This window comes from Streptacidiphilus jiangxiensis, assembly GCF_900109465.1.
GTDB classification, from domain to species: Bacteria; Actinomycetota; Actinomycetes; order Streptomycetales; family Streptomycetaceae; genus Streptacidiphilus; species Streptacidiphilus jiangxiensis.
Genome location: NZ_FOAZ01000006.1, coordinates 1 through 224,259 on the forward strand (window position 1 = coordinate 1; position 224,259 = coordinate 224,259).

214 protein-coding genes, 2 pseudogenes and 1 riboswitch (1 of these 217 only partly in view) are annotated in these 224,259 nt (G+C 73.2%); of the genes and pseudogenes, 107 read left to right on the forward strand and 109 right to left on the reverse strand.

Translation table 11 applies throughout. The features are described 5' to 3' along the window. The coding region (locus tag BMY61_RS46090) for a hypothetical protein (protein WP_177240379.1) at nt 1-292 on the forward strand (292 nt) is incomplete at its 5' end. Here BMY61_RS46090 and BMY61_RS13140 read toward each other — a convergent pair. Both BMY61_RS13140 and BMY61_RS48360 read right to left on the reverse strand, forming a co-directional pair. Then, on the reverse strand, nt 268-4,257 hold the full coding sequence (locus BMY61_RS13140; RefSeq protein WP_082015006.1) for a Pls/PosA family non-ribosomal peptide synthetase: 3,990 nt from the start codon (nt 4,255-4,257) through the stop codon (nt 268-270). The two genes, BMY61_RS46090 and BMY61_RS13140, sit on opposite strands and share 25 nt — an antisense overlap. Nucleotides 4,258-4,459: 202 nt before the next feature. Next, entirely contained in the window at nt 4,460-4,582 is a 123-nt protein-coding gene (locus tag BMY61_RS48360) for a hypothetical protein (protein ID WP_269083965.1), read from the reverse strand. 138 nt (nt 4,583-4,720) lie between these two features. Between BMY61_RS48360 and BMY61_RS13150 the strand changes: the two genes are divergently transcribed. Then, a complete protein-coding gene (locus BMY61_RS13150; RefSeq protein ID WP_052438683.1) occupies nt 4,721-6,409 on the forward strand; it encodes a serine/threonine-protein kinase in 1,689 nt (562 codons plus the stop codon). Nucleotides 6,410-6,909: 500 nt separating this feature from the next. Here the strand turns inward: BMY61_RS13150 and BMY61_RS13160 are convergent, their stop codons facing one another. Both BMY61_RS13160 and BMY61_RS13165 read right to left on the reverse strand, forming a co-directional pair. After that, nucleotides 6,910-7,326, reverse strand: a complete 417-nt coding sequence (locus tag BMY61_RS13160) for a hypothetical protein (protein WP_201777565.1) — start codon at nt 7,324-7,326, stop codon at nt 6,910-6,912. 502 nt (nt 7,327-7,828) lie between these two features. Continuing rightward, nucleotides 7,829-9,214, reverse strand: coding sequence for a DUF1254 domain-containing protein (locus tag BMY61_RS13165; RefSeq protein ID WP_143094319.1), 1,386 nt, complete (start codon nt 9,212-9,214; stop codon nt 7,829-7,831). A 167-nt stretch (nt 9,215-9,381) separates the two neighbouring features. Between BMY61_RS13165 and BMY61_RS13170 the strand changes: the two genes are divergently transcribed. After that, nucleotides 9,382-10,335, forward strand: coding sequence for a hypothetical protein (locus tag BMY61_RS13170; RefSeq protein ID WP_143094320.1), 954 nt, complete (start codon nt 9,382-9,384; stop codon nt 10,333-10,335). A 38-nt stretch (nt 10,336-10,373) separates the two neighbouring features. Continuing rightward, a complete protein-coding gene (locus BMY61_RS13175; protein WP_042447384.1) occupies nt 10,374-10,616 on the forward strand; it encodes a DUF7660 family protein in 243 nt (80 codons plus the stop codon). A gap of 151 nt (nt 10,617-10,767) precedes the next feature. Here BMY61_RS13175 and BMY61_RS47070 read toward each other — a convergent pair whose 3' ends face one another. Next, entirely contained in the window at nt 10,768-11,100 is a 333-nt protein-coding gene (locus BMY61_RS47070) for a hypothetical protein (protein ID WP_052438681.1), read from the reverse strand. Here BMY61_RS47070 and BMY61_RS48770 point away from each other — a divergent pair. Next, a complete protein-coding gene (locus BMY61_RS48770) occupies nt 11,077-11,253 on the forward strand; it encodes a helix-turn-helix domain-containing protein (protein ID WP_201777564.1) in 177 nt (58 codons plus the stop codon). The genes BMY61_RS47070 and BMY61_RS48770 overlap by 24 nt on opposite strands. Here the strand turns inward: BMY61_RS48770 and BMY61_RS13190 are convergent. The 4 genes from BMY61_RS13190 to BMY61_RS13205 all read right to left on the reverse strand — a co-directional run bounded on the left by BMY61_RS13190 (nt 11,230) and on the right by BMY61_RS13205 (nt 13,555). Continuing rightward, on the reverse strand, nt 11,230-11,736 hold the full coding sequence (locus tag BMY61_RS13190; RefSeq protein WP_075003891.1) for a GNAT family N-acetyltransferase: 507 nt from the start codon (nt 11,734-11,736) through the stop codon (nt 11,230-11,232). The genes BMY61_RS48770 and BMY61_RS13190 overlap by 24 nt on opposite strands. A gap of 23 nt (nt 11,737-11,759) precedes the next feature. After that, complete coding sequence (locus tag BMY61_RS13195) at nt 11,760-12,050, reverse strand: VOC family protein (RefSeq protein ID WP_236656006.1); 291 nt, start codon at nt 12,048-12,050, stop codon at nt 11,760-11,762. Between the two features lie 16 nt (nt 12,051-12,066). Beyond that, nucleotides 12,067-12,645 (reverse strand): HAD domain-containing protein, encoded by a 579-nt coding sequence (locus tag BMY61_RS13200; protein ID WP_042447380.1) that lies wholly within the window; start codon nt 12,643-12,645, stop codon nt 12,067-12,069. Nucleotides 12,646-12,769: 124 nt separating this feature from the next. Continuing rightward, nucleotides 12,770-13,555, reverse strand: a complete 786-nt coding sequence (locus BMY61_RS13205) for a GNAT family N-acetyltransferase (protein WP_161791251.1) — start codon at nt 13,553-13,555, stop codon at nt 12,770-12,772. Between the two features lie 42 nt (nt 13,556-13,597). Next, a riboswitch (guanidine-III (ykkC-III) riboswitch) is annotated at nt 13,598-13,665 on the forward strand. Nucleotides 13,666-13,678: 13 nt separating this feature from the next. On the opposite strand from BMY61_RS13205, the gene BMY61_RS13210 reads away from it, so the two are divergent. Then, complete coding sequence (locus BMY61_RS13210) at nt 13,679-14,566, forward strand: MBL fold metallo-hydrolase (RefSeq protein ID WP_042447378.1); 888 nt, start codon at nt 13,679-13,681, stop codon at nt 14,564-14,566. Nucleotides 14,567-14,600: 34 nt separating this feature from the next. After that, nucleotides 14,601-15,101: a GNAT family N-acetyltransferase gene (locus tag BMY61_RS13215; RefSeq protein ID WP_042447376.1), complete on the forward strand. Its 501-nt coding sequence runs from the start codon at nt 14,601-14,603 to the stop codon at nt 15,099-15,101. 9 nt (nt 15,102-15,110) lie between these two features. Here BMY61_RS13215 and BMY61_RS46095 read toward each other — a convergent pair whose 3' ends face one another. The 3 genes from BMY61_RS46095 to BMY61_RS13225 form a co-directional block, all read right to left on the reverse strand. Beyond that, a complete protein-coding gene (locus BMY61_RS46095) occupies nt 15,111-15,269 on the reverse strand; it encodes a hypothetical protein (RefSeq protein ID WP_161791250.1) in 159 nt (52 codons plus the stop codon). 147 nt (nt 15,270-15,416) lie between these two features. Beyond that, nucleotides 15,417-16,169 (reverse strand): aminoglycoside phosphotransferase family protein, encoded by a 753-nt coding sequence (locus tag BMY61_RS13220; RefSeq protein ID WP_042447576.1) that lies wholly within the window; start codon nt 16,167-16,169, stop codon nt 15,417-15,419. Between the two features lie 109 nt (nt 16,170-16,278). Next, nucleotides 16,279-16,947 carry a hypothetical protein gene (locus BMY61_RS13225; RefSeq protein WP_042447373.1) on the reverse strand — a complete coding sequence of 223 codons (669 nt, stop codon included), beginning with the start codon at nt 16,945-16,947 and terminating at the stop codon, nt 16,279-16,281. A gap of 151 nt (nt 16,948-17,098) precedes the next feature. Between BMY61_RS13225 and BMY61_RS13230 the strand changes: the two genes are divergently transcribed. After that, a complete protein-coding gene (locus BMY61_RS13230) occupies nt 17,099-17,488 on the forward strand; it encodes an SCO5389 family protein (RefSeq protein WP_042447371.1) in 390 nt (129 codons plus the stop codon). A gap of 1 nt (nt 17,489) precedes the next feature. Here the strand turns inward: BMY61_RS13230 and BMY61_RS13235 are convergent, their stop codons facing one another. Next, complete coding sequence (locus BMY61_RS13235; RefSeq protein ID WP_042447369.1) at nt 17,490-18,062, reverse strand: TetR/AcrR family transcriptional regulator; 573 nt, start codon at nt 18,060-18,062, stop codon at nt 17,490-17,492. Between the two features lie 188 nt (nt 18,063-18,250). Here BMY61_RS13235 and BMY61_RS13240 point away from each other — a divergent pair, with 188 nt between their 5' ends. From BMY61_RS13240 to BMY61_RS13265, 6 genes are all read left to right on the forward strand, one after another. Next, nucleotides 18,251-19,096 (forward strand): SDR family NAD(P)-dependent oxidoreductase, encoded by an 846-nt coding sequence (locus BMY61_RS13240; RefSeq protein ID WP_042447367.1) that lies wholly within the window; start codon nt 18,251-18,253, stop codon nt 19,094-19,096. Nucleotides 19,097-19,309: 213 nt separating this feature from the next. Next, nucleotides 19,310-19,654: an ArsR/SmtB family transcription factor gene (locus BMY61_RS13245; RefSeq protein ID WP_042447366.1), complete on the forward strand. Its 345-nt coding sequence runs from the start codon at nt 19,310-19,312 to the stop codon at nt 19,652-19,654. Nucleotides 19,655-19,895: 241 nt separating this feature from the next. Beyond that, a complete protein-coding gene (locus BMY61_RS44905) occupies nt 19,896-20,333 on the forward strand; it encodes a hypothetical protein (protein WP_143094321.1) in 438 nt (145 codons plus the stop codon). A 348-nt stretch (nt 20,334-20,681) separates the two neighbouring features. Continuing rightward, entirely contained in the window at nt 20,682-21,524 is an 843-nt protein-coding gene (locus tag BMY61_RS13255) for an SAM hydroxide adenosyltransferase (protein ID WP_042447365.1), read from the forward strand. Between the two features lie 161 nt (nt 21,525-21,685). Beyond that, nucleotides 21,686-22,327 (forward strand): ATP-dependent Clp protease proteolytic subunit, encoded by a 642-nt coding sequence (locus BMY61_RS13260; RefSeq protein WP_042447363.1) that lies wholly within the window; start codon nt 21,686-21,688, stop codon nt 22,325-22,327. A 1-nt stretch (nt 22,328) separates the two neighbouring features. After that, entirely contained in the window at nt 22,329-22,931 is a 603-nt protein-coding gene (locus BMY61_RS13265; protein WP_042447361.1) for a ClpP family protease, read from the forward strand. Nucleotides 22,932-22,958: 27 nt separating this feature from the next. On the opposite strand, the gene BMY61_RS13270 is transcribed toward BMY61_RS13265, so the two are convergent. The 3 genes from BMY61_RS13270 to BMY61_RS13280 all read right to left on the reverse strand — a co-directional run bounded on the left by BMY61_RS13270 (nt 22,959) and on the right by BMY61_RS13280 (nt 25,121). Continuing rightward, nucleotides 22,959-23,390 carry a helix-turn-helix domain-containing protein gene (locus tag BMY61_RS13270; RefSeq protein ID WP_042447359.1) on the reverse strand — a complete coding sequence of 144 codons (432 nt, stop codon included), beginning with the start codon at nt 23,388-23,390 and terminating at the stop codon, nt 22,959-22,961. 84 nt (nt 23,391-23,474) lie between these two features. Then, complete coding sequence (locus BMY61_RS13275) at nt 23,475-24,599, reverse strand: glycoside hydrolase family 26 protein (RefSeq protein WP_052438678.1); 1,125 nt, start codon at nt 24,597-24,599, stop codon at nt 23,475-23,477. 75 nt (nt 24,600-24,674) lie between these two features. Next, nucleotides 24,675-25,121 (reverse strand): MarR family winged helix-turn-helix transcriptional regulator, encoded by a 447-nt coding sequence (locus BMY61_RS13280; protein ID WP_042447358.1) that lies wholly within the window; start codon nt 25,119-25,121, stop codon nt 24,675-24,677. Between the two features lie 40 nt (nt 25,122-25,161). Here BMY61_RS13280 and BMY61_RS13285 point away from each other — a divergent pair, with 40 nt between their 5' ends. Continuing rightward, complete coding sequence (locus BMY61_RS13285) at nt 25,162-25,590, forward strand: VOC family protein (RefSeq protein WP_425314682.1); 429 nt, start codon at nt 25,162-25,164, stop codon at nt 25,588-25,590. Here BMY61_RS13285 and BMY61_RS13290 read toward each other — a convergent pair. Continuing rightward, nucleotides 25,576-27,576, reverse strand: a complete 2,001-nt coding sequence (locus BMY61_RS13290) for a S9 family peptidase (protein WP_042447354.1) — start codon at nt 27,574-27,576, stop codon at nt 25,576-25,578. The two genes, BMY61_RS13285 and BMY61_RS13290, sit on opposite strands and share 15 nt — an antisense overlap. A 207-nt stretch (nt 27,577-27,783) precedes the next feature. Here BMY61_RS13290 and BMY61_RS13295 point away from each other — a divergent pair, with 207 nt between their 5' ends. The 3 genes from BMY61_RS13295 (at nt 27,784) to BMY61_RS13305 (ending at nt 31,303) form a co-directional block, all read left to right on the forward strand. Beyond that, the gene (locus tag BMY61_RS13295; RefSeq protein ID WP_042447352.1) at nt 27,784-28,887 is read left to right on the forward strand and encodes an NUDIX hydrolase; all 1,104 of its coding nucleotides are present in this window, start codon (nt 27,784-27,786) and stop codon (nt 28,885-28,887) included. Nucleotides 28,888-29,018: 131 nt separating this feature from the next. Then, complete coding sequence (locus BMY61_RS13300) at nt 29,019-30,689, forward strand: MDR family MFS transporter (protein ID WP_075003892.1); 1,671 nt, start codon at nt 29,019-29,021, stop codon at nt 30,687-30,689. Nucleotides 30,690-30,715: 26 nt separating this feature from the next. Continuing rightward, nucleotides 30,716-31,303, forward strand: a complete 588-nt coding sequence (locus BMY61_RS13305) for a histidine phosphatase family protein (protein ID WP_042447350.1) — start codon at nt 30,716-30,718, stop codon at nt 31,301-31,303. 285 nt (nt 31,304-31,588) lie between these two features. On the opposite strand, the gene BMY61_RS13310 is transcribed toward BMY61_RS13305, so the two are convergent. Genes BMY61_RS13310 through BMY61_RS13325 form a run of 4 tightly spaced genes read right to left on the reverse strand, consistent with a single transcriptional unit; the run spans nt 31,589 to nt 34,022 of the window. Beyond that, a complete protein-coding gene (locus tag BMY61_RS13310; protein ID WP_042447348.1) occupies nt 31,589-32,026 on the reverse strand; it encodes a hypothetical protein in 438 nt (145 codons plus the stop codon). 49 nt (nt 32,027-32,075) lie between these two features. After that, nucleotides 32,076-32,903, reverse strand: a complete 828-nt coding sequence (locus BMY61_RS13315; RefSeq protein ID WP_042447346.1) for an SAM-dependent methyltransferase — start codon at nt 32,901-32,903, stop codon at nt 32,076-32,078. A 31-nt stretch (nt 32,904-32,934) separates the two neighbouring features. Continuing rightward, nucleotides 32,935-33,204 carry a DUF397 domain-containing protein gene (locus tag BMY61_RS13320; protein WP_042447344.1) on the reverse strand — a complete coding sequence of 90 codons (270 nt, stop codon included), beginning with the start codon at nt 33,202-33,204 and terminating at the stop codon, nt 32,935-32,937. Further along, nucleotides 33,201-34,022 carry a helix-turn-helix domain-containing protein gene (locus tag BMY61_RS13325; protein WP_425314686.1) on the reverse strand — a complete coding sequence of 274 codons (822 nt, stop codon included), beginning with the start codon at nt 34,020-34,022 and terminating at the stop codon, nt 33,201-33,203. The genes BMY61_RS13320 and BMY61_RS13325 overlap by 4 nt, the downstream gene beginning before the upstream one ends. Before the next feature lie 190 nt (nt 34,023-34,212). Here BMY61_RS13325 and BMY61_RS13330 point away from each other — a divergent pair, with 190 nt between their 5' ends. Beyond that, nucleotides 34,213-34,770, forward strand: coding sequence for an ATP-binding protein (locus BMY61_RS13330; RefSeq protein ID WP_236656005.1), 558 nt, complete (start codon nt 34,213-34,215; stop codon nt 34,768-34,770). On the opposite strand, the gene BMY61_RS13335 is transcribed toward BMY61_RS13330, so the two are convergent. Together BMY61_RS13335 and BMY61_RS13340 are read right to left on the reverse strand one after the other, a co-directional pair. Beyond that, nucleotides 34,709-36,484 carry an MFS transporter gene (locus BMY61_RS13335; RefSeq protein WP_082015001.1) on the reverse strand — a complete coding sequence of 592 codons (1,776 nt, stop codon included), beginning with the start codon at nt 36,482-36,484 and terminating at the stop codon, nt 34,709-34,711. The genes BMY61_RS13330 and BMY61_RS13335 overlap by 62 nt on opposite strands. A gap of 88 nt (nt 36,485-36,572) precedes the next feature. Then, on the reverse strand, nt 36,573-37,061 hold the full coding sequence (locus tag BMY61_RS13340) for a hypothetical protein (RefSeq protein WP_143094322.1): 489 nt from the start codon (nt 37,059-37,061) through the stop codon (nt 36,573-36,575). Nucleotides 37,062-37,235: 174 nt separating this feature from the next. On the opposite strand from BMY61_RS13340, the gene BMY61_RS13345 reads away from it, so the two are divergent. From BMY61_RS13345 to BMY61_RS13355, 3 genes are all read left to right on the forward strand, one after another. Further along, nucleotides 37,236-37,598, forward strand: a complete 363-nt coding sequence (locus BMY61_RS13345) for a DoxX family protein (protein ID WP_042447339.1) — start codon at nt 37,236-37,238, stop codon at nt 37,596-37,598. A 76-nt stretch (nt 37,599-37,674) separates the two neighbouring features. Further along, nucleotides 37,675-38,322: a MarC family protein gene (locus BMY61_RS13350; protein WP_042447337.1), complete on the forward strand. Its 648-nt coding sequence runs from the start codon at nt 37,675-37,677 to the stop codon at nt 38,320-38,322. A gap of 78 nt (nt 38,323-38,400) precedes the next feature. Beyond that, nucleotides 38,401-38,898: a hypothetical protein gene (locus BMY61_RS13355; RefSeq protein ID WP_042447335.1), complete on the forward strand. Its 498-nt coding sequence runs from the start codon at nt 38,401-38,403 to the stop codon at nt 38,896-38,898. Between the two features lie 16 nt (nt 38,899-38,914). On the opposite strand, the pseudogene BMY61_RS13360 reads toward BMY61_RS13355, so the two are convergent. Beyond that, a pseudogene (locus BMY61_RS13360) lies at nt 38,915-39,663 on the reverse strand (transposase family protein); the annotation flags it as partial. A 97-nt stretch (nt 39,664-39,760) separates the two neighbouring features. Continuing rightward, nucleotides 39,761-40,342, reverse strand: a complete 582-nt coding sequence (locus tag BMY61_RS13365) for a hypothetical protein (protein WP_042447333.1) — start codon at nt 40,340-40,342, stop codon at nt 39,761-39,763. Between the two features lie 298 nt (nt 40,343-40,640). Between BMY61_RS13365 and BMY61_RS13370 the strand changes: the two genes are divergently transcribed. After that, on the forward strand, nt 40,641-41,057 hold the full coding sequence (locus BMY61_RS13370) for a hypothetical protein (RefSeq protein WP_042447331.1): 417 nt from the start codon (nt 40,641-40,643) through the stop codon (nt 41,055-41,057). Nucleotides 41,058-41,140: 83 nt separating this feature from the next. Here the strand turns inward: BMY61_RS13370 and BMY61_RS13375 are convergent, their stop codons facing one another. The 5 genes from BMY61_RS13375 to BMY61_RS13395 form a co-directional block, all read right to left on the reverse strand. Continuing rightward, a complete protein-coding gene (locus tag BMY61_RS13375; RefSeq protein ID WP_042447328.1) occupies nt 41,141-41,539 on the reverse strand; it encodes a hypothetical protein in 399 nt (132 codons plus the stop codon). 120 nt (nt 41,540-41,659) lie between these two features. After that, the gene (locus BMY61_RS13380) at nt 41,660-43,273 is read right to left on the reverse strand and encodes an alpha/beta hydrolase-fold protein (RefSeq protein WP_083555165.1); all 1,614 of its coding nucleotides are present in this window, start codon (nt 43,271-43,273) and stop codon (nt 41,660-41,662) included. Between the two features lie 101 nt (nt 43,274-43,374). Further along, nucleotides 43,375-44,577, reverse strand: a complete 1,203-nt coding sequence (locus tag BMY61_RS13385; RefSeq protein WP_042447327.1) for a PPE domain-containing protein — start codon at nt 44,575-44,577, stop codon at nt 43,375-43,377. Next, the gene (locus tag BMY61_RS13390; RefSeq protein WP_042447325.1) at nt 44,574-44,891 is read right to left on the reverse strand and encodes a hypothetical protein; all 318 of its coding nucleotides are present in this window, start codon (nt 44,889-44,891) and stop codon (nt 44,574-44,576) included. Before BMY61_RS13390 ends, BMY61_RS13385 begins: the two co-directional genes overlap by 4 nt. A 183-nt stretch (nt 44,892-45,074) precedes the next feature. After that, nucleotides 45,075-45,377: a hypothetical protein gene (locus BMY61_RS13395; RefSeq protein ID WP_143094323.1), complete on the reverse strand. Its 303-nt coding sequence runs from the start codon at nt 45,375-45,377 to the stop codon at nt 45,075-45,077. A gap of 147 nt (nt 45,378-45,524) precedes the next feature. On the opposite strand from BMY61_RS13395, the gene BMY61_RS13400 reads away from it, so the two are divergent. Together BMY61_RS13400 and BMY61_RS13405 are read left to right on the forward strand one after the other, a co-directional pair. Continuing rightward, nucleotides 45,525-47,975, forward strand: a complete 2,451-nt coding sequence (locus tag BMY61_RS13400; RefSeq protein WP_042447324.1) for a helix-turn-helix domain-containing protein — start codon at nt 45,525-45,527, stop codon at nt 47,973-47,975. A 48-nt stretch (nt 47,976-48,023) separates the two neighbouring features. Beyond that, nucleotides 48,024-48,464 carry a hypothetical protein gene (locus tag BMY61_RS13405; protein ID WP_042447322.1) on the forward strand — a complete coding sequence of 147 codons (441 nt, stop codon included), beginning with the start codon at nt 48,024-48,026 and terminating at the stop codon, nt 48,462-48,464. Nucleotides 48,465-48,492: 28 nt separating this feature from the next. Here the strand turns inward: BMY61_RS13405 and BMY61_RS13410 are convergent, their stop codons facing one another. The 3 genes from BMY61_RS13410 to BMY61_RS13420 form a co-directional block, all read right to left on the reverse strand. Continuing rightward, nucleotides 48,493-49,047 (reverse strand): GNAT family N-acetyltransferase, encoded by a 555-nt coding sequence (locus BMY61_RS13410; protein WP_042447319.1) that lies wholly within the window; start codon nt 49,045-49,047, stop codon nt 48,493-48,495. Nucleotides 49,048-49,170: 123 nt separating this feature from the next. After that, nucleotides 49,171-49,755 carry a GNAT family N-acetyltransferase gene (locus BMY61_RS13415; RefSeq protein WP_042447317.1) on the reverse strand — a complete coding sequence of 195 codons (585 nt, stop codon included), beginning with the start codon at nt 49,753-49,755 and terminating at the stop codon, nt 49,171-49,173. 78 nt (nt 49,756-49,833) lie between these two features. Then, on the reverse strand, nt 49,834-50,328 hold the full coding sequence (locus tag BMY61_RS13420) for an NUDIX domain-containing protein (RefSeq protein WP_052438673.1): 495 nt from the start codon (nt 50,326-50,328) through the stop codon (nt 49,834-49,836). A gap of 186 nt (nt 50,329-50,514) precedes the next feature. Here BMY61_RS13420 and BMY61_RS13425 point away from each other — a divergent pair, with 186 nt between their 5' ends. Continuing rightward, nucleotides 50,515-51,744, forward strand: a complete 1,230-nt coding sequence (locus BMY61_RS13425; RefSeq protein ID WP_052438672.1) for a lytic transglycosylase domain-containing protein — start codon at nt 50,515-50,517, stop codon at nt 51,742-51,744. A gap of 82 nt (nt 51,745-51,826) precedes the next feature. Here the strand turns inward: BMY61_RS13425 and BMY61_RS13430 are convergent, their stop codons facing one another. Continuing rightward, nucleotides 51,827-52,555, reverse strand: coding sequence for a class I SAM-dependent methyltransferase (locus BMY61_RS13430; RefSeq protein ID WP_042447316.1), 729 nt, complete (start codon nt 52,553-52,555; stop codon nt 51,827-51,829). Nucleotides 52,556-52,632: 77 nt separating this feature from the next. Then, nucleotides 52,633-53,301, reverse strand: a complete 669-nt coding sequence (locus BMY61_RS13435; RefSeq protein WP_052438671.1) for a TetR/AcrR family transcriptional regulator — start codon at nt 53,299-53,301, stop codon at nt 52,633-52,635. Nucleotides 53,302-53,405: 104 nt separating this feature from the next. Here BMY61_RS13435 and BMY61_RS13440 point away from each other — a divergent pair, with 104 nt between their 5' ends. Then, nucleotides 53,406-53,684 carry a DUF1905 domain-containing protein gene (locus BMY61_RS13440; RefSeq protein WP_052438670.1) on the forward strand — a complete coding sequence of 93 codons (279 nt, stop codon included), beginning with the start codon at nt 53,406-53,408 and terminating at the stop codon, nt 53,682-53,684. A gap of 60 nt (nt 53,685-53,744) precedes the next feature. On the opposite strand, the gene BMY61_RS13445 is transcribed toward BMY61_RS13440, so the two are convergent. Beyond that, complete coding sequence (locus BMY61_RS13445; RefSeq protein WP_042447553.1) at nt 53,745-55,370, reverse strand: cellulose binding domain-containing protein; 1,626 nt, start codon at nt 55,368-55,370, stop codon at nt 53,745-53,747. A 255-nt stretch (nt 55,371-55,625) separates the two neighbouring features. Here BMY61_RS13445 and BMY61_RS13450 point away from each other — a divergent pair, with 255 nt between their 5' ends. Next, entirely contained in the window at nt 55,626-57,176 is a 1,551-nt protein-coding gene (locus BMY61_RS13450; protein ID WP_042447314.1) for an FAD-binding oxidoreductase, read from the forward strand. 211 nt (nt 57,177-57,387) lie between these two features. Then, nucleotides 57,388-58,134 carry a hypothetical protein gene (locus BMY61_RS13455; protein WP_143094325.1) on the forward strand — a complete coding sequence of 249 codons (747 nt, stop codon included), beginning with the start codon at nt 57,388-57,390 and terminating at the stop codon, nt 58,132-58,134. On the opposite strand, the gene BMY61_RS13460 is transcribed toward BMY61_RS13455, so the two are convergent. Next, nucleotides 58,100-59,140 carry a methyltransferase gene (locus BMY61_RS13460; protein ID WP_052438669.1) on the reverse strand — a complete coding sequence of 347 codons (1,041 nt, stop codon included), beginning with the start codon at nt 59,138-59,140 and terminating at the stop codon, nt 58,100-58,102. The genes BMY61_RS13455 and BMY61_RS13460 overlap by 35 nt on opposite strands. 100 nt (nt 59,141-59,240) lie before the next feature. Next, nucleotides 59,241-60,197, reverse strand: coding sequence for an NADP-dependent oxidoreductase (locus BMY61_RS13465; protein WP_042447309.1), 957 nt, complete (start codon nt 60,195-60,197; stop codon nt 59,241-59,243). Between the two features lie 148 nt (nt 60,198-60,345). Here BMY61_RS13465 and BMY61_RS13470 point away from each other — a divergent pair, with 148 nt between their 5' ends. Next, nucleotides 60,346-61,677, forward strand: coding sequence for a helix-turn-helix transcriptional regulator (locus tag BMY61_RS13470; RefSeq protein WP_236656004.1), 1,332 nt, complete (start codon nt 60,346-60,348; stop codon nt 61,675-61,677). An 85-nt stretch (nt 61,678-61,762) separates the two neighbouring features. Continuing rightward, nucleotides 61,763-62,236 carry a carboxymuconolactone decarboxylase family protein gene (locus tag BMY61_RS13475; protein WP_042447307.1) on the forward strand — a complete coding sequence of 158 codons (474 nt, stop codon included), beginning with the start codon at nt 61,763-61,765 and terminating at the stop codon, nt 62,234-62,236. A 7-nt stretch (nt 62,237-62,243) separates the two neighbouring features. Here the strand turns inward: BMY61_RS13475 and BMY61_RS13480 are convergent, their stop codons facing one another. The 7 genes from BMY61_RS13480 to BMY61_RS13510 form a co-directional block, all read right to left on the reverse strand. Further along, nucleotides 62,244-62,702, reverse strand: coding sequence for a COG4315 family predicted lipoprotein (locus tag BMY61_RS13480; RefSeq protein WP_052438668.1), 459 nt, complete (start codon nt 62,700-62,702; stop codon nt 62,244-62,246). A gap of 86 nt (nt 62,703-62,788) precedes the next feature. Beyond that, on the reverse strand, nt 62,789-63,355 hold the full coding sequence (locus BMY61_RS13485; protein WP_042447305.1) for a hypothetical protein: 567 nt from the start codon (nt 63,353-63,355) through the stop codon (nt 62,789-62,791). Nucleotides 63,356-63,495: 140 nt separating this feature from the next. Then, nucleotides 63,496-64,512: an ATP-grasp domain-containing protein gene (locus tag BMY61_RS13490; protein ID WP_042447303.1), complete on the reverse strand. Its 1,017-nt coding sequence runs from the start codon at nt 64,510-64,512 to the stop codon at nt 63,496-63,498. Continuing rightward, a complete protein-coding gene (locus tag BMY61_RS13495; protein ID WP_042447301.1) occupies nt 64,505-65,062 on the reverse strand; it encodes a GAF domain-containing protein in 558 nt (185 codons plus the stop codon). Before BMY61_RS13495 ends, BMY61_RS13490 begins: the two co-directional genes overlap by 8 nt. Continuing rightward, entirely contained in the window at nt 65,046-66,026 is a 981-nt protein-coding gene (locus BMY61_RS13500) for a S8 family serine peptidase (protein ID WP_082014999.1), read from the reverse strand. The genes BMY61_RS13495 and BMY61_RS13500 overlap by 17 nt, the downstream gene beginning before the upstream one ends. Then, nucleotides 66,023-69,307 (reverse strand): ATP-binding protein, encoded by a 3,285-nt coding sequence (locus BMY61_RS13505; protein WP_042447300.1) that lies wholly within the window; start codon nt 69,305-69,307, stop codon nt 66,023-66,025. The genes BMY61_RS13500 and BMY61_RS13505 overlap by 4 nt, the downstream gene beginning before the upstream one ends. After that, complete coding sequence (locus BMY61_RS13510) at nt 69,304-69,798, reverse strand: helix-turn-helix domain-containing protein (RefSeq protein ID WP_075003895.1); 495 nt, start codon at nt 69,796-69,798, stop codon at nt 69,304-69,306. Before BMY61_RS13510 ends, BMY61_RS13505 begins: the two co-directional genes overlap by 4 nt. A 222-nt stretch (nt 69,799-70,020) precedes the next feature. Between BMY61_RS13510 and BMY61_RS13515 the strand changes: the two genes are divergently transcribed. The 5 genes from BMY61_RS13515 (at nt 70,021) to BMY61_RS13535 (ending at nt 75,938) form a co-directional block, all read left to right on the forward strand. Beyond that, entirely contained in the window at nt 70,021-70,218 is a 198-nt protein-coding gene (locus BMY61_RS13515) for an aroma-sacti cluster domain-containing protein (protein ID WP_042447298.1), read from the forward strand. Nucleotides 70,219-70,324: 106 nt separating this feature from the next. After that, nucleotides 70,325-71,695 carry a radical SAM protein gene (locus BMY61_RS13520; protein WP_042447296.1) on the forward strand — a complete coding sequence of 457 codons (1,371 nt, stop codon included), beginning with the start codon at nt 70,325-70,327 and terminating at the stop codon, nt 71,693-71,695. After that, the gene (locus BMY61_RS13525) at nt 71,692-72,321 is read left to right on the forward strand and encodes a flavoprotein (RefSeq protein WP_063773242.1); all 630 of its coding nucleotides are present in this window, start codon (nt 71,692-71,694) and stop codon (nt 72,319-72,321) included. Before BMY61_RS13520 ends, BMY61_RS13525 begins: the two co-directional genes overlap by 4 nt. Nucleotides 72,322-72,363: 42 nt before the next feature. After that, nucleotides 72,364-73,779, forward strand: a complete 1,416-nt coding sequence (locus BMY61_RS13530; protein ID WP_236656003.1) for an MFS transporter — start codon at nt 72,364-72,366, stop codon at nt 73,777-73,779. Next, complete coding sequence (locus BMY61_RS13535; RefSeq protein ID WP_042447294.1) at nt 73,776-75,938, forward strand: B12-binding domain-containing radical SAM protein; 2,163 nt, start codon at nt 73,776-73,778, stop codon at nt 75,936-75,938. Before BMY61_RS13530 ends, BMY61_RS13535 begins: the two co-directional genes overlap by 4 nt. A gap of 21 nt (nt 75,939-75,959) precedes the next feature. Here BMY61_RS13535 and BMY61_RS13540 read toward each other — a convergent pair whose 3' ends face one another. Continuing rightward, nucleotides 75,960-76,394, reverse strand: coding sequence for a GNAT family N-acetyltransferase (locus BMY61_RS13540; RefSeq protein WP_042447292.1), 435 nt, complete (start codon nt 76,392-76,394; stop codon nt 75,960-75,962). 94 nt (nt 76,395-76,488) lie between these two features. On the opposite strand from BMY61_RS13540, the gene BMY61_RS13545 reads away from it, so the two are divergent. The 4 genes from BMY61_RS13545 (at nt 76,489) to BMY61_RS13560 (ending at nt 82,012) form a co-directional block, all read left to right on the forward strand. Continuing rightward, on the forward strand, nt 76,489-76,998 hold the full coding sequence (locus tag BMY61_RS13545; protein ID WP_042447290.1) for a MarR family winged helix-turn-helix transcriptional regulator: 510 nt from the start codon (nt 76,489-76,491) through the stop codon (nt 76,996-76,998). A 172-nt stretch (nt 76,999-77,170) separates the two neighbouring features. Continuing rightward, nucleotides 77,171-80,401, forward strand: coding sequence for a fused isobutyryl-CoA mutase/GTPase IcmF (icmF, locus tag BMY61_RS13550; protein ID WP_042447288.1), 3,231 nt, complete (start codon nt 77,171-77,173; stop codon nt 80,399-80,401). 88 nt (nt 80,402-80,489) lie between these two features. Then, nucleotides 80,490-81,578 carry an enoyl-CoA hydratase/isomerase family protein gene (locus BMY61_RS13555; RefSeq protein WP_174514494.1) on the forward strand — a complete coding sequence of 363 codons (1,089 nt, stop codon included), beginning with the start codon at nt 80,490-80,492 and terminating at the stop codon, nt 81,576-81,578. After that, a complete protein-coding gene (locus BMY61_RS13560; RefSeq protein ID WP_042447287.1) occupies nt 81,578-82,012 on the forward strand; it encodes a VOC family protein in 435 nt (144 codons plus the stop codon). The genes BMY61_RS13555 and BMY61_RS13560 overlap by 1 nt, the downstream gene beginning before the upstream one ends. Nucleotides 82,013-82,127: 115 nt before the next feature. Here BMY61_RS13560 and BMY61_RS48365 read toward each other — a convergent pair whose 3' ends face one another. The 3 genes from BMY61_RS48365 to BMY61_RS13575 all read right to left on the reverse strand — a co-directional run bounded on the left by BMY61_RS48365 (nt 82,128) and on the right by BMY61_RS13575 (nt 85,468). Then, nucleotides 82,128-83,195, reverse strand: coding sequence for a DUF2637 domain-containing protein (locus BMY61_RS48365; RefSeq protein ID WP_201777562.1), 1,068 nt, complete (start codon nt 83,193-83,195; stop codon nt 82,128-82,130). A gap of 101 nt (nt 83,196-83,296) precedes the next feature. Continuing rightward, the gene (locus tag BMY61_RS13570; RefSeq protein ID WP_042447286.1) at nt 83,297-83,845 is read right to left on the reverse strand and encodes a GNAT family N-acetyltransferase; all 549 of its coding nucleotides are present in this window, start codon (nt 83,843-83,845) and stop codon (nt 83,297-83,299) included. Nucleotides 83,846-84,196: 351 nt separating this feature from the next. Beyond that, nucleotides 84,197-85,468, reverse strand: a complete 1,272-nt coding sequence (locus tag BMY61_RS13575; protein ID WP_042447285.1) for an outer membrane protein assembly factor BamB family protein — start codon at nt 85,466-85,468, stop codon at nt 84,197-84,199. A 247-nt stretch (nt 85,469-85,715) separates the two neighbouring features. On the opposite strand from BMY61_RS13575, the gene BMY61_RS13580 reads away from it, so the two are divergent. The 4 genes from BMY61_RS13580 to BMY61_RS13595 all read left to right on the forward strand — a co-directional run bounded on the left by BMY61_RS13580 (nt 85,716) and on the right by BMY61_RS13595 (nt 90,253). Further along, entirely contained in the window at nt 85,716-86,045 is a 330-nt protein-coding gene (locus BMY61_RS13580) for a YciI family protein (protein WP_042447284.1), read from the forward strand. After that, nucleotides 86,042-88,240, forward strand: a complete 2,199-nt coding sequence (locus BMY61_RS13585) for a sigma-70 family RNA polymerase sigma factor (protein WP_082014997.1) — start codon at nt 86,042-86,044, stop codon at nt 88,238-88,240. Before BMY61_RS13580 ends, BMY61_RS13585 begins: the two co-directional genes overlap by 4 nt. A gap of 165 nt (nt 88,241-88,405) precedes the next feature. Then, a complete protein-coding gene (locus BMY61_RS13590; protein ID WP_042447278.1) occupies nt 88,406-89,650 on the forward strand; it encodes an alpha/beta hydrolase family protein in 1,245 nt (414 codons plus the stop codon). A 60-nt stretch (nt 89,651-89,710) separates the two neighbouring features. Next, on the forward strand, nt 89,711-90,253 hold the full coding sequence (locus BMY61_RS13595; RefSeq protein ID WP_042447276.1) for a hypothetical protein: 543 nt from the start codon (nt 89,711-89,713) through the stop codon (nt 90,251-90,253). 60 nt (nt 90,254-90,313) lie between these two features. Here the strand turns inward: BMY61_RS13595 and BMY61_RS13600 are convergent, their stop codons facing one another. Continuing rightward, complete coding sequence (locus tag BMY61_RS13600) at nt 90,314-90,583, reverse strand: DUF3761 domain-containing protein (RefSeq protein WP_236656001.1); 270 nt, start codon at nt 90,581-90,583, stop codon at nt 90,314-90,316. 373 nt (nt 90,584-90,956) lie between these two features. Further along, on the reverse strand, nt 90,957-91,700 hold the full coding sequence (locus tag BMY61_RS13605) for an SOS response-associated peptidase (protein ID WP_042447270.1): 744 nt from the start codon (nt 91,698-91,700) through the stop codon (nt 90,957-90,959). 72 nt (nt 91,701-91,772) lie between these two features. On the opposite strand from BMY61_RS13605, the gene BMY61_RS13610 reads away from it, so the two are divergent. After that, a complete protein-coding gene (locus BMY61_RS13610) occupies nt 91,773-92,366 on the forward strand; it encodes a GNAT family N-acetyltransferase (RefSeq protein WP_042447266.1) in 594 nt (197 codons plus the stop codon). 90 nt (nt 92,367-92,456) lie between these two features. After that, nucleotides 92,457-92,678: a hypothetical protein gene (locus tag BMY61_RS13615; protein ID WP_143094328.1), complete on the forward strand. Its 222-nt coding sequence runs from the start codon at nt 92,457-92,459 to the stop codon at nt 92,676-92,678. On the opposite strand, the gene BMY61_RS13620 is transcribed toward BMY61_RS13615, so the two are convergent. Together BMY61_RS13620 and BMY61_RS13625 are read right to left on the reverse strand one after the other, a co-directional pair. Continuing rightward, nucleotides 92,653-93,243: a histidine phosphatase family protein gene (locus BMY61_RS13620; RefSeq protein ID WP_042447262.1), complete on the reverse strand. Its 591-nt coding sequence runs from the start codon at nt 93,241-93,243 to the stop codon at nt 92,653-92,655. The genes BMY61_RS13615 and BMY61_RS13620 overlap by 26 nt on opposite strands. Before the next feature lie 211 nt (nt 93,244-93,454). Further along, complete coding sequence (locus BMY61_RS13625; RefSeq protein WP_052438665.1) at nt 93,455-93,868, reverse strand: hypothetical protein; 414 nt, start codon at nt 93,866-93,868, stop codon at nt 93,455-93,457. A gap of 222 nt (nt 93,869-94,090) precedes the next feature. On the opposite strand from BMY61_RS13625, the gene BMY61_RS13635 reads away from it, so the two are divergent. The 3 genes from BMY61_RS13635 (at nt 94,091) to BMY61_RS13645 (ending at nt 95,790) form a co-directional block, all read left to right on the forward strand. Then, nucleotides 94,091-94,873, forward strand: a complete 783-nt coding sequence (locus BMY61_RS13635) for a hypothetical protein (RefSeq protein ID WP_143094329.1) — start codon at nt 94,091-94,093, stop codon at nt 94,871-94,873. A gap of 167 nt (nt 94,874-95,040) precedes the next feature. Then, the gene (locus BMY61_RS13640) at nt 95,041-95,346 is read left to right on the forward strand and encodes a WhiB family transcriptional regulator (RefSeq protein WP_042447259.1); all 306 of its coding nucleotides are present in this window, start codon (nt 95,041-95,043) and stop codon (nt 95,344-95,346) included. 93 nt (nt 95,347-95,439) lie between these two features. Continuing rightward, nucleotides 95,440-95,790 (forward strand): hypothetical protein, encoded by a 351-nt coding sequence (locus tag BMY61_RS13645; protein ID WP_042447258.1) that lies wholly within the window; start codon nt 95,440-95,442, stop codon nt 95,788-95,790. Between the two features lie 32 nt (nt 95,791-95,822). On the opposite strand, the gene BMY61_RS44910 is transcribed toward BMY61_RS13645, so the two are convergent. After that, on the reverse strand, nt 95,823-97,592 hold the full coding sequence (locus tag BMY61_RS44910) for a serine/threonine-protein kinase (RefSeq protein ID WP_082014996.1): 1,770 nt from the start codon (nt 97,590-97,592) through the stop codon (nt 95,823-95,825). Between the two features lie 263 nt (nt 97,593-97,855). Here BMY61_RS44910 and BMY61_RS13655 point away from each other — a divergent pair, with 263 nt between their 5' ends. The 3 genes from BMY61_RS13655 to BMY61_RS13665 all read left to right on the forward strand — a co-directional run bounded on the left by BMY61_RS13655 (nt 97,856) and on the right by BMY61_RS13665 (nt 101,291). Continuing rightward, a complete protein-coding gene (locus BMY61_RS13655; protein WP_236656000.1) occupies nt 97,856-99,502 on the forward strand; it encodes a serine/threonine-protein kinase in 1,647 nt (548 codons plus the stop codon). Nucleotides 99,503-99,712: 210 nt separating this feature from the next. Then, nucleotides 99,713-100,447 (forward strand): dienelactone hydrolase family protein, encoded by a 735-nt coding sequence (locus BMY61_RS13660; protein WP_042447256.1) that lies wholly within the window; start codon nt 99,713-99,715, stop codon nt 100,445-100,447. A gap of 157 nt (nt 100,448-100,604) precedes the next feature. Then, nucleotides 100,605-101,291, forward strand: coding sequence for a 2-phosphosulfolactate phosphatase (locus BMY61_RS13665; protein ID WP_042447255.1), 687 nt, complete (start codon nt 100,605-100,607; stop codon nt 101,289-101,291). Nucleotides 101,292-101,323: 32 nt separating this feature from the next. Here the strand turns inward: BMY61_RS13665 and BMY61_RS13670 are convergent, their stop codons facing one another. The 3 genes from BMY61_RS13670 to BMY61_RS13680 all read right to left on the reverse strand — a co-directional run bounded on the left by BMY61_RS13670 (nt 101,324) and on the right by BMY61_RS13680 (nt 104,571). Then, entirely contained in the window at nt 101,324-101,842 is a 519-nt protein-coding gene (locus BMY61_RS13670; RefSeq protein WP_042447254.1) for a hypothetical protein, read from the reverse strand. A 51-nt stretch (nt 101,843-101,893) separates the two neighbouring features. Next, nucleotides 101,894-102,652 (reverse strand): class I SAM-dependent methyltransferase, encoded by a 759-nt coding sequence (locus tag BMY61_RS13675; RefSeq protein WP_042447252.1) that lies wholly within the window; start codon nt 102,650-102,652, stop codon nt 101,894-101,896. 224 nt (nt 102,653-102,876) lie between these two features. After that, nucleotides 102,877-104,571: a beta-1,3-glucanase family protein gene (locus BMY61_RS13680; RefSeq protein WP_075003897.1), complete on the reverse strand. Its 1,695-nt coding sequence runs from the start codon at nt 104,569-104,571 to the stop codon at nt 102,877-102,879. Between the two features lie 326 nt (nt 104,572-104,897). Between BMY61_RS13680 and BMY61_RS13685 the strand changes: the two genes are divergently transcribed. From BMY61_RS13685 to BMY61_RS13695, 3 genes are all read left to right on the forward strand, one after another. Further along, entirely contained in the window at nt 104,898-105,101 is a 204-nt protein-coding gene (locus BMY61_RS13685; protein WP_042447250.1) for a cold-shock protein, read from the forward strand. Between the two features lie 156 nt (nt 105,102-105,257). After that, nucleotides 105,258-105,644 (forward strand): nuclear transport factor 2 family protein, encoded by a 387-nt coding sequence (locus BMY61_RS13690; protein WP_042447248.1) that lies wholly within the window; start codon nt 105,258-105,260, stop codon nt 105,642-105,644. 99 nt (nt 105,645-105,743) lie between these two features. Beyond that, nucleotides 105,744-108,137, forward strand: coding sequence for a lysylphosphatidylglycerol synthase transmembrane domain-containing protein (locus BMY61_RS13695; RefSeq protein WP_052438662.1), 2,394 nt, complete (start codon nt 105,744-105,746; stop codon nt 108,135-108,137). Between the two features lie 37 nt (nt 108,138-108,174). Here BMY61_RS13695 and BMY61_RS13700 read toward each other — a convergent pair whose 3' ends face one another. Then, nucleotides 108,175-108,510, reverse strand: a complete 336-nt coding sequence (locus BMY61_RS13700) for a hypothetical protein (RefSeq protein WP_143094331.1) — start codon at nt 108,508-108,510, stop codon at nt 108,175-108,177. Nucleotides 108,511-108,534: 24 nt separating this feature from the next. On the opposite strand from BMY61_RS13700, the gene BMY61_RS13705 reads away from it, so the two are divergent. Together BMY61_RS13705 and BMY61_RS13710 are read left to right on the forward strand one after the other, a co-directional pair. Then, entirely contained in the window at nt 108,535-109,518 is a 984-nt protein-coding gene (locus tag BMY61_RS13705) for an FAD:protein FMN transferase (RefSeq protein ID WP_042447243.1), read from the forward strand. Next, nucleotides 109,515-110,189 carry a ferric reductase-like transmembrane domain-containing protein gene (locus BMY61_RS13710; protein WP_063773241.1) on the forward strand — a complete coding sequence of 225 codons (675 nt, stop codon included), beginning with the start codon at nt 109,515-109,517 and terminating at the stop codon, nt 110,187-110,189. Before BMY61_RS13705 ends, BMY61_RS13710 begins: the two co-directional genes overlap by 4 nt. A 120-nt stretch (nt 110,190-110,309) precedes the next feature. Here BMY61_RS13710 and BMY61_RS13715 read toward each other — a convergent pair whose 3' ends face one another. Next, nucleotides 110,310-111,077, reverse strand: a complete 768-nt coding sequence (locus BMY61_RS13715; protein ID WP_042447240.1) for an alpha/beta hydrolase family protein — start codon at nt 111,075-111,077, stop codon at nt 110,310-110,312. Between the two features lie 112 nt (nt 111,078-111,189). Next, a complete protein-coding gene (locus tag BMY61_RS13720; RefSeq protein WP_042447239.1) occupies nt 111,190-112,707 on the reverse strand; it encodes an FMN-binding glutamate synthase family protein in 1,518 nt (505 codons plus the stop codon). Nucleotides 112,708-113,006: 299 nt separating this feature from the next. Here BMY61_RS13720 and BMY61_RS13725 point away from each other — a divergent pair, with 299 nt between their 5' ends. After that, entirely contained in the window at nt 113,007-115,076 is a 2,070-nt protein-coding gene (locus BMY61_RS13725) for a SpoIIE family protein phosphatase (RefSeq protein WP_042447238.1), read from the forward strand. Between the two features lie 16 nt (nt 115,077-115,092). Here the strand turns inward: BMY61_RS13725 and BMY61_RS13730 are convergent, their stop codons facing one another. Further along, entirely contained in the window at nt 115,093-117,165 is a 2,073-nt protein-coding gene (locus tag BMY61_RS13730) for a SpoIIE family protein phosphatase (RefSeq protein WP_042447237.1), read from the reverse strand. 193 nt (nt 117,166-117,358) lie between these two features. On the opposite strand from BMY61_RS13730, the gene phoU reads away from it, so the two are divergent. After that, nucleotides 117,359-118,150 carry a phosphate signaling complex protein PhoU gene (gene phoU, locus BMY61_RS13735; protein WP_082014995.1) on the forward strand — a complete coding sequence of 264 codons (792 nt, stop codon included), beginning with the start codon at nt 117,359-117,361 and terminating at the stop codon, nt 118,148-118,150. An 87-nt stretch (nt 118,151-118,237) separates the two neighbouring features. Here phoU and BMY61_RS13740 read toward each other — a convergent pair whose 3' ends face one another. Continuing rightward, entirely contained in the window at nt 118,238-118,891 is a 654-nt protein-coding gene (locus BMY61_RS13740) for a Bax inhibitor-1/YccA family protein (protein WP_042447235.1), read from the reverse strand. A gap of 134 nt (nt 118,892-119,025) precedes the next feature. Here BMY61_RS13740 and BMY61_RS13745 point away from each other — a divergent pair, with 134 nt between their 5' ends. Further along, a complete protein-coding gene (locus BMY61_RS13745; RefSeq protein WP_042447233.1) occupies nt 119,026-119,604 on the forward strand; it encodes a hypothetical protein in 579 nt (192 codons plus the stop codon). 41 nt (nt 119,605-119,645) lie between these two features. Here the strand turns inward: BMY61_RS13745 and BMY61_RS13750 are convergent, their stop codons facing one another. From BMY61_RS13750 to BMY61_RS13760, 3 genes are all read right to left on the reverse strand, one after another. Further along, complete coding sequence (locus BMY61_RS13750) at nt 119,646-120,044, reverse strand: PPOX class F420-dependent oxidoreductase (RefSeq protein ID WP_236655999.1); 399 nt, start codon at nt 120,042-120,044, stop codon at nt 119,646-119,648. Between the two features lie 111 nt (nt 120,045-120,155). Beyond that, a complete protein-coding gene (locus BMY61_RS13755; RefSeq protein ID WP_042447231.1) occupies nt 120,156-122,105 on the reverse strand; it encodes a glycoside hydrolase in 1,950 nt (649 codons plus the stop codon). A gap of 250 nt (nt 122,106-122,355) precedes the next feature. Next, nucleotides 122,356-123,342 carry a LacI family DNA-binding transcriptional regulator gene (locus BMY61_RS13760; RefSeq protein WP_042447230.1) on the reverse strand — a complete coding sequence of 329 codons (987 nt, stop codon included), beginning with the start codon at nt 123,340-123,342 and terminating at the stop codon, nt 122,356-122,358. A 321-nt stretch (nt 123,343-123,663) separates the two neighbouring features. Here BMY61_RS13760 and BMY61_RS13765 point away from each other — a divergent pair, with 321 nt between their 5' ends. The 6 genes from BMY61_RS13765 to BMY61_RS13790 all read left to right on the forward strand — a co-directional run bounded on the left by BMY61_RS13765 (nt 123,664) and on the right by BMY61_RS13790 (nt 130,606). Beyond that, the gene (locus BMY61_RS13765) at nt 123,664-124,572 is read left to right on the forward strand and encodes a carbohydrate ABC transporter permease (protein ID WP_042447229.1); all 909 of its coding nucleotides are present in this window, start codon (nt 123,664-123,666) and stop codon (nt 124,570-124,572) included. 3 nt (nt 124,573-124,575) lie between these two features. Next, nucleotides 124,576-125,532 (forward strand): carbohydrate ABC transporter permease, encoded by a 957-nt coding sequence (locus tag BMY61_RS13770; protein WP_042447228.1) that lies wholly within the window; start codon nt 124,576-124,578, stop codon nt 125,530-125,532. A 107-nt stretch (nt 125,533-125,639) separates the two neighbouring features. After that, on the forward strand, nt 125,640-126,983 hold the full coding sequence (locus BMY61_RS13775) for an ABC transporter substrate-binding protein (protein ID WP_042447507.1): 1,344 nt from the start codon (nt 125,640-125,642) through the stop codon (nt 126,981-126,983). A 78-nt stretch (nt 126,984-127,061) separates the two neighbouring features. Then, on the forward strand, nt 127,062-129,131 hold the full coding sequence (locus BMY61_RS13780; RefSeq protein WP_042447226.1) for a beta-galactosidase: 2,070 nt from the start codon (nt 127,062-127,064) through the stop codon (nt 129,129-129,131). A gap of 312 nt (nt 129,132-129,443) precedes the next feature. Continuing rightward, nucleotides 129,444-129,662, forward strand: a complete 219-nt coding sequence (locus BMY61_RS13785) for a hypothetical protein (RefSeq protein WP_042447224.1) — start codon at nt 129,444-129,446, stop codon at nt 129,660-129,662. A gap of 44 nt (nt 129,663-129,706) precedes the next feature. Then, complete coding sequence (locus BMY61_RS13790; RefSeq protein WP_042447223.1) at nt 129,707-130,606, forward strand: Rieske (2Fe-2S) protein; 900 nt, start codon at nt 129,707-129,709, stop codon at nt 130,604-130,606. 55 nt (nt 130,607-130,661) lie between these two features. Here BMY61_RS13790 and BMY61_RS13795 read toward each other — a convergent pair whose 3' ends face one another. Then, on the reverse strand, nt 130,662-133,250 hold the full coding sequence (locus tag BMY61_RS13795) for a SpoIIE family protein phosphatase (protein WP_082014994.1): 2,589 nt from the start codon (nt 133,248-133,250) through the stop codon (nt 130,662-130,664). Between the two features lie 383 nt (nt 133,251-133,633). Between BMY61_RS13795 and BMY61_RS13800 the strand changes: the two genes are divergently transcribed. Further along, on the forward strand, nt 133,634-134,071 hold the full coding sequence (locus tag BMY61_RS13800) for a helix-turn-helix domain-containing protein (protein WP_042447221.1): 438 nt from the start codon (nt 133,634-133,636) through the stop codon (nt 134,069-134,071). Between the two features lie 6 nt (nt 134,072-134,077). Here the strand turns inward: BMY61_RS13800 and BMY61_RS13805 are convergent, their stop codons facing one another. Beyond that, on the reverse strand, nt 134,078-136,246 hold the full coding sequence (locus BMY61_RS13805) for a tetratricopeptide repeat protein (protein ID WP_042447219.1): 2,169 nt from the start codon (nt 136,244-136,246) through the stop codon (nt 134,078-134,080). A 50-nt stretch (nt 136,247-136,296) separates the two neighbouring features. Then, nucleotides 136,297-137,532, reverse strand: a complete 1,236-nt coding sequence (locus tag BMY61_RS13810) for a hypothetical protein (RefSeq protein WP_042447218.1) — start codon at nt 137,530-137,532, stop codon at nt 136,297-136,299. A 468-nt stretch (nt 137,533-138,000) separates the two neighbouring features. Here BMY61_RS13810 and BMY61_RS13815 point away from each other — a divergent pair, with 468 nt between their 5' ends. From BMY61_RS13815 to BMY61_RS13825, 3 genes are all read left to right on the forward strand, one after another. Next, nucleotides 138,001-138,744: a class I SAM-dependent methyltransferase gene (locus tag BMY61_RS13815; protein WP_042447216.1), complete on the forward strand. Its 744-nt coding sequence runs from the start codon at nt 138,001-138,003 to the stop codon at nt 138,742-138,744. Between the two features lie 131 nt (nt 138,745-138,875). Beyond that, on the forward strand, nt 138,876-140,882 hold the full coding sequence (locus tag BMY61_RS48370; RefSeq protein ID WP_042447214.1) for a spermine/spermidine synthase domain-containing protein: 2,007 nt from the start codon (nt 138,876-138,878) through the stop codon (nt 140,880-140,882). An 87-nt stretch (nt 140,883-140,969) separates the two neighbouring features. After that, the gene (locus tag BMY61_RS13825) at nt 140,970-142,133 is read left to right on the forward strand and encodes a baeRF2 domain-containing protein (RefSeq protein WP_042447212.1); all 1,164 of its coding nucleotides are present in this window, start codon (nt 140,970-140,972) and stop codon (nt 142,131-142,133) included. A gap of 117 nt (nt 142,134-142,250) precedes the next feature. On the opposite strand, the gene BMY61_RS13830 is transcribed toward BMY61_RS13825, so the two are convergent. Beyond that, on the reverse strand, nt 142,251-142,961 hold the full coding sequence (locus tag BMY61_RS13830) for a cation diffusion facilitator family transporter (RefSeq protein WP_169791851.1): 711 nt from the start codon (nt 142,959-142,961) through the stop codon (nt 142,251-142,253). Continuing rightward, on the reverse strand, nt 142,958-143,323 hold the full coding sequence (locus tag BMY61_RS13835; RefSeq protein ID WP_236655998.1) for an ArsR/SmtB family transcription factor: 366 nt from the start codon (nt 143,321-143,323) through the stop codon (nt 142,958-142,960). The genes BMY61_RS13830 and BMY61_RS13835 overlap by 4 nt, the downstream gene beginning before the upstream one ends. A 185-nt stretch (nt 143,324-143,508) precedes the next feature. On the opposite strand from BMY61_RS13835, the gene BMY61_RS46105 reads away from it, so the two are divergent. Then, nucleotides 143,509-143,685 (forward strand): hypothetical protein, encoded by a 177-nt coding sequence (locus BMY61_RS46105; RefSeq protein ID WP_161791248.1) that lies wholly within the window; start codon nt 143,509-143,511, stop codon nt 143,683-143,685. A 184-nt stretch (nt 143,686-143,869) separates the two neighbouring features. Next, the gene (locus tag BMY61_RS13840; protein WP_052438660.1) at nt 143,870-144,697 is read left to right on the forward strand and encodes a SigB/SigF/SigG family RNA polymerase sigma factor; all 828 of its coding nucleotides are present in this window, start codon (nt 143,870-143,872) and stop codon (nt 144,695-144,697) included. A gap of 57 nt (nt 144,698-144,754) precedes the next feature. Here BMY61_RS13840 and BMY61_RS13845 read toward each other — a convergent pair whose 3' ends face one another. Then, nucleotides 144,755-145,186 (reverse strand): ATP-binding protein, encoded by a 432-nt coding sequence (locus BMY61_RS13845; protein WP_042447210.1) that lies wholly within the window; start codon nt 145,184-145,186, stop codon nt 144,755-144,757. A gap of 226 nt (nt 145,187-145,412) precedes the next feature. Here BMY61_RS13845 and tal point away from each other — a divergent pair. Both tal and BMY61_RS13855 read left to right on the forward strand, forming a co-directional pair. Continuing rightward, nucleotides 145,413-146,505: pseudogene (gene tal / locus BMY61_RS13850) on the forward strand (transaldolase). A 47-nt stretch (nt 146,506-146,552) separates the two neighbouring features. Next, nucleotides 146,553-146,855: a DUF3040 domain-containing protein gene (locus BMY61_RS13855; RefSeq protein ID WP_042447208.1), complete on the forward strand. Its 303-nt coding sequence runs from the start codon at nt 146,553-146,555 to the stop codon at nt 146,853-146,855. On the opposite strand, the gene BMY61_RS13860 is transcribed toward BMY61_RS13855, so the two are convergent. After that, entirely contained in the window at nt 146,822-147,265 is a 444-nt protein-coding gene (locus tag BMY61_RS13860; protein WP_042447207.1) for a hypothetical protein, read from the reverse strand. The two genes, BMY61_RS13855 and BMY61_RS13860, sit on opposite strands and share 34 nt — an antisense overlap. A gap of 237 nt (nt 147,266-147,502) precedes the next feature. On the opposite strand from BMY61_RS13860, the gene BMY61_RS13865 reads away from it, so the two are divergent. Next, nucleotides 147,503-148,882 carry an MptA/MptB family glycosyltransferase gene (locus tag BMY61_RS13865; protein WP_143094333.1) on the forward strand — a complete coding sequence of 460 codons (1,380 nt, stop codon included), beginning with the start codon at nt 147,503-147,505 and terminating at the stop codon, nt 148,880-148,882. A 62-nt stretch (nt 148,883-148,944) separates the two neighbouring features. Here BMY61_RS13865 and BMY61_RS13870 read toward each other — a convergent pair whose 3' ends face one another. Then, nucleotides 148,945-149,928: a DMT family transporter gene (locus BMY61_RS13870; protein ID WP_143094334.1), complete on the reverse strand. Its 984-nt coding sequence runs from the start codon at nt 149,926-149,928 to the stop codon at nt 148,945-148,947. Nucleotides 149,929-150,110: 182 nt separating this feature from the next. Here BMY61_RS13870 and BMY61_RS13875 point away from each other — a divergent pair, with 182 nt between their 5' ends. Then, nucleotides 150,111-151,208, forward strand: coding sequence for an aldose epimerase family protein (locus tag BMY61_RS13875; RefSeq protein WP_236655997.1), 1,098 nt, complete (start codon nt 150,111-150,113; stop codon nt 151,206-151,208). 198 nt (nt 151,209-151,406) lie between these two features. Further along, nucleotides 151,407-152,255, forward strand: a complete 849-nt coding sequence (locus tag BMY61_RS13880; RefSeq protein WP_042447205.1) for a hypothetical protein — start codon at nt 151,407-151,409, stop codon at nt 152,253-152,255. 1 nt (nt 152,256) lies between these two features. Here the strand turns inward: BMY61_RS13880 and BMY61_RS13885 are convergent, their stop codons facing one another. The 4 genes from BMY61_RS13885 to BMY61_RS47580 are packed head-to-tail and all read right to left on the reverse strand — an operon-like array spanning nt 152,257 to nt 155,779. Further along, nucleotides 152,257-153,087: an ABC transporter permease gene (locus tag BMY61_RS13885; RefSeq protein ID WP_042447203.1), complete on the reverse strand. Its 831-nt coding sequence runs from the start codon at nt 153,085-153,087 to the stop codon at nt 152,257-152,259. A gap of 21 nt (nt 153,088-153,108) precedes the next feature. Further along, the gene (locus BMY61_RS13890; RefSeq protein WP_042447201.1) at nt 153,109-153,879 is read right to left on the reverse strand and encodes an ABC transporter permease; all 771 of its coding nucleotides are present in this window, start codon (nt 153,877-153,879) and stop codon (nt 153,109-153,111) included. A gap of 33 nt (nt 153,880-153,912) precedes the next feature. Beyond that, nucleotides 153,913-154,842 (reverse strand): ABC transporter ATP-binding protein, encoded by a 930-nt coding sequence (locus BMY61_RS13895; RefSeq protein WP_244904211.1) that lies wholly within the window; start codon nt 154,840-154,842, stop codon nt 153,913-153,915. Then, entirely contained in the window at nt 154,751-155,779 is a 1,029-nt protein-coding gene (locus tag BMY61_RS47580) for a GNAT family N-acetyltransferase (RefSeq protein ID WP_075003899.1), read from the reverse strand. The genes BMY61_RS13895 and BMY61_RS47580 overlap by 92 nt, the downstream gene beginning before the upstream one ends. Before the next feature lie 123 nt (nt 155,780-155,902). Here BMY61_RS47580 and BMY61_RS13905 point away from each other — a divergent pair, with 123 nt between their 5' ends. The 5 genes from BMY61_RS13905 (at nt 155,903) to BMY61_RS13925 (ending at nt 160,242) form a co-directional block, all read left to right on the forward strand. Then, the gene (locus BMY61_RS13905) at nt 155,903-156,820 is read left to right on the forward strand and encodes a LysR family transcriptional regulator (protein WP_042447195.1); all 918 of its coding nucleotides are present in this window, start codon (nt 155,903-155,905) and stop codon (nt 156,818-156,820) included. Between the two features lie 208 nt (nt 156,821-157,028). Continuing rightward, on the forward strand, nt 157,029-157,376 hold the full coding sequence (locus BMY61_RS13910) for a hypothetical protein (protein ID WP_042447193.1): 348 nt from the start codon (nt 157,029-157,031) through the stop codon (nt 157,374-157,376). 140 nt (nt 157,377-157,516) lie between these two features. Continuing rightward, nucleotides 157,517-158,023 carry a SigE family RNA polymerase sigma factor gene (locus BMY61_RS13915; protein ID WP_042447192.1) on the forward strand — a complete coding sequence of 169 codons (507 nt, stop codon included), beginning with the start codon at nt 157,517-157,519 and terminating at the stop codon, nt 158,021-158,023. Continuing rightward, entirely contained in the window at nt 158,020-158,844 is an 825-nt protein-coding gene (locus tag BMY61_RS13920; RefSeq protein WP_052438658.1) for a hypothetical protein, read from the forward strand. Before BMY61_RS13915 ends, BMY61_RS13920 begins: the two co-directional genes overlap by 4 nt. A 99-nt stretch (nt 158,845-158,943) precedes the next feature. Further along, nucleotides 158,944-160,242 carry an MFS transporter gene (locus BMY61_RS13925; protein WP_042447190.1) on the forward strand — a complete coding sequence of 433 codons (1,299 nt, stop codon included), beginning with the start codon at nt 158,944-158,946 and terminating at the stop codon, nt 160,240-160,242. A gap of 80 nt (nt 160,243-160,322) precedes the next feature. Here the strand turns inward: BMY61_RS13925 and BMY61_RS13930 are convergent, their stop codons facing one another. From BMY61_RS13930 to BMY61_RS13945, 4 genes are all read right to left on the reverse strand, one after another. Then, nucleotides 160,323-160,877 (reverse strand): hypothetical protein, encoded by a 555-nt coding sequence (locus BMY61_RS13930; RefSeq protein ID WP_042447188.1) that lies wholly within the window; start codon nt 160,875-160,877, stop codon nt 160,323-160,325. A 230-nt stretch (nt 160,878-161,107) separates the two neighbouring features. Then, entirely contained in the window at nt 161,108-161,536 is a 429-nt protein-coding gene (locus BMY61_RS13935; protein ID WP_042447186.1) for a VOC family protein, read from the reverse strand. Nucleotides 161,537-161,766: 230 nt separating this feature from the next. Then, entirely contained in the window at nt 161,767-162,231 is a 465-nt protein-coding gene (locus tag BMY61_RS13940; RefSeq protein ID WP_042447184.1) for a hypothetical protein, read from the reverse strand. 118 nt (nt 162,232-162,349) lie between these two features. Then, complete coding sequence (locus tag BMY61_RS13945) at nt 162,350-163,429, reverse strand: PP2C family protein-serine/threonine phosphatase (RefSeq protein WP_082014991.1); 1,080 nt, start codon at nt 163,427-163,429, stop codon at nt 162,350-162,352. Between the two features lie 200 nt (nt 163,430-163,629). Here BMY61_RS13945 and BMY61_RS13950 point away from each other — a divergent pair, with 200 nt between their 5' ends. Both BMY61_RS13950 and BMY61_RS13955 read left to right on the forward strand, forming a co-directional pair. Then, nucleotides 163,630-164,202, forward strand: a complete 573-nt coding sequence (locus tag BMY61_RS13950; protein ID WP_042447182.1) for a SigE family RNA polymerase sigma factor — start codon at nt 163,630-163,632, stop codon at nt 164,200-164,202. A gap of 2 nt (nt 164,203-164,204) precedes the next feature. Continuing rightward, nucleotides 164,205-165,392, forward strand: a complete 1,188-nt coding sequence (locus BMY61_RS13955) for a hypothetical protein (protein WP_042447180.1) — start codon at nt 164,205-164,207, stop codon at nt 165,390-165,392. Between the two features lie 91 nt (nt 165,393-165,483). Here BMY61_RS13955 and BMY61_RS13960 read toward each other — a convergent pair whose 3' ends face one another. Then, nucleotides 165,484-167,358: an arabinofuranosidase catalytic domain-containing protein gene (locus BMY61_RS13960; RefSeq protein ID WP_042447178.1), complete on the reverse strand. Its 1,875-nt coding sequence runs from the start codon at nt 167,356-167,358 to the stop codon at nt 165,484-165,486. A 244-nt stretch (nt 167,359-167,602) separates the two neighbouring features. On the opposite strand from BMY61_RS13960, the gene BMY61_RS13965 reads away from it, so the two are divergent. Then, nucleotides 167,603-168,640, forward strand: a complete 1,038-nt coding sequence (locus BMY61_RS13965; RefSeq protein ID WP_236655996.1) for a LacI family DNA-binding transcriptional regulator — start codon at nt 167,603-167,605, stop codon at nt 168,638-168,640. A gap of 64 nt (nt 168,641-168,704) precedes the next feature. Here BMY61_RS13965 and BMY61_RS13970 read toward each other — a convergent pair whose 3' ends face one another. The 8 genes from BMY61_RS13970 to BMY61_RS14005 form a co-directional block, all read right to left on the reverse strand. Next, entirely contained in the window at nt 168,705-169,799 is a 1,095-nt protein-coding gene (locus BMY61_RS13970) for an aldose epimerase family protein (RefSeq protein WP_042447175.1), read from the reverse strand. Nucleotides 169,800-169,850: 51 nt separating this feature from the next. Then, nucleotides 169,851-170,921, reverse strand: a complete 1,071-nt coding sequence (locus tag BMY61_RS13975; protein ID WP_042447173.1) for a LacI family DNA-binding transcriptional regulator — start codon at nt 170,919-170,921, stop codon at nt 169,851-169,853. Nucleotides 170,922-170,924: 3 nt separating this feature from the next. Continuing rightward, a complete protein-coding gene (locus BMY61_RS13980) occupies nt 170,925-171,968 on the reverse strand; it encodes an ABC transporter permease (RefSeq protein ID WP_082014990.1) in 1,044 nt (347 codons plus the stop codon). Beyond that, on the reverse strand, nt 171,965-172,930 hold the full coding sequence (locus BMY61_RS13985; protein ID WP_042447171.1) for an ABC transporter permease: 966 nt from the start codon (nt 172,928-172,930) through the stop codon (nt 171,965-171,967). The genes BMY61_RS13980 and BMY61_RS13985 overlap by 4 nt, the downstream gene beginning before the upstream one ends. Continuing rightward, nucleotides 172,927-174,600 carry a sugar ABC transporter ATP-binding protein gene (locus BMY61_RS13990; RefSeq protein ID WP_042447170.1) on the reverse strand — a complete coding sequence of 558 codons (1,674 nt, stop codon included), beginning with the start codon at nt 174,598-174,600 and terminating at the stop codon, nt 172,927-172,929. The genes BMY61_RS13985 and BMY61_RS13990 overlap by 4 nt, the downstream gene beginning before the upstream one ends. Nucleotides 174,601-174,687: 87 nt before the next feature. Further along, the gene (locus tag BMY61_RS13995) at nt 174,688-175,803 is read right to left on the reverse strand and encodes an ABC transporter substrate-binding protein (protein WP_042447168.1); all 1,116 of its coding nucleotides are present in this window, start codon (nt 175,801-175,803) and stop codon (nt 174,688-174,690) included. 409 nt (nt 175,804-176,212) lie between these two features. After that, the gene (locus BMY61_RS14000; RefSeq protein WP_174514493.1) at nt 176,213-176,851 is read right to left on the reverse strand and encodes a fasciclin domain-containing protein; all 639 of its coding nucleotides are present in this window, start codon (nt 176,849-176,851) and stop codon (nt 176,213-176,215) included. 35 nt (nt 176,852-176,886) lie between these two features. Beyond that, on the reverse strand, nt 176,887-178,599 hold the full coding sequence (locus BMY61_RS14005) for a molybdopterin-dependent oxidoreductase (protein WP_236655995.1): 1,713 nt from the start codon (nt 178,597-178,599) through the stop codon (nt 176,887-176,889). A 131-nt stretch (nt 178,600-178,730) separates the two neighbouring features. On the opposite strand from BMY61_RS14005, the gene BMY61_RS14010 reads away from it, so the two are divergent. The 5 genes from BMY61_RS14010 to BMY61_RS14030 all read left to right on the forward strand — a co-directional run bounded on the left by BMY61_RS14010 (nt 178,731) and on the right by BMY61_RS14030 (nt 182,160). Continuing rightward, nucleotides 178,731-179,144, forward strand: a complete 414-nt coding sequence (locus tag BMY61_RS14010) for an SsgA family sporulation/cell division regulator (RefSeq protein WP_052438656.1) — start codon at nt 178,731-178,733, stop codon at nt 179,142-179,144. Nucleotides 179,145-179,257: 113 nt separating this feature from the next. Next, nucleotides 179,258-179,722: an SRPBCC family protein gene (locus tag BMY61_RS14015; protein ID WP_042447167.1), complete on the forward strand. Its 465-nt coding sequence runs from the start codon at nt 179,258-179,260 to the stop codon at nt 179,720-179,722. Next, nucleotides 179,719-180,078, forward strand: a complete 360-nt coding sequence (locus BMY61_RS14020) for an ArsR/SmtB family transcription factor (protein ID WP_042447165.1) — start codon at nt 179,719-179,721, stop codon at nt 180,076-180,078. The genes BMY61_RS14015 and BMY61_RS14020 overlap by 4 nt, the downstream gene beginning before the upstream one ends. 31 nt (nt 180,079-180,109) lie before the next feature. After that, on the forward strand, nt 180,110-180,550 hold the full coding sequence (locus tag BMY61_RS14025; protein ID WP_075003900.1) for an SRPBCC family protein: 441 nt from the start codon (nt 180,110-180,112) through the stop codon (nt 180,548-180,550). A gap of 227 nt (nt 180,551-180,777) precedes the next feature. Then, nucleotides 180,778-182,160, forward strand: coding sequence for a hypothetical protein (locus BMY61_RS14030; RefSeq protein ID WP_042447164.1), 1,383 nt, complete (start codon nt 180,778-180,780; stop codon nt 182,158-182,160). 82 nt (nt 182,161-182,242) lie between these two features. Here the strand turns inward: BMY61_RS14030 and BMY61_RS14035 are convergent, their stop codons facing one another. Beyond that, complete coding sequence (locus BMY61_RS14035; RefSeq protein WP_042447162.1) at nt 182,243-183,010, reverse strand: anti-sigma factor; 768 nt, start codon at nt 183,008-183,010, stop codon at nt 182,243-182,245. Further along, on the reverse strand, nt 183,007-183,558 hold the full coding sequence (locus BMY61_RS14040) for a sigma-70 family RNA polymerase sigma factor (protein ID WP_042447442.1): 552 nt from the start codon (nt 183,556-183,558) through the stop codon (nt 183,007-183,009). The genes BMY61_RS14035 and BMY61_RS14040 overlap by 4 nt, the downstream gene beginning before the upstream one ends. A gap of 258 nt (nt 183,559-183,816) precedes the next feature. On the opposite strand from BMY61_RS14040, the gene BMY61_RS14045 reads away from it, so the two are divergent. The 5 genes from BMY61_RS14045 (at nt 183,817) to BMY61_RS14065 (ending at nt 189,410) form a co-directional block, all read left to right on the forward strand. After that, entirely contained in the window at nt 183,817-185,088 is a 1,272-nt protein-coding gene (locus BMY61_RS14045; protein WP_042447160.1) for an NAD(P)/FAD-dependent oxidoreductase, read from the forward strand. A 65-nt stretch (nt 185,089-185,153) separates the two neighbouring features. Then, nucleotides 185,154-185,885 carry a DUF1365 domain-containing protein gene (locus tag BMY61_RS14050; protein ID WP_042447440.1) on the forward strand — a complete coding sequence of 244 codons (732 nt, stop codon included), beginning with the start codon at nt 185,154-185,156 and terminating at the stop codon, nt 185,883-185,885. Further along, nucleotides 185,882-187,156: an SAM-dependent methyltransferase gene (locus BMY61_RS14055; protein WP_042447158.1), complete on the forward strand. Its 1,275-nt coding sequence runs from the start codon at nt 185,882-185,884 to the stop codon at nt 187,154-187,156. Before BMY61_RS14050 ends, BMY61_RS14055 begins: the two co-directional genes overlap by 4 nt. Further along, nucleotides 187,153-188,562: a class I SAM-dependent methyltransferase gene (locus BMY61_RS14060; RefSeq protein WP_082014988.1), complete on the forward strand. Its 1,410-nt coding sequence runs from the start codon at nt 187,153-187,155 to the stop codon at nt 188,560-188,562. The genes BMY61_RS14055 and BMY61_RS14060 overlap by 4 nt, the downstream gene beginning before the upstream one ends. Next, a complete protein-coding gene (locus BMY61_RS14065) occupies nt 188,559-189,410 on the forward strand; it encodes a DUF1295 domain-containing protein (RefSeq protein WP_042447156.1) in 852 nt (283 codons plus the stop codon). The genes BMY61_RS14060 and BMY61_RS14065 overlap by 4 nt, the downstream gene beginning before the upstream one ends. Here BMY61_RS14065 and BMY61_RS14070 read toward each other — a convergent pair. Continuing rightward, nucleotides 189,389-189,724 carry a hypothetical protein gene (locus BMY61_RS14070; protein WP_042447154.1) on the reverse strand — a complete coding sequence of 112 codons (336 nt, stop codon included), beginning with the start codon at nt 189,722-189,724 and terminating at the stop codon, nt 189,389-189,391. The two genes, BMY61_RS14065 and BMY61_RS14070, sit on opposite strands and share 22 nt — an antisense overlap. Before the next feature lie 264 nt (nt 189,725-189,988). Beyond that, nucleotides 189,989-190,891 carry an oxygenase MpaB family protein gene (locus BMY61_RS14075; RefSeq protein WP_042447152.1) on the reverse strand — a complete coding sequence of 301 codons (903 nt, stop codon included), beginning with the start codon at nt 190,889-190,891 and terminating at the stop codon, nt 189,989-189,991. A gap of 194 nt (nt 190,892-191,085) precedes the next feature. On the opposite strand from BMY61_RS14075, the gene BMY61_RS14080 reads away from it, so the two are divergent. Next, nucleotides 191,086-192,885 (forward strand): hypothetical protein, encoded by a 1,800-nt coding sequence (locus tag BMY61_RS14080; RefSeq protein ID WP_042447150.1) that lies wholly within the window; start codon nt 191,086-191,088, stop codon nt 192,883-192,885. Between the two features lie 62 nt (nt 192,886-192,947). Here the strand turns inward: BMY61_RS14080 and BMY61_RS14085 are convergent, their stop codons facing one another. Then, complete coding sequence (locus tag BMY61_RS14085) at nt 192,948-193,490, reverse strand: GNAT family N-acetyltransferase (RefSeq protein WP_042447148.1); 543 nt, start codon at nt 193,488-193,490, stop codon at nt 192,948-192,950. Between the two features lie 30 nt (nt 193,491-193,520). Continuing rightward, on the reverse strand, nt 193,521-194,552 hold the full coding sequence (locus BMY61_RS14090) for a MerR family transcriptional regulator (protein ID WP_082014987.1): 1,032 nt from the start codon (nt 194,550-194,552) through the stop codon (nt 193,521-193,523). A 237-nt stretch (nt 194,553-194,789) separates the two neighbouring features. On the opposite strand from BMY61_RS14090, the gene BMY61_RS46110 reads away from it, so the two are divergent. Beyond that, the gene (locus BMY61_RS46110) at nt 194,790-194,954 is read left to right on the forward strand and encodes a hypothetical protein (protein ID WP_161791247.1); all 165 of its coding nucleotides are present in this window, start codon (nt 194,790-194,792) and stop codon (nt 194,952-194,954) included. Nucleotides 194,955-194,958: 4 nt separating this feature from the next. Here the strand turns inward: BMY61_RS46110 and BMY61_RS14095 are convergent, their stop codons facing one another. Beyond that, nucleotides 194,959-196,791 (reverse strand): hypothetical protein, encoded by a 1,833-nt coding sequence (locus tag BMY61_RS14095; protein ID WP_052438655.1) that lies wholly within the window; start codon nt 196,789-196,791, stop codon nt 194,959-194,961. Between the two features lie 245 nt (nt 196,792-197,036). Here BMY61_RS14095 and BMY61_RS14100 point away from each other — a divergent pair, with 245 nt between their 5' ends. Continuing rightward, nucleotides 197,037-198,608, forward strand: a complete 1,572-nt coding sequence (locus tag BMY61_RS14100) for an SDR family oxidoreductase (protein WP_042447143.1) — start codon at nt 197,037-197,039, stop codon at nt 198,606-198,608. Nucleotides 198,609-198,874: 266 nt separating this feature from the next. On the opposite strand, the gene BMY61_RS14105 is transcribed toward BMY61_RS14100, so the two are convergent. Further along, on the reverse strand, nt 198,875-199,324 hold the full coding sequence (locus tag BMY61_RS14105; RefSeq protein WP_042447141.1) for an ATP-binding protein: 450 nt from the start codon (nt 199,322-199,324) through the stop codon (nt 198,875-198,877). Further along, nucleotides 199,321-199,701 carry an STAS domain-containing protein gene (locus tag BMY61_RS14110; protein WP_042447138.1) on the reverse strand — a complete coding sequence of 127 codons (381 nt, stop codon included), beginning with the start codon at nt 199,699-199,701 and terminating at the stop codon, nt 199,321-199,323. Before BMY61_RS14110 ends, BMY61_RS14105 begins: the two co-directional genes overlap by 4 nt. 342 nt (nt 199,702-200,043) lie before the next feature. Here BMY61_RS14110 and BMY61_RS46115 point away from each other — a divergent pair, with 342 nt between their 5' ends. Both BMY61_RS46115 and BMY61_RS14120 read left to right on the forward strand, forming a co-directional pair. Further along, nucleotides 200,044-200,499, forward strand: coding sequence for an ATP-binding protein (locus BMY61_RS46115; protein ID WP_161791246.1), 456 nt, complete (start codon nt 200,044-200,046; stop codon nt 200,497-200,499). A gap of 189 nt (nt 200,500-200,688) precedes the next feature. Beyond that, complete coding sequence (locus BMY61_RS14120) at nt 200,689-201,603, forward strand: SigB/SigF/SigG family RNA polymerase sigma factor (RefSeq protein ID WP_042447135.1); 915 nt, start codon at nt 200,689-200,691, stop codon at nt 201,601-201,603. Nucleotides 201,604-201,619: 16 nt separating this feature from the next. Here BMY61_RS14120 and BMY61_RS14125 read toward each other — a convergent pair whose 3' ends face one another. Next, complete coding sequence (locus BMY61_RS14125; RefSeq protein WP_042447132.1) at nt 201,620-202,582, reverse strand: CehA/McbA family metallohydrolase; 963 nt, start codon at nt 202,580-202,582, stop codon at nt 201,620-201,622. Between the two features lie 192 nt (nt 202,583-202,774). Here BMY61_RS14125 and BMY61_RS14130 point away from each other — a divergent pair, with 192 nt between their 5' ends. Beyond that, entirely contained in the window at nt 202,775-203,194 is a 420-nt protein-coding gene (locus BMY61_RS14130; protein ID WP_042447129.1) for an SsgA family sporulation/cell division regulator, read from the forward strand. 15 nt (nt 203,195-203,209) lie between these two features. On the opposite strand, the gene BMY61_RS14135 is transcribed toward BMY61_RS14130, so the two are convergent. The 3 genes from BMY61_RS14135 to BMY61_RS14145 form a co-directional block, all read right to left on the reverse strand. Beyond that, nucleotides 203,210-205,690 (reverse strand): SpoIIE family protein phosphatase, encoded by a 2,481-nt coding sequence (locus tag BMY61_RS14135; protein ID WP_042447126.1) that lies wholly within the window; start codon nt 205,688-205,690, stop codon nt 203,210-203,212. Continuing rightward, a complete protein-coding gene (locus BMY61_RS14140) occupies nt 205,687-209,457 on the reverse strand; it encodes a HAMP domain-containing protein (protein WP_483316197.1) in 3,771 nt (1,256 codons plus the stop codon). The genes BMY61_RS14135 and BMY61_RS14140 overlap by 4 nt, the downstream gene beginning before the upstream one ends. Nucleotides 209,458-209,666: 209 nt before the next feature. Beyond that, nucleotides 209,667-210,506: an alpha/beta fold hydrolase gene (locus tag BMY61_RS14145; protein WP_201777561.1), complete on the reverse strand. Its 840-nt coding sequence runs from the start codon at nt 210,504-210,506 to the stop codon at nt 209,667-209,669. Between the two features lie 219 nt (nt 210,507-210,725). On the opposite strand from BMY61_RS14145, the gene BMY61_RS47085 reads away from it, so the two are divergent. Continuing rightward, nucleotides 210,726-212,468: a discoidin domain-containing protein gene (locus tag BMY61_RS47085; RefSeq protein ID WP_052438652.1), complete on the forward strand. Its 1,743-nt coding sequence runs from the start codon at nt 210,726-210,728 to the stop codon at nt 212,466-212,468. On the opposite strand, the gene BMY61_RS14155 is transcribed toward BMY61_RS47085, so the two are convergent. From BMY61_RS14155 to BMY61_RS14170, 4 genes are all read right to left on the reverse strand, one after another. Beyond that, nucleotides 212,432-213,547 (reverse strand): mechanosensitive ion channel family protein, encoded by a 1,116-nt coding sequence (locus BMY61_RS14155; protein WP_236655994.1) that lies wholly within the window; start codon nt 213,545-213,547, stop codon nt 212,432-212,434. The two genes, BMY61_RS47085 and BMY61_RS14155, sit on opposite strands and share 37 nt — an antisense overlap. A 279-nt stretch (nt 213,548-213,826) precedes the next feature. After that, complete coding sequence (locus tag BMY61_RS14160; RefSeq protein WP_236655993.1) at nt 213,827-214,438, reverse strand: hypothetical protein; 612 nt, start codon at nt 214,436-214,438, stop codon at nt 213,827-213,829. Nucleotides 214,439-214,557: 119 nt separating this feature from the next. Beyond that, nucleotides 214,558-215,031, reverse strand: coding sequence for a hypothetical protein (locus BMY61_RS14165; RefSeq protein ID WP_042447123.1), 474 nt, complete (start codon nt 215,029-215,031; stop codon nt 214,558-214,560). Between the two features lie 108 nt (nt 215,032-215,139). Continuing rightward, nucleotides 215,140-215,907 (reverse strand): FadR/GntR family transcriptional regulator, encoded by a 768-nt coding sequence (locus tag BMY61_RS14170; protein ID WP_201777560.1) that lies wholly within the window; start codon nt 215,905-215,907, stop codon nt 215,140-215,142. A 98-nt stretch (nt 215,908-216,005) separates the two neighbouring features. Here BMY61_RS14170 and BMY61_RS14175 point away from each other — a divergent pair, with 98 nt between their 5' ends. Beyond that, nucleotides 216,006-216,863 carry a sterol desaturase family protein gene (locus tag BMY61_RS14175; protein ID WP_042447120.1) on the forward strand — a complete coding sequence of 286 codons (858 nt, stop codon included), beginning with the start codon at nt 216,006-216,008 and terminating at the stop codon, nt 216,861-216,863. Here the strand turns inward: BMY61_RS14175 and BMY61_RS46125 are convergent. Then, nucleotides 216,851-217,216: a hypothetical protein gene (locus tag BMY61_RS46125; RefSeq protein WP_075003901.1), complete on the reverse strand. Its 366-nt coding sequence runs from the start codon at nt 217,214-217,216 to the stop codon at nt 216,851-216,853. The two genes, BMY61_RS14175 and BMY61_RS46125, sit on opposite strands and share 13 nt — an antisense overlap. 186 nt (nt 217,217-217,402) lie before the next feature. On the opposite strand from BMY61_RS46125, the gene BMY61_RS14185 reads away from it, so the two are divergent. The 4 genes from BMY61_RS14185 to BMY61_RS14200 all read left to right on the forward strand — a co-directional run bounded on the left by BMY61_RS14185 (nt 217,403) and on the right by BMY61_RS14200 (nt 224,077). Continuing rightward, on the forward strand, nt 217,403-218,773 hold the full coding sequence (locus BMY61_RS14185; protein ID WP_042451050.1) for a cryptochrome/photolyase family protein: 1,371 nt from the start codon (nt 217,403-217,405) through the stop codon (nt 218,771-218,773). 180 nt (nt 218,774-218,953) lie between these two features. Then, nucleotides 218,954-219,940, forward strand: a complete 987-nt coding sequence (locus BMY61_RS14190; RefSeq protein WP_042451052.1) for an ABC transporter ATP-binding protein — start codon at nt 218,954-218,956, stop codon at nt 219,938-219,940. Nucleotides 219,941-219,960: 20 nt separating this feature from the next. After that, the gene (locus tag BMY61_RS14195) at nt 219,961-221,322 is read left to right on the forward strand and encodes an ABC-2 family transporter permease (RefSeq protein WP_042451240.1); all 1,362 of its coding nucleotides are present in this window, start codon (nt 219,961-219,963) and stop codon (nt 221,320-221,322) included. Between the two features lie 4 nt (nt 221,323-221,326). Beyond that, nucleotides 221,327-224,077 carry a bifunctional YncE family protein/alkaline phosphatase family protein gene (locus BMY61_RS14200; protein WP_042451054.1) on the forward strand — a complete coding sequence of 917 codons (2,751 nt, stop codon included), beginning with the start codon at nt 221,327-221,329 and terminating at the stop codon, nt 224,075-224,077. Nucleotides 224,078-224,147: 70 nt separating this feature from the next. On the opposite strand, the gene BMY61_RS44130 is transcribed toward BMY61_RS14200, so the two are convergent. Continuing rightward, nucleotides 224,148-224,259 carry the final stretch of a DUF4232 domain-containing protein gene (locus BMY61_RS44130; protein ID WP_052438922.1) on the reverse strand. It continues 569 nt past the right edge of the window, so only the last 112 of its 681 coding nucleotides appear in the window; its start codon lies beyond the right edge, outside the window — the gene reads right to left on this strand; the stop codon is at nt 224,148-224,150.

A 224,259-nucleotide genomic window follows, 5' to 3' on the forward strand; every position in this document is an offset into this window, starting at 1 on the left:
CGCGGCGCAGACCTTCACCGCGCCGACCGGCTCGACCAAGCTGTCCTTCTACTACAACGTGACCTGCCCGGACACCGTCACCTACGACTGGGCCACGGCCACCCTGAAGAACAACACCACCGGCACCACCACCACCGTCCTGGCCAAGACCTGCGTGTCCAGCTCCGGCTGGGTGCTGAAGACGGCGAACATCATCGCCGGCGACAGCTACACGCTGACCCTGACCAACAAGGACGACAACTACCCGGGCGACCCGACCTACACCTACTACGACGACATCACGACCTCCTGATGCCGGGCCCCCTGGCCGGTCACGGCCGGCCAGGGGGCGACCGGGTTGCCGAGCCAGCGACCCTGCTCCGGGATCGACTCGCCGCGCATGACGAGCGACGAGGGGCCGACCACCGTGCCGTCGCCGAGCCGTGAGCCCGGCAGGGCGATGGTGTTCGGGCCGACCGTGGCACCGTCGCCGACGGTGACGGCGTCCATCCGCATGAGCCGGTCGTGGAACAGGTGCGTCTGGAGCACCACGCCGCGGTTGACCGAAGCGCCGTCACCGATGCTGACCAGGTCGGTCTCGGGGAGCCAGTGCGTCTCGCACCACACCCCGCGACCGATCCTGGCGCCGAGGCTCCGCAGCCACAGGGCGAGGAAGGGCGTGCCGGTCAGGGACCCGCCCAGCCAGGGCATGGCCAGGACCTCGAGGAAGGTGTCGAAGAGCTCGTTGCGCCACACGAACGAGCTCCACAACGGTTGCTGCCCTGCCCGGAACCGGCCGACCAGGAGCCACTTGACCCCGGTGGTGAGCAGACAGGCGAGGATGCCGCAGGCGAGCAGCAGGCCCGCCGCCGCCGGCACGGCGAGCGTGGGCCCGAGGGCGTCGAACGCCTTCTGGAGCGCCAGCACGGCGCCGTCCGCGATCAGTGCGCTCACCAGCCACGGCAGCAGTCGGCACAGTTCCACGCCCGCCCGGGCCCGGACGAGCCGCCGCGGAGGGTCGAAGGTCCGCGCGGCGTCCGCCCGTTCGGGGTTGCGCTGCAGGGGGAAGCCGGGCCGGCCGAGCCAGGAGCCGCGGGCCGCGGCGAGTGCGGGCGCGTCCGAGAGCACGCCCACCAGGGCGTCGTCGGCCAAGCCCCGGCCCGGCCCGACGATCGCGGAGTTCCCGACGAAGGCGCGCTTGCCGACGGTGGCTGTGCCCAGCCGCAGCCAGCCGCCGCGCACCTCGAACGGCGCCAGCAGTGCGTCGTCGGCAAGGAACGCCTGGTCCTCGACGCGCATCAGGCTCGGCAGGCCGAGCACGGTGGAGGCCTCCACCTGGCGGCCGATCCGGGCCCCGAGCAGCCGCAGCCAGGCGGGCGTCAGCAGGCTGGCGTAGAGGGGGAACAGGGCGTGCCGGGCCGTGTCCATGAGCCGGTGCACCAGCCAGGCGCTCCAGGCGACCCTGCCGTGCGCGGGGTGGAGGCCGGGGACGAGCGGGCGGGAGAGCACCCGCACCGCGCCGGCCAGGAGCAGCGCGTAGAGCAGGACGGTGACCGGGACGAGGGGCACGCTCAGTTCCAGGACCGCGGCGGCGACCCGGCCGAGGTCGGCGGTGTGGCGGACCGCCAGGTACAGCGCGCAGAGCGCGGGGGCGGCGGCGAGCAGCGGCAGCGCCTGGAGCAGCGGGAGGGTGAGCGCGTAGGCGGCGGTCCAGCGCCGGGAGCGGTGGTGGTGCGGGGCGGGCCACCAGTCGGTGAACGGCGGCCGGTCCGTCGGGCGCGGCCGGTCCGGCCGCGGCGCGTCGGCCGGAACCGCGCCGGAGACGCAGCTGCCGGGGGCGGTGTCGGCGCCCTCGTCGACGTGCGCGCCCGGCATCAGCAGGCTGCGGGTGCCGACGCGCGCTCCGGCGCCGACATGGACGGCGCCCAGGTGCAGCACGTCGCCGTCGAGCCACCAGCCCGCCAGGTCGGCCCCCGGCTCGACCGAGCAGCCGTCACCGAAGCTCGCCAGGCCGGTGACCGGCGGCATGGCGTGCAGGTCGACATGGGCGCCGACCCGGCAGCCGAGCAGCCGTGCGTAGCGTGCGGCCATCGGAGTGCCGAGGACGGACGCGACGCCGAAGCTCGCCACGACGCGCTCGGCCGTCCACAGGCGCAGGTGCACCGATCCGCCGCGCGGGTGGCTCCCCGGTCGCAGACGGGCGGTCAGGGCCCTCGCGCCGAGCACGCCGATCAGGGCGCGGCAGGGCGCGCTGGACAACAGCAGCCATCCGGCTCCGATCACCCACCAGGAGGTGTGCACGGTCCACGGCAGCGGGCCGAGCAGGTCGTCCACGGCTGCGAGCGCGAGCAGCCAGCGCAGGCCGGTGAGGAGCGCCAGCACCGTCAGGACCAGGCCCTGGTAGGCGGCGACGCGCCGCGGGGTGGGGCGGACCTCGCGCCGCTCGCCGGTCGGCGCGGCGACCTGGTCCAGGTGGGTGGCGAACTCCCGCAGCCCGGGCCGGTGGTAGAGGTCGGCGACGCCGACGCCGGGGTAGCGGTCGCGCAACGCGGAGATGAGCCGGGCGGCGCCCAGGCTGTTGCCGCCGAGGGCGAAGAAGTCGCTGTCGGCGTCGACGGGGACGCCGAGCAGGCGCTGCCACTGCTGGGCCAGCCACCGTGCCGTACCGGTGAGCTCCGGTCCCGCTGCCGACGGGGTGTTCCCCGTCGGCAGCGGCCAGGGCAGGCGGGCGCGGTCGACCTTGCCCGAGGTCCGGGTGGGCAGTTCGGGCAGCACCGCCAGGACGGGCACCAGCGCCGCGGGCAGCTGTTCCAGGAGTCTTCGTCGCAGGTCCGCCCGGTCGAGTGCGGCCTGCGGGTCCGCGGCCTGCGGGTCCGAGGGCAGCGGGTCCGCGGGCACGAGGTAACCGACCAGGACCTGCCCGCCGGCTTCGGTGTGCTGCACCGTGGCGGCCGCCGCCCGGACACCGGGCAGCGCCGACAGGGCGGCCTCGACCTCTCCGAGCTCGACGCGGCGTCCGCCCAGCTTGACCTGGTCGTCGGCGCGCCCGACGAAGACCAGACCCTCCGGGTCGGCACGCACCAGGTCGCCGCTGCGGTAGACCCGTCGGCCGGGCAGCGCCGGATGCGGCGCGAACTTCTCCCTGTCCTTCGCGACGTCGAGGTAGCGGGCGATCCCGACGCCCGCGATGAGCAGCTCGCCGGTGCCACCCCACGGGACCCGGCGTCCCTCCGGGTCGACGACCGCCACCTCCCAACCGGCCAGCGGATGTCCGATGCGCACCGGCTGCCCGGCCCGCAGCCGCGCCGCGCAGGTCACCACGGTGGCCTCGGTGGGACCGTAGGTGTTCCACACCTCCCGCCCCGGCCGGTCCAGCCGCTCGACCAGCTCGGCGGGGCACGCCTCGCCGCCGACGACGAGCAGCCTCACACCGTCGAGGGCCTCGTCGGGCCAGAGCGCGGCCAGCGTCGGCACGGTGGACACCACGCTGATCCTCCGCCGGACCAGCCACGGACCGAGCTCGGTGCCGGCCTTGACGAGCGCGCGCGGGGCAGGGACCAGGCAGGCGCCGTGGGCCCAGGCGAGCCACATCTCCTCGCAGGACGCGTCGAAGGCGACGGACAGTCCGGCCAGGACCCGGTCGCCGGGCCCGAGTGGACCCTCGGCGTGGTCGGCGAGGAAGAGCCGTGCCTCCGCCTCCACGAACGCCGCCGCCGAGCGGTGGCTGACGGCCACTCCCTTGGGCCGGCCCGTCGTCCCCGAGGTGAAGATCACCCAGGCGTCGTCGGACGGGTCGGGCGGGCCGACGCGGCGCCCGGGGGTGCCCGGCCCCTCCGCGATACGGCAACCCGCGCCGACCACCGCGCACACGTCGGCGTCCTGCCAGACCATCGCGGCCCGCTCGTCGGGGTCGTCGACGTCCACGGGGACGTAGGCGGCTCCCGCGTGGAGGACACCGAGCACGGCCAGGTACAGGTCCGACGTGCCGGAGGGCACCCGGACCCCCACCCGGTCCCCGGGGCCGATCCCGCGCCGGGTCAGCTCGGCGGCAACGGCCTCCGCGGCCGCGCGCAGGTCCGCATAGCCCGACACCGTCCCGTCGGCGTCCAGAGCCGGTGCCGTGGGCGCCGATCGCACGACGGCGTCGAACAGTTGCAGCAGCGTGGCGGGCGCGGACGGTGGCCCGGACGGCCACGGCGTCGGAGGTGCGCTCGCCGCGTGCGGCAGTGGCGCCGTGATGCGCATCGGATGGCGCGCGTGGGCAGGGGTGAGCGTCATGCAGAGCCCTTCGACGGGAACGACGACCACGGCACAAGCCATGGCCGAAAGACGCGACAGGTCGATCGACCTGACAGCGGGAAAGGTGAAGAGACGCGTCAGCTCCGTGGACGGGGGACACCGTCGGAGGCGCTCGATGCGGGCGCGGGAGACCTACGCGTGGAGAGGGTGGAGAAGGGGATTCCTGCGACGAGGTACGCGATTAGCGGGCGGCTATGGAGGCGCCGGGCTCCGAGCCTATGAGGAAGGCCGCGTACATCGGGAAGGCCGGGCGGCGCGTCGAAATCGCGGCCACCAAGGCGAACAGCAGGACGGTTGGTGCCATGGACCAAGTCTTCGCGATCGAACGCCGCAGGCAGGGCGGTTGCCGCACCATCTCAGGCAGTTCCCACCGGACTTCCAGGAAGTTCTCAGAAAGCCGCCGCCGCTCTGTGTACATGAGCGTTCGCTAACATGCCGTTCCATGACACCACTTGGGGGGACCGAGGGCAGCGGCTTCGACCTGTCCGGCAGCGGAGCAGAGCCTCTGGACGGTGACGATCCGCGGCTGATCGGACCGATCCCGCTGCTGGGACGGCTCGGCTCGGGCGGCATGGGCCGGGTCTACCTCGGCACGGTCGCCGGCCGGTACGCCGCGGTCAAGCAGGTACTGCCGCAGTTCATCGAGGACGAGGAGTTCCAGCGGCACTTCTCGCACGAGCTGGACAACCTGGCCCGCCTGCCCGAGAAGGTCAGCGCCCCGCTGCTGCTGGCCGACCGCGAGGCGCGGCCGCCGTGGTTCGCCACCGCCTACATCCCCGGCCTCACCCTGGACAAGGTCCTCGCCGTCAACGGCGGCCCGCTGGACGCGAGTCGGCTGTGGCTGCTGCTGCGCGAGGCCGCCGCCGGACTGAAAGCCGTCCACGCGCTGGGCATGGTCCACCGCGACCTGAAGCCCTCCAACGTCATGCTCACCGTCGACGGAGTGGCCCTCATCGACTTCGGCGTCGCCCGCGCCGCCGACCAGAGCCGTCTCACCCGCACCGGCGTGGTCCTCGGCACCCCCGCCTACATGTCGCCCGAACAGGCCAACGGAACCGGGGAGTTGACCGAGGCGGCCGACATCTTCGCCCTCGGCGCGCTGATCGCCTACGCCGCCGGCGGACGCCCGCCCTTCGGCGAGGGCTCCGGCGTCGACATGCTCTACCGCATCGTGCACACCGAGCCCGACCTGAACGCGCTCCAGGCCGTCTCCCCCGATCTCGCCGAGGCCGTCGCGGCCTGCCTCGACAAGAACCCCACCGCCCGCCCGACGGCCGATCGCCTCCTCCAACTGGCCCGCCAACGCTGCGTGCTGGAGACGCCCGACTGGCCCGAACCGGTCATGGCCCCGCTCCGCGCCCGCGCGGCCTTCGCCGCGCTGCCCGCACCCGACCCGGCGACGCTGGAGCTCACGACGGCGGAGCCCGTCCCGACCTCGGCCGCGCCTCGGCACCGTCGACGCTGGCTCACGCCGATCGTCATCCCGCTGGTCCTGACCACCGGTGTCGCCACGGGGCTGCTGCTGGTGCCGGAGCTGTCACCGTCGCATGCGGCGGCGGGTCCTGGCGTGACGGGCTCCTCGGGCCCCACGACGCCCTCGGCGTCACCATCCGCCGGTACACACGGGACCACCCCGGGCACGAGCCCGAACCCCAGCCCCTCCGCCGACCCGAACGGCACACCGAGCGCGTCCGGCACACCCGGCCGGCCCGGCCCCACGACGACCGCTCCCGGCGGCGGGTCATCAAACGGCAACGGCGGGAACGGAACCACCCCGCCCGCCACCAGGCCCACCGTCACCGTGACGGCCACTCCCACGCCCCGGCGCGGGCCGGAGTGCGTGCTCAACTACAACCACACCGCGTGCAGCAGCAACAACCCGACCGTCGAGCTGCAGTGGTACCACAACACCAACGGCGACGAGGGCTGCACCTTCACGGGTGACATCACCTGGGGCGACGGCACCTCCTCCAAGGGCGACACCGCCGGTGGCCCCGGGGGCACGTACTCCTTCCTGGCCGCACACCACTACGCGAGTCCCGGCACCTACACGATCAGCGTCCAGGGCATCACCGACTCCGGACTCTGTCTCGCCTTCGGCTACAACGCGACCTTCACCCGGACGAGTTGACCCGCCAGAGCCGGTCCGACGGATCGCTCGGGGGCGTTGATGCGGAGTGGCCCCCGGGGAGTATCGGACCGGACACTGGCGGCAGCGGCGCGGTCTCGTCAACCGCTACCCGGCTCGTCCCCGGTTTCCAGCTCCGCCCGCCACCGGGCCAGGTTCTGCCGAGCGCGCACGGTGTCGGGATGCTCCTCTCCGAGAACCCGAGCCCGGTGGCCGGCCTCCCGAAGCCACCACGTGAGGTTGCCACGGGTGGTGAGGGTGTCGGGGTGGTCGGGGCCCAGAACCCGCGACCGGTCGGCCAGCACAGCCTCGCTTTTCCGGCACCTGCCGTAGCCGGGCTGCCTCGGCCCGCTCCTGGAAGGCCGGCGCCCGGCCGGACGGACTGCCGACCATGTGCGGCCAGGCAGCCGGTGTGCGGGGCGGGGTGTGGAAGTGGTTGTGCTGCTCGTTGCCGTCGCCGTACTGGCCGGCGTAAGGCCCGTAGAAGGTGTCTCCCGGCATGGTCAGACGCCGAAGCGGTTGTCCTGCCGGTTGTGGTCGCCGATCTGAATCGCGGTCGGCCCCGTGAAGATGTTCCCGCTCACCGCGCCACCGCCAGGCCCGGCGGCGGCCTGCAGCTGCGCAATCAGCGTCTCCAACGCCTCTGCGAAGCCCGGATCGTGCTCGACCGCGTCCTCCAGGGAGTCCGTGAGCCGGCGCCGGGTCCGCTCGGTCGGCTCCTCGCGTCCCTCGGCGGCCTCCTGGGCGGCCCGCGCCAGCGCCGGATCCTCACCCAGCTTGCGACTCACCAGGTCATGGACGCGGTCCATCCCCGCGTCCAAGCCCCGGTCAACCTCCTGGTCGGCCCGGCCACCCACGCGCTTGGCCTTGCGGACCAGCCACGCGAACACGTACCCCACCGCGATCTCGATCCCCGTCACCCCAGCACCCCCACGGAAACGCTGCTGACCCTGCATCAGACCGTACCGCCTGCCACCGCTTCCACAGCCGCGATCCGCCAGAACCGACCCTGCCCCCGCCCTGGGCTCAGTCCAGGTAAGCCCGGGAAGCCACAGGAGATCTCGGTCCCAGGCAGGACACGCCCGCCGGATCACGGCACGTCAGCCTTGACCGCGATGCGGCCAGACGCCCCCCGGAAGGCCACGAGCCCGTCAACGTCAGTAGTTGACCAGCATGAAGGGCCCCAGGAGCGCCTGCCTCAGCAGAACTCCGAGCGCCGTGAGCAGAACGGACCCTACGAGGGCGCCGACGTATGCCAGGGCGAAGGCCATGGCCCGATGCCGCCTCAGCCACTGCCAGCACCTCTGCATCGCCGCCCCCGGTCCGACCGTTGAGACACCAGAGTGCCTGCCTCGGGCCAGGGCGGGAAGGTCGGTGCCCGTGCGCGCGTACTGAAGCTGCTGCCACCACGTCCGGCAGTACCTAGTCGAGCGCCTCGAAGTCGCCCGGCCTCCAGTCGCCGTCGAAGGCGGCCTGTTCGGGGCCGTAGATGCGGAAGTAGGCGAACCAGCCCCGGCCCGGCGCCGTCTGGATCCAACGGCCCTCGCCGTCGGTCGGGGGCTCGGGGCCGAAGTACAGGTCGACGTGGTCGGCGGCCTCCGGCTCCACCTTCTCGAACATGGACCGCAGCGCCGCCCGGCCCTGGTCGGTGACGACCTCGGAGCGGGTCTGCGCGTCGTAGGCGGTGACGGACCAGAACAGCGAGTACGGCACCGGCAGCGGGACGCGCAGGCGGTAGCTGCGACCGCCGTCCAGGTAGGCGCCCGTGCTGTCGCGGTGGCCGAGCCAGTAGAGCGAGCCCGCCCCGGCGTCGCGGCGGAACATCGCGGGCGAGGCGACGATGGCCTGGGCGAACCAGCGGTCCTTGGCCTCGACGTCCAGAGAACCCTGGCGCTCGAACGTCCCGTTCTCGGGGCGCAGGCCCACCCACTCCCACGTGCGGTCCGGCCAGGCGATCCGGTCCGGCCGGCGGGAGGCGAACGCCGAGACGAGCATCTCGTCGCGGCCCTGCCGCGCGGCCTCGGTCAGGATCTGCGCCATGCGCGCGTCCGGAGCGAAGGGCCGGCCGGCCTCGATGCCGAGCTCGGCGAGCAGGCCCAGCATCGGGCGCAGCTCGTCGACGGCGGGCTCGGTGTCGACGACGGAGTGCAGGACCTTCCAGAACTCCAGGTTGTTCTCGACGGCCAGTGGGGTCGTGTCCATCGGCTGGTCGCCGATGTCCGTGAACCCGAAGGCGGGCGGCGCGTCGCGGAGGTCCCAGGCGTAGATCTTGACGGTCCGCATCAGCGCCGTGGCCTGGTGCAGGTCGCCGCCGAGCGGCAGGGCGCGCAGCGCGAACAGGACCTGCCAGGTGTCGCTGCGCACCACCTCGTAGCCGTCGGCGTCCGGCGTGCCCTCATGGCCGGGCGGCAGCAGCAGCACCTTGCCGCCCTTCGGGCCGTTGCGGCCCGGCAGGCCGAGGTCGACGAGCCAGCGGTGGTAGTGGTCGTCCACCAGCCCGACCAGCGGCCCCGGCGGCAGCTCGATCACCATCGGCCCGCCCTTGCGCAGGTCCAGGCCCCCGCCGAGGTAGGGGGTGTCGGAGTTGAGAGTGAACCCGACGTGGATCGGACGCGCCACGATGACCGGCGCCGACTCGTTGTCGACCGCTCCCCCGGCCCTGGTCCCCCGCAGGATCGACTCCAGCGAGACCGTCGGGTAGAAGAACCGGTAGGCCTCCACGGCCCGCCGCCGGTCGCTCACCTCGAACGACGCCTGCGCGCTCACTTCCTTCGGCAACCCGCCCTCGAACTCGATCTGCTCCAGCACGACATTCGCCCCTCTCCCGACGCTCCTGACCGCCACCCTTGCCACGGCCCGGCCCACCCGCGACCGCTGCCCGCCGAACGGGTGATCGCCGCGCCGTCCAGGTGTGCTACAACTCTCGCTTCGAGCCGCGCTGGAGGCGCGGGTGACAGAGGCGGGCAGGTCAGGACATGTCGGCGGTGGTTGCGGGAGTGACGACGGGCGCCGTCGTCTCGGGCGGCTTGGGTCTGAGCGCGTGGGTGGTGCACCGCCGCCGAAGCCCCAAGACCGACTTCCGGCGCGCCGACCGGTTCGCCCGAGAGATGGACCTGTACCTGCCGGAGGCCATGGTGGCCCCGGTCGCGGCGCGCCTGCGGCGACGCTCGGTGCTGGCGCTGCTCCTCGCGGCGATGCTCGGGGGGCCTTTCCTCGGATACCTGGTCGGCACGTTCGTGGCCCAGCTGAACAGCGACGCCGTCGACCACGTCGACATCGAGGCGGTGCCGTTCCCGGGCCCGGCGGGCGCCGTCGTCGGTATGGTCTTCGGGCTGCTGATCGGCACGGTGGAGGACCTCTGGGAACTGGTTCGCACTCGCCGGGAGTCCGTCCCGGAGGCGGAGTCCTGGTCCACGCCGGCGGCGACGATCCCGTTGCGGCAGGCCGTGCCGGTCTGGCTGATCCGGACCGCCCGCGTGCTGACCGTCGGCCCGGCTCTGGTGGCCGCGGCGGCCTGCGCCACGCAGAACCGAGGCAGCCTGGCTCTCGGGTTCCTCGCCCTGGTGCCAGTCTGCGGCGCGGTCGGCTGGTCCGCGGAACGGCTGCAGCGGTGGATGCTGAACACCCGCCAACTACCGTCCAGCGGTGACCTGTTGCCGCAGGCGGCCTTCGACCGAGCCTTCCGGGTCGTGGCGCTCCTGCCGATTCTGCTGCTGGCTCCGAGCGTCTGCATACTGCTCGGAGCGTTCTACATCCACCTGGTGGGACGGGGGCTCTGGTACCAGAACCTGATGTTCGCCTGGACCGCCACCGCGTTCCCGATCCTGATACTGAACGCCCTGCTCAACGCTACCTGGGCGAAGCGCCACCATCGCCGCCTCGCCCTCGGGCCGACCGCGCCCACCGCACCCACCGCGCCGGCCGAGTGACGTTCCCTTGCTTCCGGCCTCGCGGGGATGATGCCCGCATGACGTTTCCGGTAGAGCACGAAGTGACCAACCGCGAAGAACTGGCCCGATATGTCGACAGGCTGAGCGAGGAGTTCCGGAAGTCCGGGGAGACCTGGGAGAACAAGACCGTCGACCGCTTCCTCGACGCACTCAGCGCGTGCCTCGTGGACCACGGCAGGGCCGCACACGCCCCGGCGGATGCTCCCGCCGAGTGGGGATTCATCGCCTTCGTCCTGGGTGCGGCGGCAGTTTACGAGTAGCCGTGCACGAGCTTCGCTCACCCCTCGCTGCGGTGACCCCGTCGATCACGAAGAACAGCTCCGTGGCGGCCGCCTCGAACACGTCGACCGGGCTCATGGCTTGGACGCTCCCCGAGCCGGAACGGCAGGTGGTCGACCGTTCGGCAGAGCCTCACACCCCGAAGGTGTCGAAGTCCGCGATGTGCCAGGAGCCCTGCTGGTAGACCGCGTCGACCGCGATCATCGCGGCGCCGTCGTTGGAGGCGCCCGAGGCCGCGCCGGAGGCCGTGCTGACGCTGGTCTGGTCCGCCTGGACGAGGAGGTGGGCGCGGTCACCAGTGAGGACGTCGACGCCGCAGTCGGTGACGGTCGTGGTGAGGACCAGCTTCTGTCTCGCGCCCTGAGTGCGGATGCCGGCCATGAGCGAGCTGTACTGGCAGGTGAGGACGGCTGGCTCTCCAGCCGCGAGCCGGCCACCCAGGTGGCCGCCGAACTCGGCGTCCACCCCCAGACGGTGCGCTACCGCATGCGCACCCTGGAACGCCTCTTCGGCTCCCGCCTGGAGAACGGCGAGGAGCGGCTCGGCATCGAAGTGGCCTTACGCGCAGCGCGCCTGCAGGCCCGGACGCAGAATTCAGGAATGGACCCACAGAACTGACGGTGACTCCGGTCCTGAATCCGGTCCTGAACCCGTGAACGTGACCGCGAGCAGGGGCAACATCCGTCCCGGAATGGACTCCGACGGGGTCGCGCCAATCCGCCGAGCGCCCATGGCCAGGTAGAAGGGCTCGGCATGGGGGTCGGCGTCGATGGTGAGCCGTGCGAAGCCCAGGGCCCGGGCATTCGCCATGACGTGCTCGAACAGGCGCCGACCGACGCCACGACCGATGGCGTCCGGCTCGACGAACAGCATGCCCAGCGTCCCTTCCAGCGGCTCTCCTTCGAGGGTCGCGAAGCCGAGGAGGCGACCGTCCAGCTCCGCGACAGCCGTCCGTCGGCTCTCGATCGTCGCCGCGGAGAGGGTCAGTTCCTCCCGACAGGCAGCCATGAACGCGTCGTCGTATCCCCAGTAGGCCTTGGAGCGCATCGCCAGGTCACTCAGGATCCCGGCCTCGATGCCCTGCGCCGGCCTGATCAGCATGGTCCCTCCGGGCGCGTGGCGGCTCACTCCGCGTGGATCTCCACTGTACGGCCGTCCGGGTCGCTGAGGAGGTGCCGTCCCGGCGCAAGCCGCGGACTCGCCGCGGCACCGTCGACGGCCAGGCCGAGACGAAGGGCGCCCGTCCGCTGCCCTTCGCGGGCGGGGTAGAGCTCGAACACCATGCCATCGGGAAGGATCGCGGCGTAGTGCTCCGGCCCTCGACCGTGCCGCTCCGCCGTGAAGTGCAGGCCGAGGTTCTGATAATAGCTCCGGCATTCCTCGAGCCGCGGGGAGTACAGCACGAGAAGGGTCATGCCGACAGGTTTCGGTTCAGTCATCAGTTCCTGCTCGTCCCCTGAAGATCACAGCGTCGCGAGGCTCGCTCGCCCAGCCCTTCAGATACGCGAAGTCGGCTTCCGTCAGTCCGATCTTGGGATCGACGTGGTGGAGCAGCCCCGGACCGCGGTGGTGGGCCAGGACCCAGGCGCGGTCCGCGTCCGTGATCTGATCGTCGACCCACGCGAACGGGCGGCCCTGCGCCCAGGCCACGATCTCCGGCGTCTTCCAGAACACGCCACCCTCGGGCTCGGGCCGCGGATCGGGCCACGCTATGAACGGCAGCGAGGGCAACCCCAGCAGCGGTGCCAGGAAGTCGTTGGCCTCTTCCTCCCAGGTCGTCGCCCACACCAGGTCGAAGGGCAGCGCGGTGAGAGCCGGCCCGTGTGCCGCGTTGAGCCAGACCCGCAGCGGCTTCACCGCCTTGTGGGGAAGGCCCCACTCATTGAGCCGCCGGCGCTCGGCCGCCTGCCACCGGGGGGTCATCAGTCGGTGGGTCCCGTAGCCCTCCGGCCGCCTGTGCGGCTTCGCCGCATAGGGATTCAGCGGCCCGTCCACGTCCACCAGCAGCATCGGCCGCACCAGCCCACCCCCACAGATCGTCCCCGCACGGTACCGGCCGTCTGCCGCAGGACCCAGCGCATTATGCTGGGCAACGCAGCCGGGCACGATCCCGAGGCGGGCATCGCGGTGGATCTCAACCGCGGTCCCAGGTCGCCGGCCGGCGACGCACGAGCTCGACGGTTCCCCCGACACGTTCAGCTCCGATCCCGATCATGAGTGCGTCGGAAGCCACATTGCCGGTGTCGACTTCGCAGTGGACATGAGTCCGGCCCCGCCGATGGAGCAGGTCGAACACCTCGGCCATCAAGGCCAACGCCACTCCTCGGCGCCTGTGGCCCGGAAGAGTTCCGATGAGTCCGAGCCGGGGTCCCGTCGAGGTGTTCCACACGCGGATCAGACCGATGTACTCCCCGGTCGTCCCGTCCACGGCCAGCAGATAGGTGGTCGGATCGAACTCCGGATCACCGAACGTCTCCTCGGCGAAGCGGTCCGGGTCGTTGCGCCATCCCGCCGTGCCCGGGACGTCCTGGCGCAACGCGTCGTCCAGCTTGCGCCAACGATCTGCGTCCGCTTTCTGCACCGGCAGGAAGGTCAACGACGTCGGTGACCGGTGCTGGGCCAGTCCCGTGCGACCGGGGTCGGTCGGCAGGAGGTAGTGATGTTCTCGCCGATGGACGACAAAACCCCGTGCGCACAGGTCGTCGAGGCCATCGGCGTCTGCTTCGTCGACCTCTCCGTACAGGTCCCCTTCGAACGCCCCCAGCGCCGCATCCAGCAGGAGTCCACGTGTGTCGGAGCTGCCCCGGTGGAGGAGGAAGCACCGCTGGTCCGGCCTGACACGCGCGAGGAGACTGCCGATCTCCAGTCCCTCGCGCCATGCCGTCCACCGCAGCGGACCTTCTTGGGAGATGGTGACCACGCACACGAACATATCGTGGTCCGAGCTCGTGGTAGCTTCGCGACGGAGGCGCGTACGTGCCGGCCCCGGACGAGATGTGCGCCGTACCCGGTCTGAGAAGACGACGCACCGCAGGGAGACGTCATGGCCGCAGGCGCACGCTTCGTCGACTTCGAGGGCCGGGGGCCGGAGCCTCGTGAGCTGGACGTCCGGTGGATCCACGGCTCCGTGTCGTCCAAGCACAACACCGACCCGGACATCCAGGTCCACGCCTACGACGAGCACACGGTCATCCTTCGGCAGAACAAGGCGGTGCACTACGAGGCGCCGTTCCTGTTCCTGCTGTTCGGCAACGACCGCGCGGTGCTGATCGACACCGGGGCCACCGCGTCCGCCGAGTTCTTCCCGCTGCGCCGCGTGGTGGACGAGCTCGTCGACGGCTGGCTCGCCCGCCATCCGCGGGTGGACTACCAGTTGCTGGTCCTGCACACGCACGGCCACAGCGACCACGTCGCGGGCGACGGCCAGTTCGCCGACCGGCCCGACACCACCGTGGTCGACGCGCGCCTCGCCACCGCCTGGGCGTACTTCGGCTTCGAACAGGACCCGACCGGTGTGGCGCGGGTCGACCTGGGCGGACGGGTGCTGGAGTGCCTCGCCACGCCCGGGCACCACGAGGCGGCGGTCACGTTCTACGACCCGTGGACCGGGTTCCTGCTCACCGGGGACACCGTGTACCCGGGCCGGCTCTACATCCAGGACCTGCCCGCCTTCACCCGCACCGTCGACCGGTTGATCGAGTTCTGCGACCACCGACCCGTCACGCACGTCCTGGGCTGCCACATCGAGATGAGCACCGAGCCGGGTGTGGACTACCCCGTGGGCACCACGTACCAACCGGACGAGCCCCCGCTGCAGCTGACCGTCACGCACCTGCGCGAGATCCGCTCCGCGCTCGACGAGCTGGGCGGGATCGCCGACCGGCCGCGGCGGCTCGCCCGCCCGCTCTTCGTCCTTTGGCCCGAGGACTGACCTCACCCACGAGGTGTCCCGGTAGGGTTGCGCCGTGCCCGAACTGAAGCAGCTGGATGCCGACGACGCCTCGACGGTCCTCGCCTTCGAGCTGGAGAACCGTGACTACTTCGCGGCTTCGATCTCGGACCGGGGCGACGCGTTCTTCGACGGATTCGCCGAGCGTCACGCCGCCGCGCTGGCCGAGCAGGCGACCGGCAGGTGCGCCTTCTACGTGCTGGTCGACGAGGACGGGTCGATTCTGGGCCGGTTCAACCTCTACGACCTCCGAGACGGCAGGGCCGACCTCGGCTACCGGGTCGCCGAGAGGGTCGCGGGACGCGGCGTGGCGACCGGGGCCGTCCGGGAGTTGTGCGGGCTGGCGGTGACGCGGCACGGGCTGCGCACGCTGAGGGCGGCGACCTCACATGCCAATACCGCGTCCCAGAGGGTGCTGGCCAAGGCCGGATTCGTCCCGGTCGGCCGAGCGGAACCGTCCGACCTCGGCGGCAAGCAAGGGACCTGGTACGAGCGCGACCTGACACTCCGGCCGTAGCCCGGACCGTCAGGGGCCCGGCCCCCAGTCGCCGGTGCTGCCCGCAAGGAGGGTCCTGAGCACGAGAGGCACCAGGAGCCACCAGAACGTGAAGAGCAGCGCCATCATCCCGAGAGTGGTCCCGGAGACGATGGCGATCCGTCTGACCATCGACTTGGCACGACGCATCGGGCCTCCCTCCCAGTCGGCCGGCGAGCACGCGCGGGCTCACCGCCCGCAAGTGTCGCAGGTGCCGGACCAACTGCGGCAGGTGCTCGTGGCGGTGCAGGCCCGCGGGGCCGAAGTACCCGATCCGGACGGGAGGTCCGCCACCGATCACGTGCCTCGCATCCGGGCCCGCAGCACGTCGACCTCACAGCCGGGCGCGGACGGGTCGAAGCCGTGCTCGACGAGCCAGCGGACCGCCGTCAGGCTCCGCAAGGACCACCACGCGCGGATGACGTCCATGTCGACGTCGGCATCGCTGCCGTAGCCCGCGGCGACGTCGGCGAGGCGCTCCTCGTATCCCAGCGTCAGGACGGCGAGGTCGAAGAGCGCGTCGCCCCGGCCCGCCTCGGACCAGTCGATCACCCCGCTGATTTCGTCGCCGTCGACGAACACGTGGGCGACCTGCAGGTCGCCGTGGGTGAACACCGGTGTCCACGGCCGCAGCGCGTCCTCGGCAATGCGTCGGTTGCGGGTGATCAGGTCGCGGGGAAGGACCTCGTGCGTCAGGAGCCAGGAGCACTCGGCGTCGAGAGCCGACGCGAGGTCGTCGAGGCACGGGCCGGGCCATGGCGGAAGCGGCGCGTCGTGCAGGGCCCGCGCCGCTGCGCCCGCCGCGGCCCACGCGGCCGGGGACGCGGCCGACGGTTCACCCAGGCGTCCGAGTGCCGTGCCGGGGAGGGCGGCGAGCGCCAGCACGGGGGGCTTGCGCCACAGGACCTCCGGGGTCGGGACCGGCGCCAGGGCCATCGCCGCGACCTCGACGTCGGTACGCGTCTGATCGGTGTCGACCTTCAGGAACACGTCACCCACGCGCAGGGTCGCGCGTTCCTGATGGGCGACGACGATCTCGATCTCGTCCACACCGAGCATTGTCCCGAGATCGGGTCCGGAACCAAGCGCGAGCCTGCAGGACAGGCAGCGGACCTGCGCGCCGTGCGGCCTCCGTTCAGGCCGCCGTTCAGGCCGCCCTTCAGGACTGACGGCGCCGCAGGGCCGCGGCGGCGCGGTCGGCGGCGCGGCCCTCGCGGCGGTGGTGGTGGCGCTTGAGGTACCAGGCGAGCCAGTGCAGGGTGTCCGCGAGGCCGTCCAGGTTGGCGCCGGGCGGGAAGCGGACCGGGCGGTCGAGGAGGGCCAGGACCTCGTCGAGCAGCGCGGGGACCTGTGCGGTGTGCTCCAGGCGGGATTCACGCAGCGCCAGGTTGGCGAGTACGTGGACGAGACGGAGAGTTCGTCCTTTTTTCGTCCGGTTCCTCGGCCACCGACGCCCGGAAGAGCGCGACGCCCTCGCGGGCAGGGGGCACCGCCTCCGCGCGGCGCCCGCGCACGCCGAGGCACCGGGCCTGATCGACCAGCGCCTGCGCGAGCCAGGGCCGACAGTCCGCTCGACGACGACCAGCCGTCCGAGTCGGACGCGCTCGGCGAGCACCGCCTCCAGCTCGTCGAGTCGGCCCGGCAACTCTCTGGCGCTGCTCAGGAGTTCGGTGAGCCGGTCGAGGCTCTCGGCGAGCTGCAAGCGGTGGCCGAGGCGCGTCGCGGGCGTCGCGGCACCCTCCTGCCGCAGCCGCTGCGCGGCGAGCTCGACGCCCAGCCGAGCCAGCGTCAACTGCCGTTCCGCGTCCGTTCCGTCGCGCTGGTCCATCGACCCCCGCCTCGCACTCCCCCATCGGCACCATCCAGAGTAGACGGTGCAGCCATGCGAGGGACGGGACTTGACGTATACGCAGCGCGCGGAGCACAGTCTTTATCGACAACGATTTTCATGTGCATGAGCGAACCGAACGGAGCTCCCCATGTCGCTCGACGTCTCCCCCGAACTCCTCGCCCAGGCCGAGCGCGGCCCCGTCGACGAGGCCGACTTCATCGCCACCGTCCGTGACTCACTCCCCTACGCCTACAAGACCGTCGAAGCCCTCGCCGACCGACTCCCGCACACCGATGCCCCGTTCGTCGACGACAACACCCCGCCCACCGACGCCGAGCGCGGCCAGCTCCTGCGCGCCCTGGCCAGCAACGCGATCCGCGGCAGCCTGGAGCGCCACTTCGGCGTCACGCTCGCCTTCATGAACTGCCACAACGTCGCCGCGTTCCGCCCCGGCACCGAACACGAGGCCGCCTACTTGGAGTTCACCTCACTGCGCTCCCAGGTCCTGCACCAGTCCCCCGAGTTGCGCAACTGCTGACCTACGCGACGCCGTAGCGCAGGCCGTCGAGGAGCAGGTCGAGAAGGCGGTCGGCGCGCTCGCGCTGGCCGGGGGCGCTGGTGACCAGGCCGACGCCGGCGAGGGTGAAGCCGACGTCGAGGGGGTCGAGGTCGGGACGCAGCACTCCGGCCCGGGCACCGGCGTCCAGCATGGTCGCGATCGCCGCGGCAAGCTTGGCGACGGACTCGGCGAACGGGTCCGCGCCGGAGGCGACCGCGGCGCGGAGGGCGTCCGCCATGCCCTGCTTGGCGGTGAGGTAGTCGATGAAGTTGTCCATCCAGCGACGCAGGGCCTGGTCGGGCGGATTGTCGGCGAGCAGCTGCGCCGCGCTGTCGCAGACACGGGCCAGCTCGTTGCGGTAGGCGGCCTCGACCAGCGCCTCGCGGGTCGGGAAGTGGCGGTAGAGCGTGGCCGAGCCGACGCCGGCGTCCTTGGCGATCGTGTCGATCGGCACGTCGGCGCCCTTCTCGGAGAAGGCGCGCACGGCTGCTTCCAGGATGCGCTCCCGGTTGCGGCGGGCGTCGGCGCGCAACACGCTCGGTTTGCTGGTCAAGGCCGTTCCTTTCGTCCGGGGACCAGTCTAGCTGGACAACCGGGGAGTTCCCCGCTTACGGTTGCGGATAACCGGGGAACTCCCCGGTTGTGACGCGGTCGCCCCGCGTTGTCCTCGGCCAGGCCTCGACCAGGCCCCGGCCAAGACCCGACCAAGACCCGACCGATCCCCAGCCAAGGAAGACCCTCATGACCTCCCCGAAGACGGTTCTGATCACCGGCACCTCCTCCGGCATCGGCCTGGCGGCCGCGATCGGCGCCGCCCGCGCGGGCTGGACGACCGTCGCCACCATGCGCGACACCGGCAAGGCCGACGCCCTGCGCAAGGCCGCCGCCGAGGCGGGTGTGGAGGACCTCATCCAGGTCAAGCGCCTGGACGTCACCGACCCGACCGGCATCGCCACCTGCCTCGACGAGGTCGTCGCCGAGCACGGCCACCTGGACGCGCTGGTCAACAACGCGGGCGCCGCCCAGGTCGGCACCATCGAGCAGAGCAGCGTCGAGGACGTCCGCGCGGCCATGGAGGTCAACTTCTTCGGCGTCGTCGCGGTCACCCGCGCCGCGCTGCCGCACCTGCGCGCCTCCAAGGGCCGGGTGATCACCGTCACCAGCGTCGGCGGCGCCGTCGGACAGCCCTTCAACGAGGCGTACTGCGCGGCCAAGTTCGCCGTCGAGGGCTTCATGCAGTCCCTCGCGCCGGTCGCCGCCACCGTCGGCGTGGGCGTCACCGTCGTCGAGCCGGGTGCGGTGGCGAGCGAGTTCGTCGCCAACCTCGGCCTGGACGTCCCCGCGCTGCTCGCCGCCGCCGGGCCCTACGCCCCGGCGCTGCAGGCGTACATCGCCCGCACCCAGAAGTCGTTCGGCAACGCGCAGACCCCCGCCGAGGCGGCCGCCCCGATCGTGGACGCCCTGACGGCCGACCGCGCGCCCTTCCGCGTCCAGACCTCGGCCTGGGCCCGCGACTTCGTCGCCACCACCCTCGCCGACCTCGACGGCTCCGCCGTCCAGTCGCTCACCGACTCCTGGGTGCGCTGACCGGAGCTCCGACGCCGACGCGCTGCAGGCCGGGGACCCGGGGCGAGGCCGAACCGGAGGGGCGAACGCGGGCCGCGACGGTGTCCGCGGGCGCCGGCCGCAGTAGGGTGTTCGCCGTTCAGCGAACATCGCACCTGCGAGCGCGACGACGAAGACTCCGCGACCGATCGAGCAAGCCCCGGCCCGTCGCGGGTCAGGACGGGAGCCACCGCCATGACGCCGACCCCGGAACGCGCCGCCGGCGCGAGCCACCGTGCCGCACCGCTCCACGCGGACCTGGACCAGGTCCCCCTGGAAACGGCGCTGCTCGCCCTCGCGGACCCGGTCCGCCGCACCATCGTCCGCACCCTGGCGAACGCCGCCGACTGGGAACGGGCCTGCGGCAGCTTCGACGTGCCCGTCACCAAGGCGACCCTCAGCCGCCACTTCGCGATCCTGCGCGAGGCGGGCCTGCTGGAGCAGCGCGACGCCGGCCCCAAGCGCCTCAACCGACTCCGGCGCCCGGAGTTCGAGGCGCGCTTCCCCGGCCTGCTGGAACTCGCCCTCTCCGACCGGTAGACGCGCGACCGGTAGACCGCCCTGACCGTGGTCCTCCGTGCCCGGCCGCACACGAAGGGCCACGGTCAGGGCGGCGTCAAGACCGGCCCCGCCGACGTACGGGACGCGTCAAGGAGCCTTTGTCCGGGCCGGCGACCGACATGGAATGGAGTCACGGTCTCCGGACGGACGGCGGCCGGTGGTCGGCGGCCGCCGCGTCGAGCGGTCAGGCGGCTCGAGCGGTGAGAGAGAAGTGTGGGCCATGGTCGAGGCAACGAGGTCGCAGGGGCCGCGAGTGATCGTCGGGGTACGGGACCGCGTCGGCGACGTGCCGCTGCTGCACCGGGCGGCCGCCGAGGCGCGGCGGCGGCACGCCGTGCTGGTGCCGGTGCTGGCCTGGACCCCGGTCGGCGGCGAGGCCCTGTTCCGCACCCACCCCAGCCGGCAGCTGGAGCACGCATGGGAGCACAACGCCTGCGTCGAGCTCGACGAGCTGGTGACCGACGCTTTCGGCCCGGAGGAGCCGGTGCGGGTGCACCCCGTCGTGGTCCGCGCGCAGACGCTACGCGACGCCGTCGCCGCGGTGGCGGTGTCGGAGGGCGACGTGGTCTTCCCCGATCCCCCGCGGCCGTCCTTGTGGGAGCGCCTCGGCGTGCGCCACCACGGCTCGCAGCACCACCGCGTCGCCCTGGCCGGCTGAGCGTCCCCATCCCAGCGGGCCCCATCCCAGCGGGCCCCATCCCAGCGGTCCGCATCCCAGCGGTCCGCATCCGAGCGATCCGTGCCGTCCGGGCGATCGGGCCATCCGATTGATCCGGGCATCCATATTCCGGATGGTCGGCCGGAACCCCCGCGCGGACCTGTTACTGTGCCCGGCATGCAGCGCGACACCGACCTCGCCATGATGCGAATGATGCCCCCGCCACCGGAGGCGCTTCGCTAGCGAAGCCTGCGCGCACACTGACGCGAAGGACCCTCCGGAAACGGAGGGTCCTTTTTTTGTTACCCGCAACGCCGCCACACCCACGACCACGGACGGACACCCCCCATGACCCAGCGACCGGTCGTCGCCCTCACCGACTGCGCCGACGCCAACGCCCAGGCCCGCCAGGCGGCACGGATCGCCGCCCTGTTCGGCAGCACGCCCAGCATCCTGCCGCTCACCGGCGAGGACCCGGACGCCGCCGCCGCGCTGACGCTGCTGGACCTGCTGCGGGCCACCGAGCTCACCGGCGGGCCGACCCACCCGCTGGTCCTGCTGGTCAACATCGCACCCCGGGACGGCCACTGGCCCAACGGCTCGCCCTTCTGCTGGTTCGAGTACCGCGGGCACCTGGTGGTCTCCAGCTGGAACGAGCGGGTGCTGTCCCCGCTGGCCGCGCACCTCGGCATCACGCAGGTGCACATCACCGACGTCCGCGAGGTGGTCGAGGCCGCCGCGGCGGACTGGGCCGAGTTCACCCCGGAGCAGGTCGAGGAGATCGTCCGCACCCAGTTCCGCAGCCTCTGGTACGTGCCGCTGCTGGCGCGCTGGCTGGTGGACGGCCGCCCCGTGCCCGCCCGGCCGCAGACGCTGACGGCGCCCGCCACCGTCCAGACGGAGAACCCCCGGATCGCGGTGATCGACAACTTCGGCAACTGCAAGCTCGACGTCCCGGCGGACGCGCTGCCGGGCTACGCCCAGGGCGGCGCGATCACCGTGCACAGCCGCCACGACGGCCGCCCCGTCCAGGTGCGCTGCTACGACCGCCTCCCGGACGTGCCGCGCGGCGAGCCCGGGTTCACCACCGGCAGCTCGGGCGTCGGCTTCGCCGAGCTCGTGGTCCGCGGTGGCTCCGCGGCCGAGCTGTTCGCCCTGCGCCAGGGCGACCGCCTGCTGGCCTCGGTCTGACGCCGTCCCGGCAACGGTCGGCCGCCCTCGGGGAGTCGCTCTGCCCGCAGCGAATCTGCGGCGGGCAGAGAATCGGCTTCCGAGGGCCCGTCGCGGGTCAGAGTCGAGTCAACGGCGTCCCCGTCCCCCCGCCTCCTCGGCGGCATCGACCAGGAGAACCCATGACTCGACTCACCACCACGCACCCGATCCGTGCGGAGGAGGGCGACACCACGCCCACCCGGTTCGACGACCACCTGGCGGCGCAGCTGCTCTCCCAGCGGATCGTGCTGCTCGGCACGCAGGTCGACGAGGTGTCGGCCAACCGGGTCTGCGCGCAGTTGCTGCTGCTGTCGGCGCAGGACCCCCGCACCGACATCAGCCTCTACATCAACAGCCCCGGCGGGTCGGTGACGGCGGGTCTCGCCATCTACGACACCATGCGGCTGATCCCGAACGACGTCTCGACGCTGGCGATGGGCCTCGCCGCCAGCATGGGCCAGTTCCTGCTGACCGTGGGGACGCGCGGCAAGCGCTTCGGGCTGCCGAACGCGCGGATCATGATGCACCAGCCCTCGGCCGGGATCGGCGGCACCACCTCGGACATCGAGATCCAGGCCGAGAACCTGGAGCACACCAAGAGGGCCATCGAGCGGATCACCGCCGAACACACCGGCCAGAGCGCCGAGACCATCGCCCGCGACAGCGACCGCGACCGCTGGTTCACGGCCGAACAGGCCAGGGAGTACGGGATGGTGGACCAGGTGGTGGAGTCGCTCGACGACATCCGCCCGGCCACCTCGCGCCGACGGATGGGGCTGTGACATGGGCGCGTACACCATTCCCTACGTCGTCGAGCGCACCGCGCAGGGCGAGCGGACCTACGACGTCTTCAGCCGCCTGCTGAACGAACGCATCATCTTCCTCGGCACCGAGATCGACGACGGCGTGGCCAACGCCGTCATCGCGCAGCTGCTGCACCTGGAGTCGGCCGGGCCCGAACAGGAGATCTCGATCTACCTCAACTCGCCGGGTGGTTCCTTCACTTCACTGATGGCGATCTACGACACGATGACGTTCGTGCAGGCGCCGATCTCCACGTTCTGCGTGGGCCAGGCGGCCTCGACGGCGGCGGTGCTGCTCGCCGGGGGCGACCTCGGGCGACGCTTCGTGCTCCAGCACGCGCGCGTCCTGCTCGGCCAGCCGGCCAGCGGCGGCCGGCAAGGGACGGTCTCCGACCTCAGCCTCGCCGCCAAGGAGATGGTCCGCATCCGCGCCCAGGTGGAGGAGGTCCTCTCCCGCCACACCCGTCACGACGTGGCGACACTGCGCGCGGACATGGACCGGGACAAGGTCCTCACGGCCGAGGAGGCGGTCTCCTACGGGATCGCCGACGAGGTGCTGAGCCGACGGGCCTTGTTCGTCTGAACCGTACTCCGTGACCCGCGGCCGACGTCAGGCGGCGAGGCAGAGGCCGTCGTAGCGCGTCGCAGTCGAGGTGCGGGTCCTCGCTGCGCGATCGCGGGCCGCGCGCAGCGGCGCGGTCCGGGCCAGCTCGTCCTGGGTGCGCGCGAGCAGGTCCCCGAGCCCCAGCCCGAGGGCCCGGGCGGCGGCCGCGAGCACCTCGGAGGAGGCCTCCTTACGGCCGCGCTCCAGCTCCGACAGGTACGGCATCGAGATCCGCGCCGCGTCCGCGACGTCCTTCAGCGTCCGCTCCTGCGCGAGCCGTTCGCGCCGCAACGCCTCGCCGACCAGGTCACGCCACAGGGGTTCCCTCACGGCGGGGCCCTGCGGCGCGCCGGCCGGAGCGGCCCCGGCGGACGTGGGCGGCGCGGTACGCGGCCGCAACGGGATGACGCGGGGCTCGTTCTGCGCGGGAGTGCTCACCCCTCCAGACTAGGCACCGGACGCCGTAGCGGAAGGGAGCGGCATTCTGCCCTCGGAGAAGCCTGTCGGCCGGTTGGACAAAGCTCAGCCGCCGGTGCCGTCCGGGATGCCGACGAGGTTCAACGTGCGGACGCCGGCGCGGAAGGCGGTCCGGGACCGGGGGCTGGAGGTGAAGTTCCAGTCCGTGCCGCCGCCCTGGGCGTGGGTGTACTCGAACCAGACGAAGCCGAGGACGTCCGGCCGGTGCCTGAGCCAGGCGAAGAAGTCCGTCGTCCAGGGCGCCTTCTGGGGGCCCGGCTGCGCGCCGGTCTCCGTGATGAGGAGCGGGAGCCCGGTAAAGGTGCGTATCTCGGTCAGCGTGGGGCCTATCAGGTGGTCGGCGGTCCACTCGGTCACGTCGTAGGCGGACATGCCGATCCAGTCCACGTAGGCGTCGCCGGGGTAGAGGGAGTGGAGGCTGACCGGGTCCGCGCCGCGCAGGGTGTTCGGGGCCCAGATCCAGATGACGTTGTCCGCGCCGACGTCCTGGAAGACGGCGTGGACGTGCTTCCAGGCGGCGGCGAACTGGCCCGGACGGTTGACGCCGTTGGGCTCCGCCCACGGGTACCAGTGGCCGTTCATCTCGTGGCCCAGGCGCAGTGCGAGCGGCCAGCCGTGGTCCTTGACCGCCTGGGCGAAGGTGCGGACGTAGGTGTCGTGCCGACCGTCGATGATCGTGGCCAGGGAGTAGGCGGGCTGCGTGGTGCCCAGTGCGGCGCCCGCCCAGGGCTCCCAGGTGATGACGGGAAAGGCGTGCTGCGCGTAGGCGGACTGCACCTTCTGCGCGTCGTACTCCTGCGTCCAGTTGACGAAGTACTCGACCAGGTTCGGCGCCACCCCGCCCGCGTCGACGCCGATGCCGTGCAGCACGGACGGCACGCGCGGCGCGCCCGGGGAGGCCACGCCGAAGTACTTCTCGCCCGGCGGTGGCGCGAGGAACCGCGCCTTGGGCGGGATCACCAGCGGGCGCGCCGTCGGGGTGGGACTGCCCGACCGAGCCGCCTCCGTCTTCCCCGCCGACGGCGCTCCGCCTCCCGTGTCCCTGCCGCGCGCGACGAGTTCGAAGGCTCCCAGGCCCCCGCCGAGGCCGACGACGGCCGCGGCGAGACCCAGCAGCTTCACCCGGCTGCGCTGAGCGGGCACGTTCTCGTCGGCGTCGGGACCGGGCATGGCTGCTCTTCACTCCTGTCGTGCGGGCGAGGACGTGCGGGGCCATGCTATGCATCCGGCCCAGGCCCGGTGTGATCAGATGCCCAGATGCGCGAGGACCCGGCCGAGCATCCCCGCCAACTGCTCCCGCTCGGCGGGCGTCAACGGTGCCAGGAGTTCGTCCTGCACCGCCTCGGCCTCGGCCTGGAGTTCGGCGAGCGCCACGCGGCCGGTCCCGGTCACCGCGACCAGGACCCGGCGCCGGTCGGCCGGGTCCCGGGTGCGCTCGACGTAGCCGAGGGCACCGAGCTCCTCGACGACCTTGGCCGTGTCGCTGGGGTCGATGGACAGCCGCCGCGCCAGGTCCCGTTGGGCGTGCGGACCGAAGTCGGCGAGCGCGGCCAGCACGGCCATGTGCCACAGGCGCAGGTGACGTTCCGTCAACCGCTCGGCGAGGCGCGTGCGGGCGGTCTTGCCGGTGCGGGAGAGCAGATAGGTCGTCAGCGCGCTCAGGCTCGGTGGCTGCGCGGTGGGCTGGTCCATGGTAGGACTATAGGCGTTCACCCATTGTGGGTGCCGACCCATGAATTGGAAGGACTCGGCCGTGGACGCCCTGCACCCCCGACTGCTCGTGGACCGGTTCGCTGACGCCTTCGCGTTCTACGACGCGGTCCTCCCCGAGCTCTTCGGCGCCCGGTTGATGAAGGGCACGGCCGCCGGCCCCTACGCCAACTGGGACGTCGACGACGAGGCGATCCTCGTCCTGTTCGACCGTGCCGCCCTGGCCGGGACGATCGGCAGCGACCACCTTCCGACCGCCGCCCCCGCCGCGCAGGACCGCGCCATGTTCGTCTGCCGCGTGGGTGACGTCGACGCCGGCCTGGCCCTCTGCCTCCAGCACGGCGGCACGGCCGTCACCGAGCCGACCGACCGCCCCGACTGGGGCCCCGGCCTGCGCACCGCGCACCTGCGGGACCCCGAGGGCCATCTCATCGAACTACAGTCGTACTGATGCCTGGAGCCGACGGTCGAACCAGGCGCGGACACGCCGCAGGGCGTCGAGCTGGTGGGCGCGCTCCCGGAGCCCGTGGCCCTCGCGGGGATAGACCACCAACTCGTGCTCGACCCCGAAGTGACGCAGCGCGCGATGGAAGAGGATCGCCTGACCGAGCGGGACGTTGGTGTCCTCCTCGCCGTGCAGGATCAGCACCGGGGTGCGCATCCTGGAGGCGTAGGAGATCGGGCTGTTCCGGTCGTGGCGGTGCGGTCCCGGACCGTCCCATCCGGTGCTGCCGCTGAGCCCGGACTCGAGGGCTCCCCAGTCGCCGATTCCGGCCTGCATGCCCCAGTCACTGATGCCCGCGCCCATCACGGCGGCCTTGAACCGGTCGCTGTGGCCGACCGCCCAGGCTGCCATGAAACCTCCATGGCTCCAGCCGGAGATGCCCAACCGCTCCGGGTCCGCGACTCCCCGGTCGACGAGGAGGTCGATGCCGGTGAGGATGTCGGTCCACTCGTCGCCGCCGATTTCGCCCGCGACCTCGGCCGCGAACGCGTGGCCGCGCCCGGAGCCGCCTCGAGGGTTGGCCAGGAAGACCGCGTACCCGGCGTGCGCGAGCCACTGACCGCAGTCGACCGCGTTGAGCACGAACTCGTCGGCATGGCGGAAGTACGGGCCGCCGTGGACCAGGGTGACGAGCGGGAAAGGACCGTCGGGCGGGTCCTGCGCAGTCCCGCCGACCGGGCGGATCAGCAGGCCGTCCAACTCCAGTCCGTCGGCGGCCCGGTAACTGAGGCGCTCCTGAACGCCCCAGCGGACGCCGCGCAGTTCGGGCGCGGCGTCGCTGAGCCGGACCAGCGGTCCGCAGGCGGGTCCCGCGTGGACGTTCCTGGGCTCGTACGCCGTGCTCGCCAGCAGGGCCAGGGTTGCCCCGGAGCGGCTCACGCTGAGCCCGGCGAGCGTGCCGGGGGCGGAGGAAACCTGGTGGAACCGCAGCGAGTCAGGGTCGAGCCGGTACAGCGCGGTGTCCAGTCCGTCGGCGAACAACGCCAGCGGGGGCCCGTCCGCGACCTGCGCCAGCTCGATCGGGCAGACGGGCATGCCGGCGGTGAGGTTGCGGTGTTCGGGGGCCGGGCCCGTCGCCGGAGGGACGGTGTCGAGGACGGCGAAGCCGCCGACGGCGTGCCCGGGGGTCACCGCGAGGTGGGCCAGATGCCAGACCCCGTCCCTGTTCCACCAGGCCGGCGACTCGGCGTCGGTACCGACCGGGCCCAGTTCGTGCACGGCCGCGGAGTCCGGGTCGACCAGGTGGAGTTCCACCGTCCGTGCGCCGGGGTCGAGTTCGGGGGTGGACCAGGTCAGCACCGCCAGCGGGCCGCCGTCCGGACGCGGGGCCACCTCCACCACGTGCCGGTCGCCGAGTCCGTCCACGGTGCGCACGGTGCCGGTCTCCAGGTCGAGCAGGCGCAGCCGGGTGACGGGAAGGTGCCGTCCCCAGATCCTGGCGTCGTCGCGCTCGGCCTCGCGGCGTTCGTCCTCGGCGGTGGGCTCGTCCTCGGCCAGCAGGGCGACGGTGCGGCCGTCGACGAGCGGGCGGTGGTCGACGATGCCGCCGTGCCAACGGGTCAAGGCCTCGGCCTTGGCGACGTCCTGGCCGTTGTCCACGCGGAGCCGCTGGAGTTGGGCGGTGCCGCGCTCCTCGCGGTCCGAGGTGAAGAAGACAGAGGCCGAGTCGGGAGCCCACCGCGGGCCCAGGTCGCGGGCCGTGCCGTCGGTCAGCCTGCGCGGAGCCGTGCTGCCGTCGGCGGCGGCGACCCAGATCGACCCGTGCGGACGCCCCTCGCTCCCGCCGTTCGCGATCACCCCGTATGCGACCAGTCGGCCGTCCGGCGAGATGGCCGGCGCCACGGCGGCGGCCCTGTCCACCACCAACTCGGCGGTGAGCGGCTCGGTCGGTTCGGTCGATCCGGGAGACGGCTGCGGTGCGGGGCTCGGCATGCGGGCTGCCTTTCGCTGGTCCGGTACGGCAGTCGGACATCCTGTCGCACCATCGGGCCGATGTCAGTCGGATTTGCGGCGACCGGCCGCATGCGAACCTGTGCATGCCTTGCCCACACGTTTGGGTCAATGGGCGGACCGCGCCCGAGCCACAGGAGCGGAGCGAAGATCGCCCGCGGTTCCGACTCCCCCGCTACGCTCCCGAACATGGGCGGGATAGACGTGGTCAACGGCGTCAGTGGGGCCGTGATCGGGATGGTGGTCGCAGTGCTGTTCCAGCAGCCGCTGCAGGACACGTGGTTCAGGACGCGTCGGCGCTGGTTCGGGGCGGTGCGCAGCCTGCGGTCCCGGCAGGAGCCCGCCGCGGCGTGGGCCACCTTCTCGCTCGGTCCGTTGCGCACCTCCGCGCTGATCGTCGAGGGGGACGGCGAGACGCCGATCCCCGCTGAAGGCGTGCACATCCAGGTGCTCGACGGCGAGGCCCGGCTGCCCCCGGAGATCGCGCACTGGTGGGACGAGATCGAGGCCGAGAGCGTCCGGCTCCAGGCGGAGGGGCGCACCCCGATCTGGAACGGTCCGCGCTACGCCGTCGAGTCGTTCGACATCACCCGCACGCCCCTCGACGAGCACCCGGAGGTCCGCATGCGACTGCGGCCCACGGACTACTACACCTTCCTGGCCGCCCAGCAGCTCGACCGCAGACTGCCCGACGGGGGCACCCTGCGCTCCCGCCACCTCGATCCGGACCGGCCCCTTGAGGCGCCCGCGTTCCTGCAGTGCAGCCTGGGCGTGAACATCGCGGTGGTGACCGCCGACGACATGCTGGTGGTCAGTCGCCGCAGCGACCGGGTCCGGATGGCGCCCGGGACCTGGAACTCCTCGGTCAACGAGGGCGTCTCGCGGCACATCGACTCCTCCGGCCGCAGCGCGCCGGCCCTCCACGCGGTGGCCCGGCGCGGCATGCGGGAGGAGCTGTCGCTGGAGCCGCACGAGTACTCCCTCGAACTCCTGGCCTTCGTGCTGGACGTGGAGAAGCGGCAGTGGAGCGCCCACTTCTACGCACGACTGAGCGAATTGGGTCATGAGGGCCTGCGGGCCCGGCTCAGCCGCGGGGTCGCCGACCGATGGGAGCACGAGACCGTCGACTTCGTCCCGTTCCGCGCGGCGACGGTCGCCCGGTACCTGCTGCACCCGGACCGCATCCATCGCTGGGCCCCGGTGGCCCCGCCGCTGTTCCATCTCGCACTGGTCCATGTCTTCGGCCGGGCGACGGTGGAGCGGGCGGAGGCCCAGGCCCTCCGGCGCCTCTGAAGCAGGACGCCCGTCACGATGTGTGCACGGTTGGCCACCTCGGGTGCCGACACTGCGGTGGCCCGGGCAAGTCACTAGCCTGGAGAAGCGGTACGGGCCTGGAGGAGCCGTACGGGCGCAGGAGGCGCAGCATGCCCGGGAACCCGGCTGAACAGCCAGGCGCCGCCGGAGCGGCCGGCGAGAGCGCCGGGACCGGTGCGGCCCGGACCGGCGGCGCGGCAGCACGCGGCGCGCGGGACGTGGCGGCGCAGGGCGCGGGAGCGGCGGCTGACCCTCGGGCCGAGCACCGGCGGATAATGATCATCCTGTCCGCCCTGATGATGGGCATGTTCCTGGCCGCGCTCGACCAGACCATCGTGGCCACCGCCCTGCCCACGATCGCGGGCGACCTGCACGGGCTCAACCACCTCTCCTGGGTGGTGACCGCCTACCTGCTCACCTCCACCATCTCCACCCCGCTGTGGGGCAAGCTCGGGGATCTCTTCGGCCGCAAGGAGCTGTTCCAGGCCGCCATCGTCATCTTCCTCGTAGGATCCGCCTTGTCGGGTCTCTCGCAGAACATGGCCGAGCTGATCGCCTTCCGCGCGATCCAGGGCGCAGGCGCGGGCGGACTGATCGTCGGGGCGCAGGCCATCATCGGCGAGGTGGTCAGCCCGCGCGAACGCGGCCGCTACATGGGCTACTTCGGGGCGGTCTTCGGCGCCTCCTCGGTGATCGGCCCGCTGGCCGGCGGCTTCTTCACCGAGAACCTGAGCTGGCGCTGGGTCTTCTACATCAACCTGCCGGTGGGCACGGTCGCGGTCTTCGTCATCGCCGCCGTGCTGCACCTGCCGCGCAGCCGCACCCGGCACCACGTCGACTACGGCGGCGCGGCCCTGCTGGGCGGTGCCGCCACCGCGATCATCCTGCTCACGACCTGGGGCGGCACCACCTACGCGTGGACGTCCCCGCAGTCGCTCTCGCTGGCCACCGGCGCGGTGGTGCTCGTCGCCCTGTTCGTCGCGCTCGAGCACCGGGCGGCGGAGCCGGTGCTGCCGCTCGGGCTGTTCCGCAACGCGGTGTTCACCGTGGCCAACGCCATGGGCTTCCTCGTCGGGGCGACGATGTTCGGCGTCATCATCTACATCCCGCTCTACCTGCAGACCGTGCACGCGGCCAGCCCCACCAGCTCCGGCCTGCAGCTGCTGCCGCTGATCATCGGCATGCTGATCACCTTCATCACCAGCGGCCGACTGGTCACCGCGCGGGGCCGGTACAAGGTCTTCCCGATCATCGGCACGGCCGTGATGACCCTCGGGGTCTGGCTGCTGTCGCTGCTGACGCCGAGCACCGGGCTGGCCGTCTCCTCCGCGTACATGTTCGTGGTCGGTTTCGGCATCGGGCTGGTCATGCAGGTCCTCGTCGTGGCGGTCCAGAACGCGGTGCCGCGCGAGCAGTTGGGTGCGGCGACCTCGTCGACGACGTTCTTCCGCACCATCGGCGGCTCGTTCGGCGTCTCCGCGCTCGGCGCCGTGTTCAACCGGCAGCTGACCGCGAACCTCCCGAAGTACCTGCCGCCGCAGGCCGTCGAGCAGATCCACGGCAGCACCGTGACGGCGAGCCCCGCCCAGCTGAACGAGTTGCCGGCACCGATCCGGCACGGCTTCATCCAGGCCTTCGACGCCTCGCTGCACACCGTCTTCCTGGCCGGCGTCCCGATCGGCCTCGCGGCGTTCGCGCTGTCCTGGTTCCTCAGGGAGCTGCCGCTACGCGACAAGGCCTACGTCTCCGCCGCAGAAGCCCGCGACCCCGCCGATCACTGAACCAGGATCGGGTAGCCTGCGCGATCATGGGGGAAATCATCGTGATCAGGCACGGCCAGACCGAGTGGAGCCTGTCGGGTCGGCACGCCGGACGAACCGACGTCGCACTGACCGAGGCGGGCGAGGCCGCGGCCGCCGGCCTTGCGCCGCGGCTGGCCGACCGTCGGCTGGTCGCGGTGTTCAGCAGCCCGCTCGGCCGCGCCATGCGCACGGCCGAGCTCGCCGGTCTGACGACCGCTGTGCCCGACCCCGACCTGCTGGAGTGGGACTACGGCGGCTACGAGGGCCTCACCGCGGACCAGATCCGCTCTTCGCGGCCGGGGTGGGACCTGTGGCGCGACGGCGTCGTCCCCGGCGACGCCGACCATCCGGGCGAGGACCTCGCGCAGGTGGCCGCGCGCGCGGACGCGGTGCTGGACCGGATCCGTCCGCTGCTCGGCCAGGGCGACGTGGCGGTGGTCGCGCACGGCCACCTGGCCCGCGTGCTCACCGTCCGCTGGCTGGGTCTCGCCCCCTCCGCGAGCCGGCTGCTCGGCCACCCGCATCCGGGGACGCTCGCCTTCCTGGCCGTCGAGGACGGACAGCCCGTCGTCTCGGCATGGAACCTCCCCTGAGTGGGGCGACGTCGCTCGGCCCGCTCTGCTTCGGGTGGTCACCGCACTGAGTGGATGCGCAGGCGGGATCGCGGCGTCCTGCCTCGACGGCGAGCTGCTTCCCGAGGCGGATGAGGGCCCCGCGGAGTCGGCGGCACTCAGGCAGGGATGGTGGGGTCCGGTCACCGCGCCGGTCCGATGGTGGACCCGGCGTCCCGAGCAGAGCGCCCACAGCATGGCGGACCGCTGCGCCCGTCCGCTCGCGACCACCCGGACGGCCGGCCGTGACCGCGTCCCGACGGCAGGTCAGAAGGGCCCGGAGATCCGGACGTCCGCCACCGCGCACAGCAGCCGGCCGGCGCGTGCGGCGGCCGGGAGTTCCAGCGGGTGGGTGAACGGGCCGGTGACGAGCAGGAGTCGGCCGCGGGCCCGGACGGCGCGGCGCCAGGCGCGGGCGGTGCAGACGAGGCCGGCGTACCAGCAGTCGCCCTCGCGGCCGGTGACCGACAGGCGGGTGTCGTCCAGGGTCGCGAGCCAGGCGGGCGTGGCATCGGCCTCCAGGGCGGCGCGGACCGGGAGCCAACCCACGGCGTCGACCGGGCGGTCGGGGCGGGCCGGGAAGACGAGCGCGGGCTGGTCCCGCCACATCTCGGGCCAGACCGGGTCGACGGCCGCTGCGGCGGCTGCGGCGGCCGTGGCGACCGGGTCCTCCCACGAGGCACCGGCCGGTGGTGGTGTCACCATGGCGGCGCCACCACCCGGCCGGCTGCGGCGAGAAGGAGCGGTCGGTCGTTCACGGCTTGATACCCACACCCACCCAGAGGCTCACCTCTGCGTCCGTCGGCGACTCGCCCTCGTGCTCCCCCGAGGCCTCCGCCTCCGGGCGCCACCGGTGGCCGACGCTCACGCCCGGCTCCAGCAGGTCGAGGCCGTCGAAGAACGCGGCCACCTCGTCGCGGGAACGGAACCGGACGGGGGTCCCGGCGCCGTTGTAGATCTCGGTGACCCTCTCCCAGGCGAGCGGATCGAAGTCGGTCGTGGAGTGGCTGATCGCAAGGGCGCTGCCGGACGGCAGCGCGTCCAGCAGGACCCGCACGATGCGGTGGGGGTCCTGGGCGTCGGTGACGAAGTGCAGCAGCGCGTTCAGGGACAGCGCGACGGGCCGGCGCAGGTCGAGAACCTCGGACAGGAGCGGGTCCGACAGGAGGGATCCGGGGTCGTTGACGTCGGCCTCGATGTAGGTGGTGCGCCCCTGGGGCGAGCTGCGCATGAGCCGCTCGGCGTACTTGAGCACCAGCGGGTCGTTGTCGGCGTACACCACGCGCGCGTTGGGGACGACGGCCTGCGCGACCTGGTGCAGGTTCGGCTCCGTGGGGATGCCGGTACCGATGTCGAGCCACTGGCGGATGCCGTGCTCCCGCGCCAGCACCCGGGTGGCCCGGTGCATGAAGGACCGGTTCGCGCGCGCGCTGACGAACACGCTCGGAAAGACCTTCGCGACACGCTCCGCAGCGTCCGCATCGACCGCGAAGTGGTCCTTGCCGCCCAGGTAGTAGTCGTACATTCGGGCGGAGTGCGGCCTGGAGGTGTCGATGCCCCTTCCGGCACGGGTGTCGCTCATGGGTCCCCTTCGTGTCCTGCGGCCGAGTGTGTCAGCCTGCTGTCAGGTGGTCGGCCAGACCGGCCTTGACGCCCTCGACGAAGGCGGTGATCTCCTCGCGCGTGTAGATCAGCGCGGGGCCGGTCGGATCGGTGGACTGGCGCAGGGCGACGCGCCCGTCGGCCAGGCGCTTGGTCTCCACGCACTGCCCGCCGTTGGGGCCGCTCCAGGGCCGCTCCCAGCCCTGCTCGCCGAGCTCGCTCGCGGGCATGCCGCTGCGGACCGGTCTGCAGGAGGCCGCATTGTCGCCGGTGGTGGTCATGAGTACTCCTTGCGTAGACGGTTGAGCAGGGCCCTGCTCTCGGCCGACGAGGTCAGCAGCGCCATCCGGTTGTGCGCCTCGAGATGGGCGACGACGTCCGCGCGCTGGTCGAGGTAGACCGAGGCGGAGAGGATCTCGCTGTAGACGATGTCCGGCAGTTCCGGCTCGTGGAAACGGAAGTAGGTGAACGGCGCGCAGGCGCCGACATGTGCGCCCGCAGCGAAGGGGACGATGTCGATGCTGATGTGGTCGAGTTCCATGGCGGCCAGCAGCATGTCGATCTGGTCCCGCATGACCGCGTCGCTGCCGACGACGCGGTGCAGCACGGCCTCGTCCATGACGACCCACAGGGTCGGGGCGTCGGGCTTGTCGAGCAGGCTCTGACGCCGCAGCCGCAGGTCGATCCGGCGGCGCAGCTCGTCCTCGGTGTCGTTGGGGAAACCGCCGCGCAGCACCGAGCGGGCGTAGCCGTGGGTCTGCAACAGGCCCGTCACGTAGTGCGGTTCGTAGGTGCGCAGCATGGCCGCGTCGGATTCGAGGCTGACGTAGGCCGAGAACCAGCTCGGCACGACGTCGCGGTAGGCGTGCCACCAACCGGGTTCGTTGGCGCGCTCGGCGAGGGCGACGAACTCGTCGATCTCCTGACGGTCCGCGCCGTACTTGCCCAACAGCAGTTCCACGTACAGGGGCTTGAGGGCGACCTCGGCCTTCTCCAGCCGCCGCACGGTCAGCGGGGTGACCCGGAGCGTCCGCGCCGCGTCCTCCAGGGAGACGCCGGCGTTCTGGCGGCGTTCCTGTAATCGGCGGCCGAGGATCATGCGCAGCACGGTCGGCGCGCCGATGCCGGCCGACGCCCGGCTCTCACTCACGGTCCCACCTCCCGACAGAGCGTCACTGATCGTATGGTGACAGACAGTTCACGGTGCTGGAAACAGAACGAACCCAACACGGTGAAATTATCAGCGAGACGGTTGCGCCGTGTGCATGACTACGAGCACAGTCGGAAGCGTGAGTCAGCCACGCCGCGCTCCTGAAGCCGTCCACTTACCCGCTCAGCCCTCAGTGCGCTGGGAACTCCCGGCCGAGCGCACGAGCGTGCGCGAGGCCCGTCGGGCCGTCGCGCACCACCTGGACTCCTGGTCCGTGCCCGCGTCGGTCCGCGACGACGCCGTGCTGCTGGTCTCGGAGCTCGTGACCAACGTCGTTCTGCACACCGACAGCAGTCGGCTGCTGTGCGAGGTCGCCCTGTCGGCCGACGGGCCGCTGGTGATCGAGGTCCACGACGACCATCGCGCCCGTCTCGGTGCTCCGGGCGCGCCCGCCGCGAGCGCGGAGAACGGACGCGGCCTGCTGATCGTCCGCGAGCTCGCCGAGACGTGGGGCGTCGGCCCCTCCCACCTGACGGGCGGCAACGTCGTGCGGGCGACGCTGCCGCTGCCACCGCGGCCCGGCCCGCCCCTCGGCACGGCACCGCTCTCCGCGCCACCTCTCAGCGCGCCACCCCTCAGCGCGCCACCGCCGGAACGGCGTCACCAGCCCGCGCGGGTCGGGCGGGCCGGGCGGTGAAGGCCGAGGCCACCGCCGCGACCAGGCAGGCGCCGAGGGCGAACCAGAAGGCGACCGCAAGCCCGTCCTGGAACGGTCCGGTGACCAGGTGCGGGAAGAAGTCCCGGCCGGTCAGGTAGTCCGCCCGCCCCGCCGGGAGGTGCTGCAGCACCTGCGGACCGAGCAGCTGCCGGATCGGGTTGTAGCCGAGGAACGCCGCGAAGAGCACGGCGAGCGGCGGCAAGTGGGAGACCTTGGCCGCGACCGGCCCCGGCACGCCCTGGGCGACCAGCCCGTGGTCCATCGCTCCGGGCAGGCTCCCCGCCAGGCCGAGCACGATCAGGCTGAAGAAGAGTCCGATCGAGAGCACCATGGCCGCGTTCTGGAACGTCGCGGTCATGCCGGCACCGACGCCGCGCTGGCGGGCGGGCACCGCGTTCATGATCTCGGCCCGGTTGGGCGAGGCGAACAGGCCCGCGCCCAGGCCGTTGAGGACGAGGATCGCCGCGAACGCCGGGTAGGGGAAGTCAACGGGCAGGACCATGAGCAGGCCGAAGCTGAGGGCGTTCAGCAGCGCCCCGGCGATGGTGAAGAACTGTGAGCCGAAGCGGTCGGAGAGCAGGCCGGAGAGCGGCGCGGCGACCAGCAGTCCGACGGTCAGGGGAATCATGTAGATCCCGGCCCACAGCGGGGTCTGTTCGAAGCTGTAGCCGTGCAGCGGCAGCCAGATGCCCTGCAGCCAGATCACCAGGATGAACTGCAGACCGCCGCGCCCCAGCGCCGTGAGCAGGTTGGCCAGGTTACCCGCGGCGAAAGTCCGCACCCGGAACAGGGAGAGGTCGAAGAGCGGCTCGGCGACCTTGGCCTCCACGACGCAGAAGACCACCAGCAGCACCACGCCGACGCCCATCGCGGTCAGCACCCACGGGTTGCCCCAACCGGTGGTCGCGCCGTGGTAGGGCTGGATGCCGTAGGTGATGCCGACGAGCAGCGTGATCAGTCCGGCCGCGAAGGTCAGGTTGCCCCACCAGTCGATCGCCGCGGGCTGCCGGTGCCCGGTGTCCTTCAGCTTGAGGTAGGCCCACACCGAGCCGAAGACGCCGACCGGCACCGACACCAGGAACACCCAGCGCCATCCGACGGGACCGAGGACACCGCCGAGCATCAGGCCGATGAAGGCGCCGGCTATGCCGGCGATGACGTTGATGCCGAGCGCCGTCCCGCGCTGCCGCGCCGGGAACGCGTCGGTGATGATCGCGGTCGAGTTGGCGAAGATCAGCGCCCCGCCGACCCCCTGCACCACGCGCCAACCGATCAGCCACAGCGCCGCCTCGGTCCCGCTCCCCCAGGTCAGCGACAGCAGGATGGAACAGACGGTGAAGACGGCGAACCCGAGGTTGTACATCTTGACCCGGCCGAACATGTCGCCCAGCCGCCCGAAGGTCACCACCAGCACGGCGGTGACCACCATGAAGCCCATCATCATCCACAGCAGGTAGCTGGTGTTGTGCGGGTCGAGCGGGTCGAGGTGGATGCCGTCGAAGATGTTCGGCATGGCGATCAGCACGATCGACTGATTGATCATCACCATCAGCATGCCGAGCGTGGTGTTCGACAGGGCGATCCACTTGTAGTGGGGGCCGTGGCCGTGCTCGGCCTCGGGCGGAGCCGCAGCGGCGACTTCCGGGGACGACGTCGGACCGCCCGAGGGAGAGGCGGCGGGAGAGCTGGGCATAGGGCGTCCCTTCGGTCAATGCGCTGTACAACTATTTCAGCCGCGTCGCCGCCCTGTCATCACCGTCCGCCCCGCGAGAACGCTCGACTCAGTCCTCGCCGACCTGGAGCAGGACCACGAAGTACGCCCCGTTGCCGCCGGCCACCACGCCGTCGAAGGTGAAGCCGGTCACCGGATCCCAGCCGCCGCCCCGCTGATTGGTCCACCAGCTCGCCGTGGGACCGAGGATGTGCACGATGCGCGTGACCGCGTCGCGCGCGACCTCGCGGTCCTTGAGCGCATGCCGCGGCCGTACGAGGTCGTCGGCGGCGAGCGCGGTCATCGCCTCGACGGCCGCTTCCGCGGTGAGCGGCACCAGGGCCGCCTCGATCCGCGCACCATCCGGGGCTTCGGCCCCAGGTGGGTGGATCTCCGCGACCAGTTCGTGCACCTGCTCCGCCAGACCCGCCGGCCCGTCACCCGCCGCACCCCGAACCGGCCATCGGCCGTACCGGACGCAGACAACGGGCTTACCGGCCAACGACTTCAGCAGCCTGCCGAGCTCCACGAGGCTCTCGTCGCGCATCCGCTTCCTCACCCCCGCATCCTGGCATCCCGAAAGGGCTCATGGGGAAGGGCCCGGGGCCCTAAGATCACCGGCTGCACCACCCGTTCATATCCGCACCACTCGCACCATTCGCAGCACTCGCATCACGGCAACTCCCGATCGCCCCCGCCCGCACCCTGCGCACGGACAGAACGGAACACCCCCATGAACGTGGCACTGTGGATCGTCCAAGGCCTGCTCGCCGCCGTCTTCCTGTTCTCGGGAGCCACGAAGGCGACGCGGTCGAAGGAGAAGCTGATCGCGAGCGGGCAGACGGGCGTCGCCCCTTTCCCACTCCCGGTCATCCGGGTCGTCGCCGTGCTGGAGGTGCTGGCGGCCGTCGGGCTGGTGCTCCCGCAGGCCACCGGTACCGCCCAGGTGCTGACGCCGCTCGCCGCCGTGGGGCTGATCGCCGTCATGATCGGCGCGGCCTTCGCGCACTGGAGCCTGCGCGAGTACAAGCAGGTCTTCGGCGTCAACCTGGTGGTGCTGCTCATGTGCGTGTTCGTGGCCACCGGCCGGTTCTGACACAAGCCGACTCCTGGGAACGGGTCCGGCCGCGCCGCGGCCCTCCCTGACCCGCAGCGTAGGCGATCATCGAGGCATGTCCTCGCTCACCGGTCCGCTCAACGTCACCAGCACCTTTGTCACCTTCTTCGCCGTCGTCGGGCCACCGAAGGTGATGCTGACGTTCGCACACGTGGCACGGGAGCGCACCGCGTTGGAGGCGCGCCGGGTGGCGCTGCTCGCTTCCGGCGCGTCCGCGCTGCTGGGCGCGCTGTGCGCGTGGACGGCGCCCTACGTGACGGACTTCTTCCACATCAGCTCCGAGTCGCTGGAGCTGGCCGGCGGGATCATCTTCTTCCTCTACGCGGTGGGGCTGGTGCTCGGCATGCACCTGGGGGCCGACAGCCCCGAGGAGGCGGACGAGATGCATCCGCTGGTCTCCGGCTTCCGCGAGCTGCTGCTCCCGTACGTGGTGAGTCCGCTGGCGGTGACCGCCGTGCTGGTGGAGTCCCTCAGCCGCGAGGGCTGGGCCTGGCGCTCCAGCGTCGTGGCGTCCTTCGTCGCCGTCGCCCTGATCGACGCGGTCTGCATGGTCGCGACGACTGGTCTGCTGCGCAAGGTCCACACGACCACGCTCGAGATGTGCTCCCGACTGCTGGGCCTGCTGCTCGCGGCCGTGGGCGTGGAGCTGTTCCTGACGGGGCTGGACCGGGCGATCAGCGCCTGGGGGCAGAACCAGCACTGAACGGGCGGGCCACGGCAGGGATGGGCCGTTGCGCTACTGTGTCGCCCCGCCCGTCAGGAAGTGGAGTGGAGTCGTCCCGTGTCCGCCTTGCCGATCGTCACCAGCTTCACCTCCTCGCCGGAGATGGTCCTGCGGTCCTACCGTGCCTGCCACCGGAGCCGCTACCTGAACCGGCTGGCACTGATGATCACCTGTGCGACCGTGGGCCTGATCGAGGTGGCGATCTCCCTGAACGGGAGCTTCCCGGTGCGGTGGGCAGGCGTGGCGCTGGCCCTGTGGGGCGTCGCATTCTTCGCCTGGCGCGAGCTCTCGGTGCGCCGGCAGCTCGCGCCCTACCTCAAGGGCTCCCGTCAGGTGACGATCACGCTCACCGAGACCGAGTACCGCACTCAGGGCCCGGACCGGGCCACGGCCAGGACCTGGACGACGTTCAGCAGCGTCACGCGCGTCGGCGACTTCTGGGTGCTGCGTCTGTCGCCGCAGGCGGCCATGGGTCTGCCGGTCTCGGCCCTCGACGAGCAGCAGACCGCCGCGTTCACCGCGCTGATGCGCGAGAAGGGGCTCTGCCCCGCTTAGAGCGTCCGCCAGTAGGTCATCGGATGCGTGGGCTACGAGGTCGGGCGTTCCAGCGGTAGTGCGTCCAGGCGCGTCGGACGAGGCAGGGGACGGTGATGATGGAGCTGGCCAGCGCAAGGAAGAACTCAACCGCAGTCCTGGGGCGCTCGGTGCAGCGTCGGAGATTACCGAAGCTATTCATCCGGGAGTTCGTGCGTTCGACGACCCATCGGCCGTCGCTTTGGATTGGGGTCTTCACGCCACGTGGGGCGATCCGGGCCTCGATCCGGCGGTCGGCCAGATCCTCGTGGACCGGGCGGTAGTCGTATCCGGCGTCCAGGGTCGGACGCGGGTACTCGGGCAGCGGTCCCAGGGCCGTCTCCAGGGCGGTGTACCGGCCGAGGGTTACGGGCAGCAGGGCATCGTCGCGGATGCCGGCCGGCGCAGGTTCCGTGACCAGCGGCATGCCGCTCGCGTCTGTCAGCCGGGACCGTTCGAGGCCGGGCTCGGCCGGGTCGACCGGGCTCTTGCCGGCACATTCGCCTCCGGAGGGGCTTTGCTGATGCAGCCGTCGGCGTTGAGGCGGCCGAGTTCAAGGCCGATCATGTGGTCATATGCGGCGAGTACGAGCAGTCGAAGGGTCTCCATCCCGCCGGTGGCGATCCACTCGTCATGGCGACGGCACAAGGTGGTGGACGAGCAGTGCTCGTCGGCGTCGCGTGCGTAGCCGCACCCGAAGACCAGGACCTGCACCAGGCGATCGAAGACCACCGCGTCGCTGATCCGCTGGATCCCCCAATGATCATGAAGCATGGAGAACTCCATAGTCAGGTGGATCGTGCCTGCCCTGCTGCCACCGCACCACACCGGCCGACGGATGGCTTCAGCCATCAGTTCTGGCCGCAAGCGCGGCTGCCGCGCGGATCTGACGGCGGCCCTCCTCGCTACGGCTCCAGATCAACGCATGGCGTTCGCGCGGCACTTGGTGGCTCACGTAGGCGAACTCCATGACGGCGACGACGTCGGACATCCGCCAGCCGTGCATGGGACCTGACGCTTCGGTGACCTCCCTGAGGTCGTCCAAGTGTTGGGCGATGGCTAGGCTGCCGCCCTCGATCGGCCACGGATCCCATGCCGAGACCTCGTCCTGGACGGCGTCGGACTCGATTCGGTGGATCATGGACGTCTCCGTCTCCTGGAAGACACCGTCGCCGCTCGCGTTCTCGGCACCCACGCGTCCATCGGTGTGCGCGAGGTAGCGGATCGGACTGGCGAAACTTGGGCCGAACCAGTCGAAGTACCAGCCCTGCACGGGGTCGGCCCACGCGTACGTCCCGAGCTCGTAGCTCCACTCGTCAGTGCGCTCCCGCCGTTCGCCGCTCACCCCCGCGCGGCTGTGTCGCACCGTGTAGCGGAGCCCGCCGAACTTCTGGGCGAAGCCTTCCCGTCGAATCACCAGTTCCATTGGGGCGGGGACCAGCCGACCTCTACGGTCGCGGACCCGCAGCAGTTCCGTGGGAAGTCGAGGCTGTGTCGACTGATGCCAGCAGCCGGTGCGGTCGAGCAAGCCCTGGGCCCGTGGGGACAGCCCTGATGGGTCTTCCAGGATGTGCATGTTCTACCTTTTCGACGTGAAGACTGGATCAGCGGACGGCTCCTGCGAACACCCCGCGTTCCGCGTCGCGGACCGATACGATCACGAACCGCGCCTGCCGGGTGGCAGGTGTTCGCAGACAGAGCATGAACAAGGGGGAAATTCGCCTGTGTTGAAAGGCATCCTGCGCGCCGGCGTGATCGCCGCCACCATCGGGCTGGCCGCCGCGGTCCCGGTCACCGCCGGGGCGGCCGACCGGTCCTCCGGGACGTTCTTCGTCCTCAAGGCCCCCGGCACGGCCCGGGCCCACCACCGTTTCGACGTCCAGCCGGAGGGGATCGACAAGCGGGCCCGCCACCCGTGGTTCTGCCTTCAGTGGCGCGAGGGCACGCACGGCACGTGGCACTCCTACTGCCCGCCGCAGCACATCTTCTTCGACCCGGACGGCTTCGGCACTCTGGTCACCCCGGTCGAGTTCGACAAGCCGGGCACGTACCAGCTGCGTGCGGTCCTGGAGACCGTCCGCAACCACCGGCTGGTGCCGTTGGACTACTCCAACACCGACACCATCCGCGTGACCCGCTGATGCAGCAACCCCTGCACCGACCGGAGTGAACTCCCGGTCGGTGCAGGGGCGTCGATTGCGTGCGGCGGCGGGGCGGCGGCCGGTCAGGCCGTGGGGACGCCCGCGAGGCGGGCCTGTTCCTGGGTCAGCGCCTCGACGAACGTCTTGCCCGCCGAGTTGCCCATGAAGACCCGGGCCGCGCCGGTGAGCAGCATCAGCCCGCCGGTCTTGATCCCCAACGAGTAGCGGCGCTCGCCGCCCAGCGTCACGAAGATCACGCTGCCCATGGTGTACCAGGTCTTCTTCCAGGTCACCTGCGAGACCGGCGCCCGGTCCAGCAGCTGGCCCTGGGTGCCGACCAGGACGAGCTCGCCCCCGGCGAGGTAGACCTTGCCGCTCTGTGCAATCGGCCGCATGCCGCCGAGGCCGGTGCCCATCTGCACCTGCTCGCCGACGTACACCGGCTGCACCTGCGGAACGTACTGCTCCTGCTGCTGCCCCATGACCGGGCCTCCCCCGTGGTGTGCGGAGGGACGCCTCAGGTCGGCGCCCTCCGGGATGGAATCCGCGTCATGCTGGCACCGGTCCCTGGGCGCGTCAACAGGCGTGCCCAGGACGCGGGATCACGCCGTGGCCTTGGGCAGGGTCCACTGCTGGTCGGTGCCGCTGCCGCAGTCCCAGATGACGGTCTGCGTGCCGGCGCCACCCCAGTTCGCGTCGGAGAGGCAGCGGCCCGACTGCGGGTTGAGCAGCGTCCCGTCGGCCTGCGGCACCCAATTCTGGGCTCCGGTGCCGTTGCAGGCGTAGAGGTCGACGCCGGTGCCGTCGGCGATGCCGCCGCCGGAGACGTCGAGGCACTTGCCCATCGCCCGCACGGTGTTGCCGTACCCGACCGTCCAGCTCTGCGGGACCGTGCCGTTGCAGCCGTAGACCTGCACCGGCATGTTGTCCAGGAACGCCCCGTTGCGCACGTCCAGGCACAGGCCCTGGTTGGCGACGGTGACCTGCCCGACGGACGTCACCGGCGCCGCCGGGGCGCCCGCGAACGCGGCCTGCATGCGCGGCAGCAGGTCGAAGAGGTCCTGGTCCCAGCACGTGTGGTCGTGGCCGCCGTCGCAGGAACCCCATCCGGCCCCGCCGCCGAAGTCCACGAAGTACGGGTGCTGACCGGCGTTCACCAAGGCCGCGTCGAAGTGCTGCGACTCGCTCTCCAGCCAGAACTCGTCGTTGTCGGGCAGGCTCTTGCCGTTGCCGACGTAGAGGGAGACGTTCATCCCCGAGAAGGCGGAGGCGTTCTCGGTCGGGTCGGCCGCGGTCCACAGCGAGTCGTTGAACGGGGGTGTCACCACCGAGAACGGATACGGCGTCCCGTACATGGCGTCGGTGTTGGAGACGCTGGGCGCGTAGGGGTCGCTGACCGGGTGACAGGCGCTCCAGGCCCGCTGACCGGGAGCCAGGAGGTCGATCAGGGCGGCGGGCACCTGGGTGTCCTGGTTGGTCATCGAGGCGACCATCACCTCACGGAAGATCATCTCGTTCCGCGAGAGGTCGTCCTCGCCGGACAGGCTGGCGACCTGGCTGAACATGTCCGGGTGGAGCTGGGCCAGGTGGAGGGCGCCGAAGCCGCCCATGGAGATCCCGGCGATGCCCCGGTGCGCCCGGTCCGCGACGGTGCGCAGGTTGGCGTCGATGAACGGGACCACCTGGTCGATCTCGAAGTTCTCCCAGTTCTGCGCGCCCGCCTCGGTGTTCTGCATCAGCCAGTTGGTGTACCAGCTGCGCGCGCCGCCGTCCGGCATGACGATGATCATCCCGGAGCTGTTCTTGATCCCGTCGAACTTCGGCATGTTCGACTGGCCGTAGAACGAGGCGTCGAAGTAGTCGCACGGGTCGCCGGGCGAGCCGTTCAGCAGGTAGAGCACCGGGTAGCGCTTGCCGGGGTTGCTGTAGTAGTCCGACGGCAGCACGATCCGGATGTGGTGCCCCACCGTGCCGGGGGCGTTGGCCACCTGGGCGCTGTCGACGGTGATCCGGAAGTCCGTCGGGGTGTCGGCGGGGATGTACGGGTTGTCGACCAGCGAGGGGTCGCTGACCTGGGTCAGGCCGAAGCCGTCGGCCAGCACGGGGGCGCCGGCCGAGGTGTCGGCGTGGGCGGTGGTGGCGGTGAGGAAGGTGCCGGTCACGGTGGCGAGCGCGGTCACGAAGGCGGCCAGGGCAGCGGCCAACCGGTGTTTCACAAGGTCCTCCCGGACGACGGGGATTGAGGGTGGATGTCGGCGGACGGGACGGAGCCCGCCACGGTGGTGCGAGCGGAGGTCGACGGGGCGCGTCGGTGCGGTCAGGCCTCGATCACCGGCGGGTTGGCGGACGGTGGCGCGTCCCAGTCGTCGCCGTCCGCGGGGAGCGGGTAGCGGGTCCGGTTGCGGCGGCCCGACCCGCCGGAGCCTGATCCGGCCGACGGCCGCATCCCCTCCCCGAGCGGCCCGCCGAGAGCGGCCGCCGGTTCCGCCTCGGCCACGCCGCCCGCCCGGGAGGGCTCGGACACGCCGGTGACCGCCGTGGGCGACACCTCGGGCGGTGGCGCGCCGAGCCACACCGGCGAGCCGGACGCCGGTGCGGCGGCCGGGATCCCACCCCCGACGAGCGCGCCCGAGCCGATCCCGGCCGGTCCCGCCCGCAGCGGGCCCTGTCCGAGCAGGCTCGCGTGGGCCGTGACGGGTTCCGGCGGCCACACCCTGCGGGCGTGCGTGGCGGCGGTACGGGTGGGCGGGTGGTCGAGCTGCGCGGTGGCGTTGTTGTAGGCGACGCCGAGCCGCTCCATCACCACGACGGCCTGCTGCCGGGCCTGTTCCTGCGCGGACAGCTGCGCGCCGTCGGCGGCCAGCGCGTGCGCGAGGCCGTGCTTGGCGGCGTCCGCCTTGAACTTCCAGTCGGTGGTCTGCGAGGTGACGGCCCGCAGGACCGTGTCGAGCAGGCTCGGATCGGGCGGCATCTCGGTCCGGGCGACGGTGAGCGCGTGCGCGACTCCCCCGGTCGCCGCGGCGGCGTTCGCGGCGTGGGCGGCGCCGTTGGTCAGGCTGGTGCGCAGGGTCTGCACCTGGCGGCGGAAGGCGGCCGCGGAGGGTCCGTTCCAGTGCTCGAGCAGGTTGTCGGCGTGGGTGGTCAGCTGCGCGGCGGTGTCCTGCAGTTCGTCGTGCAGGTGCCGCCAGTGGTCGGCCACCGCCTGGACGGCGGCGGGGTCGGTGGTCTCGATCATGGCTCGCAGCCCGGCGAGGGTGGGAACGGCCTCGAAGTCGGTGGTGAAGGCCCCGGCGCGGTGGTGCCCGCCGCGGTTCGCCCGCAGCACCCGGTTCCACAGTCGGTCGGCCAGGTTCTGGGCGTCGACCGCCTTCAGCACTCCACCGACCACGTCGGACACCGCCGACTCGACGGCACCCACGACGGCTCCGACCACGCCGTCGTCCCCGGCCGGTCCGGCGACGGCCGGGCCGGCCACCGCGCTCTCCCCGGCGGTACCGCCGGTTCCCGCGATGTCGCTCACGCCTGCCTCCGGAAGGACTGGACCGTCTCCTGCTCCTGGTCCAGGTAGCGCCGGTGGACGCTGCCGGTCCCGTCGGTGACCTCCTGGAGCATCTCCTGCAGCGTCGCGACCATGCCCTTGAGGGCGGTCTGCATCTGCACGTGGGCGTCGTGCAGGCTGTCGGCCTCCAGGAAGTCGGGCGAGCCGAGCTGCGCCCGGCTGAGCCCGGTCTGGTAGGCGGCGATCTGGCTCTTGCCGTCCATGCCGTCGGTGATGCCCTGGAGCTTGAGCACCGTCTCCCTGAGAAAGTCGACGTCGACCTGGTACCCGCTCACTGCCTTCTCGTCTCCCCCCGCCCGAAGTCGCTGCGGCGCCGGTCCTTCGGCGCCGCGGCACCACCGTGGTCGTGCGGCGTCCCTGACAACAGGTCAACCGACCGGCCACATACGACCGGTCCCCCGCGCACAGGGCCTGAACTGGGCTTCCGCACCAACCGCGACGACCGTGACCGGGCTCCCTCACACGAGGAGGACAAGCAGCACCACGGCCGGCACCACCAGCGCCAGACCCACGCAGAGGGCCACCAGACATCCGCCCCACCGGTCGGCCCGCCCGCGGGCCCGCTCGCGATGTCCGCCCACGGGGATGCCGCGGTGCCACCGCCGGCAGTGCCGCAGGAGCTGCAGGCGTCCCTCGGTCTCGCCGGTCCAGCCGGTGCTGAAGCCGCACTCCCCGCACCAGTACCGGTACTGCACGGCGATCCCTTCTGCCGCGCCGCTGAGCGCCGTCCGTCCCGTCCCCGAAACGCGGTCCGGTGGCACGCTGCTGATCCGCCGTCGGCGAACCGCACGATCCTTCCGGGCACCTCCGCACCGGCGCCAGGTCACGCACCGGCCATGGATGACCGGTCGTCACTGCGGGGACGATAGGGTACGCACCGACAACTTACTGGTGCGTAAGGAGCCGTGGTGACGGAGCTGGGCACGGCCCTGCGGGGGCTGCGAACGGCCACGAGCATGACGCAGGAGCAGCTGGCCGAACGCTCGGGAGTGAGCGTGCGCACCATCCGCCGCCTGGAGAACGGCGCACTGCCCGACCCGCGGTTGGCGACGATCAACCAGCTGGCGGCCGCACTGGGGGTCGCGCCGCACGTCCTGAACCCCTCCTCGGCCGGCCTGCCCGCCGACGCGGGCACCGACGTGCGCGCGGGCGCCGCACCCGCTCCCGCCTTCGCGCCCCGGTCACCGTTCCACGTGCACGGCGTGCTGGAGGAGGCGGCCGGGGAGCTGGCGCGGGAGATCCGGCGGCGCTGGCGGCGCGAGGAGGACCAGAGCCGGGTCCGCGACCCGTTCCACCTCCCGGTGCGCTGGCGTCCCGCCCCCGCCGACCTGGTCGACCGCTCGGACAACATCCAGCGGCTGGGGCCTGGGGCCGTCGCCGAGCCCCTGGACCTGTCGGGGGACCTGTCGGACGTGGCGCTGGTGCACCGGCGCATACCCTCGGGCCGCCTGGTCGTCCTCGGGCGCGCCGGGGCCGGCAAGTCGGTGCTGGCGATCCGCCTGGCGCTGGACCTGCTGGAGTCCGGCTGCTCCCAGGTCCCGGTCATCTTCAGCCTCGGCGCCTGGGATCCGACCACCACCTCGCTGCCCGACTGGCTGGTCGGCCAACTGCTGCGCGACCACCCGCATCTGGCACGCCGCAGCCCCGGCGGCGCGCAGTCCCTCGCCGAGGCGCTGATCCACTGCGACGCCGTACTGCCCGTCCTGGACGGCTTCGACGAGATCGCCGAGGGCCTGCGCGCGGCGGCGCTGCGTGAGCTGAACACGACGTCCTCGGCCCTGGTGGTGACCACCAGGCGCGAGGAGTTCGCGGACGCGGTCCGCGTCGCCGGAGCCCCCCTGGCCTGGGCCGCCGGCATCGAGCTCGGCGACATCACCACCGACGACCTGGCGCACTACCTGCCCCGCACGGCCCGCGACGGGAACGCCCACGGCTGGGACCGGGTCCTGACCGCCGCCCGCGACCCGCAGGATCCGGCGGGCGCGCGGCTCGCGGAGGCGCTCAGCACCCCGCTCATGGTCGCCCTGGCCCGCGTCCTCTACAGCGACGGAAGCGGCGACGGAAGTGGCGACGGCAGCGACGAGGAGCGGGGTGACAGCGGTGACGGATCCGGCGGCAAGGCCGGCCCCGACCCCGCCGAACTCCTGGACGCCGACAGGTTCCCCGACACCCGCTCGCTGGAGGAGCACCTGCTGAAGGGCTTCGTGCCCACCCTCTACCGCATGCGGCCCCCCGAACCCGCCACCCCCGGTCGCGGTCGGCCGCGCCGCGCGTTCCACCCCGACCAGGCCGGTCGCTGGCTCGGCTACCTGGCCCACGGCCTGGCCACCCACCCGTCGGACCGGCACGACCTCGCCTGGTGGCAGCTCGGCGACAGCATGCGCCGCAGCTCGCGCACGCTCGCGGTCGTGCTCACCACCGCGGCCTGCCTCACCGTCTCCACCTGGCTGGTCGGAGCCCTGATCGGGGCGCTGATCGCGGTCGACCCGGTCCAGATCGTGCTGCTCGGCCTGCTGCTCGGGCCGGTGGCGGGCCTGGCGTTCGGCTGCGTGTACGCGGTGACGCCCCTGTTCGGCCGAGGCTCCGGCATCGAGCCCTCCCGCACCCGCCTGCGTCTGCGCGGGCACCAGCAGATGACCCGCCGACCACGCCGCGCGCTCACCGCGCACCTCGGCGCGATCCTGCTCGGCGGCTTCGTCATGGGCGCCGGCTTCGCGCTCGCCCTGACCCTGGAACGCAGCCTTGTCTACCACTTCCCGCTCAGCGCGCCGGGCGTGCTGACGGTGACGCTCATCAACATCGTCGTCTTCGCGCTGATCTTCGGCACGGCGGCAACGTCGGTCTTCGGACTCCTGACGGCCTTCCAGGCGCCGCTGGACACCAGCTCCACGGCCACGCCCTCCGCCCTGCTCGCCTCGAACCGGGCCGAGACCACCCGGCAGCTCCTCGTCCTCGCCGCGCTGCTGGCGGGCGCGATCACCGGGATCGGCGAGCTGGTCACCGTCACCTTCCAGGGCACCCTGGGCCCGCTGATCTGGGGAGAGGGCGGGATCGAGATCGGCGTCATCGGCGGGGTGGGCGGCGCCGCCGCCTACGTCTTCACCTTCACCGCCTGGGGCCAGTGGCTGGTCCTGGTCCGGTTCTGGCTCCCGCTGACGGGGCGACTGCCCTGGAACACCGCCGCGTTCCTGGACGACGCCTACGGCCGGGGCGCACTGCGCCGTTCCGGCGCGGTCTACCAGTTCCGCCACGTCCGTCTGCAGCACCATCTCGCCCGCGCCCACCGCGCGCGCGAGGCCCGCTTCGCCGACGCGGACCTCTCCGACCCGGCGGCGGAGGCACGCGGCGAGAAGGAGTGAGGGCGCGGCGCTCCTCAATGTTCGCAACCGGCATGGATGATGAGGTCCATGGCCGTCTTCCTGCTCCAGCGATCCACCGCGCTGACCGTCCCGGACTGCTGGGACCGGCTCACCGACTGGCGCCGTCACGGTGACCGCATGCCGTTCACCACGGTCGCGCCCGTCTCCGGCACGGGGCGCGCGGTGGGCGAGGTGGTGCTCGCCCGGACGGCGGTGGGGCGGTGGGGCTTCGACGACCCGATGGAGATCGTGGCCTTCACCCCGCCGGGGGAGGGCGGAGCCGGCCTGTGCCGCCTGGAGAAGCGGGGGCAGTCGGTGCGCGGCTGGGCGGAACTGCGCGTCCGTCGCCGGGACAGCGGGGTCGGCGCGGACGTGCTGTGGGTCGAGGAGATCCGCGTCCGGGGCGTCCCGGCCGCGTTCGACCCGATCACCGCGGCCACCTGCCGCGTGCTCTTCGGCCGCGCCCTGGCCGGCGTGCTGGCGGACTGAGACGCGGACCGGTGCGCGGCCCGACCGGTCAGCCTCCGTCGGTGGCCAGCAGCGAGTACATGAACATGTCCCGACGCTCGGTCCCGACCAGCTGCCAACCCCGCAGCAGCCCCTCCCTGGTGAACCCGACGCGCTCGGCGGTCCGCCAGGAGGCCTCGTTCCACGGCTCGACGTACAGCTCCAGCCGCGGGATCCCGAGCTCCGTCAGCGCCCACCGCGCGACGGCGTCCAGCCCGGCCCCCGCAGCCCTCCTCCCCCGCGCCGACGCGACCACCCAGTACCCCAGCGAGGCACGTCCGTCGCTGAGGTTGCGCAGCCACAGACCGATGTTGCCCACAGGCCGCCCGTCTGCCGCCTCGATGACGAACGGGTACCCGGTGCGGGTCAGGGCCCGCTGCCACTGACGTTCCACGAAGGCGATGCCCTCCGACCGGGAGTACGCCGCGGGCACGGTCGTGATCAGCGGGATCAGCTCGTCCTCGGCCGCCTCGCGCACCAACTCGAGATCGGGCTCCGCCATGGTCCAGGGCCGCAGGGTGAATCCGCCGTCGGCGGCGAGCACGGGCACGTCGAGTGGTTCCATGGCGGCATCCTCTCAAGGGAGCGCAACGAACCGACCGGAAGGACACCCCAGTTCCCGGGCAGAGCCGTGGCCTGATCCGGGAGGTCGACGAGACCTACGTCAGGCCGGCCCCGGCACCCCGGCTCAGGGCTGGGCGGCGATCCTCGCGAACAGCTCCGGGTCGCGCAGGCCGACGCAGTCGTGCGCCCAGAAGGGCTCGGAGTAGACGAACGTGCCGGTCATCCACGGCTCGTGGGACGACAGGCGCACGACCTGGAACGCCGGGTCCGGGATACGCAGCGAGGGCGAGCGGAACCCGTACGCGCTCGCCCGCTGAAAGCCCCGCGCCCCGTAGTACGTGGGCGATCCCTCCAGGAAGACCAGCGGTACGCCACTGCGCTCGGCGGCCGCCAGCGCTGCCCTGACCAGTGCGGTCCCGACGCCTCGGCGCTGGTGGTCCGGGAGGACCCCGAGCGGTGACAGGCTGAGCACGTCCACCAGCCGGGGGTCGGCGTCCAGGCGGCAGGCGCTCAGCATGACGTGGCCGACCACCTCGCCCTGACGCGTCGCCACGAGGGAGATCGGCGCGATCGCGGCGGGCGCCTCCCGCAACGCGTCGACCAGCGCGGGGACGTGGTCCGGGTCCGCGAAGGCGAGCGCGTGGACGCGGCGCACGTCCGCGTGGTCCTGGGGCTGCTCGGCTCTGATCGCGTAGTCGTCGAAGGTCATGACGGTGAGGCTAGCCAGGGACCGTCGCGGCTGTCCGCTGCATATCCGCTGCCCGCGGATGCGGGCCCGGCGGGACCGTCAGGCCAGGTCGCCCAGGTAGGTGCGGGTCGGACGGCCGGCGGCGAGGGCGGTCAGCTCGGCCGTGAGGCCGAGCGGCAGGAGGGTGAGGTCGGCGAGGTCGGCGAGCGGGTGCCAGACCAGGGCCGTCTGTGTCCGGTCGGGCCGCAGCGGCAGCGGCGGTTGCGGTCCGGGCTCCTGCTCCTGCTCCTGCTCCACCTGGAAGACCAGCTGCAGTTGCTGCCGTGAGGTGCTGTGCAGCGGATGGCCGAGGTGCCGCTCGGGAAGGAACTCGCGGACCCACAGCAGGCGCAGCACCCGCACCCGGTGGCCGGTCTCCTCCAGCACCTCCCGCCGCACCGCCTCCTCGGCGGTCTCGCCGAGCTCCAGCCGGCCGCCGGGCAGGACGTGGAAGTCGCGCGTTCCGTCGTGGTGACGCACCAGCAGGATCCGCCCGCGCGGATCGACCAGCACCGCACGGGCACTGACGCGCGGCCCGTTCCGCTCCCCGTCCATCTCCCCACAGTAGCCGTCCGTCCGTTGCCGGTTGGCCGAGGGTGTCCTGTCGCCGGACACGGCTGATCGGCTAGTGTGACGAAGGCCCGGCGCGGCGCGTCGACCGCTCCGGGGCCGGTGCTCGCCCGAGCGGGAGTCCGCGACCTGAACCACGCACGCCGCCTCAGTGGAAGGAAGCCGGCTCCTGTGCCCACGGAACCTGCCCGCCCCACCAGGCCTCTGCGTCTGATCGTCCGTCGCGAGCGCACCCGCTCCGTCGACCGGCCGCGCCTGTGGTGCGCGGCCACGACCGCGGTCGGGCTCGTCGCGCTGGGCGCCGTCACCACGAGCAGCGTCCCGGCCGCCGTCGGGTCCGCCGTGTCGCGAACCAACACCATGAGTGCGACCGGCGACAGCGCGCCCCTGCACCGCGTCCTGCCGCCCGGCGGTTCGCCCCCGACCGGCGGGGACGGTCGCACCTCCGCCGCCGCGCAGGGCCCCGCCACCCCCACCGCCGGGTCGCCCGCGGGCGGGAGCGGCATACCCCCGCTCGTCCTCGCGGCCTACCTCGACGCCGAGCGAGCGGTGTCCCACTCCGATCCCGGCTGCCGGCTGCGTTGGCAGATGCTCGCGGGCATCGGCGAGGTCGAGTCCGGGCAGGCCGAGGGCGGCGACCTGACCGCCGACGGCACCACCCGCACGCCCATCCTCGGCCCCGCGCTCGACGGCACCGGCGGCAACGCGGCCATCCCCGCGCCCGGGGGCGGCTGGGCGCACGCCGAGGGCCCGATGCAGTTCCTGCCCTCCACCTGGGCGCAGTGGGGTGTGGACGGCAACGGCGACGGCGTGGCCGACGTCAACAACATCTTCGACGCGGCCCTGGCCGCCGGGCACTACCTGTGTGCGGGCGGCCGCGACCTCTCCACCCCGACCGGCCTGGACGCGGCGATCCTCAGCTACAACCACTCCGCCGGCTACCTCGCCACGGTGACGGCGTGGATCACGTACTACGAGAACAACCCCAACACCGGCTCCGGCCCCACCGGCATCGGCTCCGGCTCCGGCTCCGGCAGCCCGTCGGCGAGCGGCCGGCCCAGCCCCAGCGGCAGCCGCCCGCATCCGACGTCGAGCCCCACGCGGTCGGGCTCGCCGAGCCCGAGCCCGAGGCCGTCCCGCTCCGCCACACCGTCCGGCTCTCCCACGACCTCGGGCTCCCCCACGGCTTCGCCGTCGGGCTCCCCGTCCTCCTCCACCCCGGCCTGCCCCTCGCCGACGGGGACGCCGAGCGGCTCGAGCTCGCCGTCGCCCTCCCCGACGCCCACCCCGACCGGAACCGGCAGCGCCTCCCCGACCCCGTCGCCCACCGGCTGCCCGAGCCCGACCTCGACGGGCTCGCCGGCCCCGTCGGGTACGGGCACCGCCCGTCCAGGATCTTGAACGGCTGCCGAGGCACGGCAGGTGTCCGCCGTCACGGGAACACCTGAGGGCGAAGGCGAGTTCGTCCGGATCTCCGCACCGCTCACCGCTCACAGGCGCGGGCGCGGATGAGAAGGAAGGGCGGCAGCCCTGCCCTCTGCGGCTGCCGGGCCACCACTTCGGCGGTCGGGGTCGGCTCGGTCAGGGACTCGAGCGCGAAGCCGTGCCGCAGCAGTGCGGTGACATACGTGGACGTCGTCCGGTGGTGGTTGCCGACTCGGCGCACGGCCTGGGGTTGGTCGGACCGCCAGAACCCCTCGGCGAGGTAGTCGCCGACCACCCTGCGGGTGGCACCGTCAGCAGCCTGCGCCCACGTCGCGTGCGGCGCCTCGAAGCAGGGGTGCGGCACGCTGAGGACGAGCGAGCCCCGCGCGGTCAGCACCCGGCCTACAGCCTTCAGGGCGGCATCCAGGTCGGGCACGTGGTTCAGGGACAGACCGGCGGTGACCCAGTCGACCGAATCGTCGGCGACCGTCGCGAGCGTGCATCCGTCGTCGACGGTGTAGACCACGGTGCCGGGACCGGCCGCCCCGGCGGCCCGGGCGTGTTCGATGAGGCGCGGCGTCGGGTCGACACCCACGACGGACGCCCCGCGGGCGGCCAGCGCGCGGCTGATGATGCCCTCGCCGCAGCCGAGGTCGAGAACCCGGTGACCGCTCAGCCGGGAGGGAAGCCGGTCAAGCAGGACGTCACGGTTGAACTCGTTGAGCGCGGAGCCGGCCCGGAGGAGCTCTGCGTACCAGTCGGCGATGGTGTCCCAGGTGTCAGTCATCAAAGCCTGGACGCTACCTGTTCCCTGAGGACTCCTCGACCGCCTTTCCGACGATTTCTGCGACTGTTCCGGCGGTGTCAGCCGCCGTAGGCGGCGAGGAAGGCGGTGACGCCGTCGTCGGCAAGACGGTCGAGTTCGGTGGGGGTGGGCAGGTCGGCCTCCGGGGCGAAGAGGAAGGAGTCCAGGGTGCTGCCGAGCACCAGGTAGGAGAAGTGCTCGGCGGCGCGGCGCGGATTCGGGGCGGTGAGGGCGCCGCGGGCGTGGAGCAGGGCGAAGGCCTCGGTCAGAGCCGCCATGACCCGCCCCGGCGCGGAGCGGTAGTACTCCTCGGCCAGGGCCGGGAAGCGGCCGGCCTCCAGGATGATCAGGCGGCGCAGCCGCAGGACCTCGGGGCGGGCGACGGTGCGCAGGTGTCGGCGGCCGAGCTCGTGCAGCGCCTGCGGGAGGTCGGCGGCCTCGGCGAGCCCGGTGACGAGCCGGTCGGCGAACTCCCCGGCGGTGCTGGTGAAGCCGAGCACCAGTTCGGTGAAGAGGGACTCCTTGTCGCCGTAGTTGTTGTAGATGCTGCGCTTGGAGACCTTGGCGAGGGCGGCGATCTCGTCGACGCCCGTGTCCTGGTAGCCGCGCTGCAGGAAGAGGGTGGTGGCGGCCTCGGCGACGGCGGCGCGGGTGCGCAGGGTGCGCGGATCGGGCCCGCGGTCGCGGGGGCCGAGGGGGGCGCGGAGAGGGGGGTGCCGGTCGCTCACGTCGCTGTCTCCCATGTCGCCGCCGCCGTCTGCTCGCCGCCTGTGGTACTCAGTGGTATACAAGATAGTGCACTGGTCGGTGCAATACATGACGCCATGAGGAGATGGTGACGGTGCTGTTCCAGGCCACGGTCGAGGCGACCGGCAAGACCACCACCGGCATTCCCGTTCCCGAGGAGATCGTGACCGGCCTCGGCGCCGGCAAGCGCCCGCCGGTGAGGGTCACCCTCAACGGCTACACCTACCGCACCACGCTCGGCGTCATGGGCGGCCGCACCCTGATCAGCGTCAGCGCCGCGATCCGCCAGGCCGCGTCCGTCGCCGCGGGCGACCAGCTCCCGGTGACCATCGAACTGGACACCGAGCCGCGCGAGCGCGCGTAGGCGCAGAGCGACGGCGCCGCGCCGACGGAACGTCGGCGCGGCGCCCTCCCACCGGGTGGCTCAGCCCGTGAAGCCGGCGAAGATCTTGGAGAACTCGTACGGCGTCTGCGCGATGTTGGTGCACTTGGACAGGCCGCCGCCGGTGCAGGCGTTGGCGTCCCGGGTCATCTCCCAGAAGGCCAGCTCGCCCAGGTGGTTCTGCTGCGCGAAGCTCACCAGCTGCGAGGCGTCGGACAGGCCGAAGACCTCCGAGGTGTTGTCGTTCTGGCCCAGCATCGGGGTGACGCCGACCTTGAGCCAGGCCTGCGCCGCCGTCAGGGTGGTCCAGACGGAGAGGATCTGCGCCTGGGTGGCCTGGGCGGACTCGATGGCGTAGGTGCCCATCCGGCCGGCCGGGTTGGGGGCCTCGGAGTCGCCGAAGTCCATGGCCATCACGTTGACGACGTCGACGTTCAGGCCGGCCGCCTTGGCGGACTGCAGGACGTAGAGGCCGTCGGCCGTCAGGCCGGAGGGCAGCACCGGAAGCGTCAGGCTGATCCTGAGGTCGCGACCCTTGGCGGCCTCCGCCGCCTGGAGCTGGGCGAGCGCCTGGGAGCGGCGGTCGATGGAGGCGTGGTCGGTGACGGCCGTGCCCTCGATGTCGAAGTCGATCCGGTCCAGCCCGTAGGCGTCGACGACCTTCTGGTACTGGTCCTGGAGCGCCGCGACGGTGGTGCAGGACTGCGCCAGCTCGGTGCCGTTGGCGCCACCGAAGGAGACCCGGACGTCGCCGCCGGTGGCCCGGAACGCGTCGATGTCGGCCTTGTCCCAACCGGAGGTGGCGTCGTAGGCGCCGAACCAGCTGGCGCTGCACGGGGTGCTGCCGTTGATGACGAAGGCGAGCGAGAACTGCTTGAGCCCGCTGTTCGCGGCGAGCGTGGTCAGGCTCGGCGTCGGGTACGCGCCCAGGTCCACGTAGGGGGCGGCGGCGCCCGGGACGCTGCCGGTGCCCGCGACCGCGGTCACGGCGGCCGACGCGGGCGACTCGTTGCCGCTCGGGTCGAACGCCGAGACGCTGACGGAGTGGCTGCTTCCCTGGATCAGGCCGGTGAGCGTGGCGCTGGTGCCGGTGACGGTGGCGACCACCGCGCCGCCCTCCCACAGGTGGTAGCCGGCCACGGACTGGTTGTCGGTGGAGGCGTTCCAGGACAGTGAGACCGCCCCGGGAGCGCTGTCGGCGACCTTGAGGCCGGTCGGCGTCGTCGGCGGGGTGGCGTCGGCCGGCAGCCCGGCGCAGGGCGCGTTGTTGATGGTGCAGTTGGCCGGGGCCGTGGGGGTGCCGCCGGTGGAGACGTCGAACCCGACGACCGCCGCGGTCGCGCCGGGGGCGAGCGGGCCCGCCCAGCTGGGCGCGGTGATCGTGAAGTGGCTGCCACTGGAGGTCAGCGTGCCGTTCCACGCGCTGGTGACGTTCTCGCCCGCGGGCAGGTCGAAGGAGAGCGACCAGGTGTTGACGGTGGCGTTGGTGTTGTTGGTGATGGTGTAGCTCGCCTCGAAGCCGCTCGACCAGCTGGAGGTGACCGCGTAGTTCGCGATCAGGCCGGTCAGGCCGCCCGCGGCCTGCGCGGGGGTCGCGGTCACGGCCGCCGTCAGCGGCATGGCCAGCAGTCCGGCGACCGTGGCCAGGGACAGGGTGACGCGCCTCATGGGCGAGTCCTCCTCGTCGTTCTCGGGTGACGGCACGGCAAAGGCCGTGCCGTACACGGCAGGTGGGGGTGGTGATCAACCGCGCGGCCCTCCCAACATGGTCCAGACCAATATGGGTCGTCAATAGAAAGGTTTCTTAACAGTCCCCTAAGGCCCACGACTCGGCCGCGCCCTGACGGACCGCCACGTCCGCGACGGATAGAGTTCGCCCAGGTGCGGGCCTCGGGGTGACCCGCCGGCAGAGAGGGCAGGCACATGGCGGTCGACCGACGGGGGTTTCTGACGGCGCTCGGCGGAGGCGGGGCGGCGGTGCTGGCCGGGGCCGGCCCGGCGGCGGCACTCGGTGGCGGGTCACGCTCGGGGCGCACGACGTCCTCCGTCGACGCGTGGCCGACCCGCGCACGCACCTCCCCCCACTCGCCCCACGCGGCGCCCGACTGGAAGGCGCTGCGCCGGCGCCTGGGCAGCCGCCTGATCCTGCCGGGCGATCGCGGCTACGCCGTCCAGCGGCTCGGCTTCAACGAACTGAACGACGGTCAGTACCCGGCCGCCATCGCCCGCTGCGCCTCGGCGGCCGACGTGCAGGCCTGCCTCGACGTCGCCCGCGGCCACGGCCTGCCGATCGCCGCCCGCAGCGGCGGCCACAGCTACCTCGGCTACAGCGTCCCGAGCGGCGGCCTCGTCCTCGACCTGCGCCTGATGTCCCAGGTCCAGGTGCGCCGTGACGGCACTGCCGTCGTGGGCGCCGGCGCGCGGCTGATCGAGGTCTACTACGCGCTGGCCGCGGCCGGCCGGCTGCTCCCGGCCGGCTCCTGCCCCACCGTCGGCGTCAGCGGACTCACCCTCGGCGGCGGGATCGGCGTGCTGGCCCGCAAGTACGGCCTCACCTGCGACCGCGTGGCCGCGGCCGAGGTCGTCACCGCCGACTCGCACCTGCGCACCGCCTCGCCCACCTCCGAGCCCGGCCTGTACTGGGCCCTGCGCGGCGGGGGCGGCGGCAACTTCGGCGTGGTCACGGAGTTCACCTTCCGCACCGAGCCGGCACCGGGGCTGACGGTCTTCTCCCTGCGCTTCCCCTCCGGCTCCGCCGCCGAGGTGATCGGCGCCTGGCAGCACTGGATCGCCAACGCGCCGTTCGAGATGTGGGCCAGCTGCCAGGTCTCCGGCGGCAACCCGCCGACCGCGCACCTCGTCGGCTGCTACGTCGGCGGCACGACCGCGGCGAACCGCCTGCTGGACCGGCTGGTCTCCGCCGCGGGCGTGCGGCCGATCTCGCGCAGCGTGGTGCCGAAGAGCTACCTCGGCGCGATGAAGTACATGGCCGGCTGCTCCAACGACTCCCTCGCCCAGTGCCACCCCGTCAGCGAGGGCGGCAGGCTGCCGCGCGAGTCCTTCGTCGCCGTCTCCCGCATGCTGGGCTCCCGACCGCTCGACGCGGGCCGGGTCACGGACCTCATGCACGGGCACACCGGCGTCGACCTCCTCCTGGACTCCCTCGGCGGGGCGGTCTCCCAACTGCGCCCCGACGCCACCGCGTTCCCGCACCGCGACTCGCTGGCCAGCGCGCAGATCTACGCCGGCACCACCTCCGCCGGCCGCCGCCAGGCCACCCGCACGGTGGACGGCATCCGCGACGGCCTGGCCCGCCTCGGCGCGACCGGCGCCTACGTCAACTACATCGACGCCGGCCTGCCCGACTGGGGGCACGCCTACTACGGCGCCAACCTCCCCCGCCTCAAGTCGGTGGCCCACCAGTACGACCCCGACGGCGTCTTCGCCTTCCGCCAGTCCGTCACCCGCGGCTGAGGCGTCCTCGTCGGCGCATCCCGCGGCTCGGCCGGCCACCAGGCACGAACGGCCAGGCCAGTGGGTGCACCGGCAGGAGCGCCGGGGGCGGCCCAGGTTGACTTCGGAAGGTCCGCCGCTCAGGGCGACCGGGTGCTTCATCCGGACTCCCCCGTTCCGTCTCCGCTGCCCGTGGCTGTACTGTCTCGGGCCTCGAGCGGTGGGGTCGGACGTGAGGTCTGAAGGACTGTGGCTGGAGCGGTCGCCTGCCGCGCGGTACGGGCTGGCCGTCAGCGCTCTGCTGATCGTGGGCGTCGGTCCAGCCGTCCTGTTCGCGAAGGCACCGATCGATTCCGCCACGGCATGGCTTGGGGGGAGCTGTGCCGTCCTGATGGCGCTGGCTCTCGGCTTTCGGATCGCGCGGGCCTACGTCTACGCCGACAGCGAGGGCGTCGTGATCCGCGGCTACCTGCGCAACCGCAACGTGGCCATCGCCGACGTGATCGGGGTCGAGGCGGATCGGCTCTACTGGTGCGGTCGGCACGGTCGACTGCGTCGGTCCCGGCTCGCGGCGGTGGCCGCTCCTGTCAGCAAGGTCTCGGGTGGCATGGACGAGATCCTCGCCTACCACCTGCAGAGACGACTGCGGCGCTGGACGGAGCAGGCCGTCGGGGCGAAGATCAAACGCCGGGCGCACCTCGTCAGGAACGGGCACCTGGACGACGCTGCCGTTGCCCGCGAGGCCGTGGTGGGCGCTGCTGGCGTGCAGTGGGAGAAGCGGTGGCGCCTCTTCGGCGCCAAGCCGCAGCCCCGCTGGGGTGAGCTGCAGGCGGCAGCCGAGCGGGAGCTGACCGCCCGTTCGCTGCGACCGACCGCGAGCGTCCTGGCCGCAGCGCCGGGACGGACGACCGGGAGAGCCGAGGCCCTCGCGCGTGACGGGGTGATCACCCCTGTGGCACCGACCCGTCGGCACCGCTGATCCGTGTGGCCTCCAGCACGCACATCGGACCGCCCGTCGGGCGGATGCGGTCGAGGTGGAAGCCGTGGGCGGCGAGGAGGGCGCGCCAGTCGTCGGAGGTGCGTTCGTGGCCGGTGAGCATGCCGAGCATGGTGAGGTCCAGCAGGGAGCCGACCTCGTGGGCGGACCCCTCGCCGAGGACGATCTCGACGAGGAGCAGCCGTGCGGTGGGGGCGCTCGCCGCCTCGTGGATCCGGTCGAGGATGCGGCCGGCCCGTTCGTCGTCCCAGTCGTGCAGGATGAAGCAGGCGAGATGGCAGTCTCCCGCCGGGACCTCCGCGAAGAAGTCGCCGCCCACCGTGGTGACGCGGTCCTCCAGGCCGCCCGCCCGGAGCACGTCGGCCGCGGCGGTGACCACGTGGGGCAGGTCGAAGACGACCCCCCGCAGGTCGGGACGGCGGGAGGCGACGGAGGCGAGGACCGCCCCGTCCGCGCCCCCGACGTCGACGACACAGGCGGCCCGGCCGACGTCGACCGCGTCGATGGCCCCTTGCCGGATCGCGCGGGCGAAGTCCCGCATGGCCGCGGTGAACAGGGCCACCAGGGCCGGGTCGCGCCCGATCCAGTCGAAGAAGGGCATCCCGAGCGCCCGTTCGGCGGCGGGGACGCCGTCGCACACGGTGCCCCACAGCTCGTCGAAGGGCAGGTAGTGGGTCTCCATCCACATGAGCGCGATGTTGCGCAGTGACTCCGGCGCGTCGGTGACGAAGGTCCGTCCGAGTCGGCCGAGGCCCACCAGCTGTGTCCCGGGGTCGAAGGTGAACACGCCCTCACCGGACAGCACGCGGACGATCCGGGCCAGCGGCTCGGTGCGCAGGCCAGCGGCGACGGCGAGCTCCGCGACGGGCTTCGGGCCGTCGAGCAGCAGGTCCGCGATCCCGGCGCGCGCGGCCACGTAGGCGGCCTGGGAGAGCTGGAACCCGCCGAGCAGGCGCAGCGCCGCGACGGTGTCGGCCATGTCGGTCATGCACACAACGTAAACGGGCGGTCGGTCACGCGCCCGCGGCCGACCGCCGAACGGACCGGTCAGCCGCCGTCGCGCAGGAGCGGATCCGAACGCAGTGCCTTCAGCCGCGCCGCGCAGGCGCGGCGGGACGGACCGTCAGGACGATCTTGCCGCGCAGGTGCCCGTGCTCGCTGGCCCGCTGTGCCTCGGCCGCCTCCGCCAACGGGAAGACGCCGTGCAGCGGCAGCCGGAGCGTGCCGGCCTCGTGCAGGGCCAGCGCCGCCGCATAGCCGCTCGCGTGGTACAGCTCGCCGCCGTCGGCCCCGCCCGAGAAGCGGACGCCGTGCTCCTGCGCGCCCGCCATGTCGGCGATCGTCAGCACCCGGTCCGCGCCGCCCGTGAGGTCGACCGAGAGCGGCAGCACCCCGCCCTGCCCGGCCGCGTCCAGCACCCGGTCGACGCCGGCCGGGGCGGCCGCCCGGACCCGGTCGGCCAGGCCCTCGCCGTAGGTCACCGGGATCGCGCCCAGCTCGCGCAGATGGTCGTGGTTGGCCTCGCTCGCGGTGCCGATCACGGTGATCCCGCGCGCCCGGGCGAACTGGAGCAGCAGCGTGCCGACACCGCCGGCCGCACCGTGCACCAGCAGGGTCTGGCCCGCCCGCACGTCGAGGGCGTCGAGGGCGCGCGCGGCGGTCTCGGCCGCGACCGGGATCGCGGCGGCCTGCTCCCAGCTCAGCGCGGCCGGCTTGAGCGCGAGCTGCTCCGCGGCCACCAGGGCGTGCTCGGCGTAGGCGCCGCCCATCACGGCGCCGAACACCTCGTCGCCCGGCTCGAAGCCGTGGACGCCGTCGCCGACGGCCTCCACCACCCCGGACAGCTCGTAGCCGGGCACGGCAGGGAAGGTGACCGGGAAGAACCCGTCCAGCGCGCCACTGCGCACCTTGTGGTCCAGCGGGTTGACACCCACCGCCCGGACGGCCACCAGGACCTGGCCGGGGCCGGGGGCCGGCAGCTCGACGTCGACCGGACGCAGCACGTCCGCGTCGCCGTAGTGCGGGAAGGCGATCGCCTTGGTCATGGAATGTCTCCAGGGCTTCGATGAGTTGGTTCTTGCGATGCCTCCATCCTGTGACGGGGTGGGTCGGCGCCCGCCCGCCCGTTCGGACAGTTCCACCTGGCCGAACGGGCAGGCGGCCGGAGGCGGGAGCGGAAGCAGGATGGACGGCATGGACGAGACGTGGCGGGACGACTGGGCACGGCCCGTGGACGCGCTGGCGCGGGCCGTCGAGGTGCTGCGCGCGCCGCGGCCGCACGTGCTGCTGCGCCTGTCCGAGGTGGTCGCGACGCTGGTGCCGCACACGGCGATCGCCCACCTCAGCGGTGTCTGCACCTACTCGCCCACCCAGAGCTACGGTCCGCCGGAGCTGACCCGGGACATCACCGGCCTGGAACTGGCGGCGCTGGCCGACCTGGCGAAGGACACCACCGCGACCGGCCGGCCATGGCAGGGCGAGGCCGAGCTCGCGGGCCGCGTCCGCCCGGCCGTGGTGGCCTCGGCGGTTCCGGGCGACAGCAAGGGCGCCGTGCTGGTGCTGGTCCGCGCGAGCGCCGATCCGGTGGACCCGGACGCGCTGGCCGTCCTGCAACAGCTGTGGAACGTGGTGATCGCCCACTCCGACCACCGCGCCACCGACGCCGCACCGGGACCCACGGCGCACTCCCGGGCCGCCGCCAACGCCCGCGCGCGGGCGATCGCCGAGTTCACCGGCACCCACAGCGCCGCACTCGGCGCCATCCTGGCGCCGCTGCGCTCCGCCGACCTCGACGACGCCACGGCCCGGCGCGCCGCCACCGAACTGGCCGTCACGGCCGTGCTGGACCTGCGGCGCGGCGCCGAACTGGACCTCGCGCTCAGCGAGGAGCCCGCCGCGGCCGCCTTCGCCCGGCTGGCGCGAGAGCTGCGCCCGCTGCTGCGCCACACCAAGGTCCGCCTGGACCTCGCGCCGCCGCCGCAGAGCGCCGGGTCCGTCCCGGGGGACGTCGCCCACACCGTCAGGGACGCCACCCGGGTGGCGGTCCTGCTGATGCTGGATCAGGAACGGCCGACCCGGCTGCACGTGAGCTGGCAGGTGACCGAGGACGGCTCCCTGCGCGCCGTGGTGCGCGGCGACGGCCACGGCCTGCTCGGCGCCGACGCACTGGCGGTGCACCGCACCGCCGACCGGATCAGCGCCCTCGGCGGCCGCGGCACCGTCGAGGCCGTCCCCGGCTGGGGCACGACCGTCACCGTCGACCTGCCGCTCTCGCTGCCCGAGCCGGCCCTCGCCGTCGACCCGCTGGACGGCCTGCAGCCACGCGAGCGCGAGGTCCTCGCCGAGCTCGCCCAGGGCCGCCGCAACCGGGACATCGCGACGGCGCTGCACATCAGCGAGTCCACGGTGAAGTTCCATGTGGCCAACATCCTGACCAAGCTGGACGTCAGCTCCCGCGGCGAGGCGGCCGCCCTCGCCCACCGGGCGGGCCTGCCGCGGACGCCGCGACTGCACGCGGCGTCCTGAGCAGAGACACTCGGCCGGGCACCCGAGGCCATCAGGCTGATCATCTAGGCTGTCGGCAGCCGTGGAATCAAGTGAGGGGTCGGTAATGCGTCCGTTCGTGGACAAGGTCGCGCCCGAGGTGTGGGAGGCGGCCACGGCGTATTCGGCCGTCGTCACGCAGTCCGCGACGGCCCGGGGTCTGTCGGCCCAGGAACGCGAACTGATCAAGGTCCGCGCCTCGCAGGTGAACGGGTGCGCGTTCTGCCTGGATCTGCATGCCCGGGAGGCCCGACAGGCCGGCGTGCCGCAGCAGAAGCTGGACCTGCTGCCGGCCTGGCGCGAGACCGACGTCTACTCCGACCGCGAGAAGGCCGTGCTCGCGATCGCAGAGGCGGCGACGAAGCTGCCGTTGACCGACGACAGCGAGGCGGACCTGGCCGGCGCCCAGCACGTGCTCGGTGACGAGGCGTTCGTGGCTGCGGAATGGATCGCGGTCACGATCAACGCGTTCAACCGGATCTCCATCCTCAGCCGACACCCCGTCCGCCCGCGCGACGCGGAGGGAAAGGTCGTTCGCTGACCTGGGCCTAGGAAGGAGGGACCGGGGCGGGAGTGACCGGCGCCAGGACGACGTGCCAGACCGTGGTCACGCCGCCGGTGTCGCCGGGCAGGTCGCTGACGTAGGTGTAGACGGGCTGGCCGTTGACGGTGACCTGGACCTCGGTCGCCTCGTCCGGACGCGGTGTGGTGCCGAGCGTGCCCGCCACGCCCGCCGGCTTCACCAGCGGCGTCCCGGGCTCGACCAGCACCGGCTGGTAGGTCTGCAGGCAGGTGCCGGTGCAGGCGAAGGTGCCGGAGGCTGGGACGTCGCCGGGGTTGGCGTAGAGGGTGTCGAAGTTCTGGTCGGTGAAGACCCGGCCCTGGGGAAAGGTGTCCATCACGCCGAGCATGTACGGCGTCGGCGTCGGTGCCGTCGCCGCGACGGCCGGGGCGACACCGCCGGCGACCGCAGCGGCCAGCAGCGGAGCGATGAGGAACACGCGCATCTGGAGTTCACCCCGTCTCGGAGAACCTGCCTTCGGTTCCACGGCACCACAGGTCGGCAGCGTCGGCATCTCGACGGCGCCGCAGGTCACCCGGCGCGTCGCCGCTCCGCCGCCGGGGCGCGGACCGAGGCGTCGACGAGCTCCGACAGGTCGGCGTCCGACTCGGGCGTGAGACGGTAGAAGCCCTGGAGGCTGATCGAGCGCTCCAGACGGCCGTCCACCACGTGCTTGAGCACACGGGTCTGCCCGCCGCGGTTGCGCCAGGTCAGCCGCTCCAGGAGCTCACCCGGGACCGGTATGTCGAAACGGACGGGAGTGGCGTCGACATGCACCGCCGCGGCACCGCAGCCGCCCGCGCCGAGCATCGACCACTCGTCGTGCCCGGGGAACGCCGGCTCCCGCCAGCTCGCCGGCGCCTGGCCGCAGCACTCGTGCCGCTCCAGGTCGACCACGCGCATCCGGCTCACCACGAACACCTCGCAGCGGTTGACGTGCAGGGCGTACACGCCGTCCCCGGCGCCCGCACCCGACCACGCGGGCAGGGAGGTGTGCACTCCGCTGAAGGCGACCGGCGGGCGTTGCCCGACACGGCCCGCCCTGCGCAGGGCACGGCAGGTGTCTTGGGTCCACAGGACAGTGAAGGCATCAGGCATGGCGTGATCGTACGAAGCGGGACTGACACTGCGTCCGCAGTCGTCCTCAGCCGCGCCCCCGCGCCCCCGCGCGGCCACCGGCCACCTGCCGCAGGTCGAGACGCCCGAGGCGCTGCTGAACGTCCTGCCGACGCTCGGCGTCAGCTGACGCCCGCGCCGAGGAACGGGAGCAGGGCCAGGCGGCGGCCGACGCCGCCCCCGGCGGCGCGGTGGGCGGCGCCGAGGGTGCGGGCCATCGCCCGGGTGACGGTCTCCACGCCCGCCCTGCGCTCGAACCAGCGCCAGTCGCCGTGCACGTTGAGCTCCAGGAACACCGGATCGTCGCCCTGCATCAGGAAGTCGAACGCGGCGTAGCGCAGCGAGAACGCCTCCGCGAGCGCGCGGGCCGCGCTGAGAGCCGGGGGCGGGGTGGCGACGGCGGCGACGCCCACGCGGTCGGGACGGGTCCACAGGTCCTCGGGCCGCTCCTTCGCGACCTCGAAGGCGTGGTGCTCGGTGCCGGTGAGGTAGAGCCGGATCTCGCGGTCGTGCGGCACGTACTCCTGGACGACGAGCGGGGTCCCCGGCGCGGTCCCCCGCAGCACGCGGGTCCGGCCGGGTGCGCAGACCAGGGGCGGGAACCAGCGCAGCAGGCCCGGCGACGGCTCCACGTAGTGCCGATCGAGGGCCTTGACCACGGTCCGGCCGGACGCCAGGGCCGACGCCGCGGCGCGCGGGTCGGTGGCGACGACGGTCCGCGGGACCCGCAGCCCGAGCGACGCCGCCTGCCGCAGCTGAGCCAGCTGACCCGGCTCCTGATCGCCGATCGACACCTGTGAGAGCAGAGGGAGTTGGCGGACGAGCGCGGCCCAGGCGTCGCGCCGGAGCGCGTCGCCCCCCGGATCGGCGCAGCCCGGCAGCGCGCGCGGGCTGAAGTGCCGGTGCCAGGTCACCGTGGGACGGATTCGGGCACCGGCGATCTCCAGCACCCCGTCCGACGTGCACAGGACGTCCCCGACGCCTCCGGGCGCGTCCGCGTCGAGCCGGGTGACGGGGACACCGGCACGGCGCAGCAGCGTCGCGACGAGCCCGGCCTCCCGGTCCCCGCGACGGGTCAGCACCAGGACGGAGGGTTCGGCCCGCCCCGTGCGTTCGGCCCGTTCGGACGGTTCAGCCATGGGTGTTCGCGAGCAGTGCCTCCGCCATCGCGAGCAGCTGCATGGCCTTGTCCGAGCGTCGGCTCGGGGAGGTCTCCCGCAGCCGGGTCAGCAGCTCCAGGCCGATCGCGGCCTGGTCGGCGAGGAGGTCGAGCAGGGCGACGTCGGCCATCTCCCTCGCGGGCATCTCGGCGCCCCGGTCCAGCACCTCCAGGACGCCGATGCAGGCGTCGCCGCTGAACAGGGGGGCGGCCATGATGCTGTCGGGCACGTAGCCGGTCGACTGCGCCGCCTTGGTGTCGAACTGGCGCGACTCGCGCAGGTCGTCGACGAGCATGGACTGGCCGGAGGAGGCCACCCAGCCGGCGATGCCCGTCCCGGCGGGGAAGCGGGTGCCGACGAGCTTGTCGTCGCCCTCCCCCGCCACCGCCTCGAAGACCAGTTCGCGGGTGTCGGGATCGACCAGGAACACGGACGCGGCCGCTGCGCCGAACGCGTGCCGGGCCACCTGGACGACCGAACGCAGCAGCCGTCTCTCGGTGCTCGCGTCGAGGTCATCGGCCGGGCTCATGTGCACCTCCGGTTCGGTGCGCCACGTTGGCCGCACATTGGAAGAGGACCGTCTTCAGCTGGGCCGGGGTCAGCCACGGGTGCTTGCTGAGCACCAGGGCGCACAGGCCGGCGATGTGCGGGGCCGCGAAGCTGTTGCCGGTCGACCGGATCGTGCCACCGCCGGGCCAGGCGACCGGGACCCGCACCCCGCGGGCGTGGAACTCCACCGGCGGCGCCGGGTTGTAGTAGTAGGTCATCGGCCCGTCCTCGTCGTGGCTGGCGACCGAGACGACCGAGGCGAAGGACCAGGGAAAGCTGGGCACGGGACGGTTGTGGGCGGAGACCACGAGCGTGCAGCGGCGGAAGTAGGCGCGGTCGGCGAGTTCGTGCAGGCTCGCGGCGAGGGCCTGCCGGGTGGTCGCGAGCGACAGGTTGACGACGTCGAAGCCCTCCTCGACGGCCCAGGACAACCCGGCCAGCAGGGCGTCTCCGCTGCCGTTCTTGCCGTCGGTGAGCACCCGCGCGGAGGAGAGGGAGACGCCGGGGGCGATGGCGCGGATCACGCCCGCGCAGGCGGTGCCGTGTCCGGCGACGTCGGTGGGCGGGCAGTCGGCGATGCCGACCGTGCCGTCCTCGCGGTCGACGACGGTGACCGAGCGGTCGACCTCGCCGACCAGGGGGTGTCCTCCCTCGACGCCGCTGTCGACGACGCACACCCGGACGCCGGCGCCGTCGGCGCCGCCCCACGCCCAGGCGGGCCCCACGCCGGGCAGGTCGGCGAGCGGGAACTCCCCGCTCCCGCCGCCGCTGGTGCGGGCACCGTAGGCGGGCACGCCCACGACGTGCCGGTGCGCGCCACCCCGCCACGGCGGCGCGACGGGCTCCGCCTCCGCCGGAGCGGCCGACTCCGTCGGGACGGCTGACGCGGCCGGCGCGGCGCCCGGCGTCGCCGGCCGGGTGGGGGCGTCGGGTCCTGGGCTCATCGGCGGTTCCTTCGCGCGTCGAGCCACCGACGGACCTCGGTGGCGGGCAGGGCGGCGCCCTTGGCGAGCAGGGCGTCCAGCGCCTCGCACGCGAGGCGGTCGGCGCGGTCGGCGCAGTCGACGCGGTCGTCGGCGCGGTCGTCGGCGCGGTGAGCGCCGAGGTCGTCGGCCGCGACGGCGGCCAGCACCTGTGCGGCGCCGAAGCGGACCTCGCCGAGCAGGCACGGGTCGTCGGTGCGTGCGACCACGGACAGCGCCTCCTCCACCGCTGCCCGGGCCGCCGCCGACTCGCCGTCCAGCAGGGCGAGTCGGGCCCGTACGACGAGCAGGACGGAGCGGCCGCGCAGCTCCAGGGAGTCCGGCCCGTCCAGGCTGTCCAGGCAGGCGCGGCTGCTCTGCGGCGATCCGGCCCTCAGGTGCGCGCGGGCGGCGTGAACGGTGAGCGTGGCCGCGGTGGACGGCTGGCCGAGGGAGGTCAGCAGCCCGGCGGCCCGAAGGTAGCCGGTCGCGGCGACGCCGTGGTCCCCGGTCAGCGCGTCGACGAGGGCGGCGACCTGGTCGCAGGCGACCAGGCCGGGCAGCAGCGAGAGGTCGGTGGCGTGGCGCCGGGCCTGGCCGATCTGCTCGCGCGCGAGGTCGGCGTCCCCGGCCAGCGCCAGCATGCGGGCGCGGGTGAGCAGCACCGGGATCAGCAGCGGCCGGTCCCCGTCGAACCGGCCGGCCAGGTCGTCGCAGAGGGCGAGCGCGGAGTCCACCGGTGTCGGCGACCACTGGGCCAACTCGCACAGGGTCACCAGCAGGCGGTCCCCCTCGTAGCGGTCCCCGAGGAGTTCGGCGCGCTCCAGCGCCCGCCGGACGGCGGTCTCGGCCTGCCCGAGGCGGCCGTCCGCGAACCCGGCCAGGGCCTGGTACTGGTGCAGGCGGCACCAGCCGAGGTGGTCGAGGGCGTCCGGGTGCGGTTGGGAGGGGGCCGTGCGGTCCCCGGTGCGCAGGGCGATCGTCGCGCGGAGCACCTCGCAGGTGTCGCGGGTCCACCCGTCCTCGCCGGCCAGCCGTTCCGCCTCGGTGACGGCGGCCAGGGCGAGCGGCCACTCGCCGAGGGCGCCACGGGCGTCACTGATGCGCACGGCGAGCGTCCGGTGCTCCCGGTCCTGCGGCGGGGTCAGCGCCCGGCCTCGCTCCATGAGCGAGATCGCGGCGCCCAGGTCGCGCAGATGCAGCGCCTGGTAGCCGCCGCCGACCAGGGCGTGGGCGGCGCGGGCGGTGAGGCCGGGCAGATCCGGGTGGCCGGGCTGCACCTCGGCGGTCAGCCGGACGGCGGACTCCAGGTGGTGGGCGCGGTCCGCGACGTGCGTCTCGTCCGGGGCCGGCCCCGGCACCGGCACCGGCACCGAGAGATGCAGAGCGGAGCGGTCGGCGAGACGGGTGTGCCAGGCGGCGCGGGTGGCCTTCGGCGTCATCTCGTACAGCGTGTCGCGGGCCAGCATGCGGGTGAACCGGTGGCCCGCGGCGTATCCGGACGGGTGGACGGCGCCCGCCCTTCCCAGCCGGGCGAGGCTGTCGGCGACCACCCCGGCGCTGAGGCCGGTGGTGTCGTCGGCGAGGGTCAGCACGTCCGCCTCGGTGAAGGAGCCGCCGACGCAGGCGGCCCGCTCCAGCACCTGACGGTCGGTCCGGGGCAGCCGGTCCAGCCAGGCGGACAGCAGGACGCGGATGGAGGTCGGCACGGCGCCGCCGACCGGTAACCCCTCGGCGAGGCTGTCGGTGAGCAGCTCGGCCAGCAGGGGGTGGCCCGCGCACTCCTCGACGATCCGCCGGAGGTGGACGTCGGTGGCCTGTTGGGCGGTGACCTCCGCGCGCTCGGCCAGCAGCGCGACCAGCCGGCGCGTCTCCGGCGCCTCCAGCGGTCCGAGCCGGACGGTCGTCGCGTCCCCCAGACGGCTCCCGGCGCCCTCCGTGGCGGATGCCTCCGTGGCCGCAGCGTCAGTGGCCGACGGCGGTTCCTCGTCCCGGGCGGCGCAGACGATCAGCGCCTGCGCGTCGCGGGCGTGGGCGGCCACACCCGCGAGCAGGTCGAGCAGGGTGGGCTCGGCCCACTGGACGTCCTCGAAGGCGAGCACGACGGGACGGCGCCGGGCCAGCACCTCCACCAACCCCCGGAACGCCCAGGCGATCTCGGGGACGCTGACGCCGGACCGGCCGCCGCCCGCGCCGGTCCCGGGGGCGCGCCCCACCGCCACCGCGAGTGCGGCGACGGCGCGTTCGGGATTGGGGTGGTCGGCGCGCAGCACCCGGACCGCCTCGTCCCAGCCGTCCTCACCGCAGCCGTCCTCACCGCTCCCGTCCGCCAGGGAGTGCACCACTTCGGCGACCGGGCGGTAGGTGAGGCCGGCCCCGTAGGGCTGACAGGCGCCGCGCAGCACCAGGTGGCCCTGGGCGGCGCTGCGGTCGGTGAACTCGCGCAGCAGCCGGGTCTTGCCGATCCCGGCGGGCCCGGTGACCACCGCGAGGCGGCACCGGGCTTCCCGCCGGGCCTGCTCCCATTCGCGTTCCAGGAGCCGCAGTTCGCGGTCGCGTCCGACCAGGGGCACGGCGGTGGGCAGGTCGTCGCGCTCGTCCCCGCGGCGTTGGCCGAGCAGCCGCCAGGCGGGCACCGGGTCCCGTTTGCCGCGCAGGGTGAGGTCCTCCAGGCGCTCCAGGCGCACGCGCCCGGCGACCAGGCGCGCGGTCTCGGCTCCGATCAGCACCTCGTGGGCCTGGGCCTGCGACTGCAGCCGGGCGGCGGTGGGGACCACGTCGCCCACCACGCGCACCCCGCCGCCGACCGAACCGACCACGACGGCCTCGCCGGTGGCGATGCCACAGTGCACGCCGAGCCGGATGCCGTACTCGTCCTCGAGCCGGGTGTTGCCCTCGTCGAGCGCCTCGAGGATGGCGGCGGCCGCCTGCACCGCGCGCAGCGCGTCGTCCTCGTGGCTGACCAGCCCGCCGAAGACCGCCATCACCGCGTCGCCGATGAACTTCTCCACCACGCCGCCACGGCTGCCGATCGCGTCGGTGCAGGCGGTGTAGTAGCGGTCCATGGTGGCGTGCAGCGCCTCCGCGTCCATGGTCTCGGCCATCGTGGTGGAGCTGACCAGGTCCATGAAGAGCACGGTGACGATGCGTCGGCTGTCGGTCGCCGGCGTCCGCAGGGCCAGCGGGCTGCCGCATCCGGGGCAGAACCGGGCGGCCTCGGGTGCCGCGGCGTGGCAGCTGCTGCAGCGCACCTGTCGACTCATAGGAGTTTGAGTTCCTGCCCCTCCACCTCGGGGGACGCCGCCTCCAGCCGGTCCTTGACCGTGTTCAGCACGCGAACCTCCTGCTCGTTCAGATCCGCGAGGACCGAGCGTTGCTCGTGGGAGAGGAGGTCCACCGGATGCCCGGCCTCCCTCAGTGCGTGCAATGCATCGAACGTCATGGCAACCGGCCCTCCGTTTCCGTCGTGCGGCCGCGCGGCGCGCACGTGTTCCGCCGGGAGCGGGGGCCAGGCCCCCTGTGCGAGAACGCCCTCGGCATAAAGACGGGCAATGAGTTCCGTGCGATTGGAGGCGCCCATTCTCCGTAACATGCTGCACAGGTGCGCGGCCACCGTGTGGGGGCTGATCCACAGATCCTCGGCAATTTGCCGGTTGGACGCGCCGACCGCGATCATCGAGGCGATGCTGATTTCACGACGAGTCAATCCGAGAACACCGGACCGGGTTTCGGCCAAGGGTGGTTTTGCTTCCATCCAGAATGCACCCCCTGCCGCACAGGGTAGCCAGCGCGATGTGCCTGAACAAGAAGGCGTCACCAGGCATTTTGCGACCCTACGGGATCCGGCCAGGGCGGGCCGGAAAACGCCGGAACGATCCCTGCCGCATCAATAGCAGATCGAGGGATGCGGGCCCGCCGCAGGCTCGGCAACCTGTCTCGTGCACCTGCCAAGTCCGCCCCTCCCGAAGGAGCCAGCATGTCCCAAGACGCCCTGGACGCCCTCCGCAGCGCCGGCACCCCGGTGGACCTCCTGTCCGACACGGAGCGCGAGATCTTCTCCACCCTCAGCCCCGACGAGGTCTCCGTGCTGACCGCCATCCAGGGGCGGCTCAACGACGCGGCCGCCGCGGTGCAGGGCCAGGTCGCCGACAACAACAACAACACCGTCTGCTGACACGCCTGACCTCGCGTCATGGCTCCGCCGTGCCCGGACCACCGGGCACGGCGACCCCCGTTCCCCGCTCCGCGTTCCCCCGCAGCTGCGCGCCCCTGGAGGCCGGATGGACAAGGTGAGTCGGTACCTGGTGGTCAGCGAGCGCACCTACGCCGGGACCGGCGGCGTCCGGGTGCGGCTGCTCTACGGGACGCGGACCGCCCGGACCCTGGCCGTGGATCCGGCCACCGCCGACGCCCTGCTCCGCCGGGACGCCGAGGCCGTGCCGCCCCCCTGGCGAGAGCCGCTGCGCGAGCACCGCATCCTGGTCCCGGCCGAGGAGGACGAGCGCGGCGCGGTACTGGACCGCAACCGGCGCGCCTCCGCGGACCGTTCCGCCGTCCACATCGCCCTGCTGCCGACGTCCTACTGCAACATGGGCTGCACCTACTGCGGCCAGGAGCACACCCGCGGCGGGCTGGGACGTGACCACCGCGACCGCGTCCGGGACCGGGTGCTGCGCGCCATCGAGGCGCCGTCCACCCGCAGTCTGCGCCTGGACTGGTTCGGCGCGGAGCCGATGGTCGGCTACGCCGTCATCCGCAGCCTGGCCCCCCGGTTCGTCGCGGCCGCCAGGGAGCACGGTGTTTCGTACACCTCTTTTCTCGTCACCAACGGCTCCCTGCTCACCGTGGAGAAGATGCGCGTCCTGGTGCGCGAGTGCGGTGTGACGCACTTCGAGATAACCCTCGACGGGCCCGCCGCCGTGCACGACCGGCATCGCCCGCTGAAGAACGGACGGGGCTCTTTCCGCCACATCGTCGACACGGTGCGGGCGGCACTCGACTCGCCGGACTGCGACACCCACGTGAACTTCCGCACCAATGTCGACGTGGACAACCAGGACAGCATTCCCGAATACCTCGGGACCATGGCCCGCGAGGGATTCGCGCGGCCCGACGTCTCGTTCACGCTGGCCGCCGTCCATTCGTGGGGAAATGACGTCTCGGATGTCGAACTGCCCGGGCAGGCCTTCGCCGCCCGGGAGCTCACCTGGCTGGGGCTGATGCAGGACCACGGGCTGCGGGCGCAGCTGCTGCCGAGCACGCCCACACGGGTCGTCTGCCCGGCCGTCACCACCTCGTCGGAGATCATCAGCAGCACCGGCAACGTGTTCTCCTGCACCGAGTACCCGCTGGTGCCCGAGGCCGAGGAGAACCGGGCCCTGACCCGACTGGACCTGCTCGGACCGGAGCCCGGCCGCCCGCTCGGCCCCTTCGACGGGTGGCACGACGACATCGCGAACGGGCTGTCGTGGTGCACCGACTGCGTCTTCATGCCGACCTGCGGCGGCTCCTGCCCCAAGGCCTGGCACGAGGGCCATCCGCCGTGCCCGGCCTACAAGTTCAACATCCAGGGCCGGCTCGACCTGCTGGCCGGGGAATGCGGCCTGGACCCGGTGCCCGCCGCGGCCGCCGGCGTGGACGGGGTGCGATGACCGGCCGGCTGCTGCTCGGCGTCTGCGGCTCCGCCAACATCCTGACCCTGCCCCAGCACCTGATCGCCCTCGCCGAGGGCGACGGCCCGCAGATCCGCGTCGTGATGACCCGCTCCGCCGCCGCACTGCTGCCACCCACCACGCTCGGGCTGCTCTGCCCCGACGTCCTGTGCGACGGCCGCGACGAACTGACCACGCATCATGTCTCGCTGGCCGCCTGGGCCGACCGCCTGGTCGTCCTGCCCGCCACCGCCAACATCCTCGGCCAGGCCGCGGGCGGACTCGCCTCCGGACTGCTCAGCACGGTGCTGCTCGCCCACGAGCGGCCCGTCCTGTTCTTCCCGGCGATGAACCGCCGGATGTGGCAGCACCCGGCCGTACGGCGCAACGTCGCGCGGCTGCGCGCCGACGGCCACGTCGTGATGGAGCCGGTGCTCGGCCGCACCTGGCAGGTGGCCACCCAGGACCTGCACGACAACTGCGGACTGCCCTCGCCCGCCACGGTCCGCGCCGTGGTGGACGAGTTCCTCCGGTTGCCCCTCGACGGTGACCAGCCCACCGGCGCGACCGCCCCCGACACCACCGTCCCCGACACCACCGTCCCCGCCCGACACCAGGAGCCCTGACCCGTGACCGACCCCGTTCACCGGGACGTCGAAGGAGGACGCGTGGCCGACCCACACCCCCGGCGCAAGCGCACCGCACGCGGAGGGCCGTGGGCCGTGCCCGGCTTCCGGCTGCTGCTGGCCGGCCAGTTCACCTCCACGCTGGGCGACTACTGCTTCGCCGTCGCCCTGCCGTGGCTGCTGCTCTCCGGCAAGGGCGGCGGCCCCGTCCTGCTGGGCGCGGTGCTGGCCTGCTACGGCGTGCCCCGCGTGCTCACCATCCCGCTCGGCGGCGTCCTGGCGGACCGCTTCGGCGGGCGCCGGGTGATGCTGCTGGCCGACATCGCGCGCGCCGCCGCCACCGCCGTCCTCGCGTCCCTCGCCGCGTCCACCACACCGCAGCTGGCCTGGCTGGCGCCGATCGCCGTGGTGCTGGGGGCCTGTTCGGGTCTCTTCCTCCCCTCCTCGTACACGCTGCTGCCGAGCCTGCTCGGCAAGGACGAACTGGGCCGGGGCAACGCGCTGTCGACCATGGCGAACCAGGTGGGCGGCGTCCTCGGCCCCACGGCGGGCGGCGCGCTGGTCGCCCTGTTCGGGGCCACCCCCGCGCTGGCCCTGGACGCCGGCTCGTTCGCCGTCTCCGCGTTCGCGCTGCTGCGCCTGCGCACCGGCCGCACGGCGGCGGAAGCGCCGAGCCCGGAGGAGCAGGCACCTGCCGGCCCGTCCTTCGGCACGCTGCTGCGGCACGGACGGCTGCTGCATGTGGTCCTCGCCGTCGCCCTGGTGGCCAACCTGGCCTACAACGGCACCATCGAAGTGGCCCTCCCCGGCTTCGCCCACCAGCACCTCGGCGCGGGCGGCTACGGCGTGCTGCTGACCTGCCTCAGCCTCGGCGGCCTGGCCGGGTCCATGGTGGCCGCCCGCGCCCGCCAGGACCGTGCCCCCGCCAAGCTGTTCGCGGTGCTGGCGGTGGTGATGGGCATCGCCCTGGGCGCCGTGCCGTACGCGGGCGGACTGCCCGGTGCGGCGGCGGCCATCGCCCTGTACAGCGTCGCGAGCGGCTGGCAGAACATCGTCGCGGTGACCATGCTGCAGACCTGGATCCCGCCCGCGCTGACCGGCCGGGTGATGAGCCTGGTGATGCTCGCCGTCATGGGGACGTTCCCGGTGTCCGTCGCGCTCGCCGGGTTCGGGGTGCGCAGGCTCGGCCCGGGGCCGTTCTTCCCCATCGCCGGAGCCGCGATCGCGATCGCCGTGCTGACCGCGCTGACTCAGCGGGCGTTCCGCACCCACCGGCCCGGCCAGGCCTTCGAGGCCCCCACCGAGGTCGGCACCGCCGGCACGCCTCCCCCCACGCCCTCCCCCGAGCCCGCCACGGCGACCCCGGCCACGACCTCGGCCGCGTCGACGATCTCGGCCGCGACCACGACCACGACCACGCACCGGACCGTGCCAAGGAGTCAGGAGTCCCAGGGATGAGTGTCTTCGTTCCGCTCGGCCGATTCGGGGACGACGGCACGGCCGGCCCGCCGCCGGTCTCCCGCGAGGTGCCCTACCTGTTGGTCAGCCCACCGGTCACCGACCCCACCACGGCCTACCACTCCATCCCGTACCTGGTCGGCGCCACCCGCGCCGCGGGGCACACGCGCTGCGGCTGCGTCGACGCCAACCTGGACGCCTTCGAGTACCTCGCCGCACCCGAGCGCTTCGGCGCCGCGCTGGAGGAAGCCCGGCGCGTCCGGGCCGAGGTGGAGTCCGCTCCGTCCCCGACGCGACGGGACGAGCTCCGCTACCGGCTCAGCCTGGCCGCCGAGGGGCTGGACGCGACCGCCGCCCGCGAGGCCGTGCGGATCTTCCAGGACCCGGAGCTCTTCTACCACCCGCCGACCTACGCCCAGGCCGTAGGCGTCATGGGCCGCTGGCTGGACCTGCTCTCGCTGCACACCCCCGTGGGCGTGCTGGACGGCTTCTCGATGCGCGGCAAGTCCGGGGTCAACCTCTGCAGCACCGCGGACCTCGCCGACCAGTCCGTGATCGACGCCGTCGCCCGGCCCTTCGAGGGCTATCTCGACGAGGTGTTCCGGCGTCAGCTGCTGGACGAGCCGTGGGAGGTGGTGGGCTTCTCGATCGGCTACACCTCCCAGCTGCCGGTCGCCCTGCGGATGGCCCGGCTGGTGCGCGCCGTGCTGCCCGAGGCGGTCGTCGTCCTCGGCGGCACCGAGATCGGCGACCTGGTCAAGTACACCGGTGACCGCGACCGCCTGTGGCAGGTGCTGCGGGACGTCGACCTCGTGGTGCCGGGCGAGGGGGAGGCGGCGCTCGTCGGCATCCTGGACGCCGTCCGGGACGGGCGTCCGCTCAGCGGCATCACCGGCGTGATGACCAGGGACCGTGCGGACACCCCGGTCGTGTACGGCAGCGTCGCGACGCCGCCGGCGCCCGCCTACGACGTGTGGGACTGGGCACGCTACTGGTCCCCCGAGCCGGTGCTCCTCTACAGCCCGACCCGCGGCTGCTACTGGAACAAGTGCACCTTCTGCGACTACGGGCTCAACACCGACCGGCCCACCTCCCCCTCGAGGGAGCGCCCGATCGCGTCGGTCCTCGCGGACCTGACCGAGGCCCGCGCGATCGGCCGTTACGTCTACTTCGCCGTCGACGCCATGTCCCCGCGCTACCTGCGGGGGCTCAGCGCGGCGCTCGCCGGGTCCGACCTCGACCTGCGCTGGGCCGCGGAACTGCGCCTGGAGCGCACCTTCCCCGAACGCGCCGTCGGCCAACTCCTCGCCGACTCGGGCTGCGTGGCGGTCTCCTTCGGCTACGAGTCGGGTTCGCAGCGGATCCTGGACCTGATCGACAAGGGCGTCAAGATCGCCAATGTTCCGGCCGTGCTCAAGGAGCTGGCCGACAGCGGGGTGGCCGCCCAGATGATGGGCTTCACCGGCTTCCCGACCGAGACGACCCAGGAGGCCTACGCCACCCACGAGTTCCTCCACGAGCACGAGGAGCTGTGGACGACCGCCGGGATCGGCCTGTTCTCGCTCACGCCCGGCTCCATCGTCGCCAAGGAGCCGGAACGCTTCGGTGTCGAGGCGCTCGCCCCGTCCCGCTCCGACGACGTCCGGCGCTACCTGCCCTGGCGCGACATGAGCACGGGCGAGATCCACTGGCCCGACGGCACCGATCCGCGCATCCCGCAGGAGTACGTCGCCCGCACGCGGCGGGTCGAGTTCGACCGGCCCTGGACCGGCGGCATCGACTCGGCCCACACGCTGCTGTACTTCGGCCGCTACGGCCGCGCGCTGCTGCCGGAGCCGACCGCGGACGGCGAGCAGCCGCGGGTCCGCCTGGTCCGCGAGGGCACCGTCTCCATCCCGTTCGCCTCGGTCGGCGGCCTGACCGACGTGCCCGACTTCTTCGCCGAGGTCATCCGCCGCACCCGGGAAGACCTGCCGTCCACCTCCGACGCGTTCGAGGAGTGGCTGGCGACTCCCGGATCCTCGGTCCCTGGCCGCTCCTCCGTCCTGGTGCTGACCGACGGCACCCTCATCGAGACCCCGGACGGCCTCGACCTCGACGGCGACGGCCCCCTCCAGCAGGCCCTGCGCCTGATGCTGGCGGCGCGCGCCCGCGGCTGAACCAGGCTCACGTTCCGCCGTTCACGCTCTGCTGAGCACCCCGGACTCGACCGCGGAGTCCGGGTTGCTCCACAGACCCATCGCCGTGTTCATCGGCAGGAAGCCGAGCCGGCGGTAGAACTTCTCGGCGCCCGGGGCGGCATAGAGAATGATCTTCTTGTGGCCCTCGGCCAGCTCCATCAGGCGGCGCACAAGGCTCGACCCGAGTCCCCCACCCTGGTGGTCGGGGTGCACCGCGACGTGGCCGATGTAGGCGCAGTCCACACCGTCCGCCAGCGCCCGTCCCGCACCGACGAGGACGCCGTCGCAGTGGACGAAGCAGGTGAACATGCTGTTGCCGAACACGACGGCGAGCTCCTCGGGCGGCATGTCGCCCAGCGGCGCGATGCGGTAGAGCTGTGACAGCTCCTCGAGGTCCACGTCCTCGACACGGTAGGTCCAGCTGTACTCGGTCACGGTTCGGCCCCCTCCGGGCAGTTGCCCGGAGCCGGGCAGCTGCGATAGTTTCCGTGGAAAATAACTTAGTTTCCACGGAAGAGATCGTCAAGCGATGACCCAGCAACCCTCCGACGCCGACGCCGTCGACCGCATCGTCGCGCAGTGGCGCCGGGAGCGGCCGGACCTCGACTCCACCCCCGTGCACGTGATCGGGCGCATCAGCCGTCTGCACTGGGCCCTGGACGAGCGCCTCGCCCAGGTCTTCGACCGCTACGACCTCGGCCGCGGCGAGTTCGACATCCTCGCCTCGCTGCGCCGTGCCGGCGCCCCGTTCGAGCTGACCGCGGGCGAGCTGCGCGGGTCCACCATGGTCACCTCGGGAGCGGTGACCAAGCGCGTCGACCGGCTCGAACGCGCGGGCCTCGTCAGCCGCCGGACGGCGCACGAGGACGCACGCGGCCGGATCATCGGGCTCACCGAACGCGGCCGCGCCCTCGTCGACGAGGCGGTCGCCGCCCACCTCCACAACGAGGCGACCCTCCTCGCCGGCCTGACGACCGACGAGCGCGCCACCCTCGCGGACCTGCTGCGCAAGCTGGGCCGCAGCCTCCCCGGCGCCTGAGGCGGGCCCGGCCGGTCGCCGACGGACGCCTCGCGCCACATCCGGGAAGCGGGGATCCGGGCGGCGCGCGAGGAAGTGATCACTCCCACACCCCCCCGATCCTCTACGATTTACTAGGACGTCCTAGTATCTGCATCGTCGGCGCTCCTCCGCCCTGCCCTGGAAGGCCACCATGAGCGATCTGCACGTACCCGAGAGCCCTGTCCGCCTGGTCACCGCCTCGGCGCTGTTCGACGGGCACGACGCGTCGATCAACGTCATGCGGCGGATCTTCCAGTCGCAGGGCGCCGAGGTGATCCACCTCGGGCACAACCGGTCGGTGCAGGAGGTCGTGGACGCGGCGATCGAGGAGGACGTCCAGGGCGTGGCGGTCTCGTCGTACCAGGGCGGGCACGTCGAGTACTTCGAGTACCTGGTCCAGTCGCTGCGGGAGCGCGGCGGGGAGCACATCCGCGTGGTGGGCGGCGGTGGCGGGGTGATCGTGCCCGAGGAGATCGCCCGGCTGCGCCGGAGCGGGGTGACCATCTTCTCCCCGGAGGACGGCCAGCGGCTCGGCCTGGCCGGGATGATCAACACGGTGATCCGCGACTGCGACTTCGACCTGTGGCAGACCGGTCCCGCCGACCTCGCCGCCGTGCTGAGCGGCGACCGCTCCGCGCTCGCGCGCGCCATCACCGGGGCCGAGCTCGGCCGGCTCACCCCCGACTTCCTGGAGCAGGTGCGCGCCGCCGCGGCCGCGCGGACCGTTCCGGTCCTGGGCATCACCGGCACCGGCGGCTCCGGCAAGTCCTCGCTCACCGACGAGCTGGTGCGCCGCTTCCGCGTCGACCAGCAGGACAAGCTGCGCATCGCCGTGATCGCCGTCGACCCGACGCGCCGGCGCGGCGGCGGCGCCCTGCTCGGCGACCGCATCCGGATGAACTCCCTCGACGGCAACCGGGTCTTCTTCCGCAGCCTGGCCACCCGCGGCAGCCACGAGGTGCCCGAGCACCTCTCCGAGGTGATCGACGTCGTCAAGGCCGCGGGCTTCGACCTGGTGATCGTGGAGACGCCCGGCATCGGCCAGGGCGACGCGGCCATCGTGCCCTTCGTCGACGCCTCCCTCTACGTGATGACGCCGGAGTTCGGCGCCGCCTCGCAGCTTGAGAAGATCGACATGCTCGACTTCGCCGACGTGGTCACCATCAACAAGTTCGAGCGCCGCGGCGCCAAGGACGCGCTGCGCGACGTCAGCCGCCAGCTGGTGCGCAACCGCCAGGCGTTCCACCAGAAGCCGGACGACATGCCGGTCTTCGGCACCTCCGCCGCCACCTTCAACGACGACGGCGTCACCGCGCTGCACCAGCACCTGAAGACCCTCCTGGCCGAGAAGGGCCTGGAGGTGTCCGAGGGCGCGCTGCCGGCGGTCGACGTGCGCCACTCCTCCGGTATCCGCCAGGTCGTGCCCGCCGACCGGGTCCGCTACCTCGCGGAGATCGTCGAGACCGTCCGCGGCTACCACGCCGAGACCGAGCTGCTGGCCACCGCCGCCCGCCGGGTGCAGTACCTGAACGCCGTCAAGGCGGAGCTGGTCGCGGCCGGGCTCGACGACGCGAGCGTCACCGAGCTGCTCACCGAGGCCTGCCGCCAGCTCCCCTACGACCTCGCCGAGCAGATCGAGGGCTGGCCTGCGGTCGTCGCCTCCTACTCCGGCACGGAGCAGGTCGTGAAGGTCCGTGACAAGGAGATCCGCACCGCGCTGACCCGCGAGTCCCTGTCCGGCAACAAGATCCCGCGCGTGGCGCTGCCCCGGTTCACCGACCACCAGGAGCTGGTGCGGTTCTGGCGCCGGGAGAACCTGCCGGGCTACTTCCCCTTCACCGCGGGCGTCTTCCCGTTCAAGCGCGACGGCGAGGACCCGGCGCGCATGTTCGCCGGCGAGGGCGACCCGCAGCGCACCAACAAGCGGTTCAAGCTGCTGTCGGAGGGCCAGCCGGCCACCCGCCTGTCGACCGCGTTCGACTCCGTCACCCTCTACGGTCGCGACCCCGACGAGCGTCCCGACGTCTACGGCAAGGTCGGCACCTCCGGTGTCTCGGTCGCCACGCTGGACGACATGAAGGTCCTCTACGACGGCCTGGACCTGATCGCGCCGACGACCTCGGTCTCGATGACGATCAACGGCCCCGCGCCGACCGTGCTGGCGTTCTTCCTCAACACCACCATCGACCAGCAGGTCGAGCGTTTCCGCGCCGCCGAGGGTCGCGACCCCTCCCCCGAGGAGCTGGACGGGCTGCGCGCCCACGCGCTGGCCAACGTCCGCGGCACCGTGCAGGCGGACATCCTCAAGGAGGACCAGGGCCAGAACACCTGCCTGTTCTCCACCGAGTTCTCGCTGCGGATGATGGCCGACATCCAGGAGTGGTTCATCGCCCACAAGGTGCGGAACTTCTACTCGGTCTCCATCTCCGGCTACCACATCGCCGAGGCCGGCGCGAACCCGATCAGCCAGCTCGCCTTCACCCTCGCCAACGGTTTCACCTACGTCGAGGCCTACCTGGCGCGCGGCATGCACATCGACGACTTCGCCCCTAACCTGTCGTTCTTCTTCTCCAACGGCATGGACCCGGAGTACTCGGTGCTCGGCCGGGTCGCCCGCCGCATCTGGGCCGTGACGATGAAGCAGAAGTACGGCGCCAACGAGCGCTCGCAGAAGCTGAAGTACCACGTCCAGACCTCCGGTCGCTCGCTGCACGCGCAGGAGATGGACTTCAACGACATCCGCACCACGCTGCAGGCGCTCATCGCCATCTACGACAACTGCAACAGCCTGCACACCAACGCCTACGACGAGGCCGTCACCACCCCGACCGAGGAGTCGGTGCGCCGGGCGCTGGCCATCCAGCTGATCATCAACCGGGAGTGGGGCCTGGCGATGAACGAGAACCCCCTCCAGGGCTCGTTCATCACCGACGAGCTCACCGACCTGGTCGAGGAGGCGGTGCTGCAGGAGTTCGAGCGCATCAGCGAGCGTGGCGGCGTGCTGGGCGCCATGGAGACCGGTTACCAGCGCGGCCGCATCCAGGACGAGTCGATGCTCTACGAGCAGCGCAAGCACGACGGCACCCTGCCGATCATCGGCGTCAACACCTTCCGCAACCCGCACGCCGACACCGCGGCCCCCGGCCCCATCGAGCTGGCCCGCGCGACCGAGGACGAGAAGCGCTCGCAGCTCCAGCGTGTGCGCGAGTTCCAGGCCGGCCACCACGACGAGGCCCACGCCGCCCTCACCGCCCTGCGGGAGGCGGCCGTCAACGGCGACAACGTGTTCGCCGTCCTCATGGACGCCGCCCGGGTCTGCTCCCTGCAGCAGGTCACCGAGGCGTTCTTCGAGGTCGGCGGCCAGTACCGTCGTAACGTCTGACCGAACGCGGGTGGGGCGGTCCGGCTCCCGGACCGCCCCACCCACCGTCGACGCCTGGGCGAGAACCACGAAGGAAGGTCACAACGGCATGGGCACCGAGATCCACGAGCAGTCCGTCCTCGTCCACCGGGACGGCCGCGCCGGGCGGATCGTGCTCAACCGGCCGGGGGCGCTCAACGCCCTCACCCACGAGATGGTGGCCCGCATCTCCGCCGCCCTGGACGCCTGGGAGCACGACGACGCCGTGGAACTCGTGGTCCTCAGCGGCGCCGGCGAGCGCGGCCTGTGCGCGGGCGGGGACATCCGCGCCATCCACCGCGACGCCGTGAACGGCGATGTCGAGCCCACCCGCCGCTTCTGGCAGGACGAGTACCGGCTGAACGCCAGGATCGCCCGCTACCCCAAGCCGTACGTGGCCCTCATGGACGGCATCGTGATGGGCGGCGGCGTCGGGCTCTCCGCCCACGGCAGCGTACGGATCGTCACCGAGCGCACCCGGATGGCGATGCCGGAGACCCGCATCGGCCTGGTCCCCGACGTCGGCGGCACCTACCTGCTCTCCCGCGCCCCCGGCGAACTCGGCACGCACCTCGCCCTCACTGCGGCGACAATCGGCCCGGGCGACGCCCTGCTCTGCGGCCTCGCCGACCACTACGTCCCGTCCGACCGACTGGGCGCGCTCGTCGACGACCTGGCCGCACACGGGCTCGACGCTGCCCTCGCGCGTCATGTCGGTGCGGCACCGGACGCGCCGCTCGCGCGGCAGCGGAGGTGGATCGACGCGTGCTACGCGGCGGACACCGTCGAGGGGCTGCTGTCCCGGCTCTCCGCCGACGGCGACGGCGACGGCTCAGCGGCCGACGCCGCGCGCCTCATCGTCGCCAACTCCCCCACGGCGGTCAAGGCGACGCTCGCCTCGCTGCGCCGGGCCCGCCGGCTGACCACCCTGGAAGCCACGCTGGATCAGGAGTTCCGGGTCTCCTGCCACGCCCTGACCACCCCCGACCTGCCGGAGGGCATCCGGGCCCAGGTGGTCGACAAGGACCGCACACCGCGCTGGAACCCGCCCACCCTGGCGGCGGTGACGGACGAGGCCGTGGCCCGCTTCTTCGCGCCGCTCGGCGACGCCGAACTCGGCCTGGCGGCAGCCGCTTTCGGCTCTGCTATGGTGCGCTGATGTCAACGATCAAGAAGTTCCAGGTCACCTTCGACTGCGCGGACCCGGAGCGCGTCGCGCGCTTCTGGTGCGAGGTGCTGGGGTACGTCGTGCCCCCGGCCCCGCAGGGCTTCGCCTCCTGGGACGAGTACAACGCCTCCCTGCCGGCCGAGCGTCAGGGGGCGTCCTTCGTCGCCATGGACCCCACCGGCGAGGGCCCGCGGATGTACTTCCAGCGCGTCCCCGAGGGCAAGGTCGTCAAGAACCGCGTCCACCTCGACGTGCGCGCCGGCACCGGCCTCGTCGGCGAGGAGCGCCTGGCCACCCTCAAGGCCGAGTGCGCCCGCCTGGAGGGGCTCGGTGCGACCACCGTGCTGGTGCAGGTCGCGGACGAGTTCAACGAGTCGTGCATCACGATGCAGGACGTCGAGGGCAACGAGTTCTGCCTCGACTGACTCGACCGACCCCCGGACCTCCCCGGCGCCGAACGTCCCGCGCGGGCGCCCTGCCCGCGCGAGCGGTGCCGTCGCCCCGCTCCTGACCCGCATGGCGGAACAGCGCCGCCGGTGACTACTGCGAGACGTCGACCGGCACGGCCTGGTCGACGTGCCAGGACGCCTGGAACCCGGCGAGGTAGAGGCGGAGGTAGTCGGGGTTGAGCATGGCGCCGGTACGGCCGGTGATGCCGTGCTCCTCGAAGAGCCACTGCGCCAGCTGGTTCTGGTCGGGGAACTCCCCGTGTCGGTCGGTGTAGTCGTCGAAGGCGGCGCGGTAGCGCTCCACCGCGCTGCCCAGGCTCGCCACGGCGAGACGGGTCTCCGGCTGCGCCTGCGGTTGCCGCTGCGTGGCGGGTTCCTCCGTCTCGGGCTCGCTGATGGTCACACCGCCCGCGGCTCCGACCGTCGCCGCCGGCTCCGGGCGCGAGCCAGGGAGTGCCGGGAGGTCGAGCCGGGGGGCCGGGAGCGCCGGGACGGTCTCGACCCGGAACTCGGGCAGCGGCTCGCCGAGGTTCGCCAGCTTGAGCAGCAGGATGAAGTCGACCGGTGCCCGGTAGCGCCACAGGCGGCCGTAGGTGGCGCGCAGGCGGGCCCGGTAGACGAGCCGGCGGCGCTCCATCTCCAGGGCTTCCTCGTAGGAGCGCAGCTCCCAGAGCATGCGGCGGCGGAAGAGCCGGAGGGTGGCGATCGGCGACCAGATCCACCGGCCGAGCCGCGTCCGTTCGAAGAGGGTGTTGGCCTGGATCTGGGCGATTCGCCCGACCGTGTGCCGGGCGGCCTCGATCGCGGCGACGAAGAGCAGCGGGACAACGGCGTGCATGCCGCTGGAGAGCGGGTTGGGCCAGGCCGACGCCGCGTTGAAGACGATGGTCGCCCCGGTGAGGACCCAGGCGAGCTGGCGCAGGATGGGCAGCGGGATGCGCATCCAGGTGAGCAGCAGGTCCAGCGCGAGGAAGACCGTGATGCCGACGTCGATGCCGATCGGCAGGACGTAGGAGAACCAGCCGAACCCGTTGTGCTGGGCGAGGCGCAGAACGGCGTTGTAGGAGCCGACGAAGCCGATGCAGGCGATGAGGATGGTGCCGGTCACCACCGTGATCGTCAGCGTCTTCTGGCCGCTGCTCACCTGTCGGTGATCCATCTCTGTCCCCTCGCGGTGGCGCCTGCTTGTTCGAACCGGGGCACTAGCTTCACACAACCCGGTCCGCGCCTCGCCACCCGGTGGGTCCCGGGCGGAGAGGCCTACGGCCGCCACTCCCGCCTGATCAACCCGAACACCCACGAGTCGGACACCTCGCCGTTGACGACGCAGTCCTCGCGCAGCGTCCCTTCGTGCACGAATCCCATCTTCTCCAGCACCCGGGCGGACGCCACGTTGCGGGTGTCGGCCTCGGCCTGAACCCGGTTCAGGTCCAGTGTGTCGAAGCCCCACCGCAGGACGGCGTGCGCGGCTTCCGTCGCGTAGCCGTGGCCCCACATCGCCTCGTTGAGGATGTAGCCCATCGACGCGCTGCGGTACTCCGGGTTCCACCCGGTGAGCGTGCACCAGCCGACGAAGGCCCCGTCCGAGGCGCGTTCGATGGCCACCCGCACGCCGGCGTCCTCGTCCGCCATCGTCCGGCAGGTCGTGAGGAAGCGCTCGGCGCGTGCCGGGTCGGTCCAGGGCGGGGAGTCCCAGTAGCGCATCACGTCGGTGTTGCTGTGCAGCGCGTAGAGGGGGGCCGCGTCGGCGTCGGCGAAGGGACGCAGCCGCAGGCGGGCGGTGTGCAGTGTGGGAGTGACCAGCGTCATGGGCGCCATCCTGCGCCCTCACCGGGCGGGCAGGGAACCGGTTTTCCCGGTGGGCCGCGCCCTCCCGCGTGCTTGGATGGCGTGATGGGGCGTCACGCGGAGTTCGGCGAGCCTCGGCGGACCTCCGAGCACGCTGTGCGGCGGACGTTCACCGTGCGCGGATCGGGGTCGGGATCGGGCGCGGGCGCCGTGGTGCCCGGCACGGTCTGGGCCCCGACCGGCGGTGCGGAGCCGCCGCCGCTGGTGCTGCTGGCCACGCCCACACGCCGGTCGACGCCCCGCTCGGCTGGACGAGCTTCCTGATGCGCCGTCTGGTGAGGCGTCGGCCGGCCGCCTGAGCGGCTCCCCGTCTCAGGCGGAGGACGTCAGGGCGACGACCGTCGACCGGTCGGCGGCGAGGTAGCAGTGTCCACCGCCGGCGGCCATCGGCGTGTCGAACGAGACCGGGATCGGACCGGTGCCGCTGTACTGCCACCGGCAACCGCCCGTACGCAGGTCGGCTGCGTAGAGGGCGGCGCCGGTGACGAACAGCGTGTCGCTGTCGGGGTCGACGAGGACCTGCGTGTTGAGCGCGAAGCCGCCGGTCTTCACCGACGCGGTCCACAGCTGTGCCCCGGCCGCGCCCGCCTGCCTCGCGGTGAGATGCCGCCCGTCCCACACGTAGTAGACGTCGCCGCCGTCGGCGAAGAGCGAGACCGTCGACGCACCGAAGGCACCGGCGGCGCCCGACGTGGCCGGGACCTTCCAGGCCACCTTGCCGGTCGCCGGGTCGAGCGCGGCGATGGAACCCTGCCCGTCCGTCGTCAGCACCTTCCCGCCGACCAGCCCGGTCGCCAGGCAGCTGGACGCGGCGGACATCGGATCCCCTGCGGAGCCGGCTCCGGCCCAGGCCACGGCACCGTGCCTGGCCGTGTCCAGAGCCTGGATGTTCGCACCGTTCGGGTCGAGGTCGTAGACGAGCGTCCCGGTCGGCGGCACGTACAACGTGGTGTTGTCGTCGGGGCAGTGGGCCCGCCACCGCACGTGACGGGTCCGCGTGTCCACGGACCACACCTCACGGCGCGAGGTGACGTGGTTGTAGACGATCACGAGCACCGCGCCGTCCAGCACCCCGTAGGCGCCGCCCAGCACCGCGGTCGACGGCGCGGCGTACGTCCACAGCCGTCGGCCCGAGGCGGCGTCCAGCGCGAGCAGCTCCGCCTCGCCTCCCTCGGTCAGCGCACCGCAGACGTACAGGACGCCGTTGTCCACGGCGAAGTCGCCTTCACGGGCCGTGGTCCATATCGACTCCCGCCACAGGACGCGTCCGGTCGCGGCGTCGGCAGCCAGCAGGCCGCCCGGGATCGTGACGACGTAGACCCTGCCGTCCTGGTAGCGCAGGGCGCGCACGATGCCGCCCACGGGCAGGCTCCACGCGGTGTGCGGCGATGCGGTCGAGGACATCGATCCGGTGTTCTCCACGGCCGCCCCCGCCCGGTCGCCCTTCCCGGCCTTCCCGGCCTTGGTGTGGGAAGCGTCGCGGCCACCTCCGGTGAGGGTGAGCACTCCCCCGACCGCGGTGGCGAGAACCACCCCGCCGCCCGCCCACAGGAAGTTGCGACGGGTGGGCGACGACTGCTCCATGGACGTTCTCCGGCCTTCCGTTCAACTGAGGTGCCGCGCGGTCCGGTTCGAGGACAGCCACCCGTCCCGCGGCGAAGCGTCCGAGCATACCGATGGCGGGCACACCGACGCACGAAGAAGCCGGACGCCAGGTCGGAATTCAGGATATCCTGAGGTCACAGAGGTGTTCCCTGTCATATGGACTGGTTCGACGTAAGGGCAGAAGGCGCTGCGCAAGGCGGCGACCGGACGAGAAGGAGCAGAAGCCATGCGTTACCTGATGACCGCCCTCACCACCGAGACCACCCCCGCGCCGGACGAGAAGCTCTTCGTCGAGATGGCCGCGTTCGTCGAGGAGATGACCGCCGCCGGGATCCTGCTGGCGACCGGCGGGCTGGCGCCGCAGGGCGTGCGGGTGGTGTCGCACGGCGACGAACTGACCGTGACGGACGGGCCCTTCACCGAGGCCCGCGAGGCCGTGGCCGGGTTCGCGCTCGTGGAGGTCGCCTCCCAGGAGGAGGCGATCGAGCTGGCCCGGCGCTTCCGCCGGATCGTCGGTGACGGCGAGAGCGTCCTGCAGCAGGTCTTCGGGCCGTGAGCGGGGAATCGGGCGCTCGGGGCGGCAAGGCCGCCGCCCCGACGCCGCCCGGCGCCGCGACACCGCCGGGCACGGAGGTGCACACCACGGATGTGCACGCGGCCGTCTCCGCCGTGTGGCGGCTGGAGTCGGCACGGATCGTGGCCGCGCTGGTGCGGATCGTGCGGGACGTGGGCGCGGCCGAGGAGCTCGCGCAGGACGCGATGGTGGCCGCGCTGGAGCAGTGGCCGGCCACCGGCGTGCCGAACAACCCGGCCGCCTGGCTCACGACCATCGCCAAGCGCCGCGCCGTGGACCGGATCCGCCGCGAGCAGCGCGAGGAACGCAAGCAGGCCGAACTCGCACGCGAACGGGACCGCGGGGAGCCCGTACAACCCGCCGACGAGGTGGGCGAGGTGGGCGACGGCGACGCGGGCGACGAGTCCGCCGACGTGCTGCGCCTGCTGCTCCTCACCTGCCACCCCGCCCTGCCGCCGCAGGCGCGGATCGCGCTGACGCTGCGCCTGTTGGCCGGCCTGACACCGGACGAGATCGCGCGCGCCCTGCTGCTGGACACCACGACCGTCACCCGCCGGATCGCCGACGGCAAACGCATCCTCGCGCACCAGCGCGTCGACTTCTCGGCCGCACCCGCCGCCGAGGAGGTGTCCGAACGGATCGGCGCCGCGCTCGAGGTCGTCTACCTGGTGTTCAACGAGGGCTACGCGGCCACCTCCGGCGAGGACCTGATCCGCCCCGAGCTGTGCCTGACGGCGCTGCGACTCGGCCGACTCCTGGCCCGGCTCGCCCCGCGCGAGCCGGAGGCACACGCCCTGGTCGCCCTCATGGAGCTGCAGGCCTCCCGGCAGGCCGCGCGAACCGGTCCCGACGGGGAACCGGTCCAACTGCACGAGCAGAACCGGGGCCGGTGGGATCCGCTGCTGATCCGCCGGGGTTTCGAGGCGATGCTGCGCGCCCGCGACCTGCTCGCCGGTGACCGGCCGGGGCCACCAGGCCCGTATCTGCTGCAGGCGGCCATCGCCGTCTGCCACGCCCAGGCCCGCACGGACGAGGACACCGACTGGACGCAGATCGCCGCGCTCTACCAGGCGCTGAGCCATCTCCTGCCGACGCCCGTCGTCCAGCTGAACCGGGCGGTGGCGGTGGGCCGGGCCGAGGGCCCGCAGGCGGGGCTGGACCTGCTCGACTCGCTCCGACTGGATCCGACCCTCCAGGACTACCACCTGCTGCCGAGCGTCCGGGCCGACCTGCTCCAGCGCCTGGGGCGCACAACGGAGGCCCGCTCGGAGTTCCGTCGCGCCGCCGGTCTCACCCGCAACGACGCCGAGCGCGCCTTCCTGCTGCGCCGCGCCGAGGCGCTGAGCCGCACGGAACCGCGGGGCGGTGCCGACGCGCAGGGCGGTGACGGCTCCATCGGCCGGCAACTCGGCCAGGCAGCAGACGAGTTCCTGGCAGGTACCGGGTGGGGTGCCGCGACCCGGCGGTCGTACGCGCAGACCATGCACCGCCTGTGTGCCGGGCTCGGCGCGACCGCTCCGCTGGACGAGGTGACGGCCGACCAGGTCGCGCGCGTCTTCCGCGCCGCCTGGGGCGCGGCGGCGCCCGCGACCTGGAACCGGCACCGCGCCACGTTGCGCTCCTTCGCGGCCTGGGCAGGGCAGGACGCGCTGGCCGACGCCGTTCCCCGTCGTGCGACGGACGCCGCACGCGTCGCCGCCCCCACCTCGGCGCCGGGCACCCTCGGCGGCGGCCGCGCACCGTCCCAAGCCGCCCTGCCCCGCGAGGTGTTGCGCTCCCTGCTGCGTGATCCGGCGATCCCGGCGCGCGACCGGCTGCTGTGGCGGGTGCTGCACGAGTCCGGGGCGACGGTCACCGCCGTACTGGCCCTGAACGTCCAGGACGTCGACCTGCCCCACGACCGCGCCCGCTCGGGGCGGTCGTTCATCTGCTGGCGCCCTGCAACCACGTCCCACGTGGCCCAGTTGGCGGGCGGACGGACCAGCGGCCCGCTCTTCCTCAGCGCCCGCCGCCCGGCTCCCGCCCGCACCCCTGCCGACGCGGCCGACCTGTGTCCGCAGACCGGACGGCGCCGCCTGTCCTACGAGCGAGCGGAATACCAGTTCAAGCAGGCCACCCGCCAACTCGACCCGGCCGGAGTCGGTTTCACCCTCCGCCTGCTCCGGACCGGCCGCTGAACCCCGCGCCTCGTCCCACGGGTGTACACCCGTGGGCCCCCGCTCGGCCCGAATGATCAATCCGTGGGCCGAAGCGCCCGTGCGAGGGCGGATGACAGCGTGGGCTCGTGCCCACGGAACCGCCGTGACGGCACGCATGACGATCCGTCACCAGGGGGAGGGTCCGTGACCACCACACCGATCACCGGCCACAGCATCATGACGCGTCGACGCCTGCTGGGAGCCACGCTGGCCGCAGGGGCGGCCCTGCCGCTCGCCGCCGTCACGGGCCCGTCGGCCTGGGCGACACCGCGCAGGCCGACCAACTCCGGCGCCGCCCCCGCCCCCGAGCGGCTGACCCTGCCCGCGCCGACCGGGCCGTACCCGGTCGGCCAGGTCCCGCTGCACCTCGTCGACCGGTCCCGCCCCGACGCGATCGCCGGCCCCGGGCACTTCCGCGAGTTGATGGCCACCGTCTGGTACCCCGCAGCCCGGCAGCACCTCCACCGGTATCCGGTGGCGCCCTGGATCCCTTCCGGCGCGCTCAAGCCGTTCCTGGCCGACGTCGGCTTCAGCGCCCTGGCCGACCTGGCGCCGTCGACCTCCGCCCACGTGGGCGCGCCGGTGCGGCGCACGGAGGGCAGGCTGCCCGTCCTCGTCTACTCGCACGGCGCCCACAGCCACCAGGGCGACCACACGACCATGGTCCAGGAGCTGGCCAGCCACGGCTACGCGGTGGTGACGGTGGCCCACCAGTACGACACCTACACCGAGTTCCCGGACGGCCGGATCGGCGTCCCGAGCCACGACCCCACCGCCCCCACGTTCCCGGGCGACTTCGCCCGGGACCTGCGGTTCGTCCTCGACTGCGTCGAACGGCTCGCGGCCGGCAACAACCCCGACGTCGACCGCCGCCCGCTCCCCGACGGACTGCTCGGCGCCCTCGACCCCCGCCGCATGGGCGCCTTCGGCTGGTCCAAGGGCGGCACCGCCACCGCCTGCGCCACCCTCGCCGACCACCGCATCCGCGCCGGCCTCAGCCTCGACGGCCCCATGCAGATGAACCCGCCGCTGACCGGCACCCTGGACCGGCCGTTCATGATGATGACGGCGGTCTTCACCCGCGCCCAGGACCCCGCCGCCGCCCGCTTCTGGTCCAACCTGCGCGGCTGGCGCCTCAACGTCCAGGCCCAGGGCGCGGTCCACTCCTCCTACGGCGACGAGGAAGCCCTGTTCCCGCAGGTGGCCAAGGTGTTCGACTGGAACGCGGGCCAGCTCCAGAACTGGATCGGCACCCTCGATCCGACCCAGGGCGTCCGGATCCAGCAGGCCTACCCGCTCGCCTTCTTCGACGAGCACCTGCGCCACCGGCACGAGCGCCTCCTCACCGGCCCCTCCCCCGCCTTCCCGGCGGTGACGTTCCTCCCGTGAGCCGGGCCGCTCCGCCGTGCCCCCTGGTGCGCACCAGGGGGCTGTGGTCTCATCACCTGCATGGACGGAAGCGTGGCAGCCGTCATCGGCGCGGCGGTGGGGGCGGCCGGAGGCCTCGGCGGCGGTTGGCTGTCGGTCTTCAGCCAGAGTCGGCGCCAGCGCGACCAGCAGCGAGTCGAACGCGACCGCTGGCGTGACGACATCCGACGGGACGCCTACGCGGCGTTCCTCACCGCGACACGCGAGTTGACCGCGGCCTGGTGGAAGATGGCCGACCAGCTCTCGGACCACGAGGACACCACCACAGCCGAATGGCGCACGGCCTTCGCCGAAACCCACGACGCCTACGCCCGGTTCAGCGCGGCCTCCTCCGGAGTCGCGATAGCCGGCCCCGGCCGGACGGCCGAGGCCGCGGCCGCTCTGCACATCGCCATGCGCGAGTGGGCGGGCGTCGGAACCGAGTGGGCCCGCGCGGCGATCGGCGACGGAACGACCCACCGGAGCCGCTACCTGCCCCGGTTCGCGGAGTCCTCCGACGCCAAGCGGGAGCCTCTGGCCGCGTTCCAGCGGGCCGCCCGGGAAGCCCTGGAGACGGAACAGTGAACTGGCCGGAGCCCTCCCCGTCGGCGGGGAGGGCTCCGGCCAGTTCCTTCGGTCTGCGGCCTACTTGAACCAGTAACGCACGCCGTGGTGGTGCGAGCACGTGCCGGAGCTGTGACGGCTCTCGGAGATCGTGCGGTCCTTGCACTGCGCCGTCTCGTACTTGTTCGCCGGACGCTGGTGGTGCGTCCAGCCGCACAGGCCCGTCGTGTGGCTCACGCAGTGGTGCGCGGTGTTCGTGACCGGCAGGACGGAGCTGGCCGAGGCCACCGTCGCAGGAACGACGGCGAGAGCGGCGGCAGCCAGACCGGCCGCGAGGGTCTTGCGAAGCAAGATCTCTCCTTGGTGGGAAGCAGGTTAGGCGCAGAACCTATCGCGACATGACTGACGGACTGTATGAAGTCCCGAAAATCGCCCCACCTCAGTCCTCGGCGATGACCGAAAACGGTGTGCGGACGGGAGCCACGCGGACTGCCCTCGGTGCGGAAGCGGCGCCCTGGTGCAGCCGGAGGAGGTCGATCCGGACCCGCGCCATCGCCGGATCTTCGCTCCGCGCCGCCTCACCTGCCTGCGTTGCGCCCCGGCACGGGTGGCTGTGGGCGGACAACCCGCAGCACCTCACCGAACCGCGACGAGATACTGCACGCCGTCACCCGGATCCGTGGCTCACTCGTGGGCGGGCCAAGGCCCGGACGGGCGGCGTCGGTCAGGCGTCTGCGGGAGTCGGCGGCGGGTCCAGGAGCTCGGGGCCGTTGTTGCGGACGTTGTTGACGGCCAGGGAGACCTGGCGGGCGGCGAGGTGGCCGGCGGCGGGTTCGGTGAGGAGGGCGCGGAGCTCGTGGGGGTCCTGGTGGGAGGGATCGAGCCAGGCCTCGAAGTCGGGGCGCTCGATGGCGAGCGGCATGCGCGGGTGGACCCGTCCCGCGGCGTCGGTGGCCTCGGTGGTGATGATGGTGCAGGTGGCCCACCAGGCCAGGGGGTCGTCCTCGTCGCGGGTCTTGTCGCGCCACCACTCGTACAGGCCCGCGAGGGCCATCGGCGCGCTGTCCTCGGGGGCGATGTACCAGGGCTGCTTGTAGGCCTTGCGGCCCTCCGCTGCCGGCTCCGCGGTCCACTCGTAGAAGCCGTCCGCCGGCAGCAGGCAGCGGCGCTTGGTGAAGGCGCGGCGGAAGGCGGGCTTCTCGTGCACGGTCTCCACCCGGGCGTTGATCATCCGGGAGCCGACGGACGGGTCCTTCGCCCAGGACGGCACCAACCCCCACCGCAGCGCCCGCAGCTCGCGGCCCAGCTCACCGGTCTCCCGGTCCGGGCGTTCCAGGACCGCCCACACGTCGTCCGTGGGAGCGACGTTCCACGACGGAGCCAGGGTCTCGGTCGGATTCCACCGGGTGACCTCGAACAGCTCGACGAGGTCCTCGGGCTTGCGGGAAGACGCATAGCGGCCGCACATGCCGCCAGCTTGCCACGCCGACCGCACGGATGGGGCGGATGTGGCGCTCGGCGCGGCTGGCATGATGCTCGGATGATCGTTCCGATTCCCGCAGTGGTGCCGCCGGGCCGGCTGGGCGGGGCCGAGCAGCCGGTGTTCGTCCTGGCCGGAGGCCTCGAGCTGCGGCCGTGGACGCCGGACGACGCCGGGGCCCTCGCGACCGCGAGCACGGACCCGGACGTCCAGCACTGGAACCGCCTCGGCCTCCTCTCCCCTGACGACGCCCGGGAACGGATCGGCCGCTGGGATCAGCGTCGGCGGGAGGAGAAGGCGGCGATCTGGGCCGTCGCGGAGCCGGGCGGCGGTGCCGCGGTGGGGCTGATCGGTCTGGCCGACATCGATCTCGCCGGTGGCAGCGCCGAGTTCCTGTACTGGCTGCTCCCGGCCGGCCGGGGCCGCGGGGCCATGGTCGACGCCGTCGTCCGGATCAGCCGGTGGGCCCTCGACGACCTGGGCCTGCACCGCCTGCGCATCACCCACTCGGTGGCCAACGAGGCCTCCTGCCGCGTCGCGCAGAAGGCCGGGTTCGCACGGGAGGGGACGATGCGCAGCGCCCTGCTGCACGCCGACGGCTGGCACGACGAGCATCTGCACGCCCGCGTCCAGGGTGACGCCTGGCCGTCCTGACGAGAGCGCCCGCACGGACCCCGCCGCCCGGGCGCGCGACGAGTACGATGCGGGCGACAGCAGACCGCCCACCGCGGAGAGGGGGAAGTGATGGGGCAGACAATCACCACGCTCGTGCCGGTGGCGGTCCTCCTCGCCACGGTGTTCTGGGTGTACCGGGACGCCACGCTCCGCGCGCGGCGCGGGAGGCCGGTCTACTTCTCGGTCGGCTCCCTCGAAGTGAGCCGGCCCGCGACCTGGGCGCTCGGCTGCCTGTGCCTGTGGATCCTTGTCACGCCCCTCTACCTCACCTGCCGGCGCCAGGCCGGTTGACCTCGCCGCCGCTCCAGTCGGCGGGCAGTGCGTAGTGCCAGCCCGGCCGCCAGGGTGGTGGGTCGGCGAGGACGTCGCGCAGGCGGGCGCCGGTGAGCAGGGCGTCGAGGGACCACCGGTTCGCCGAGTGGGCGATCAGCAGGATCCGGGACCCGTCGCGTTCCGAAGCGAGCAGGTCGCGGAGGAAGGACGCGGTGGCGGCGAGGACGTCGCAGTAGCTCTGACCACCCGGGAAGGGGTCCGTGAGGCGCCGCACCCGCTGTTCCGCGATGGCCGCGGCGGGCGCGCCGTTGAGCGCGCCGTAGTCGCACTCGCGCAGGCGGCGGTCCTGGCGGAGCTCGGGCCCACCACCCCCGGGCGGGAAGGCGATCTGCGCCGTCTCGACGGCGCGGTACAGGTCGGAGCTGTACACGGCCGCGAACCCGCCGCCGCGCCGCCGCTCCCCCAGCTCGTCGGCCTGACGCCGCCCGAGCGGCGAGAGGCGGCCCGGGAGCCAACCGGTGGCGATGCCGGCCTCGTTGTCGACCGTGGTCGCGTGCGTCTCGTAGACGAGCTCGAGGGCCATCGGGGCTCTCCCCTCCGCCGTGCTTGCGCTGCGCTGCGGTCGCCGATGGACGCCCTGCCCGAGGACGTACCCGGCCGGCCGACCCACGACTCCTCACCGCCTGCGACCTGGTCGACGCCGGCTACACGACCGGCGACGTCCTCACCGTCGACGGCGGCTGGCACATCGTCTGACCGAGGAACGCGCGGATGCGAGGAGTCGGGAGCCTCCGTCAGCGCACGACGGTCACGCTGACCGGTGCGGACTCCCCCTCCAGCCAGGTCCGGCCGCCGGCCCCGGACTGCACGCCCTCCAGCACCGCGCGCAGCTGCAGCACGCCGGGGTGCCCGGCACGGACCAAGCCGTACGCGGACGCCTCCTGGCGCGTGGTGTCGACGGTTCGACCGCACCACACGGTCTGCCAGGCGCCGCGCGCGCCGTACCGCTCCTGGACGCACAGCCGCTGCCGGCCGACGGCGTCGTCGGCGCCGGATCCGCTCACGCTGAACCACTGCCCGACATGCTGGGTGTGCGGGCGGACCTGGAAGTCGATGCTGCTCTTCGCGGACGCCGTGCCGATCCCGGCGACGGCGACGGTGCCGGCCATGGCGCCGACGGCGAGCAGACGGGCAAAGGTCTGGAACACTGCGATCCCCCTCAGAAGGTGTCCTTGGTGACATCTGCCGTCACGTCGGTCCGGAGCCTCCGGTTGCCGGTCCGCCCCGATTCCGGCCGCACGGCGGGGAAGCACCCCGCCGACCGACCGCCCCGCCCCCTCCGCCGGGCCGGGTCGGCGCCCAACCGGGGAACACGACAGGCCTGTTCGGACGTCAACAGGAGCAACGGGGTAACGGGGACGGGGCAGTCGATGCGAATGCGGATGCGGCGGGTCGTGGCGGTCCGGGCGGTCACGCTGGCGCTCGGCCTGACGGCGGTCGTCGGCGCCGCTCTGGCCTCGGTCGGCCCGTACCAGGACACCATGGCCTTCCATCACGCACAGCCGTGCCCCGAGGGCGGGTCGCCCCGGACCACCGCGGCAACGGCGGAACTCGACTGCATCGCAAGCGAGTCGGGCAGCGTGACCGGCCGCCACACCAACTCGGAGACGAACGCCGACGAGGGCAGCTCCTCCACCATCACGCACTACCTGGTGCAGGTGCGGCGGTCGTCCGGCGCGCGGGACGACGAGGAGGTCGGCGCGTCCGTCTACGCGGTGGCCCAACCCGGAGCAGCGGTACAGCTGCGGACCTGGCACGGCGTGGTGGTGCAACTGGCCGTCGGCGGCTGGACGGAGAGCTTCGACCCGGCACAGGAGCACCAACTGGGCTACACCGCCATGGCGGCCTGGACCGGCCTCGGCCTGCTGCTCTGGTTCCTGATCGGCAACGGGAGCCTGCGGCAACTCCTCGGTTTCGTCGGGCTGCGGGCCTTCGGCTGGCTCCACTTCGGAGTCTGGACGATCTACCTGGTCTACTCGCTCCTGGCCGGCGGGCGGAGCACGGCCGACGAAGCCCTGCTGGGCGCGGTGTGGCTGCTCATGGCGGCGGCGAGCGTCGTCTGCGTCCGTCTCGGCTGGCACGCGCACGGCGACGAGCCGTCCTTGGCGCGCATCGCCCGCAGGCGACGCCGCGACGGCGGCAGCGCGCCGTAGGTCAGCAGCCCGAGCAGGCTGACGAATCGGGCGGAAACCGTGTGAGGAACGCGGTTGCGGGCAGGCGCCCCCAAGCGGGCTGGACACAGAGCCGCCCGAACAGCGGGTCAGCACAGGAGGAATGGGCGCCGGGGGCGCGCAGATCGAGGAAGCGAGGTTGGCAGCTGATGGGGCGTAAGCCGGATCTTCCAGGGTCGACTGAGTGGGCGTGGGCGTGGCAGGAGAGCGCCGCGTGCACCGAACAGGACACCGGGTTGTTCTTCCACCCGGCGGGCGAGCGGGGGCCGGACTTCGAGGCCAGGGAACGCGCCGCGAAGCGTGTGTGCGCGCGTTGCCCGGTCATGGCGCACTGCCGCGCCTACGCGCTGGAGGCGCGCGAACCCTACGGCGTGTGGGGCGGACTGTCCGAGGACGAACGCGTCTCGGTGCTGCGCCGCCGTCGCCGGGAACACGACCGGGCGACCGCGGCCTGAGCGGCCTCACCCGAGGCGCGCGCTCGGCCCGACACCGTCGCACCGCACCACGTCACGCCGCACCACCACACCCCCAGGAGAGGGGAAGCCACCGTGAGCAACGACGACACCACCAGGACCCGCCTGCTGGCCGTGGCGCACGCCGCAGCCGACTCGGTCGAGGCGGCAAGGTCCCACCTCGGCCACTCCGCCGGATCGGCGCGGTCGGCCGCCGGCCACGTCAGGGACAGCGTCGGGCACGCCGCGGCGGCGCAGGCGCGCCGGGCGTCGGGGAGCCTCACCGCACGGACCAAGGACGTCCCGGCGACCGGCCGTGCGTGGCCGACGACCGTCGTGCTGGGCACTGCGGCGGCGGCCGCACTGGGCATCGTGGTCCGCCGGCTCACGCGCAGCCCCGAGCCCACGACGTTCGTGCACCGCAACACGACCAGGCCACCGGCCTGACACCGACTCGCCGACGCCTTCGGCGCTCAGCCTCAGCTGGTGCGTTGCAGGGACGCCTGGACGATCTCCCCGTTCTGGACCGTGTAGGTGCCGCTGTAGTCGGCCGTCGAGCCGTCGGTGTGCACGGCGTGCAGCTGGACGTCGACGGTGTCGCCGCTCTCGCCGTTGACGGTGAGCACGTCGCTGGAGGTGTCGGCGAAGCCGGAGGAGAAGGACGCGTAGGAGCCGCCGAGGTTCTTGCCGCCCAGGTTCCAGGCGGTGGGGTAGTCGTGGGCGTTGATCGCGTTGTAGTAGGCGCCGACCACCGATGCCGGATCGGCCGCCGGAGGCGGCGTGGGCGAAGGCGTGGGGGTGGGAGTCGGGGTCGGCGTGGACGTGGGCGTGGGCGTGGGCGTCTGGCTGGGGGTCGGCGAGGGGCCGGACCCGGCGGGGCTCGGCGAGGCGGACTGCGGCGTACCGGCCGGGGTGCTGGAGACGCTGACACCCGCCGAACCGGCGGAGGCGGTCTGGTGCGACGTGGCCGTCAGCACGGCCGCCGCGGCGCCGCCGCCCACCAGCGCGGCCCCGACGGCCGCGGCGGCGATGAGCAACGCCCGGCGTCGACCGCGCCCACCCGGCCCGGTCAACGCCGGGGGCGCCGTCGGGTACCCGTATCCGCCGGAGCCGTAGCCGGGGCCGGAGCCGTAGCCGGAGCCGTAGCCGCCGGGGGTGCCCGGACCGCCAGGCCCGCCCGGACCGACTCCGGGCACGAAGGGCGCCGTGGCGCCGAGCCCCGTCGCGCCGGGGACTCCGCCCAGCGTCCCCATCGGCGGCGTGGGCGGCATGGGTTGCTGCATCAGCGGAATCGTCAGGGGCGTCGGCGGCATGCCGAACTGCGGGGGCCGGTCCTGCGGCCCGGTGATCGGAGCGACGGGAGCGACCGGGCCGACCGGGGCCGTCGGCGAGATGACGGTCGGCGTGCGCGGGGTGCGGCCCTGGGCGATCTCCTCCAGCAGCTGCAACGCCTCGTCGCCGGTGGCCCGCTGCTCGGGGTCCTTGCGCAGCAGGGCGTCCAGGACCGGCGCCAGCGGGCCGGCGTGGGTGGCCTGCGGCAGCGGGTCGCTGATCACCGCCTGCAGCGTGCCGATCGTGGTGGCGCGCAGGAACGGTGACTGTCCCTCGACCGCGGCGTACAGGGTGGCGCCCAGGGCCCACAGGTCCGACTCGGGTCCGGTGCGGTGGCCGGTGAGCCGCTCCGGCGCCAGGTAGTCGGGCGAGCCGACGATCTCGCCGGTGCGGGTCAGACCGCTGCCCCCGGCGAACTGGGCGATGCCGAAGTCGGTGAGCACGACGCGGCCGCGTCGTTCGATCAGCACGTTGGCGGGCTTGACATCACGGTGCAGGACGCCGTGGCGGTGCGCCTGGACCAGCGCGGAGGCGACCTGCGCCCCCACCCGTGCCGCGTCGCGCGGCAGGAGGGTGCCCTCCATGGTGATGATCTCGGCGAGGGAGCGGCCGTCGATCAGCTCCATCACGATCCAGGGCCGACCCTCGTCCTCGACGACGTCGTGGATCGTGATCACGCCGGGGTGGTCGATGCGCGCCGCCGCCCGGGCCTCCTGCTGCATCCGCGCGTACAGGACACCCGTCTCCTGCTCGCCCAGCCCGGCGACGTTCAGTTCCTTGACCGCCACCTCCCGGTCGAGAACCTGGTCGTGTGCCCGCCAGACGATGCCCATGCCCCCACGGCCGAGCCGTTCGCCCAACAGGTAACGCCCTACGAGCACGCGGTCCTCGCCCGCTCTGGAGGGGTCAGCGGTCATGACACCTGCCCTTCGCCTCACTGCAGTTCTACCGTCCTGCAGTCGCCCATACCTGCAGAACCTGCGAAAAAGGGGGCGAAGCACCGTCCCCCGCGCCGGATCCTGCCCAACGACCGGACGGCCAAGCCTGCATGCTCCCACGAGCCTTCTCTGAAAGGGACGTTGAGTGGATGAGCCCGTCCTGCTCGTTTCACCCGCACGGTGTGGGGCGCGTGCGCGATGATGAGCGAATGATGCCGGAGGGGGCGGAAACGGACAGGCTGGTGGCGGGGCGTTACCGACTGCGGTCGCCCCTCGGACGCGGCGGCATGGGCCTGGTCTGGCGGGCGAGGGACGAGTTTCTCGGACGGGACGTCGCCGTGAAGGAGGTGCGCCTCGACGGAGACCAGTCGCCCGGCGCACGGCGCGAGCAGAACGAGCGCGTGCTGCGCGAGGCACGCGCGGCGGCGCAGGTGCGGCACCCGAACGTCGTCGTCCTGCACGACGTGGTGGAACAGGACGGCCGACCGTGGATCGTGATGGAGCTGGTCGAGGGGCGTTCGCTGGGCGCGGCCATCGCCCACGACGGCCCGCTGCCGCCACCGGAGGCGGCGCGGCTCGCGGCGCAGGTCGCCGGCGCTCTCGCAGCGGCCCACCTCGGCGGGGTGCTGCACCGGGACGTGAAGCCGGACAACGTGCTCGTGGAGACCGCCACGCGGCGGGCGGTCCTGACGGACTTCGGCATCGCGACACTGTCCGGCGGGACGTCGCTCACGGCGACGGGCGAGTTCGTCGGCTCCGTCGAGTACACCGCACCGGAGCGGATGACCGGCCAGGAGGCGACGCCCGCCTCGGACGTGTGGTCGCTCGGCGTGCTGCTGTGCACAAGCCTCGCGGGCCGTTCACCCTTCCGACGCGACTCGCTGGGCGGCCAGGTTCAGGCGGTCCTGGCCGGCGAGGTCACCCCTCCGCCGGAGGCGGCGGGGCTCGCCCCGCTGATCACCCGCATGCTCGACCGCGACCCGCGCGGACGCCCCACGGCGGCCGACGTGGAGCGCGCGCTGCTCGCCGGCTGCGATCCGGGCGCGCAGCACGTCGCCCCGCCACCGGCCGGCTACACCCCGACGCAGCGGATCAGCGGCGTCCCCGGTGAGCCGGGACCCGTCCGCACCCCTCTCCCCGGCACCGGCACCGGACCTGGCCCCGGCCCCGACCGCAGCCCCGTTCGTAACCGTCGGACCGTCAGCGCACTCGTCCTGGGTGGTGTCCTGGGGGCCGCGGCGGTCGGCGGCTCGGTCGCCTTCGCACTCCGTGGCAGCGGGAGCGACGCTCCGCAGGCGCGGGTCTCCGTGCCCGCCGGCGCGACCACGCGACCGCCCGTGCACGGCGTCACGGCAACGACATCGGCAACCGCAACGGCGACGACGCCCAACCCGCCCTCAACCTCAACGTTAGGGTCAGCCCCGACGGGCGCAGCCCCCTCCGGGACCGCACCGGCCGGGTACCGGTGGACCGCCGACCCGGCGGGCTTCGCCCTCGACGTCCCCGATGGCTTCTACCGCAGCGACGAGCCCCCGCGGATCTTCTACTACTCCCCCGGCAAGCAGTTCCGGCTGGGCATCCGCCAGGAGAGCCCCGACCCGTCCGGCCCCCTCGGCGTGATGCAGGCCGAGGCCGCCCAGGGGCCGCAGACCTACCAGGGCTACCGTGACGCCTCGGTCACCCCCACCACACGGGACGGGGACCCGGCCGCGCTGTGGGAGTTCACCTGGGACGGCTTCGGCGACGGCGGCGGTCCGCGCCGCACGCTCGACCTGTGCTGGGTCCACGACGGGAGGCAGTACGACGTCTGGGTCTCGGCGCCGCTGACCGCCACGGAGCAGGGGCGCGCGTACTTCGAGACCGCCGCGCAGAGCTTCCAGGCGGGCTGAGCACCGGCGCGCCACCGACTTTCCGCACGCCGAAACCGGTTGGCGCCCGCCGGGCCCCCGCTGCTAGCCTGCAGACAGCCGTGCAGCAGATCGAGGAGGTGGTACCCGTGAACACACAGACGACATGGGTGCTCCCCTCAGGGGTCACGGTCGGGCGATAGGTCGTCGCCCGGGAGCGCCGTTCATCGAGCCCTCCCGAAAGGCACGACCATGCATTTCACTTCCGAGCAGCGCCTGGACAACGGCGTTCTCGAGCGCGAGTTCACCCTCGGTCCCGACGGTGACGACCAGATCCCCGGCACGCTGTGGACGCCGACGTCCACCCCCGCACCGCTGATCCTGATGGCCCACAACAACGGCCTTCCCAAGGCGGAACCCCGCCTGGTGGCCCGGGCCCGGCTCACCGCCGCGCACGGTTACGCCGTCGCCAGCATCGACGCCCCCGAATGCGGTGACCGGCCCCGTTCCGCCGCCACCGACCAGGCCCGCGCCGAGCTGCGCCGGGCGATGCAGGCGGGCGAGCCGGTCGACGACATCTTCGAGTCCTTCGTGGGCCCGATGGTCGAGAAGGCGGCCCCGGAGTGGCTGACCACTCTGGACGCCCTCCTCGCCGTGCCCGAGATCGACGGCCCGGTCGGGTACTCCGGCTGGACCGCCCTCGGTATCCGCCTCGCCGCCGTCGAGCCGCGCATCGCGGCCGCCGGCTTCTTCGCCGGCGGCTACGTGCCGCTCGCCCAGCGCGAGCAGGCCCGGCAGGTCACCGTCCCGCTGCTGTTCCTGCTGCAGTGGGACGACGAGGGCAACCCGCGTCAGAGGGCCCTCGACCTGTTCGACGCCTTCGGCAGCAAGGAGAAGACCCTCCACGCCAACCTCGGCGGCCACCTCGGCACCCCGTCGTTCGAGCGTGAGGACGGGGACCGCTTCTACGACCGCCACCTGAGGTAACCCCGCGCCACCCCACGGCTGCCGCCCTGCTCCCGGGGCGGCAGCCCACCCGGCCGGCCGAAGACGATCGAGCGACTGCCAGGCACGGCCCGAGGACGACCGAACGGCGCGCCCCCTCCCACCCGTCTCCATCGCACGCGTGCGCGATCATGGGCGGATGGACGCACGTTTCCTTGCCACCGCCGAGGTGGCCGAACTGCCCGAAGCCCCCTCCGTGGCCGTCGTCGTCGACGTCATGCGGGCGTTCACCGTGGCCGCCTGGGCCTTCGGCCAGGGCGCGGAGAGGATCGTGCTCGCCGAGTCGTTGGACGCGGCGCTGTCCCTCAAAGCGGCCCACCCGGAGTGGGTGGCGCTCAAGGACGGCCCGCCCGCGCCCGGGTTCGACGCCGTCAACTCCCCCGGCCTGCTCCGCACCACCGACCTCACCGGCCGGACCGTGGTGCAGAAGACCACGGCAGGAACCGTCGGCGCCCTCGCGGTCCAGGACGCGTCACTGGTGCTGTGCGCCGGGTTCGTGGTGGCCGAGGCCACGGCCCGGCGGCTGCGGGAACGCGCCGGCGACACCGTCACGTTCGTGGTCACGGGCGAGGACGGGCGCGCCGAGGAGGATCTGGCGTGCGCGCAGTACATCGCCCGCAGGCTCACCGAAGCCGGGACGGAAGCGGCTCCCTACCTCCGCCGCGCCGCCGAGTCGCGCGCCGCGACCGAGCTGACGACCGGCGTGCGCCAGGGCGCCCATCCCGACGACGTCCCCCTCTGCCTCGAACTCGACCGGTTCCCCTTCGCCCTGGTGGCCGCCCTGGAGGGCCCCCTTATGGTCCTGCGCCCGCACGCGACCGGCTGACGGACGGTGCGCGGGCCGGATTGCGGTGCGCGTCAGGGTTCTGCGAGCGGACCCCACTCGACGACGACGAGGTGCTCTTCGCGATACGCGTCCAGATCCGGGTGGTGCCAGCGCTCGCCGGCCCGGACCCGATGGAAACGGAAGACGGCGTTCGAGGGACCGGCGCTCACGATGCACCGCAGCGGAATCGGCGGCACGGCGTTCCGGCCCAGTGCGCAGACCTCGCGCGCCAGGCCGAGTCCCTGGAGCAGCAACTCCCGCTGGGCGCTGACCTCGACGACCGGTCCACCCTCGTCGAGCCGACCGACCGGGACGTCCACGTAGTCCTCCAGGTGGAAGCTGTTCACGCCGCACTCCCACCCCGTGAGGTCACCGCGGGCCGCCTCCGCGGGCCCCACCGACCGGCGAGCGGTCTCGGCGAGAACGACCGCGCCGTCGCGCACCACCAGCCCTCCGGCCAGGCGGGCTCGCAGCGCAGGGGTCGGCTCGCCGCCCGGGACCGCGGCACCGTGGCCGATGGCCCCGAGCAGCGACACCGCTCGATCGTTCATCCGTACCGTCAACATGGCTTCAGGATGCCGGGCAGCGGCCGCGACGTCTGCTCAGTTTGCGTCCGCCTCCCGGCGGAACAGCGCGGTCCACAGGAACGGCACGCCGAAGAGCGCCGACTCGGGCGGCTCCTCGCGCATGCGGCGCAGCTCGACCTCGGCCAGGTCGGAGAAGATCCACCGCAGTGCCTCGGGGTTGTAGGCGAGGCCGCCCTGAAGCTCGCCCGCGCGGTAGAGATCCGCATCGGTGAGCTCCGAGCCCATGCCGCCCTCGCCGGCGGCGAAGACGGTGAGCGCAAGGTGCCCGCCGCGGGCGAGGACGCGGTCGAGGAGCGCCAGGTAGCCGACCCGGCGGTGCGGCGGCAGATGGTGGAAGCAGCCGGAGTCGACCACCAGGTCGTAGGGGCCGCTCAACTCGGCGGCGGAGAGGGCGAAGGCGTCACCGCAGAGGAAGCGGACGTCGGCGCCGGACTCCCGGGCCCGCTCCTCGCCCCAGGCGACGGCCACCGGCGAGAGGTCGACGGCGTCGACCCGGAAGCCGTGCGCGGCGAGGAAGAGCGCGTTGCGGCCCGCCCCGCAGCCCAGGTCCAGCGCCCGGCCGCCGGGGGTGACGAGCCCACGGTCGAGAAGGGCGGCCAGGTTCTCGTCCGGCTTGGCCGCGAAGAACGGGACGGGCCGCGAGCGGTCGGCGTAGAAGCGGTCCCAGAAGTCCCTGCCGTCGCCGGTCGCCAAGCGACCGGCCTCCGGCTCGGATGCGAAGAGTCCGTCCAGGAGCGCAAGGACATCCTCGACGGTGCGTACGGTCCGGTCCATCCGGCGGCCCCCCTTTCAACCGGGCCCGATCCTAGGGGTGGGAGGAGCAAAAGGCCAGGTCAGAGCAGATGCGGCGCGGCCTTGCGCGGGCTCGTGCGGGCCGGGCGCGCGGGGGTGGCCCCGCCGCTCCGGCCCCCGGCCCCGCGTCGCGCGAAGCCCCTCCCAGGGTCGGGGAGGGGCCTTTCCCGCCCGCGCCCGGGAAGGAGATGTGACGAGTTCTCCGATCAGGTCGCGGAGAAGGTGAACCAGTGGACGTTGACGAAGTCGGAGGCCGAACCGATGAACGTCAGGTAGACGTCGTGGACCCCTGTGACGGTGCCGGAGAGGTTGATCGGGACGGTCTCCCAGGACTGCCAGCCACCGGTGTTCGCGATGTCGATCTCGGCGAGCTTCGTCCCGGTCGGGCTGTCGAGACGGACCTCCACACCCCCGCTCACGCCCGCGGCGGCGCCGGAGGCGAGGCGGGCCAGGAAGCGTCGGGGCGAGGTCGCGCCGAAGTCGACACCGGTGTAGCCGAGCCGGCAACCTGCGTGGATCCAGCCGACGTCGAGGCCGCCGCCGGTGTCGGAGCAGGCCTCCGTCTGGGTGCCGTTGTTCGACGTGGAGGACGACGCCGCGATGGTGCTGTAGGCGCTGACCGTCGTTCCGCCACCACCCCCGCCGCCCCCGCCGCCCCCTCCGCCACCGCCGCTGGAGCCACCACCGAGGGTGATCGTCCAGGACGTGGGCGCCGGGTCCTGGAGGTGGCCGTCGACCGGCTGGCTGCCGGTCGGGCCGACGTCGTCGTACGGGAAGGCGTAGCCGACGGTGGCGTTGGCGTGGACGAGGCGGGCGTAGTGGTTGGTGACCGCGTTCTGGTAGTACTGCGCGGACGTCACCCCGCTCGGTTGCTGGGCGCCGCCGGCCAGCAGGAGCGTGCTGCGGTTGAGCGCGGCGGCGAGCCGCGCCGCGACCGCGCCACGGGCGTCCCCGCCGGAGTTGTAGAGGGGACCTGACGCGCAGCCGAAGATGTCGGTGGTGCTGGGCTTGGTGAACGGGACACCGTCGGCGTTCAGCCCACCGAAGGTGAGCACGCCCCCCGTGACGGTTCCGCTGAAGGAGCCGAAGGAGGGGTTCTGGGTGTCGATCGTCAGGGGCGTGCCCTGGAACGCGGCCCAGACCTGGTCCACGTAGGGGTCGAAGTAGCCGCCGAAGGAGACGGGCGAGTGAGTGGGTGCCAGGACCCGCAGCACCGCGCCACTGCCGTCGCGCACGACGAGCTGGTCCCACGGTGCGCCGTCGGCGGCGTGCTGGGCGGTCAGCCCCGAGGCGATGGCGTCCAGGGCCCCGGCCGGCAGCGGGCTGACCGACTGGTTCCCGGCGGCGCCGGTGGTGCTCATGGAGACGGCCTCGGCGACGAGGTCGACATAGCTGATGTTGGCGTAGAGGTTGGCCGAGTTCCAGGTGAACTCGCAGAAGCTCCAGTTGGTGAGCCAGTTGGGGTCGGCGGCGTCGAATCCGGGCTCGACCAGCCCGGGTTGCCCGCCGGCGGGGGCCGGATTGACGAAGAACTGGATCTTGTTGCCGACGGAGAACCACACCCGGCCACCGATGACGTACTCGGTCAGCGTGAGCGAGACCCCGTTTCCGCCGGAGGGCCCGAGCGGGATCGCGTAGTCGGGCGCCGGGGTGAGGTTGGCGGCGGGGTTCGCCAGCGGGTGGAAGACGCCGTCGGAGCCGACGAAGCCGGGGGCGCCCGAGCTGTCGGAACCGGTCACGTAGGCGTAGGCGGTGTCGCTGCCGGAGACGTTACGCAACGTCAGCGGCAGGGTGGTGGCCGCGGCAGCGCGGGCACCGAGTTTGGGAAGTAAAACCTGGGAGCCGACCAGGGCGGCAGCGGCCGTCCCGGCAGCGGTGAGCAGCTTACGACGCGAGATCATCCGATATGTCCCGTCGGTATTTCGGGGTTTGTGGGGGTTGACGACGGGAGGGGGCCGTCGTGCTCGCTGCAGCGACAGCCAATATGGTCCGGTTGTTGAACCGGCGTCAAGTACAAGACTTGAACGAACAAGAGGAACCCAGGCAACGATCTTCTATCGCCACGCAGATGTGACCCAAAAACCGCAGACAGCGAGCACCCGTTCGGCGTAGCGTGATCACCGTAGTTCGCTGTCCGCCGTACCGCTGCACCTGCTGTTCGAGGACGCGACCCATCCACAGGGTCGGTGGATCGTCCGCCGGCCCGCGTCCCGAACGGGAGATCTGTATGGCTCAGGGCACTGTCAAGTGGTTCAACGCCGAGAAGGGCTTCGGCTTCATCGAGCAGGCCGGTGGCGGCCCGGACGTCTTCGTCCACTACTCCGCCATCAACAGCACGGGCTACCGCGAGCTCGTCGAGGGTGAGACCGTCTCCTTCGACGTCGAGCAGGGCCCGAAGGGCCCGCAGGCCGCCAACGTCGTGCGTGGCTGAACCTCTGACGGCGGACGTCTGACGTCTGTCGCAACAGGCCCTGCTCCCCGGTCTCCGGGGAGCAGGGCCTGTTCCTTTCCCCGCCCGCACGCTTCCCCGCCTGGTCGTCTCCTGTCGGCCCGGTTGGCGCGCGGCCGCGCGGGTAGCGTGCCGGTCATGGACAGCGATCAGAACGATCAGTCGACCGAGTCCCTGCGCGCCGCCGAGCGCCGACTCCAGGCGGCACAGCTCGCCGCCGACACCGCCACGCTCGACGTCCTGCTCGACGACCGCCTCGTCTTCACCGGCCCCGACGGAACCCTGTACCGAAAGAGCGACGACCTCGAGCTCCAGAAGAGCGGCCGGCAGCGCCTCACCCGCGTCGACGAGGAGGAACTGACGGTCCTGGCCGTCGGGACGACGGGCGTGACCTGGTTCCTCGGCACGGTCGCCGGGACGTTCCAGGGCCAGGAGTTCGCCTCCCGCGTGCGCTACACCCGCACGTGGGTCCACGACGGCCGGGCCGGATGGCGCGTCATCGCCGCCCACGTCACACCCGTCTGACCTCTCGCAGGTCGCCGCCTGCCCCACGCGGCCCGATCGGCGGCGTCTAGGCTACGCACTGCCGCCGCGGGCGGTCGGCGGAGTTGAGGGGCAGGCGGCGTGAACGAGGTGGTCCGGCGGGACGAGTTGCTGCTGCCCGCGCGGGCGCGGCGGCCCGAGACGCTGATCCGACTGGTGGTGGGTCTGCTCTTCCTCGCCGTGACGCTGCTGCTGGCCCGCTGGGCGCACAACACCACCGGCGGGCTGGAGGCCGACGCGACGCGCGAGGCGGAGAAGGCCCCGCGCGCCCTGGTCGATGCGCTGGGGTCGCTCGCCTCGGTCGCCGTGGTGCTGCTGCCGGCCGCCTTCGGGGCGGTGAAGCTCCTGGCGCGGGAGCGCCGGCGCGTGCTGGACGGAATCGTCGCGGCGGCGCTCGCTTTCGGGCTCACCCTGACGGTGAACCTGTGGAGCTCGGAGCTGGTCCCTCCCGCGATCCTGGACGTGCTGGCCCCGCCCGAGCAGGCGTCCGTGCTCGACGGGCCGCTGCTCGCGCTCTGCGCCCCCGCCCTCGCGTTCATGACCGCGGCCGGGCTGACGCAGCGACCCCGGTGGCGGCTGGCTCTCGCGGCCGTGGTGGTCACGAACGCGCTGACCGCGCTCGTGGCCGGCTACGCGGACGCACTCTCGGTGCTGCTGTCGCTGCTGATCGGCTGGACGACCGCCCATGCGACGGCCTACGGCCTGGGCTCGCCCAACGCCCGCCCCACCACCGCGCTGCTCTTCGACGCGCTGCGCGGAGCCGGATTCACGCCGGTCGGCGCCTACCGGGCCACCGACAGGGCACCCCACGAGCCACACCGCTACCTGGTGCGACAGGCGGGCGAGCACCCGGATCTGGACGTGATCGTGCTGGACCGGGAGCTGACCGCCACCGGCTTCCTGCGCCGCCTCGGGCAGCGGCTCCGGCTGCGCTCCGCCCCCCAGCGCCGCGGCCTGCTCTCGCCGACCGGCGCCATGCGCCAGGAGGCGCTGCTCGCCTACGCCGCCGGCGCGGCCGGCGTGCGCACCCGACGCCTGCTGGCCACCACCGACCTGGGCCCGGACGCCTCGCTGGCCGTCTACGAGGCACTCCCCGGACGCTGCCTGGACGAGCTCGCCGACGTGGAGCTGAACGACCAGTTGCTGCGCGGCATCTGGCGTCAGGTCGACCTCCTGCACACCCGGCGCATCGCCCACCGCACGCTGGTGCCCGGTTCGGTCCTCGTCGACGAGGACGGCAGCGCGCACCTGGTGAACCTGCAGGACGGCGACGTCGCGGCGGGGGACCTGGCGCTGCGCACGGATCTCGCCCAGTTGCTCACCACCCTGTCGCTGCGGGTCGGGCCGGCGCGCGCGGTCGCCGCCGCACTGGAGATCCTGGGCCCCGACCAGGTCGGCGCGGCCGTACCGTTGCTCCAGCCGCTGGCGCTGCCGCGCGAGACCCGGTCCCGGGTCAAGCGGCAGGAGCCGCAGCTGCTCGCCCGGATCCGCGACGAGATCACCCGGGCCGTGCCCGAGGTACCGGTCGAGGTGGTGCGCCTGGAGCGGGTGCGCCCGCGCACGCTGGTCGGCATGGTGGGTCTGGCGAGCGCCGGCTATCTGATGGTGCTGCAGCTCTCCAGCAGGACCGCCAACCCGCTCGACGCGCTCGCCCAGGCGCAGCCCGGCTGGATCGCCGTCGCCTCGGCCTTCGCGGGGGCCGGCGTCCTGGCCGCCACGATGAGCTTCGTGGGCTTCGTCCCCGAGCGACTGGACCTGCGGCGCAGCACCCTCGCCCAGGTGGCCGGCGGCTTCGTCAACATCGCGGCCCCGAGCGGCCTGGGCGGAATGGCGCTGGGCACGCGGTTCCTGTACCGGGCCGGCCTGCCCACGCGCCAGGCGGTGGCGAGCGTCGGCGCCGGCCAGGCGGTGGGGCTGGTCCTGCACATCGCGCTGGTCTTCGTGTTCGGCTTCCTGGCCAGCGGCCAGGACCGCACGCCGTTCACGGACGCCGCGGACCTCGCGGTCGCGATCCTGGTCGCGGCCGTGGTCGCCCTGGTGGCCGCCGCGGTCCCGCCGCTGCGGCGCTGGATCGCGTCGCGCCTGCGCCCGATGGTCAACGGCGTACTGCCGCGGATGCTGGACCTGCTGCAGCAGCCCGGCAAGGTCGCGGTCGGCGTGGCCGGACAGCTGCTGGTGTCACTGTTCGCCGCCGCCTGCCTGTGGACCTGCGCGCTGGCGTTCGGCCAGCACCCGGGCTTCGCCCAGGTCGCCATCGCCTACCTGATCGGCGGCACGCTCGGCCAGGCCGTACCGACCCCCGGCGGCGTCGGCGGCGTCGAGGCGGTGCTGGCCTACGCACTGCAGACGTCCACCGGCATGCCCTACGACGTGGCGCTGCTCCAGGTCCTGCTCTACCGGGTGCTCTCGTTCTGGCTCCCGGCCCTGCCGGGCTGGATCGCCTACCTGTGGCTGCAGCGCGTCGAAGCCATCTGATTCGGCAGACAACGCTCATGGTCGGCTCATAGCCCTCTCATGGTCGGCCCGGAGGCTCGGTGTCGGGAACGCATCGCAGTCGGAAGGGCAGGCAGGAGATGGCAGGCGGACCGAGTGGTGGCATAGCGCGGACCCGAGCGGTCACGGCAGGAGTGGCCGTCGCGGGCGTCGCGGGCTCTCTGGCGATCATGGCCTTCCTGCCCGCAGGTGCGAGGACGAGCGGCGGCACGACGACCCCGAGTCCCAACAACACCTCGCCCTCGCCCTCGACCTCAAGCCCCAGCTCCAGCGGCACGCTGCAGAGCCCCGGCTCCAACCCGACCAGCAGTAGTTCCTCCTCGTCCGGTTCCGCCGGCTCGTCGGGCTCCGGCACGCACACCACCTCCGGGGGCTCCTGATGACCGCCGGGCGCGCCACCGCCGCGGCGTGGCGGACCTGGAGCTGCACCGTACGGCTGGTCGTCACGGACCCCGCACGGCTCCCGCACTGCCGCGACGTGCTCGCGGTCTGGCTGGACGAGGTCGACCGCGCCTGCAGCCGGTTCCGGGAGGACTCCGAGCTCGTCGCACTGGACGCCGCCGAGGGGCGGCCCGTGCGGGTGGGGCCGGTGCTGGCCGAGGCGCTCGGCGCGGCCCTGCGCGCGGCGGAGCTGACCGACGGCGACGTGGACCCCACCGTCGGGAGCGCGATGGCCGCGCTCGGCTACGACCGAGACTTCTCGCTGGTCGAGCGGGACGGGAGGCCGCTCAAGCTGGTCGTCCGGCCGGTGCCCGGCTGGCGCAGGATCGCGTTCGATCCACGCGAGCGGCTCGTCACCGTCCCCACCGGGGTCCGGCTGGACCTGGGCGCGACGGCCAAGGCGTGGGCTGCGGACCGGGCGGCGGCCACCCTGGCCGAGATCGCCGACTGCGGCGTGCTGGTCAGCATCGGCGGCGACACCGCCGTCGCCGGGCCCGCGCCCGACGGCGGCTGGCGGGTCCGTGTGCAGGACCGTACCGACGAGCCCGATGCGCACGCCCCGCACACCGTGGTGGCGATCCGGGACGGCGGCCTCGCCACCTCCAGCACCACCGCCCGACGCTGGTCCCGCGGCGGTCGCGCGGTGCACCATCTGCTGGACCCGCGGACCGGCCACCCCGCAGCCGGGCCCTGGCGGACCGTCAGTGTCGCCGCGGGCAGCTGCCTGGACGCCAACATCGCCAGTACCGCGGCGATGATCCGCGGCGCCTCGGCGCCCGCCTGGCTGGAGCGCAACCACCTGCCCGGACGACTGGTCGACGCGGACGGCGCCGTGACCACGGTCGGCGGCTGGCCCGACGAACCCCTGCCAGTCGCCCCGGTCGCCGGCCCGGGCACGGGCGCCGGGAGAGGAGCGGCATGAGCAGCACGACACTCTGGTACGCGAGCCAGGCCACCGGCATCGTCAGCCTGGTGATGTTCAGCGCCGTGATGGTGCTGGGCGCACTGGTCCGGCGCCGGGCCAAGCTGCCGGGACTGCCGAGGTTCGGCACGCTCGGGTTGCACCGCAGCATCTCGCTGCTCGCGCTGGTCTTCCTGTCGATCCACATCCTGACTGCGGTCGCCGACTCGTACGTGAGCATCAGCCTGCTGGACGTGGTGCTGGCGTTCACCTCCGCCTACCGGCCGCTGTGGCTGGGCCTGGGCACGGTCGCCTTCGACCTCCTGGTCGCGGTCGTCCTGACCAGCGTGCTGCGCCGCCGGATCGGCCACCGCGCCTGGCGGGCGGTGCACTGGCTGGCCTACGCGATGTGGCCGGTCGCCGTCGTGCACGGATTCACCCTTGGCGCGGGCGACGGCCGGACCATGCACGGCTGGGCGCTCGCGCTGACCGGCGGCTGCGTGCTCGCGGTGCTCGGCTCGGTCGCCTACCGGTCGGCCGGACCCCGGCGTGAGGCCACCCCGGCAGGGCTGGTCGCGGCCCACCGGACGGCGCCGGTGCGGCCCACCTCCGAAACCGCGAGGTCCGCCGGCACCCCCGACCACCGTCGGCTCGCCGCCTCCTCCGCCGGCCGGACCCACAAGGAAGCCTGAACATGATCGCGACTGCCACCGCAGCGCGGGCGTCGTCCTGGTGCGCGTCCCCGTCCTGAAGGTCCGACCGGAGGGCGCGTGACGTCCCCGCCCCTGACGCCCCGCCCGTGACGGGCCGCGTCAGACCCGGGGGGCGTGGATGTACTGGTCGGCCCAGGCGCTGATGATGTGCGCGGCGCGCTGGGCCTGGCCGCGGGTGGTGAGCAGGTGGTCGGCGCCTTCGAGGGAGATGAAGCTGCGCGGGTGCTGGGCCTCGCGGAAGATCTCGCCGGCGTTGGCGATGTCGACGGTGTCGTCGGTGGGCGAGTGCATCACCAGCAGCGGGCGGTTGAGGTCGCGGATCCTGTCGCGCAGGCGGGCCTGGCGCACGTCGTTGACGAAGGCGCGCTTGAGGACCAGGGTCCGGCCGCCGACGAACCACTCGTGCTGGCCCTCGCTCAGCACCCGGTCGACGACCGCGTCGTACTGCTTCTCGACGTGGCTCGGGTCGGACGGCGCGCCGATCGTGGCGACGGCGCGGACGCCGGTCGACTCGGCCGCCGCGGCGATGGCGGCGGCGCCGCCCCAGGAGTGGCCCACCAGCAGGTCGGCGGGCGTGCCGCGACCCGCCATCAGTTCCGCGGCGCGGACGGTGTCCTCGACCTTGACGGTGAAGGAGCCGTCACCCCAGTCGCCGTCGGAGTCGCCGATGCCCAGGTTGTCGTAGCGGAGCATGCCGATGCCCTCGCGGGCCAGCTGCTTGCTGACACGTGAGGCGGCCGGCGAGTTCCTGCCGAGGGTGAAGCCGTGGACGAAGATGCCCCAGCCCCGGACGGGGCCCTCGGGCAGCTCGATCGAGCCGGCCAGTTCGGGGCCGACGACGCTCTTGAATCTGACTTCTTCAGGCATGGGGTGTGCTCGCCTCGGTGAAAACGCGGTCGGTGACGGTGGTGCGGGTCGAGGGCGGCACCGGACGGTGCCGCCCTCGTGTGCCGGCGTCGGTGTGCCGGCGGTCTCGACGTCAGGCGCCGGTCATCAGCGCGGTGATCTCGGCGGCCAGCTCGGGACCGAGCTCGCCCCAGCCGTCCTTGTAGCCGTAGACACCGCCCAGGGTGCGGGCCTCGTAGTCGCCGTTCATGATCTCGATGTCGTTCGCCGTGATCAGCGACGGGTGGGCGACGCCGACGGCGCCCGAGACCTTCAGCAGTTCCCGGCGCAGGGTGCGCAGGTAGACGGCGGCACGGGTGGACTTCGACGCCGGGTCCAGGCCCCGGGCCAGCCACTGGTTCTGGGTGGCGATGCCGGTGGGGCACTTGTCGGTGTGGCACTTCTGCGACTGGATGCAGCCGATGGACAGCATCGCCTCGCGCGCGACGTTGACCATGTCGGCGCCGAGCGCGAAGGCTACCGTGGCGTTCTCGGGCAGGCCGAGCTTGCCGGAGCCGATGAAGGTGAGCTGGTCGGTCAGCCCGAGCTCGGCGAAGGTGCCGTAGACGCGGGAGAAGCCCATCCGGAACGGCAGTGCCACCGAGTCGGCGAAGATGCGCGGCGCCGCGCCGGTGCCGCCCTCGCTGCCGTCGATGGTGACGAAGTCGACGCCGCGGTCGCCGCGTGCCATCAGCGTGGCCAGCTCGTGCCAGAACGCCATCTCGCCCACCGCGCTCTTGACGCCGACCGGCAGGCCGGTCTCGGTGGCGATCAGCTCGACGAAGTCCAGCATCGAGTCGACGTCGCCGAAGGCGGTGTGGCGCGACGGCGAGGCGCAGTCCTTGCCCACGGGGATGCCGCGGATCTGGGCGATCTCCGGGGTGACCTTGGCCCCGGGCAGCATGCCGCCCAGGCCCGGCTTGGCGCCCTGGGAGAGCTTGATCTCGATCGCCTTGACCGGGGCGCTCGCCACGACGTCCCTGAGCTTGTCGAGGTTGAAGGTGCCGTCCTCGTTGCGGCAGCCGAAGTAGGCCGTGCCGATCTGCAGGACGAGGTCGCCACCGCTGCGGTGGTACGGGGAGAGGCCGCCCTCGCCGGTGTTGTGCATGGTGCCGGCCAGCGCCGCGCCCTTGTTGATCGCGGTGATCGCCGCGCCGGACAGCGAGCCGAAGCTCATGGCCGAGACGTTCACGACGCTGGCCGGACGGAAGGCCTTGGCGCGGCCGCGCGGACCACCGAGGATCTTGGCCGAGGGCAGCGGCGCCTGCGGGTCGTGGGCGTCGGGCAGGGCGCCGGCGAAGGTGCGCTGCTTGATGTACGCGTGGCCCTGGACGTGCTCGACGTCGACCTCGGTACCGAAGCCGAAGTAGTTGTTCTCCTCCTTGGCGGAGGCGTAGATCCAGCTGCGCTGGTCGCGGCTGAAGGGACGCTCCTCCTCGTTGGAGGTGACGATGTACTGCCGCAGCTCGGGGCCGATCGTCTCCAGCAGGTACCGGGCGTGGCCGACCACCGGGAAGTTCCGGAGCAGTGCGTGCCGCTTCTGGATGAGGTCGCGGGCGGCGAGCGCCGCCACTGCGGTCGCGGCAACCGCACCGATCTTCCGGGCCTGCATGTACGTTCCTCCTCGCGGCACGGCTCCGTTGCCGTGCGTCGGGCGTCCTGACCTGACCTGACGTGCGTCGGCCGACGCAGGCTGCCTCGTGGGCGCCGACGCCGACCGGAATGCGTGATGATAGTAGGAGTCGGGGGTGACGTGCCGGTGATCAGGGTGCGGCCAGGACCCGGCGACTCGATTCGCCAGGACGTTCCTCCCGGGACACGGCCACGAGCGCGGCCGCCTGCCGTCCCGCAGGGGCGGCCCGTGCGGCGCACCCGGTTGAGGCGGTCACCGGCAGGGTTCAGGCTGGTCTCATGGCGCGCGAGCGCGACGACGACGGAGACGACAGGCTCCTGGTGGAATGGGCGTTCCGCCAGGCGTCGGTCTCCCTGTCCGTGTTCGACCTCACGCAGTCCTACCTCCGGCTCAACGACACCGCGAGCGAGGTCATGGGCATCCCGGAGGACGCGCTGCGCGGGCGCTTCTACCTGGACACGGTCCCCGAGGACGACACCAGTCTTGGCTTCCTGCGGTCCTTGCGGGAGGTCGCCCGGACCGGGCAGCCGATCCGGTACCAGAGCCACACCCGCGCGCCCTCCGGCCTCCGTGAGCACGCCTGGAGCCTGGAGATGTGGCCGGTCCGCGACCCGCAGGGCAGGCTCTGCGCGGTGGCCCTCGCCGCGTTCGACAGCAGTGAGCAGCACTGGGCCAGGCAGCGCCTGGCCGTCCTGGACCGCGCGGCGGTCCGGGTCGGGACCACGCTCGACGTGACCCGCACCGCGGAGGAGCTCACCCAGCTCGCCGTCCCGATGTTCGCCGACTTCGCCAGCGTCGACCTGCTGGAGGAGGTGCTGCGCGGCGAGGAGCCTCCCCCGGGTCTCACCAACGGCAGCCTCGCGCTGCGCCGGGTCGCGCACCTGTCCGCGATCGAGGGCAATCCGCAGGCGGCGATCACCCTGGGAGCGGCCGACGAGTACCCGCCGTACTCCCCGCCCGCCCGCGCGCTGCGCACCGGCAGGCCGGTGCTGAGCGCGACGGGCGAACGCGACTTCGACCGGTGGATCGGCGGGGTGCCGGCCAGAGCGGCCAGGGCCCGCGAGTTCGGCTCCTCGTCCGTGCTGGCGGTTCCACTGATCGCCCGCGGGACCACGCTGGGTGTGGTGGTGCTCTTCCGCTCCCGTCCGGACAGGTTCACCATCGACGACCTCACCCTCGCCAAGGAGGTGGGCGGACGGGCCGCCCTGTCGGTGGACAACGCCCGCCGCTACACCCACGAGCGCGCCACCGCCCTCGCGCTGCAGGAGAGCCTGCTCCCGCACGGCCCGTCCCGCTACTCCGCCGTGGAGACCGCCTCGCGCTACCTGCCCGCCGACTCCCGGGCCGGGATCGGCGGCGACTGGTTCGACGTGATCCCGCTCTCCGGGGCGAGGGTCGCCGTCGTCGTGGGTGACGTGGTGGGGCACGGCCTGCACGCCTCGGCGGCCATGGGACGGCTGCGCACCGCGGTGCGGACCCTGGCCGACGTCGACCTGCCCCCCGACGAGCTGCTCGCCCACCTCGACGACCTGGTGCTCCGCCTCGGGAGCGAGGACGAGAACAGCGCGGAGATCTGCGCCACCTGCCTGTACGCGGTCTACGACCCGGTCAGCCGCCGGTGCACCTTCGCGAGCGCCGGGCACCCGTCACCCGTGATCGTGCTGCCGGACGGCACCACCGAGCTGCCGGCGATCAACGCCGGTCCGGTGCTGGGCATCGGCGGCCTGCCCTTCGAGGCCACCGAGCTCGAACTGCCCGAGGGCAGCCTGCTCGCGCTGTTCTCCGACGGCCTGGTGGAGTCCGGACGGCGCGACGTCGACGAGGGCGTCGCCGAGTTGTGCCGGGTGCTGGCCGCTCCGGCCCCGTCGCTGGAGTCGGCCTGCGACCGCGTCCTGGAGGAGCTCCACACCGGCAGCTCGGTCGACGACGTGGCCCTGCTGCTCGTCCGGACCCGGGCCCTGCCGGCCGAGCGCGTCGCGACCTGGGACCTGCCGTCGGATCCCGCGCACGTGGCGACCGCCCGCCGGCTGGCCGCCGAGCAGCTGACCGCCTGGGGCCTGGACGAGGCCGCCTTCGTGACCGAACTGGTCGTCAGCGAGCTGGTGACCAACGCCATCCGCTACGGACTCCCGCCCGTCCAGCTCCGGCTGATCCACGACGAGGCCCTCATCTGCGAGGTCTCCGACGGGAACTCGACCGCCCCGCACATGCGGCGGGCCCGGACCTTCGACGAGGGCGGCCGTGGCCTGCTGCTGGTGGCCCAGCTCACCCAACGGTGGGGCACCCGCCACCACCCGACCGGCAAGACCATCTGGACCGCGCAGGCGCTCTCCCGGGCCGCGCCCTGAGCGGCTGGGCCGGTGCTCAGGTGCGACCGGCCTGGGCGATCAGGAGCGCGACGTCGTCGTGGTCGTCCGGCTGCCGCAGGGCGCTCACCAGACGGGGGCACGCCTCGGCAAGCGGCACCCGCGGCATGTCGAGAGCGCGCAGCAGGGCGGCGAGGCGGGCGTCGATCGGGTCGTGCCGGGTCTCCACGAGCCCGTCGGTGAACATCACCAGCCGGTCGCCCGGGTGGAGATCGAACGCGATGGTCCGGAACGGGACGCCGCCGACGCCGAGCGGCACCCCGGTGGGCAGGTCGACCAGCTCCGGCGGGCGGTCGGCGGGAGCGAGGGCCGGGGGCAGGTGGCCGGCGTTGGCGATGCGGCAGCGGTGGTGGTGCGGGTTGTAGACGGCGTACAGGCAGGTGGCGATGTAGCGCTCCAACCCGCCGGTGATCTTGTCGAGGTGGGTGAGCACCTCGTCCGGTTCAAGGTCGAGATCGGCGAAGGCGCAGGTGGCGGTGCGCAGGCGCCCCATGGTCGCGGCGGCGTCGATGCCGTTGCCCATGACGTCCCCGACGACCAGCGCGGTCCGGTCGCCCGGCAGCGGGATGATGTCGTACCAGTCGCCGCCGACCTGGTGCGCGGCCTGGGCCGGCTGGTAGTGGGCCGCGACCTCCAGGCCGGCCAGGTCGGGCGGGGCCTCCGGCAGCAGGCTTCGTTGCAGGGTCTCGGCGACGTTGCGGACGCTCTGGTGCCAGCGGGCGTTGTCGATGGCGACGGCGGCCCGGGCGGCGAGCTCGCCGGCCAGGAGGACGTCGTCGGCGTCGAACGGCAGCGGGTTGCGGGCCCGCAGCATGTCGAAGGCGCCCAGGACCTCGTTGCGGGCGATCAGAGGGACGGCCAGGTAGGAGTGGGCCCCGGCGGCCTGGAGCTGGGCGGCGGCCTCGCTGTCCCGGGCGATACGGAGCAGGTCCTCGGGGCCCGCGTGACTGACCAGGATGGGCCGCCCTGCACGCACGCAGCGGGTGATCAGGCGATCGGCGCTGTAGGCGGCCGGCTCGCCGACGGTGTCGGCCGCGGTGGCGGCGTCGGTCGGGTAGGCGGAGGCGAGCGCGAGCGCGCGGAACAGTTCCGGGCCGTTCTCGTCCGCCGGGCGGGAGGTCCGGTACTCCAGGACCGCGTCGAGGATGTCGACCGCCGCCAGGTCGGCGAGGTCGGGGACGGCGGCGTCGGCGAGCTCCTGGGCGGTCTGGGCCACCTCGAGCGTGGTGCCGACGCGGGCGGACGCCTTCGCGATCAGGTCGAGGCGGCGGCGGGCCCGGTCCGCCTCGATCCCCGCCCGATGACGCTCACTGACGTCGATCACCGAGATCGCCACACCGATCACCCGGCCGCCGGGATCGTCCAGGCGGTAGGTGGACACCGACCAGGCGTGGTCGTGGTCCGGGTCCGCCGGGGTGCGGCCGACGATGTACTGGTCGAGCAGCGGCGTTCCGGTGAGCAGGACGTGCCGCAGCCCGGACTCGATGGTCGTGGTGTCGAGGTGGGGCACGATGTCCTGGGTCCTGCGGCCGATGTGCTCGGCGGCGGGGAGTCCGTTGATGCGCTCCAGCGCGGGGTTCACCATGACGTAGCGCAGGTCGGTGTTCATCAGCGCCAGGCCGATGGGTGCCTGGCTCACCAGGCGCTGCGAGAGGGCCAGGTCGGTCTCGACCCGCCGGAGGGTGTCGTGGTCGACCGCGATGCCGAGGGCGAAGACCTCACCGCGCTCGTTGGTCAGTCGCATGTTGCGGAACTCGACCAGGGGTGCGCTGCCGTCCTTGTGTCGCACCGGGAACGCCCCCGCCCACGACGAGCCCGTGGCCATGACCTCGGCGAACAGGTCGGCGACCAGTCCCCGGTGCTCCTCGTGCACGAGGAGCCGGCCGGCGTACCGACCGAGCGCCTCGTCGGTGGTGTAGCCGAAGACCTCCTCGGCCTGCGGGCTCCAGAAGATGATCCGCCCGCTGGTGTCGAGCACGACCGCCGCCACGTGCAGCAGGTCCAGCAGCGCGCCCGGCGGCACCGGCCCCGCGGCTCGCCCCGGGGCACCCTGCGAACGTCCACTGCTCATACGTGCCGCCTCCGGCCGGGGGTTCTCCCCCATGATCTCCTCCCTCGCCGGGCGCCGCACGACCGCTGCGGCGATCACCCGAGGACCCTGGCGCGGTCGGGGCCGGCCGCCTCCGGGATCATGGATCCGATCAGCGATGATGGAGGGACGCGGGGTGCGGGTCTCGCGTCCGACCCACCCAGGAGGGAATGCGATGGGCGCAGCGGCCCACGAGGAGCTTGCCGAGATCAACGAGGGGCTGGTCCGCATGGCACGGCTGGCCGGGTCGGCCATGGGGCGGGCCACCACCGCGCTGCTCGATGCCGACCTGCAGCTCGCGGAGAGCGTGATCGCGGCGGACGAGGCGCTCGACCTGCTGCAGCGCCAGGTGGAGGAACGGGCCATCGCGGTGCTGGAGCAGCGGCAGCCGGTGGGCGAGGAGCTGCGGACGGTGGTGACCGCCCTGCGCGTCAGCTCCAGCCTGGAGCGGGCCGGTGACCTCGCCCAGCACGTGGCCAAGCTGGCCCGGCTGCGCTACCCCGACGCGGTGGTCCCGGACGACCTGCACTCCACGGTGCTCGACATGGGGCAGCTCGCCCAGCGCCTGATGGCCAAGGCCGCCGACGTGATCATCACTCAGGACGCCAAGGAGGCCGCACGGCTGGAGGCCGAGGACGACATCATGGACGACCTGCACCGGGTCCTGTTCCAGCACCTGATCGACCGGAACTGGAACCACGGTGTGGAGACGGCGGTCGACGTGACCCTGGCCGGTCGCTTCTACGAACGCTTCGCCGACCACGCGGTGACCGCGGCCGGTCGAATCTCCGTCCTTGCCGCGGCGGGCGGCACGACCGCGCTCACCTCCATCGAGCCGCTGTCCAGCTGGGACTTCGCAGACACGGAAGACCCGGGCGCCAGTCCGAGGCACGCGGCGCCGAGCGACCCCCCAGCGGGCGATCGACCGCGCCGCCGTGCCTGGAGCTGGCCCAGACGCCGCGCCTGACCGGCTGCCGCACCCCCACGTGACGAGGCCCGGCCCGCCTGCGGCGGACCGGGCCTTCGCGCCCGTCCAGTCGGAGGAGCCGGACGTTCAGTCGCGTCGGCCGCCGAAGATGTTCAGGAAGAACAAGAACACGTTGAGCACGTCCAGGAAGATCGACGCGGCCAGCAGCGGCGCCGACTCGATGTTCTGCGAGCGCCGCAGGCGCTGGAAGTCCACCAGGACGAACCCGGCGAAGATCACCAGCCCCAGCACGCTGTAGATCAGCGACGCGTGCGGGATCCGCACGAAGATCGCCACGACGCCGAAGAGCAGCAGCCCCAGCAGCGCCCAGAAACTCACCCGGGCCACGCCGGACAGGTCCCGGTTGGTCGCGTAGCCGGCCGAACCGAGAGCGGCGACGAACAGCGCGGTCGCGCCGCCCGCCTGCCACAGCGCCTGCGGGTCCGCCGTGGCGTAGTAGACCAGCGTCGGCGACATGGCCACGCCCATCAGCAGACCGAACGCGCCGAGCAGCGCCACCGTCGCCTCGCGGGAACGGGCGGCGGTGAAGCGCATGCCGATCAGGCACGCGAAGGCCCCGATGAAGGCGATGAAGCCGGCACCGTGGTTGATGTTGCGGCCGACGTAGGCGCCGAGGGCGAACAGGCCGGCCGTGGCGGCGACGTAGGTCATGGTGCGCGCGAACAGCGTGTTCGCCGAGATCCCGTAGCCCCGGCGTGCCGTCGTTGTCGTGTCGTACATGCTCCTCCTGTACCCGCCTGTTCGAAAATCAAGGCTCTGCCCCAGCATGCCCTGCCACGTCCGCGGGAGCCGCGTATGACGCGTTCGGCCCAGTCAAGCCCGTCCGGCCACCCCTCGCACGTCATCCTGAGGGGGTGACCACGGCCATGCACGGACAGCGCCCCGACATCTCCGACCTCGGCACCTCCGCCCTCGACGCCACCGATCCCGTCGATCCCGGCAGTACCGGCACCCCCCGCGACCCCCAACGGCTGATCGACGACGCCCGGCGCGCCGGGATCACTCAGTTCCAGGTCGTCGCCGTGATCCGTCCCGACACCGAGGACCGGGTCGTCCTGCTGCTCGACCATCGCCACGACGACATCTGGGCCCTGCCGGTCGCCTGGGTCCGTCCGACCGAGACCGTGGCACACACCCTCGACTGGCTCTGCGACGAACACCTGGGCCTGGCGCAGTGGCGGGCCCAGTGCGTCGGCACCGCGACGTACGAGAGCGCCGACGGCAGCGAGATCCTGCAGCTCGCCTTCGACGTGGCCGTCCCACCGGACAGCCCGCTGGCGTGGTCGGGCCGGTGCCAGTGGTGGCACGTCCACACCGAGCCCCCGACCCTCCACCGGCTGGCCCGACCCCTGATGCGGCAGCTCCACTCCCCCGAGCCCGAGCCCGGGCAGGAGCCCGGGCAGGAGCCCGAGCCCGTGGTGCCCGCCGAGTAGCCGGGGTCCGGCAGGGGCTCCCCGCCAGGAAGCGGCTCCCGTCAGAAGGTGATCTCCAGCGCGGCGATCGGGCGCCTGCGGCGACGGCCGCTCAGTTCGGCCCACCAGTCGCCCAGCCGCGCCATCAGGTACTTGCGGCCCAGCAGGCGACGCACCTTCTCCCGCCCCGCGTCGTCCAGGACGCGGCCGGTGCCCTCGGCCTCGGCCGCGCCCGGGGCGATCCGGCCGCGGACGTCGCAGGCCACCACCTTGACCCGCGCGTCGCGGCGCAGGCGCTTGACCTTCCAGGAGTCGGCCTCGGTCCACACGTACAGGTGTCCGTCGTCGATGACGTGCCAGACGGGCGTCGCGACGGGTGTGCCGTCCTTGCGGTAGGTGGTGAGGCTGACGTAACGCGCGCGGGTCAGCGCGTCCAGGGTGGCGGGATCGAGTGCGGTCACGCGCAGACCGTACCGCCTCGCCGGGCGGCCGCGGCGCAGCCGACGGCCGGTGACGGATCCGGCGGGGCGAGCGTGCGGGGTTCACCACGCCCGCCCCGGCGGGTGGTGCGGTCAGCCCAGGGTCCACTGCTGGTTGCCGCCGCCGTTGCAGGTCCACTCGTCGATCCTGGTGCCGTTGCCGGTGCCCTGGCCGTAGGCGTCGAGGCAGAGGCCGGAGGCCGCGTTGGTTAGGCTGCCGTCCGGGTGCAGCACCCAGGTCTGGCCCGCGCCGCCGTTGCAGGTCCAGATGTCGACGACGGTGCCGGGCGCGGTGCCGCCCTGGTAGCCGTCGAGGCACTTGAGGCTGCTGCCGCTGTAGACGGTGACGGCGCCGGAGGCGGTCAGGGTCAGGTGCTGGTTGCTGCCGCCGTTGCAGTCGTAGAGCTCCCACTGCGTGCCGTTGGTGGTGGCGGCGCCCGGGACGTCGAGGCAGCGGCCGGACTGGACACCGGTCAGTGTCTGGCCGGTCGGGGCGGCGCTGCCCGGCTGCCCGGCGCTCGCCAGGACGTAGGTGGTGACGCTCCGGGCGGGCAGCGTCGCGGTGAGCGTGGAGCCGGAGACGCCGGGGGCGGCGACGGGGGCGAGGTTCTCCGTCGCGCTGGTGCGGATGCTCGCGGTCGACGTGAGCGTGCCGCTGCCGGCGTTGAGCGTGAGCGTGGTGGCGGAGCTGTTGGTGTTGGTGGCGACGACCGTCCAGGCGTTGTTCTGCCAGAAGGCGAGGGTCTGCACGCCGCTCGGGGAGCCGGCCACGGCGTAGCGGACGGCGCCCGGGCGCACGTACTTGCTGTACTGGCCGAGCGCGTAGAAGCGCTTGGTCGGATAGAGGGTCTGGTTGCCGTCGGTCGCGTAGTTCGGGTCGTAGTAGACCAGGCCGTCGTTCCACCCACCGGAGTTCACGGTGGTGGCGCAACTGCTGCTCGTCGTGGGGTCGCAGCCGAGCTCGGAGGAGAGCGCGGTCCACCACTGGAAGGCGCTGTCGTTGCCGTAGGCCAGGTCGTCGTAGACCGAGTTGGCCAGCGTCAGCGCGCCGGTGATGGTCGGGTCGTACTGCTGGCCGTAACCGCCGCCGCTGACCTGGCAGCAGATCTCGGTGGCCCACACGGGCTTGCCGCTGGTGGCGCCGAGCGCGCCGACCTGCTCCAACTGGCTGCCGGAGGGGAAGTTGTAGGTGTGGTGGGCGACGGCGCTGACGTAGCCGGGCGCGGAGGCGTCGGCGAGCCAGGTGGGTGCCTCGGAGGTGAGCTGGGTGGTCTGGCTGGACTCGTCCGCGATGACGGTGGTGGACAGCCCGGCGCTCCTGAGCGCGGAGCCGACCGCGTCGATGACGCCGGCGCGGGCCGAGGGCGCGACGGACATGCCCTCCTGTCCGCAGGAGCTGAACGAGTCGTCCGGTTCGTTCATGGGACTGATCTGGTCGAACGTCACCCCCTGGGCGGCGAAGTGGGCGGCGATCGTGGCGAGGTAACCGCCGTAGGCGGCGTCCTGGGCGGTGTTGATCGAGCCGCCGCAGCTCTTGCCGTCGGTGGTCCAGGCGGCCGGGGCGCTGTTGACGAAACCGATGAGGTCCGGGACTCCGTCGGCGGCGGCGAGGGAGAGGAACGCCCGGCCGCCGGGATCCCTGGTCCAGTCGTAGGTCCCGGAGGAGGTCAGGAACGTCTGCGGGGCGCGCGCGGGCACCGAGACGCCGGTGCCGCCTCCGCCGATGTTGTACCGGTACTGGCTGAGCTGGATGCCGGAACTGGTGAAGAGCAGGTCGGCGGCCTGGGTCCGGGCGGTGGCGGAGAAGTTGGCGAGGTCGTCGGTCCACCAGGCGCCGGCGGCGCCGAAGCCGCTGACGGTCTGGGCGGCGCCGGTGATCTGCGCCGTCCCGGTGGCCTGGGCCGCCCCGGTCGCGGCGGTGGCGGAGTCGGGGCTGACGGCGGGGAGCAGCGTGGTGGCGAGGGCCGCGCCCAGCGCGAGGACGGTTCGAACGGCTCGGCGCGGCCGGGCCGCGGGGCGGGCCGCGCGTATCGCACGGAACATGGGGCTCCTGTCGGGTGGGGACGGAGCGGCGAGCCGACCGTGCCGCGGCTGCGGTCGAGGAGTCCTGTGGTGCGGTACGTCCGCGCGGGCTGCCGGACTCGCCGTCAGATGACGTGGTGCACCGGCGGATCGGCCGTCCGCGGCGTCCGGCCCGGGGATCATGTTTGCGCAAACATCCGGGCCCGGTCAGCGAGTCTGAGCCCGTTGTCCGGAGGAAGTCAAGAGTGGCGGACGATCCGCCGACGATCCGTCAACCCGCGCTCGGCGCGGGCGCGGTGCTGGACCGCCGGACCAGACGGGTGGGCACCAGCGCGGTGCCGGGCCCGGCCGACTGGTTGCGGATCTGCCCCAGCACGCCGTCCACACAGCGGCGCCCCACCTCGGCGAAGTCCTGGTGCACGGTGGTCAGTGGCGGGATGAAGGACGCCGACTCGGGGATGTCGTCGAACCCGACGACGCTGATGTCCTGCGGCACGCGCCGCCCGCGCTCGTGCAGGGCGCGCAGCAGCCCGAGCGCCATCTGGTCGTTCGCGGCGAAGACCGCGGTGCAGTCGTCCGGCACCAGCTTGCCCGCCTTGTAGCCGGACTCGGCCGACCAGTCGCCGAACAGCAGCGGAGGGACGGTGCGCCCGGCCTCGCGCAGCGCGGCGAGCCAGGCCTCGGTGCGACGCTGGGCGGCGAAGGAGTCGGGCGGACCGGCCAGGTGCCAGACGGTGCGGTGGCCGAGTTCGAGCAGGTGGTCGACGGCGGCCCGGGCTCCCCCGCGCTGGTCGGTGTCGACGACGGTGTAGCGGTCGCCTGCGTCGGAGTCCACCACGACGACCTGGACGTGCGGCGGGAGCGAGATCGTGGAGGTGTCCAGCAGGTGGACCTCCATGATGACGATGATGCCGTCGACCGCGAGCTCGCCGAGGCGGGTGAAGGCGCCGCGCACGTCCGTCTGCGTGGGCACGGCGACGGGCATCAGCGTGATCGCGTAGCCCTCCCGGGCGGCGGAGTCGGCGATGGCCTCCAGCGTGCGCACGTTGCCGGTGGTGGAAAGGTTGAACAGGATGACGCCGAGGGTGCGGAACTCGCCGTGCTTGAGGGCGCGGGCGGCGCTGTTGGGCCGGTAGCCCAACTCCCGCATGGCGGCGAGCACGCGCGTCCGGGTCTCCTCGATGACGCCCGGACTGCCGTTGGAGACCCGGGAGACGGTCTGCGAGGAGACGCCCGCCAGCCGCGCGACGTCCGCCATCGACGCGCCACGGCGCCGGCGCGGCGCGGGCCCCTCGGCTCCGCTCGCTGCCGTCCCGACCCCGGCCCTGTCCTCCACGGCGCTCCTCGCTCCTCCCACAGGACCGCGCCCGTCCGGCGCGTGGTCCGATCCAAACGTCCCGATCCAACCGGATCGAAGGGAGCTCTTGACTCCTTTTGGATCCCGATGTCAGCATCAGGTTACGCGATGTTTACGTAAACATCCAGGTCGTCGCCGTTCGCCTGCGCAGGAATGTTTACGTAAACATGCGTCGCGCCGAGAGCGCCGCCGCCCCGGACTGTCCGACCACGAAGGAAGACCATGACGGTTGCCCTGCCACCCGCCCGATCCCGAACCACCCGCCGCTCCGGACGTGGCTGGATCGGCCTCGGGTTCACCGCACCGTTCCTGGCCGTCTTCGCCCTGGTCTTCCTCGCACCCATCGCCTACTCGATCTACCTGAGCCTCTTCCAGGACCGCCTGATCGGTGGCACCACCTTCGTCGGGATCGACAACTACCGCCAGGCGCTGGGTGATCCGCAGTTCTGGGAGGGGCTGGGCCGGGTCGGGCTGTTCCTGCTGGTCCAGGTTCCGATCATGCTCGGCATCGCCCTGCTGGTGGCCCTGGCCCTGGACAGCGGCCGACTGTACGGGCGCGACTTCTTCCGCATCACCGTGTTCCTGCCCTACGCCGTCCCCGCGGTCGTCGCCACGCTCATGTGGGGCTTCATGTACGGCACCAGGTTCGGCCTGGTCGCCGACCTCGACCACACCTTCGGCATCACCCTGCCGGACCCGCTCTCGCCGCACCTGATCCTCGCGGGCATCGGCAACATCGTCACCTGGGAGTTCATCGGCTACAACATGCTGATCTTCTACTCCGCGCTACGGGTGATCCCGCACTCCCTCTACGAGGCCGCGGCGATCGACGGCGCCGGCCAGTGGCGGATCGTCGGCGCGATCAAACTCCCCGCGATCCGGGGCGCGCTGGTGATCGCGACGATCTTCTCCATCATCGGCAGCTTCCAGCTGTTCAACGAGCCGAGCATCCTGCGGCCCCTGGTGCCCGACTCGGTGAGCACCTCCTACACCCCCAACCTCTACACCTACTCGCTGGCCTTCTCCGGCCAGCAGGAGGACTACGCCGCCACGGTCGCGATCATCATGGGCCTGGTCACCATGGTCGTCGCCTACGCCTTCCAGCTGCGCGGCATGCGAAAGGAGGCCTGAGCGATGACCACCACGACGCCCGCCCCCGCCCGTCCCGACAAGAGCGGACGCCCCACCCGGACCGCGCGCCTGCGCACGCCCTCGCCCCGGCCCCGCCGTCGGGCCCACTCCGTCGACCGGCCGCGCCGCAGCAAGGCCCTGACCGCCCTGTCGGGCCTGGTGGTGCTCTACACCCTGGTGCCGCTCGCCTGGCTGGTCGTCAGCGCCACCAAGACGCAGGCCGATCTGCTCGGCTCCCCCGGGCTCTGGTTCAGCGGGCACTTCGCGCTGTGGGACAACATCTCCCAGACCCTGAGCTACGACCACCACGTCTTCCTGCGCTGGCTGCTCAACACCCTCCTCTACGTCGTCCTCGGCGCGGGGGGTGCCACCCTGCTGGCCGTCCTGGCCGGGTACGGGCTCGCCAAGTTCGACTTCCGCGGCAAGAAGGCCGTCTTCGCGGTCGTGATCGGCGCCGTCGCCGTGCCCGCCACGGCGCTCGCGGTGCCCACCTTCCTGATGTTCAGCAAGATGGGGCTGACCAACACCCCCTGGGCCGTGATCATCCCCTCGCTGGTGTCGCCGTTCGGCCTCTACCTGATGTGGGTCTTCGCCGCCGAGGCCGTGCCCACCGAACTGCTGGAAGCCGCCCGGGTCGACGGCTCGGGCGAGGTGCGCACCTTCTTCCGCATCGCCCTGCCGCTTCTCGCACCCGGCATCGTGACGGTGCTGCTCTTCACCGTGGTCGCGACCTGGAACAACTACTTCCTGCCGCTGATCATGATCAAGGACCCGAACTGGTACCCGCTGACCCTGGGCCTCAACGCCTGGAACGACCAGGCCGCGACCGCCGGCGGGCAGCCGGTCTTCAACCTCGTCATCACCGGCTCACTGCTGACCATCGTGCCGCTCGTCGCCGCCTTCCTGCTGCTCCAGCGCTTCTGGCAGTCGGGGTTGGCCGCAGGCAGCGTCAAGGAGTGACCCCCACCCCACACTCCCCCGGCCGACCGACTCGGCCGCGGGGCCGCACCACCCTGCCCATTTTGCCCGTCCTGCCCATCCGCACTGAGCACAACGGAGTGAACGCCTTGAGAGTCCCCGCCCGTCACGCCGTCAGAGGCATCGGACTGCTGTGCGCCGCGGCGCTGAGCCTGACCGCCTGCGCCTCCTCCAGCACCACCGGATCCGGCTCCGCGAACACCGCGTCCTCGGCCTCCGCCGTCCAGGCGGCCCTGGCCAAGGGCGGCACCATCACCGTCTGGGCCTGGGAGCCGACCCTCAAGCAGGTCGTCACCGACTTCGAGGCCAAGTACCCGAAGGTGCACGTCAACCTGGTCAACGCCGGCACCGGCGACAAGCAGTACACCGCGCTGCAGAACGCCGTCCAGGCGGGCAACGGCGGGCCGGACGTGGCGCAGATCGAGTACTACGCGCTCGGTCAGTTCGCGCTCGGCAAGTCCGTGCAGGACCTCAGCGGGTTCGGCGCCGCCTCGCTGTCGAGCAGCTACTCCCCGGGCCCGTGGAGCTCGGTGAACATCGGCGGCGGCGTGTACGCGCTGCCGATGGACTCCGGTCCCATGGCGCTGTTCTACAACAAGAAGGTCTTCGACAAGTACGGGCTGACCGTCCCGACGACCTGGGCGCAGTACCTCGACGACGCGAAGAAGCTGCACGCGGCCGACCCGAACGCGTACATCACCAACGACACCGGCGACGCCGGCTTCACCACCAGCCTGATCTGGCAGGCGGGCGGCCACCCCTACAAGGTCGACGGCACCAAGGTCTCCGTCGACTTCACCGACGCGGGCAGCACCGCGTTCACGAGCACCTGGCAGCAGTTGGTCTCGGCCAAGCTCGTCGCCCCGGTCAACTCCTGGTCCGACCAGTGGTACAAGGGTCTGGGCGATGGCACCATCGCCACCCTGGCCTCCGGCGCGTGGATGCCCGCCAACTTCGTCTCCGGTGTGCCCGGCGCCTCCGGCGACTGGCGCGTGGCACCGCTGCCGCAGTGGCAGGCCGGGCAGAACGCGAGCGCGGAGAACGGCGGCAGCTCGCTGGCGGTGATGAAGGCGAGCGCCAACCAGGACCTCGCCTACGGGTTCCTCCAGTTCGCGAACGCGGGCGCCGGCGTGCAGGACCGGATCAAGGGCGGCGCGTTCCCCGCGACCACGGCGGACCTGAACTCCTCGGCCTTCCTGAACACCGCCTTCCCGTACTTCGGCGGCCAGAAGGCCAACCAGATCTTCGCGCAGTCGGCCAAGAACGTCGTCAAGGGCTGGCAGTACCTGCCGTTCCAGGTCTACGCCAACTCGATCTTCAACGACACGGTCGGCAAGGCGTACGTCTCCTCCACCACCCTCACCCAGGGGTTGCAGGCCTGGCAGGACGCCTCGGTCAAGTACGGCAGCCAGCAGGGATTCACCACCGGCTGACGGCCCGTCCTCCGCATTCTTGGCAGCGGCGCGCACGGTTCGTGCGCGCCGCCGCCCCGCGCCTCCGAAGGGATCACCATGACCGCGAACCCCTCCCCCGCCCACCGCTGGATCCGCTGGCCCTCGGACGACCGCTCCCCGCGGCTGGGCTACGGCGCCGACTACAACCCGGAGCAGTGGCCGCGCGAGGTGTGGAAGGACGACATCCGGCTGATGCGCGAGGCGGGCGTGAACATCGTCTCGCTCGCCATCTTCTCCTGGGCCCGCCTCCAGCCCACGGCCGACAGCTGGGACTTCGACTGGCTCGACGAGATCATGGACCTGCTCCACGCGGGCGGGGTCGCCGTCGACCTGGCCACCGCCACCGCCTCGCCGCCGCCGTGGCTGACCACCCTGCACCCGGAGATCCTCCCCGTCACCCGCACCGGGGAGACGCTGTGGCCGGGCGCGCGACAGCACTGGCGGCCCACCTCCCCCGTCTTCCGCACCCACGCGCTGCGACTGGTCCAGGCGTTGGCCACCCGCTACGCGAACCACCCGGCGCTGGCGGCCTGGCACGTCAGCAACGAGCTGGGCTGCCACAACGTGTACGACTACTCCGACGACGCCGCCCGCGCCTTCCGGGTCTGGCTGCGCGCCCGCTACGGCACCCTGGACGCCCTCAACCACGCCTGGGGCACCGCCTTCTGGTCCCAGCACTACAGCGACTGGGAGCAGCTGCTGCCGCCCCGGCTGGCCGCCTCCCACCCCAACCCGACCCAGCAGCTGGACTTCAAGCGCTTCTCCTCCGACGCCCTGCGCGACCACCTGCGCGCCGAGCGCGAGGTGCTGACGCGGATCACCCCTGACGTGCCGGTCACCACCAACTTCATGGTGATGGGCGAGACCAGGGGCATGGACTACGCGAGCTGGGCCGACGACGTCGACTTCGTCTCCAACGACCACTACGTCCACCCCGGTCCGCAGGGCCTGGACGAGCTGTCGTTCTCCGCGAACCTGGTCAGCGGCATCGCCGGCCACCGCCCCTGGTACCTGATGGAGCACTCCACCAGCGCGGTCAACTGGCAGCACGTCAACCAGGCCAAGCTGCCGGGCGAGCTGGCGCGGGACTCACTGCTGCACGTCGGCCACGGGGCCGACACCGTCGCCTTCTTCCAGTGGCGCCAGTCCGCGGCCGGTGCGGAGAAGTACCACTCCGCGATGGTGCCGCACGCCGGGCCCGACAGCGAGGTCTTCCGCGCGGTCACGGCCCTCGGCCGCACGCTGGCCGCGCTCGCTCCCGTCGCGGGGACCACGCGCAGGCCCGCCCGCGCCGCGATCGTCTTCGACTGGGACTCGTGGTGGACCGCCGAGCACGACTCGCACCCCACCGCGCTGCTGCGCTACCGCCAGGAGGCGCTGGACTGGTACTCGGCGTTCCTCGCGCTCGGCGTGCGGGCGGACGTCGTGCCCACGCGCGCCGACTTCTCCGGCTACGACGTGCTGGTCGCCCCGGTCCTGCATGTCGTGCCGACCGCTCTCGCCGACCGGCTGCGGGGCTTCGTCGAAGCGGGCGGCCACCTGGTCACCACCTACTTCTCCGGCATCGTGGACGAGAACGACCATGTGCACCTGGGCGGCCACCCGGGCGCCCTGCGGGACCTGCTCGGCATCCGGGTCGAGGAGTTCGCCCCGCTGCCCGAGGGCGCCGAGGTCGGGCTCGACGACGGGAACCGGGCCACGCTGTGGACCGACGCCGTCACCGTGACCGCCACCGACGTGCTGACCCTCGCCCGTTACACCGACGGCCCCCAGGCCGGCCGCCCCGCGCTGACCCGCCGCACCGTCGGCACCGGATCGGCGGCGTACCTCTCCACCCGGCTCGGTGCCGAGCAACTGCCGGGAGTCCTGGGCCAGTTGCTGGCAGGCGCCGATGTCGGCAGCGAGCTGCCCGAAGCGGCCTGCGGGCGCGTCGACCTGACGATCCGCCAGTCCGCGGAGGAGGAGTTCTGGTTCCTCACCAATCGCACCGCCGACCCGGTCCCGCTGCCGTCGGTCGAGGGCGAGCTGCTCGCCGCGACCGTCGAGCCGGGCCGTGACGCCGACGTCCTCGTCCTGCCGCCGCGCGCCGTGGCCGTCCTGCGCCGCCCACACCGGGCCGCCGACTGACCGACAACCGCCCCCCCTCGTGTCGGCCCGCAGGGCCTCGGTCCACACCTCGCCGTACCCGTCCGGTCGGCGGGTGTGTGCCGGCGGCCCGGCGGGGCCGCCGGGGCACGGGTGGAAGCGGACGAGCGCGGCACGAGGACGCCGGACGGCGACGACCGGCGCCGCCGACCCCCGCCTCCGCTCACCGGCGGCCAGCGGCTGGGTTGTCCGGCGTGGAGCCGTCCGGGTGAGACCGGCCCGGTCGCGCATGCCCGGACGACCCGGCCTGGAACACCTGTGGGTGACCGTCCCCCCTGCCTGGAAGAGGCCGACATGCCCGACGACGAACTCGCCCGCTTCCTCGCCGCCCTCGGCCCCGCGGGCCGGGAGAGGGTGCTGGCGCTGACGCGCGAGCAGCAGGCACAGCTGGCCCGCGCCTGGGAGGAGGAACTCGTCGACGACACGGATCTGGACACACTGGACGAGCTGTCCCCCGCGGCAGCCGAGACCGAGGCCGCCGAGCGCGTGCTCAGGGATTTCACCCAGGAGTGACGCCAGGGCGGTTTATCCCGTGCCGGGCCGGTTAGCCGCGCGGCATGGACACCCCTCTCCTCACCGCCACGGCCGCCTCCGTCCTCGAATGCCGACCGGTCCGCCGGGCGCTGGACGGGCTCGGCCGGCTCGAAGCGCTCGACACGGTGGCCGGGCCGCTCCGCGACGCGATCCGCGCGGTGCCGCTCGGCGGAGCGCGCGACGTTCTGCGCGGCACCTGGCTCGGGCATCCGCTGCACCCGGCCCTGGTCCAGGTCCCCATCGGGTCATGGACCAGCGCGGCCGTCCTGGACCTGGTGCCCGGCGAGCGCCGGGCGGCGACGGGCCTGATCGCGCTCGGGCTGCTCGGCGCCGGGCCGAGCGCCGTGGCCGGGTGGGTCGACTGGGCCGAGCAGCCGCCCGAGCAGCAGCGCGCCGGGCTGGTCCACGCGCTGTGCAACACCACCGCCGTGGCCCTGTACTCCGCCTCGCTGCTGGCCCGGCTACGGGGCGGTCGGCTCCGCGGGCGTCTGCTCGGCTGGGCCGGCCTCTCCGCCGCCACGGTCGGGGGCGTCATCGGCGGCCACCTGGCCTACCGGCTGGGCGTGGGCGTCAACCGGACCGAGGACCTTCCGCTGCTCGTCGAGGACGGCTGGCACTGGCTCGGCACCACGGCGGATCTCCCGGTCGGCCGGCCGGTCCGGCGCGAACTGGGCGACGTCCCACTCGTCGTGGTGCGCGAGCCCGAAGGTCGGGTGCGGGTGCTGGCCGGGCGCTGCAGCCACCTGTCCGGCCCGCTGACGGAGGGCACCCTGCACGACGGCTGCCTGACCTGCCCGTGGCACGGCAGCACCTTCCGGCTCAGCGACGGCGAGGTGATGTCGGGCCCCGCCACCTCCCCACAGCCGGTCTTCGACACCCGGACCGTGGACGGCCGGGTCCAGGTCAGGCTGCCGGACGCATGACCCCGCGGGGTCGACCCCGGCCGGCTCGCCCGGCCCGTCCGGAACCTCGCCTTCGTCAGCCGTCCAGACGGGCGAGCAGGACGGCGACGTCGTCCGCCCGGTTGCCCGGGGGCAGCGTCTCGGCAAGGAGGCGGTCGGCCAGGGACTCGAGCGAGGGGGTGTCGGAGCGCTCCAGCACCGCGCGCAGGCCGTCGATGCCGCGGTCGATCGAGGTCCCCGGGCGTTCGACGAGCCCGTCGGTGTAGAGGGCCAGCACGGAGCCGGGGGCCAGGGTGAGCTCCTCGACCGGGTAGCAGGCCTCGGGGTCGACGCCGAGCAGCACACCGCCGCCCAGTTCCAGGACCTCGGTGTGCCCGTCGGGGTGACGCAGGACCGGCGGCAGGTGGCCCGCGCGGACGCCTGAGGCCCGCCCGGAGGAGGGGTCGAGCTCCACCAGGCAGCAGCTGGCCAGCAGCTGCGAGTCCAGGTCCGGCAGCAGCCGGTTGAGCAGCGCGAGAACCTCGCCGGGCGGGTGTCCGCTGGCGACGAAGGCCCGGACCGCGCTGCGCAGTTGTCCCATCACACCGGCCGCGGCGACGCTGTGGCCCTCGACGTCGCCGACCACCAGGCAGAGGCCACGGGGGGTCACGATCGTGTCGTACCAGTCGCCGCCGATCTCCATGCCGCGCGTACCGGGCAGGTAGCGGGCGGCGATGCCCACGCCCTTGAGCCGGGGCAGGGCGTGCGGGAGCAGGGCCTGCTGCAGGCCGCGGGCGAGGGCGAACTCGGCGTCGTACAGCCGGGCCCGCTCGAGGGCCTGGGCGATCAGGCCGCACAGTGCGGTCAGCACCGCGCGCTCCTCGGAGGTGAAGGTGTGCGGCTCGTCGAAGCCGAGGATGCAGCTGCCGACGGGTCGTCCCGAGGCCATCAGCGGCAGGAACGCCCAGGCGCACATCTGGTCGAGGGCGATGCCGGGGTAGGACCCGGCGAGTTCGTCGACGGAGGCGAAGAAGATCGGCACGCCCGTGGCCAGCGCCTCGGCGCCGGGCAGCCGGGCCTGGACGGGGGTGCCCTCGAACGGGTCGAGGAACCCCTCGGGGTAGCCGACCTGGAGGGCCAGGCGGAGCCGACTCTCCTCGGCCAGGTAGATCGCGACCTCCTGACCGCCGAACGCGGGCAGGATCTGTTCGGCGACCACCGCGCAGACCTCGCGCACGGACACCGCCTCGGACATGGCGCTGGCGAGCCGCAGCAGGTGGTAGATCGCCCCGGCTCCGGCGCCGGGCCCGGGGGCCCCGGCCGGCTCGGCGGCGAGGGCGTCGGCGTACCGCGCACCGGCGGGAGCGACGGCCGGCGCGTCGGCGGGGTGGGGTCGGCCGGCGTGTGCTCCGGCCGCCTGGTGCCCGGGGGAACGCCCGCGGGTGTGGCGCGCCGCGGCCGGGTGGTCCCCCGCGACCACGGTCCCCGTCATGCCGTGCGCGTCGGGGTAGAGGCTGAAGGCCAGCCAACTGTCCGGCGGACGGCGCGCCAGGAACGCGGTGGGCTGACGGGAGATCACCGCCGCGAGGTGGCGGTCCTCGACGGCCGGGTCGGCGAGCCACGGCAGCGCCTCCCACAGCCGCCGCCCGAGCAGCTCCTCGCGTCGGCTGGCCAACAGCAGCTCACTGCCGAGGTTCACGTAGTCGACGCGGCCGTCGGGGTCGAGCGAGAACACGCCCCGGCGCAGCCGCTCCACCGCCTGGGCGGCGGCCGCGGCGGTCCCGGCGTCGAGCACCGCACCGGTCAGGTGCGGCCCGGTCGCGTCGCCGGAGACGCCGTCACGGACCTGTCCCCAGATCTGGACGGTGCGCACGCGACCCGCTCCGTCCTTGAACCGCAGGCGCAGCGGCGGGAAGAGCGAGGTGTGGGCCGCACGGCCCAGCGCGTTCCTGAGTCTGGGCAGGTCGTCGGGGTCGATGGTCGCGGCCAGCACCCGGGCGAGGCTCTCCGCCTCTCCGTGGGCTCCGGGCGGGAGGCCCAGGATGGCGCGCACGGTGTCGTCGACCTCGAGCGCGCGGGTGCGCAGGTCCAGGTCGAACAGGCCGACACGAAGCGTGGGCGCGGGTGGCCAGGGCAGCTCGGCGACGGTGCGGCGGCCCTCCACGGCCTCGCCGCGCGCGACCAGTCGGTCCAGGTCGCCGCCGAGCCGGCGGGCGGTGCGGCGCAGGTGGCGTCGGGCCGCGGCCGGGACCCCGTCCGGGGTGGCGGGCCACAGCGCGCAGAGCACGCCGTACGTCTCGTCCGCGCCGGTGACGGGGACGTAGGCCGAGGCGAAGGCGTAGGGCAGGCCGACCAGCAACTGAGGGAAGCGGCGCAGGCTGTCCTCGGCTCCGGCGAGGTGCACGGTGCGCCCGGAGCGGTAGGCCAGCGGGCCGGGCAGCGCCCCCTGCACGGCGACGCGCCGGAACGGTTCCAGCGCGCCCACGGGGAGCCCCGCGACGGTGCTCAGCATGAGCGAGCGCCGGTCGCGGGAGCGTAGGTAGACCATCGCACCATAGGCTCCGGCCCCGGTGAGCGCGTCCTCGACCGCGCCCGCCTGGAGATCGTCGCAGCTGGGCTCCGCGCCGGGGGCGTCCTCGCCCGTTCCGGCCGAGCGGTGCAGCCTGCGCGGCCCGCCTTCGTGCATTTCTTCTCTGTACGCCCGCCCCTGCGGCCTGTCAAGGCGAACCCGCAGGTCGTAGCGGCCGTCCGGGGTACGGCACCCGTTCAGGCGTGCGGCGCGGCCGGGGTCCGCCCCCGGCGGCCCAGCCACTGCGGGGCGCCCCACGCCTCGAACCGCGCACCTCGGCCGGTGGCCGAGCTCGGCCTCCCCGAGCTCGACGGACTCGCGCAGCAGCAGCCGTTCGGTGCCTGTCGGGGCGGGATCGGGGCGAGGGCCGGACCGGCTGATCCCGGCGATCAGGGGCGTGAAGATCTTGTGTTCGAAAGGTGGTCAAACTGTCAGGTACCGGTCACCATCGAAAGGCCCTGCGCACAGGAAGCAGGGTCTGCTGCGGAGAGGACGACACGATGCCCACGGACGCCGAGCGCGAGCTGGGTCTGGCGCTGTACCGGTTACGGGTGGAGCGGGGCCTGTCCCTGCGCGCCCTGGCGAAGCTGCTGGGGTACAGCGCGCACAGCGTCTTCGCCGACGTGGAGAAGGCCAGACGCGTGCCCCCGGAGTCCATGGTCCGCTCCTACGAGAGATGCTTCGACGTACCGCCGGGATCGCTGATGGCCCTGCGCCAGGAGGCGCTACGGGCCCGCGCGGTGCTGCTCACCGACAGGTTCGCCGCCCTCTCCGCCGACTGCCCACCGCCCACCCCCACCGTCGACGCTCCGCCGTGTCCGGTGGAGCACGAGGACGGTGGGCGGCTGCGGGCCCTGGCGACCGGTGCGGCCAGGGCCCTGCGCCGTGCGTTCCGCGCCCGCGGCGACAGGAGGACCGGGCGGCCGCACCACTGGTGAGCGGCGCTACCTGGCCGCCGACTGCGCCTCGCACAGCGCGCGTGCGGCAAGGATGTCCGGGTCGTCGGGCAACAGGCCCGCCGCGACGTCGAGTTCGGCGAGCGCCGCGTCCCAGCGGCCGGCCGACCGGAGCACGAACGCGTGGTTGTAGCGCACCCCGGGGTCGTCGGGGGCCAGCTCGACGGCATGGCGCAGGTCCCCGATCGCAGTGTCGGTGTCGCCGAGCTCGTGCGCCGCAGCCGCCCGGCCGCACAACGCCGCGACCAGGTCGGGGGCGGCGGCCAGCGCCCTGCTGTAGCTGTCCCGGGCCGCCGCGCACTCGCCCCGTGCGGCGTGGACGCGCCCGAGGACGGCCAGCAGGTGGGGATTGCCCGGATCGCGTGCCAGCCCGGCCAGCGCGTCGCGTTCGGCCCCGGTGGTGTCGTCCAGCTCCAGCAGCAGGCCGGCCCGGTTGACGTAGGCGTCGACGAAGCCGGGGTCGAGTTCGAGGACGTAGCCGAAGTCCGCCAGGGCGCCGTCGGTGTCGCCCGCCTCGTTCCTGACGTCACCGCGGTTGTAGTAGACCTCGGGGAACGGGGGCCCGAGCCGCAGGGCGGTCTCGTAGGCCTCCAACGCCTCCTGCTCACGGCCCAGTTTGCGCAACAGGTTGCCGAGGTCGAAGTGGTACTCGGGGTAGTGCGGGTCGACGGCGATCACCGCCCGGTACTCCTCCAGCGCCTCCTGCGCACGGCCGAGCCCCGCCAGAACCTGGGCCCGGTTGTAGCGCAGCACGGAGCGGTGCAGATGGTGCTCGTCGGAGCCGAGCGTGCGGTCGAGCTCGGCGATGCCCTCGGTGACCAGGGCCAGCGCGGCGTGCGGGCGGCCCCGGTGCGCCTCGATCAGGGCCAGGCCGTTGTCGTGGAAGACGGAGTTGAAGGCACGCAGCCGGGGGTCGGGCAGCAGGGAGGCCAGCGCGATGGCCTCGTTGATCCAGGCCCGCGCGCGCTGGTGGTCGCGGCGGCTCGGTTCGCGGTGGCGGGTGTAGAGCATGGCCGTGGCGTAGGCCATCTGAATGTGGATCATCGGCTTGACGGTCTGCGCGCGGGCCTCGTCGCAGACCGCCTCGGCCTCCTTCGCGCGGGCCAGGGCCGACAGGGAGGTCGGCATCTTGCTGGTGAACAGCCACCACAGGTCCGGGTGTTCGTCCCAGTCGGCGAGCGCGCGGCCGCGGACGCAGAAGTCGACGGTGGCGTCGTAGAAGCCGAGCAGCATGACGGCGTCCATCGCGTACGCCAGGGCCTTCGCGCCCGCGGTGAGCGGTTCGCTGCCGTGCTCGCGGTGGTAGGGGATCGCGCCGAGGGCCGACGACGGCTCGCCCAGGGCCTCCAGCTCGTCGGCGCGCCGGTCGTGCAGCAGCCGCCGTTCGGCCTCGGGCAGTCGCTCGTACGCGGCCAGGACGCGCGGGTCGTCGTCGGTGCCGTCCGTGGCGACGTGGCGGATCGCCCGGGCCCGCTCCACCTCCCCGTCCGGGCGGTCCTCCTCGGCGGGCGGCTGCGGAGCCGCCACGACGTGACGGCAGCGGTGCAGCTGCGCGCAGAGGTCCTCGCCGGGCGGGGTGTCGGGCTCGATCAGCGGGTCGGGGTCCGGCGGGACGAGCAGCCGGTCCGTGCCCTGCACCACCACGGTGAGCAGCGCCGGATCCATCCGGCGCAGCAGCACCGCCAGGAACTCCAGGTCGGTCGGGTCGGCGTGGTCCACGTCGTCGACGACGAGAGCCCGGACGTCGGCGCCGTCCAGGAGCAGCAGGTCGCGCAGGAACTCCATGATCCCGTGGGCGATCCGCAGGGTGCGCCAGCGCGAGTAGAACCGGGTGCGCTCCTCCGGCACGGCGAGGGAGGTCAGCGTCTCGCGGGTGGCGGGCACGAGGTCGCGCAGCTCCGGGGCGACGGTGAGGATCTCCACCTCGTGTGCGGCCACCAGCTCCGGGTGGCGCGCGAGCGCACCCGGGACCAGGGCGCGCAGGACCGTCCCCGCGACGGTGTAGGGGCCGCGCAGGCGTCGGTGCGCGGAGACGGGCGGGACCAGCTCGGCCGGGAGCGCGAGCGTGGCCCGGCAGGCCTCGCGGTCGCGGCGTCGTGCTCCCAGCAGCGCGAGGTGCCGGTCGGCGTCCTGCGGCACGCTCCCGGTCGCGGGCATGTTCTCCTCCAGTGTGGGACAGGGCGGCGACGTCAGGCGGTGCGGTGACGTCAGTCGGTGCGGCGCCGGGCGCGGCGCTCGCGCAGGTACAGGCCGAAGGCGACGGCGATCTCCCCGATGCTGAGCAGCAGCACCAGCGCGCTGTCGGTGATTGCGGCGGTGCCACCGCCGCCGTGGCCGCTCAGCCGGTCGACGACGGTCGCGAACACCTTGTAGGCGGTGGGCACCAGGCCGTAGGCCAGCGTGCCGAGCAGGAACCCGTACCCGGCGACGATCATCAGCGAGTACCAGCGGGCGACCCGGCGGTCGCGCGGGTGCCAGCGTTCGGGGTCGTGGCGCGGGGCCCTGCCCCACAGTGCGCGGCAGCGGTCACCCAGCATCTGCTTCGCCGTGGTCTGCAGGTCGACGCAGCCGAGCACGGTGACCACCAGGAAGTAGACGTCGGTCTGCAGGAAGAACCAGCACTGCCACAGCAGGCGCAGCACGGTCAGGTAGGCCATCGCCAGCGCGACCGCGCCGACCAGCGGCAGCGAGCCGTCGCCGCGCCGGGTCACGGCGGCCACCAGCGTCAACGCGGCCAGGACCGCGACGTCGGTCAGTACGCCGGCGAGGATCGGCAGGAACCGCTTGCGGCGCGGGACGGAGACCAGTCCGTCCAGGGTGGTCAGGAAGACCAGGTAGTGCAGGCGGCGCCCGATCGACAGCCGCGAGTGCAGGCCCAGCCTGCGGCCCGCGAGCGCGTGCGCGGCCTCGTGCAGGAGGACCAGCGGCATCTGCGCCACGAACATCGACACCATCACCACGGAGAGGTAGCGGGTGAAGAAGAGGTGGTGGTAGTTGGGCACCAGCGCGGGCGTGCGCACCATCGCGGCCACCCAGGCGGCGACCAGCGCGAGGTAGAGCACGGCGCCGACGGGCGAGAACACCGCCCGGCCCAGGCGCCTCCAGCGCACCGGCACGTCCTGCCGCGCCTCGTCGGGTCCGCCGTGCCCCTCGTCCTCGCCCGGCGCGCGCAGGAAGCCCAACTCGTCCAGGTCCGCGACGAAGTCGGCCACGTCGACCGGTTCGCCGTACTCCTCCAGATACCACTGGGCGGCCGCGGCGCAGCTGCTTCCCTCGGCGAGCCGGCGCAGCAGCGCGGCTCCGTCGGCGGGCAGCACGACGTAGGTGTCCCGGTCGGGCACGCCCACGGTTACCTCGTCCCCCTCGGGCAGGAAGGTGAGCCGCTGGAAGGCGAGCCGCTGCTCGGGGACGGCCGCCTCTGCGGACTGTGTCGGGTCTGGCATCGCTCCTCCGGGACAACGGCCGGCGCTTGGACGGACGTCCGGCGACGGGATCGGTGAACCACCGAACCCGCCGCCGGACTTGGGCCGCCTGTCAGGCGGGACAGCCGCAACCGCCGTACAGCGCGCTGGCCGAGCTGGTCAGGCGAACGGAGCCGGCCTTGCGGATCGCGATCTTCTTCATGCAGTCCACCTCCTTCGGGGGAACGTCCCAGCGGTCCTGGCCCACGGAAGGGGGCCGTCTGGGCGGTGATGCCAAGTTGTAGCAGCGGACCGACGTGGTCTCCGGGCTGCAGAACAGAGCGAGAACAAGCGCCGGACGAACGCCGAACTCCCGTGCCCCGATGGGTCGATCACCCGGTTCCGCCGCCTGTCGGCACGGGTAGGCCTGTGGGTTTCGCCACTACAGCGGTCACGCGGCCCGCAGGCAGACTCCACGGAAACGGACAACCGCAGCGGAGGGAACGGCACATGGGTGGGCAGCAGTACGACGGGATCGGCGAGGCGTTCGACGGCTTCAAGGCGCTGCCCTTGATCCGCTACGGCGAGGTGCCGAGCTTCCTCGCGCTGGTCGGGGACGTGAGCAGCCGCTCGGTGCTGGACGTGGCCTGCGGAACCGGCTTCTACAGCCGGGAGTTGAAGCGGCGCGGCGCCACCGACGTGCTCGGCGTGGACATCTCCGCCGAGATGATCGCCGCCGGTCGCGCGTACGAGCGGGCCGAGCCGCTCGGGGTCCGCTACGTGGTCGGTGACGTGGCCGAACTGGACGCCCAGGAGCGGCGCTTCGACCTGGCCATCGGCGTGCAGTGCCTCAACTACGCCGAGGACGTCGCCTCGCTGGAGGCGATGTGTCGCAACATCCACCGCAACCTGGTGCCGGGCGGGGCGTTCTACGTGTTCGCGCAGAACCCCGACTACGCCTTCGACTGCGCCTCGCTGGAGAGCTACGGGTTCCGCTGCGAGCCGACCGGCCAGCAGTTGGGGACGGGCCCGCAGATCCGCCTGACGGCGCTGCTCGACCCGCACCCGATCAGCATCCTCGCCTCCTGCCCGCGGCGCGAGGTCTACGAGAGCAGCCTGCACGCGGCCGGCTTCAGCGAGCTGGAGTGGGTCCCGCTGGAGATCTCCGAGGCCGGGATCAAGGAGTACGGCGAGGGGTTCTGGGCCGACGCGCTCGCCCACCCGCCGCTGCAGATGCTGCGCTGCCGCGCCTGACGCCGCCCGTCCCGCCCGCCCCGGCCGCCGCGCCCGTCCTGGCCGCCGCGGCTCCGCCGAACGGGGGGCGGGCGAGACGCCCGGCCGCGCCCCACGTCCTGCGCGCCCCCGGGATGGCACCGTAGACAGATATGAACACGGCCGCAGCTGGGAGCCGGGAACCTTCCGTCCGCTGGAGGCTCCTGCTCTCCAGCGCCACCATGCTCTTCGTCGAGCTGGCCCTGATCCGGTGGGCCGGCGCGAACGTCGTGCACCTCAGCTACTTCTCCAACTTCGTCCTGCTGGGGTCGTTCCTGGGCATCGGCATCGGGTTCCTGATCCCCGCCGAACGCGGGCAGTGGATCAAACGCCGGGCGGCCGTGCCGCTGGCCCTGCTGGTGGTCCTGGTACTCGCGTATCCGGTGCAGGTGAGCCAGAGCAGCGGCCAGATCCTCTACTTCACCGCGGTGAAGACCACCGGCCTGCCGGCCTGGGCGACGCTGCCGACCATCTTCCTGCTCACCGCCGTGATCATGGGCGCCATCGGCAAGATCACCGCCGACCTCTTCCGGCAGCTGCCCTCCCTGGACGCCTACCGGTACGACCTGCTCGGCAGCCTGAGCGGCTCGGTCTCCTTCGCCCTGGTGTCCTGGCTGCGCGCGCCGTCGGTCGTCTGGGGCCTGATCGCCGCCGCCTGCCTGCTGGTCCTCGGCGGGCGGCGCAACCTCTGGCGGTACGCGGTCCCGCTCACCGCGATGGTCGCCGTGCTCATGCTGGAGTCGACGACGCCCGGCATCTCCTGGTCGCCGTACTACAAGATCCAGCTCACGCCCCTGCCGGGCAGTCCCCCGCGGTACGAGATCTCCGCCAACGGCGTCCCCCACCAGAACATCGTGCCGCTCAGGACGCTGATGCAGCCGGGGTCGCCCTACCGGCAGGCCTACGACGAGACGCCCCGCAATCCGCACCGGCGCGTCCTGGTCATCGGCGCCGGCAACGGCAACGACGTCGCCGTGGCCCTCGCCCACGGCGCCGCGAGCGTGGACGCGGTGGAGATCGACCCGCGGCTGCTGGAGATCGGGCAGCAGCTCCACCCGGCCCACCCGTACCAGGACCCCCGGGTGCACACGCACATCAACGACGGGCGTGCCTTCCTGGAACGCACCCATGCCCGCTACGACCTGGTGGTCCTCGCGCTGCCGGACTCGCTGACACTCGTCGCCGGCGCGAGCAACCTGCGCCTGGAGAGCTACCTCTTCACCCAGCAGGCCTTCCAGGCCGCCCGCGCCCACCTGGCTCCGCACGGCGCGTTCGCCATGTACAACTACTACCGCGAGAGCTGGCTCGTCGACCGCTTCGCCGGATCCCTCGACACGGTCTACGGGCACGCCCCCTGCATGACCACCTTCGCCCGCAACGCGGCCGTGCTGGTCGCCGGGATGACCACCGCCGACCAGGCGTGCAAGCAGGTCTGGCGGGCAAGCGGTCCCGTGCCGGCGGCCGCGACCGACGACCGGCCCTTCCCGTACCTGCGCGACCGGAGTATCCCCACCCTCTACCTGAGCGCTCTCGGCGCGATGCTGCTGGTGACCCTGGCGGCGGTCCGCCTGGTCGGGGTGCGGATCCGCAGGATGGTCCGCTACACCGACATGTTCCTGATGGGTGCGGCGTTCCTGCTGCTGGAGACCAAGAACGTGATCGGGTTCGCCCTCTACTTCGGCACCACCTGGCTGGTCAACGCCCTGGTCTTCATCGGCGTGCTGCTGGCCGTACTCGCGGCCGTCGAGGTGCGCCGCCGACTGCGGAACGTCAGCCGGTTGCTGCTCCAGGTGCTCCTCTTCGCCAGCCTCGCGGTCGCCTGGCTGGTCCCGGCCCACGCGGTGCTCGCCCTTCCCGTCGCCGGGCGTCTCGCCGCCGCCACCGCCCTGGCCTTCGCCCCCATCTTCTGTGCCAACCTGCTCTTCTCCGACCGCCTCGCCGAGGCCCCCGACCCGACCTCCGCCTTCGGCGCGAACCTGCTGGGCGCGCTGACCGGCGGAGCACTGGAGTACCTCGCCCTGGTGATCGGCTACCAGTCGCTGCTGCTCGTCGTCGCCCTGCTCTACCTCGGCGCCTGCACCGCCATGGCTTTCGCGGATCGACAGGCCGCGCCGGAGTAGGTTCGTTCCAGGGGACCCTGCGCACGGACCGGACCGGAGCGGTCCGGAGCGGTCCGGTCGGAGACAGCCACAGGAATCGAGGCAGCCATGGAGCTCACCTTCCTCCACCCTCTGCTGGACCGTCCGGGCCCCTGGGCCAGCGTCGTCATCGACACCTCCCGTGCCACCGAGGACGGCGCCAAGCAGAACGAGCTGAGGCGCCGGGCCGCCGTGCGCGCTCTCGCCCGGCTCGGCGCCGACCCCCGGACGGTCGACGCGGTCGACCGGTGGTTGGCGGGCGAGCCTGCCTCCGACGCCCCACCCGGACGGGCCCTCTACGCCTGTGACGGCAAGGTGGTCCTCGACCTGCCGCTGGCCTGCGCCCCCGTCGGCGTGGCGACGGCCTGGGCCGCGCTGCCCCGGCTCGCCCCGCTGCTGTCACTGGCCTCCGCGCGTCCCCGGGCGCTGCTCGCCCGGATCGACCGCACCGGCGCCGACCTGGAGCTCTGCGACGGCCAGGGCCGTCAGCCGGTCGGGACGGCGCAGGGCCCGCAGTGGCGTGGCCGGGGGCACCACTCCCTCCCCGCGGACCGCTTCGAGTGGCACTACCAGCACCGCGTCGAGGACGGCTGGGAGAGGACCGCCCAGGTGATCGCGGACGAGGTGGTGCGCCGCCACGACGAGGCCCCGGCCAGCCTGGTCGTCCTGGCGGGCGACGCGCGCGAGCGCCACGAGGTGCGCCGCCGCCTGCCCGGCCCGGTGGCCGAGACCGTCGTCGAACTGACCGCCGGCGGCGGCCGGGCCCCCGGCGGCTCCGACGAGGCGCTGGACCAGGAGCTGGAGCGGGCCCGTACCCGGGCCGTGGACGAGCGGACGGAACGGGCCCTGGCCGAGCTGGCGGCCGGGCGGGCCCGGGATCCGCGCACCGGCCACGCCCTGGCCCACGAGGTCGGCGGACGGACCGCGGAGGGCGTGCCGCAGGTGCTCGGTGCCGCACGCGACCGGAGCCTGGCGACCCTGCTGCTCGACCCCTCGGCCCCCGACACGGCCCGCACCGTCTGGACCGGGCCCGATCCCTGCCAGCTGGCGCCGGACCGCCACGCGGTCCGCGCGCTCGGTGCCGCCTATCCCCTGCCGGCCCGCGCGGACGACGCGCTGCTGCGCGCCGCGGCCGCCCTGGACGCCGACGCCGTCATGACGCCCACGGCAGAGCCCGGCCCGGTCGGCGGAGTGGGCGCCCTGCTGCGCTGGCCGCACCCCGTCGCAGCCTGAGCCGGGGCGGCGACGGATGCCCCGGCTGCGCCCGCCTGGTCGCAGCGGAGCCCCCGGGTACGCGCGGAGCGGTCGGTGGGGGCTCCTCCGGCGCCCGCGCCTGCCGACAGGGGTGTGTCAGCAGGCGCACTCCTCGCCGCGCCAGGCTTCGCTGCCCTCGCGCACGGCGAGGCCTGCGACCAGGAGACCGACCGCGGGGTCGAGCCACCACAGTCCGAACAGGGTGTTGGCGAGCAGGCCGACCAGGACGGCGGCGGCGAGGTAGGCGCACAGGAGGTTCTGTGTGCCCTCGCCGGCGGTGGCGCCGGAGTCGAGGATCCGGCCGAGGCGGCGCTTGGCGCGGCCGAGCAGCGGCATGACGACCAGCGAGACGGCCGAGAGCGCGATCCCGAGCCGGCTGGTGGAGGGGTGCTCGCCCTGCGCCAGGGTGGAGATCGCGTCGTAGGCGATGTAGGGGGCGAGGAGGAAGAACGTGACCGCGACGGCCTTCCGGGCGCGGCCCTCGGCGGTCTCGGACAGCGTGCGCGTGCCGCTGAACCGCCACACGATGATGACGGAGGCCAGGCCCTCGATCACGGAGTCCAGGCCGAAGCCGAGCAGGGCGACCGAGCCGGCGAGCACGGCCGCGGTGATCGCGACGGCGCCCTCGGCGGCCATGTAGCCCAAGCTGAGCCAGGACAACAGCTTGGCCTTTCGGGCGGCGGCGTGCCAGGCGGCGTCGCGCTCGACCGGTGGGCGGCAGCAGGGGTCAGCGCAGCCGGGCTCGCAGTGGCAGCCGCCGGTCCCGGCGACGACCGGCTCCTGGCGGCCGGTCGCAGGCGCGGTCATCGGGTGTCTCCGTCCGGGGTTCCGTAGGCGGGGCAGAGCGCGACCCGGCTGCCCGTTTCCGCGAGGACGACCTCGGCCGCGACGAGCACGTCGAGCAGGGAGGGCCTGGTCAGGGAGAAGAACGAGGCCCGGCCGACCGGGCGGGAGTCGACCAGGCCGCACTCGCGCAGGCAGGCCAGATGCTTCGAGACCGTCGACTGGGCCAGGCCCAGCTGCTCAACCAGGTCCACCACCCGGGCCTCGCCCGCGGCAAGGCGATGCACGATCGCGAGCCGGGCCGGGTCGCCGAGGGACCGGAACAGGGCAGCGGCGGGTTCAAGGCCGGCCCTGCCAGAAGTCGCATCTGGAGCTGTCATCGCCATACGGCGATGCTAGCTCTTCTCCGACCCAGGCGCTCGACTGGTGGACGCCGCCACCTGGCCCCTGCTTCCGCGTCGCGCGGCCACCCGCGCGGAGCGGACGAAACGCCGCATACCGCGCGAACGGGCGGGTAGACGCCCGCAACGAGAACGTGCACCGTCACGGCACGCACGAAAGGGGTGACGGGGTGGACCAGCGGGAACCGCAGCCGGACGACCCGGACGACGAGGAGTCGATGGACGCCGCGGCCAGGCGGCTGCAGCAGGAGATGGACACCGCACTGCGCCATCTGCGCGAGCAGGCACGGGGCTGGCACACGCCCTCCCTCGCCCGGCGCGGCACGGCGCATGAGCCGCCCGCATGATCCGCCGCATGACCCGCCCGCATGACCCGGTGCTCCCACACCGTCCCGCACCGTCACGACGGCCTCGCGTCCGCATGCTCGGACGGGAGCCGGGTAGGGGCCTGTTCAGGACGCCCCGAAGACTGGGACGAGTCCGCTCCACCGCCAGTGGCGCGGACAGACACCGACTGAGGAGCCCTTCCCCATGCCCCGCACCCAGCAGGCCGGCGCGCAGCCGGTCCCCGCCCGGCTCCCGGCCCCGCACGCCGTGGACACCGAGGACGCCCGCGACCTGTCGACCCTGCTCTTCCAACGCCTCGCCGAGCTCGAAGAAGGCAGCGCCGACTACTCCTACGTGCGCAACACCCTGGTCGAGCTCAACCTCGCCCTGGTCCGCTATGCCGTCGCCCGGTTCCGGCACCGCAGCGAGCCCACCGAGGACCTGCTCCAGGTCGGCATCGTCGGCCTCGTCAAAGCCATCAACCGCTTCGATCCGGCCCGCCATGTCGAGTTCTCCACCTTCGCCCTGCCGACCATCACCGGCGAGCTCAAGCGCTTCTTCCGCGACACCAGCTGGTCCGTCCGCGTCCCGCGCCGCCTCCAGGAACTGCGGCTGCGCCTGGCCAAGGCCCGCGACGAGCTGGCCCAGGAACTCGAACGCGACCCCACCGAGGCCGAACTCGCCGCCCACCTGCACGTCAGCGCGGCAGAAGTGGCCGAGGGCCAGGCGGTCAGCAACGCCTACACCGCCGGCACCCTGGAGGGCCCCGACAGCGAGGAGTCCGAAGGCCCGCAGAGCCGCCGGATCGGTTACCTCGACCCCGGTCTCGACGGCGTCGACAACCTCGAGAGCCTCAAACCCCTCGTCGCCGCCCTCCCCGAGCGCGAACGCACCGTCCTGGCCCTGCGCTTCACCGGCGAACTCACCCAGGCCGAGATCGGCGCCCGCCTCGGGATCTCCCAGATGCACGTCTCCCGCATCCTCTCCCGCGTCCTCGGCGAACTGCGCGAAGCACTGCTCACCGAGGAGTGACCGGCAGGACCGGGGAGGGGCCTGGACCGGGGAGGGGCCTGGACCGGGGACGAGCTGTCAGGCGTGCTCGATCTCGAACCAGACCACCTTGCCGCCGCCCGCCCGCGGAGCGCTCCCCCAGCAGTCGGCGAGCCGTTCGACCACCCGAAGTCCGTGGCCGCCGGGGCGCGCCGGAGGCTTCAACGGCCGCAGCTCCGGCGGCTCGGGGCCGGCGTCCGCCACCTCCACCCGCAGCCGGGAGCCCTCCGCGCGGACGGTGACCTCCTGCGGACCACCGCCGTGCAGGCAGGCGTTGGTGACCAGTTCGGACGTCATCAGCAGCACGTCCTCGACGACGGCTTGCTGCTTCTCCCCGGTGTCCTCCAGCCACCCCCGCGAGGCGAGGCTCTCGCCGACGAAGTCCCGACAGCGGCCGACCACGCCTTTCGCGCCTCCCGGGAGCAGCCGGTCGAAGCCCGGCGCGCCCGTCGAACCGCCTGTGCCGTCCACCGCGAGCCTCCGCTCTGCCGTCCACGGCTGTCCGTCACCGTCCCGTGCCGGGGCGCCCGCCGCCCTCGTCACCAGGGCTGACGGCCCGGGCAGCTCCGTGTCCTGCGCGTCTGCCCGCGCGACACCGTCTCACACGCGGATCCCGAGCGGCGCGCACGGTTTGCCCGCCGCCAGGACGGTTAGGCGCTCCGGTGGACGCGGACCGCAGGTGGAACCGGAGGCTGCGATGGCTATCGACGTGCTCGACCGACTGAGCCAGGCCGGGGTCTCGATCTGGTTGGACGACCTGAGCCGGCAGCGGCTGGTCGACGGCAGCCTGGCCGCTCTCGTGCGCGACCGGCACGTGGTCGGTGTCACCACGAACCCGACGATCTTCTCGAACGCGATCCGGGGCAGCGACCTGTACGACGCGCAGATCGCGGATCTGGCACTGCGGCGTGTGGGCGTCGACGAGGCCCTGCGCGCGCTGACAGCGTTCGACGTGCGCTGGGCGTGCGACGCGGCTCGCCTACGACACCGAGCGGACCGTCGCCGAAGCACGGTCGCTGTGGTGGTCGGTGGACCGTCCGAACCTGTTCGTGAAGATCCCGGCGGTCACCCAGGGCCTGGAGGCGATCAGTGCGTGCCTGGCCGAGGGCATCAGTGTCAACGTCACCCTGCTCTTCTCGCTGGACCGCTACGACCAGGTGGTCGAGGCCTTCCTGACGGGGATGGAACGCGCCCGCGACGCCGGACTGGATCTGACCCGGATCTCCTCGGTCGCCTCGTTCTTCGTCTCCCGCGTGGACACCGAGATCGACCGCCGGCTGGACCGGATCGGCACCGAGGAGGCGGCCGCCCGGCGCGGCTGGGCCGGGATCGCCAACGCCCGCATCGCCCACGAGCACGGCGAACGCGCCTTCGCGACGGACCGTTGGCAGTCGCTGAAGGACGACGGGGCCCGGCCGCAGCGGCTGCTGTGGGCGTCGACGGGCGTCAAGGACCCGCGCTACGACGACACCCGGTACGTGACCGGTCTGGTCGCGCCCGGCGTGGTCAACACCATGCCGGAGGCCACCCTGGACGCGGTCGCCGACCACGGCAGCATCCCCGTCAGCGACCTGCGGCACGGCTACGACGAGGCGCACCGGTTCCTGCGCGGCCTGGCCCGTCTCGGCGTCGACTACGACGAGGTGGTGCAGCAGTTGGAGGACGAGGGGGTGGAGAAGTTCGAGGCCGCCTGGGACGAGCTGAGCCGCGAGGTCGAGCTGCGGCTTGGCATGCCGGACGCGCTCGCCGAAGTCCCGGACTTCGCCCTGGACTACCACCGCAGCGAGTAGCCGCAGGCAGGAACACCACCCGCCGCTGACCGAAGGAGGAGAGCCGCATGGGACTCTCCATGGACGAGCGCCGCCGGCTGGAGGAGATCGACCGGCAGCTCACCTCCACCGACCCCCGGCTGGCGACCCGACTCGCGACGCTCCGCCCCGCGCCCCGGCGCCCGGCCGCGGTGATGTCGTGGAACGCGGTCGCCGTCGCCATCCTGCTCTTCCTGCTGGCCGCCGCCACGCACGTCGCGCTGCTCACCGGCCTGGGCGTCGTCCTGCTCCTGGCCGGGGGCATGGGCCTGCACAAGTCCTGGACGCAGCACGACACTCAGCCACCCGAGGACCCGACCCACCGGCCCTGAAACGTGATGCCGGGGCCGAGGAGGGCCGCCAGCTCCTCCCCCAGGGCCTCCGGTTCGGGCACGGTGAGGGCGATGCGCGCGAACCGCCCCTTGGGACGGAAGTCCACCTGGAGGCAGGGCCCGCGGCGGGGCCGGACGGCGACGAGGTCCAGCCCGAAGGGGTGCCGCCAGGTGCCCAGCCAGACCACGTCCGGGATGCTGATCCCGTGCTCGCGCTCACCCCGCAGGCACCGCCAGGGGGCTGCCTGGACCTCGACCCGGTCGACGTCGTCGAGCAGGAGCCGCTCCGCGCCGACACCCGTCGCGATCCGCTCCCACCGGCGCGGCAGCACCACCAGCTCGGAGCCGTCCACGATCAGCCGGACCATCTCTCCCACCGCCTCCCGAAGGACGGGAACGTCGGCGTCCATTCTCCTCTCCCGACAGCGACTTCACCGACCGCTCCGTGGCGCTCGACGGCGCCGGGGCCCCGCTCCAGCCCGTCAGATGAGACTCTCCGGCCCCACGCGTGTCACGCGTCGCTATGATCCGTAACCGCACTGTGGTGCGAACACCAGGCCTCGTCGGCAGCGGCGGGGCCTGTCGGGGGAGGACGGCGGCTCGGCTCGTCCCAGGGAGCTGCCGGGTGTCCGGCGGGAGGCGGGTCGGTGTTGTCCATACCCACGACGGCGGGCACGAGCGGACGGCTCGGGGCAGGGCTGCTGCGGCTGCCCGTGGACGACGGCGCCGCTCTCGCCACGCCGCTGACTGCGACGCCCACCCTGTCCGTGGCCCTGTCGGTCGCCGGTGTGCTGCTCATGGTGTTCATCGCCGCGGCGGCCCCGAACAACCACACCCTCGACGCGGCCATGCCGCTGCTGCACCTGCCCGCGCTCAGCGGCCCCGCCTCGACGTACCTGATCCTTGCCGCGATCGCCGCCCAGGGCGCCGGCCTGATCGGGATGCTGCACGCGGCCGGGCGGGGCTGGCAGCCCGCCCCGCGCCGACTGTTCGGTGCGGGCGCCGTGGCCGCCGCCCTGCTCGCGGCGGCCACGCCGATCGGCTCGGCCGACATGGCCAGCTACGCCGCCTACGGGCGCATCGCCTCGCTCGGACTGGACCCGTACCAGTTCGTCCCCGCCCAACTCGGGGACCGCTACGCCCATCTGGTCAGCAGCAGCTGGACGCAGACCCCGTCGGTCTACGGGCCGGTGGCGACGTTCGTGCAGCGCCTCGCCGCCGACATCGGGGGCGACCGCGTCATGGCGACGATCTGGGTGCTGATGGCCGCGAACGCGGCGGTCTACCTGGTCACCGGCCTGATCCTGGTCCGGGCGGCGGCCGACCGCAGCCGGGCGGCGATCCTGTGGGCGGCCAACCCGCTGCTGCTGGGGCTGCTCGTGGGCGGCGGGCACCTCGACACGTATGTGGCGTTCTTCGCCGTCTGCGCCACCGTCCTGGCGGCCCGGCGGCAGGACTGGCGCGGCGAGCTGCTGATCGGCGCCCTGTTGGGGCTGGCCTGCGGCGTCAAGATCAGCGCGGCGCTGCTGGTCGTCGGCCTGTCCTGGCCGCTGCTGTCGGCCCGCCGCTGGGACCGGCTGCTGCCCCGCGCGCTCGCCTGCCTGGCCACGCTCGCGCTGCTCTACGTGCCGGTCGGCGTGCACGCGCTCGCGCCGCTGTCGGACGCCTCCCGCCTGGTCTCCGCGCCGTCGATGTGGCAGCTGGTCCAGCTCGCGGGGCACACGGTCATCGCCCCGGCCACGGCGACAGCCGTGATCAGCCTGGCCTGGCCGCTGGTGATGCTGTTGGCGGCCCGCTTCTTCCTGCGCCGTGACACCGACGCGCCGCGTGGCGAGCCGGTGCGCAACGCCAACGCGCTGGCCTTCGGCTGGAACGTGGCCGCGCCGTGGTGCATGCCCTGGTACACGGCGATGACCTGGCCACTGATGGCTCTGCTCCCCCGCGCGCGCACGGACTACGCCCTGGTCGGGCTCACCCTCGCGCTCACCTTCGCGCACAACACCGGCGGCCACCCCTGGAGCTGGTGACCACCGCCCGGTCGTGACGGCGGCCCGGCGTCACGGCGCCCGGTCGTGACGACGGCCCGTCGTCAGGCGGGCTGCTGCGCCTCGGCGTCCGCGCCCCGTGGGAGCGCGTCGCCCGTCGCGGCCAGGGAGCTCGCGCCCCCGGCGCGCTCGCGGTGGGCACGCTCGACGCGTCGACCCCAGTTCGTGCCCGCGAGGACCAGCACCGCGCCGAGCACCCCCGTCCAGCCGATCCGGTCTCCGCCCAGGAGCACGCCGACGGCCAGCGCCCAGATCGGCTCGGTGCCCAGCAGCAGACTCACCCGGGAGGGAGAGGTGCTGCGCACCGCCCACATCTGCACGAAGAACGCGAACACGGTGCACACCAGGGCCAGGTAGAGCAGGTCGGCCCACTGCCCCGCGTGCAGGCGTCCGGCGACCGCGACCGCGGAGTCGCCGGCCAGGGGGCTGACCGCACAGAACACCACGGCGCCGACGCTCAGCTGCAGCCAGGTCAGGTTCAGCGAGTCGAACTGCCGCCCCGCAGAGCGGCGGTGCATCACCGTGACGTGGACGGCGCGCACCGCGGCGGCGGCCAGCACCAGCAGGTCGCCCACGGAGGGGGCGCGCAGCGAGGACCCGCTCGCGAGCAGCGCCACGCCGACGACGGCGAGAACGGCCGCGACGAAGAAGGCGGGCGGCAGCCAGGACCGGGCCACCAGGTTCTCCAGCAGCGGCGTCATCACGATGGTCAGACTGATGATCAGGCCGGCATTGGTGGCGGAGGTGCCGGCGACGCCGTAGGTCTCCAGCGTCATGACCGTCGCCAGGATCGCGCCCAGTAGCAGCCCGGTGCCGATCTCCGCCCGCGAGGCCCGCCGCAGCCGGTGGGCGCAGACGGGGGCCAGCGCCACGGCGGTGAGGAGGAAGCGCAGGCCCAGGATCGCGACGACGGTGCGGTCGGTGACGAGGTCCTTCGCCGCGAGGTAGGTCGACCCCCAGACAGCCGCGACGACCAGCAGCAGCCCGTCGACCAGACCGGTGGGCACAGTGGTGCGCGAGCTGGGCACGGCGACTCCCCAAGGTGGCGCATGATCGCTTCCGGCCCGACCCTAACGGTGCCGGGCCGTCAGGCCTGCCGGGATTCCGTCATCCGGGCCCGGGCGGGCTTCTCGCGGACTTGCCACACCCTTCTTGTTAGCGCTAACAATGGACCTCCACGCCGCACCGACCCATGCCGAGGAGCATCGACGTGAGCGTCCTGCCCACCGCGCCCGTCCGGGAGTTCCGCCGGGACCGGCTCGCCGTCCTGCCCGACGGACGCGCCGTCACCCGCTGGACCTTCGGCTGGCCGGGGCTGGTGACCGCGCAGGTCCTGGACCTCGGGGCCCGCCTGTACGCGCTGCAGGTCCCCGACCGGTCCGGGCGGCTCGACGAGGTCGTGCTGTCCCCCGCCGATCCTGCGGACTTCCTCGGCCCGGCCCGCTACGTCGGCGCCACCATCGGCCGCTACGCGAACCGCATCGCCGACGGCGACCTGCCCCTGGGCACACGGAGGCACGCCCTCGCCACCCAGGAGGACGGGATCTGCCTGCACGGCGGCCCCGACGGCTTCGACACACGCCTGTGGGACGGCCGCCCCCTGGAGGAGGGCGGGCAGCTCGGCCTGCGCTTCCGTCTGCACAGCCCCGACGGGGACCAGGGCTTTCCCGGCGCCCTGACCGCCACGGTCGACTACCTGCTCGACCCGACGGGCGCCCTGACGCTCCGCTACCACGCGGTCGCCGACGCCCCCACCGTCGTCAACCTCACCAACCACGCCTACTTCGACCTGTCCGGTGGCCGCGACGGCGACGTCCTCGACCACGAGCTGCAGGTCGAGGCGGACCAGTACCTCCCGATCGGCGCCGACCTCCTCCCCCTCGGCCCTGACGCGCCGGTGGCCGGCACGCCGTTCGACCTGCTGCGCTCGCGGCGCCTCGGCGCGGCGATCGACGACACCCACGCCCAGCTCGACCGCGCGGGTGACGGGTTCGACCACAACTGGGTGCTGCGGGACGCGGTCGGCCTGCGCCGCGTCGCCACGCTCGCGCATCCCGCGAGCGGCCGACGGGTCGAGTGCTGGACGACCGAGCCGGGTCTTCAGGTCTACACCGGCAACCACTTCGGGCTCGACTCCGCCGGGTTCGTCACGGCCGCCGGCGGCCGCTGCGCCACGTACGCGGGCGTCGCCCTGGAGACGCAGCGCTTCCCGGACTCCCCGCACCATCCCACCTACCCGAGCGCCGCGTTGGTGCCCGGCGAGGAGTACCGCTCGACGACGGTGTACCGCTTCGGCGTCGACCACTGACGCGGGACAACACAGTCGGCCACCGTCCGTTCGCCCGGGAGGGTCGGGTCGGACATCAGGACGGGGTGCCACGCTGCCGCAGCGGGCAGCCGTCGGCCGAGCGCATGGGTCCACGCCCCCGGGCCACGGGCCCGGCGGCGGGTTCTATGCTGGCGCCCTCCGGTAGGAGCCGCAGCACGACCAGGAGAGCGAGGCGGCATGCGCAAGGCACCGCTGTCGGCACTGCCGCCCACCATGGCGGAGGCGGCCGTGGCGCGGCGGGGGCGGCGGCATGCGGTGCTGGCCGCCGTGCTCGGCGTGGTGTTCGCCGTCGGCTCGGTCGCGTGCTGGGTCGGCTTCGCGGCGAACGACGCCGCGATCGACGCCTTCCTCGCCGCCCGCCCCTGCGCGCCCACCACGCGGGTGGCCGCGGACGCGGACTGCCTGGTGTCCGCCACCGGCGAGGTCGGCAGCACCTACGTGACGCAGGACAAGTACCAGAACGCGCATCTGGTCCTCCGCGACGTCGTGGCACCGTTCCCGGTGCCCGGGGTGTCCGCGGCCGGGGGCCTGGACGTGTGGCTCGCGTCAAGGGCCATGGTCGACGTCGTCAAGCCCGGGGACCGGACGACGCTGGCGCTGTGGAAGGGCGCCGTCGTGGGGGTGAGCGCGGACGGGGCCTCGGACGGCACGATCGACACCCCGAAACGCGACGCGACGTCCATCACCTTGATCCTCGCCCTCTATTCCACCGTCTACGCCCTCGTCGCGTTCGCCTACCTCGCCCCGGCCACCCGGCGCGAGGCCGGTGCGACGACGGCCGACCGGCGGCGCGCGCGACTCAAGCGGCTGTGGCCGTTCAGCTGGATCCTCGCCACCCTCGGCCTTGCCGGGTACGGCTCGATGGCGGTGTTCGCCACACCGCTCCCCCTGGTGCTGACGTGCACGTTCGCCGCGCTCGTCGGAGTCAGCGTCGTGGCCGTGGTGGTGGTCCGGCCGGGGCTGCCGGCGCGGCCGTTGCGGCAACCGCCGGTGCACCTGCCCTCCGCGACCACCCCGTTCGAGTAGGTCAGCTCTTCAGGCGGCGCTCCAGGCGCCTCGCGCCGACCACCAGGGCGATCAGGCCCAGCACGGTCAGGAACGCGGCGGACGTCAACAGCCCCGGCCCGACGTGGCCCAGCGCGGGCTCCCGCAGCAGCTCGATGCTGTGGTAGAGCGGGAGCAGCTCCACCAGGACCCGGATCGGGTGCGGGTAGACGGTGACGGGGTAGAAGGTCGTCGCGAACAGGAACATCGGCAGCATGACCAGCTGCACGAGTTGGAAGTCGCGGGGGCTGCGGAAGAACGTCGTGGCCGCCAGCCCGATCGCGCCGAAGCAGAAGGCCGTGAGGACCGCCCCCGGCAGGGCCAGCAGCGCCCAGGGCGAGCTGACGAAGCCGAGGGCGCCGATCACGGCGAGGAATCCGGTGCAGGCGACGACGCCGCGCAGCACGGCCCAGGCGATCTCGCCGAGGGCGACGTCCCACACGGTCAGCGGGGTCGTCACCAGCGAGTCGTAGACACGGTCGTCCGTGAGCTTGAAGTAGACGGAGTAGGTCGTCTCGTTGAGGGCACCGTTCATCGCGGTGGTCGCCAGCAGCGCGGGGGCCACGAAGCGGCTGTAGCCGACGTGGGTCCCGTCAAGGCCGGGGACGTGGCCGATCAGGCCCCCGATGCCGACGCCCATGGCGAACAGGTAGAGCAGGGGTTCGAGGATCTCGGCGGTGAACAGCGCCCAGGTGTGCCGGTTGACCATGAGGTTGCGCTCGACGAGCAGCCAGGCCCGGCCGGGCAGGCGACCCTTGGCGCGGGCGGGGCCGCGGACCGCGTGCGGGCCGGGCGGGGAGGCGAGAGTGGTCATGGGTGGCGGTCGCTCCTCGGGTCAGCCGTGCAGGCGGCGGGTGTAGGCGCGGCGCCCGGCCACGAGGCCGGCGCCGGCGAGGGCGGCGAGGTAGGTGGTGTGCAGCAGGACGGAGCCGGCCGTCGCGGTGCCCTCGGCCAGGCCCCGGCACAGGTCGACGCCGTGCCACAGCGGCGTGAGCCGGGCCAGGACGCGGAGCGCCGCAGGGAGTTGGCCGATGGTGAAGAAGGTGCCGGAGAACATGTAGAGCGGCATCAGCACGAACCGCAGCAGCGACATCAGCGGGGTGGGTCCGTCGAGCCCCACCGCCCAGGCGGCGATGGGCGCGGCGAAGGCCAGACCGGTGAGCAGCGCCGCCGGGACCAGCAGCAGGGTGCGCGGGGTGTGGAAGCCGTCGAAGCAGAACAGGACAGCGACGAAGGCCGACGCCGAGGTGAGCAGTCGGAACGCGACGAAGAGCAGGTGCCCGGCGTGGACGTCCCGAGGCTCCAGCGGCGTTGCCACGGCCGCGCGGTAACTCCCCTGCGGGCGCACGGCGGTGAGGACGGGTCGGCCGGCCTCGACGAACGCCGTCTGCATGCTGGCGGCGGCGAGCAGTCCCGGGGCGAGGTACTGCAGGTAGGGGGTCCCGTGCAGCGGGGCGGATCCGGGCCCGACGAGGCGGCCGAGACCGACGCCCATGGCGGTCAGGAAGAGCAGCGGGTTGGCCACGCTGATCACGACGGTGCCGCGCCAGGTACGGCGGTAGTGCCGCATCCAGTAGGAGAACTCGCGCCAGGCGAGCGGGCTCATGCGAGTGCCTTTCGAAGCAGCCGGGCGGGATGGCTAGTCGGTCAGGGAGCGGCCGGTGAGGGTGAGGAACACGTCCTCCAGGGTGGCGCGGCGCACCAGCGTGGCGACCGGCTGCACGGAGCGGTCGTGCACGGCGGCGAGTGCGGCGTCGCCGTCCGCGGTGTAGAGCAGCACGCGGTCGGGCAGCACCTCGGTCCGGTCGGCGACGTCGATGTCCTCCAGCCGGTGGGCCATCTCCTGCTGGGCGCCCGGGGCGAAGCGCAGCTCCAGGACCTCCGGCGAGGAGTGACGCTCGATCAGCTCGCGCGGCGAGCCCTCGGCGACGATGCGGCCGTGGTCCATGACCACGAGGTGGTCGCAGAGTTGCTCGGCCTCGTCCATGTAGTGAGTGGTGAGCACGAGGGTGACGCCCTGCTGCTTGAGCCGGAACAGCCGGTCCCACAGGACGTGGCGGGCCTGGGGGTCGAGGCCGGTGGTGGGCTCGTCCAGGAGCAGGATCTCGGGGTCGTTGACGAGTGAGCGGGCGATGGTGAGGCGGCGGCGCATGCCTCCCGACAGCGCCGACACCTTGGTGTCGCTCTTCTCCACGAGCTGCGCGAACTCCAGCAGTTCGCGGGCGCGCTCGCGGGCACGGGCCCGGCCGAGGCCGAAGTAGCGCCCGTAGACCAGGAGGTTCTCCTCGACGGTGAGCTCCATGTCGAGCGAGTCGTCCTGCGGCACCACGCCGATGCGGGCGCGGATCCGGGCGCCGTCACGCAGCGGGTCCATGCCCAGGACGCGCAGCGTGCCGCCGCTGGGCCGGGACACGCACGCGATCATGCGCATGGTGGTGGACTTCCCGGCGCCGTTGGCGCCGAGAAAGCCGAACGCCTCACCGCGGCGCAGGGTGAAGTCGATCCCGTCGACGGCCCTGACCTCTCCGCCCGGGTGCACCTTGGTGAGCGCTTCGGCGTAGGCCAGCACCCGGCGCGGGTCGGTCCCGGCGGCGGCGACGGCTTCCAGGACGGGGCTTCGGTCGGTCATCGGTGTGCTCCCCACGCGGCTCGGCAACGCGAGGGGAATCTAGTGAGCCACCACCCCTGACCGCAACCAATAAACGAGAGTGCGAAAGAAGACGACAGATTGAAGGAGATTCACAGCCGCATCCGAGGCAGGACCGAATCCGGTAGTGGTAGGAGTGCGAGACCCGGAAGCCGAGGCCCTCGTAGAGTCGGCGAGCCGGGCCGTTGTCCTCCTCGACCTGCAGATACAGGGTCCCGGCGCCGCGCGCGGCGGCCCAGCGGGCGCCGACGTGCAGGAGCGCGGTGGCGACGCCCCGGCGCCGATGGTCGGGGTGGGTGGCCATGCAGAACACCCCGGCACAACCGGGCGCGGCCACGAAGAGCCCGATCCCCACGACGCGCCCCTCGTGGGTGGCGCTCAGATAGGCGGCCGGGCCGGGGACATGGACCAGGACCCGGTCGGCCACCGAACGGCTGCCGTCATGCCCGTCGAGGTCGACGAACGCGTCCAGCCAGGCCCGGGCGGGGTGTTCGGCAAGGCCGACCTCCAACGGCCCGGCCGGACAGGAGGTGATGACGACTTCGTCGGTGACGGCGGTGCAGACGAGCGTGGGCGCGGCCCGGCGGTAGCCGCGGTCGGCCAGCAGCGCGTCCAGCGCGACATGGTCCTCGGCGGGGGCCACCTGCACGACGGCGGGCAGATCACGGGCGGCGTAGAACTCCTCGACACGGGCGAGCGAGGCCCGCGGCGCAACTGCCGTCCCGTACGGCACGGCCGAGTTGGAGCGTCGGCGCGAGACACCGGGCGTTCGGCGCAGCAGCCACCCGTCCTGCTCCACGGCCTCGGCGGCCGGCCACGCCTGCGCGGCGTGACGCTCGATCAGCGACCTGTCGATCAACGTGCTCTCCTCGTGGCTGTGTCCGTGCACTCCCGTGCGACCCGGTGGGCCACCGGCAGAATGGCGCGGAAGGATCTTTCAGGTCCACCACGCATTGCTTCACAGACCTGTTAGGAACACTTGATGTTGGATCCGATCCGACTGCTCCTGCTGCGGGAGCTGGCCGATCGCGGCACCATGACGGCCGTCGCCGCCGCCTGCGGGTACACCTCCTCGGCCGTGTCCCAGCAACTGGCCGTGCTGGAGCGGGAGGCGGGGGTGCCGCTGCTCGAGCGGGCGGGCCGCCGGGTCCGACTGACGCACGAGGGCGAGCGCCTGGTCGCGCACGCCCGCATCGTGCTCGCCGCCCTGGAGAGCGCGGAGCGCGACCTTCGTGCCGCCGACACCCCGCGCGGGCCCGTCGACCTCGCCTGCTTCTCCACCTTCGCCGCCGTGCACGTCGTCCCGGCCCTGATCACGGCCCGCGAGCTCCACCCCGAGCTGCGGATCTCCCTCCACGAGCTGGAGCCGCCCGAGGCGCTCGACGCGCTGCGCGAGCGACGCTGCGAGGTGGCCGTCGGCTACACCTACAACCTGACGCCCGCGCCCGCGCCGCCCGAGTTCGAGGTCCATCCACTGGCCGTCGAGCCGGTGCTGCTGGCGGTGTCCGCCGGCACGGATCCCGCCGCCCCGGACGCCGATGCGGGCCCGGTGGACCTGAGGCGGCTGGCGGACGTGCCGTGGATCGTGGGGTCGCGCGAGGACGGCAGCACGGCGCTGGTCCGCCGGGTCTGTGCGATCGCCGGCTTCACCCCCCGGATCGGCCACGCCGTCGACGACTACCAGCTCGTCCTGCGCATGGTGGCGCACGGGCTGGGGGTGGCCCTGGTCCCGCGGCTGGCCGCGCTCGCCCACAGCCCCGGCCCGGGGGTACGGCTGCGGTCGATCGCGGGCCCGGAGCCGACCCGGTCCGTCCATGCCTGGACCCATCCTTCGAGCGCAGCCCGGCCGGCCGTCGACGCCGTCCTCGCCCTGCTGCGCTCGGCGGCCTCCGCCGACTGAGTCACGCCTCGGCGGCCTTGCGAAACCAGGGTCGTTCGACCACGTGCGGAACCATGGGCCGGAGCCCTTGCACGGGCGGGGCCTCCACAGACGAGTGACAGGACGGCGTTCGCAAGGCAGACTGGGCGCCGCCCGGCCCGAGGCCGAGCGCGGCGGGCGGACCCGAGGCACAGGTGCGCGCGCTGTAGTCAGTCAACGGGGAGTCCGCATGTCCCGCACCATCTCCAGCCTGGTCGGTGAGCCGCTGTCGCAGCTCAACGCCGAGGTCACCGCCGCCGGCGCCACGCTCGCACCGACCGGCGACCCGCAGGCCGTCCGCGCCGCGACCGACCGCGCCCTGGGCGCGGCAGCCGCCATCGCGGCCCTGGACGACGCGGACCTGCTCTGCGAACCGGCCCACGACCCCCGCGCCCTGCGGCGCGCCCACGAGACGCTGTGCGCCGCCCGCACCACGGCGCTGGCGCTCGCCGTGCCGACCGGCAGCGTCGAGGGCATCGACGCGGTCCTCCAGGCCATCGCCAAGGGCCTGGACACCAAGCGCGTGCCCTCCGCCTGACCCGGCCGGTCGGCGGCGACGACGACCGCGACGGCTGAGCCGGCTGAGCCGGCGGCGGAGCCGACTGCAACGAAACACCACTCCCGACGCACTGATACGAGTGGAGGCCCTCCGACCGGAGGGCCGGGGGAGAGGTGGGCATGGGGCAGGACGACAGCGCCCTGCAGGAGTTCATCCACGGACGGCGCGACCATCTGTTCCGCAGCGCCTTCCTGCTGTGCGGAGACCGCGACGAGGCGGACGACCTGGTCCAGACGGCACTGCTGAAGGTGATCCTGGCCTGGCGACGCCTGGAGCGGATCGACAGCGTGGAGGCGTTCGCCCGGCGGACGCTGGTGAACGTGTTCATCGCGTCCCGGCGGCGCATGTGGCGCCGTGAGCAGCCGCACGGCGAGCTGCCGGAACACGCGGCACCGACGGTGGACATGGAGGCGGCGTTGGCCGTCCAGGCCGCGTTGGCCAGGCTGCCCGTCAAGCAGCGTGCGGTGCTGGTGCTGCGTTTCTGGGAGGACCTGAGCGTCGAGGCGACGGCCGACGTGCTCGGCATGCGCCCGGGCACGGTCCGCAGCCACGCCTCGCGCGGCATCGCCGCGCTGCGCGCGTACGTACCCCGTGGGATCGGCCTGCTGGAGAGGGAGGAAGCATGAACCACGCTGACGCGCACGAGTCCGCCGGCCTGACCGACCCGGAAGGTGACCGCGACGTCCGGGTGCTGCTGGACGTGGCCGTCTCGGACGTCCGGCGGCCCGGTCGGGTCTCGGACGGCGAGCTGATCGCCCGCGGGTACCGGATGCGGCGTCGCCGCCGCAGTGCGGTCGCGGGTGCGACGGTGGTCGCCGTCGCGGCGGCGGTGGTCGGCACGGTCGTGCTGGCCCGGCCGGGCGGCGCCGGTGGGCCGGGCGGTTCGGACCTCGGAGCGGCCGCCGGTGGGACGCCGCGGCCCGCCGTGTCCACCGCCTCCGCCGCCCCGACGCCGCTGCCGCTGCCCGCCGAACGGGTGCGGGCGCTGCTGCCTGCCGGGATCGGCCCGCTGACCAAGGTCACCTTCCCGCACGAGCCCCGCTCCGAGCTGAACGGCCGCTACACGCTGCGCGGCGCCGGGGCGGTCGGCTATCTGGAGGTCGACGTCCTGGATCCGGCCAAGGACCTCGTCCCCGATCCCTCGGCCGCCACGCTGCGTGCCACCGACCCGTGCCGGGTCCAGCCGTCGGGGAGCTCCGTCCGGGCCAACCAGGACTGCACGAACCAGCAGCTGGCCGGCGGCGGCCTGCTCAAGACCTGGGTGGTCCCGCCCCTCGGCGGCACGGGCGAGAGCTACACGGCGCTGCTGGTCCTCCCGGACGGCCGCTCGGTGAGCCTCATCGCCTGCAGCGGCAACCCCGCCTACGGCCCGCTCATGGCCAGGCCCCCGTTGACGCGCGCCCAGCTCGCGGGCCTGGTCGCGGAACCGGGCTGGTTCGGCGCCTGACGCGGACCGGGGCCCGTCGCGCGCCCGGGCCGGGGCGCGACCTTACGTCTGTGGACGTAGAAATGTCGCGGGTGGGTGCGTCGGCTCCATGCTGCCGCCATGACCGATTCCGCGCCGACCGCCACTTCCGCGCCGCCGGCACCTGCCGCCCCGGCGGCCGACCGTCGGACCCGCTACAGCGACGTCCTCGGCGAGCCCCGCTTCCGGCTGATGTTCGTCAGCCACACGCTCTACGTCGTCGCCGAGACGCTGCGCATCACCACCTTCTCCGTGCTCGTCTACGCCGCGACCAGCTCGCCGCTGCTGTCCGCGCTCGCGTTCGCGGCCGGGTTCCTGCCGCACCTGCCGGGGTCGATGCTGCTGGGGTCGCTGGCGGACCGGCTGCCGCCGCGCGGACTGATCACCGGCGGCTACCTGCTGGGAGCGGCAGGCGCCCTGCTGGTCGCGCTGGCGCGGCTGCCCGTGGGGGTGAGCCTGCTGGTGGTCGCGCTGGTGGCGCTGCCGGGTCCGGTGTTCAACGGCGCGTCCGGGCGGCTGGTGGCGGAGTTCCTGGAGGGCGACGCCTACGTGCTGGGGCGCTCGCTGAACAACATCGCGGGCTCCGCGGCCCAGCTGGCGGGCCTGGCCCTGGGCGGTGTCGCGGTGGCGGTCCTGGGGGCGCGCCGGGCGCTGGTGGCCGCGGCGGGGCTGTACCTGGTCGCGGCGCTGGTGGTCCGGCTCGGCCTGCCCAGAATGCCCGCTCCGCCCGCACCGGTCGGCGACGACGCGGTGGTCAAGGCGAGCCTCGCGGGCAACCTCCGCCTCCTACGGACCCGGGCGGTGCGGCGGCTGCTCCTGGCGCAGTGGCTGCCGTCCTCGTTCACGGGCGGCGCGGAGGGCCTGATCGTCGCCTACGCGGGCCAGCGGCACTTCTCCGCCGGGGCGTACGCGCTGCTCATGGCGGCGCTGCCGGTGGGCATGCTGGCCGGCGACCTGGTGGTGGGCCGACTGCTGGCGCCGCGCACGCGGGAACGGCTGGTGGTGCCGCTGACCGCGCTGATGGGGCTGGCGGTGCTGGGGTTCGTGGCGGAGCCCGGCCAGAACGTGGCGGCGCTGCTGCTGGTGATCGCCGGAGCGAGCTTCGCCTACCAGCTGGGGCTGCAGCGGCCGTTCCTCGAGTCCCTGCCCGAGGAGCTCCACGGCCAGGCCTTCGGCCTGCTCGGCTCCGGCATCATGACGCTGCAGGGGGTCATGCCGGTCCTCCTCGGCGCGGTGGCGGGCGCCGCGGGCGTGGCCACCGGTTCCGCGATGGGCCTGGCGGGCGCGCTCACCCTGGTCACCGCCGTCTGGGTCCGCACCTTCCACGGCCGGCACCCGTCCACACCCTCCACGCCGCCCGCTCCGCTCGCCGCGGCGTAGCGGGAACGGGCCCAGCTCCCCGCACCGCACGGTGAGCGGCATGGGGAGCAGGGCCCGGGGCCTGTCCGGGCGATGGACCGTCAGAGCTGGCAGGTGCCGTTGCGGACGCCACCGGCGATGGTGCCACCGGTGTGGTAGTCGTGCGTCGTGCTCCAGGCCACGCAGTCGCGGGCCTGCCCGTTGGCGTAGGTGATGTGGAGGATCGACTCACCCGTCCACGAGTCGGTACCACCGGCGTGCACGCCGATCGAGGCCGTCGCCACGGCCGGGCCCGCCAGCGAACCCACGGGCGTCCTGCCACTGTCCGACCAGGTCCCCAGGTTGTCGTAGGACTGGTTGATCGCCCGCACCCAGGCGCCGGTGATCCCCGGGTGACCGGTCGTCCGGAACGCGTTGTTCCAGACGAAGACGGCACGGGTGTTGCCGCAGTAGTCGTACTGCTGGTCGATCCATCCGGCGACGACCACCGTGCCGTTGCCGTCGCGCACCGACTCCGTACCGTCGGTGCTCTCCGAGGTCCACACGCAGGAGCGCGGTGCGGCGTGGGCCGCCACCGAGGTGGTCACCGTCGCGCCGCCGGCCAGTGCCAGCGCGGCGGCGGCCATGGCGATCGGCTTGCGCAGGCGTGCGGTCATGTTGGTCCCCCTGTCAGTCGGGGCCACTCGAACGAGCGGCCCGGCAGATCCGTCGGTACGAGATCCTCACAGCGGGGCGTACGGCCGCGGGACGGCCGTCCCGGGGTTTCCGGCCCCGCCGCCGGGCCGCCGTTGACCCGCCGAAGTTCGGGCGGGGCGCCCGACCTTCGACCGTCTCCCGGACGCCCGACCGGAGCCGACCGGATTCGACCGGCGGCGCGACGGTTCTGCTACGGGCGCGCGTACGGCCGGGTGATGACCTCCAGGTTGTGGCCGTCCGGATCGGCGAAGTAGACGCCGCGGCCGCCGAACAGGTCGTTGGTCCGGCCCGGGTCGCGATGGCCCGGGTCGGCGAAGTAGGTGACCGCGAGCGCCTCCAGGCGGGCGATCACGGCGTCGAACCGCTCGTCCGGCACGAGGAACGCGTAGTGCTGCGGCTGGATCGGCTCGTCCCGCTTCTCGCAGTAGTCGAGCGTCACACCGTTGCCGAGGTCGACGGGCAGGAACGGCCCGAACGGGGCTCCGACCTCGAGGCCCAGGACGGCGGCGAGGAACTCCGCCGACAGGTGGCGGTCGCCGGCGTACACGGCGGTGTGGTCGAGCTGGACGACGGCCGCCGGCCGCGTGGACGCGTGAGGGTGCGGCTGGTCGATGGACATGAGGGTGTGTGTCTCCGGTCTTGGGATCCGTGCAAGGGCGCGCCCGAGGTGGGCGCCTGGAGCGGCAAGGACGCGGAGGGGTGGGCGGGCCTCTGGCCCGCCTCGGGCTCATCCGGCGGCCGGGTGCCCTGCTCGTGTGTGGCCTGTGGCCGACCCGGTAGTCACCCGACCGACCGTAGTGATCGTCCCGGGCCTGGGCAACACGGTTTCACGCGGCCCGGCGCGGACGCTCAGGTGGTGCGGCCCGGTTCGATCAGGAGGTAGCGGGCGCGGCCGGCGCGGTAGAGCAGGGCGTCCCAGCCGGCGTGGCCGGCGGCGGCCGCCGCGGTCCGGAGCTGGGACTCGCCGGCGTCCGGCGGGCGGTCCCCGCGGCGGTGGGCCCACTCGGCGCGGACGACGCCCGGCTGCTCCTGCGTCAGCTGCAGGCCGCTGTCCAGGACGGCGCCCTCGGCGTCGACCGCGGCGAAGGGCAGGCCCTCCGCCTCCAGGGCCAGGCCGACGGCCTGGAGCGGGCGGGTGCGCTCCCACGCGGCCGGGAGCTCCGGGTGGTCGGGGCGGGTGAGGCGGCGGATCTGCAGCAGTGACTGCCAGGCCTGCGCCACCTGTCCCGGACGCGCGGCGGTGAACGCGGGGGTCAGCTGCTCGGGGGGCTCGTGGCCGGTGCGGGCGGTGAAGCCCGACGCGGCTCCGGTCATCTCGCTCGCCCCCTCGTCCGCCCGTCGCTCCGTCGCTGAGCCATCGGCACGATCGTCGCACGGACGTCCGACAAACGAACGGCCGAACCAACTGCCCGACCCACTGCCGCTCGGGCGATCAGCTCACGCGCTCCAGGACCAGCACGACCGCGTCGTCCTTCAGGCTCTGCGCCCACGACGCGACGTCGTGCTCGATGAACTCCGCGACGCGGGACGGGCTGGCGCGGTGGGCCGAGCGGCCGGAGAAGTTCGAGCCGAGTCGGCCGGTGAGCGGGTAGAAGTTGTCGTGCTCGTCCCGGGCCTCGGTGATGCCGTCGGAGTAGGCGACGAGCAGGTCGCCCTCGGCGAGCTGGTGGGTGACCTCGCCCTGGGCCGCGTGGCCGAGCATCGCGCCGAGGCCCAGCGGGAGGGCGAACGGCACGTCGAGCGGCCGGACCCCCGCCTCGTCCATGAGCAGGACCGGCGGGTGGCCGCGATTGAGCAGGCGGACCACCGGCTCGTCGCTGGGGAACTCCAGCAGGACGGCGGTGACGAACAGTTCGTCGTCGTGGGCGTCGGCCGAGTCCAGCGCCAGGGCGGTCTCGATGCGCTCCGCCACGTCCGCGAGGGACTCCTGCACGGCGGCGGCCTCCCGAAAGGTGGCGAGCGTGGTGGCGACGGTCGCGACCGCGCCGTTGCCCTTGCCGCGCACGTCGCCGAGGATCATCCGGGTGCCCCAGGGCGACTGCCGCACGCCGTAGAGGTCACCGCCGACCAGCGCCTCGGAGTCCGCCGCCCGGTAGAAGCCGGCCAGCGCGACGCTGCCGACGCGCCGCGGCAGGGGACGCAGGAGCGCCCGCTGCGCCGCCTCCGCCAGCGCCTGGACCCGTTCGAGCCGACGGGTCGACCGCTGCGTGCTCACCGCGAAGAACACCGCGACCGCGGCGATGAGCGCGTTCGCGGCGAAGTCGACGAGGAAGTGAGCGCTGTAGGCGCGGCCCTGGTCGATCTGCAGGGCGATCATCCCCAGCGCACCCGTGACGGCGACGGCGACGACCCACCGGATGCTGTAGGAGAGCGCGGCCAGCGGGGTCGCCGCGCTGAGCAGCGACAGATAGGAGTACGCGGCCGGCGTGGTCAGTTCGAGCGTCACGCTGGCCGCGATCAGCACCCACGGGAGGGGCGCGATCCAGGGGGCTCGACCGGCGGATTCCGTCACATCCTCCTGCCTACCACGCCTGCCCGGCCCGCGCCGCTCCACCGCTCCGCCGGGGCCCGAACGCCACCCCGGGCGGTCGCCCGGAGCGAGTCCGCTTCCCGACGCTTCCCGACGCAACCGGAGCCCCGACCCACGCGTGAACTCTGCGGCGGCGCGCCCGAGGGGGCGTCCGCGCTGGAGGGACGAGGAAGGGAGGGGCGGTGGCGGAACCGGAGGGCGTCGACTTCGACGCGTTCTACGCCGCGAGCTACCGGCGGGTGGTGGGCCAGCTGTTCTTGACCACGGGGAGCATCAGCGAGGCCGAGGACTGCGTCCAGGAGGCCTACGCGCGCGCCTGGCAGCGGTGGTCGCGCGTGCGCCGGCACCCCGCGCCGGAGGCGTGGGTACGGACGGTGGCCTACCGGCTGTCGGTGTCGTCGTGGCGCAAGGCGGTCAACCGGCTGTCCGCGCACCGCCGGCACGCGGACGACACGCAGGTGCCGGGGCTGACGCCGGACCACCTGGCGCTGGTGGCCGCGCTGCGGCGGATCCCGGCGGAGCAGCGCAGCGCGATCGTGCTCCACCACCTGGTCGGCTGGTCGGTGCAGGAGATCGCGGCGCAGACGGGCACGGCCGAGGGGACCGTGAAGGCCCGGCTCTCGCGTGGGCGCAAGGCCCTGTCGGTCCACCTGTCCGACCGCGCGGACGAGCTCGCCGTCGGCGAGCCGGCACGGACGACAGCGGTACCGGCGTCCGGATTTCCCGCACGGCGCACGACGGCGAAGGAGCTGTGACCATGAGCGAACACCTCGACCGCCTCGGGAGCGGCGAGAACGAGCAGCTGACGGACCTGCTGGGCGCGGTCGCGGCAGCTGCCTCGGGCGCGGCGGTGCCGCAGGGGGCGGCGGCGGCACGACAGCGGGGGCGGCAACGGCGGGTACGCCGGTTGCTGGCGCTGGCGGCCGTGCCGGTGGTCCTTGCGGCGGCCGGCACCGCGGCGGGTCTGGGGCTGTCGGGCGGCCCGACCGGGCACGCCCCGCTGCCGGCCGTCACCGGTACGGCGCCGGCGACGGTCGTGCCGAGTCCGCCGCCGAGCGCGAGCGCGCAGGCCTCCCCCAGTGCGACGCCCACGGGCGCGCCGTCCGTGGCGCTGCAGCTGCCGTCGACGCTGGCCGAGTCGGCACTCAACCAGGCGACGCTGACGGTGACCGATCCGGGCGCGGCCACGACCGAGACCGTGACGCTCTCCCTGGGGATCCCGCGGGCGACCACCCCGAACGCCTCGGCGCCGGACGAACAGGCGGTGGCGGAGCGACTGGATCCGGCGTCAGGGGCGTGGGTGACGGTGCCCGTCCGGTTCGTCGCGCGGCCCGGCGGCGGCTGGGTGGACCAGGCGACCTTCACGCTGGCGCTCCCGGCCGGTGGCAGGGTGACGCAGCAACTGCGGCTGCTGCCGCTGGGCGACCCCGGCCTCGACCTGGGAGTGCGGCTGGACGGGAGCGGACACGCCCCGGTCACGGCAACCTACCCGGTCGTGCTGACCGGTCCCACGCTGAGCGTGACGGGGCCGGCGGACGTGGTCACCGGGCAGACCTCGGGTGAGTTCGACGTGACCCTGGCCGACGACACGCCGGCTTCGTACACGGGCGTGCAGCTCCGGGTCGACGCCGGCGGTTCCTCGCCGAACTGCACGTTCAGCCCGTTCCCGACCGTCCAGTGGTCGGAAGGCGGGGCCTGGCACACGACGTCGACGGCGGCGACCAGCGCGGGCTGGCCGCTGCTGGAGACGGTGGCGCTGACACCGGGCCGACGGGTGGTGCTGCGGCTGCGGCTGCCGGTGCCGGCGGGCCTGCCGTCGTGCCTGGCCAAGGGCGAGGTCGCGGTGAGCGCGTCGACGGGCCCGATCGGTGCGGCGGGCGCGACCACGCCGCCGCCGCTGTCGCTCCTGGCGGACTCGCCGTTCTTCTCGGTCCGCCACGGCTGACGGCTGCGAGCGGACGAGCGCGAGCGGACGGGCACGAGCGGACGGGCGCGACGGTTTCATCGTCGCGCCCGCACCGCTCAGTCCGCCGCCGTCACTGCAGGGCGAACGTCTGCGCGCCGGAGCCGTTGCAGGTCCAGATCTGCAGCCGGGTGCCGTTGGCGGTGTTGCCGCTCGGGTCGTCCAGGCACAGGCCCGACTGGGGGTTCAGCAGCGAGCCGTTCGACTGCTGCACCCACTTCTGGCCGCCCACCCCGTTGCAGTCCCACAGCTCCACCTGGGTGCCCGCCGCCGTGCCGTTGCCATCGATGTCCAGGCACCGGCCCAGGGTCTCCAGCGAGTTGTCGCTGTTGTGGAACCAGTGCTGGTCGACGGCGTAGGACTGGCAGCCCCACAGGTCGATGCCGGTGCCGTCGGCGCCGGTGTCGTCACCGAGGACGTCGACGCACTGACCGCCCGGACCGACGACCGGGGCGCCGCCGGTGACGGCGAACTTCTGCGCCCCTGAGCCGTTGCAGGTCCAGATCTGCAGCCGGGTGCCGTTGGCGGTGTTGCCGCTCGGGTCGTCCAGGCACAGGCCCGACTGCGGGTTCAGCAGCGAACCGTCCGCCTGCTGCACCCACTTCTGGCCGCCCACCCCGTTGCAGTCCCACAGCTCCACCGGCGTACCGGCCGCCGTGCCGTCGCCGTTGATGTCCAGGCACCGGCTGAGTGTGCTGAGTGAGCCGTTGGCGTTGTGGGTCCAGTGCTGGTCCTCGGCGTAGGACTGGCAGTTCCACAGCTGGACGGCCGCACCGTCGACGCCGGTGTCGTCGGCTGCGACGTCGACGCACTGGCCGCCCGGCCCGGCGATGGTGCCCTGCGGGCCGTTGGGGACGTTGCTCTCCCCCGCGTAGCCGACCGAGACGATGTTCGCCTGGACGGCGTTCTCGGTGGCGTCGCCCGGGAAGCCGGAGACCATGACGCCCTCGAAGAAGGTGCCCATGTTCCAGTTGCTGTTGTCGCCGCCGGTGCCCAGGATGATGCCGCCCTCCTGGTGCATGGGCAGGTAGCCGCCACGGGTGGGCAGCGATCCGTCCCACCAGGTGGAGAGGCCGCCGGACTGGGAGTTCGCGCCCTTGAGGGCGTAGGTGGTCTGCCCGTCGTCCTTCAGCATGGCGGTGACGTAGGTGCTGGTGTTGCCCGCGTTGGCGGTGTTGGAGCCGTTGTTCCCCTGGAACATGCCGTTCTCCATGTCGGCCTCGACCCAGGGGCCGTTGCCGGTGCACGGCGGGAAGTAGCAGGTGGTGGCGAGGGAGACGGCGTCCATGTGGCCGTTGCCCGTGTCGGCCGGGGTGCTCTCGGCGTTGCCGTAGTCGAAGCAGCAGGCCGAGCCGACGTGGGTGCCGCTGGCCACCATGTAGGCGCCCTCCGGCTGGCCGTTGACGGCCACGCCGGAGGCGGCACCGGTGTAGCGGTAGCCGACGCCCGGCGAGATCCACACCCCGTAGACCTTGTGGCCCCCGGCGGTGACGGCGATCTCGCTCGCGTCCGCGCCGCGGTCCGCACCCATGCCGGAGGTGCCGGACGGGCCCGGGGTCAGGTCGTTGTGGCGCGAGGTCTGGTCGTAGATCTTCGTGATCCGGCAGCTGCTGCCGGCGCAGAACGCGTCCTGCTGACCTGCGTTGGCGTAGCCACCGGTGGCGAGCAGGCCGATGTCGCTGGTGGCGCCGTCGGAGACGCGGGTCACCTGGTAGAGCGGGCCGTCGTAGGCGGAGAAGAGGGCGCGGACGGTGCTGTGCGCGGCGACACACGGGGTGCCGCCGGCGGCGTACAGGTCACAGGGCAGCGAGCCGGCCGCGTGGCCGACGGCGGGCAGACCGACGAGCGCCGCGACGACGAGCGCGAGCGCGGTGACGGCGCCGCGCACGGCACGGCGTAGCCGCCGGAACGGCCCGGCCGGGCCGCCGGTGGTGCGGTGACTGGACATGATGGCTCCTGGGGTGGGGTGGAGCGAGCAGATGGAAGCGACCGGGGGGACCAGTGCGGTTGCGGCGGGGGTGCGGTGGGGATGCGCGACGGGCGCGGCGGCGCCCGCGCTCCGCCCGACGGCCCCGAGCTGTGGCAGACCTGACGGCAGTTCACCGCTGACCTTGTATTCTCACGTTGTAGTCGCGGCGCAGGTGCCGGCCTCGCTCCCTCGCGCACGGTCGGCGGAAGGTGGGGGTGCAGGCATGTCCATGCCGACCGAGGGCCCGACGGCCCCACGTCTGAAGGACGTGGCGGAGCTGGCGCAGGTCTCCGTCAAGACGGTTTCCAACGTTGTCAACGGCACGACGCCGGTGGCCGAGGCGACGCGCGAGCGCGTCCAGCGGGCGATCGACGCACTCGGCTACCACCCGAACCTGACCGCCCGTCGGCTGCGCACCGGGCGCAGCGGGGTGATCGCCCTGGCCTTCCCGGAGCTGCCCTCGCCGTACTTCGCCGAGCTCGCGGTCGAGGTGATCGCGGCGGCACGAAGAGTCGGCATCACCGTGCTGATGGACGACACCGGCGGCGACCCGGCCGCCGAACTGCGTATCGCCTCCGGCCTCGGCGACCCGATGATCGACGGGGTCATCCTCAGCCCGCTCGGCCTGGACCAGGCGACGCTGCTGTCCCGCTCGCGCGAGATCCCCCTGGTCCTGCTCGGCGAGGCCGACCTCGGCCCGGTCGCGGACCGCGTCCACATCGACAACGTCGCGGGCGCCCGCGCGGTGACCCGGCACCTGATCGACGAGGGATACCGCCGGATCGCCGCCATCGGTTGGCAGGACCCCTCCCCGCGCGCCACCGCCGAGCAGCGCCTCACCGGCTTCCGCACCGCCCTGGAGGGCGCGGGCCTGACGGTCGACCAGGCCCTGCTGCCTCCGGTCCGCGCCTACTTCCGCCCCGACGGCGCGTCGGCGATGCGGCGGCTGCTGAAGCTGCCGGACCGTCCGGACGCGGTGTTCTGCTTCAACGACCTGCTGGCACTCGGCGCGCTGCGCGCCGCGCACGAGGCGGGGCTGCGGGTGCCGGACGACATCGCGATCGTCGGCTTCGACGACGTCGAGGAGGCCGAGTACGCCATCCCGTCGCTGACCACGGTGGCACCCGACAAGCGCCACATCGCCGAACTCGCGGTGCGCTGCCTGATGGAGCGGATCGAGAAGCGCTACGACGGCCCGAGCCGGCTGATCACACCGGGCTTCCGGGTGGTGGTGCGCGAGAGCAGCACCTCGGCCCGCTGAGGTCTCGTCAGAGCGCGGGCTCGGTAAGCGTCGTGGACAGCGGGCGGTCATCGGGGCCTCCCGCTCAGCGGTCCGCGCGCGGCGCGGACAGGTGCGGGAAGCGGAACTCGGTGGTGCTGCGCCGGGAGGTGCCCGGACGCAGGACCGGGTCCGGGTACCAGGGCCGGTTCGGCGCGTCGGGGAACTGCTGGGTCTCCAGGCACAGCGCGGCGTGACGCTCGTGGCGCTTGCCGTCCGGGCCGCGCAGTGAGCCGTCGAGGGCGTTGCCGCTGTACACCTGCAACCCCGGCTCGGTCGTCCAGACCTCCAACCGCCGCCCGCTGCGCGGCTCGTGCAGGCGCGCGGCGCGCCGCAGCGCGCCGGGCGCGGGCGGCGGGGTGAGCACGAAGCAGTGGTCGTAGCCGCCCGCCGCGAGCAGTTGCGGATCGTCGGCGTCGAGGCACTCCCCCACGGGACGCGGCGAGCGGAAGTCGAAGGCCGTGCCGGCGATGGTGGCGAACTCGCCGAGCGGGATCGCCTCCGCGTTCACCGGCAGGTAGGTGTCCGCGTCGACGGCGAGCCGGTGGGCGAGCACGTCGCCGCGGCCGGGCCCGCCGAGGTGGAAGTAGGCGTGATGGGTGAGGTTGACCGGGGTCGCCCGGTCGGTGCGGGAGGTGAGCTCCAGGCGCAGCGTGCCGTGCCGGTCGAGGGTGTAGACGGCGGTGACGTCGAGGGTGCCGGGGAACCCCATGTCGCCGTCGGGGCTGCGCAGGTCCAGGCGGAGCGCGGCGGCGTACGGGCCGGGCCTGGGCGTCGCCCGCCAGACCCGCCGGTTGAAGCCGTCGGGGCCGCCGTGCAGGGCGTGGCCGCGGTCGTTGACCGGCACCTGGTGGGCGCGCCCGTCGAGGGTGAACTGGCCGTGGGCGATGCGGTTGGCGTACCGGCCGACGAGCGCGCCGAGGTAGGCGCTGTCGGCACGGTAGGCGGCGAGGTCGGCGAGCCCCAGCACCACGGAGTCGGCGCGGCCGGACAGGTCGGGCACCTCCAGGCGGTGCAGGACGCCGCCGTACTCCAGCACCTCGGCGCGCACACCGGTCCCGGAGTCGAGGGTCCAGCGGGCGACGGTGGTGCCGTCCGGCAGGGCGCCGAACGGGGCGCGGGTCAGGCGTGGCTGCGGCATGGGATCCTTCACGTCCTCGGGGGCGGATGCGGGCGTCGTGCGGGTCGCCGTTCAGCCGGGCACGAGCCGGGGTTCGGCCGCCCGGGCGCGGCCCGTTGTGGACTCGCGGACCACGAGCGTGTGGCCGGGCAGGATGCGGCGGGGCACGATCGCGGCCCGGTCCGCGCCCGCGGCGCCCCCGGCGCCCGCCTCGATGCGGGCGATCAGGCAGTCGACGGCGAGCCGGGCGATGGCCGCCTTGTCGGGCGCGACGGTGGTGAGCGAGACGCCGCCGTAGCGGCCGTCCTCGATGTCGTCGAAGCCGACGACGGCCACGTCCTGCGGGACGCGCAGGCCGCGTTCGGCCAGCACCCGCAGCGCGCCGAGGGCGACCAGGTCGTTGTAGGCGAAGACGGCGTCGGGCGGTTCTGGCAGGGCCAGCAGGCGGGTCATGGCGACCGCCCCGTCCAGGCGGTCGTAGCCGTCGGTGGCGACGACCAGCTCGTCGCGCGGGGTGCCGCCGGCCCGCAGGATCTCCTCTCGCCAGCCGCGCAGTCGCAGGTGAGCAGGCTGGCGCAGGGTCTCGCGGCGGGCGCCGACGAACGCGATCCGACGCCGTCCCAGGTCCAGCAGGTGACGCACCGCCAGCCGGGCGGCGGCCACGTTGTCGATGGCGATGTGGTCGTAGGGGGCGTCGTACTCGCGCTCGCCGAGCAGCACCAGCGGCGGGCCGTCCGTGCGGCGCAGCAGGTCCTCGTTCTCCAGCTGGATCGGGCTGAGGATCAGCCCGTCGATGAGGTGGGAGCGGAAACCCTGCGAGACGAGGGTCTCGTTGGTGCGCAGCCCGGCGGTGTGGTCGAGCAGGACGGTGTGCCCGTGGTGGGCCGCGGCGTCGATGACCGCCGCGGCCAGGTCGGCGAAGTAGGGGTTGCCCAGCTCCGGGACGGCGAGGGCGATGATGCCGCTGCGTCCGGTGCGCAGGTGGCGGGCGGTGGCGTTGGGGCGGTAGCCCAGCTCGTCGATGGCGCGTTGGACGCGTTCCCTGGTCCCGGGTCGGATGTGGGGGTAGTTGTTGACGACGTTGGAGACGGTCTTGACCGACACTCCGGCGCGCAGCGCGACGTCCTTGAGGCTCACACCCACGGCTCACTCCTCCTGCCGGCCGCGGGCCAGCAGCGCCTGGACGAGCACGACCACGGCGAGGAACGCGCCGTTGACGGTGTCGGTGAACGCGGAGCCGTACTGGGAGGCGTACTGGTCGATCAGGTTGTGGATCACGGCGAGAAGCAGCACGCCGGTGACGGTCCCGCCGACGGAGCCGCTGCCGCCGGTCAGCAGGGTGCCGCCGATGACGACGGCGGCGATCGCGGTCAGCTCGTAGCCGACGCCGATGGTGGTGACCCCGGAGCCGAGCCGGGCGCTGCCCAGCGCCCCGGCCGCGGCGGCGAGGGTCGCGGACAGGACGTGGACGAGCAGCTTGGTGCGGGCGACGGGCAGGCCCATCAGCCGGGCGGCGTTCTCGTTGCCGCCGATGGCGGTCAGGTCGGCGCCGAACCTGGTCCGGGTCAGCAGCACCGCGCCGAGCCCGAACAGGGCGGCGACGATCAGCACGGGCGTCCAGGTGCCCGCGCCCAGGCTGCGGAAGGCGGAGCCGGGCGGGACGAGGTAGGTGGTGGCGCCCTCGTCGGTGACCAGTTGCAGCAGCCCGCGCGCGCCGAGCAGCCCGGCGAGCGTGACGATGAACGGGGCCATTCCGGCCCGGGAGACGAGCAGCCCCTGCACGGTTCCCCAGGCGGCGCCCACGGCGAGCGGCAGCACGATCGCGAGCCAGGTGCCGTGCGTCTGCGCGCCGTAGGCGGCGAGTACCCCGCCGAGCGCGTACATCGAGCCGACGGAGAGGTCGATGCCGCCGGTGATGATGACGAAGGTCATGCCGAGGGCCAACAGCCACACGAAGGCGTCGTTACCGAGGATGGCACTGACGTTGGACCAGGTCGGGAAGGTGGCCGAGACCATCGACGCGACGGCCGCGACGAGCGCCAGCACCACCAGCGCGCCGCGCCGCTGCACCTGGGCGGCCAGCCGCTCGCGTCGCTCGCGTCCGACGGACCCGGCACCGCCGGTGGTCCGGCGCGGCTCCGGCTCCGGCCCCCGGTCCGGGACGGCGGAGGTCAGCACGGTGGGGCTCATCGGGTACCACGCTCCTGGGAGGCGTACACGGCGAAGCAGATGATGGCGGCCTCGACGATCTGGGTGATGGAGGTGTGCACGTTGTGCTGCGTCAGCACGGCGCTGATCAGCTGCATGAACAGCGCCCCGGCGACGGTGCCGAGCACCCGCACCCGGCCGCCGGTCAGCGGCGTGCCGCCGACCACGACGGCGGTGATGGCGTCGAGCTCCATGTTCAGGCCCTGGTTGGCCGGGTCGGCCTCGGCGCCGTGGCCGACGATCAGCGCGCCCGCGAGGGCGGCCAGCACGCCGGAGAGCAGGTAGACGGTGATCAGCACCCGCCGCACCGGCAGCCCGGACAGCCGGGCCGCACGGCGGTTGTCGCCGACGGCGACCAACTGGCGCCCGAAGGTGGTCCGGTGGACCAGCGTGCCGGTGAGCGCGACGCAGCCGGCGGCGATCCAGGCCATCAGCGGCACGCCGGCGAAGCCGTCGGCGCCGAGCGAGAGCAGCCCGCTGTCGGTGACGGGCTTGGCGGAGTCGCCGTTGACCAGTTCCGCGATCCCCCGCACGCCGATCATCAGCGCGAGGGTGGCCACGATCGGCTGCACCTTGGTGAAGGCGACCATGGCCCCGGCGGCCAGCCCGCTGACCGCACCGAGCGCGAGGGCCACCACGAGCGCGACGGGCAGTCCCCAGCCGATGTAGAGCGGGATGACCGCCGCGGACACGGCGATCACCGCACCGACGGACAGGTCGATGCCCTCGGTGCCGATCACCAGCGCCATGCCGAGCGCGACCACCAGTGTCGGGGCGACCTGGAAGAGCTGGATGCGGAGGTTGCCGGTGGACAGGAAGCCGGTGTCCAGGGCCACGGAGACCGCGAACAGCACGAGCAGGGCGGCGTAGACGCCGTACTGCTGGAGCAGTCGCAGGCTGCGGTCCCGGTCGGGGACGACGCCGGCGAGGCCGAGGGCGCTCATCGTGCGGTGCCTTTCTCGTCGCCGGAGTCGGTTCCGGTCGCGGTGTCGGACGCGGGCTGGGGCACGGACTCGGGCACGATCCCGGGGCCGGGCTCAGGATCGGGATCGGGACCGGGCTCGGGCTCGGGCACCGGGCCGCACTCGTCGGCCGGGTGGTGCGACAGCGCGGCGAGCAGCCCCTCCTCGCTGACCTGCTCTCCCGTCAGCTCGCCCACGACCGCGCCGTCCTTGAGGACGACCACCCGGTCCGAGCCCTCGATCAGCTCCTCGGGGTCGGAGGAGATGAGCAGCACCCCGAGCCCGTCCGAGGCCAGCTCGTCGATCAGGGCCTGCACCTCGGCCTTGGCGCCGACGTCGATGCCGCGGGTCGGCTCGTCGAGCAGCAGCACCTCGGGATCCAGGCAGAGCCAGCGGGCCAGCAACACCTTCTGCTGGTTGCCGCCGGAGAGGTCACTGACCTTCTGATCGGGGCCGGAGGTCTTGATCCGCAGCCGCTGGACGAAGCGGTCGACGATCTCGTCCTGGCGGGCGCGGGAGACGATGCCCGCGCGCGAGAGCGTGGGCAGGGCGGCGAGCACGATGTTCTCGCGCACGGACAGGTTCGGGACGATCCCCTCGACCTTGCGGTCCTCCGGCAGCAGCACGACGCCGGCCCGGATCGCGGCGGCCGGGCTGCGCCGGGCCAGCGGCCGACCGGCCACTTCGACGCTGCCCGCCCCTGCGCCCAGCGCGCCGACCACCGCCTTCGCGGTCTCGCTGCGCCCCGCGCCGAGCAGGCCGCCGAGGCCGACGACCTCACCGGGGTGCACGTCGAACGAGACGTCGTGCACCCGGTGGCGGACCGACAGACCCCGGGCGCGCAGCGCGGGGGTCCCGCCCGCGCGGCTGCGACGCCCGGCGCCGAACGCGGTGGTGCCCTTGTCCCGCACCACGCTCTGCTCCCGGCCGAGCATCAGCGAGACCAGTTCCAGCCGGTCCAGCCCGGCCAGTTCGCCGCTGTGCACGACCCGGCCGTCGCGCAGCACGGTGACCCGGTCGCAGATCGCGTAGAGCTCGTCCAGGCGGTGGCTGACGTAGACGACGGCGATGCCTCGTGCGGTCAGGCCGCGGATGACGGAGAACAGGGTCTCCACCTCGCGCGGTTCGAGCGACGAGGTGGGCTCGTCCATGATGACCACGCGCGCCTCGACCTGCACGGCCCGGGCCAGCGCCACCATCTGCTGGGCGCCCAGGCCGAGCGTCTGCAGCGGGCGGGTCACGTCCACCTCGACGCCGTACTCGGCCAGCACCCGCCCCGCCTCGCGGTTCATCCGGCGCACGTCGAGCAGGCCGAAGCGGCGCGGCTCGCGGCCCAGGAAGAGGTTGCGCGCCACCGACATCATCGGGACGAGGTTGACCTCCTGGTAGATGGTCGAGATCCCCGCCTTCTGCGCCTCCGACGGGCTGCGGAACTCCCGCTCCTGCCCGCCGAAGCGCAGCCGGCCGGCGTCGGGCCGGTGGACGCCCGTGATCACCTTGATCAGCGTGGACTTGCCGGCGCCGTTCTCGCCGATGAGCGCGTGGACCTGCCCGGCGTGCAGCGTCAGGTCCACGCCGCGCAGGGCGTGGACCCCGGCGAAGCTCTTGCCGATCCCGGCCGTCTCAAGGACGGTGCGGTCCGTCGGGACCATGTCGTTCCTCCTCCTTCGGGTCGGGCGCGGGGAGACGGCGGCGCCGCGGTGCGGACGCCGTCTCCCGACGCGCGGGCGGACGGGACGTCAGTAGACGAGGCCCTGGGCCAGGGCCTGCTGGGCGTTGGCCGAGGTGAAGTGGTTGTCCTTGATGATCACCTTGGGCTGGACGCCGGCTCCGCCGTAGAGGTCCTGGAGGGACTGGAAGGCGAGCGGGCCGAAGCGCGGGTTGGTCTCGATGTCGGCGGCGATCTGACCGCTCGCCACGTCCTGGACGGCCTGCTGGATCCCGTCGATGGAAACGATCTTGATGTCCTTGCCGGGGACCTTGCCCGCGGCGCGGATCGCCTGCATCGCCCCGAGCGCCATGCCGTCGTTCTCGGCGTACACGGCGGTGATCTCAGGGTGGGCCTGGAGCAGCTGCTCCATCACCTTCTGCCCGGTGGTCTGGTCGAAGTCGGCCGTCTGCGAGGCCACCACCGACAGCCCCGGGTACTTGGCGGCGATCTCGTCGGTGAAGCCCTTGGTGCGGTCAGCGGAGACGTTGTTGCCGGGGGTGCCCTGGAGGATGGCGACCTTGGCGGTACCACCGGTGGCGACAGCCACGTCGTCGGCGGCTGTCTGCGCCTGGCCGTAGAAGTTCGAGCCGATGAAGGCCACAAAGTCGCTGCAGGCGGTGCCAGTGACGGTTCTGTCGATGGTGAGCACCGGGATCTTCTTGGACTTGGCCTCGGCCAGTGCGGGCCCGAGCCCGGCGGAGTTCTCCGGCGCCACGATCAGCACCTGGGCGCCCTGCGCGATCATGTCCTCGATCTGTGAGTTCTGCGCGTTGACGTCGGCGTTCGCGTTGCGCTCGATCAGCTTGACGCCGAGCCGCTTGGCCTCGGCCTCGATGCTCGAGGTCTCGGTGGCGCGGAAGGGGTTGCTGGTGGACTCGGACTGGGAGAACCCGACGATCGTCTTCCCGTCGGTGATGTCCAGCTTGGGCACGCCACCGGCGTAGCTCTGGTAGGTGCAGCCGGGTCCGGCGGCGCTCGCGGAGGGCGGGACGACCTGCTGGGCGGCCGCGGAGTTCGCGGCGGAGGCGCTGGTGCCGCCGGTGGCGGTCGTGGAGCCGGCGTTGGTGCAGGCCGCGGCACCGAGGCAGAGGCCTGCCGCGAGCAGTGCGGCGACGGGGGTCTTGGCGCGCAGGGTGGGATTCATGCGCCCGATCACATCCTTGGCTGCGAGAGGGAAGGGTGGAGGAGGTGCGCGAGGACACGACGGCGGCTGACGACTACCCGCCGGTTTCCAACGATGTAGAGGACGATGAGGCAAGGCTCGACGGGCTGTCAAGAAGTCTGCTGCGAAGGGTGATTGCCCATCACCGCACGCCCGATCCTCGAAGCCCAGGCATTTGCGCACGTCAGCAGTTGGACGAACTGTGCTTGTGCAACAGGTCAGTGACACGAGGTCTGGACAACTCCGAAGCGGCATGCTGTCCTGCTCCTGCTCGGTTTCCAACGTTGTGCAGACGTCCTGACCCTCCCGGGGGCGTCCGCCCACAACGGAAGGGGCGGGGTGCGCAGTTTGCGCACCCCGCCCCTGGTCCCGGACTGCCGCGGACGGCGTGTCAGGACTTCGGCATCAGCACGGTGTCGACGATGTAGACGGTCGCGTTGGCCGTGTGGACGTCACCGCAGACCACCATGGAGGTGCCGTTGACGGTGAACTGCTCGCCGGAGCCGGTGACCGTCAGGTCGCTGCCCTCCAGCGTCTTGTGCGTGCCCGCGAGTTGGCTCGGGCTGAGCTGTCCCGGCACGACGTGGTAGGTGAGGATCTTGGTGAGTTCCGCCTTGTTGTTCAGCACCGAGTCGAGCGTGGCCGTCGGGATCTTCGCGAAGGCGGCGTTGGCCGGCGCGAACACGGTGATGTCCTTGGCCGAGTTGAGGGTGTCGGTCAGCCCCGCCTTCTCCACGGCGGTGACCAGTGTCGACAGCGCCGGGTTGTGCGAGGCGGCGGTGGCCACCGGGTCCTGGGCCATCCCGGAGAAGCTGCCAGGTCCGCTGCTCGGTACGGCGGAGCAGGCCGCGCCGAACGGCTCCGCCATCGCGGCACCGGACATCGTCCCGCTGCTGGTGGCGGCGGACGAGGCCGGGGCGTTGACGGCGTTGCTGGTGGAGCTCCCGCTGCTGCAGGCGGAGAGGGTGACGGCGAGGATGCCGGCCGCGGCGGCGGCGGCGAGTGCGGTGGCCTTGGAGGTCACAGCCATGGGGATCACGTCCTTGTCCGGTTGGTTGTCGATGGTCAGGTCACGGTGACGACGGTGCTGTGCCAGCCCGTCGCGCCGGCCGGGAAGGGTGGGTTGCGGGTCTGCGGCTGCACCGCGCCGGTGCCGTCGGTCGCGCGGACCTCGAGGGTGTGCGGCCCCTGCCCGGTCGCGTCCCAGGTCCAGCTCCACTGGCGCCAGGTGTCGGGGCCGAGGTCGGCGGCCAGGCGCGCCTCCTGCCACGGGCCGCCGTCGTCGCGCACCTCGACGGCCGCCACGCCCCGGTGGGTGGCCCAGGCGGTGCCCGCGACGGTCACCGGCCCGGCCGGAACCTGGGCGAACGGGGCGGGCACCTCGATCCGCGAGGCGGTCCGCACCAGCCCGGTGCGGTCCCAGCCGCGGTGGACCCAGTAGGGGTCGAGTGCGGCGAAGGTGGTGATCTCGAGGTCGACCAGCCACTTGGTGGCCGAGGTGTAGCCGTACAGGCCGGGCACCAGGGACCGGCAGGGGAAGCCGTGGGCGACGGGGAGCGGCTCGCCGTTCATGCCCACCGCGAGCAGCGCCGGGCGGCCGTCGAGCAGCAGGTCGATCGGGGTGCCGATGGTCATGCCGTCGGCGGACCGGCCCACGAGTTGCTGCGCCCCGCGCTGGACGCCCGCCGCGCGCAAGAGGTCCGGGAGCGAGGCGCCGAGCCAGCGGGCGGTGCCGACGTACGGGCCGCCGACCTCGTTGGAGACGCAGGAGAGGGTGTAGTCCAGCTCGTGCAGGGGGCGCCTGAGCAGGTCGTCGAAGGAGAGCTCCACGGGGTGGTCGACCATCCCGTGGACGCGCAGCCTCCATGTGGACGGCGGTACCTGGGGCAGCGTCAGGGCGGTGTCGACGCGGAAGAAGTCGCCGTTCGGCGTGGTGAACGCGCTCAGCCCGGCCACGGGCGGGTGCACGGCGGCGGGCACCGGCGGCAGGGCCGCGACGGGCGCCGGGAGCCGCAGGGCGGCTCGGGCCTTCGCGACGTTGTAGCGGGCGGCGGTGAGGGCCCGCGCGGCGGTCTCGGCGACCGCCGCCCCGGCCACGGTGGCGGCCAGCGCCACCAGGAACCCGCGTCGGCCCATGCCGCGCGGCGCGGGCCCGGCGGGCTTGTGGGTCCCGGTCGGTGGGGTGGCCTCAGTCGCGCGCGGGGTCCCGGCCAAGGGCGGACCCACGAGTGAGGGCCCGGCCTCGGCGGACGGCGCGGCCCCCGGCAAGGGCGGACCCTCCGGCCTGGGCACTGCCACGTTCGCCGAGGCTCCGGTCCGCTGCGGTCCGCCGGGTTCGCGCCGCCGCGTGCTTCCCGGGCGGGCGAGGCGGACGAGGAGCACCAGAACGCCCGCGCCCGCGAGCCCGGCGAGAGCCGACGGCAGCAGTGCCGCGTCGCGGGAGGCCGCCGCCCACATCCCGAGCCCGGCGAAGAGCGCGAAGACCGCGACGCCCGCCCACAGCCGGCGCAGCGCGAGCACTCCGGCCGCCACGGCGAGCAGCGCCATCGTCGCGTAGATCCCGCTCAGCAGCACGGTCTTGTCGTGGGTGCCGAAGTGCTGGACGGCCCAGTCCTTGAGCGGCGTCGGCGTCAGGTCGATTGCCGCCGAGCCGACGGAGAGCACCGGAGCGCTCGCGGGCCCGGTGAACGCGGCCACGAGGTCACCCACGGCCAGGGCCGCCGCGGCCGCCCCCAGGCCGATCGCGGCTCCCGTCACAGCGGTGCGAAGTACGTTCACACCCTTGATTCGGTCCCGGGCGCCGACCGGATGGGTCGATCCGCGATTGCGGACGCCTTTCACCCGTCCGAGGGAGGCGTCGGCCCCGAATACCGAGTGCCTGTGCGAGCGAGGGAAGCGAGGCGAGACCGATGGCGAACAAGACCCCCACGCTGCGCTGCGAGCTGACCGCCGTCCTGATCACCGGGCCGTGCCGGCCGGCCCGTCTGGACCTGCGCTACGACCCCGACGAGGGCTTCACGGTCGTGCTGCGCATCCGCGCCGCGATCGAGGCCACCGAGCCGCTGCCGACCCTCTGGCGGCTCTCCCGGGACCTGCTGGACGAGGGCCTGCACGTGCCGACCGGGATCGGCGACGTCCGCGTCCGGCCGCTCTCCGACGACTGGACCCTGATCGAGCGGCTCGCGCCCGACGTCCGCGCCGTTCTCGTCGTCGGCGCCGCCGACCTGCGCCACTTCCTCGGCGAGACCTTCCGCCTGGTGCCACGCGGAGAGGACGGCTGCACCGTCGACTGGGACGCGGCCCTGCGCTCCCTGGAGGCCTGAGCCGCGCCCTTGCCCCTCACGCTCACCAGGATCAGCAACCTTTGGTTGCACATCGCTGTCGCCCGACCTACAGTGATAAGCAACCAAAGGTTGCACGAGCGAGGAGCAGGGCGATGGAGTACGGCAGCATCGAGCGGGAGATCCATGTCGAGGCCTCACCCGAGGTGGTCTACGAGGTGGTGAGCACGCCGGAGCACCTGGCCGCCTGGTGGCCGGACGAGGTCGAGATGGAGCCGGTGCCCGGAGCCACCGGGATGCTCGCCTTCGGCGACAGCGCCTCGCCGGACCGGCACGTCGAACCGCTCACGGTCGTCGAGGCGGACCCACCCCGGCGGTTCTCGTTCCGGTGGGTCTACGACGAGGGTGTGACCGCCGCCCCCGGCAACTCGCTCCTGATCACCTTCGACCTGGTCCCCACCGACGCGGGCACGCTGCTGCGCATGACGGAGTCCGGCTTCCGCGAGAAGGGCTGGGAGGCCGCCGTGCTGGAGGCGCAGTACCGCGACCACGCCAGCGCCTGGGACTACTACCTGGCGCGCCTGGCCCCCTACGTCGCCAAGCTGGTGTCGGCGCCGTGAGCACCGTCATCGACGACGAGCTGTGGTCCGCCGTCGGCGACCCGATCCGCCGCCGGATGCTGGACCTGCTGCTCGCCGACGGCCGCGGCACCGCGACCACGCTCAGCGAGCAACTGCCCGTGACCCGCCAGGCCGTCGCCAAGCACCTCGGCGTGCTGGACCGCGCGGGGCTGGTGCACGGCACGGCCTCCGGCCGGGAGCGGATATACGCCGTCGACGAGGCGCAGTTCGCCCGTGCGGTGGCGCAACTCGCCTCCGTCGGCGCCGCCTGGGACGCACGCCTGCGTCGCATCAGGACCATCGCCGAGGCGATCCAGCGCACCCGCGACGCCCGGCCCCCGACCGACCCGAGCTGAAACGGGTTCAAGGATTCAAAGGAGTACTGACATGGTGGACATCCTGCACAGGATCGGCGTGGTCTCGTCCCCCGAGCGCCTCTACGACGCGCTGACCACGGTGGACGGGCTGGCAGCCTGGTGGACCGAGGAGACCACGGGCGAGGGCGAGCCGGGCGGCGAGTTGCAGTTCCGCTTCGCCCAGGGCGGTTTCGACATGAAGGTCCTGGAGACGCGACCCAAGGAGCTCGTGCTCTGGGAGGTCGTCGACGGGCCGGAGGAGTGGGTCGGCACGCGCGTGCGCTTCGACCTCAAGGTGGCCGGTGACTACACCATCGTGCTGTTCCGGCACGAGGGTTGGCGCGAGCCGGTGGAGTTCATGTACCACTGCAGCACCAAGTGGGGCACGTTCCTGATGAGCCTCAAGAAGCTGCTGGAGACCGGCACGGGCGACCCGGCCCCGCGCGACGTCCAGATCAGCGACTGGCACTGAGGCCCGCAGGTCCACGGCCTGCACGCCGACGCCCACGGCAGCAGCGGTGAGCCGTTCGAGGCCATCGTCATCGCCCACCTCACCGGCGGCCTCAGGCGGACTGATGCCCGACTCGCTGCCCGGGTGCCTTCGTGGCGCCCGGGCAGCGTGCCGACCCCTGCCGGGTGACGGCCGGTGAGGCGGTATTCGATTGCCGCGCCTCGGACGGTTCTGCGAGGCTCGGCCACATGTTCTCGCGACGCAACCGCCGTGACTCGTCCGCCGATTCCGCCACCCAGCCCCCCGCTCGGCCCGACTTCTCCACACCCGAGGTGGCCGAGGCGTGGGCGAAGCTCGACGCCGGGGACGTCCCCGGCGCACTGCGCGGCCTGCGGGCCTGCGCGCAGAGCGCGCCGCTCGGCGAGATCGCCGTGGTGACCGGGCGGGCCGCCGCGACCACCGGCTTCGACGACCTGCGCGACGCCGCGGCCAAGGTCGTCGCCGAGCCGGAGGACGGCTCCGCCCTCTACGACTTCGGATACGCGTGCATCGAGCGCGGCATCGGCTACCTCGCGATCCCCGCGCTGCGCGCGGTCGTCCGGACCCACCCGCAGGCACTCGGCCCGCGCCGCGAGCTCGTCGCCGCCTACGAGGACCAGGACCGCCACGGCGAGGCCGTGGACCTGCTGCTGGCGCACGAAGCCGACCTGGACGACTGGCCGGACCGCTACCTGCTGGTGTTCAACGCCGTCACCTCCGGCCGACTCGACCTCGCGGAGGAGCAGTTCGCCAAGCTCGGTGCCCCCGACGAGGAGATGTGGGAGCCGGTCCACGCACGGCTCGGCCGGGTCATGGCCCGCGCCGCCGCGGTACGGGGCACGGGCGCGTCCCCGCTGGACCCGGACGACCTGCGCGGCTGGCAGTACGTGCTGCGCGGCTCGCTGCTCGGACACCTCTCGCCGTTCGGCTTCGACGCCGGCATGCGCGGCCGCTACGCCTACGTGCAGGACTCCTACGACACCTGCCGCGCCGGCATCGAGCGGCTGAGCCTGGCCCTGGAGGCCACCGGGCAGCGGCCGACGACCGTCTCGCTGCTCCCCGACCGGGCCAGCCGGATCCTCGGCCTGGCGGCGGCCGAGCTGCTGGGCCTGCCGGCGGTGCCGTTCGAGCCCGCCCGCGAGCAGACGGTCGTGGTGGCCTACGACCTGAGCGAGCTGTTGGCCCCGGAGGCGCCCGACGCCTGCCTGGAGGCGCTGCGCGCACTCGTCTCCCGCACGCCGGGCCAGGTCCTGCACGAGCACGCCAGTTGCTGGACGGACACCCCGCCGGTGACCGCGGACTCCGTGGGCCTGCTGGCGCAGACGGTCGTCGCGCCGTGGGGCGAGCGGCTCCAGGGCCGCGCCGACCACTCCGGCGTGGACCGCCTCCCGGCCGACGCCCGGCCGGAGGCGGAGCTCGCCGCCGAGATCGTCTCCGCGTCCGCCGAGCCCGACCAGGGCGACGGCGCCACCCCGCCCGACCCGGACACCGCGTTCGCGTCCTTCGCCGCCGCCCTGGCCCCCACCTGGCTCCAGGGCCGCCGCGACCGCGTCCGCGCCATGGGCCCGGTCCCCAGCTCCCGCTTCGCCTGACGGCGGCGCGGGCGTTCCGGCCCGACGGGCCGGGCGCTCGGCCGGGCCCGCCGCTGCGCAGGCGGCGCGGTCCCGGCCCGGATCAGGTCGCCGCGAAAGGCATCAGCGCGATGGGCGCCGTGGTCGGGTGGAGGGAACCGCCCACGGGCTCGACGGTGATGCCCATGCCCGAGGCGGGCCCGATCGGGCCCTTGAGGAGGATCGTCTGGTCGGCGGCGCCCGGGGTGACCAGGCCGGCCGGGCGCATCACACCCGCGTCGTTGAACCAGAGCTGGTAGGTGTGGCCGGACGGCAGGTCCGGCAGGCCCGGGGTGAGGAAGACGGCACGGTTCTCGGTGCGGGAGGTGACCACGGTGGCCCGCGCGCCCTGGCCCGCGCCGGCGACCGCGCCGACGGTGGCGTGCGCGTCCGGCGCGGACAGGACGGCGGCGATCTGGGCCGTCTCCGCCTGCGCCTGCTGGGCCTGCTGGTGGGCGTCCTGGGCGCGCTCGTACTGCCAGGCGGCGACGCCGCCGAGACCCACGGCGGCGGCGATGCTCGCGGCGAGCGCGAAGCGGGCGCCGCGCCGCACCCGGGACGGCTCCGCCGACGGCCGGGGCGCGGGCAGGTCGACCTTGGGCGGCTCCTGCCGCACCTCGGCGATGCGCCCGAGCACCTGCTGCTTCATCGCGGCCGGCGGCGGCTGGGACGCGGCCAGGGCCAGCCGGGCGCTGGTGGCCACGAACTCCGCGACCTCCACCGCGCAGGCCTCGCAGTCGGCCAGGTGCGCCTCGAACGCACGGCGTTCGTCCTCGTCGAGCGCGCCGAGCGCGTACGCCCCGGCGAGCATGTGCAGGTCGGCGGCGGTCATGCGGTCACCCCCAGGCAGTCGCGCATGCGGATCAGTCCGTCGCGCATCCGGGCCTTGACCGTGCCGAGCGGCACGGCCAGCAGTTCCGCGACCTCGCGGTAGGTCAGGCCCCGGTAGTAGGCCAGCACCACCGACTCGCGCTGCGTCTCGGTGAGCGCCCGAAGGCAGCGGCGCACGTGCTCGCGCTCCAGCCGCCGGTCGACGGCCTCGCTGACCTCGTCGTAGGCGGGCGTCTGCGCGAGCAGGGCCGCCTTGTGCTCGCGGTCGGTGGCGGCCTGGGCGCTGCGGACCCGGTCGACCGCGCGCCGGTGCGCGATCGTGAGCACCCAGGCGAGGGCGCCGCCCCTGTCGGGGCGGAACCGGGCGGCGGTGCGCCAGACCTCGACCAGCACCTCCTGGGCGACCTCCTCCGACTGTGCGGGGTCGCGCAGGACACTGCGGACGATGCCGAGCACGGGCGCCGCGATGTGGTCGTAGAGCGCGGCGAACGCGTCCTGGTCGCCCTTGGCGACCTGGAGCAGCAGCTCGTCGGGCCGTTGCCCCGGCACCGGCGGCGTGCCGAGGAACGTCGGATCGGTGCCGTCGCTCCTCCTGGTGCTGTGCGGTCCGTCCACGGCTCTCCCACATCCCCTGGTTCCGGCGGAACCGCCCCGGCGGTCCGCGTCCATCCTCTTGCTCCTTCTTCGTGGCCGCGAGGCACTCGGACGGGTGGCGCGCACGGTTTTCTGCTCCGTCCACCCATCCGGGCGCGCGGCGGCTCCGAACACCTGGTGTCACAGCGGTCGGGGCGGTCGAGGAGGAGTTCCGTGGTGGAGCGGGAACAGGTCGCGGTGGTGGGTGGCGGGGTGGCCGGACTGACGGCCGCGTACGTGCTGCGGCAGCGGTACGACGTCACGTTGTACGAGGCGGACCAGCGGCTGGGCGGGCACGCGCACACGCACGACGTCGTCGACACGCGCGGGGCGCTGCAGCGTGTCGACACCGGCTTCCTCGTGCACAACCGGCGCACCTACCCGACCCTGCTGCGGCTCTTCGGGGAGCTGGGCGTGGCCACCCAGGCGTCGGAGATGAGCATGTCGGTGCGGTGCGAGGGCTGCGGCCTGGAGTACGCGGGGGCACGGGGACCGCGCGGGCTGTTCGCGCAGCCGCGGCGCGCCGCCGACCCCCGTTTCCTGCGGATGCTCGCGGAGGTGCCGGTCTTCCACCGCCGCGCACGGGCACTGCTGGCGGCTCCGGCCGAGGCGCCGGAGCCCACGGTCGGAGAGTTCGCCCGCCAGCACGGGTTCTCGGCGTACTTCGTGGCGCACTTCCTGACGCCCGTCGTCTCCGCCGTGTGGTCGTGCCCCGGCGAGGTCGCCCTGGCCTACCCCGCCCGCTACCTGTTCCGCTTCCTCCAGCACCACGGCATGCTCTCGGTCACCGGCTCGCCGACCTGGCGCACCGTCACCGGCGGCTCGCAGGAGTACGTGCGCCGGATCGCCAAGCAGCTGCACCGGGTCCGCACCGGAGCCCCGGTCACGCGCGTCGTCCGGCACCAGGGGACCGGCGTGGAGGTCGAGGACGCGACGGGGGCGGTCCTGCCCTACCGGGCGGTCGTGCTCGCGCTGCACCCGCACCGGTCACTGGCCGTGCTGGACGAGCCGACCGAGGCCGAACGAGAGGTGCTCGGCGCCTTCCGCTACTCCCGCAACCCGGCCCTGCTGCACGGCGACACTTCGGTCCTGCCGCGCAGCGGCGCCGCGCGGGCCTCCTGGAACCACCTGCTGCCCGCCTGCGACGCGGACGCCGGCGCTGTCCAGGTCTCCTACGACCTGAACCGCCTGCAGCGCCTGGACACCACCGACCGGTACCTGGTGACCCTCAACGCCGGGACGCTGGTGGACCCGGCGACGGTGCTGGACCGGATGGACTACGAACACCCCGTCTACACCCGCGAGTCCGTGGCCGCACAGGCCCGGCTCCCCGACCTGGGCACAGCCGTCTGCGCGTTCGCGGGCGCGTGGCACGGCTGGGGCTTCCACGAGGACGGCTGCCGCTCCGGGGTGGCGGCCGCCGCCGCGTTGGGGGTGTCGTGGTGACCACCACCTCCCGGCCGTCCGATGCCGGCCCCCGCCCGGCCCGCCGCGCCGTCGGCCGCCCGGCCCTGCCGGGTGGCGCGACGCTGTACGAGAGCCGGATCCGCCACGTCCGGACCGCACGGCAGCGCTACGCGCTGGACCACCGCACCTTCCACTGGCTCGTCGATCTCGACCGGCTCCCCCGACTGCCGCGCGCCCTGCGACCGTTGGCGGGCTTCGACGTCCGCGACCACTTCGACGGCCGGGGGCCGACCGTCCGGGCCGGCCTCGACCGCTTCCTGGCGGGCGAAGGCGCTCCGCCCGCCGACGGGCGGGTGCTGATGCTCACTCAGGCACGGGTGCTGGGCCATGTCTTCAACCCGCTGACGGTGTACTGGTGCCACGACGCCGACGGCGCCCTGCGCCAAGTGGTGGCCGAGGTGCACAACACCTACGGCGAGCGCCACGCCTACCTGCTCGGCCCGGAGGCCGCCCGGCACGCGGACGCCGAGAAGGCCTTCTACGTCTCCCCGTTCCTGCCCGTGGCGGGCCGCTACCGGATGCGGCTGCCCGTCCCGGACGGGCGGCTGGACCTGACCGTGCAGCTCGAGGTCGACGGCTCTCGCGCGCTGACCGCGACAGTCCGGGGCACCGGCCGCCCGTACACGCCGCGACGGCTCGTCAGGGCGACGCTCCGGCACCCGCTCGCCCCGCTCGTGGCCTCGCTCGCCATCCGCTTCCACGGCGTCCGCCTGTACCTGCGCGGACTGCCCGTCGTGCCCCGCCCCGACCACCGGCCCCAGGAGGGCATCCAGTGACCCTGCAGCAGACCTCGCCGCGCACGCCGCTCCTGCGGGACCGGCTCGACCCCCAACGCTGGGCCGACGTCGTGCGCGTCCCGACCAGCTCGCCCCCGCGCACCGCCGTCGCCCGCGCCGTCATCACGCGCGCCCTGAGCCGCCTGCCCCTGCGCGTGCTGCTGGGCGACCGCGTCCTGGGTCGGGGCGGACCGCTGCTGGAGGTGCACGACCCGGAGGCGTTCACCGCCCGCCTCGCCCGGGACGGCTTGATCGGCTTCGGCGAGTCCTACCAGGCCGGCGAGTGGGACGCACCCGACCTGGCCGGCACGCTGACGGTGATGGCCGAGCAGCTCACCACGTTGGTGCCGCCCGCGTTGCAACGGCTGCGCCGCCTGTGGGAGGCCCGGCAGCCCGCCGGCGCCGGCAGCGAGGCGGCCGCGCGCAGCAACATCCGCGCCCACTACGACCTGTCCAACGAGCTGTTCGGGCTCTTCCTGGACGACTCGCTCACCTACTCCAGCGCCGTCTTCGAGCAGATGCCGGCCCGCTGGGAGCAGTTGGAGCGAGCACAACACGCCAAGATCGACCGGCTGCTGGACCTGGCCTGCGTGGGGCCCGGCAGCCGGGTACTGGAGATCGGCACCGGCTGGGGCGAGCTGTGCGTCCGAGCGGCCCGACGCGGGGCCACGGTGGTGTCGCTGACGCTCTCCCAGGAGCAGCACGACCTCGGCCGCGACCGGGTGCGCGCCGCCGGGTGCGCCGACGCGGTGGAGATCCGGCTCCAGGACTACCGCCGTCTCGACCCCGAGCGCGACGGCCGCTTCGACGCCGTCGTCAGCGTCGAGATGATCGAGGCGGTCGGGGTGGACCACTGGCCCACCTACTTCCGCACCCTCGACACGATGCTGGCGCCCGGCGGCCGTGTCGCCCTCCAGGCGATCACCATGCCGCACGACCGGCTGCTGGCGACCCGGCGCACGTACACCTGGATCCACAAGTACATCTTCCCGGGCGGCATGCTGCCCTCCAACGAGGCGATCGACGAGGCCACGCGCGCCCACAGCGCCCTGCGCGTCACCGAATCCGAGGGCTTCGGCACGCACTATGCGGAGACGTTGCGCCTGTGGCGCGAACGGTTCACCGCGCATGCCGCCGAGGTGGCGGAGTTGGGCTTCGACGAGGCCTTCCGGCGCATGTGGACGCTCTACCTCGCCTACTCCGAGGCCGGCTTCCGCTCCGGCTACCTGGACGTCCGGCAGATCCTGCTCACCCGGGAGGACGAGGCATGACCGGAACCAGCGACCGCCCGACCACCGACCGCCTGGAGACCGGCCGCCCGCCCACCGACCGCCCGATCACCGACCACCCGGCCGGCGACCATCCGGCCGGCGGCCCCACGCCGAGGCCCGCCGCCGACACACCCGCCCGGCGGGCGTCGGGGGCCGCCGCACGGCTGCTGCCGCTGGTCGAGGTGTTGACCGGCACCCCTGCCCCCCTGCGGCTGCGGGCCTGGGACGGCAGCACCGCCGGGCCGCCCGACGCCCCGACCCTGGTACTGCGCTCCCGGCGGGCGCTGCGCCGTCTGCTGTGGCAGCCGGACGAACTGGGCCTCGCCCAGGCGTACGTCAGCGGCGACCTCGACGTCGAGGGCGATCTGCGCCAGGCGCTGCGCACGGTCCGCGAGGCCGTCGAGGAGCGCGGACGGGTCCAACCCCGTCCCGGCACCGCGTTCCTGACCCGGGCCGCGCTGACGGCGGCGCGGCTGGGTGCCGTCGGCCCGCGTCCGGGCGCGCCGCAGGGTCAGGCACGGCTGCACGGGACGCCGCACACCCGGACCCGGGACCGCGCCGCGATCAGCCACCACTACGACCTCTCCAACGAGTTCTACGAGCTGCTCCTGGATCCGTCGATGGCCTACTCGTGCGCCTACTGGACGCGCACCGACCCCGGCTACTCCCTCGCCGACGCCCAGCACGACAAGCTCGAACTGATCTGCCGCAAGCTCGAACTGCGGCCCGGCATGCGACTGCTGGACGTCGGCTGCGGGTGGGGCGCGCTGGTGCTGCACGCCGCCCGGCACCACGGCGTCCACGCCGTCGGCGTGACGCTCGCCGCCGAGCAGGCGGGCTTCGTGCGCGAGCGGGTTCGGCAGCAGGGCCTCGGCGACCGTGTGGAGATCCGCCACCAGCACTGGCGCGACGTGGAGGCCACCGGGTTCGACGCGGTCACCACGGTCGAGATGGGCGAGCACGTCGGTGACGACCACTACCCGGACTTCGCACGGCAGTTGCGCCGGGCCCTGGCCCCGGGCGGACACCTGCTGCTGCAGCAGATGTCGCGCGGCGCCCACGCCCCGGGCGGTGGCGCGTTCATCGAGTCCTTCATCGCACCCGACATGCACATGCGCCCCCTGGGCGCGACCGTGTCACTGCTGGAGGAGGCCGGGTTCGAGATCCGCGACGTCCAGGGGTTGCGGGAGCACTACGTGGCCACCGTCGACGCCTGGCACGAGACCCTGGAGCGGCGCCGGGAGGAGGTCACCGCCCTGGTCGGGCCGGTGACGGCCCGGGTGTGGCGGCTCTATCTCGTCGGCGGGTCGCTCGCCTTCGAGCAGGGCCGGATGGGCGTGGACCAGGTGCTCGCGCAGCGGCCGGGCGCATCCCCCTCCCGCCCCCGGACGAGGTCGGCGCGGTGAGCGGATTTCCATGGGCGGCGTTCGCGGTGAACCTCGGCGCGGCGGCAGGGGCGGCGCTCGTGGTGCTGCTGGCGACCTTCGTGCTCGCGTCGGCCAAGGGGGTGCACCGGATCGTCGACAGCGCGTGGGGGCTCGCCTTCGCGGCTGTCGCCGCGACCTCGTGCGCCCTCGCCGCGAGCGGTGGCCACGGCGACGCGGGGCGGCGCGGACTGGTCACCGCGCTGACGGTGGTCTGGGGGCTGCGGCTCTGCCTCCATATCGCCCGGCGCGGGCGCGGCCACGGCGAGGACCCGCGCTACGAGCGGCTGTTGGCGAAGGCCGGTCCGGGGCGGGCCCGGCGGGCCTGGTACGCGCTGCGGATGGTCTACCTGCTGCAGGCCGCGCTGGTCTGGCTGGTGTCGCTGCCGGTCCAGGCGGCCTGCTACGCGCCGCGCCCGATCGGACCGCTCGCCGTCGCCGGGGCGGTGGTCTGGGCGGCGGGCGTCGCCTTCGAGGCCCTCGGCGACCAGCAGTTGCACGCGTTCAAGGCCGATCCGGCGAACCGGGGCCGGATCATGGACCGTGGCCTGTGGGCCTGGACCCGTCACCCGAACTACTTCGGCGACTTCCTGGTCTGGTGGGGCCTGTACCTGCTCGCCTGCGTCAGCCTGCCCGTCGCCGCGGCGACCCTCGTCTCCCCGCTCACCATGACGTTCCTGCTGACCGCCGGCAGCGGCAAGGCCCTGCTGGAACGCCACATGGCCGACCGTCCCGGTTACGCCGCGTACCGGGCCCGGACCAGCGGCTTCTTCCCCCGCCCGCCCCGGCGCCCGCCGCGGTCGCCGGATCACCCCTCGCGCAGCAGGTAGCAGGGCGCGTCGGCGGGCGTCGGGGCCCGCCGGATCTGCTCCCTGGTGCGGTCCAGATGGACCACGCGGTCGGTCAGGTCGATCGAGACGATGGTCCCGACGGGCAGGAGCAGGCGCCGTGCGCTCCGTGCCGGTCCGTCCCGGCGGGCGCACCCGCCGGAGGGGCCGCCCTCGGCCCCTCCCTCTCCCTCGATCCGGCTCTCTCCCTCGATCTGGCCGAGGCGTCCGTCGGACGCCTGCACGACGAAACCGGCGAGGTCCATCGCCGGTTCGTAGACCGTGTGCTGGCGCAGGGCCGCGGTGCCGGACTCCACGGGCTTCTCCTCTTCCCTCGTGACTTCGCTCGCGCAGGCGGCACTGCCGTCCATGGGCGGGCCGCGCGGGGTGCGCCTGCCCCGGAACCGGCACCGGTATGCACCGTTTGAGGCAGGGGCGAGCGGGCAGACGCCAGCGGTCGGCACGGGAGGACGACCCGCAGCCGACACACGGGCGAAGCGAAGCGCACATCCCCCGGCGCCGGCCCGCTTCGCCCCAGGCCCGGGTCCCGCGTCCTTCCCCTGTGGCGCGGGGCCCGGCCCTCAGGTGTCCGGAGCCTCGTCCGAGGGCCTGCCCGAGGGCAGCGGTTCCGGCGGACGCGTCACCCAGCGGATGCCCCGCACCAGCAGGTGGCCCGCGACCGGCGCCGAGGCGCGGAACGGCATCGGCAGCGGCAGACCGAGTGCGGTCCTGGCCCACCAGGGCAGCAGGTCCAGCGCCGCGAGCGACAGCGCGAGGTAGGCCGGGCGGGCCGCGAGCGGCAGCGGCGGGTTCAGCACCAGGTAACGGGCGGCCTCCCGGGCGGCCGGAGTGGCCGCCAGCTCCCCGCGGTAGGACGCGAAACGCCGTTCCAGCTCCGCGTGGTCCAGCGGCGGCTCCGGGATGCCCAGGGCGCGTGCCACGCGGGCGGCGTCGGCGACGTAGCCGTCCTGCTGGTCCCGCGTCAGCGGCTCCCCGCCGTAGCGTCGGTAGGCGGCGAGGAAGCAGCGGACCTCGGCCAGGTGGACCCACTCCAGCAGGTGCGGGTCGGTCGCGTCGTAGCGCCGTCCGTCGGGGGCGGTGCCGTGGACCCGCGCGTGCACGCCCCGGACCCGGTCCACGGCGCGCTGCGCGTCGGCGGCGGTGCCGTAGGTGGTGGTGGCGAGGAAGGTGCTGGTGCGCTGGAGCCGGCCCCAGGGGTTGTGGCGGTACTCGGAGTGGGCGTCGACGGCGGCCATCGCCAGCGGGTGCAGGGTCTGCAGCAGCAGGGCGCTCAGTCCACCGACGAACATGGACGCGTCGGCGTGCACCACCCGGATGGGTCGGTCCGGAGCGAACCAGCGCGGCCCCGGGGTGTCGTGGATCCGGCCGGCCACGGCGTGGCCGTCCGGTCCGGCGACGCGCGCGAAGATCGCCGCGCCCATGTCGCGACGCAGCCGCTCGGGTCCGTACCGCCAGCCGTCCATGTCTTCGATTCTGCGCTCCTTCCAGGCCGCCCGAGGGTGCTTCCACAAGTTGAACGCTCTTGCCGGAAAGGGGTGCTGATTGCCTCCATTCCATTGACGCAACCTTGTCGGCAGTGCTTCACTCGCCCTCGCGGAGAGCGCTCTCTAGGCTCCGCACGTCAGGTGCCACCTCACCCGCCACTCCTGGGAGAGCAATGCCCGTCGCCCCGAACCGCCGTACCGTCCTCCGCTCGTCGCTCGCCCTGGCCGCCGCACTGCCGCTGGCCGGCGCGCTCCCCTCCGCATCGGCCTCCGCCACCCCGTCGGACCGGCCGGGCGCCGCCGACCTCGGCCCCAACGTGCTGCTGTTCGACCCCTCGATGGGCGACGCGGCGATCCAGGCCCAGGTCGACTCGGTCTTCGCGACCCAGCAGTCCAACCAGTTCGGCACCGAGCGCTACGCGCTCGCCTTCCTGCCCGGCACCTACAACGTCGACATCAACGTCGGCTTCTACACCCATGTGCTCGGCCTCGGCGCGGCGCCGGACGACGTCGTCATCAACGGCCATGTCACCGTCGACGCCCAGTGGTTGGGCGGCAACGGCACGCAGAACTTCTGGCGCGCAGCCGAGAACCTGTGCATCGTCCCGCCGGACGGCCTGGAGCGCTGGGCCGTCGCCCAGGCAGGCCCGATGCGCCGCGCGCACATCAAGGGCGACATGACGCTGTGGCCGAGCCCGCCCGGCAACCGCTGGTCCAGCGGCGGGTTCCTGGCCGACAGCGTGGTGGACGGCCAGGTCGACTCCGGCTCCCAGCAGCAATGGCTCTCGCGCAACGACCGCTTCGGCTCCTGGACCGGCTCCAACTGGAACATGGTCTTCGTCGGCACCCAGGGCGCCCCCGCCCAGCACTTCCCCAACCCCGCCTGGACCGTGGTCGACGCCACCCCGACGGTGCGCGAGAAGCCGTTCCTCACCCGCAACGCCGACGGCTCGTACCAGGTCTTCGTCCCGGCGCTGCGCGCCGACTCCGCCGGACCGACCTGGGTCTCGGGTCCCGCGGCCGGGCATGCCGTCCCACTGTCCCGGTTCCACGTCGCCCGTCCCGGCGAGAGCGCGGAGTCGATCAACCGTGCGCTCGCGCGCGGACAGCATCTGCTGCTCACCCCGGGCGTCTACCCGCTGGCCGCCCCGATCCGGGTGCGCCGCCCCGGCACCGTCGTGCTCGGCCTCGGCCTCGCCACGCTCCAGGCCACGAACGGCAACGCACTGCTGGAGGTCGGCGACGTCGGCGGCGTCTCGGTCGCGGGCATCCTGCTGGAGGCCGCCTCGGCGGGCTCCCCGGTCCTGCTCAGCGTCGGCGAGGGCCGCAGCCGCACCCGCCACGTCGCGAACCCCACCGTCCTGTTCGACGTCTACGCCCGCATCGGCGGGGCCGTGGCGGGCGGAGCGGACGTCAGCGTCCGGATCGACAGCAACGACGTCATCTGCGACAACCTCTGGCTCTGGCGCGCCGACCACGGCAACGACGGCACGGTCGGCTGGACGGTCAACCCCGCCGACACCGGCATCGAGGTCAACGGCGACCGGGTCACCGCCTACGGCCTGGCCGTGGAGCACTACCAGAAGTACGAGGTGTTGTGGCGGGGCGACCACGGCCGCACCTACTTCTTCCAGAACGAGCACCCCTACGACGTCCCGACCCAGTCCGCGTGGACCCACGACGGCACCCTCGGCTACGCCGCCTACAAGGTCGCCGACACCGTCACCTCCCACCAGGCCTGGGGGTTGGGCAGCTACTGCTTCTTCGACCTGAACGCGGGCATCTACACCGACCGCGCCTACGAGGTCCCGGACACCCCCGGCGTGGTCTTCACCGACCTGATGACGGTCTGCCTCAACGGCCCGGGCGGCGGCGGGATCCTCCACTGCATCAACGCCAGCGGCGCACCGGTCCAGAACGGCTTCGGCACCTTCTACATGACCGCCTACAGCGACGGCGCCGCCACGCCCTGACGTGTCGTCATCGCGCCGAAGCCCGGCGGGCGCACGGCCACCCCTGTGCGCCCGCCGGCCCACTACCGGACGAGGTACTCGTCCCGCGTCATCGCGTGCACCGCCACGGGCTGCCCGGTGGCCGGGACCTCGGTGTCGAACCGGTGGGTGAGGCCGAGCTTCTCCATCACCCGCCGCGAACGGTCGTTGTCGACGTGCCGGATGCTCACCAGACGGTCCAGGCCGCAGTTGTCGAAGCCGTAGGCCTGCAGCGCCGTCGCCGCCTCGGTGGCGTACCCCTGCCCCCAGAACCTGCGGGCCAGACGCCACCCGATCTCCACCGCCGGCAGGACCTCGGGCAGGAAGGCGGGCTCCAGGAGGGCGACCCATCCGGTGACCTGGTCGGTCTCGCGCTCGACCACGAGCAGCAGGCCGTGGCCGTGGTCGTCCCAGTACTGCCGGGCCCGCGCGATCGACTCCGACGTGCGGCGGTGGTCCAGCGGCGGAACCGACCCGTCGCCGATGTAGCGCATCACCTCCGGGTCGGTGTTCAGGGCCGCGAGAGGTTCGAGGTCGTCCTCGGTGGACGGGCGCAGCACCAGGCGCTCGGTGGTCAACGTGATCATTCGGCCACCCTCCCATCTCAGGACGCCACGTCAACTCCTGTCGACCGCCGCGGTGATGTCGTCGAGGGCCGCGCGCAGACTCGGTGGGCGCCGAGCGGTGCGCGGGCCACCGAGGGAGCGCCAGCCGGGGCCGCCGAGCAGGAGCAGGGAGCCGTGCCGGGCGCCCGCGACACCGAAGGGCAGGGCGAGCAGGTCGGCCGCGAGCTGCGGGGCCGCCGTCGCACGGGACTGCGACCAGAGCAGGACGGCCGCCGGGCCGAGCCGCCGGTACGCCTGCGCCAGGGCGAGCGGTGGGACCGAGGCGCCGAGCATGCGGAACGCGACGCCCCGCGCGGTCAGGGCCGCCGCGACGGCGTCCAGCGGCAACGTGTGCTCCTCCCCCGGTGTGGCCGCGAGCAGCGCGACGGGTCCGCTGCGCGGCACGGCGGCGACGCGGCGGCGCAGTTCCGTGGCCACGTGCCAGGAGAGCAGGTGCTCGACCTCCACGTACGCCTCGCCCAGCGCGGCCCAGCGGCGGCCCGCCGCGCGCAGGGTGGGGGCGACGACGTCCTCCCAGGCACCCTCGACGCCCCACCGGTCGAGGGCGGAGTCCAGCAGTTCCTGGAGGGCGGGTGCGTCGAGCCGATCCGCGGCCCGGATGAGACCGCGTGCGTGGCGGCGGCGTTCGGCCTGGTCGTCCCGGGAACCGTCGCCGGCCCGGGAATGCTCCCCGGCAGGCGAAGCGATGTCGGCGGGGGAAGCCGCAGCGGCACGGGAGTCGCGGTCCGGCGCGCGGCGCGCAGTGGCCTGGCGGGCGGTCGTCAGCGGCCCGAGGGCGACGACCGAGGGCGACAGGTCGCCGGTCGCGGCGCGGGCCGCCTCCGCGGGCGGCAGGCCCTGCGCGGTCAGCCTGCACATGGCCTCCAGCCGGGCGATGTCGGCGGCGGTCCAGCGGCGATGGTGCCCCTCGGCGCGCTGCGCGGGGCCGATGCCGTAACGGCGCTCCCACGACCGCAGCGTCACGGGCGAGACGCCGAGGCGCCGGGCGACCTCGCCGGTCGGCAGGCCGCCTGTCCCGCCCACGGATCCACTCCCGCTCACCGGGCCGGGACCCTGCGGGAGGCGTGACGGGACATGGCGCCCTCCGTGTGCTCGCTCCTCGCCCCAGGGTCCTCAGCGGCCGCGGGGGTTCTCCTGTTGCATCGATGATGCATCGCTCTGCGGGCGCTCGCCGCACCGGGGGCAATGATCCGCGGGCCGTGGGCGGCACCAGAGATTGACCTGTCGGCCGGGACGGCGCCGCCGCGCTCGGAGCAGTGCATGGGTGCGGGAGCCTCCGGATGGCGACCCACCCGCCCGACCGGCGCCGCGGGGTCCGTCCGCGAGGGCGGCTCGGCCCCGCGACGCCGCCTCCCCCGGGCGCACGGCCTGCCGGGTGCGGCCCCGCCGACGGCGCTGTCCGCCGCCCTGGAGGCGTCCGCGTGAACGCTCATCCCCGGGCCGGCAGGGGGCGGATCACCGTGCCGTCGTCCAGGACGGCCGTGACCGGACCGCCGCGCGCCCAGGGGGCCGACAGGACGTGATCGGCCGTCACGTCCGTGCCGGGGCCGCCGGGTGGGGTGATCCGGTGGACCCGGCGGCTGCCCGCCGCCAGCAGGAGCGCCGGGCCGCCGCCCGACGGCGTCCACCGGACCTGGGCGACCACGTTCTGCTCGAAGCGGCTGCACGCGCGCCCGTCCGGCTCGCTGCCGGTGACGGTCGCGCCGCCGGCGCCGGGGGCGAGGAAGAAGGTGCCGGCCGAGCCGGCGCCGTCCCAGTGGTCGGCGCGGGCGCAGACCCAGGCGGCGGTACCCGCGTTGCCGGGCAGCGGCTGCTGTGCGAACTCCCAGGCGTTGACGGCCTTCACGTCGGCGCCGCGCAGCGCGGGCAACGTGCAGGCCAGGCGCGACCAGAGCACCAGCGCCGCCGGTCCGGTGGCCTCGCGCGGGGACTGCGCCGGGCCGGCCTGGGGCGGCGGCTGGTAGGTCAGGTGGGTGGCGACGACCCGGCCCAGGTCGGTGAGCAGGAAGGCGTGGTGTTCCGCCACGCGCGACGAGGAGCGCAGCTGCAGCACCGGCCAGCTGCTGCCGCAGCCCCCCGCCGGGGGACGCGCCACGAGCGGGGTGACGCCGTCGTGCTCGGCGAGGTCGCGGGCGGGGGTGTCGGGTGTGCGCAGGTCCCGCAGCTGCAGGCTGCCGACCCAGGGGGCGATCAGGAACCGGTCGCCCGCGGCGGTGCTCCGCAGCAGGACGGCCCCGGCGGTGGTGACGTCCGCGTCGTCGTGGCGGGCCACCTGGAGCCGCTCCGGGTCGGCCGCCGTGGGCGTGTCCGGGCGGGTGTAGCGGGCCAGGCGGGTGCCGTCGTCCAGCAGCACGACGGCGGCGCCGTCGAGGTGCCCGGCCCACAGCACGCGCGGGGTGGAGAGCGGCGGCAGCGCGTCCGTGCCGGGTTCGGCCCGGACCAGGGTGGGCGTGCACCAGCTGTCGAGGGCACGGGCGACCAGGGAGGCGTCGTCGAGCGAGGGCCCCCGGGCGGGCCAGACGCCGAAGTCCAGCCGGGCGGTGTCCGTCCAGGCGCCCGGTCCGGCGGCGGACGGCGGCGTCCCGGTGGCCTCGACGCAGGAGGCGTGCAGGACCGGTCCGGCGTCCGCGCCCGTCCGCAGGCCCGCGGCGGTGGCGGCGAGCGCCACGCCGACCACCACGCACAGCGCGGCGAGGACCACGACGGGACGGCGCGCCCCGGATCGAACCAGGCCGGGTCGGGCGCGGACGTAGCACGGGTCGAAGGCGGGGCCGAGCAACAGCGGCCCGGCCGGTCCGGCCCCGGCCCCCGTCTGCGCGAGCTCGGCCGCCACCGCAGCCGCCGCCGCGGTGGCGGCGACGGGCTCGCCGACGCCTGCGGCACGCAGCGTGTCGACCGTCGCGTACTCGTCCAGCCGCTCCAACTCCAGCAGCACGAAGGCCGCCCGCTGCGCGACGGACAGGCCGCCCAGGCGCTGGTCCAGCCGCAACGCCTTCGGCTCGTCCAGTGGCGGGAACAGCCGCAGGTCGGCTCCGCGCCAGGACCACGCCTCCCATCGGCGCGGCGCGGCGCCGAGCACGGCGCGCAGCACCACCGCCCGCGCCTGCGCCGGGTCCGCCACGCCGGCCGCCCGCCGGGCCGCCCGGTGCGCCAGCAGCACCCGGCGGTGGCGGTCGATCGACGACGGGAGCATCAGGTAGGCCATGCGGGCCGTCCCGTCGTACCGCGTCGACGAGGCGGCGTCCGCCTGGAGCCGGCCCATGAGCACTCCTCCCCGCCCCGGGGGTCGTCGGCGTCCGTCCGCCGCGCCGGGGCGTCCCGGACGGCCTAACGCGAGGATCATCGGATGGTCACGCCGTGCCGCCGAATCGATACCGCAGCGCGCCTCCGGACGGGGCCCGGACGATGCGGGATCGCTGCGGCTGGTCCGCCCGTCCCGGCGACGCGAGGTTGGGTGGGCGGCGACCGGCCCCGGTCACCGCCGTCGCAGCTGGTCGAGGTGGTGCCATGTCCCGGACGGTGGGTGCGGAGGCGGAAGCGAACGGCGGGGGAACCGGCGCCGACCTGTGTCTGGTCACCGGCGCCACCGGCTACATCGGCGGGCGACTGGTGCGCGAGCTGCTCGACGCCGGCTACCGCGTGCGCTGCCTGAGCCGGAACCCGGACCGGCTGCGCGACCAGCCGTGGGCGGACCGCGTCGAGTCGGTCCGCGCCGACCTCGGCGACCCGGCCTCGCTGCCTCAGGCCCTGGACGGCGTCGCGGTGGTCCACTACCTGGTCCACTCCCTGGGCAGCGGCAGCGAGTTCGAGGAGACCGAGGCGGCCGCCGCGCGGAACCTGGCCGAGGCCGCCGCGCGGGCCGGCACCCGTCGCATCGTCTACCTGGGCGCGCTGCTCCCGCGCGGCGTCGCCGCGTCCGAGCTCTCCCCGCACCTGCGCTCGCGGGCGAGGGTCGGCGAGATCCTGCGCGCCGGTCCGGTGCCGGCGGCGGAACTGCGCGCGGCGGTGGTGCTCGGCTCCGGCTCGGCCTCGTTCGAGATGCTGCGTCACCTGACGGAGCGCCTGCCCGCCATGGTCACGCCGCGCTGGGTGCGTACCCTGATCCAGCCCATCGCCGTCCGCGACGTGCTGCGCTACCTGGTGGCCGCCGCCGCGCTGCCGGCGGAGGTGAACCGGAGCTTCGACATCGGCGGTCCCGAGGTGCTGAGCTACCGCGAGATGATGCTGCGGTACGCCCGCGTCGCCGGGCTGCCGCGCCGCGTGGTGGTGCCCGTCCCGGTCCTCACCCCGGCCCTGTCCAGCCACTGGGTGGGCCTGGTCACCCCCGTCCCGGCTGGTTTGGCTCGGCCCCTGGTCGAGTCGCTGCGGCACGAGGTGGTCTGTCGGGAGGACGACATCAAGCGCTACGTCCCGGATCCGCCCGAGGGCCTGATCGGCTTCGACGAGGCCGTCCGGCTCGCCCTCGCACGGATCAAGGACGCCGAGGTGACGACCCGCTGGTCCTCGGCCGCCGTCCCCGGAGCGCCGAGCGACCCGCTGCCCACCGACCCCGGCTGGGCGGGCGGTTCCCTCTACGAGGACGTGCGGCAGGCCGCCGTGGCGGCGGACGCGGACGCGCTGTGGCGGGTGGTCGAGGGGATCGGCGGCGACCACGGCTGGTACTCCTTCCCGCTCGCCTGGGCGCTGCGCGGCGGCCTGGACCGGGTCGTCGGCGGCGTGGGGCTGCGGCGCGGGCGACGCGACCCGCACCGGCTGCGGGTCGGCGAGTCGCTCGACTTCTGGCGGGTGGAGGAGATCGAGCCGGGCCGACTGCTGCGCCTGCGCGCCGAGATGCGGCTGCCGGGCCTGGCCTGGCTGGAGCTGCGGGTCCAGCCCGACGGCCCCCGGCGTTCCCGCTACGTGCAGCGGGCTCTTTTCCACCCCCACGGCCTGGCGGGCCATTTGTACTGGTGGAGCGTCGCGCCGTTCCACGCGTTCGTGTTCGGCGGCATGGCCCGCAACATCGCCCGGGAGGCCGCCGGCGGCACCGGCCCGAGGGAACGCCGACACGGCGGCGGCCTCGTCGGCACGCTGTCGTGAGGGCCGACGGGCCCTGTCCAGGGCGTGCCCCCGGGCAAGGCCCTCGCCGGAGCGGGCGGGATCGGGTGGGATTCGCTGCGGAAGCGATGCGTCCTGCGCGATGATCACGTCGGCGGTTTAGCTGATCAGGCGAGAGGGCCTCCCCCGACGGCACGTCCGTGGGCCCTCTTGCCGCGGCGGCCGGGGCGACCGACATGGTGCGTCCGATCCCGGCCGTCGCACTCTCCCGGCGGCACCCGCACATCCGCCGGCGGTCGCCACCCGCGTCAGCGGTCGAAGCGGGCCCAGACCGTCTTGCCGGTCGGCTGCGGGGTCGTCCCCCACGAGGTCGCCAGGCGACGGACCACCTGCAGTCCGTGCCCGCCCGGGCGGGCCGGGTCGCCGGGGGTCGGCAGCGTCGGCGCGCGGCCCTCGCCGTCCGTCGCGCCCACGACGACCGCGTCACCGTCGAGGGTGACCACCAGCTCCAGCACCCCGCCGCCGTGCGTCATCGCGTTGGCGACGAGTTCCGAGACGACGAGCAGCACGTCCTCCGCGCGCTCCACCTCGTCCGGATCCTCCGCCCGCGAATCGGCCCAGGCCCACTCGGCCAGCGCCCGCCCGGTGAAGTCGCGGGCCCGGCCGACGGGCCCGCTCACACCGCGCAGACCCAGGCGGCGCACCTGGCGGTCGGGGGCCTGGGGGTGGACACCCGCGTCGGTACGGGGGCCGTTCACGCGGCCGCCAGCGCGGCGGCGACGTCGGCGTGCGTCTCGAAGACGCCGTCCGCGCCGGTCAGCTCCAGCAGCCGACGCAGCTGCGGGCCGACGCCCGCGAGCGCGAAGCGGCCGCCGTCGTCGACCGTGCGCAGCCGCGCCTTGAGCAGGACGTTCAGCCCGGTGGAGTCGCAGAAGCGCAGCCCGGAACAGTCGATCACGAGGTACGCCACGCCGTCGTCGGCGAGCGCGAGGGCCGCGTCGGCCAGCAAGGGGGCGGTGTCGTGGTCGAGTTCACCCGCGAGCGCGACGACGCCGGCGCCGCTCTCTCTGCGCACCGAGACGGTCAACCGGTCCTCGGCGGAGTCGGTGATGGGTGTCTCGGGCCGTTCGGGCATGCTCGCGGTCTCCAACTGGTCGGCGGTCGACTGGTCAAGGGCAACTGCTCAGGGGCACCTCAGCGCAGAGGCTATCGCGCACGTTCCCGCCGAGCGACGACCCCATGCGCGGCGCGGCACGTTTGCGGTCGGGCCCGAGCGGTCAGACGCCACCTGTCCGGGGCGGACCTGGCCCGGACCGCTCGGAGCTCCCGGGGGCCACTCCCCCGGACCCCGGGGGCTCCAGCCCATCGGGCCGCCGCCGGCAGCGCGGCGGCCCGGACCGGACGGACGCGGTACGACGCAACGGGACGCGAACGGGATGCGGGGTGTGCGGTGGACTCCCACCAGGTGATCGGGCCTGTGCCCTCACACGGGCGGCCGCCGTGCCGACACGCCAGCCTGCCCCTGCACGACCGTGCCGCGCCGGCCTCCGCGGCCCGTGACTTCTCGCTGCTCACCCTCCGCTCCTGGGGCCTGCCGGACGACCTCGACGAGGGGCCCGGCCGGGTCGGCGACATCGTGCTCGTGGTCTCGGAGCTGGTCACCAACGCCGCCCGGCACGGCGGCGGCGCCCTGTGGGTCGCGCTCGCCGCGACCGAGGAGGACGCGATCCGCGTCGAGGTGGCGGACCTGAGCCGGCAACTGCCGACGCTCACCCACCCGAAGGCCCCGGCGCGACCCGGCGGCCACGGGCTGCCACTGGTGCTGCGCGCGGCCGACCGGGTCGGCATCGACCTGGGGCAGGACCGACCGGGCAAGTCCGTCTGGGCGGAGTTCCGCACGGACGCCCCCGTCCCCCGCGACCACCCCGGCTGATACAGCCGCTGACCTGCCCGAACGCAGCGCTTCAGCCGGTGTCCTCCCACAGGCACCCACCGAATCATCACGGAATGGGCACCTCCGCCGTGCATCATCCGTGCCCTGCGGGGTACGCGGCGGGAGATGCCCGAAGAAACCGGGCCCTGTCGCGAACGGCGGCAGGGGCCACGTCGACGGAGGAGCCTCATGCCCCGCACTGTCACCGCCACCGCACCCGTCGTCGGCGCCCGCAGGCCGGAGACCCGTGAGACCGGCTACAGTGCCGCCGCCGCGCCCGCCGCGGCGGAGCGCGACACACCAGCGCTGCCGGACATACCCGATCCGAGCAGCGTCGACACCGCGACCGCCAAGGAGCTCTCCCGGGTCCTGTTCGTCCGACTGCGCGCGCTGGAGGAGGGCACCGCCGACTACTCCTACGTCCGCAACTCGCTGGTCGAGCTCAACCTGGGCCTGGTCCGCTTCGCCGCGTCGCAGTTCTCGCACCGGCACGAGCCGATGGAGGACATCATCCAGGTCGGCACGGTCGGCCTGATCAAGGCCATCAACCGGTTCGACCCGGACCGCGACGTGGAGTTCCTCACCTACGCGCTGCCGACGATCACCGGTGAGATCAAGCGCTACTTCCGCGACTCCAGCTGGGCCGTCCACGTGCCGCGCCGCCTCCAGGAGCTGCGCCTGCGCCTGGCCAAGGCCCACGACACCCTCGAACAGGAACTGAACCGGGCTCCCACCACCCGGGAGCTGGCCGACCACCTCGGCCTGCCCGAGCAGGAGGTCGTCGACGGCCGCGTCGCCGCGAACGGCTACACCGCCGGCACGCTGGAGACCCCGGGCACCGCGGACTCGGACGAGGACAGCCCGCTGGAACGCCGCGTCGGCGTCGTCGACGAGCGCTTCGAGCAGGTCGAGGCGGTGGCCGCGCTCAAGCCGCTGATGGCCCGGCTCTCCGCGCGCGACCGCAGGATCCTCGGCCTGCGCTTCGTCGACGAGCTCACCCAGTCCGAGATCGGCGAACGCATCGGCGTCTCGCAGATGCAGGTCTCCCGCCTGCTCGCGAGCGCACTGGCCAACCTGCGCCAAGGCCTCGCCGAAGAGGACTGACGCAGCCGGCCTCCGTTCAGCCGAGGACCACGGGGTTGGTCAGCGCCGCCATCGCACCGTCGGGGCGGCGCACCTCGATCCGCACGAACGCCGCCTCCGCCGCACCGGTGCGCCACTCGACGCTCCCCGCTCCGGACGCCGGCAGCGCCTCGCGGTGCATCCGGCCGCGGTCGGTGTGGAAGCTGACGGCCCCGGACGGGACCCCGCGCAGGTGCGCCCGCACCGTGACGGCGTCCCGTCCGGCCTCCAGCCGTTCCCCGATCCCGGCGCTGCGTCCGCCGTCGGCGACGGCCGTGCACGACAACTCCACGGCGGCCGAGTCGGCGATCCAGCTCCGGCCCGTCCGGATCGCGTCGAGTACGGCCGTGGCGCTCAGCTCCTCGGCGCGCACGACCGTGTGCGGGACGGCGATCTGCCCCTCCAGGTGGGTGTCGCTGTTCCCCATGGCCGGTCGCCACCGGCCCGCGTCGATCCCCTCCGCCAGACTCCTGCCCCACTCGGCGAGAGCGGCCTCGTTGTCCGCCTGCCACGGCCGGTCCGAGGTCCACGGGCCGTTCCACACCTCGACCACGTCGAGGCCCGCGTAGGGGTACATGAACGTGCCGCCGGGATACGGCGCGTGGGGGTGCGCGGCCACCGACACCCCACCGCCTGCCCGGACCTGGGCGAGGCAGCGGCCGATCCGGCGGTCGCCCACGCGGTGGTCCCACTCGACAAGCTCGCCCGGCGGCAGTCCGAGTGCGAGCCAGTGCCCGGCCCTGGTGGTGACCTCCTCTCCCCGCAGGACCAGCAGGTCCTGGGAGGCGCACGCCGCCCAGGCGCCGTGCGCGCTCACGGAGTTGTGCTCCGTCGCGGCAAGGAAGTCGAGCCCGGCGGCACGGGCGGCGGCCGCCAGTCGTGCGGGGGTGAGCTCGCCGTCGGAGTGCACGGAGTGGACGTGGCAGTCCCCCCGGTACCAGCGCGGTTCCGCCTCGGGCACGGTCCGCCTCCTCTCCCGTCTCCTCCCGCCGAACGCACGCAACCGATCCGGCGTTCCCACCGTTTCCGTCGGCCGGATCGGGGCAAGCGCGAGCTGACGGCGTGTCGGCGGGCCGTGCCCTGACCGGACCCGACCGACACGCCGTTGCCAAGCGTCCGTTCGTCACGTCCCGAGGAGCCTTGAGGAGCCCCGTTGTTCACCGAGATCGAGCATCCTGTCACGCTCGTGCTGGTCGATCCTTCCGCTCGCGGCGTGCGCGTGCCCGCGAGGCTCACCTACCGCCGCCGCGACCCGTTCGCGGTGCGGCTCAGCTTCCCGGGCATCTTCGGCCCGGACCTGGGCGACCTCACCTGGCTGCTCTCCCTCGAGATGCTCGAAGCCGGCCTGTTCGCCCCCGTCGGCGAGGCCGACGTCCGCGTGGTCCCCTCTCCCTCGGGAGTCCTCCGCCTCCACCTGCGGTCGGGCCGGGCGGAGGCCGTCCTCGAGGCGCCCACCCCCGACGTCGCTCTGTTCCTGCGCGCCTGCCGCGCCTGTGTGCCCCCGGGCGAGGAGAGCGCCGTCTACGACTGGGACCACGCCTGGGACGACGTCCTCGGCCGAGAGCGTTCCTGACCGTCCGTCGGTCGGCTAGGCGCCGGGCGACGCCGCCTCGGCGGGGCGGTGGATGCCGATGAGGCAGGTGTCGTCGTCGGTGTCGGAGCGGCTGTGGGCGAGCAGATGGTCGAGCTGGTCCGCGAGGGAGCCCGTCGCGGGGAAGGACGCGCTGCGGAGCGCGGCGTGGAGGTCGTCGAGGCCGCTGCTGTCCTTGCGTTCGATCAGGCCGTCGGTGAAGAGCAGCAGGGTGGCGTCCGGCGGCAGGGTCAGCTCCTGCTCCGCGTAGGCGGCGTCCGGGATGGCGCCGAGCAGGATGCCGTGGCCGAAGTCGACCGAGCGCGAGACACCTTCGTGCAGCAGCACCGGCGGCGGATGCCCGGCCCGCGCCCAGCGGAAGAGACGTTGCTCGGGCTGGTAGAGCCCGCACACCGCCGTGGCCGTGACGCTCTCGGTGAGGTGGAAGGCCACGTCGTTGAGCCAGGCCAGCAGCTGTCCGGGGCCGGCGCCGGTGGTGGCGAGGCCGCGCAGCGCGTTGCGCAGCGCCACCATGCCCGTCGCGGCCTCGATGCCGTGGCCGGCCACGTCGCCGACGGAGATCAGCACGTCACCGTTGGGCAGCGGCACGGCGTCGTACCAGTCGCCGCCCACCGCGTGGTCCTGGTGGGCCGGGCGGTAGCGGACGCCGATGGTGAGCCCGGCCATGGAGACCGTGCCGGGGGTGGGCGGCATGATGGCGTGCTGCAACCGGCGGGCGAGGCGGGCGCGTTCGTCGGCCTCGGCCTGGGTGTGGGCGAGTTGGTCGCGGGTGGCGCTCAGGGCGACCTCGGTCCAGTGGTGCGCGGAGACGTCCTGGCAGGCGCCGCGGATCGCGACGAGGCTGCCCGCCTCGTCGACCACGGGCTCCGCCACGACGCGGACGTGCCTCACCACGTGGTCGCTGTCCCGGTGGAACCGGACGGACACCTCGCGCGGCTCCTGGTGGAGGGTCACCCCGGCCAGGAAGGCGTCGAACGCCTCGCGGTCGTCGCGGTGCACCCACGCCCGCAGGTGCGACAGCGTCAGCGGGTCGCTGTGCGGCGCCAGGCCGAACAGCTCGAACAGCTCGGGGTTCCAGGTGGACCGCGAGCTGACCAGATCGTCCTCGAACCCGCCGATGCGGCCCAGCCGTTGGGCATGCTGCAGCATCGGCCCGAGCCGGGCGTCGTCCTCGTCGACCCGCCAGGTCAGCAGCACCGCGTCGTGGACGCGGCTCGCGCCGACACGGGCCCAGACGGTGACCGGGGTGTCCCCGACCTCGGCGACCAGCGCCAGCCGGTCGCACCGGAACGCCTCACCGCTCGCGTGGACGTGCGCGATCCGCTCGGCCGGGCCACCGGGCTGCCAGAAGCCCGGGTAGACGTCCCGCAGCGCCCGGCCCCGGACCAGCTCGGCGGAACGCCCGGCGGGGTCGACGAAGCACTCGTTGACGTGGGCGACGCGGAAGTCGAGAGGGTTGCCGTCCGCGTCGGGCAGCGGGGTGAGCACGAGGGCCGGGTCGTGGAGACTGTCCGCGAGCTGCCGCAGCACCTCCTCCGCGGCCACGGGGACGCCGGGGGCCGGAGTCGGGGGCGCCGCGGAGAGGGACATGGCGCCCGGAGCGCCGAAGACGCCCGCGGTCGCGAACTCCCCGGTGGCGGACGTCGCCGCGCCGCCGGGCGGGGCCGGCTCGTCCAGGGTGTGCGCCGCCAGCTCGGCCAGCGCCACCAGTTCGCGCTCGAGCCGGTCGTCCCGGGCGGGCGCGCCGCTGGTCCAGCTGATCTCCAGGGCGCCGACCACCCGGCCGCGCCGCAACGCCGGAACGGCGACGGTCACGGCAGCCACCGGGGCGGCAGCCGCTGCGGTGCCCGGCGTCGCGGGCGAGGGCTCGGCCCAGACCGGCTCCCCCGCCCGCACCGCCTGCGCCGCCACGCCGGGGAAACCGGGCAGGGCCCGCTCCGTCCCCGGCGCGAGCCGCAGCCCGGCGCGTCCGGCGAGCCGCAGACCGCCGTCCTCGCGGGCGGCCCACAGCTGGACGCTGTCGGCCCCGAAGGGCTGCAACGCGTGCTCCAGGATCGCCGTGACCGCACGCTGCCCGTCCTCGGCGTGCCACCGCGGCAACGCGGCCGCCTGCGTCCCGGACGACCCGTTCGGGACGCCCGGCGCGCGTCCCGCCGGGGTCGAGGGAGCGGGAACCGGTCCGTCCGCGTCGGCGCGCGGCGACGGCGCCGACGGGTCGGAGAGGATCTCGTCGGCGCAGCGGAGCACCGCCCGGCCCTGGGCGCGGGCGCGGGCGTGCAGCTCGCGCAGCGCCTCCTGCGGGCCGCAGCCGAGACGCTCCATCAGCACGCCCGTGGCACGGTCGACCAGGGCCCGCGCGTCGACGGACCCGCCCGCCGCGTCGAGGACGGCGTCGACCCGCTCGACGGTCCCGGCCAGTCGGCCGACCCCGGGCGCGCCCACCTGGGCGGCAGCCGCGTCGTCCTGGCGTTCCGTCACAGGCCCAGGACTTCCTGGATGGTGGCGACGAGCTGGCGCGCGTCGACCGGCTTGGTGACGTAGGCGTCCGCGCCCGCGGCCAGGCTCTTGTCCCGGTCGCCCGGCATGGCCTTGGCGGTCACCGAGACCACCGGCAGCGTCGCGTACTGCGGCATGGACCGGATCGCCGCGGTGGCCTGGTAGCCGTCCATCTCCGGCATCATCACGTCCATCAGCACCAGATCCACTTCCGGATGAGCCGTCAGGGTCTCGATGCCGAGGCGCCCGTTGTCCGCGTGCAGCACGCACATCCCCTGGATCTCCAGGATCTGGCTGATCGCGAAGACGTTGCGCACGTCGTCGTCGACCACCAGCACCGTCCGCGCGGCCAGGCGTTCGTCGACGGCCACCGCCACCGCCGCCGTTCGGGCGACCACGGGGACCGGCGCGGGCTGCTGCGTCGCCAGACGCTCACGCACCCGGTCGCGCAGCTCGTCGAGGCTGTCGGTGACGTCCAGCGGGCGGGCGCCGGTGCGTTCGCGCAGCGTCTGCTCGTGCGCGCCGGACAGGCCGCGGCTGTGCACCACCAGCGGGATGCCGCGCAGCGCGTGGTCCTCCTCCAGCGCCTGCAGGAACCCCCACAGCTGCTGGTCCTGCTCGCCCAACTCGACCACGATGCAGTGCTGCTGGTCGAGAGCGAGCACGGCCGCCGCCTCGGTCACCCCGGTCACCGTGCTCAGGCGGACGGGGCTGCCGTCCGGATCGACGGCGGCCAGATCGCCCACGGCGCTCTCCGCGACCAGCGTCAGCAGACCGCGCGCCTCCCGCTCCACGACCAGCAGCCGCCGCTCCGACGGCGTGTCGACGGCGGTGAAGCCCGGTTCCCAGTCCATCCCGGTCGGGAGGGCGGTCCGCTCCACCTGGGCCGGCACGTCGACGTCGGCGTGCTCGGGCGATTCGGGGTGGCGCAGCGGCAGGTGCAGCACGAAGCTGCTGCCCTCGCCCGGCCGGCTGGTGACGGTGATGACGCCGCCCAGCAGCCGGGCCAGCTCGCGGCTGATCGACAGACCCAGCCCGGTGCCGTCGTAGCGGCGGCTGGTGGTGCCGTCGGCCTGCTGGAACGCCTCGAAGATGATGGTCAGTTGGTCCTCGGAGATGCCGATGCCGGTGTCGCGGACCTCGAACGCGATGAACGGCCCGTAGCCCTCGACGCCCGCCGGCAGCTCGTCCGGCCCGGGGCAGGAGATGCGCAGGTCGACCCCGCCGCGCTCGGTGAACTTGACGGCGTTGGAGAGCAGGTTGCGCAACACCTGCCGCAGCCGGGACTCGTCCGTGACCATCGCCGACGGCGTGCCCGGCACCACCGCGACCCGGAACTGGAGCGCCTTGTCGCTGGTCAGCGGCCGGAAGGTGGCCTCGACGTAGTCGAGCAGCCCGCGCAGCGGCACCTCCTCCAGGCTGAGGTCCATCCGACCCGCCTCGACCTTCGACAGGTCCAGGATGTCGCTGATCAGTTGCAGCAGGTCCGACCCGGCGGAGTGGATCACGCCCGCGTACTCGACCTGCTTCGGCGTCAGGTTCCGGCCCGGGTTCTGCGCCAGCAGCTGGGCCAGCACCAGCAGGGAGTTGAGCGGCGTGCGCAGCTCGTGGCTCATGTTGGCCAGGAACTCCGACTTGTACTTCGACGCCAGGGAGAGCTGCTGGGCGCGCATCTCCAACTCCTGGCGGGCCTTCTCGATCTGCAGGTTCTTGGTCTCGATGTCCTTGTTCTGCGAGACCAGCAGTGCCGCCTTCTCCTCCAACTGCGCATTGGAGCGCTGCAGTTCGTCCTGGCGCGCCTGCAGCTCGCCGGACTGTGCCTGCAGTTCCGCCGCCAGGCGCTGGGACTCGCCGAGCAGCTCCTCGGTGCGGGCGTTGGCGAGGATGGAGTTGACGTTGACACCGATGGTCTCCATCAGCCGCTGCAGGAAGTCGCGGTGGACGGGCGTGAACGGCGTCACCGACCCGAGCTCGATGACGCCCAGCACCTGGTCCTCCACGATGATCGGCAACACCACCAGCGCGGTGGGGGCGATCCGGCCCATGCCGGAGGAGATGGTGGCGTAGCCGGGCGGCAGGTTCTCCACGTCGATGGTGCGCTTGCTGCGCGCCGACTGGCCCACCAACGTCTCACCGAAGGCGTAGCTGGTCGGCTCCCCCGGCGCGCGCCCGTAGGCACCGATCATGTGCAGCCGGGGGCCGTCGTCGCCCTCCGCCGCCACGTAGAACGCGCCGTACTGGGCCTCCACGAGCGGGGTCAGCTCATCCATGATCAGCTCGGCGACGACCGGCAGGTCGCGGCGGCCCTGCATCAGCGCGGACAGGCGCGCCAGGTTGGTCTTCAGCCAGTCCTGGTCGCGGTTGGCGCGGGTGGTCTCGCGCAGCGACTCGACCATCGCGTTGATGTTGTCCTTGAGGTCGGCGACCTCACCCGAGGCGTCGACGCTGATCGAGCGGGTCAGGTCGCCCTTGGCGACGGCGCTGGTGACCTGCGCGATCGCGCGAACCTGGCGGGTGAGGTTCCCGGCCAGCTCGTTGACGTTCTCCGTCAGCCGCTTCCACGTGCCGGAGACGCCCTCGACCTCCGCCTGGCCGCCGAGACGGCCCTCACTGCCGACCTCGCGGGCGACACGGGTGACCTCGGCCGCGAAGGCGGAGAGCTGGTCGACCATCGTGTTGATGGTCGTCTTCAGCTCCAGGATCTCCCCGCGCGCGTCCACGTCGATCTTGCGGGTCAGATCACCCTGCGCCACGGCCGTGGTGACCTGCGCGATCGAACGGACCTGCGCGGTGAGGTTGTCCGCCATGACGTTGACGGACTCGGTCAGGTCCTTCCAGGTGCCGGAGACGCCGCGCACGGTCGCCTGCCCGCCGAGGTTGCCCTCGGTGCCGACCTCGCGGGCGACACGGGTGACCTCGGCCGCGAAGGCGGAGAGCTGGTCGACCATCGTGTTGATGGTCGTCTTCAGCTCCAGGATCTCCCCGCGCGCGTCGACCTCGATCTTGCGCGTCAGGTCGCCCTGCGCGACCGAGGTGGCGACCTGGGCGATGGCGCGGACCTGGCCGGTCAGGTTGCCGGCCATGAAGTTGACCGAGTCCGTCAGGTCCCGCCAGACACCGGCGACGCCCGGCACCTCGGCCTGCCCGCCGAGGCGGCCCTCGGTGCCGACCTCCAGCGCGACCCGGGTCACCTGGTCGGCGAAGGAGGAGAGCTGGTCGACCATCGTGTTGACGGTGCTCTTGAGCTCCAGGATCTCGCCGCGCGCGTCGACCTCGATCTTCTGCGAGAGGTCGCCGCTCGCCACGGCGGTGGCGACCTGGGCGATGTCGCGCACCTGAGTGGTCAGGTTGCCCGCCATGGCGTTGACGGAGTCGGTCAGCGCCTTCCAGCTGCCGGAGACGCCCGGCACGTCGGCCTGCCCGCCGAGGCGGCCCTCGGTGCCGACCTCACGGGCGACACGCGTCACCTCGGAGGTGAACAGCGACAGCTGGTCGACCATGCCGTTGAAGACGACGGCGATCTCGCCGAGCAGTCCTTCGCCCTCGTCCGACAGCCGGGTGCTGAAGTCACCGTCCCGGACCGCGGTCAGCCCGGCCAGCAGTTGACCGAGCCCCGCCTCCGGCGTACCCACGGCCGACACCGCCTCGAGCTGTCCACGTTCCCCGCCCGACATCGCCGCCACCGCCTCCCGGCCCCCGCTCGCCCGGCGGATTTCGCCGGACGGACCGCGACGGCCACTCGCGAACATCTGGGCCAGCTTAGGGGGCCACAGCACCTCCGGGACATGCCCGGCACGCCCACCCCTGGATCGCCGAGGGCCGTGCATCCCCCTCGTTCGGGGGCTGTTCGAACCCGGACCATTGCACGAGCCATCCGAATGCGTGAGAGAAAGACCACCCGCACCCCACCCACCGTGTCGATCCGCACGCACGGGGTAGACGCCCGGTCCGGGTGGGTTCAGGCGGAAGCGTCGTCGAGTCGCCCCGTCATGCCCGCGAACGCGTCACGGACGGCGTCGGGGTTGTCGATCCAGGGAAAATGGCCGGCTGCCGCGATCGTGCGACGCACGATGTTCGGCTGCCTGAATCCGGGGGCTTCGTCCCACAGCCGCTGGTCGACGAGACGGTCCTCGGCGCCGCCGACGATCAGGGTCGGCACGGCCCGCGGCGTCCACAGCGCACGGTAGTCCGCGTCGAAGTGCACGTCCGCCCAGGCGACCGCGTCGTGGCAGTAGGGAAGCCCCTCCAGCAGCGCACGGCCTTGCGGCAGCCCGTCGGGGGTGAAGTTCCACGGCGCGGCGGCCACCGTGAGCTCGCGCAGCGTCGCGTCCCCGGGGGCCGCGGCGTAGCGCTCGGCCGCCTCGGCGAGACCGGGCAGCGGGTGCGCCTGCGCCCACCGCTCGAACCCGGAACGCCAGCCCGCATGCGGCGCGCTGCTGACCAGCACGAGCCCGGAGAGCCGCCGCTCCAGCTCCGGTACGGACAGCAGGAACATCCCGCCCGTGGAGTGCCCGACCATCACGGTGCGCTCCAGGCCCTCCACCGCCTCCGCGAGGACCCCCGGCCACCGCTCGAACGGGCGCGCGGGGACGGCCGGGCCGCGGTTCGAGCCGTCGCCGGGCAGGTCCACCAGCCACGTCGTCCCCGGGACCGCCGCCGCCTGCGCCAGCCCGGCGACCGACTCGGACCCGAGCCCCGGACCCCCGGGCACGAACAGCCAGTTCCACGGCCCGTCCCGCCGCGCCACCCGGCGCAGGCGCACGCCCGACCGCGTCCAGCGCTCCTCCGCCACGTCCACTCCGTCCTCCGTTCCCAAGCCGGTGCTCAACCCCGTGCTCAACCCGGTGCCCAACCCGGTGCTCAAGCCCGTGCTCAACCCGGCGACGTTACCGGCTCATTGACACGCGATGTGACGAGGGCACACCATGTGCGACGCGAGAGAGCGCTCTCTCAGCTCTGGCGAGCCTCTCCGTGCCCATCGTCCTGCCCCGGAACGCGTCCCCGAGGGGAGAGTCGCATGTCCACCCGCATGACCCGTCTCACCCGCGCCACCCGCTCCGCCCGGCTCCGCGCGCTCAGCGCGACCGCCGTGTTCGCCCTGCTGTCCGCGCTCTCCGCCGCCGGCGTCGCCGCGGCACCGGCCGCGAGCGCCGACACCCCGCCCCCGCCGCCGTCCGGCTGGACCACGGTGTTCAGCGACGACTTCGCCGGCGCGGCCGGGTCCGCGCCCTCGTCGAACAACTGGTTCTACGACCTCGGCACCGGCTACGGCACCGGCGAGATCGAGCAGACCACCAGCTCGACACAGAACGCCTACCTCGACGGCAACGGCCACCTCGTGCTCAAGGCCCTCGCCAACGGCAGCAGCTGGACCTCCGCCCGGATCGAGTCGACCCGCGACGACTTCCAGGCCCCGGCGGGCGGCAAGTTGGAGATGACCGCCTCCGTCGAGCAGCCCAACCCGGCGAACGGGCTCGGCTACTGGCCCGCGTTCTGGGCGCTCGGCTCGCCCATGCGTGCGGGCGGCGGCTGGCCGCAGTCCGGCGAGATCGACATGATGGAGGACGTCAACGGCCTCAACGAGGCCTCGCAGACCCTGCACGACTCGGCCGGGAGCAGCGGCCACCCGCTCATCGCCTGCCCGGGCGCCGGCTCGGGCTGCCAGACCGGCTACCACACCTACTCGGTCATCGTGGACCGGACGAACACCAGCGCCGAGTCGCTGCAGTTCCTCATGGACGGCACGGTGGAAAGCACCGTCACCGAGGCGTCCGTCGGGACCGCGGCCTGGCAGCAGGCGATCGACCACGGCTTCTTCCTCATCTTCGACCTCGCCATGGGCGGCAACTACCCCAACGGTGTGCAGGGATCGACCACGCCGACCGCCGCCACCAGCTCCGGCGCCTCGATGAGCGTCGGCTACGTCGCCGTCTACGAACAGGGCGGCAACTCCACGCCCACCGCGACCTCCACCGCCTCGGGCACGGTCACCGGCAACGGGGGCCTGTGCCTGGCCAACCAGAACTCGCTGAACACCGAGGGCAATCCGATGGCCCTCGCCGCCTGCGACGGCAGCAGCGGCCAGCAGTGGTCCACCTGGAGTGACAACACCGTCCGGGTGCAGGGCGGTTGTCTCGACGTGGTGAGCGCGGGCACCAGCAGCGGCACCAACACCGACTGGTACCCCTGCAACGGCACCCCGGCCCAGGGCTGGACCCACCAGGCGAACGGCGAGCTGGTGAACCCCAACTCCGGTCTGTGCCTGACCGATCCGGGCGGCAACACCACCTCCCGGCTGGACATCGAGACCTGCACCGGGGCCGCCGACCAGCTGTGGACCGGCCCGAGCGGCGGTGGCGGCGGCACCTGCGGGACCAGCGACCTCGCACTGAACCGCCCGGCGACCGCGTCCTCCCAGGAGAACACCTCCTTCCCGGCGCCGAACGCCGTCGACGGCAACCTGGGCACCCGCTGGTCCTCGCAGTTCTCCGACCCGCAGTGGCTCCAGGTCGACCTCGGCGCCACGCACACCATCTGCGGCGTCACGCTCGCCTGGGAGACCGCTTACGGCAAGGCGTTCCAGATCCAGACCTCGAACGACGGCACCAACTGGACGACGATCTACTCGACCACCACCGGAACGGGCGGCACGCAGACGCTGAACGTCTCCGGCAGCGGCCGCTACGTGCGGATGTACGGCACCGCGCGCGGCACCCAGTGGGGCTACTCGCTGTGGGAGTTCGACGTGCTGGGCAGCTGATCCCAGCCCGCGTCACCGGCAGCCGGGCCGCTCCCGTCCACCGTCCCCACGGGGACGCGCGGGAGCGCGCCCGGCTGCTTGTCGCGCAGGTGGGCCGCGAGCTGTTCGCGGACCAGACAGCGCAGGTCAAAGGCGTCGGAGGCGTTGTCGGCGGTCATCAGGGCACGCACCACCAGCGTGGTCGGGGTGCTGTCGACGACCTGGAGTGCCTGGCCCTGACCGTTCCACAGGTCCGTCGCACGAAGGATCTCGGCGAGGCGACGGCGCAGGTCGGCGACCTCGGCGCGGTAGTCGACGTGCAGCAGCGCGGTCCCGGTGATCGCCGGGTCGCGACGGGACCAGTTCTCGAACGGCTTTCCCGCGAAGGTGGAGGCGGGCATGACGATCCGGCGCTGGTCCCAGGTGGCGACGACGACATAGGTGAGGGTGATCTCCTCGACCGTGCCCCACTCCCCCGCGACGACGACCTCGTCGCCGATCCGCATCATGTCGCCGAAGGCGAGCTGCATGCCGGCGAAGAGGTTCGCCAGGGTGCTCTGCGCCGCGATGCCGGCGATCAGTCCGAGCAGGCCGGCCGAGGCGAAGACGCTGGTGCCGACGGTCCGCACGGTGCGGAAGGTCATCAGGATCGCGGCGACGGCGAGGACCGCGCACAGCGCCCCGGTGATCCGCCGCATCAGGTCCGCCTGGGTGCGCACCCGCCGCAGCCGCGCGGCGTCGCGCGGCTGGACGGTGTAGCGGGCGAGCCCCAGGTCGAAGCCCAGGCTCGCGATCCGGTACAGCAACCAGGCCGTGGCGGCGATCAGCAGCACGACGAGCGTGTGCCGGGCGACGCCGTCCGCGTCGCCCGCCCAGCGGAACCGGCTGCCGGCGGCCAGCAGGGCGATCGGCACGAGCGTCGCGAGCAGCGGCCTCCGGCACCGGCCGAGCACCCGTAGCGGCGTGCCGCCGCCCATCCTGCGCAGGCGGCCGGTCCTCTGTGCGGCGACCTCCGCCAGCTTGACCGCCGACCACGCGCCCGCCACGGATGCGGCGACGGCGACCACAGGCTCCGCGACGGATGCGACCGCTGGACTCATCTGGCCTCCCCACTCTCCGGCTGCGCGTCTCGCGCCCTCTCCCGGCCGCGCCTAACCGGACCGGTGACGGCCCAAACGGTGCGTCGGGGCGGCCCTTGCCACGCCTGGTGCTGGATCCCGACTACGTCGTGCGCCGGGTGCAGCCGGTCGCGCCGGAGCCTGCGGCAGGCACCACGGCACTCGCCCCGGCTCGTGCTCTCCCCCGGTGACCGAGGCGGGCTGTCATTCGCGGAGCAGACCTTCGCCTGAGGCCCGTGGGCGCGCGTCCCTCCGTGCGGTTCAGTCCGCAGTCCTGCCCCAATAGCCCATTTCCGCAGGACGGCCGTCGCGATACAGCACGATGCACCTGCCGCACGCCCGCGGCGGGAAGGGCAGGTCGTTCCCGAGCAGCGCGTCGTTCCACGCGGCGAAGCCGGGTCGGCCGTCTGGGAAGCAGGCGCGGAGCTGCTGGTCCGTGAGGAGCCTCATCATCCCGACCTCGTCCGGCCTGGCGGGGTCAGCGGAGAAGTCGAAGAAGTCGAGCACGGAGCCTGTGCCCTCGGTGAAGACGTACTCCTGCCACTCCTCGTCCTGCCACAGTTCCGCGAGGGACTTGCCCTCCCACGCTCCGAGGTCCTGATCTCGCAACGCCCGCTCCTGCGCCTGCCGGAACGCCACGGCAGGATCTTCCTGATACGGTCCGGTCGCCCACCATGTGTCCCCGCCCATCTGTGCCCGCCCGCCTTCCGGTCCCGTTGCCAACGCCGCGCCGCACCCTATCGGCGCCCGGTCCGCGACGATCCACAGCACGGTCACAGTCGCCGCCATCAGGCTTTGGCTGCGGGGCTGAACCCCGGCGGCGGAGAAGTCGGGCTTCCGGGCGACGCCCTCCGACTTGGATTCACCGGACACGGCCTGGATCGCGCAGCCAGTCCTACCGGTTCCCGTCCGAGGCAGGGGGTTCCGGCAGTTGGGGGAACTCCTGGGCGACCATCGCCGACGCCAGGGTGAGCCTTCTTCGGACAGGAGGTCTAGATGCTGCTACGACCGGACGGCGTGCCGTAGTACCAATGCTGCCCTTCCGGCGCGGGTGGCAAGGCGCCGGCGAGCAACAGTCTTATCGCCTCGCCGAGTTCGGCGACGGGACCCGCAGCGACGTGACCGGCGCCCCGCAGGTGGATGCTCTCTCCGTCCAGGACGTCCCAGCTCGCCACCTCGGCGGCGCTGACGCCACCGCGTGCGGTCAGGCGCGAGCAGGCCTCCTGCACCCAGGTGAGCAGCGCGGCCCGCTGGTCGGCGTCCAGCGGGTCCAGGAGTACGGAGAGGGAGCTCCCGACCACGGCGTTCACGCGCATCTCCTGGATCAGGTCACTGCGCCAGGACGGCTGCGGGTCTTCCAACGACCTTTCAGCGACGTGGATCGCCTCTGCGAACAGGACACCCAGCGCAACGTCGTAGGCCCAGAACATCGTGTCACCGAAGCGGATCGGCGTCGTACGACTCACTTGGCTCGCCCCTTCTCCCACCGCGTAGTGCCAGCCTGGCATTTCCAGGTCGCACCGTCACAGAGTTCGCGCAGGTCGCGTGGAGCACTGACACGCCCCGCCAGTGCTTCAGTGCGCCGCGCCGCTGAGGAGGGCGTGGGCGTGGGCGTGGGCGGCCGGGGCGTCGCCGGAGGCGATGAGGCGGGCGAGTTCGATGTGGGCGCCGGCGTCGAGGAGTTCGCCCGCGCGGTGGTCCAGTGGGGGTGTCTCCACGGAGATGAGCGCGCCGGCCAGCAGGGTGTTGAAGGCGAGCAGGTAGGCGAGGTTTCCGCTGCCCTCGATGATGAGGCGCCACCAGGCGACGTCGGCCTCGCCGAGGCTGTTCAGGTCGGGGCCCGCTTCGGCGTAGTGGGCCGCGGCCTCGGTGATGGCGGCGACGACGTCGGGGGTGGCCCGCAGTGCGCACAGGCGGGCCGCGTCGGCGCCGATGCAGGCGCGCAGTTCGACGGTGTCGCGCTCCAGGACGGCCGGGGAGACGGCGGCGCCGTGGATCTCGGGCAGGTCGACCAGGAGGTCGAGCCCCGCGGTGTGGCGCCAGTCGAGGACGCGGGTGCGGCCACCGTGGGCGACCTCGACCAGGCGGGCCTGCTGGAGCCGCTTGACGGCCTCGCGCACGGCGTGGCGGTTGACGCCGTACTCCTCGGAGAGCTCGCGCTCGGACGGGAAAGGGTCGCCGGGAGGCAGGACCCCGCCGAGGATGTCGCTGCGGAGCCGGGTGAAGAGCTGGTCGGAGACGGGCTCGCGGCGCAGCCGGGTCCGGGGTCCGGCGGCGGGGGCGGTGTCGGCGCGGGCGTTGTCGGCGCGGGCGTTGTCGGCGCGGGCGGCGGAGTCGTTCACGTCGGCCAGCATGGCTCGCACGGCGCGAGTGGTCAACTGGTCAACTGGTTGGACCAGCTATTGCCAAGCCCGGTCCGGGCTGCGTAGCCTCCCGGCCCATGGACCTCACGACCTACGCCATCCCGGCCTTCGTGGTGCTGATGGCTCTCGAACTGCTCTCGTTCGTCCTCCTGCCCGACGAGACCGAGCAGGGCTACGCGACGCGGGACACCGCCACCAGCCTGAGCATGGGCATCGGCTCGATCGTGGCCAACCTCGGCTGGGGCGTGCTGATCGTGGCGAGCTACCACTGGGTCGCCGAACTGGCCCCCGTCCACTGGGCGGTGGGCTGGGCCAGCGCCGCGGCGGTCTTCGTCGGCTGGGACTTCCTCTACTACTGGGAGCACCGCGCCGGGCACCGGATCCGGCTGCTGTGGGCCGCGCACGTCAACCACCACTCCAGCCGCCGCTACAACCTCTCCACCGCGCTACGGCAGACCTGGACGGGGATCGGCTCGCTGCCGTTCGGGCTGCCGCTGCTGCTGCTCGGCTTCTCCCCCGCGATGGTCTTCACCGCGCAGAGCGTGAACCTGCTCTACCAGTTCTGGATCCACACCGAGCGCATCGACCGGATGTGGCGCCCGATCGAGGCGGTGATGAACACCCCCTCGCACCACCGGGTGCACCACGGCTCCAACCAGGGCTATCTGGACCGCAACTACGGCGGGGTGTTCATCGTCTGGGACCGGCTGTTCCGCACCTTCACTCCGGAGACCGAGCGGGTGGAGTACGGCCTGACGCGCAACATCGACACGTACAACCCGCTGCGCGTCGCCTTCCACGAGTACGCCGCGATCGGCCGCGACCTGCGCGCGGTGCGCACGTTGCGGGAGCGCCTGACCGTGCTGCTCGGCACGCCGGGCGCGGCCTACGCGACCGTCGCCCTGGCGACGGCGAGGGACGGTCAGAACAGCTGACGCAGGCGGCGCAGCGGCGGGAAGCCGGCGAGCGGGCCGGCGCCCGTGCCGGTGCTCGCGCCGGCGGCGGCGGGCTCCGGCGCCGCGTGGCGCGGGGCGGCCCGGCGCGCGTCCCGCAGGGCGGCGCGGCGTCGGCGCAGCAGGTGCGCGCCGATGACGGCTGTCACCAGGCCGGCCCCGAACAGGAGCGCCAGGGCGACGCCGGACAGGAAGATCTCCAGGTTGTTCATGGTCGCGGTGGTACTGCCGACCAGCGCCACCGTGCGGTCGGGGCCGCCGTCGAGGTTGTCCGCGATCAGCAGTCCGGTGAAGGCCGCCGTCCCGCAGAGCAGAAGCAGACCGAGCAGAAGCATGCCGAAGCCTCTCGTCGTGGGAGCGAACCGGGACGGCGGGCGCCGTCCCCCTCTTCGCGTCTGACCACGTTTCAGGTCCCCAAACGGAGAACCGGGCACCGTGCTTCGATGCGGAAGCGATGCACATGTGTGGAGCGGAGCAGGGCGGCGCAGTGTTGATCGCGGCACTGTTTCGAGAGGTTGGGCATGACGGTTCGCATCTGCCTGTTCACCCGCGATCTGCGGCTGGCCGACAATCCTGTCCTGTTCGCCGCGTCGGCCGGTGGGCGCGAGGCCGTCGTCCCGGTGTTCGTGAGCGATCCGGCGGTCGCGGCCGCCGGATTCGCCGCGCCCAACCGGCTCGCCTTCCTGCACGACTGCCTCGCGAACCTGGACGGCGCGTTGCGCGAACGCGGCAGCCGGCTCGTGCTGCGCCGCGGCTCGGCGGCCGAGGAGGTCGCGCGGCTGGTCCATGACACCGGCGCGAGCGAGGTCCACCTCGCCGCCGACCACAGCGCCTTCGCCCGCGCCCGCGAGGAGCGGCTGCGGGCCGCCGTGGGCGGCGCAGGAGCGCGGCTGGTGACGCAAGAGGCGGTGGTCACCGCCGTGGCGCCGGGCGCGGTCACGCCGACGGGCTCGGACCACTACGCCGTCTTCACCCCGTACCTGCGCCGCTGGTCGCAGGTACCGCAGCGGCGCCCCCTGCCGCCGCCGCGCGGCCTGCTGACGCCCGCCGCCCTCGCCTCGGCCCCGCTGCCGCACCGACCGCCGGTGGACCGGCTCTCGCCGCAGCTGGCCAAGGGCGGGGAGAGCGAGGCACGGGCCCGGATGCGCCGCTGGCTGGACGGCCACCTGGACGACTACGAGGACGAGCACGACACCCTGGCCAACGACCTGACCTCGCGCTTCTCCCCCGACCTGCACTTCGGGTCGCTGTCGGCCACCGAGCTCGTCCACCGGGCGCGCACGGCCGCGAGCCCGGGCGCGCGCGCCTTCGAGCGGCAGTTGGCCTGGCGCGACTTCCACCACCAGGTGCTCGCCGCCCGCCCGGACGCGGCACACGCCGACTACCGGTCACGTCACGACCGTTGGCGTGACGACCCGGCCGAGCTGGAGGCGTGGCGACAGGGCCGCACCGGCTACCCGCTCGTGGACGCGGGCATGCGGCAGCTGAGCGCCGAGGGCTGGATGCACAACCGGGCCCGGATGGTGACGGCCAGCTTCCTGTGCAAGACCCTCGGCCTGGACTGGCGCGAGGGCGCGCGGCACTTCCTGTCGCTGCTGGTCGACGGGGACGTGGCGAACAACCAGCTCAACTGGCAGTGGGTCGCGGGCACCGGCACGGACACCCGCCCCAACCGCGTCCTCAACCCCGTGGCGCAGGCCAAGCGGTACGACCCGGACGGCGCGTACGTGCGCCGATGGGTGCCCGAGCTGGCCCGGCTGAGCGCGCCCGCGATCTTCGAACCGTGGCGGCTTCCGTCGGCGCTGCGCGCCGAACTCGGCTATCCCGCACCGCTGGTGGCGCTCGACGCGGCGCTCGCGCGGTTCCGTGCCCGGCGCGGCGTGGCTGCCTGACCGGGCGGCCTGACCCACCGGACCAGGCCGTCGACTCCGGCTGCCCGACTGTCGACCGCCGACGGTCGGGCAGTCGGCCCTCCGACGTTTCCCCGGTGTTCAACCGACTGCCCCTGGCTGTGCCCTGACTGTGTCCACTCACGCCCTACCGTGCCTGGTGGCGCGCGTGGGGAGGGGCCTATGGACACACAACGTGCGGTACGGGCACGTGGGTTGACGAAGTGCTTCGGCGACGTCGTGGCTCTGGACGGGGTCGATCTGGACCTGGCACCGGGGCAGATCCACGGCGTGGCCGGCCCCAACGGCGCGGGCAAGACAACGCTGCTCGGGCTCCTGCTCGGCCTGACCGTGGCCGACAAGGGCGAGTTGACCGTCCTGGGCCGCCGCGTGGGGCGGGCGCGCCCGGCGCCGCGGGGCGTCGCCGGTTTCGTCGACGGGCCGGGCCTCTACCCCTCGCTGACCGCACGGAAGAACCTGGCCGCCCTGGCGGCCCTGCGCGGCCAGGACGTGTCGGGCGGCCGGATCGGCGCCGCGCTGGCCGAGGTCGGGCTGACGGAGGTCGCCGACGACCGGGTGCGCGGGTTCTCGCTCGGTATGCGACAGCGCCTCGGTCTGGCGGCCGCGCTGCTGATCCAGCCGCGGCTGCTGGTGCTGGACGAGCCCTCCAACGGCCTGGATCCGGCCGGCAAGCAGCAGGTGCACGCGGTGCTGCGCGGTCTCGCGGACACGGGCACCACGATCGTGCTCTCCAGCCACCGCATGGACGACCTGGAGGCGCTCTGCTCCGAGGTGGTGATCCTGGCAACGGGCCGGGTCCGCTTCGCGGGCCCGCTGGGCAAGTTGGCGACGGACCAACGCGAGCTCGAGTACCGGCTGCTGACCTCCGATCCGGACACCGCCCGTCGAGTGGCCGGGGAGACGGAGGGCGTACGCCCGGTCGCGGGGACGGGCGCGTGGCGCGGCACGCAGGCGCTGCTGGTGCGCGCACTGGCCCCGGCTGTCGAGGGGTTGGTGGCCGCGCTGGTGGCCGCGGGCGTCGGCGTGCGCGAAGTCGCCCCGGTGGTCTCGCCGTTGGAAGCCGCGTTCCTGGCGCTGACCGAGGAGCCGGAGACGGATCAGCAGGAGACGGATCAGCAGGGGACAGTGCGGCAGGAGGGTGACCGGTGAGCGCGACCGTCTCCGAGGAGATCGAGTTCGACGCCGAGGACGAGGCGCCCACCGAGGAGCGGGTGCCGGTGACCCGGGCGTACCGGTTCGAGGTGGTCAAGCTGCTGGCGCAGTGGCGCGTCCGGCTGCTGCTGCTCGCCTGCTGGACGCTGCCCGGCCTGTTCGTGGCGGCGGTCGCCCAGCAGGGCACGCTGCCGTCCGACACGTTGTTCGGCCGGTGGATGCACGCGACGGGCTGGGCCGGTCCGCTGGTGGTGCTCGGGTTCTCCGGCTCGTGGGCGCTGCCGCTGCTGACCTCGGTCGTGGCCGGAGACGTGTTCGCCGTCGAGGACCGCCTCGGCACCTGGCGGCACCTGCTGGTCGCGGTCCGCTCGACGCGACGGATCTTCGTCGCGAAGGCGCTGGCGAGCGGCACGGTGATCGTGCTGCTGGTGGCCGGGTTGGCGCTCTCCGGAACGGTCGGCGGACTGGTCGCGGTCGGGAACAGGCCGCTGGTCGGCGTGGACGGGCACCAGCTGGCGCCGTCGGACGCGGCCGGGGCGGTGCTGCTGGCGTGGGTCTGTGCGCTGGCCCCCACGCTCGCCCTGGCGGCGCTCGGACTGCTCGGCTCGGTGGTGCTGGGACGCTCACCGATGGGCCTGCTCGTGCCGGCGCTCGCGGCCGTGGCGATGCAGCTCGCACAGATGCTGCCGCTGCCGGTGGCGCTGCGCCTGACCCTGCCCGGCTACGCGTTCGTCACCTGGAACGGCCTGTTCACCGCCCCCGCCCAGGCCGACGAGCTGCTGATCTCGGTCGTGGTGAGCCTGGCCTGGGCCGCGGTCGCCACGGCCTCGGCCTACCTCCTCTTCAAGCGACGGGACTTCACCGGCGGCAGCGACGACGGGCTCGGGCGCCGCGCGCTCGCCTTGGGGGCGCTGCCGCTGGCCGCACTGCTCGCGCTGACCTTCGCGGCGGTGGCGCTCGCAACACCCTCCACCGGCTCCGGCATCACCCAGGACAAGGTGCAGCAGCAGGTGGCGACCGTGTTCGCCCACCTGTACCGGCTGCAGACCGACGAGCTGCACCGGCCGGCCGTCACGGAGGCGCAACTGCAGACCAGTGCCGCGTGCGAGCGCGGCGACGGCCAGTCGACGGAGGACCCGTCGGGCGCGGGCAACGACTGGCACTGCGTCGTGACCTGGCACCTGCCCGGCGCCGCGGCCCCCGGCACCGCGCTCTACCAGCTCACCGTCGCCCCGAACGGCCGCCTGGAGGCGGACGGTGACGGACCGAAGGACGTGAACGGCTACTTCCTGGTGCGCACCCAGACCGGGGACGCACCGAACCCACTGTGGCAGTTCGACGGGAACGTCGAACTGCTGCCCACCCCTACGAAGGGATGACTCCATGCAGGTCACGCGTCGTCGACGTGTACAGAAGGAGCACATCGTCGTTCTCGGCCGGCGTGTCGGCCGCCGCGCCACGCTGGTGACGGCGTGCGTCACCGCCGTCGCCGTGGCCACCGGGACCGCCTTCGCCTCGACCCGCCAGTTCGGCTCGGAGCAGGTCGGCCAGCAGACCTCGCACGGCGAGGTCATCTCCAGCGACCAGTACCTGAGCCCTTACGGCACCCGGCTCGTCATCAACGACGGCAAGCTGATGGCGTCCCGGGTCAGCCCGGACGGCACCCACCTGGCGGCCGCGGTCGCCGACGGCGACGCGTCGTTGGTGGTGGTGAACCTCAAGACCGGTCAGGTGCAGCAGCGCATCGGCTCGGCGTCGGTGGACGACCTGCGGATTCCCAACGACGGTGTGGGCCAGGAGGCGCCGGTCTACTCACCCGACGGCACCCAGCTGTGGCTGGGGCAGGCCGACGGCTACACCCGGTTCACGGTCCAGGCGGACGGCAGCCTGGCCAACCCGGTGGCCGTGCGGATCGCCGCCCAGGGCACCCAGCAGGCCCTCGGCTCGGGGGCGGTGTTCTCCGCCGACGGCTCCACGCTCTACAGCGCGATCAACGGCCAGAACCGGGTGGTCGCGATCAACGCGGCCACCGGCGCGGTCGAGCAGAGCTGGACGGTCGGCAACGCGCCGCGTGGCATCGTGCAGGTGGGCCAGAAGCTCTACGTCACCAACGAGGGCGGGCGCGCGGCCCAGCCCGGGGAGTCGACGCTCAACTCCTACGGCACGCAGGTGCCGGCCAGCCCCGTCACCGGTGCGACGACGACGGGCACGGTCAGCGTCATCGACCTCGCGGACAGCTCGGCCGCCGTGGGCAGCATCGACGTGGGCCTGCACCCGACCGCCGTCTACGCCAAGGACGGTGCGGTGTTCGTCACCGACACCGCCTCCAACCAGGTGTCCGTCATCGACGCCCGGCGCGACAAGGTCGTGCAGACGATCGCCACCCAGCCCTGGCCCGAGGCCCAGGTCGGCTACGAGCCCGACGCGGTGACCCTCACCGACGACGGCCACCTGCTGGTCACCCTCGGCCGTGCGAACGCCGTCGCGGTCTACCGCTACGGCGGCCCGCAGGACCCGGTCAGTTACGTCGGCCTGCTGCCGACCGACTACTTCCCCACCGAGATCACCACGGTGGGCGGCCAGGTCGTCGTCTCCAACACCCGCGGCATCGACGCCCTGCGTCCCGACGCGACCGGTGCGCACAACACCCACGACACCACCTCCAGCCTGACCACGTTCACGCTGCCGAGCGACCGCGTCATCCGTGACCAGACCGCCAAGGTGTTCAAGGAGAACGGCTGGACCAACGACTCGGTCAAGCTGGCGAACGGCCACCGGGCCAAGCCCGTGCCGGTGCCGACCCGGATCGGCGACCCGTCGACGATCAAGCACGTGTTCCTGATCGTCAAGGAGAACCGCACCTACGACCAGGTCTTCGGCGACCTGCCGCAGGGCAACGGCGACCCGGCGCTCACGCAGTTCGGCGAGAACGTGACGCCGAACCAGCACGCGCTGGCGCAGCAGTTCGGGCTCTACGACAACACCTACGACGTCGGCACGAACTCCGCCGAGGGCCACAACTGGCTGATGCAGGCGGACGACCCGGAGTACACCGAGTCCTCGGCCGGCGAGTACCTGCGCAGCTACGACACCGAGGACGACGCGCTCGGCCACCAGGCCTCGGGCTTCCTGTGGACCGGGGCGCAGGCGGTCGGCCAGAGCGTGCGGGACTTCGGCGAGTTCCACCAGTTCCTGACCAAGCCGGCCGACGCCAGCTGGCAGAACCTGTACTGCGACGCCAAGACCATGGACACGACCGGGCAGCCCAGCGCCTACACGCTGGCCTCGTCCTCGCCGATCCCCTCGCTCAACAGCGTCTCGGTGTCCGCCTTCCCGAAGTTCGACCTGAGCGTGCCGGACCAGTACCGGTACGAGATCTGGAAGCAGGACTTCGAGAAGAACGGCCCGTCCGCGCTGAACATGCTCTGGCTCTCCAGCGACCACACCGGCGGTCCGGCCAGCCCGGCCGCGCAGGTCGCCGACAACGACCTGGCCACCGGCAAGATCGTGGACGAGATCTCGCACAGCCCCTACTGGAAGGACTCGGCGATCTTCGTCGTCGAGGACGACTCCCAGGCGGGCCTGGACCACGTCGACGGACACCGCGCGCCGATCCAGATCATCAGCCCCTGGGCGCACCACGGCGTGGTCGACGACCACTACTACTCGCAGATCACGATGGTCCGCACCATCGAGCAGATCCTCGGCATCCACCCGATGAACCAGAAGGACGCGGCCGCCACGCCGATGGGCACGGCCTTCACCGACAAGCCGGACTACACGCCGTTCACCGCGGTGCCCAACCGCACCTCGCTGACCGACGGCCTGTCCACCCCGCCGCCCTGCGGCGTCGACGTCCCGGCCGCCCAGGACCGCCACGCCTCCCCGGCCCCCCGCACCTCCGCCCCGCCGGCCGCGGAGCAGGCCGTCGCGGCGCAGTGGGCCGCCTGGCAGTCCCTGCAGCACCTGACCGGCCCGAACGCCATCCCGGACTACGCCAACCCGGCGCAGATGAACCACCTGGTCTGGTACGAGACCCACAACTGGGCCACCCCGTACCCGGGCGAGACCAAGATCTACTCCCCCAGCCAGGTCCCGGGCGCCTACCTCCCCTCCTCCGAGACCGACGGCTGATCGGCTCCGGCGCAGAAATCCTCAGGCCCGCGCGTTCCCGCGCGGGCCTGAGGCCTTGTGGGGCTTCCCGTCAGTCGTTGGGGACGCCGGACAAGGGGTTGACCGTCAGGTCGCCGCAGACGTTGAGGGTGCCGTTGTCGACTCCGCCGGTGACGGGAACCCTCACCTGACGGGTGGTGTTC

Bases quoted from the DNA above. Each gene is read 5' to 3' on its own strand.
- BMY61_RS14100 (WP_042447143.1), top strand. From the start codon at position 197,037: ATGTCCCGGACGGTGGGTGCGGAGGCGGAAGCGAACGGCGGGGGAACC.
- BMY61_RS13420 (WP_052438673.1), bottom strand. From the start codon at position 50,328: ATGGACGGGGAGCGGAACGGGCCGCGCGTCAGTGCCCGTGCGGTGCTG.
- BMY61_RS13365 (WP_042447333.1), bottom strand. From the start codon at position 40,342: ATGGAACTGGTGATTCGACGGGAAGGCTTCGCCCAGAAGTTCGGCGGG.
- BMY61_RS13405 (WP_042447322.1), top strand. From the start codon at position 48,024: ATGGCCGTCTTCCTGCTCCAGCGATCCACCGCGCTGACCGTCCCGGAC.
- BMY61_RS13825 (WP_042447212.1), top strand. From the start codon at position 140,970: ATGGAGCTCACCTTCCTCCACCCTCTGCTGGACCGTCCGGGCCCCTGG.
- BMY61_RS13880 (WP_042447205.1), top strand. From the start codon at position 151,407: ATGCGCAAGGCACCGCTGTCGGCACTGCCGCCCACCATGGCGGAGGCG.
- BMY61_RS13905 (WP_042447195.1), top strand. From the start codon at position 155,903: ATGTTGGATCCGATCCGACTGCTCCTGCTGCGGGAGCTGGCCGATCGC.
- BMY61_RS14175 (WP_042447120.1), top strand. From the start codon at position 216,006: ATGGACCTCACGACCTACGCCATCCCGGCCTTCGTGGTGCTGATGGCT.
- BMY61_RS14190 (WP_042451052.1), top strand. From the start codon at position 218,954: ATGGACACACAACGTGCGGTACGGGCACGTGGGTTGACGAAGTGCTTC.
- icmF (WP_042447288.1), top strand. From the start codon at position 77,171: ATGAGCGATCTGCACGTACCCGAGAGCCCTGTCCGCCTGGTCACCGCC.
- BMY61_RS13665 (WP_042447255.1), top strand. From the start codon at position 100,605: ATGGACGCACGTTTCCTTGCCACCGCCGAGGTGGCCGAACTGCCCGAA.
- BMY61_RS13680 (WP_075003897.1), bottom strand. From the start codon at position 104,571: ATGATCTCGCGTCGTAAGCTGCTCACCGCTGCCGGGACGGCCGCTGCC.
- BMY61_RS13450 (WP_042447314.1), top strand. From the start codon at position 55,626: ATGGCGGTCGACCGACGGGGGTTTCTGACGGCGCTCGGCGGAGGCGGG.
- BMY61_RS13170 (WP_143094320.1), top strand. From the start codon at position 9,382: ATGTCGGCGGTGGTTGCGGGAGTGACGACGGGCGCCGTCGTCTCGGGC.
- BMY61_RS13760 (WP_042447230.1), bottom strand. From the start codon at position 123,342: ATGGCGGACGTCGCGCGGCTGGCGGGCGTCTCCTCGCAGACCGTCTCC.
- BMY61_RS13720 (WP_042447239.1), bottom strand. From the start codon at position 112,707: ATGCAGGCCCGGAAGATCGGTGCGGTTGCCGCGACCGCAGTGGCGGCG.
- BMY61_RS14060 (WP_082014988.1), top strand. From the start codon at position 187,153: ATGACCGGAACCAGCGACCGCCCGACCACCGACCGCCTGGAGACCGGC.
- BMY61_RS14035 (WP_042447162.1), bottom strand. From the start codon at position 183,010: ATGACCGCCGCCGACCTGCACATGCTCGCCGGGGCGTACGCGCTCGGC.
- BMY61_RS13770 (WP_042447228.1), top strand. From the start codon at position 124,576: ATGACCACCACGACGCCCGCCCCCGCCCGTCCCGACAAGAGCGGACGC.
- BMY61_RS13920 (WP_052438658.1), top strand. From the start codon at position 158,020: ATGAACCACGCTGACGCGCACGAGTCCGCCGGCCTGACCGACCCGGAA.
- BMY61_RS13410 (WP_042447319.1), bottom strand. From the start codon at position 49,047: ATGGAACCACTCGACGTGCCCGTGCTCGCCGCCGACGGCGGATTCACC.
- BMY61_RS13855 (WP_042447208.1), top strand. From the start codon at position 146,553: ATGGGACTCTCCATGGACGAGCGCCGCCGGCTGGAGGAGATCGACCGG.
- BMY61_RS47085 (WP_052438652.1), top strand. From the start codon at position 210,726: ATGTCCACCCGCATGACCCGTCTCACCCGCGCCACCCGCTCCGCCCGG.
- BMY61_RS14000 (WP_174514493.1), bottom strand. From the start codon at position 176,851: ATGGCTGTGACCTCCAAGGCCACCGCACTCGCCGCCGCCGCCGCGGCC.
- BMY61_RS13930 (WP_042447188.1), bottom strand. From the start codon at position 160,877: ATGACCGCACGCCTGCGCAAGCCGATCGCCATGGCCGCCGCCGCGCTG.
- BMY61_RS13315 (WP_042447346.1), bottom strand. From the start codon at position 32,903: ATGAGCGACACCCGTGCCGGAAGGGGCATCGACACCTCCAGGCCGCAC.
- BMY61_RS14030 (WP_042447164.1), top strand. From the start codon at position 180,778: ATGTTCTCGCGACGCAACCGCCGTGACTCGTCCGCCGATTCCGCCACC.
- BMY61_RS13175 (WP_042447384.1), top strand. From the start codon at position 10,374: ATGACGTTTCCGGTAGAGCACGAAGTGACCAACCGCGAAGAACTGGCC.
- BMY61_RS13785 (WP_042447224.1), top strand. From the start codon at position 129,444: ATGCCCGACGACGAACTCGCCCGCTTCCTCGCCGCCCTCGGCCCCGCG.
- BMY61_RS14015 (WP_042447167.1), top strand. From the start codon at position 179,258: ATGGAGTACGGCAGCATCGAGCGGGAGATCCATGTCGAGGCCTCACCC.
- BMY61_RS13970 (WP_042447175.1), bottom strand. From the start codon at position 169,799: ATGCCGCAGCCACGCCTGACCCGCGCCCCGTTCGGCGCCCTGCCGGAC.
- BMY61_RS13440 (WP_052438670.1), top strand. From the start codon at position 53,406: ATGGTGACGGTGCTGTTCCAGGCCACGGTCGAGGCGACCGGCAAGACC.
- BMY61_RS13890 (WP_042447201.1), bottom strand. From the start codon at position 153,879: ATGAGCCCGCTCGCCTGGCGCGAGTTCTCCTACTGGATGCGGCACTAC.
- BMY61_RS13500 (WP_082014999.1), bottom strand. From the start codon at position 66,026: ATGAGCCCAGGACCCGACGCCCCCACCCGGCCGGCGACGCCGGGCGCC.
- BMY61_RS13620 (WP_042447262.1), bottom strand. From the start codon at position 93,243: ATGGCCCTCGAGCTCGTCTACGAGACGCACGCGACCACGGTCGACAAC.
- BMY61_RS44905 (WP_143094321.1), top strand. From the start codon at position 19,896: ATGGTCGAGGCAACGAGGTCGCAGGGGCCGCGAGTGATCGTCGGGGTA.
- BMY61_RS13195 (WP_236656006.1), bottom strand. From the start codon at position 12,050: ATGACCCTTCTCGTGCTGTACTCCCCGCGGCTCGAGGAATGCCGGAGC.
- BMY61_RS13660 (WP_042447256.1), top strand. From the start codon at position 99,713: ATGCATTTCACTTCCGAGCAGCGCCTGGACAACGGCGTTCTCGAGCGC.
- BMY61_RS13520 (WP_042447296.1), top strand. From the start codon at position 70,325: ATGGACAAGGTGAGTCGGTACCTGGTGGTCAGCGAGCGCACCTACGCC.
- BMY61_RS13245 (WP_042447366.1), top strand. From the start codon at position 19,310: ATGACGCCGACCCCGGAACGCGCCGCCGGCGCGAGCCACCGTGCCGCA.
- BMY61_RS13345 (WP_042447339.1), top strand. From the start codon at position 37,236: ATGAACGTGGCACTGTGGATCGTCCAAGGCCTGCTCGCCGCCGTCTTC.
- BMY61_RS13300 (WP_075003892.1), top strand. From the start codon at position 29,019: ATGCCCGGGAACCCGGCTGAACAGCCAGGCGCCGCCGGAGCGGCCGGC.
- BMY61_RS13730 (WP_042447237.1), bottom strand. From the start codon at position 117,165: ATGAGCAGTGGACGTTCGCAGGGTGCCCCGGGGCGAGCCGCGGGGCCG.
- BMY61_RS13545 (WP_042447290.1), top strand. From the start codon at position 76,489: ATGACCCAGCAACCCTCCGACGCCGACGCCGTCGACCGCATCGTCGCG.
- BMY61_RS13575 (WP_042447285.1), bottom strand. From the start codon at position 85,468: ATGGAGCAGTCGTCGCCCACCCGTCGCAACTTCCTGTGGGCGGGCGGC.
- BMY61_RS13295 (WP_042447352.1), top strand. From the start codon at position 27,784: ATGGGCGGGATAGACGTGGTCAACGGCGTCAGTGGGGCCGTGATCGGG.
- BMY61_RS13800 (WP_042447221.1), top strand. From the start codon at position 133,634: ATGCCCACGGACGCCGAGCGCGAGCTGGGTCTGGCGCTGTACCGGTTA.
- BMY61_RS13210 (WP_042447378.1), top strand. From the start codon at position 13,679: ATGGCCGCAGGCGCACGCTTCGTCGACTTCGAGGGCCGGGGGCCGGAG.
- BMY61_RS14200 (WP_042451054.1), top strand. From the start codon at position 221,327: ATGCAGGTCACGCGTCGTCGACGTGTACAGAAGGAGCACATCGTCGTT.
- BMY61_RS13320 (WP_042447344.1), bottom strand. From the start codon at position 33,204: ATGACCACCACCGGCGACAATGCGGCCTCCTGCAGACCGGTCCGCAGC.
- BMY61_RS13445 (WP_042447553.1), bottom strand. From the start codon at position 55,370: ATGAGGCGCGTCACCCTGTCCCTGGCCACGGTCGCCGGACTGCTGGCC.
- BMY61_RS46110 (WP_161791247.1), top strand. From the start codon at position 194,790: ATGGGTGCGGGAGCCTCCGGATGGCGACCCACCCGCCCGACCGGCGCC.
- BMY61_RS13150 (WP_052438683.1), top strand. From the start codon at position 4,721: ATGACACCACTTGGGGGGACCGAGGGCAGCGGCTTCGACCTGTCCGGC.
- BMY61_RS14075 (WP_042447152.1), bottom strand. From the start codon at position 190,891: ATGGACGGCTGGCGGTACGGACCCGAGCGGCTGCGTCGCGACATGGGC.
- BMY61_RS13910 (WP_042447193.1), top strand. From the start codon at position 157,029: ATGTCCCGCACCATCTCCAGCCTGGTCGGTGAGCCGCTGTCGCAGCTC.
- BMY61_RS13715 (WP_042447240.1), bottom strand. From the start codon at position 111,077: ATGCCTGAAGAAGTCAGATTCAAGAGCGTCGTCGGCCCCGAACTGGCC.
- BMY61_RS44910 (WP_082014996.1), bottom strand. From the start codon at position 97,592: ATGACCGCTGACCCCTCCAGAGCGGGCGAGGACCGCGTGCTCGTAGGG.
- BMY61_RS13275 (WP_052438678.1), bottom strand. From the start codon at position 24,599: ATGCCCGGTCCCGACGCCGACGAGAACGTGCCCGCTCAGCGCAGCCGG.
- BMY61_RS13685 (WP_042447250.1), top strand. From the start codon at position 104,898: ATGGCTCAGGGCACTGTCAAGTGGTTCAACGCCGAGAAGGGCTTCGGC.
- BMY61_RS48365 (WP_201777562.1), bottom strand. From the start codon at position 83,195: ATGGATCACCGACAGGTGAGCAGCGGCCAGAAGACGCTGACGATCACG.
- BMY61_RS13285 (WP_425314682.1), top strand. From the start codon at position 25,162: ATGAATTGGAAGGACTCGGCCGTGGACGCCCTGCACCCCCGACTGCTC.
- BMY61_RS13755 (WP_042447231.1), bottom strand. From the start codon at position 122,105: ATGTTCCGTGCGATACGCGCGGCCCGCCCCGCGGCCCGGCCGCGCCGA.
- BMY61_RS14185 (WP_042451050.1), top strand. From the start codon at position 217,403: ATGACGGTTCGCATCTGCCTGTTCACCCGCGATCTGCGGCTGGCCGAC.
- BMY61_RS14080 (WP_042447150.1), top strand. From the start codon at position 191,086: ATGCCCGTCGCCCCGAACCGCCGTACCGTCCTCCGCTCGTCGCTCGCC.
- BMY61_RS13610 (WP_042447266.1), top strand. From the start codon at position 91,773: ATGATCGTTCCGATTCCCGCAGTGGTGCCGCCGGGCCGGCTGGGCGGG.
- BMY61_RS48370 (WP_042447214.1), top strand. From the start codon at position 138,876: ATGAACACGGCCGCAGCTGGGAGCCGGGAACCTTCCGTCCGCTGGAGG.
- BMY61_RS13415 (WP_042447317.1), bottom strand. From the start codon at position 49,755: ATGACCTTCGACGACTACGCGATCAGAGCCGAGCAGCCCCAGGACCAC.
- BMY61_RS13885 (WP_042447203.1), bottom strand. From the start codon at position 153,087: ATGACCACTCTCGCCTCCCCGCCCGGCCCGCACGCGGTCCGCGGCCCC.
- BMY61_RS13835 (WP_236655998.1), bottom strand. From the start codon at position 143,323: ATGGCGATGACAGCTCCAGATGCGACTTCTGGCAGGGCCGGCCTTGAA.
- BMY61_RS13265 (WP_042447361.1), top strand. From the start codon at position 22,329: ATGGGCGCGTACACCATTCCCTACGTCGTCGAGCGCACCGCGCAGGGC.
- BMY61_RS13960 (WP_042447178.1), bottom strand. From the start codon at position 167,358: ATGTCCAGTCACCGCACCACCGGCGGCCCGGCCGGGCCGTTCCGGCGG.
- BMY61_RS13740 (WP_042447235.1), bottom strand. From the start codon at position 118,891: ATGTACGACACGACAACGACGGCACGCCGGGGCTACGGGATCTCGGCG.
- BMY61_RS13515 (WP_042447298.1), top strand. From the start codon at position 70,021: ATGTCCCAAGACGCCCTGGACGCCCTCCGCAGCGCCGGCACCCCGGTG.
- BMY61_RS14095 (WP_052438655.1), bottom strand. From the start codon at position 196,791: ATGGGCCGGCTCCAGGCGGACGCCGCCTCGTCGACGCGGTACGACGGG.
- BMY61_RS13790 (WP_042447223.1), top strand. From the start codon at position 129,707: ATGGACACCCCTCTCCTCACCGCCACGGCCGCCTCCGTCCTCGAATGC.
- BMY61_RS14120 (WP_042447135.1), top strand. From the start codon at position 200,689: ATGCCCCGCACTGTCACCGCCACCGCACCCGTCGTCGGCGCCCGCAGG.
- BMY61_RS13225 (WP_042447373.1), bottom strand. From the start codon at position 16,947: ATGGACCAGCGCGACGGAACGGACGCGGAACGGCAGTTGACGCTGGCT.
- BMY61_RS13140 (WP_082015006.1), bottom strand. From the start codon at position 4,257: ATGACGCTCACCCCTGCCCACGCGCGCCATCCGATGCGCATCACGGCG.
- BMY61_RS13810 (WP_042447218.1), bottom strand. From the start codon at position 137,532: ATGCCAGACCCGACACAGTCCGCAGAGGCGGCCGTCCCCGAGCAGCGG.
- BMY61_RS13860 (WP_042447207.1), bottom strand. From the start codon at position 147,265: ATGGACGCCGACGTTCCCGTCCTTCGGGAGGCGGTGGGAGAGATGGTC.
- BMY61_RS13615 (WP_143094328.1), top strand. From the start codon at position 92,457: ATGGGGCAGACAATCACCACGCTCGTGCCGGTGGCGGTCCTCCTCGCC.
- BMY61_RS13635 (WP_143094329.1), top strand. From the start codon at position 94,091: ATGCGAATGCGGATGCGGCGGGTCGTGGCGGTCCGGGCGGTCACGCTG.
- BMY61_RS13495 (WP_042447301.1), bottom strand. From the start codon at position 65,062: ATGAGCCCGGCCGATGACCTCGACGCGAGCACCGAGAGACGGCTGCTG.
- BMY61_RS13230 (WP_042447371.1), top strand. From the start codon at position 17,099: ATGTCGCTCGACGTCTCCCCCGAACTCCTCGCCCAGGCCGAGCGCGGC.
- BMY61_RS46095 (WP_161791250.1), bottom strand. From the start codon at position 15,269: ATGCGTCGTGCCAAGTCGATGGTCAGACGGATCGCCATCGTCTCCGGG.
- BMY61_RS13940 (WP_042447184.1), bottom strand. From the start codon at position 162,231: ATGACCGGAGCCGCGTCGGGCTTCACCGCCCGCACCGGCCACGAGCCC.
- BMY61_RS13375 (WP_042447328.1), bottom strand. From the start codon at position 41,539: ATGGGGCAGCAGCAGGAGCAGTACGTTCCGCAGGTGCAGCCGGTGTAC.
- BMY61_RS13490 (WP_042447303.1), bottom strand. From the start codon at position 64,512: ATGGCTGAACCGTCCGAACGGGCCGAACGCACGGGGCGGGCCGAACCC.
- BMY61_RS13965 (WP_236655996.1), top strand. From the start codon at position 167,603: ATGTCCATGCCGACCGAGGGCCCGACGGCCCCACGTCTGAAGGACGTG.
- BMY61_RS13460 (WP_052438669.1), bottom strand. From the start codon at position 59,140: ATGACCGACATGGCCGACACCGTCGCGGCGCTGCGCCTGCTCGGCGGG.
- BMY61_RS13815 (WP_042447216.1), top strand. From the start codon at position 138,001: ATGGGTGGGCAGCAGTACGACGGGATCGGCGAGGCGTTCGACGGCTTC.
- BMY61_RS13335 (WP_082015001.1), bottom strand. From the start codon at position 36,484: ATGCCCAGCTCTCCCGCCGCCTCTCCCTCGGGCGGTCCGACGTCGTCC.
- BMY61_RS13605 (WP_042447270.1), bottom strand. From the start codon at position 91,700: ATGTGCGGCCGCTATGCGTCTTCCCGCAAGCCCGAGGACCTCGTCGAG.
- BMY61_RS14155 (WP_236655994.1), bottom strand. From the start codon at position 213,547: ATGAGTCCAGCGGTCGCATCCGTCGCGGAGCCTGTGGTCGCCGTCGCC.
- BMY61_RS13765 (WP_042447229.1), top strand. From the start codon at position 123,664: ATGACGGTTGCCCTGCCACCCGCCCGATCCCGAACCACCCGCCGCTCC.
- BMY61_RS13555 (WP_174514494.1), top strand. From the start codon at position 80,490: ATGGGCACCGAGATCCACGAGCAGTCCGTCCTCGTCCACCGGGACGGC.
- BMY61_RS13725 (WP_042447238.1), top strand. From the start codon at position 113,007: ATGGCGCGCGAGCGCGACGACGACGGAGACGACAGGCTCCTGGTGGAA.
- BMY61_RS13915 (WP_042447192.1), top strand. From the start codon at position 157,517: ATGGGGCAGGACGACAGCGCCCTGCAGGAGTTCATCCACGGACGGCGC.
- BMY61_RS13505 (WP_042447300.1), bottom strand. From the start codon at position 69,307: ATGAGTCGACAGGTGCGCTGCAGCAGCTGCCACGCCGCGGCACCCGAG.
- BMY61_RS13475 (WP_042447307.1), top strand. From the start codon at position 61,763: ATGCGTCCGTTCGTGGACAAGGTCGCGCCCGAGGTGTGGGAGGCGGCC.
- BMY61_RS13795 (WP_082014994.1), bottom strand. From the start codon at position 133,250: ATGCACGAAGGCGGGCCGCGCAGGCTGCACCGCTCGGCCGGAACGGGC.
- BMY61_RS14010 (WP_052438656.1), top strand. From the start codon at position 178,731: ATGGCGAACAAGACCCCCACGCTGCGCTGCGAGCTGACCGCCGTCCTG.
- BMY61_RS13780 (WP_042447226.1), top strand. From the start codon at position 127,062: ATGACCGCGAACCCCTCCCCCGCCCACCGCTGGATCCGCTGGCCCTCG.
- BMY61_RS14025 (WP_075003900.1), top strand. From the start codon at position 180,110: ATGGTGGACATCCTGCACAGGATCGGCGTGGTCTCGTCCCCCGAGCGC.
- BMY61_RS13430 (WP_042447316.1), bottom strand. From the start codon at position 52,555: ATGACTGACACCTGGGACACCATCGCCGACTGGTACGCAGAGCTCCTC.
- BMY61_RS13670 (WP_042447254.1), bottom strand. From the start codon at position 101,842: ATGAACGATCGAGCGGTGTCGCTGCTCGGGGCCATCGGCCACGGTGCC.
- BMY61_RS13560 (WP_042447287.1), top strand. From the start codon at position 81,578: ATGTCAACGATCAAGAAGTTCCAGGTCACCTTCGACTGCGCGGACCCG.
- BMY61_RS13955 (WP_042447180.1), top strand. From the start codon at position 164,205: ATGAGCGAACACCTCGACCGCCTCGGGAGCGGCGAGAACGAGCAGCTG.
- BMY61_RS13480 (WP_052438668.1), bottom strand. From the start codon at position 62,702: ATGCGCGTGTTCCTCATCGCTCCGCTGCTGGCCGCTGCGGTCGCCGGC.
- BMY61_RS46125 (WP_075003901.1), bottom strand. From the start codon at position 217,216: ATGCTTCTGCTCGGTCTGCTTCTGCTCTGCGGGACGGCGGCCTTCACC.
- BMY61_RS13465 (WP_042447309.1), bottom strand. From the start codon at position 60,197: ATGACCAAGGCGATCGCCTTCCCGCACTACGGCGACGCGGACGTGCTG.
- BMY61_RS13675 (WP_042447252.1), bottom strand. From the start codon at position 102,652: ATGGACCGGACCGTACGCACCGTCGAGGATGTCCTTGCGCTCCTGGAC.
- BMY61_RS13805 (WP_042447219.1), bottom strand. From the start codon at position 136,246: ATGCCCGCGACCGGGAGCGTGCCGCAGGACGCCGACCGGCACCTCGCG.
- BMY61_RS48360 (WP_269083965.1), bottom strand. From the start codon at position 4,582: ATGGCACCAACCGTCCTGCTGTTCGCCTTGGTGGCCGCGATTTCGACG.
- BMY61_RS13310 (WP_042447348.1), bottom strand. From the start codon at position 32,026: ATGGTGACACCACCACCGGCCGGTGCCTCGTGGGAGGACCCGGTCGCC.
- BMY61_RS13485 (WP_042447305.1), bottom strand. From the start codon at position 63,355: ATGCCTGATGCCTTCACTGTCCTGTGGACCCAAGACACCTGCCGTGCC.
- BMY61_RS13830 (WP_169791851.1), bottom strand. From the start codon at position 142,961: ATGACCGCGCCTGCGACCGGCCGCCAGGAGCCGGTCGTCGCCGGGACC.
- BMY61_RS13710 (WP_063773241.1), top strand. From the start codon at position 109,515: ATGAGCAGCACGACACTCTGGTACGCGAGCCAGGCCACCGGCATCGTC.
- BMY61_RS13260 (WP_042447363.1), top strand. From the start codon at position 21,686: ATGACTCGACTCACCACCACGCACCCGATCCGTGCGGAGGAGGGCGAC.
- BMY61_RS13240 (WP_042447367.1), top strand. From the start codon at position 18,251: ATGACCTCCCCGAAGACGGTTCTGATCACCGGCACCTCCTCCGGCATC.
- BMY61_RS13690 (WP_042447248.1), top strand. From the start codon at position 105,258: ATGGACAGCGATCAGAACGATCAGTCGACCGAGTCCCTGCGCGCCGCC.
- BMY61_RS13935 (WP_042447186.1), bottom strand. From the start codon at position 161,536: ATGTCCATCGACCAGCCGCACCCTCACGCGTCCACGCGGCCGGCGGCC.
- BMY61_RS13640 (WP_042447259.1), top strand. From the start codon at position 95,041: ATGGGGCGTAAGCCGGATCTTCCAGGGTCGACTGAGTGGGCGTGGGCG.
- BMY61_RS13255 (WP_042447365.1), top strand. From the start codon at position 20,682: ATGACCCAGCGACCGGTCGTCGCCCTCACCGACTGCGCCGACGCCAAC.
- BMY61_RS13570 (WP_042447286.1), bottom strand. From the start codon at position 83,845: ATGACGCTGGTCACTCCCACACTGCACACCGCCCGCCTGCGGCTGCGT.
- BMY61_RS13840 (WP_052438660.1), top strand. From the start codon at position 143,870: ATGCCCCGCACCCAGCAGGCCGGCGCGCAGCCGGTCCCCGCCCGGCTC.
- BMY61_RS13705 (WP_042447243.1), top strand. From the start codon at position 108,535: ATGACCGCCGGGCGCGCCACCGCCGCGGCGTGGCGGACCTGGAGCTGC.
- BMY61_RS13525 (WP_063773242.1), top strand. From the start codon at position 71,692: ATGACCGGCCGGCTGCTGCTCGGCGTCTGCGGCTCCGCCAACATCCTG.
- BMY61_RS13325 (WP_425314686.1), bottom strand. From the start codon at position 34,022: ATGATCCTCGGCCGCCGATTACAGGAACGCCGCCAGAACGCCGGCGTC.
- BMY61_RS13470 (WP_236656004.1), top strand. From the start codon at position 60,346: ATGGACGAGACGTGGCGGGACGACTGGGCACGGCCCGTGGACGCGCTG.
- BMY61_RS13925 (WP_042447190.1), top strand. From the start codon at position 158,944: ATGACCGATTCCGCGCCGACCGCCACTTCCGCGCCGCCGGCACCTGCC.
- BMY61_RS13510 (WP_075003895.1), bottom strand. From the start codon at position 69,798: ATGGAAGCAAAACCACCCTTGGCCGAAACCCGGTCCGGTGTTCTCGGA.
- BMY61_RS13190 (WP_075003891.1), bottom strand. From the start codon at position 11,736: ATGCTGATCAGGCCGGCGCAGGGCATCGAGGCCGGGATCCTGAGTGAC.
- BMY61_RS13200 (WP_042447380.1), bottom strand. From the start codon at position 12,645: ATGCTGCTGGTGGACGTGGACGGGCCGCTGAATCCCTATGCGGCGAAG.
- BMY61_RS14085 (WP_042447148.1), bottom strand. From the start codon at position 193,490: ATGATCACGTTGACCACCGAGCGCCTGGTGCTGCGCCCGTCCACCGAG.
- BMY61_RS13280 (WP_042447358.1), bottom strand. From the start codon at position 25,121: ATGGACCAGCCCACCGCGCAGCCACCGAGCCTGAGCGCGCTGACGACC.
- BMY61_RS14110 (WP_042447138.1), bottom strand. From the start codon at position 199,701: ATGCCCGAACGGCCCGAGACACCCATCACCGACTCCGCCGAGGACCGG.
- BMY61_RS13990 (WP_042447170.1), bottom strand. From the start codon at position 174,600: ATGGTCCCGACGGACCGCACCGTCCTTGAGACGGCCGGGATCGGCAAG.
- BMY61_RS13595 (WP_042447276.1), top strand. From the start codon at position 89,711: ATGGACGGAAGCGTGGCAGCCGTCATCGGCGCGGCGGTGGGGGCGGCC.
- BMY61_RS13305 (WP_042447350.1), top strand. From the start codon at position 30,716: ATGGGGGAAATCATCGTGATCAGGCACGGCCAGACCGAGTGGAGCCTG.
- BMY61_RS13350 (WP_042447337.1), top strand. From the start codon at position 37,675: ATGTCCTCGCTCACCGGTCCGCTCAACGTCACCAGCACCTTTGTCACC.
- BMY61_RS13290 (WP_042447354.1), bottom strand. From the start codon at position 27,576: ATGCCGAGCCCCGCACCGCAGCCGTCTCCCGGATCGACCGAACCGACC.
- BMY61_RS13580 (WP_042447284.1), top strand. From the start codon at position 85,716: ATGCGTTACCTGATGACCGCCCTCACCACCGAGACCACCCCCGCGCCG.
- BMY61_RS13535 (WP_042447294.1), top strand. From the start codon at position 73,776: ATGAGTGTCTTCGTTCCGCTCGGCCGATTCGGGGACGACGGCACGGCC.
- BMY61_RS13995 (WP_042447168.1), bottom strand. From the start codon at position 175,803: ATGAATCCCACCCTGCGCGCCAAGACCCCCGTCGCCGCACTGCTCGCG.
- BMY61_RS13985 (WP_042447171.1), bottom strand. From the start codon at position 172,930: ATGAGCGCCCTCGGCCTCGCCGGCGTCGTCCCCGACCGGGACCGCAGC.
- BMY61_RS14140 (WP_483316197.1), bottom strand. From the start codon at position 209,457: ATGTTCGCGAGTGGCCGTCGCGGTCCGTCCGGCGAAATCCGCCGGGCG.
- BMY61_RS13980 (WP_082014990.1), bottom strand. From the start codon at position 171,968: ATGAGCCCCACCGTGCTGACCTCCGCCGTCCCGGACCGGGGGCCGGAG.
- phoU (WP_082014995.1), top strand. From the start codon at position 117,359: ATGGGCGCAGCGGCCCACGAGGAGCTTGCCGAGATCAACGAGGGGCTG.